The organism is Swingsia samuiensis, from assembly GCF_006542355.1.
GTDB lineage: Bacteria > Pseudomonadota > Alphaproteobacteria > Acetobacterales > Acetobacteraceae > Gluconobacter > Gluconobacter samuiensis.
Window position 1 is genome coordinate 1,370,001 of record NZ_CP038141.1, and the last position, 227,738, is coordinate 1,597,738.

At 45.8% G+C, this 227,738-nt stretch carries 240 protein-coding genes, 1 tRNA gene, 2 rRNA genes and 1 riboswitch (2 of these 244 cut by a window edge); of the genes, 122 read left to right on the top strand and 121 right to left on the bottom strand.

Annotation, left to right across the window (positions count from 1 at the left end):
- The 4 genes from E3D00_RS06360 to E3D00_RS06375 all read left to right on the top strand — a co-directional run.
- Window positions 1–2,522 (top strand): 23S ribosomal RNA (locus E3D00_RS06360); it begins 215 nt to the left of the window's first position.
- A gap of 84 nt (window positions 2,523–2,606) precedes the next feature.
- Window positions 2,607–2,721: ribosomal RNA gene (gene rrf, locus E3D00_RS06365) — 5S ribosomal RNA — on the top strand.
- Between the two features lie 175 nt (window positions 2,722–2,896).
- Window positions 2,897–3,733 carry an oxidoreductase gene (locus E3D00_RS06370; RefSeq protein ID WP_141460960.1) on the top strand — a complete coding sequence of 279 codons (837 nt, stop codon included), beginning with the start codon at window positions 2,897–2,899 and terminating at the stop codon, window positions 3,731–3,733.
- A gap of 11 nt (window positions 3,734–3,744) precedes the next feature.
- Window positions 3,745–4,752, top strand: coding sequence for an AraC family transcriptional regulator (locus E3D00_RS06375; protein WP_141460962.1), 1,008 nt, complete (start codon window positions 3,745–3,747; stop codon window positions 4,750–4,752).
- Between the two features lie 35 nt (window positions 4,753–4,787).
- On the opposite strand, the gene E3D00_RS06380 is transcribed toward E3D00_RS06375, so the two are convergent.
- The 11 genes from E3D00_RS06380 to E3D00_RS06430 form a co-directional block, all read right to left on the bottom strand.
- Entirely contained in the window at window positions 4,788–5,972 is a 1,185-nt protein-coding gene (locus tag E3D00_RS06380; protein ID WP_141460964.1) for a DUF697 domain-containing protein, read from the bottom strand.
- A gap of 139 nt (window positions 5,973–6,111) precedes the next feature.
- Window positions 6,112–7,263, bottom strand: a complete 1,152-nt coding sequence (locus E3D00_RS06385) for a YncE family protein (protein ID WP_141460966.1) — start codon at window positions 7,261–7,263, stop codon at window positions 6,112–6,114.
- Window positions 7,264–7,284: 21 nt separating this feature from the next.
- A complete protein-coding gene (locus tag E3D00_RS06390) occupies window positions 7,285–8,733 on the bottom strand; it encodes a c-type cytochrome (protein ID WP_141460968.1) in 1,449 nt (482 codons plus the stop codon).
- Entirely contained in the window at window positions 8,730–10,388 is a 1,659-nt protein-coding gene (locus E3D00_RS06395) for a GMC family oxidoreductase (RefSeq protein WP_141460970.1), read from the bottom strand. Before E3D00_RS06395 ends, E3D00_RS06390 begins: the two co-directional genes overlap by 4 nt.
- A 2-nt stretch (window positions 10,389–10,390) precedes the next feature.
- Complete coding sequence (locus E3D00_RS06400; protein WP_141460972.1) at window positions 10,391–11,083, bottom strand: sugar dehydrogenase complex small subunit; 693 nt, start codon at window positions 11,081–11,083, stop codon at window positions 10,391–10,393.
- A 334-nt stretch (window positions 11,084–11,417) separates the two neighbouring features.
- Window positions 11,418–12,293: a hypothetical protein gene (locus tag E3D00_RS06405; protein ID WP_141460974.1), complete on the bottom strand. Its 876-nt coding sequence runs from the start codon at window positions 12,291–12,293 to the stop codon at window positions 11,418–11,420.
- A 10-nt stretch (window positions 12,294–12,303) separates the two neighbouring features.
- On the bottom strand, window positions 12,304–13,026 hold the full coding sequence (locus E3D00_RS06410; protein WP_141460976.1) for a hypothetical protein: 723 nt from the start codon (window positions 13,024–13,026) through the stop codon (window positions 12,304–12,306).
- A gap of 580 nt (window positions 13,027–13,606) precedes the next feature.
- On the bottom strand, window positions 13,607–14,482 hold the full coding sequence (locus E3D00_RS06415; RefSeq protein ID WP_141460978.1) for a hypothetical protein: 876 nt from the start codon (window positions 14,480–14,482) through the stop codon (window positions 13,607–13,609).
- Between the two features lie 11 nt (window positions 14,483–14,493).
- Window positions 14,494–15,216, bottom strand: coding sequence for a hypothetical protein (locus E3D00_RS06420; RefSeq protein ID WP_141460980.1), 723 nt, complete (start codon window positions 15,214–15,216; stop codon window positions 14,494–14,496).
- 580 nt (window positions 15,217–15,796) lie between these two features.
- On the bottom strand, window positions 15,797–16,672 hold the full coding sequence (locus E3D00_RS06425) for a hypothetical protein (protein WP_141460982.1): 876 nt from the start codon (window positions 16,670–16,672) through the stop codon (window positions 15,797–15,799).
- A gap of 11 nt (window positions 16,673–16,683) precedes the next feature.
- The gene (locus E3D00_RS06430) at window positions 16,684–17,400 is read right to left on the bottom strand and encodes a hypothetical protein (RefSeq protein WP_141460984.1); all 717 of its coding nucleotides are present in this window, start codon (window positions 17,398–17,400) and stop codon (window positions 16,684–16,686) included.
- 218 nt (window positions 17,401–17,618) lie between these two features.
- Here E3D00_RS06430 and E3D00_RS06435 point away from each other — a divergent pair, with 218 nt between their 5' ends.
- Together E3D00_RS06435 and E3D00_RS06440 are read left to right on the top strand one after the other, a co-directional pair.
- Complete coding sequence (locus E3D00_RS06435) at window positions 17,619–18,605, top strand: CobW family GTP-binding protein (RefSeq protein WP_141460985.1); 987 nt, start codon at window positions 17,619–17,621, stop codon at window positions 18,603–18,605.
- Window positions 18,602–19,651, top strand: a complete 1,050-nt coding sequence (locus E3D00_RS06440) for a WD40 repeat domain-containing protein (protein WP_141460987.1) — start codon at window positions 18,602–18,604, stop codon at window positions 19,649–19,651. The genes E3D00_RS06435 and E3D00_RS06440 overlap by 4 nt, the downstream gene beginning before the upstream one ends.
- Before the next feature lie 15 nt (window positions 19,652–19,666).
- On the opposite strand, the gene E3D00_RS06445 is transcribed toward E3D00_RS06440, so the two are convergent.
- Together E3D00_RS06445 and E3D00_RS06450 are read right to left on the bottom strand one after the other, a co-directional pair.
- Window positions 19,667–19,990 (bottom strand): SelT/SelW/SelH family protein, encoded by a 324-nt coding sequence (locus tag E3D00_RS06445; protein ID WP_141460989.1) that lies wholly within the window; start codon window positions 19,988–19,990, stop codon window positions 19,667–19,669.
- Window positions 19,991–19,994: 4 nt separating this feature from the next.
- Window positions 19,995–20,846: a hypothetical protein gene (locus E3D00_RS06450; RefSeq protein WP_141460991.1), complete on the bottom strand. Its 852-nt coding sequence runs from the start codon at window positions 20,844–20,846 to the stop codon at window positions 19,995–19,997.
- Window positions 20,847–20,979: 133 nt separating this feature from the next.
- Between E3D00_RS06450 and E3D00_RS06455 the strand changes: the two genes are divergently transcribed.
- Together E3D00_RS06455 and E3D00_RS06460 are read left to right on the top strand one after the other, a co-directional pair.
- Complete coding sequence (locus E3D00_RS06455; protein ID WP_141460993.1) at window positions 20,980–21,771, top strand: acid phosphatase; 792 nt, start codon at window positions 20,980–20,982, stop codon at window positions 21,769–21,771.
- Window positions 21,772–21,797: 26 nt separating this feature from the next.
- On the top strand, window positions 21,798–22,415 hold the full coding sequence (locus tag E3D00_RS06460) for a hypothetical protein (RefSeq protein WP_141460995.1): 618 nt from the start codon (window positions 21,798–21,800) through the stop codon (window positions 22,413–22,415).
- 13 nt (window positions 22,416–22,428) lie between these two features.
- On the opposite strand, the gene E3D00_RS06465 is transcribed toward E3D00_RS06460, so the two are convergent.
- The 3 genes from E3D00_RS06465 to E3D00_RS06475 form a co-directional block, all read right to left on the bottom strand.
- A complete protein-coding gene (locus tag E3D00_RS06465; protein WP_342777663.1) occupies window positions 22,429–23,865 on the bottom strand; it encodes a chloride channel protein in 1,437 nt (478 codons plus the stop codon).
- A 205-nt stretch (window positions 23,866–24,070) separates the two neighbouring features.
- Entirely contained in the window at window positions 24,071–24,964 is an 894-nt protein-coding gene (locus E3D00_RS06470; RefSeq protein ID WP_141460997.1) for a cation diffusion facilitator family transporter, read from the bottom strand.
- Window positions 24,965–24,973: 9 nt separating this feature from the next.
- On the bottom strand, window positions 24,974–25,978 hold the full coding sequence (locus E3D00_RS06475) for a cation diffusion facilitator family transporter (RefSeq protein WP_141460999.1): 1,005 nt from the start codon (window positions 25,976–25,978) through the stop codon (window positions 24,974–24,976).
- Between the two features lie 196 nt (window positions 25,979–26,174).
- Between E3D00_RS06475 and E3D00_RS06480 the strand changes: the two genes are divergently transcribed.
- Both E3D00_RS06480 and E3D00_RS06485 read left to right on the top strand, forming a co-directional pair.
- Entirely contained in the window at window positions 26,175–26,858 is a 684-nt protein-coding gene (locus E3D00_RS06480) for a TIGR00645 family protein (RefSeq protein WP_141461001.1), read from the top strand.
- Window positions 26,855–28,468: an NAD(P)/FAD-dependent oxidoreductase gene (locus tag E3D00_RS06485; RefSeq protein ID WP_141461003.1), complete on the top strand. Its 1,614-nt coding sequence runs from the start codon at window positions 26,855–26,857 to the stop codon at window positions 28,466–28,468. Before E3D00_RS06480 ends, E3D00_RS06485 begins: the two co-directional genes overlap by 4 nt.
- Here the strand turns inward: E3D00_RS06485 and E3D00_RS06490 are convergent.
- A complete protein-coding gene (locus tag E3D00_RS06490; protein WP_141461005.1) occupies window positions 28,465–29,730 on the bottom strand; it encodes an MFS transporter in 1,266 nt (421 codons plus the stop codon). The two genes, E3D00_RS06485 and E3D00_RS06490, sit on opposite strands and share 4 nt — an antisense overlap.
- Window positions 29,731–29,948: 218 nt before the next feature.
- Between E3D00_RS06490 and E3D00_RS06495 the strand changes: the two genes are divergently transcribed.
- From E3D00_RS06495 to purF, 7 genes are all read left to right on the top strand, one after another.
- Window positions 29,949–30,863 (top strand): EAL domain-containing protein, encoded by a 915-nt coding sequence (locus E3D00_RS06495; protein ID WP_181441941.1) that lies wholly within the window; start codon window positions 29,949–29,951, stop codon window positions 30,861–30,863.
- Between the two features lie 189 nt (window positions 30,864–31,052).
- Window positions 31,053–32,264 carry a 5-aminolevulinate synthase gene (gene hemA, locus E3D00_RS06500; RefSeq protein WP_141461009.1) on the top strand — a complete coding sequence of 404 codons (1,212 nt, stop codon included), beginning with the start codon at window positions 31,053–31,055 and terminating at the stop codon, window positions 32,262–32,264.
- A 208-nt stretch (window positions 32,265–32,472) separates the two neighbouring features.
- Window positions 32,473–33,489, top strand: a complete 1,017-nt coding sequence (locus tag E3D00_RS06505; RefSeq protein WP_141461011.1) for a hypothetical protein — start codon at window positions 32,473–32,475, stop codon at window positions 33,487–33,489.
- Window positions 33,490–33,846: 357 nt separating this feature from the next.
- A complete protein-coding gene (gene thiC, locus E3D00_RS06510) occupies window positions 33,847–35,700 on the top strand; it encodes a phosphomethylpyrimidine synthase ThiC (protein WP_181441942.1) in 1,854 nt (617 codons plus the stop codon).
- A gap of 88 nt (window positions 35,701–35,788) precedes the next feature.
- Window positions 35,789–36,046 (top strand): hypothetical protein, encoded by a 258-nt coding sequence (locus E3D00_RS06515; RefSeq protein ID WP_246091381.1) that lies wholly within the window; start codon window positions 35,789–35,791, stop codon window positions 36,044–36,046.
- Between the two features lie 11 nt (window positions 36,047–36,057).
- Window positions 36,058–36,612, top strand: a complete 555-nt coding sequence (locus E3D00_RS06520; RefSeq protein WP_141461017.1) for a CvpA family protein — start codon at window positions 36,058–36,060, stop codon at window positions 36,610–36,612.
- 25 nt (window positions 36,613–36,637) lie between these two features.
- Window positions 36,638–38,086 carry an amidophosphoribosyltransferase gene (gene purF / locus E3D00_RS06525; protein ID WP_141461019.1) on the top strand — a complete coding sequence of 483 codons (1,449 nt, stop codon included), beginning with the start codon at window positions 36,638–36,640 and terminating at the stop codon, window positions 38,084–38,086.
- 74 nt (window positions 38,087–38,160) lie between these two features.
- Here the strand turns inward: purF and E3D00_RS06530 are convergent, their stop codons facing one another.
- The 13 genes from E3D00_RS06530 to ccmC all read right to left on the bottom strand — a co-directional run bounded on the left by E3D00_RS06530 (window position 38,161) and on the right by ccmC (window position 49,668).
- A complete protein-coding gene (locus tag E3D00_RS06530) occupies window positions 38,161–40,326 on the bottom strand; it encodes a histidine kinase dimerization/phosphoacceptor domain -containing protein (protein WP_246091382.1) in 2,166 nt (721 codons plus the stop codon).
- Window positions 40,327–40,812: 486 nt separating this feature from the next.
- Window positions 40,813–41,625, bottom strand: coding sequence for a glycosyltransferase family 2 protein (locus E3D00_RS06535; RefSeq protein WP_141461020.1), 813 nt, complete (start codon window positions 41,623–41,625; stop codon window positions 40,813–40,815).
- 9 nt (window positions 41,626–41,634) lie between these two features.
- Window positions 41,635–43,035: a class II fumarate hydratase gene (locus E3D00_RS06540; protein ID WP_141461022.1), complete on the bottom strand. Its 1,401-nt coding sequence runs from the start codon at window positions 43,033–43,035 to the stop codon at window positions 41,635–41,637.
- A gap of 28 nt (window positions 43,036–43,063) precedes the next feature.
- Window positions 43,064–43,369: an AzlD family protein gene (locus E3D00_RS06545; protein WP_220093244.1), complete on the bottom strand. Its 306-nt coding sequence runs from the start codon at window positions 43,367–43,369 to the stop codon at window positions 43,064–43,066.
- On the bottom strand, window positions 43,366–43,998 hold the full coding sequence (locus tag E3D00_RS06550) for an AzlC family ABC transporter permease (RefSeq protein ID WP_220093245.1): 633 nt from the start codon (window positions 43,996–43,998) through the stop codon (window positions 43,366–43,368). Before E3D00_RS06550 ends, E3D00_RS06545 begins: the two co-directional genes overlap by 4 nt.
- 159 nt (window positions 43,999–44,157) lie before the next feature.
- Entirely contained in the window at window positions 44,158–44,451 is a 294-nt protein-coding gene (locus E3D00_RS06555; protein ID WP_141461026.1) for a hypothetical protein, read from the bottom strand.
- The gene (gene ccmI / locus E3D00_RS06560) at window positions 44,448–45,191 is read right to left on the bottom strand and encodes a c-type cytochrome biogenesis protein CcmI (protein WP_141461028.1); all 744 of its coding nucleotides are present in this window, start codon (window positions 45,189–45,191) and stop codon (window positions 44,448–44,450) included. The genes E3D00_RS06555 and ccmI overlap by 4 nt, the downstream gene beginning before the upstream one ends.
- Before the next feature lie 4 nt (window positions 45,192–45,195).
- A complete protein-coding gene (locus E3D00_RS06565) occupies window positions 45,196–45,657 on the bottom strand; it encodes a cytochrome c-type biogenesis protein (protein ID WP_141461030.1) in 462 nt (153 codons plus the stop codon).
- Window positions 45,657–46,217 (bottom strand): redoxin domain-containing protein, encoded by a 561-nt coding sequence (locus E3D00_RS06570; RefSeq protein WP_141461032.1) that lies wholly within the window; start codon window positions 46,215–46,217, stop codon window positions 45,657–45,659. The genes E3D00_RS06565 and E3D00_RS06570 overlap by 1 nt, the downstream gene beginning before the upstream one ends.
- Before the next feature lie 18 nt (window positions 46,218–46,235).
- Window positions 46,236–48,218: a heme lyase CcmF/NrfE family subunit gene (locus tag E3D00_RS06575; protein ID WP_141461034.1), complete on the bottom strand. Its 1,983-nt coding sequence runs from the start codon at window positions 48,216–48,218 to the stop codon at window positions 46,236–46,238.
- 9 nt (window positions 48,219–48,227) lie between these two features.
- Window positions 48,228–48,731 carry a cytochrome c maturation protein CcmE gene (gene ccmE, locus E3D00_RS06580; RefSeq protein WP_141461036.1) on the bottom strand — a complete coding sequence of 168 codons (504 nt, stop codon included), beginning with the start codon at window positions 48,729–48,731 and terminating at the stop codon, window positions 48,228–48,230.
- Window positions 48,728–48,898 carry a hypothetical protein gene (locus E3D00_RS06585; RefSeq protein WP_408909345.1) on the bottom strand — a complete coding sequence of 57 codons (171 nt, stop codon included), beginning with the start codon at window positions 48,896–48,898 and terminating at the stop codon, window positions 48,728–48,730. The genes ccmE and E3D00_RS06585 overlap by 4 nt, the downstream gene beginning before the upstream one ends.
- The gene (gene ccmC / locus E3D00_RS06590; RefSeq protein ID WP_141461038.1) at window positions 48,895–49,668 is read right to left on the bottom strand and encodes a heme ABC transporter permease CcmC; all 774 of its coding nucleotides are present in this window, start codon (window positions 49,666–49,668) and stop codon (window positions 48,895–48,897) included. Before ccmC ends, E3D00_RS06585 begins: the two co-directional genes overlap by 4 nt.
- Before the next feature lie 160 nt (window positions 49,669–49,828).
- Here ccmC and E3D00_RS06595 point away from each other — a divergent pair, with 160 nt between their 5' ends.
- On the top strand, window positions 49,829–50,245 hold the full coding sequence (locus E3D00_RS06595; RefSeq protein WP_141461040.1) for an EVE domain-containing protein: 417 nt from the start codon (window positions 49,829–49,831) through the stop codon (window positions 50,243–50,245).
- 3 nt (window positions 50,246–50,248) lie between these two features.
- Here the strand turns inward: E3D00_RS06595 and E3D00_RS06600 are convergent, their stop codons facing one another.
- Entirely contained in the window at window positions 50,249–50,743 is a 495-nt protein-coding gene (locus tag E3D00_RS06600) for a hypothetical protein (protein WP_141461042.1), read from the bottom strand.
- A gap of 121 nt (window positions 50,744–50,864) precedes the next feature.
- On the opposite strand from E3D00_RS06600, the gene E3D00_RS06605 reads away from it, so the two are divergent.
- The 12 genes from E3D00_RS06605 (at window position 50,865) to E3D00_RS10680 (ending at window position 64,397) form a co-directional block, all read left to right on the top strand.
- Window positions 50,865–51,701 (top strand): EcsC family protein, encoded by an 837-nt coding sequence (locus tag E3D00_RS06605; protein ID WP_141461044.1) that lies wholly within the window; start codon window positions 50,865–50,867, stop codon window positions 51,699–51,701.
- A gap of 273 nt (window positions 51,702–51,974) precedes the next feature.
- The gene (aat, locus tag E3D00_RS06610) at window positions 51,975–52,646 is read left to right on the top strand and encodes a leucyl/phenylalanyl-tRNA--protein transferase (RefSeq protein ID WP_141461046.1); all 672 of its coding nucleotides are present in this window, start codon (window positions 51,975–51,977) and stop codon (window positions 52,644–52,646) included.
- Window positions 52,646–53,470 (top strand): hypothetical protein, encoded by an 825-nt coding sequence (locus E3D00_RS06615; protein ID WP_141461048.1) that lies wholly within the window; start codon window positions 52,646–52,648, stop codon window positions 53,468–53,470. The genes aat and E3D00_RS06615 overlap by 1 nt, the downstream gene beginning before the upstream one ends.
- Window positions 53,471–53,478: 8 nt before the next feature.
- Window positions 53,479–54,051, top strand: a complete 573-nt coding sequence (locus E3D00_RS06620; protein ID WP_246091383.1) for a hypothetical protein — start codon at window positions 53,479–53,481, stop codon at window positions 54,049–54,051.
- Between the two features lie 153 nt (window positions 54,052–54,204).
- Complete coding sequence (locus tag E3D00_RS06625) at window positions 54,205–54,642, top strand: hypothetical protein (protein WP_246091384.1); 438 nt, start codon at window positions 54,205–54,207, stop codon at window positions 54,640–54,642.
- 58 nt (window positions 54,643–54,700) lie between these two features.
- Window positions 54,701–55,180 carry a thioredoxin-dependent thiol peroxidase gene (gene bcp / locus E3D00_RS06630; protein ID WP_141461050.1) on the top strand — a complete coding sequence of 160 codons (480 nt, stop codon included), beginning with the start codon at window positions 54,701–54,703 and terminating at the stop codon, window positions 55,178–55,180.
- Window positions 55,181–55,248: 68 nt separating this feature from the next.
- On the top strand, window positions 55,249–58,476 hold the full coding sequence (locus E3D00_RS06635; RefSeq protein ID WP_141461052.1) for a YhdP family protein: 3,228 nt from the start codon (window positions 55,249–55,251) through the stop codon (window positions 58,474–58,476).
- 105 nt (window positions 58,477–58,581) lie between these two features.
- On the top strand, window positions 58,582–59,904 hold the full coding sequence (locus E3D00_RS06640; RefSeq protein ID WP_181442016.1) for a replication-associated recombination protein A: 1,323 nt from the start codon (window positions 58,582–58,584) through the stop codon (window positions 59,902–59,904).
- Window positions 59,901–60,887, top strand: a complete 987-nt coding sequence (locus E3D00_RS06645; RefSeq protein ID WP_141461054.1) for an RluA family pseudouridine synthase — start codon at window positions 59,901–59,903, stop codon at window positions 60,885–60,887. The genes E3D00_RS06640 and E3D00_RS06645 overlap by 4 nt, the downstream gene beginning before the upstream one ends.
- The gene (locus E3D00_RS06650) at window positions 60,887–63,445 is read left to right on the top strand and encodes an AsmA family protein (RefSeq protein WP_141461057.1); all 2,559 of its coding nucleotides are present in this window, start codon (window positions 60,887–60,889) and stop codon (window positions 63,443–63,445) included. The genes E3D00_RS06645 and E3D00_RS06650 overlap by 1 nt, the downstream gene beginning before the upstream one ends.
- Window positions 63,442–64,131 carry an ATP12 family protein gene (locus tag E3D00_RS06655; RefSeq protein WP_141461059.1) on the top strand — a complete coding sequence of 230 codons (690 nt, stop codon included), beginning with the start codon at window positions 63,442–63,444 and terminating at the stop codon, window positions 64,129–64,131. The genes E3D00_RS06650 and E3D00_RS06655 overlap by 4 nt, the downstream gene beginning before the upstream one ends.
- Window positions 64,132–64,268: 137 nt before the next feature.
- Window positions 64,269–64,397: a hypothetical protein gene (locus tag E3D00_RS10680; RefSeq protein ID WP_281279636.1), complete on the top strand. Its 129-nt coding sequence runs from the start codon at window positions 64,269–64,271 to the stop codon at window positions 64,395–64,397.
- A gap of 79 nt (window positions 64,398–64,476) precedes the next feature.
- Here the strand turns inward: E3D00_RS10680 and E3D00_RS06660 are convergent, their stop codons facing one another.
- The 8 genes from E3D00_RS06660 to E3D00_RS06695 form a co-directional block, all read right to left on the bottom strand.
- Window positions 64,477–65,643, bottom strand: coding sequence for a bifunctional 2-C-methyl-D-erythritol 4-phosphate cytidylyltransferase/2-C-methyl-D-erythritol 2,4-cyclodiphosphate synthase (locus E3D00_RS06660; protein ID WP_141461061.1), 1,167 nt, complete (start codon window positions 65,641–65,643; stop codon window positions 64,477–64,479).
- Between the two features lie 44 nt (window positions 65,644–65,687).
- The gene (gene apaG, locus E3D00_RS06665) at window positions 65,688–66,161 is read right to left on the bottom strand and encodes a Co2+/Mg2+ efflux protein ApaG (protein WP_246091385.1); all 474 of its coding nucleotides are present in this window, start codon (window positions 66,159–66,161) and stop codon (window positions 65,688–65,690) included.
- 48 nt (window positions 66,162–66,209) lie between these two features.
- The gene (gene metZ / locus E3D00_RS06670; RefSeq protein ID WP_141461063.1) at window positions 66,210–67,403 is read right to left on the bottom strand and encodes an O-succinylhomoserine sulfhydrylase; all 1,194 of its coding nucleotides are present in this window, start codon (window positions 67,401–67,403) and stop codon (window positions 66,210–66,212) included.
- Between the two features lie 72 nt (window positions 67,404–67,475).
- Window positions 67,476–67,555, bottom strand: a riboswitch (SAM riboswitch).
- Window positions 67,556–67,719: 164 nt separating this feature from the next.
- On the bottom strand, window positions 67,720–68,277 hold the full coding sequence (locus E3D00_RS06675; protein ID WP_141461065.1) for a hypothetical protein: 558 nt from the start codon (window positions 68,275–68,277) through the stop codon (window positions 67,720–67,722).
- 63 nt (window positions 68,278–68,340) lie between these two features.
- Window positions 68,341–69,090: a 2OG-Fe dioxygenase family protein gene (locus tag E3D00_RS06680; RefSeq protein ID WP_141461067.1), complete on the bottom strand. Its 750-nt coding sequence runs from the start codon at window positions 69,088–69,090 to the stop codon at window positions 68,341–68,343.
- Between the two features lie 58 nt (window positions 69,091–69,148).
- Window positions 69,149–70,378, bottom strand: a complete 1,230-nt coding sequence (locus E3D00_RS06685) for an NAD(P)/FAD-dependent oxidoreductase (protein ID WP_141461069.1) — start codon at window positions 70,376–70,378, stop codon at window positions 69,149–69,151.
- Between the two features lie 111 nt (window positions 70,379–70,489).
- Window positions 70,490–71,725 carry a bifunctional glutamate N-acetyltransferase/amino-acid acetyltransferase ArgJ gene (gene argJ / locus E3D00_RS06690; RefSeq protein WP_141461071.1) on the bottom strand — a complete coding sequence of 412 codons (1,236 nt, stop codon included), beginning with the start codon at window positions 71,723–71,725 and terminating at the stop codon, window positions 70,490–70,492.
- Between the two features lie 4 nt (window positions 71,726–71,729).
- On the bottom strand, window positions 71,730–72,638 hold the full coding sequence (locus E3D00_RS06695) for a peptidylprolyl isomerase (RefSeq protein ID WP_141461073.1): 909 nt from the start codon (window positions 72,636–72,638) through the stop codon (window positions 71,730–71,732).
- A 273-nt stretch (window positions 72,639–72,911) separates the two neighbouring features.
- Here E3D00_RS06695 and secA point away from each other — a divergent pair, with 273 nt between their 5' ends.
- The 16 genes from secA (at window position 72,912) to thiD (ending at window position 90,180) form a co-directional block, all read left to right on the top strand.
- Window positions 72,912–75,626, top strand: coding sequence for a preprotein translocase subunit SecA (secA, locus tag E3D00_RS06700; protein ID WP_141461075.1), 2,715 nt, complete (start codon window positions 72,912–72,914; stop codon window positions 75,624–75,626).
- Window positions 75,627–75,658: 32 nt separating this feature from the next.
- Window positions 75,659–76,408: a YebC/PmpR family DNA-binding transcriptional regulator gene (locus E3D00_RS06705; RefSeq protein WP_141461077.1), complete on the top strand. Its 750-nt coding sequence runs from the start codon at window positions 75,659–75,661 to the stop codon at window positions 76,406–76,408.
- Window positions 76,405–76,911 carry a crossover junction endodeoxyribonuclease RuvC gene (gene ruvC / locus E3D00_RS06710; RefSeq protein WP_141461079.1) on the top strand — a complete coding sequence of 169 codons (507 nt, stop codon included), beginning with the start codon at window positions 76,405–76,407 and terminating at the stop codon, window positions 76,909–76,911. Before E3D00_RS06705 ends, ruvC begins: the two co-directional genes overlap by 4 nt.
- The gene (ruvA, locus tag E3D00_RS06715; RefSeq protein WP_141461081.1) at window positions 76,908–77,531 is read left to right on the top strand and encodes a Holliday junction branch migration protein RuvA; all 624 of its coding nucleotides are present in this window, start codon (window positions 76,908–76,910) and stop codon (window positions 77,529–77,531) included. Before ruvC ends, ruvA begins: the two co-directional genes overlap by 4 nt.
- Window positions 77,528–78,577, top strand: coding sequence for a Holliday junction branch migration DNA helicase RuvB (ruvB, locus tag E3D00_RS06720; RefSeq protein ID WP_141461082.1), 1,050 nt, complete (start codon window positions 77,528–77,530; stop codon window positions 78,575–78,577). Before ruvA ends, ruvB begins: the two co-directional genes overlap by 4 nt.
- Window positions 78,578–78,607: 30 nt before the next feature.
- Window positions 78,608–79,033, top strand: a complete 426-nt coding sequence (ybgC, locus tag E3D00_RS06725) for a tol-pal system-associated acyl-CoA thioesterase (RefSeq protein ID WP_141461084.1) — start codon at window positions 78,608–78,610, stop codon at window positions 79,031–79,033.
- Window positions 79,034–79,117: 84 nt separating this feature from the next.
- Entirely contained in the window at window positions 79,118–79,870 is a 753-nt protein-coding gene (tolQ, locus tag E3D00_RS06730; protein ID WP_141461086.1) for a protein TolQ, read from the top strand.
- 3 nt (window positions 79,871–79,873) lie between these two features.
- Entirely contained in the window at window positions 79,874–80,305 is a 432-nt protein-coding gene (gene tolR, locus E3D00_RS06735; RefSeq protein WP_141461088.1) for a protein TolR, read from the top strand.
- Between the two features lie 17 nt (window positions 80,306–80,322).
- Window positions 80,323–81,318, top strand: a complete 996-nt coding sequence (locus E3D00_RS06740) for an energy transducer TonB (RefSeq protein WP_141461090.1) — start codon at window positions 80,323–80,325, stop codon at window positions 81,316–81,318.
- An 18-nt stretch (window positions 81,319–81,336) separates the two neighbouring features.
- Window positions 81,337–82,698 (top strand): Tol-Pal system beta propeller repeat protein TolB, encoded by a 1,362-nt coding sequence (tolB, locus tag E3D00_RS06745; RefSeq protein WP_141461091.1) that lies wholly within the window; start codon window positions 81,337–81,339, stop codon window positions 82,696–82,698.
- 396 nt (window positions 82,699–83,094) lie between these two features.
- Window positions 83,095–83,580, top strand: a complete 486-nt coding sequence (gene pal, locus E3D00_RS06750; RefSeq protein WP_141461093.1) for a peptidoglycan-associated lipoprotein Pal — start codon at window positions 83,095–83,097, stop codon at window positions 83,578–83,580.
- 131 nt (window positions 83,581–83,711) lie between these two features.
- Entirely contained in the window at window positions 83,712–84,602 is an 891-nt protein-coding gene (locus E3D00_RS06755; protein ID WP_141461096.1) for a tetratricopeptide repeat protein, read from the top strand.
- 5 nt (window positions 84,603–84,607) lie between these two features.
- Window positions 84,608–85,831, top strand: coding sequence for a tRNA lysidine(34) synthetase TilS (tilS, locus tag E3D00_RS06760; RefSeq protein ID WP_246091386.1), 1,224 nt, complete (start codon window positions 84,608–84,610; stop codon window positions 85,829–85,831).
- 170 nt (window positions 85,832–86,001) lie between these two features.
- Complete coding sequence (gene ftsH / locus E3D00_RS06765; protein WP_141461100.1) at window positions 86,002–87,906, top strand: ATP-dependent zinc metalloprotease FtsH; 1,905 nt, start codon at window positions 86,002–86,004, stop codon at window positions 87,904–87,906.
- Between the two features lie 97 nt (window positions 87,907–88,003).
- On the top strand, window positions 88,004–89,362 hold the full coding sequence (gene glmM, locus E3D00_RS06770) for a phosphoglucosamine mutase (RefSeq protein ID WP_141461102.1): 1,359 nt from the start codon (window positions 88,004–88,006) through the stop codon (window positions 89,360–89,362).
- 5 nt (window positions 89,363–89,367) lie between these two features.
- On the top strand, window positions 89,368–90,180 hold the full coding sequence (gene thiD, locus E3D00_RS06775; protein WP_141461104.1) for a bifunctional hydroxymethylpyrimidine kinase/phosphomethylpyrimidine kinase: 813 nt from the start codon (window positions 89,368–89,370) through the stop codon (window positions 90,178–90,180).
- Here the strand turns inward: thiD and E3D00_RS06780 are convergent.
- Window positions 90,173–90,934 carry a response regulator transcription factor gene (locus E3D00_RS06780; RefSeq protein ID WP_141461105.1) on the bottom strand — a complete coding sequence of 254 codons (762 nt, stop codon included), beginning with the start codon at window positions 90,932–90,934 and terminating at the stop codon, window positions 90,173–90,175. The genes thiD and E3D00_RS06780 overlap by 8 nt on opposite strands.
- 218 nt (window positions 90,935–91,152) lie before the next feature.
- On the opposite strand from E3D00_RS06780, the gene fliI reads away from it, so the two are divergent.
- Both fliI and E3D00_RS06790 read left to right on the top strand, forming a co-directional pair.
- Window positions 91,153–92,466, top strand: coding sequence for a flagellar protein export ATPase FliI (fliI, locus tag E3D00_RS06785; RefSeq protein ID WP_141461107.1), 1,314 nt, complete (start codon window positions 91,153–91,155; stop codon window positions 92,464–92,466).
- On the top strand, window positions 92,463–92,915 hold the full coding sequence (locus tag E3D00_RS06790) for a flagellar FliJ family protein (RefSeq protein WP_141461109.1): 453 nt from the start codon (window positions 92,463–92,465) through the stop codon (window positions 92,913–92,915). The genes fliI and E3D00_RS06790 overlap by 4 nt, the downstream gene beginning before the upstream one ends.
- On the opposite strand, the gene E3D00_RS06795 is transcribed toward E3D00_RS06790, so the two are convergent.
- Window positions 92,883–93,308 carry a hypothetical protein gene (locus tag E3D00_RS06795; protein ID WP_141461111.1) on the bottom strand — a complete coding sequence of 142 codons (426 nt, stop codon included), beginning with the start codon at window positions 93,306–93,308 and terminating at the stop codon, window positions 92,883–92,885. The two genes, E3D00_RS06790 and E3D00_RS06795, sit on opposite strands and share 33 nt — an antisense overlap.
- Before the next feature lie 73 nt (window positions 93,309–93,381).
- Complete coding sequence (locus E3D00_RS06800) at window positions 93,382–94,665, bottom strand: aminopeptidase (RefSeq protein WP_141462412.1); 1,284 nt, start codon at window positions 94,663–94,665, stop codon at window positions 93,382–93,384.
- A gap of 97 nt (window positions 94,666–94,762) precedes the next feature.
- Between E3D00_RS06800 and E3D00_RS06805 the strand changes: the two genes are divergently transcribed.
- Complete coding sequence (locus E3D00_RS06805) at window positions 94,763–95,557, top strand: glycosyltransferase family protein (RefSeq protein ID WP_141461113.1); 795 nt, start codon at window positions 94,763–94,765, stop codon at window positions 95,555–95,557.
- Between the two features lie 19 nt (window positions 95,558–95,576).
- On the opposite strand, the gene E3D00_RS06810 is transcribed toward E3D00_RS06805, so the two are convergent.
- The 4 genes from E3D00_RS06810 to E3D00_RS06825 all read right to left on the bottom strand — a co-directional run bounded on the left by E3D00_RS06810 (window position 95,577) and on the right by E3D00_RS06825 (window position 98,636).
- A complete protein-coding gene (locus E3D00_RS06810) occupies window positions 95,577–95,861 on the bottom strand; it encodes a hypothetical protein (RefSeq protein ID WP_141461115.1) in 285 nt (94 codons plus the stop codon).
- A gap of 136 nt (window positions 95,862–95,997) precedes the next feature.
- Window positions 95,998–97,065 carry a histidinol-phosphate transaminase gene (gene hisC / locus E3D00_RS06815; RefSeq protein ID WP_141461118.1) on the bottom strand — a complete coding sequence of 356 codons (1,068 nt, stop codon included), beginning with the start codon at window positions 97,063–97,065 and terminating at the stop codon, window positions 95,998–96,000.
- Window positions 97,062–97,562 carry an ankyrin repeat domain-containing protein gene (locus E3D00_RS06820; protein WP_141461121.1) on the bottom strand — a complete coding sequence of 167 codons (501 nt, stop codon included), beginning with the start codon at window positions 97,560–97,562 and terminating at the stop codon, window positions 97,062–97,064. The genes hisC and E3D00_RS06820 overlap by 4 nt, the downstream gene beginning before the upstream one ends.
- 51 nt (window positions 97,563–97,613) lie before the next feature.
- Window positions 97,614–98,636, bottom strand: coding sequence for an MBL fold metallo-hydrolase (locus tag E3D00_RS06825; protein ID WP_246091387.1), 1,023 nt, complete (start codon window positions 98,634–98,636; stop codon window positions 97,614–97,616).
- Between the two features lie 122 nt (window positions 98,637–98,758).
- Here E3D00_RS06825 and tkt point away from each other — a divergent pair, with 122 nt between their 5' ends.
- From tkt to E3D00_RS06865, 8 genes are all read left to right on the top strand, one after another.
- Window positions 98,759–100,816: a transketolase gene (gene tkt / locus E3D00_RS06830; RefSeq protein ID WP_141461123.1), complete on the top strand. Its 2,058-nt coding sequence runs from the start codon at window positions 98,759–98,761 to the stop codon at window positions 100,814–100,816.
- Between the two features lie 11 nt (window positions 100,817–100,827).
- Complete coding sequence (locus E3D00_RS06835) at window positions 100,828–103,695, top strand: bifunctional transaldolase/phosoglucose isomerase (protein ID WP_141461124.1); 2,868 nt, start codon at window positions 100,828–100,830, stop codon at window positions 103,693–103,695.
- Between the two features lie 3 nt (window positions 103,696–103,698).
- Window positions 103,699–104,697: a phosphogluconate dehydrogenase (NAD(+)-dependent, decarboxylating) gene (gene gnd, locus E3D00_RS06840; RefSeq protein WP_141461126.1), complete on the top strand. Its 999-nt coding sequence runs from the start codon at window positions 103,699–103,701 to the stop codon at window positions 104,695–104,697.
- Window positions 104,698–104,758: 61 nt separating this feature from the next.
- Window positions 104,759–105,619, top strand: coding sequence for a Cof-type HAD-IIB family hydrolase (locus E3D00_RS06845; protein ID WP_141461128.1), 861 nt, complete (start codon window positions 104,759–104,761; stop codon window positions 105,617–105,619).
- Window positions 105,619–106,353, top strand: coding sequence for a 6-phosphogluconolactonase (gene pgl, locus E3D00_RS06850; RefSeq protein ID WP_141461130.1), 735 nt, complete (start codon window positions 105,619–105,621; stop codon window positions 106,351–106,353). The genes E3D00_RS06845 and pgl overlap by 1 nt, the downstream gene beginning before the upstream one ends.
- 1 nt (window position 106,354) lies before the next feature.
- On the top strand, window positions 106,355–107,047 hold the full coding sequence (gene rpiA / locus E3D00_RS06855; protein WP_141461132.1) for a ribose-5-phosphate isomerase RpiA: 693 nt from the start codon (window positions 106,355–106,357) through the stop codon (window positions 107,045–107,047).
- Entirely contained in the window at window positions 107,035–107,607 is a 573-nt protein-coding gene (locus E3D00_RS06860) for a gluconokinase (protein WP_141461134.1), read from the top strand. The genes rpiA and E3D00_RS06860 overlap by 13 nt, the downstream gene beginning before the upstream one ends.
- Window position 107,608: 1 nt before the next feature.
- Window positions 107,609–108,064: a YaiI/YqxD family protein gene (locus tag E3D00_RS06865; protein WP_141461136.1), complete on the top strand. Its 456-nt coding sequence runs from the start codon at window positions 107,609–107,611 to the stop codon at window positions 108,062–108,064.
- Between the two features lie 129 nt (window positions 108,065–108,193).
- Here the strand turns inward: E3D00_RS06865 and gpmA are convergent, their stop codons facing one another.
- From gpmA to E3D00_RS06880, 3 genes are all read right to left on the bottom strand, one after another.
- Window positions 108,194–108,946 carry a 2,3-diphosphoglycerate-dependent phosphoglycerate mutase gene (gene gpmA / locus E3D00_RS06870; protein WP_141461139.1) on the bottom strand — a complete coding sequence of 251 codons (753 nt, stop codon included), beginning with the start codon at window positions 108,944–108,946 and terminating at the stop codon, window positions 108,194–108,196.
- Window positions 108,947–109,141: 195 nt separating this feature from the next.
- Window positions 109,142–111,430, bottom strand: a complete 2,289-nt coding sequence (locus E3D00_RS06875) for a mechanosensitive ion channel domain-containing protein (protein WP_220093246.1) — start codon at window positions 111,428–111,430, stop codon at window positions 109,142–109,144.
- A 69-nt stretch (window positions 111,431–111,499) separates the two neighbouring features.
- Entirely contained in the window at window positions 111,500–112,567 is a 1,068-nt protein-coding gene (locus tag E3D00_RS06880) for a quinone-dependent dihydroorotate dehydrogenase (RefSeq protein WP_141461143.1), read from the bottom strand.
- A gap of 85 nt (window positions 112,568–112,652) precedes the next feature.
- On the opposite strand from E3D00_RS06880, the gene E3D00_RS06885 reads away from it, so the two are divergent.
- Window positions 112,653–113,003 (top strand): DUF3147 family protein, encoded by a 351-nt coding sequence (locus E3D00_RS06885; protein ID WP_141461145.1) that lies wholly within the window; start codon window positions 112,653–112,655, stop codon window positions 113,001–113,003.
- A 1-nt stretch (window position 113,004) separates the two neighbouring features.
- On the opposite strand, the gene E3D00_RS06890 is transcribed toward E3D00_RS06885, so the two are convergent.
- From E3D00_RS06890 to panB, 3 genes are read right to left on the bottom strand one after another with little or no spacing between them, the layout of a single operon-like run.
- Window positions 113,005–114,258 (bottom strand): cation:proton antiporter, encoded by a 1,254-nt coding sequence (locus E3D00_RS06890; protein WP_141461147.1) that lies wholly within the window; start codon window positions 114,256–114,258, stop codon window positions 113,005–113,007.
- A 3-nt stretch (window positions 114,259–114,261) separates the two neighbouring features.
- The gene (panC, locus tag E3D00_RS06895; RefSeq protein WP_141461149.1) at window positions 114,262–115,089 is read right to left on the bottom strand and encodes a pantoate--beta-alanine ligase; all 828 of its coding nucleotides are present in this window, start codon (window positions 115,087–115,089) and stop codon (window positions 114,262–114,264) included.
- Window positions 115,086–115,913: a 3-methyl-2-oxobutanoate hydroxymethyltransferase gene (panB, locus tag E3D00_RS06900; RefSeq protein WP_141461152.1), complete on the bottom strand. Its 828-nt coding sequence runs from the start codon at window positions 115,911–115,913 to the stop codon at window positions 115,086–115,088. The genes panC and panB overlap by 4 nt, the downstream gene beginning before the upstream one ends.
- Before the next feature lie 98 nt (window positions 115,914–116,011).
- Here panB and E3D00_RS06905 point away from each other — a divergent pair, with 98 nt between their 5' ends.
- From E3D00_RS06905 to hflX, 7 genes are all read left to right on the top strand, one after another.
- The gene (locus E3D00_RS06905) at window positions 116,012–116,293 is read left to right on the top strand and encodes a hypothetical protein (RefSeq protein ID WP_246091388.1); all 282 of its coding nucleotides are present in this window, start codon (window positions 116,012–116,014) and stop codon (window positions 116,291–116,293) included.
- Window positions 116,294–116,336: 43 nt separating this feature from the next.
- Complete coding sequence (gene dusB, locus E3D00_RS06910; RefSeq protein WP_141461154.1) at window positions 116,337–117,428, top strand: tRNA dihydrouridine synthase DusB; 1,092 nt, start codon at window positions 116,337–116,339, stop codon at window positions 117,426–117,428.
- Between the two features lie 24 nt (window positions 117,429–117,452).
- The gene (locus E3D00_RS06915) at window positions 117,453–118,181 is read left to right on the top strand and encodes a helix-turn-helix domain-containing protein (protein WP_141461156.1); all 729 of its coding nucleotides are present in this window, start codon (window positions 117,453–117,455) and stop codon (window positions 118,179–118,181) included.
- Window positions 118,182–118,192: 11 nt separating this feature from the next.
- Window positions 118,193–120,541: a sensor histidine kinase NtrY-like gene (locus E3D00_RS06920; protein WP_141461158.1), complete on the top strand. Its 2,349-nt coding sequence runs from the start codon at window positions 118,193–118,195 to the stop codon at window positions 120,539–120,541.
- Window positions 120,542–121,939 carry a nitrogen assimilation response regulator NtrX gene (gene ntrX / locus E3D00_RS06925; RefSeq protein WP_141461160.1) on the top strand — a complete coding sequence of 466 codons (1,398 nt, stop codon included), beginning with the start codon at window positions 120,542–120,544 and terminating at the stop codon, window positions 121,937–121,939.
- A gap of 75 nt (window positions 121,940–122,014) precedes the next feature.
- Window positions 122,015–122,236 (top strand): RNA chaperone Hfq, encoded by a 222-nt coding sequence (gene hfq / locus E3D00_RS06930; protein ID WP_141462415.1) that lies wholly within the window; start codon window positions 122,015–122,017, stop codon window positions 122,234–122,236.
- Window positions 122,233–123,540 carry a GTPase HflX gene (hflX, locus tag E3D00_RS06935; protein ID WP_141461162.1) on the top strand — a complete coding sequence of 436 codons (1,308 nt, stop codon included), beginning with the start codon at window positions 122,233–122,235 and terminating at the stop codon, window positions 123,538–123,540. Before hfq ends, hflX begins: the two co-directional genes overlap by 4 nt.
- On the opposite strand, the gene E3D00_RS06940 is transcribed toward hflX, so the two are convergent.
- Window positions 123,513–124,676 (bottom strand): OpgC family protein, encoded by a 1,164-nt coding sequence (locus tag E3D00_RS06940; RefSeq protein ID WP_141461165.1) that lies wholly within the window; start codon window positions 124,674–124,676, stop codon window positions 123,513–123,515. The two genes, hflX and E3D00_RS06940, sit on opposite strands and share 28 nt — an antisense overlap.
- Window positions 124,677–124,809: 133 nt before the next feature.
- Window positions 124,810–126,141, bottom strand: coding sequence for an autotransporter strand-loop-strand O-heptosyltransferase (locus E3D00_RS06945; RefSeq protein ID WP_246091389.1), 1,332 nt, complete (start codon window positions 126,139–126,141; stop codon window positions 124,810–124,812).
- 135 nt (window positions 126,142–126,276) lie between these two features.
- Between E3D00_RS06945 and E3D00_RS06950 the strand changes: the two genes are divergently transcribed.
- Window positions 126,277–127,479, top strand: a complete 1,203-nt coding sequence (locus tag E3D00_RS06950; protein ID WP_141461167.1) for a hypothetical protein — start codon at window positions 126,277–126,279, stop codon at window positions 127,477–127,479.
- Between the two features lie 40 nt (window positions 127,480–127,519).
- Here E3D00_RS06950 and E3D00_RS06955 read toward each other — a convergent pair whose 3' ends face one another.
- Window positions 127,520–128,974: a SulP family inorganic anion transporter gene (locus E3D00_RS06955; RefSeq protein WP_141461169.1), complete on the bottom strand. Its 1,455-nt coding sequence runs from the start codon at window positions 128,972–128,974 to the stop codon at window positions 127,520–127,522.
- 176 nt (window positions 128,975–129,150) lie between these two features.
- Between E3D00_RS06955 and E3D00_RS06960 the strand changes: the two genes are divergently transcribed.
- Window positions 129,151–129,226: transfer RNA gene (locus tag E3D00_RS06960), tRNA-His, on the top strand.
- Window positions 129,227–129,298: 72 nt separating this feature from the next.
- Here the strand turns inward: E3D00_RS06960 and E3D00_RS06965 are convergent.
- Genes E3D00_RS06965 through E3D00_RS06975 form a run of 3 tightly spaced genes read right to left on the bottom strand, consistent with a single transcriptional unit; the run spans window position 129,299 to window position 131,988 of the window.
- The gene (locus tag E3D00_RS06965; RefSeq protein ID WP_141461171.1) at window positions 129,299–129,628 is read right to left on the bottom strand and encodes a DMT family transporter; all 330 of its coding nucleotides are present in this window, start codon (window positions 129,626–129,628) and stop codon (window positions 129,299–129,301) included.
- 18 nt (window positions 129,629–129,646) lie between these two features.
- Window positions 129,647–130,522: an NAD(P)H-binding protein gene (locus E3D00_RS06970; protein ID WP_141462417.1), complete on the bottom strand. Its 876-nt coding sequence runs from the start codon at window positions 130,520–130,522 to the stop codon at window positions 129,647–129,649.
- Window positions 130,523–130,539: 17 nt separating this feature from the next.
- The gene (locus E3D00_RS06975; RefSeq protein WP_141461173.1) at window positions 130,540–131,988 is read right to left on the bottom strand and encodes a hypothetical protein; all 1,449 of its coding nucleotides are present in this window, start codon (window positions 131,986–131,988) and stop codon (window positions 130,540–130,542) included.
- Window positions 131,989–132,292: 304 nt separating this feature from the next.
- Here E3D00_RS06975 and rplM point away from each other — a divergent pair, with 304 nt between their 5' ends.
- From rplM to E3D00_RS06995, 4 genes are all read left to right on the top strand, one after another.
- Window positions 132,293–132,766 (top strand): 50S ribosomal protein L13, encoded by a 474-nt coding sequence (gene rplM, locus E3D00_RS06980; protein ID WP_141461175.1) that lies wholly within the window; start codon window positions 132,293–132,295, stop codon window positions 132,764–132,766.
- A gap of 9 nt (window positions 132,767–132,775) precedes the next feature.
- Window positions 132,776–133,267 carry a 30S ribosomal protein S9 gene (gene rpsI / locus E3D00_RS06985; protein WP_141461177.1) on the top strand — a complete coding sequence of 164 codons (492 nt, stop codon included), beginning with the start codon at window positions 132,776–132,778 and terminating at the stop codon, window positions 133,265–133,267.
- Between the two features lie 172 nt (window positions 133,268–133,439).
- Entirely contained in the window at window positions 133,440–134,516 is a 1,077-nt protein-coding gene (locus E3D00_RS06990) for a branched-chain amino acid aminotransferase (protein WP_141461179.1), read from the top strand.
- Between the two features lie 69 nt (window positions 134,517–134,585).
- Window positions 134,586–136,010 (top strand): mannose-1-phosphate guanylyltransferase/mannose-6-phosphate isomerase, encoded by a 1,425-nt coding sequence (locus E3D00_RS06995; protein WP_141461181.1) that lies wholly within the window; start codon window positions 134,586–134,588, stop codon window positions 136,008–136,010.
- Here the strand turns inward: E3D00_RS06995 and E3D00_RS07000 are convergent.
- Together E3D00_RS07000 and E3D00_RS07005 are read right to left on the bottom strand one after the other, a co-directional pair.
- Complete coding sequence (locus E3D00_RS07000) at window positions 135,976–136,629, bottom strand: nucleotidyltransferase family protein (RefSeq protein WP_141461183.1); 654 nt, start codon at window positions 136,627–136,629, stop codon at window positions 135,976–135,978. The two genes, E3D00_RS06995 and E3D00_RS07000, sit on opposite strands and share 35 nt — an antisense overlap.
- Entirely contained in the window at window positions 136,626–137,603 is a 978-nt protein-coding gene (locus E3D00_RS07005; RefSeq protein WP_141461185.1) for an XdhC family protein, read from the bottom strand. The genes E3D00_RS07000 and E3D00_RS07005 overlap by 4 nt, the downstream gene beginning before the upstream one ends.
- Window positions 137,604–137,723: 120 nt before the next feature.
- On the opposite strand from E3D00_RS07005, the gene E3D00_RS07010 reads away from it, so the two are divergent.
- The 8 genes from E3D00_RS07010 (at window position 137,724) to E3D00_RS10540 (ending at window position 142,624) form a co-directional block, all read left to right on the top strand.
- Window positions 137,724–138,935, top strand: a complete 1,212-nt coding sequence (locus E3D00_RS07010) for a molybdopterin molybdotransferase MoeA (protein ID WP_141461186.1) — start codon at window positions 137,724–137,726, stop codon at window positions 138,933–138,935.
- 45 nt (window positions 138,936–138,980) lie between these two features.
- Window positions 138,981–139,958, top strand: coding sequence for a GTP 3',8-cyclase MoaA (gene moaA, locus E3D00_RS07015; protein WP_456316391.1), 978 nt, complete (start codon window positions 138,981–138,983; stop codon window positions 139,956–139,958).
- Window positions 139,959–139,976: 18 nt separating this feature from the next.
- Window positions 139,977–140,459, top strand: a complete 483-nt coding sequence (gene moaC, locus E3D00_RS07020) for a cyclic pyranopterin monophosphate synthase MoaC (protein ID WP_141461190.1) — start codon at window positions 139,977–139,979, stop codon at window positions 140,457–140,459.
- Window positions 140,456–141,037 carry an NTP transferase domain-containing protein gene (locus E3D00_RS07025; protein WP_141461192.1) on the top strand — a complete coding sequence of 194 codons (582 nt, stop codon included), beginning with the start codon at window positions 140,456–140,458 and terminating at the stop codon, window positions 141,035–141,037. The genes moaC and E3D00_RS07025 overlap by 4 nt, the downstream gene beginning before the upstream one ends.
- A complete protein-coding gene (locus E3D00_RS07030) occupies window positions 141,038–141,280 on the top strand; it encodes a MoaD/ThiS family protein (RefSeq protein WP_141461195.1) in 243 nt (80 codons plus the stop codon).
- Window positions 141,280–141,720, top strand: a complete 441-nt coding sequence (locus E3D00_RS07035) for a molybdenum cofactor biosynthesis protein MoaE (RefSeq protein WP_141461197.1) — start codon at window positions 141,280–141,282, stop codon at window positions 141,718–141,720. The genes E3D00_RS07030 and E3D00_RS07035 overlap by 1 nt, the downstream gene beginning before the upstream one ends.
- Before the next feature lie 173 nt (window positions 141,721–141,893).
- Complete coding sequence (locus E3D00_RS07040; RefSeq protein WP_246091391.1) at window positions 141,894–142,454, top strand: hypothetical protein; 561 nt, start codon at window positions 141,894–141,896, stop codon at window positions 142,452–142,454.
- Window positions 142,454–142,624 (top strand): hypothetical protein, encoded by a 171-nt coding sequence (locus E3D00_RS10540; RefSeq protein WP_181441944.1) that lies wholly within the window; start codon window positions 142,454–142,456, stop codon window positions 142,622–142,624. The genes E3D00_RS07040 and E3D00_RS10540 overlap by 1 nt, the downstream gene beginning before the upstream one ends.
- Before the next feature lie 51 nt (window positions 142,625–142,675).
- On the opposite strand, the gene E3D00_RS07045 is transcribed toward E3D00_RS10540, so the two are convergent.
- The gene (locus E3D00_RS07045; RefSeq protein WP_141461201.1) at window positions 142,676–143,815 is read right to left on the bottom strand and encodes a type III PLP-dependent enzyme; all 1,140 of its coding nucleotides are present in this window, start codon (window positions 143,813–143,815) and stop codon (window positions 142,676–142,678) included.
- 364 nt (window positions 143,816–144,179) lie between these two features.
- On the opposite strand from E3D00_RS07045, the gene E3D00_RS07050 reads away from it, so the two are divergent.
- On the top strand, window positions 144,180–145,334 hold the full coding sequence (locus tag E3D00_RS07050) for a YihY/virulence factor BrkB family protein (protein ID WP_246091392.1): 1,155 nt from the start codon (window positions 144,180–144,182) through the stop codon (window positions 145,332–145,334).
- Window position 145,335: 1 nt separating this feature from the next.
- On the opposite strand, the gene E3D00_RS07055 is transcribed toward E3D00_RS07050, so the two are convergent.
- Window positions 145,336–145,902, bottom strand: a complete 567-nt coding sequence (locus tag E3D00_RS07055) for a septal ring lytic transglycosylase RlpA family protein (protein WP_141461203.1) — start codon at window positions 145,900–145,902, stop codon at window positions 145,336–145,338.
- A 167-nt stretch (window positions 145,903–146,069) separates the two neighbouring features.
- Between E3D00_RS07055 and aroQ the strand changes: the two genes are divergently transcribed.
- The 19 genes from aroQ (at window position 146,070) to E3D00_RS07150 (ending at window position 164,905) form a co-directional block, all read left to right on the top strand.
- Entirely contained in the window at window positions 146,070–146,519 is a 450-nt protein-coding gene (aroQ, locus tag E3D00_RS07060) for a type II 3-dehydroquinate dehydratase (protein WP_141461205.1), read from the top strand.
- A complete protein-coding gene (locus E3D00_RS07065) occupies window positions 146,516–146,968 on the top strand; it encodes an acetyl-CoA carboxylase biotin carboxyl carrier protein (protein WP_141461207.1) in 453 nt (150 codons plus the stop codon). Before aroQ ends, E3D00_RS07065 begins: the two co-directional genes overlap by 4 nt.
- Window positions 146,968–148,317 (top strand): acetyl-CoA carboxylase biotin carboxylase subunit, encoded by a 1,350-nt coding sequence (accC, locus tag E3D00_RS07070; RefSeq protein WP_141461209.1) that lies wholly within the window; start codon window positions 146,968–146,970, stop codon window positions 148,315–148,317. The genes E3D00_RS07065 and accC overlap by 1 nt, the downstream gene beginning before the upstream one ends.
- A gap of 17 nt (window positions 148,318–148,334) precedes the next feature.
- Complete coding sequence (locus E3D00_RS07075; protein WP_246091393.1) at window positions 148,335–148,907, top strand: NIPSNAP family protein; 573 nt, start codon at window positions 148,335–148,337, stop codon at window positions 148,905–148,907.
- 256 nt (window positions 148,908–149,163) lie between these two features.
- Window positions 149,164–151,017 (top strand): phosphogluconate dehydratase, encoded by a 1,854-nt coding sequence (gene edd, locus E3D00_RS07080; protein ID WP_141461211.1) that lies wholly within the window; start codon window positions 149,164–149,166, stop codon window positions 151,015–151,017.
- 18 nt (window positions 151,018–151,035) lie between these two features.
- Window positions 151,036–151,659, top strand: coding sequence for a bifunctional 4-hydroxy-2-oxoglutarate aldolase/2-dehydro-3-deoxy-phosphogluconate aldolase (eda, locus tag E3D00_RS07085; RefSeq protein ID WP_141461214.1), 624 nt, complete (start codon window positions 151,036–151,038; stop codon window positions 151,657–151,659).
- A 120-nt stretch (window positions 151,660–151,779) separates the two neighbouring features.
- Complete coding sequence (locus E3D00_RS07090) at window positions 151,780–152,343, top strand: metal-dependent hydrolase (protein WP_141461216.1); 564 nt, start codon at window positions 151,780–151,782, stop codon at window positions 152,341–152,343.
- Window positions 152,340–153,917 (top strand): bifunctional phosphoribosylaminoimidazolecarboxamide formyltransferase/IMP cyclohydrolase, encoded by a 1,578-nt coding sequence (gene purH, locus E3D00_RS07095; RefSeq protein ID WP_141461219.1) that lies wholly within the window; start codon window positions 152,340–152,342, stop codon window positions 153,915–153,917. The genes E3D00_RS07090 and purH overlap by 4 nt, the downstream gene beginning before the upstream one ends.
- The gene (locus tag E3D00_RS07100; protein ID WP_141461221.1) at window positions 153,914–154,273 is read left to right on the top strand and encodes a hypothetical protein; all 360 of its coding nucleotides are present in this window, start codon (window positions 153,914–153,916) and stop codon (window positions 154,271–154,273) included. The genes purH and E3D00_RS07100 overlap by 4 nt, the downstream gene beginning before the upstream one ends.
- 91 nt (window positions 154,274–154,364) lie before the next feature.
- Complete coding sequence (locus E3D00_RS07105; protein ID WP_141461223.1) at window positions 154,365–155,363, top strand: hypothetical protein; 999 nt, start codon at window positions 154,365–154,367, stop codon at window positions 155,361–155,363.
- 128 nt (window positions 155,364–155,491) lie between these two features.
- Window positions 155,492–156,220: a flagellar hook assembly protein FlgD gene (locus E3D00_RS07110; RefSeq protein WP_141461225.1), complete on the top strand. Its 729-nt coding sequence runs from the start codon at window positions 155,492–155,494 to the stop codon at window positions 156,218–156,220.
- Between the two features lie 150 nt (window positions 156,221–156,370).
- Window positions 156,371–157,945, top strand: a complete 1,575-nt coding sequence (gene fliF, locus E3D00_RS07115; RefSeq protein ID WP_141461227.1) for a flagellar basal-body MS-ring/collar protein FliF — start codon at window positions 156,371–156,373, stop codon at window positions 157,943–157,945.
- 13 nt (window positions 157,946–157,958) lie between these two features.
- Window positions 157,959–158,969: a flagellar motor switch protein FliG gene (locus tag E3D00_RS07120; protein WP_141461229.1), complete on the top strand. Its 1,011-nt coding sequence runs from the start codon at window positions 157,959–157,961 to the stop codon at window positions 158,967–158,969.
- The gene (locus E3D00_RS07125) at window positions 158,969–159,601 is read left to right on the top strand and encodes a hypothetical protein (RefSeq protein WP_141461231.1); all 633 of its coding nucleotides are present in this window, start codon (window positions 158,969–158,971) and stop codon (window positions 159,599–159,601) included. Before E3D00_RS07120 ends, E3D00_RS07125 begins: the two co-directional genes overlap by 1 nt.
- Before the next feature lie 58 nt (window positions 159,602–159,659).
- A complete protein-coding gene (fliN, locus tag E3D00_RS07130; protein ID WP_408909368.1) occupies window positions 159,660–159,935 on the top strand; it encodes a flagellar motor switch protein FliN in 276 nt (91 codons plus the stop codon).
- Between the two features lie 121 nt (window positions 159,936–160,056).
- On the top strand, window positions 160,057–162,156 hold the full coding sequence (gene flhA, locus E3D00_RS07135) for a flagellar biosynthesis protein FlhA (protein ID WP_181442018.1): 2,100 nt from the start codon (window positions 160,057–160,059) through the stop codon (window positions 162,154–162,156).
- Window positions 162,157–162,178: 22 nt separating this feature from the next.
- Window positions 162,179–163,189, top strand: a complete 1,011-nt coding sequence (locus tag E3D00_RS07140; RefSeq protein ID WP_141461237.1) for a flagellar biosynthesis protein FlhF — start codon at window positions 162,179–162,181, stop codon at window positions 163,187–163,189.
- Between the two features lie 108 nt (window positions 163,190–163,297).
- On the top strand, window positions 163,298–164,140 hold the full coding sequence (locus tag E3D00_RS07145) for a carbon-nitrogen hydrolase family protein (protein ID WP_141461239.1): 843 nt from the start codon (window positions 163,298–163,300) through the stop codon (window positions 164,138–164,140).
- 6 nt (window positions 164,141–164,146) lie between these two features.
- On the top strand, window positions 164,147–164,905 hold the full coding sequence (locus E3D00_RS07150; protein ID WP_141461241.1) for an NAD kinase: 759 nt from the start codon (window positions 164,147–164,149) through the stop codon (window positions 164,903–164,905).
- A gap of 39 nt (window positions 164,906–164,944) precedes the next feature.
- On the opposite strand, the gene E3D00_RS07155 is transcribed toward E3D00_RS07150, so the two are convergent.
- From E3D00_RS07155 to E3D00_RS07165, 3 genes are all read right to left on the bottom strand, one after another.
- Entirely contained in the window at window positions 164,945–165,436 is a 492-nt protein-coding gene (locus tag E3D00_RS07155) for a low molecular weight protein-tyrosine-phosphatase (protein WP_220093249.1), read from the bottom strand.
- A complete protein-coding gene (locus E3D00_RS07160) occupies window positions 165,418–166,395 on the bottom strand; it encodes an AEC family transporter (protein ID WP_246091394.1) in 978 nt (325 codons plus the stop codon). Before E3D00_RS07160 ends, E3D00_RS07155 begins: the two co-directional genes overlap by 19 nt.
- 71 nt (window positions 166,396–166,466) lie before the next feature.
- Complete coding sequence (locus E3D00_RS07165; protein WP_141461243.1) at window positions 166,467–166,766, bottom strand: hypothetical protein; 300 nt, start codon at window positions 166,764–166,766, stop codon at window positions 166,467–166,469.
- Window positions 166,767–166,848: 82 nt separating this feature from the next.
- Between E3D00_RS07165 and E3D00_RS07170 the strand changes: the two genes are divergently transcribed.
- Entirely contained in the window at window positions 166,849–168,501 is a 1,653-nt protein-coding gene (locus E3D00_RS07170; protein WP_141461245.1) for an NAD-dependent malic enzyme, read from the top strand.
- A gap of 53 nt (window positions 168,502–168,554) precedes the next feature.
- Here the strand turns inward: E3D00_RS07170 and E3D00_RS07175 are convergent, their stop codons facing one another.
- The 3 genes from E3D00_RS07175 to E3D00_RS07185 all read right to left on the bottom strand — a co-directional run bounded on the left by E3D00_RS07175 (window position 168,555) and on the right by E3D00_RS07185 (window position 172,317).
- Window positions 168,555–170,003 carry a catalase gene (locus E3D00_RS07175; protein WP_141461247.1) on the bottom strand — a complete coding sequence of 483 codons (1,449 nt, stop codon included), beginning with the start codon at window positions 170,001–170,003 and terminating at the stop codon, window positions 168,555–168,557.
- A gap of 207 nt (window positions 170,004–170,210) precedes the next feature.
- Complete coding sequence (gene rpoH / locus E3D00_RS07180) at window positions 170,211–171,104, bottom strand: RNA polymerase sigma factor RpoH (protein ID WP_141461249.1); 894 nt, start codon at window positions 171,102–171,104, stop codon at window positions 170,211–170,213.
- Between the two features lie 235 nt (window positions 171,105–171,339).
- Window positions 171,340–172,317, bottom strand: coding sequence for an RluA family pseudouridine synthase (locus E3D00_RS07185; RefSeq protein ID WP_141461251.1), 978 nt, complete (start codon window positions 172,315–172,317; stop codon window positions 171,340–171,342).
- Here E3D00_RS07185 and E3D00_RS07190 point away from each other — a divergent pair.
- On the top strand, window positions 172,316–172,687 hold the full coding sequence (locus tag E3D00_RS07190; protein ID WP_141461253.1) for a DUF6476 family protein: 372 nt from the start codon (window positions 172,316–172,318) through the stop codon (window positions 172,685–172,687). The genes E3D00_RS07185 and E3D00_RS07190 overlap by 2 nt on opposite strands.
- Before the next feature lie 14 nt (window positions 172,688–172,701).
- Here E3D00_RS07190 and E3D00_RS07195 read toward each other — a convergent pair whose 3' ends face one another.
- Window positions 172,702–173,007 (bottom strand): ArsR/SmtB family transcription factor, encoded by a 306-nt coding sequence (locus E3D00_RS07195; RefSeq protein ID WP_141461254.1) that lies wholly within the window; start codon window positions 173,005–173,007, stop codon window positions 172,702–172,704.
- A gap of 101 nt (window positions 173,008–173,108) precedes the next feature.
- Between E3D00_RS07195 and E3D00_RS07200 the strand changes: the two genes are divergently transcribed.
- From E3D00_RS07200 to E3D00_RS07210, 3 genes are all read left to right on the top strand, one after another.
- Window positions 173,109–174,185, top strand: coding sequence for an alkene reductase (locus tag E3D00_RS07200; RefSeq protein WP_141461256.1), 1,077 nt, complete (start codon window positions 173,109–173,111; stop codon window positions 174,183–174,185).
- A gap of 392 nt (window positions 174,186–174,577) precedes the next feature.
- A complete protein-coding gene (locus E3D00_RS07205; protein WP_141461258.1) occupies window positions 174,578–175,480 on the top strand; it encodes a hypothetical protein in 903 nt (300 codons plus the stop codon).
- A gap of 1 nt (window position 175,481) precedes the next feature.
- Complete coding sequence (locus E3D00_RS07210; RefSeq protein WP_141461260.1) at window positions 175,482–175,904, top strand: hypothetical protein; 423 nt, start codon at window positions 175,482–175,484, stop codon at window positions 175,902–175,904.
- 48 nt (window positions 175,905–175,952) lie between these two features.
- On the opposite strand, the gene E3D00_RS07215 is transcribed toward E3D00_RS07210, so the two are convergent.
- Window positions 175,953–177,110 (bottom strand): PepSY-associated TM helix domain-containing protein, encoded by a 1,158-nt coding sequence (locus E3D00_RS07215; RefSeq protein ID WP_141461262.1) that lies wholly within the window; start codon window positions 177,108–177,110, stop codon window positions 175,953–175,955.
- A gap of 117 nt (window positions 177,111–177,227) precedes the next feature.
- Here E3D00_RS07215 and E3D00_RS07220 point away from each other — a divergent pair, with 117 nt between their 5' ends.
- The 11 genes from E3D00_RS07220 (at window position 177,228) to E3D00_RS10685 (ending at window position 188,272) form a co-directional block, all read left to right on the top strand.
- A complete protein-coding gene (locus E3D00_RS07220) occupies window positions 177,228–179,450 on the top strand; it encodes a TonB-dependent receptor (RefSeq protein WP_141461264.1) in 2,223 nt (740 codons plus the stop codon).
- A gap of 505 nt (window positions 179,451–179,955) precedes the next feature.
- Complete coding sequence (locus E3D00_RS07225) at window positions 179,956–181,164, top strand: ABC-three component system protein (RefSeq protein WP_141461266.1); 1,209 nt, start codon at window positions 179,956–179,958, stop codon at window positions 181,162–181,164.
- Window positions 181,155–181,640, top strand: a complete 486-nt coding sequence (locus tag E3D00_RS07230) for a three component ABC system middle component (protein ID WP_141461268.1) — start codon at window positions 181,155–181,157, stop codon at window positions 181,638–181,640. Before E3D00_RS07225 ends, E3D00_RS07230 begins: the two co-directional genes overlap by 10 nt.
- Entirely contained in the window at window positions 181,637–183,547 is a 1,911-nt protein-coding gene (locus E3D00_RS07235) for a DUF3732 domain-containing protein (RefSeq protein ID WP_181441945.1), read from the top strand. Before E3D00_RS07230 ends, E3D00_RS07235 begins: the two co-directional genes overlap by 4 nt.
- A gap of 396 nt (window positions 183,548–183,943) precedes the next feature.
- Window positions 183,944–184,228: a hypothetical protein gene (locus E3D00_RS10585; protein WP_220093250.1), complete on the top strand. Its 285-nt coding sequence runs from the start codon at window positions 183,944–183,946 to the stop codon at window positions 184,226–184,228.
- 192 nt (window positions 184,229–184,420) lie between these two features.
- Window positions 184,421–184,846: a hypothetical protein gene (locus E3D00_RS07245; protein ID WP_141461272.1), complete on the top strand. Its 426-nt coding sequence runs from the start codon at window positions 184,421–184,423 to the stop codon at window positions 184,844–184,846.
- Window positions 184,847–184,867: 21 nt separating this feature from the next.
- Complete coding sequence (locus tag E3D00_RS07250) at window positions 184,868–185,227, top strand: PAAR domain-containing protein (protein WP_141461274.1); 360 nt, start codon at window positions 184,868–184,870, stop codon at window positions 185,225–185,227.
- A 16-nt stretch (window positions 185,228–185,243) separates the two neighbouring features.
- Window positions 185,244–186,128, top strand: a complete 885-nt coding sequence (locus tag E3D00_RS07255; RefSeq protein ID WP_141461276.1) for a DUF4123 domain-containing protein — start codon at window positions 185,244–185,246, stop codon at window positions 186,126–186,128.
- Window positions 186,125–186,853 (top strand): polymorphic toxin type 15 domain-containing protein, encoded by a 729-nt coding sequence (locus E3D00_RS07260; RefSeq protein WP_141461278.1) that lies wholly within the window; start codon window positions 186,125–186,127, stop codon window positions 186,851–186,853. The genes E3D00_RS07255 and E3D00_RS07260 overlap by 4 nt, the downstream gene beginning before the upstream one ends.
- A gap of 30 nt (window positions 186,854–186,883) precedes the next feature.
- Window positions 186,884–187,579, top strand: coding sequence for a GAD-like domain-containing protein (locus E3D00_RS07265; protein WP_141461280.1), 696 nt, complete (start codon window positions 186,884–186,886; stop codon window positions 187,577–187,579).
- A 567-nt stretch (window positions 187,580–188,146) separates the two neighbouring features.
- The gene (locus E3D00_RS10685) at window positions 188,147–188,272 is read left to right on the top strand and encodes a hypothetical protein (RefSeq protein WP_281279638.1); all 126 of its coding nucleotides are present in this window, start codon (window positions 188,147–188,149) and stop codon (window positions 188,270–188,272) included.
- 177 nt (window positions 188,273–188,449) lie between these two features.
- Here the strand turns inward: E3D00_RS10685 and E3D00_RS07270 are convergent, their stop codons facing one another.
- The 19 genes from E3D00_RS07270 to imm45 all read right to left on the bottom strand — a co-directional run bounded on the left by E3D00_RS07270 (window position 188,450) and on the right by imm45 (window position 202,145).
- Window positions 188,450–188,656: a hypothetical protein gene (locus tag E3D00_RS07270; protein ID WP_141461282.1), complete on the bottom strand. Its 207-nt coding sequence runs from the start codon at window positions 188,654–188,656 to the stop codon at window positions 188,450–188,452.
- Window positions 188,653–188,886 (bottom strand): hypothetical protein, encoded by a 234-nt coding sequence (locus E3D00_RS07275; protein WP_141461284.1) that lies wholly within the window; start codon window positions 188,884–188,886, stop codon window positions 188,653–188,655. Before E3D00_RS07275 ends, E3D00_RS07270 begins: the two co-directional genes overlap by 4 nt.
- Window positions 188,886–189,194 carry a hypothetical protein gene (locus tag E3D00_RS07280; RefSeq protein WP_141459541.1) on the bottom strand — a complete coding sequence of 103 codons (309 nt, stop codon included), beginning with the start codon at window positions 189,192–189,194 and terminating at the stop codon, window positions 188,886–188,888. The genes E3D00_RS07275 and E3D00_RS07280 overlap by 1 nt, the downstream gene beginning before the upstream one ends.
- A gap of 102 nt (window positions 189,195–189,296) precedes the next feature.
- Entirely contained in the window at window positions 189,297–189,518 is a 222-nt protein-coding gene (locus E3D00_RS07285; protein ID WP_141461286.1) for a hypothetical protein, read from the bottom strand.
- Window positions 189,519–189,559: 41 nt separating this feature from the next.
- A complete protein-coding gene (locus tag E3D00_RS07290) occupies window positions 189,560–190,054 on the bottom strand; it encodes a hypothetical protein (protein ID WP_141461287.1) in 495 nt (164 codons plus the stop codon).
- Complete coding sequence (locus E3D00_RS07295; protein WP_141461289.1) at window positions 190,054–190,344, bottom strand: hypothetical protein; 291 nt, start codon at window positions 190,342–190,344, stop codon at window positions 190,054–190,056. Before E3D00_RS07295 ends, E3D00_RS07290 begins: the two co-directional genes overlap by 1 nt.
- Window positions 190,345–190,409: 65 nt before the next feature.
- Window positions 190,410–193,085, bottom strand: coding sequence for an autotransporter outer membrane beta-barrel domain-containing protein (locus E3D00_RS07300; RefSeq protein ID WP_141461291.1), 2,676 nt, complete (start codon window positions 193,083–193,085; stop codon window positions 190,410–190,412).
- 3 nt (window positions 193,086–193,088) lie between these two features.
- On the bottom strand, window positions 193,089–193,700 hold the full coding sequence (locus E3D00_RS07305; RefSeq protein ID WP_141461293.1) for a hypothetical protein: 612 nt from the start codon (window positions 193,698–193,700) through the stop codon (window positions 193,089–193,091).
- Between the two features lie 14 nt (window positions 193,701–193,714).
- On the bottom strand, window positions 193,715–194,182 hold the full coding sequence (locus tag E3D00_RS07310; RefSeq protein ID WP_141461295.1) for a hypothetical protein: 468 nt from the start codon (window positions 194,180–194,182) through the stop codon (window positions 193,715–193,717).
- Window positions 194,172–194,624, bottom strand: coding sequence for a hypothetical protein (locus E3D00_RS07315; protein ID WP_141461297.1), 453 nt, complete (start codon window positions 194,622–194,624; stop codon window positions 194,172–194,174). The genes E3D00_RS07310 and E3D00_RS07315 overlap by 11 nt, the downstream gene beginning before the upstream one ends.
- Entirely contained in the window at window positions 194,624–195,775 is a 1,152-nt protein-coding gene (locus E3D00_RS07320) for a hypothetical protein (protein ID WP_141461299.1), read from the bottom strand. The genes E3D00_RS07315 and E3D00_RS07320 overlap by 1 nt, the downstream gene beginning before the upstream one ends.
- A 9-nt stretch (window positions 195,776–195,784) precedes the next feature.
- The gene (locus E3D00_RS07325) at window positions 195,785–196,351 is read right to left on the bottom strand and encodes a DUF2612 domain-containing protein (protein ID WP_141461301.1); all 567 of its coding nucleotides are present in this window, start codon (window positions 196,349–196,351) and stop codon (window positions 195,785–195,787) included.
- Complete coding sequence (locus tag E3D00_RS07330; RefSeq protein ID WP_141461303.1) at window positions 196,351–197,310, bottom strand: hypothetical protein; 960 nt, start codon at window positions 197,308–197,310, stop codon at window positions 196,351–196,353. Before E3D00_RS07330 ends, E3D00_RS07325 begins: the two co-directional genes overlap by 1 nt.
- The gene (locus E3D00_RS07335; RefSeq protein ID WP_141461305.1) at window positions 197,297–197,650 is read right to left on the bottom strand and encodes a hypothetical protein; all 354 of its coding nucleotides are present in this window, start codon (window positions 197,648–197,650) and stop codon (window positions 197,297–197,299) included. The genes E3D00_RS07330 and E3D00_RS07335 overlap by 14 nt, the downstream gene beginning before the upstream one ends.
- Window positions 197,651–197,716: 66 nt before the next feature.
- Window positions 197,717–198,349, bottom strand: coding sequence for a Gp138 family membrane-puncturing spike protein (locus E3D00_RS07340; protein WP_141461307.1), 633 nt, complete (start codon window positions 198,347–198,349; stop codon window positions 197,717–197,719).
- Window positions 198,346–199,401, bottom strand: a complete 1,056-nt coding sequence (locus tag E3D00_RS07345; RefSeq protein WP_141461309.1) for a baseplate hub protein — start codon at window positions 199,399–199,401, stop codon at window positions 198,346–198,348. Before E3D00_RS07345 ends, E3D00_RS07340 begins: the two co-directional genes overlap by 4 nt.
- A gap of 68 nt (window positions 199,402–199,469) precedes the next feature.
- Window positions 199,470–200,537: a helix-turn-helix domain-containing protein gene (locus tag E3D00_RS07350; protein WP_141461311.1), complete on the bottom strand. Its 1,068-nt coding sequence runs from the start codon at window positions 200,535–200,537 to the stop codon at window positions 199,470–199,472.
- A gap of 11 nt (window positions 200,538–200,548) precedes the next feature.
- Window positions 200,549–201,205, bottom strand: a complete 657-nt coding sequence (locus tag E3D00_RS07355; protein ID WP_141461313.1) for a hypothetical protein — start codon at window positions 201,203–201,205, stop codon at window positions 200,549–200,551.
- A 208-nt stretch (window positions 201,206–201,413) separates the two neighbouring features.
- The gene (imm45, locus tag E3D00_RS07360) at window positions 201,414–202,145 is read right to left on the bottom strand and encodes an Imm45 family immunity protein (protein ID WP_141461315.1); all 732 of its coding nucleotides are present in this window, start codon (window positions 202,143–202,145) and stop codon (window positions 201,414–201,416) included.
- Window positions 202,146–202,226: 81 nt separating this feature from the next.
- On the opposite strand from imm45, the gene E3D00_RS07365 reads away from it, so the two are divergent.
- Window positions 202,227–202,529 carry a hypothetical protein gene (locus tag E3D00_RS07365; RefSeq protein ID WP_141461317.1) on the top strand — a complete coding sequence of 101 codons (303 nt, stop codon included), beginning with the start codon at window positions 202,227–202,229 and terminating at the stop codon, window positions 202,527–202,529.
- Between the two features lie 5 nt (window positions 202,530–202,534).
- Here the strand turns inward: E3D00_RS07365 and E3D00_RS07370 are convergent, their stop codons facing one another.
- The 21 genes from E3D00_RS07370 to E3D00_RS07470 all read right to left on the bottom strand — a co-directional run bounded on the left by E3D00_RS07370 (window position 202,535) and on the right by E3D00_RS07470 (window position 218,248).
- Window positions 202,535–203,041 carry a hypothetical protein gene (locus tag E3D00_RS07370; RefSeq protein WP_141461319.1) on the bottom strand — a complete coding sequence of 169 codons (507 nt, stop codon included), beginning with the start codon at window positions 203,039–203,041 and terminating at the stop codon, window positions 202,535–202,537.
- Window positions 203,038–203,340 carry a phage baseplate plug family protein gene (locus E3D00_RS07375; protein ID WP_141461321.1) on the bottom strand — a complete coding sequence of 101 codons (303 nt, stop codon included), beginning with the start codon at window positions 203,338–203,340 and terminating at the stop codon, window positions 203,038–203,040. The genes E3D00_RS07370 and E3D00_RS07375 overlap by 4 nt, the downstream gene beginning before the upstream one ends.
- 11 nt (window positions 203,341–203,351) lie before the next feature.
- A complete protein-coding gene (locus E3D00_RS07380) occupies window positions 203,352–204,140 on the bottom strand; it encodes a phage baseplate protein (protein ID WP_141461323.1) in 789 nt (262 codons plus the stop codon).
- 8 nt (window positions 204,141–204,148) lie between these two features.
- Window positions 204,149–205,906, bottom strand: a complete 1,758-nt coding sequence (locus E3D00_RS07385; protein WP_141461325.1) for a hypothetical protein — start codon at window positions 205,904–205,906, stop codon at window positions 204,149–204,151.
- 142 nt (window positions 205,907–206,048) lie between these two features.
- The gene (locus E3D00_RS07390) at window positions 206,049–206,498 is read right to left on the bottom strand and encodes a hypothetical protein (RefSeq protein ID WP_141461327.1); all 450 of its coding nucleotides are present in this window, start codon (window positions 206,496–206,498) and stop codon (window positions 206,049–206,051) included.
- A 3-nt stretch (window positions 206,499–206,501) separates the two neighbouring features.
- Complete coding sequence (locus E3D00_RS07395; protein WP_141461329.1) at window positions 206,502–206,939, bottom strand: phage tail fiber protein; 438 nt, start codon at window positions 206,937–206,939, stop codon at window positions 206,502–206,504.
- Entirely contained in the window at window positions 206,939–208,090 is a 1,152-nt protein-coding gene (locus E3D00_RS07400; RefSeq protein ID WP_141461330.1) for a DUF3383 family protein, read from the bottom strand. Before E3D00_RS07400 ends, E3D00_RS07395 begins: the two co-directional genes overlap by 1 nt.
- A 15-nt stretch (window positions 208,091–208,105) precedes the next feature.
- On the bottom strand, window positions 208,106–208,663 hold the full coding sequence (locus tag E3D00_RS07405; protein ID WP_141461332.1) for a phage neck terminator protein: 558 nt from the start codon (window positions 208,661–208,663) through the stop codon (window positions 208,106–208,108).
- Window positions 208,615–208,971 (bottom strand): hypothetical protein, encoded by a 357-nt coding sequence (locus tag E3D00_RS07410; protein ID WP_141461334.1) that lies wholly within the window; start codon window positions 208,969–208,971, stop codon window positions 208,615–208,617. Before E3D00_RS07410 ends, E3D00_RS07405 begins: the two co-directional genes overlap by 49 nt.
- Window positions 208,972–208,993: 22 nt before the next feature.
- Window positions 208,994–209,488 (bottom strand): hypothetical protein, encoded by a 495-nt coding sequence (locus tag E3D00_RS07415; RefSeq protein ID WP_141461336.1) that lies wholly within the window; start codon window positions 209,486–209,488, stop codon window positions 208,994–208,996.
- On the bottom strand, window positions 209,488–209,934 hold the full coding sequence (locus tag E3D00_RS07420) for a DUF4054 domain-containing protein (RefSeq protein WP_141461338.1): 447 nt from the start codon (window positions 209,932–209,934) through the stop codon (window positions 209,488–209,490). The genes E3D00_RS07415 and E3D00_RS07420 overlap by 1 nt, the downstream gene beginning before the upstream one ends.
- Window positions 209,931–210,377 carry a hypothetical protein gene (locus tag E3D00_RS07425; protein ID WP_141461339.1) on the bottom strand — a complete coding sequence of 149 codons (447 nt, stop codon included), beginning with the start codon at window positions 210,375–210,377 and terminating at the stop codon, window positions 209,931–209,933. The genes E3D00_RS07420 and E3D00_RS07425 overlap by 4 nt, the downstream gene beginning before the upstream one ends.
- Before the next feature lie 3 nt (window positions 210,378–210,380).
- A complete protein-coding gene (locus tag E3D00_RS07430; RefSeq protein WP_141461341.1) occupies window positions 210,381–211,424 on the bottom strand; it encodes a hypothetical protein in 1,044 nt (347 codons plus the stop codon).
- A gap of 10 nt (window positions 211,425–211,434) precedes the next feature.
- A complete protein-coding gene (locus tag E3D00_RS07435) occupies window positions 211,435–211,971 on the bottom strand; it encodes a structural cement protein Gp24 (RefSeq protein ID WP_141461343.1) in 537 nt (178 codons plus the stop codon).
- 12 nt (window positions 211,972–211,983) lie between these two features.
- Window positions 211,984–213,183, bottom strand: coding sequence for a DUF2213 domain-containing protein (locus E3D00_RS10635; RefSeq protein ID WP_246091395.1), 1,200 nt, complete (start codon window positions 213,181–213,183; stop codon window positions 211,984–211,986).
- A gap of 2 nt (window positions 213,184–213,185) precedes the next feature.
- Window positions 213,186–214,010: a phage head morphogenesis protein gene (locus E3D00_RS07445; RefSeq protein ID WP_220093251.1), complete on the bottom strand. Its 825-nt coding sequence runs from the start codon at window positions 214,008–214,010 to the stop codon at window positions 213,186–213,188.
- 5 nt (window positions 214,011–214,015) lie between these two features.
- Window positions 214,016–215,575 (bottom strand): phage portal protein, encoded by a 1,560-nt coding sequence (locus E3D00_RS07450; RefSeq protein WP_181441946.1) that lies wholly within the window; start codon window positions 215,573–215,575, stop codon window positions 214,016–214,018.
- Between the two features lie 83 nt (window positions 215,576–215,658).
- A complete protein-coding gene (locus E3D00_RS07455; RefSeq protein WP_141461347.1) occupies window positions 215,659–216,882 on the bottom strand; it encodes a PBSX family phage terminase large subunit in 1,224 nt (407 codons plus the stop codon).
- On the bottom strand, window positions 216,860–217,288 hold the full coding sequence (locus E3D00_RS07460; RefSeq protein WP_141461349.1) for a terminase small subunit-like protein: 429 nt from the start codon (window positions 217,286–217,288) through the stop codon (window positions 216,860–216,862). The genes E3D00_RS07455 and E3D00_RS07460 overlap by 23 nt, the downstream gene beginning before the upstream one ends.
- Window positions 217,288–217,578: a hypothetical protein gene (locus E3D00_RS07465; protein WP_141461351.1), complete on the bottom strand. Its 291-nt coding sequence runs from the start codon at window positions 217,576–217,578 to the stop codon at window positions 217,288–217,290. Before E3D00_RS07465 ends, E3D00_RS07460 begins: the two co-directional genes overlap by 1 nt.
- Before the next feature lie 58 nt (window positions 217,579–217,636).
- Window positions 217,637–218,248, bottom strand: coding sequence for a hypothetical protein (locus E3D00_RS07470; RefSeq protein WP_141461354.1), 612 nt, complete (start codon window positions 218,246–218,248; stop codon window positions 217,637–217,639).
- A 100-nt stretch (window positions 218,249–218,348) separates the two neighbouring features.
- Here E3D00_RS07470 and E3D00_RS10545 point away from each other — a divergent pair, with 100 nt between their 5' ends.
- Together E3D00_RS10545 and E3D00_RS07480 are read left to right on the top strand one after the other, a co-directional pair.
- Window positions 218,349–219,353 (top strand): LysM peptidoglycan-binding domain-containing protein, encoded by a 1,005-nt coding sequence (locus E3D00_RS10545; protein ID WP_181441947.1) that lies wholly within the window; start codon window positions 218,349–218,351, stop codon window positions 219,351–219,353.
- Window positions 219,350–219,745 carry a lysozyme inhibitor LprI family protein gene (locus E3D00_RS07480; protein WP_141461355.1) on the top strand — a complete coding sequence of 132 codons (396 nt, stop codon included), beginning with the start codon at window positions 219,350–219,352 and terminating at the stop codon, window positions 219,743–219,745. Before E3D00_RS10545 ends, E3D00_RS07480 begins: the two co-directional genes overlap by 4 nt.
- A 110-nt stretch (window positions 219,746–219,855) precedes the next feature.
- On the opposite strand, the gene E3D00_RS07485 is transcribed toward E3D00_RS07480, so the two are convergent.
- Window positions 219,856–220,740, bottom strand: a complete 885-nt coding sequence (locus E3D00_RS07485; protein ID WP_141461357.1) for a superinfection immunity protein — start codon at window positions 220,738–220,740, stop codon at window positions 219,856–219,858.
- A 46-nt stretch (window positions 220,741–220,786) separates the two neighbouring features.
- Window positions 220,787–220,942 carry a CopG family transcriptional regulator gene (locus E3D00_RS07490; protein WP_141461359.1) on the bottom strand — a complete coding sequence of 52 codons (156 nt, stop codon included), beginning with the start codon at window positions 220,940–220,942 and terminating at the stop codon, window positions 220,787–220,789.
- A 116-nt stretch (window positions 220,943–221,058) separates the two neighbouring features.
- On the opposite strand from E3D00_RS07490, the gene E3D00_RS07495 reads away from it, so the two are divergent.
- The 3 genes from E3D00_RS07495 to E3D00_RS07505 all read left to right on the top strand — a co-directional run bounded on the left by E3D00_RS07495 (window position 221,059) and on the right by E3D00_RS07505 (window position 222,827).
- Window positions 221,059–221,916 (top strand): Rha family transcriptional regulator, encoded by an 858-nt coding sequence (locus E3D00_RS07495; RefSeq protein WP_220093252.1) that lies wholly within the window; start codon window positions 221,059–221,061, stop codon window positions 221,914–221,916.
- The gene (locus E3D00_RS07500; protein ID WP_141461360.1) at window positions 221,913–222,332 is read left to right on the top strand and encodes a hypothetical protein; all 420 of its coding nucleotides are present in this window, start codon (window positions 221,913–221,915) and stop codon (window positions 222,330–222,332) included. The genes E3D00_RS07495 and E3D00_RS07500 overlap by 4 nt, the downstream gene beginning before the upstream one ends.
- A 90-nt stretch (window positions 222,333–222,422) precedes the next feature.
- On the top strand, window positions 222,423–222,827 hold the full coding sequence (locus tag E3D00_RS07505) for a hypothetical protein (RefSeq protein WP_141461362.1): 405 nt from the start codon (window positions 222,423–222,425) through the stop codon (window positions 222,825–222,827).
- A gap of 94 nt (window positions 222,828–222,921) precedes the next feature.
- Here E3D00_RS07505 and E3D00_RS07510 read toward each other — a convergent pair whose 3' ends face one another.
- From E3D00_RS07510 to E3D00_RS07545, 8 genes are all read right to left on the bottom strand, one after another.
- Window positions 222,922–223,218, bottom strand: a complete 297-nt coding sequence (locus tag E3D00_RS07510) for a hypothetical protein (protein ID WP_141461364.1) — start codon at window positions 223,216–223,218, stop codon at window positions 222,922–222,924.
- Window positions 223,219–223,223: 5 nt separating this feature from the next.
- Window positions 223,224–223,925 carry a hypothetical protein gene (locus E3D00_RS07515; protein WP_141461366.1) on the bottom strand — a complete coding sequence of 234 codons (702 nt, stop codon included), beginning with the start codon at window positions 223,923–223,925 and terminating at the stop codon, window positions 223,224–223,226.
- 158 nt (window positions 223,926–224,083) lie between these two features.
- On the bottom strand, window positions 224,084–224,839 hold the full coding sequence (locus E3D00_RS07520; protein WP_141461368.1) for a hypothetical protein: 756 nt from the start codon (window positions 224,837–224,839) through the stop codon (window positions 224,084–224,086).
- The gene (locus E3D00_RS07525) at window positions 224,836–225,192 is read right to left on the bottom strand and encodes a VRR-NUC domain-containing protein (protein ID WP_141461370.1); all 357 of its coding nucleotides are present in this window, start codon (window positions 225,190–225,192) and stop codon (window positions 224,836–224,838) included. Before E3D00_RS07525 ends, E3D00_RS07520 begins: the two co-directional genes overlap by 4 nt.
- A gap of 2 nt (window positions 225,193–225,194) precedes the next feature.
- Window positions 225,195–225,473, bottom strand: a complete 279-nt coding sequence (locus E3D00_RS07530; protein ID WP_246091396.1) for a DUF2312 domain-containing protein — start codon at window positions 225,471–225,473, stop codon at window positions 225,195–225,197.
- Window positions 225,470–226,426 carry a DNA cytosine methyltransferase gene (locus E3D00_RS10725; protein WP_141461372.1) on the bottom strand — a complete coding sequence of 319 codons (957 nt, stop codon included), beginning with the start codon at window positions 226,424–226,426 and terminating at the stop codon, window positions 225,470–225,472. Before E3D00_RS10725 ends, E3D00_RS07530 begins: the two co-directional genes overlap by 4 nt.
- A complete protein-coding gene (locus tag E3D00_RS07540) occupies window positions 226,426–226,650 on the bottom strand; it encodes a hypothetical protein (protein ID WP_141461374.1) in 225 nt (74 codons plus the stop codon). Before E3D00_RS07540 ends, E3D00_RS10725 begins: the two co-directional genes overlap by 1 nt.
- Window positions 226,651–226,806: 156 nt before the next feature.
- Window positions 226,807–227,142: a hypothetical protein gene (locus tag E3D00_RS07545; protein ID WP_141461376.1), complete on the bottom strand. Its 336-nt coding sequence runs from the start codon at window positions 227,140–227,142 to the stop codon at window positions 226,807–226,809.
- Window positions 227,143–227,163: 21 nt separating this feature from the next.
- Here E3D00_RS07545 and E3D00_RS07550 point away from each other — a divergent pair, with 21 nt between their 5' ends.
- Window positions 227,164–227,382, top strand: coding sequence for a hypothetical protein (locus E3D00_RS07550; protein ID WP_141461378.1), 219 nt, complete (start codon window positions 227,164–227,166; stop codon window positions 227,380–227,382).
- Here E3D00_RS07550 and E3D00_RS07555 read toward each other — a convergent pair.
- Window positions 227,379–227,738, bottom strand: partial view of a helix-turn-helix domain-containing protein gene (locus E3D00_RS07555; RefSeq protein WP_141461380.1) — the 3' portion only. 117 nt of this gene lie beyond the right edge of the window; the window shows 360 of its 477 coding nt (coding positions 118–477); its start codon lies beyond the right edge, outside the window; the stop codon is at window positions 227,379–227,381. The two genes, E3D00_RS07550 and E3D00_RS07555, sit on opposite strands and share 4 nt — an antisense overlap.

Below are 227,738 nucleotides of genomic sequence, written 5' to 3' on the forward strand. Positions count from 1 at the left end.
ATCAACAGAGATTCCGCTAGTAGTGGCGAGCGAACGCGGAGCAGGCCAGTGCCATGTTAATGATAAGCAGAACGGTCTGGAAAGTCCGGCAATAATGGGTGATAGCCCCGTATGCGTAATGCATTGATATGGACTTGAGTAGGGCGGGGCACGTGAAACCCTGTCTGAACATGGGGGGACCACCCTCCAAGCCTAAATACTCCTTAGTGACCGATAGTGAACAAGTACCGTGAGGGAAAGGTGAAAAGCACCCCGATAAGGGGAGTGAAAGAGACCTGAAACCGGACGCCTACAAGCAGTCGGAGCCTCATATGGGGTGACGGCGTACCTTTTGTATAATGGGTCAGCGAGTTTCTGTTTGCAGCGAGCTTAAGCCGATAGGTGTAGGCGTAGCGAAAGCGAGTCTGAATAGGGCGCATGAGTTGCTGGCAGAAGACCCGAAACCGAGTGATCTAGCCATGGCCAGGCTGAAGGTGCGGTAACACGCACTGGAGGGCCGAACCCACGCCTGTTGAAAAAGTCGGGGATGAGCTGTGGCTAGGGGTGAAAGGCCAATCAAACTCGGAGATAGCTGGTTCTCCGCGAAATCTATTGAGGTAGATCGTCGGGTGTTTACCCTGGGGGGTAGAGCACTGGATGGGCTAGGGGGGCCCAAAGCCTTACCAAACCTAACCAAACTCCGAATACCCAGGAGTATAGCCCGGCAGACAGACAGTGGGTGCTAAGGTCCATTGTCGAGAGGGAAACAGCCCAGACCACCAGCTAAGGCCCCTAAATCGTGGCTAAGTGGGAAAGGATGTGGGGATTCCAAAACAACCAGGAGGTTGGCTTAGAAGCAGCCATCCTTTAAAGAAAGCGTAATAGCTCACTGGTCTATTAGAAACCCTGCGCCGAAAATGTAACGGGGCTCAAGCCACGTGCCGAAGCTGTGGGTGCATACATTAGTATGCGCGGTAGCGGAGCGTTCCGTAAGTCTGCGAAGGAGACGGGGTGACCCTCTCTGGAGATATCGGAAGTGCGAATGCTGACATGAGTAGCGACAAACAGTGCGAGAAACACTGTCGCCGAAAGTCCAAGGGTTCCTGCGCAAGGTTAATCCACGCAGGGTGAGCCGGCCCCTAAGGCGAGGGCGAAAGCCGTAGTCGATGGGAACTAGGTGAATATTCCTAGGCCTGCCAGAAGTGACGAATGGAAAATGTTGTCTGTCCTTAACGGATTGAACAGGCTTTTTGACCATTCCAGGAAAGAGCTCTGGCATATAGACCGTACCCGAAACCGACACAGGTGGACTGGTAGAGAATACCAAGGCGCTTGAGAGAACGATGCTGAAGGAACTAGGCAAATTGCTCGTGTAACTTCGGGATAAACGAGACCCATTGGTGGGCAACCATCAGTGGGTGGCACAGACCAGGGGGTAGCGACTGTTTAGTAAAAACACAGGGCTCTGCGAAATCGAGAGATGACGTATAGGGCCTGACGCCTGCCCGGTGCCGGAAGGTTAAGAGGAGATGTGCAAGCGTTGAATCGAAGCCCCGGTAAACGGCGGCCGTAACTATAACGGTCCTAAGGTAGCGAAATTCCTTGTCGGGTAAGTTCCGACCTGCACGAATGGCGTAACGACTTCCCCACTGTCTCCAGCATCGGCTCAGCGAAATTGAATTCCCCGTGAAGATGCGGGGTACCCGCGGTCAGACGGAAAGACCCTATGAACCTTTACTGCAACTTTGCAGTGGCATCAGGAAAATTCTGTGTAGGATAGGTGGGAGGCTTTGAAGCCGGGGCGCCAGCACCGGTGGAGCCATCCTTGAAATACCACCCTGAATTTTTCTGATGTCTAACCGAGACCAGTAAGCCTGGTCCGGGACCCTGCATGGTGGGCAGTTTGACTGGGGCGGTCGCCTCCCAAAGTGTAACGGAGGCGCGCGATGGTGGGCTCAGGCCGGTCGGAAACCGGCTGTTGAGTGCAATGGCATAAGCCCGCCTGACTGTGAGAGTGACAGCTCGATCAGAGACGAAAGTCGGCCATAGTGATCCGGTGGTCCCACGTGGACGGGCCATCGCTCAACGGATAAAAGGTACTCTAGGGATAACAGGCTGATCTCCCCCAAGAGTCCACATCGACGGGGAGGTTTGGCACCTCGATGTCGGCTCATCACATCCTGGGGCTGGAGCAGGTCCCAAGGGTTCGGCTGTTCGCCGATTAAAGTGGTACGTGAGCTGGGTTTAGAACGTCGTGAGACAGTTCGGTCCCTATCTGCCGTGGGTGTAAGAGACTTGAGAGGATTTGTCCCTAGTACGAGAGGACCGGGATGAACGCACCTCTGGTGCACCGGTTGTCGCGCCAGCGGCACAGCCGGGTAGCTAAGTGCGGACGGGATAACCGCTGAAAGCATCTAAGCGGGAAACCCACCTCAAAACGAGGTCTCATAGAGCCGTGATAGACCATCACGTTAATAGGCCGGGTGTGAAAGTGCAGCAATGCATGCAGCTAACCGGTCCTAATCGCTCATACCTCTCACATCAACACATGCACAGAAATCAGTCACACTCCTCATTCAATACACCAACCCAATCACCACCCTCTCATGATAGGGTGAGCTAGAAGACCTGGTGGCTTTGGCGAGGGATCTACACCCGATCCCATCCCGAACTCGGACGTGAAAACCCTCAGCGCCTATGATACTGCACCTTAAGGTGCGGAAAAGTCGGTCGCCGCCAGGTCCCCTAGCTTACCCTCAATCCTTACCCCCGCATGATGTTTTTATCATGCGGGGGTTGGTTTTGTGTACCCATTATAATTGGCACAATATAATAAAATTGTGGCGCCTTCTGCCAATGGAATGGTCATCATTACAGAATAATATCCTACTTAATGATTGTGAGTAGGATAGATTTTATGAAGCAGAGAATTGCATTAGTCACAGGAGCATCTTCTGGGATTGGGGAAGCGACAGCTTTGGCTCTCCACAAGCAAGGGTATATTGTTTACGCAGCAGCTCGACGGCTTGATCGTATGACGCATTTGGCAAAAGAAGGCATTCGTATTCTTTCTATGGATATAACGGATGAAGCGTCCATAAAAGATGGAGTGGAAGCAATTATTGCTGGCGCTGGCCGGATAGATGTTCTGGTAAATAATGCGGGATATGGCTCTTACGGAGCAATTGAAGATGTTTCTATGGAGGAAGCGCGTTCACAATTTGAGGTGAATATTTTTGGAGCAATGCGTTTAATCCAACTTATTTTGCCGACAATGCGTGCGCAGCGTTCTGGAACGATTGTTAATATTACTTCCATGGGGGGAAAAATATATACTCCTTTAGGAGGTTGGTATCATGGAACAAAGTTTGCCTTAGAGGCTTTAAGTGATTGTTTGAGAATGGAGGTGGAGCCGTTTGGGATTAATGTCGTGGTGATAGAACCCGGAGGCATTAAGACGGAGTGGGGTGGGATTGCTGCTAAGAAATTGAGAGAAACCTCTGAGCAAGGCGTGTATCAACGTCAAGCGCAAGCAGTGGCACATTCACTACAAAATGAAGCAAATGCTAAACTTCTGTCTTCACCAGAAGTAATTGCGAACACGATTGTAAAAGCAGTATCTATCCGAAAGCCCAAAACACGATATGCTGTTGGTTTTGGTGCAAAACCTTTGATTTTTTTACGTGCTTTATTATCAGATCGTTGTTTTGATAGTTTGATACGTCGTGCAACGGGTGTATCAAAAGTGCTGTGATAAGAGACATTATGTCTAATCAGAGTGATAAATGTAAAATTCCGAAAGCCTTTTGGCGCGCTCTTGAAGAGTTTGGCTACACGCCGATGATGTTACTCAGACAAGCTCGCTTGCCATTAACTCTTCATCTGAGAGAACATAGTAGCATATCAACAGATCAATATTTTGCATTGATGCGAGGTGTGCAAGATTTGCTTCAGATCCCTGCAGTAGGGCTTAGAATGCTACAGCAGACAGATACATCTGTTTATCCCCCATCCAGTTTAGCTGCTTTTTATGCGCAGGATTATCGTGACGGTATTTATCGTTTAGCGCGCTATAAAAGATTGTGCACACCAGAAATTTTCAAGATTACGGAAAATGTTGGTGATACATGTACGATTGTTTTTGAGTGGCCTAGGGGGACGCAGGAAGAGCCTCAGATATTGGTTGATATTACATTGGCTATGCTGATTGAATTGGGACGACGAGCAACGGGGCATAAAATTGTTCCGCGTCGTATAGAGCTGAAACAGCGCGATGAAGTGACACAAGCGCATAGGACGTATTTTGGGTGCCCAATAAAAACAGGAGCGAAGCAGAATATGTTGGTGCTTGAGAGTGTAGATTGGGAGCGTCCTTTTTTTGGGCATAATCCAGAAATGTTAGCAATTTTAACACCAGCATTAAACGCAGCATTAGGAGAGGTGGAGGCTCATGCTTCTCTCGCAGAGCATATAAAGGTCATATTGAAACGTCGTTTAGCGAGTGGGCAGCCGACATTAACCGATTTAGCGCAAGAGCTGGGAGTAAGTGAGCGAACTTTACAACGCAGAATGATGGAAAAGGGTGTTACTTTCCGCTCTTTGCTTTCTGAAGCACGTCGTGAACTTGTGCATCATTTATTAGTAGATCCAGAAATGGATATTACGGAAGTAGCATGTTTATTAGGTTATCAGGATACGACTTCGTTCTATAGGGCTTTCCGTGAGTGGGAAGGTATTTCTCCAAACCGTTGGCGTGCGATGAATATGCATTAGACCTACATTCTTTATACAGAATGTAGGTCTGCCTTTTATTTTTTAGGCGTGTTTTTCTTATTTCTTTTGATTGTTGTAGAGAGTTGTTCAAAAGCTTTATTGGCGGAGATGGGTTCGTTTATACCCTCACGTAGATTTTGTTCGGTCAGGTTTTGAAGAACCTCTATGTAAGATTCCCCAATGAGAGATGTAACCGTGGCTGCGGATGTGCCAGAAATGGCTCCCCCAAGAGCACTTCCTGCTACGGGAATACATTTGAGAAAAGAACCGACCACAGCTTTAGCTGCCATACCAGCAAGGATGGGGGTAGCAACGGATGTGATAACACTTTTCCAGTTGGTTCCTTCTGTGTTCACACCATAAAGGTTACCAATTTTATAGAGCATGGTCCCTTGGATGGGGGCAAGAGAAAGAAAGTCTGATCCGGGGATAGGGACGGAAGCGGCAGCCGTGGCAGCGCCTGCAGACCATTTTACAATTTCATGAGCGGTGTTTTGTTTAAGGACAAGGGCTTCAGGATTGTGGATTGCAAGAGCTTGAGCAAAGCCGCTTCTTTTCGTTTTTGGAAGGAGACGGCTCGTTTCTTGCATGAGTTTGCCAAGACCCTTGGAGTTTTGGCCGCTTATGTTTTGTGTATTTTCTTTATCTAAAGCACAGACGAGAATAATGTTTTCTGCTGCTTTTCCAAGTGTTTCACGGAGATGGTTGCGTAAAGTAGCTTCAGGAGTATCATTTTGGAAATCATTCTCATGGAAATGACTCCCACGTGTTAAAACAATAATAACAGGGATGCCTGAATTATGGATGGTTTGGATAAGATTGATTTCACTCTCATCGATATGTTCGCTTGAGGCATCAATACAGAACCATGCAAGGTTAACAGCATCTTTTTCTTCGCCTGTGCTATTGTGACCTTTAATGTATTTTTCTAAATCGGTTTGAATTTCTTGATAATTATGAGTGCTGATGTTTTTTGTTTCAGCAATAATGAGAGGAAATCCTTCAATTTGGTATTCTGTAATGTCGGATGTAATAGCACGACCATCACCAAACTCATTTTGAGATTTTAGAAGAAGTTGATTGAGAAGTGTTGTTTTTCCAACTCCTGATTTCCCTGTAATAACAATACGGGATTTTCCAATTTTTTTAAGCTGTTCCTGTTGTTTCCCTAATATGTCTTTGGCCATATTAAGAACGGTTTCTGCATTATGACTTGTCATGTAAATATCTCTTATCTCTTTGATTCAGGGTTATTTTTAACAAGAATAGAGCCTCTATTATATGGAGAAAAAGAGTATATTACGAATGTAATTAAATAATTCCCGAACGGATATTTATCGGCCCGGGAAAATATGTGTTCTATGGGCGTGCGCGTTCAATATCAGCACCACCACCCGGCAAGGGGGCTGCACCCGCAGAGGCTAAAGAATGACCATCCCATTTAAAGGTCATGACGCTATGATCCATCATGCCTTGCGTGATGATTTCAGATCCATCGGGAGAGAAAACCAGCCCTTGTGGCCAAAGAGGCCCTTTGGCTTGTGCTTGTTGTGACAGATGTCCGTTCGAGAATGAAAAGACTGTTACAATTCCTTCAGGGTGATAGAGCGGGTTGTTAGGTTGCATTGTCGAGCCGTTTTGAGAAACAACCGCAACAGACTGACCATCTGGTGAAATATCCAGCCCTTCAGGAGCATTAGGGACGGTAACGCGTTGGATCTCTTTGAAAGGCTCAGTTTCAAGGTTAAAAACAACAACAGACCCAGGCAAACCTTTGCCGTGGCCCAAAAGATTCATCAGTGCATAATGACCATCTTTGGTGACCCGAATAGTCCACGGGCCATGTTCAATCATGAGGGGTTTAGGATTTACCGTGACCTGATCACCATTAATCTGGATGATGTAAGCCCGGTCTGTTTGCCATAAACTCACAAGAGCACGTTTGCCATCGGGAAAAATCTCGAGACCTGATGGAAATCCAAAACCTGGCAACGTGATAACCTTACGGTTGCCAAGCTTACCATTTTGATAGGTGAACCACGTCAAAACACCTGACTTCCCATTGGCGACAAGAAGATGTTGGCCATCAGGTGTAAACCGCATGGTGGTCACGCCGGGAGCGGAAGCTATTTGTTGTAAAAGACGTGGCTTATTGGTGTCTGAGATATCAATGAGGCTAATAAGATCATCTGGAACAATTTTATTGCTTGTAGTATCTGGCTTTGCAGCAGCAGAGATCAGAGCAGTTTTTCCATCATGGGTGAAGGTGAGTGCGGTTGGAGGACCAACGACACTCGCGGGAACGTTGATGCTGGATTGAACGTGCCAAATGCCTTGTGCATTTTTTTCTAAGATGGAAAGAGAATCAGGCTGCAAGGGGTGAGGGAGCACCTGAACAGCATTTTGCAAAGTGGTGTGACCGTCATTAGCGGAAATGACGGTTTGTGCAAAACTGGGAGTATTTGCAAGGATAAGAGCCGCTGAGAGGCTGGCAAACCATGTTTTTTTCATGTTCTTAGAAACTCTGGTTGATTACTTTTTTCGTTGTATTCTTTTCAGAACTATAATTCCGAGGCTAATCACGATCACAAGACCGAAGATCATAGCTGGTGCGATATAAGGGCCAATCTGAGCAAGAAGTGGCTTGGGGCCCCCTGTTCGAATAATATGAACATCTTCCGCTTTGATAATTACAGCAGGATTACCAAATTGCTGCTCAACGTAATTGGCGATATCGGCAATATCTTGGTCAGAAAGGGAGTCAACGAATGACCCTTTGCCAAAGCCCGGCATGTAAACAGTATGACCGTTTACAGTCCGGCGGATACCCATCAAAATCGTAGTAATAAGGTTATCTGGGTATGGTGCGCCAAGAGCAGTATTATGAAAGAGCTGTGGGTAGTAATGATCGGGGCTACCCTCTCCTGTTGGGCGATGGCATGCCGCGCATTCGGCAGAAAAGAGTTCTTCTCCGTGGTTGCGGGTATTAAGGGCTAATCCACGAACAGAAGCTTCTTCGTTTGATTTCTTGCCATATGTGTCCCGAGCGGCTTGAACACCGGGGTTCGCATAAGCTGGAAATTGTTTAATATAGGTAGCGATAGCCTTTAGATCTGCATCACTAAGGTGCTGGAAGCTGTGTTCAATTGCTTCTGCCATTGGCCCCCCAGCTTGAGATTTTCCCGGAAGGTCCCCAGTTTTGAGATAAGTGACAAGCTCATCATTGCTCCATGTCCCAATGCCACTTTTCGGATCTGAGGTAATGTTTGGAGCATACCATGATGATAAGGATGCCCCAGAAAGAGCCATACTGCCACGTTCAGCCATGAGAGCATTGCGGGGCGTGTGACAGGTGTCACAATGAGCCAGCGCAATAGCGAGGTAATGTCCTTTATTGACTTCGTTCGACTGTGTAGGGTCAGGTTTGAAACGGGTATTATCTAAAAAGAGCAGGTTCCACCCGATCATGGACATACGAATGTTAAAGGGGAAGGGAAGTTTTGTCGTGGGAGCGGCAACGTCTACAGATTGCACTTTGAGCATGAAGTAAGCGTAGAGTGCGAGGATATCGTTATCGCTTAGCTTGGTATACGAGGTATAGGGCATCGCAGGGTAGAGATGAGCCCCATCAGCGCGGATACCCTCTCGGAGAGCATGTTTAAATTCTTTAAACGTGTAAAGACCAATACCATAGCGTTTTGACGGTGTAATATTTGTTGAGAAAATAGGGCCAAAAGGAGAGGCTATCCCATACCCACCTGCGTATGCTTTCCCGCCATTCGGGGCTGTATGACAGGCAGCGCAGTCCGCAGCTATTGCAAGATAGTGTCCGCGTTCTATGGTCGCATTGTCGGCATTTATCGTAGTGTCATCATGGTTTAAGCTTTGCGCATACAGAGGTGATCTGAAGCATGCGAGAGCCACGATGGCAACAGATAGTCCTTTTAAGACAGGGCGTATGGGAGTGAGGAACAATGTCATGCGCCGGCCTTTGCAAGATCAGATTTAATGGAATCAGCGGCTTTAAGGCCAAGAGCCGCCATGCTGAGAGTGGTGTTTACGACGCTAGCAGAAGGCATTGCTCCTCCACCTGGGAGCCACAGATTAGCGTGGTCATGGGTGCGGCAATTACCATCGACGACGGAATCATGAGGGTTATTACCCATGATCGTTCCGCCCATGATATGGTTGTTGGCGTTATAATCGGTGGTGATGTGAAGTTCCGTTCCGCCCAACAATCCTGCAATCTGTTTTACTTGCGAATGCACGGAATCAAGCGCGTTCCGGACATAATCTCCGACATCATAATGAATGTCAGGGCAAGCGAGGCCCATTGGGTCTTTGCGGCTTTTACTAAGTGTGAGGCGGTTATTGGGGTTTGGTAACGGTTCAAGACTGATGGATAGATCGACGCCACAGGCTGCACGGCGGCGGATCTCATCATTTAAGTCTTTTCCGACTAAGCCAAGTTTAAGGGCCTGTTCGGTTGCTGGAGCAACACGGCTAATGTTGTTGAGGATCATTTTATTGGCAGAGTAGTGACTTCGGAAGTCACCATCCCGCGGGCCGACGATGCAGCTACTTTGAGCAGGACCACGGCCAAACCACAAAGGTTCATTTGCAAGAAAGGACGCATGGACACCAGAGTGATCCATCATATTGCGGCCAACTTGATCAGATGAATTGGCAATTCCGTTCGGGTTACGGCTATTGGCGGCGAGGAGGAGGAGGCGAGGTGTTTCGATCCCGTTGCAAGCGAGAGCGAATGTTTTGCCAGATGCTTTATGGGATTTGCGCTCTGCATCATACCAATGAACGGCGGTTATGCGGTTATTTTCGTCTGTGTCGATTTTATAAACAATGGCTTGATCAATGGTCACAGCACCCTTGGCTTCGGCTTTTTCTATATGTTGGATGCCGCTATACATAGCGCCGATTGGGCAAATTGGTTGGCAGTTATTGTTGCCACAACAGGCGGGACGATCATCAAACGGCTGGATACTACGCCCTTGTGGGATTGGAACAAGGTGAAAGCCGTGAGGGTTTACAATTTCCGCAACACGCCGATCTCCGTAGCCAAAAGGGATCATATCGCGTGGGTAAGGGCGGCTGCGCTCTTGGGGAGATTGTAAGGCTTTATCATGAGGGCCAGAAACCCCCATTTCTTCTTCAGCGCGGCAGTAATAGGGCTCAAGATCTTGATAGGAAATAGGCCAATCACGCCCGACGCCATAACGCGTTTTCATTTCGAAATCGACAGGAAGGTGGCGCCAGCATGATGCTGCCCAGTGCCAAGTTGTTCCGCCTACGGTTCGAAGGTAGCCTTGCTTGAACGCTGAACCATTGGGGCCGGAGAGCCCCACATAATCATTCGGTGGGAAATAAAGAGGGGCTTGAGCGAGAGGAGACTGGGGGTAAAGGCCTTGGAAGTCTGAATGGAGGCGGTTGTGAAAGGACATATTGCGCCAATTCTCAACGAAAGTCTCACGTTTGAGGCGCAAACCTGCTTCTAGAATAACGACAGAATGGCCAGCAGAAGCTAGTTCATGAGCGATCATCCCGCCGACAACGCCGGAGCCTACAATAACAACATCGGCCGAGACATCTCCATTGGAGGAGAACTGAGGTTTAGGCACGATTAGCGCTCCTTATGAGGTAATGGAATATGAGGGCCTGATTTAGGAATAATAGGTTTTAAGGCCGGAGTTTGAGGAAGATTTTGAGGAGCAGTAACCGCCACTGGAACCGGTGCTGCGGGTTCTTTTGGGAGAGGAGCGTGGGTTGGAACACCTAAAGGAGGGGGAGCAGCTGTCCACCAGCCCGGTTCATTGAAACAATAGGTGGGAACGGGCAAAGCATCCTGTGTGGGTTGATACATGAGGGCATCCATATACGCGACCATCGGAGCGTTTGTTTTGTCCTCTGTGGAGCCCATGTACCATGCGGCATTGAGAAGAAGCAGATCATCACGGTGAGAGCCTGCATGAGCCAGCAGGTCTTGAGGAGATTGGTTCGGTGCGAGAAGAGTATGGAGGTTACGTACTTTTTCTTTAAAATCAGGAAATGTAAGTTCCATTGCCGAAAAAAGCCGACGAGCTAGAATAGGGTCAAGGGATGAATGTCCGGTAATGGTTTGAGAAATGGCGAGGAATGCTGTTTCATCTGTAGATGGCTCATCAAGAGTTGCCGCGAAAGCAGAGTTATTGTTTGCTCCTAAATGAGCAAGGACGGCGGCAAGGCCAGTCAGGAGTGTTCCCTTCATCATAGTACGGCGATTAAGAGGCCGGTTTTGATTTGATGTGGTGGATTGGGGAGGGATTTGAGTATTCAATTTAAGATCAATCGCTTGAGGATATGTAATGAAGGTACATTATGATAAAAATGAGATGATCATTTAACTTTATAAATGCAAGATGGAGTATTGTTGGTAAAAAATGTGTAAAAAAGAGGAAAAATATAAAATAAATTCATTTTCAATAAGCCATTAATTTTTCTATACGTAAAAGACAAGCTTTATTTGCATTATTATAGGAATAATAACCATATCTTGTATGTTCAATAATATGTGATTGAACAAGTAAAAAGGTATTTTTCTTAAAATATGGTTTAACTCTTGAATTTAAGAGAAAGAGAAGATTATCGCACTTTCTCTTAAGAGAGGGGCACTAGCTAAGAGCTGATATCGTCGTGCTGCTTTTCCAGCATGCATCGACAAGATGGAATAAATGAAGAATGGTGTGTTTTGTGCCGCGCCAATTGGTGCTGATTGTTTTGCCGACACTGATTGTGGAAGCAGGGATAGTCGCGTGGACAATCATAATCCATAACCAGTCATAAGCATGCTTGGTTTCCCGTGTTGAGCAGAGTCCTTTTATTTTTAAAAGGTCGTCTTTATAGCCAGAAATATGAGTGGCAATGTCAGTTAAAATAAGAACTAGAGCCGCGTCTTCTGTGAGATTATTCGGAATGGACGGCATACCCTCTAACGGTGGTTTACTAAGCTGTGCGTTTATTCGTGCGAATTGATCGTAAACCGGCTTTAGAACATCTACAACAGTATGAAATGACGATAAGACTATCCCATGTTTGAGCATTTTGTTCCATAAATCAGCACCTTTGGAAGGGCCAACGATTTCGAGAGGGATATAGGCAGTCCATCCCAGTCTTGGGATGCCGGCATATTCGAAAGTTGCTTGATGGTAATCACGGACTGTAATCCAGTAAAGGTAGGTGATACGATCATAAATTCTTAAAGCGCGTCGGGCAGAAAAGTCAGCTTTCATTAACTGTATACTAATTTTCAACCATAAATCGTCACTTAGTGTTTTGTTGAGATAATAAAGAGAAGCCCCTTTGATAAAATAGATGGCGACAAGCCCGGCAAAGGCATTGGCGTCAACAACACCTAAAGCGAGATTACCGTATGGGTCTGCATGTCTTTTAAGAACAGTGTAGTAACCATGGCGATCTCCATGGTCGTGAGGAATTTGTAATTCGTCAATAATTTTGGCGTTTCGGTCCGCGTTGAGGTCTAGGCTCATGGAGATTTTCTTACGGTTGTTTAATAAAAGTTAAGATTTTTTGTTTTACATCTGTCATGATTTCGAACCATGAACCCACGCGTGACCTTGGGTAACTGACAGTCATTTGAAGTCGATGGAACGTGAAATTTTCTTTACATTGGGGGACAACCCCGTCTTTGTCGCAGGCTAGCCAGACGATGGGTATATTGTTGGTGCCCATCAGAACATAGAAGTCCTCATTAAGATCGTTACCAAGAGCTTTATCTCGGATGACTTCCTGAATGCCATGCCCCGTTGGGATTGGGAGAAGATTTTTTTGAACAGCGATGAATTGAGGTGGTATGGGGGTGTAGTTTTCAGGTAGTTTTTTAGCTGGAACTGAGATCCCACCAATGAAGTAATCGTGATTCACTGAAGCATCACTATCACTAGGTCGAATTAACCCCCCAAGAATACGTAAGGCACCTCGATCATCCCCATATGGATCTCCAACCCAAGAAGGCCATGAAACATCTAAAAGAAAGCCAACATCCGTCGATCCCGCGGTGGGAGGGGTGCCGTCTATAAAGTAGTCTGCAGGGATAGAGACGGTCATTTTATGATGCGTAGAATCATACGGATTACTCAAAAAATACGTAACCGGTGGAGCGGGGGTTTTGGCTGAAGAGGTTTCTTGCGCGTTTGCTTTATGCGGTTGGAGCACAAAGGCCATCAGAAACGCGGTAAGAGAAGAAGTAAGATATCTGTTCATATGATTTAAATCATACTTCAGGGGTGTAATGAGTCAATTCAGATTTATATTACAGGTGTAATGTTATGAGTTTAATTTTCATTCAAATACACGAACTTATTATTTGATTACATTGTCATGTATTTATTAGGAAAATAACCAAATATTTTTTACGCAATAGGCGTTCCAAGAGTGTGTTCCTGAGCATATATTAAGGGAACGATTTTGATTTGATGAGGTGGATTGAGGGGGAATAAGGGTATTCAATTTAAGATCAATCGCTTGAGGATATGTAATGAAGGTACATTATGATAAAAATGAGATGATCATTTAACTTTATAAATGCAAGATGGAGTATTGTTGGTAAAAAATGTGTAAAAAAGAGGAAAAATATAAAATAAATTCATTTTCAATAAGCCATTAATTTTTCTATACGTAAAAGACAAGCTTTATTTGCATTATTATAGGAATAATAACCATATCTTGTATGTTCAATAATATGTGATTGAACAAGTAAAAAGGTATTTTTCTTAAAATATGGTTTAACTCTTGAATTTAAGAGAAAGAGAAGATTATCGCACTTTCTCTTAAGAGAGGGGCACTAGCTAAGAGCTGATATCGTCGTGCTGCTTTTCCAGCATGCATCGACAAGATGGAATAAATGAAGAATGGTGTGTTTTGTGCCGCGCCAATTGGTGCTGATTGTTTTGCCGACACTGATTGTGGAAGCAGGGATAGTCGCGTGGACAATCATAATCCATAACCAGTCATAAGCATGCTTGGTTTCCCGTGTTGAGCAGAGTCCTTTTATTTTTAAAAGGTCGTCTTTATAGCCAGAAATATGAGTGGCAATGTCAGTTAAAATAAGAACTAGAGCCGCGTCTTCTGTGAGATTATTCGGAATGGACGGCATATCCTCTAACGGTGGTTTACTGAGCTGTGCGTTTATTCGTGCGAATTGATCGTAAACTGGCTTTAGAACATCTACAACAGTATGAAATGACGATAAGACTATCCCATGTTTGAGCATTGTGTTCCATAAATCAGCACCTTTGGAAGGACCGACAATTTCAAGAGGGATATAGGCAGTCCATCCCAGTCTTGGGATGCCGGCTATTTCGAAAGTTCTTTGATGGTAGTCACGGATTGTAGTCCAGTAGAGATAGGTGAGACGATCGTAGCGTCTTAATTGATTACGTGCAGAAAAGTCAGCTTTCATTAACTGTATACTAATTTTCAACCATAAATCGTCACTTAGTGTTTTGTTGAGATAATAAAGAGAAGCTCCTTTGATAAAATAAATGGCGACAAGCCCGGCAAAGGCATTGGCGTCAACAACACCTAAAGCGAGATTGCCATATGGATCTGCATGTCTTTTGAGAACAGTATAGTAATTATGCCGATCTCCCCTATCGTAAGGGATTTTTAATTCTGTAAGAATTTTAGCATTGCGATTAGCATTATCGTCTAAGCTCATGGTTTTCTTCTTTATGGTTGTTTAATAAAGGTCAAAATTTTTTGTTTTACATCTGTCATGATTTCGAACCATGAACCCACGCGTGACCTTGGGTAACTGATAGTCGTTTGAAGGCGGTGAAATGTGAAGTTTTCTTCACATTGAGGGACAACACCATCTTTATTACAGGCGAGCCAAACAATGGGTATATTATTGGCGTCCATCAGAACATATAGGTCTTCATTAAGGTAAATATCGACAGCTTTATCCCGGATGACCTCTTGAATGCCGTGCCCTGTTGGGGTTGGAAGCGGGTTCTTTTGGACAGGAATAAATTGGGGCGGCATGGGCTTGCGGTCTTTAGGAATCTCCCAAGACTTTACGGTGACTGCTCCCATAAAATAATCATGGTTTACGGAATTATCACTGTCATTTGGTTGAATTGATCCAGCAAGAATACGCAAGGCCCCCCGGTCATTCCCATCTGGATCACCAATCCAAGATGGCCACGAAACATTTAAAAGGAATGCAGGAACAGTTGATCCCGAGGTTGGGGGGGCGCCATCTATAAAGTAATCCGCAGGAATAGAGAGGGTCATTTTATGATGCGCAGAATCGTACGGATTACTCAAAAAATACGTAACCGGTGGAGCGGGGGTTTTGGCTGAAGAGGTTTCTTGCGCGTTTGCTTTATGCGGTTGGAGCACAAAGGCCATCAGAAACGCGGTAAGAGAAGAAGTAAGATATCTGTTCATATGATTTAAATCATACTTCAGGGGTGTAATGAGTCAATTCAGATTTATATTACAGGTGTAATGTTATGAGTTTAATTTTCATTCAAATACACGAACTTATTATTTGATTACATTGTCATGTATTTATTAGGAAAATAACCAAATATTTTTTACGCAATAGGCGTTCCAAGAGTGTGTTCCTGAGCATATATTAAGGGAACGATTTTGATTTGATGAGGTGGATTGAGGGGGAATAAGAGTATTCAATTTAAGATCAATCGCTTGAGGATATGTAATGAAGGTACATTATGATAAAAATGAGATGATCATTTAACTTTATAAATGCAAGATGGAGTATTGTTGGTAAAAAATGTGTAAAAAAGAGGAAAAATATAAAATAAATTCATTTTCAATAAGCCATTAATTTTTCTATACGTAAAAGACAAGCTTTATTTGCATTATTATAGGAATAATAACCATATCTTGTATGTTCAATAATATGTGATTGAACAAGTAAAAAGGTATTTTTCTTAAAATATGGTTTAACTCTTGAATTTAAGAGAAAGAGAAGATTATCGCACTTTCTCTTAAGAGAGGGGCACTAGCTAAGAGCTGATATCGTCGTGCTGCTTTTCCAGCATGCATCGACAAGATGGAATAAATGAAGAATGGTGTGTTTTGTGCCGCGCCAATTGGTGCTGATTGTTTTGCCGACACTGATTGTGGAAGCAGGGATAGTCGCGTGGACAATCATAATCCATAACCAGTCATAAGCATGCTTGGTTTCCCGTGTTGAGCAGAGTCCTTTTATTTTTAAAAGGTCGTCTTTATAGCCAGAAATATGAGTGGCAATGTCAGTTAAAATAAGAACTAGAGCCGCGTCTTCTGTGAGATTATTCGGAATGGACGGCATACCCTCTAACGGTGGTTTACTAAGCTGTGCGTTTATTCGTGCGAATTGATCGTAAACTGGCTTTAGAACATCTACAACAGTATGAAATGACGATAAGACTATCCCATGTTTGAGCATTGTGTTCCATAAATCAGCACCTTTGGAAGGACCGACAATTTCAAGAGGGATATAGGCAGTCCATCCCAGTCTTGGGATGCCGGCTATTTCGAAAGTTCTTTGATGGTAGTCACGGATTGTAGTCCAGTAGAGATAGGTAATTCGGTTAGGTGGAATAATTTTTGCACGGAATTCGAAGTCAGCAAGCATCAAGTTTATACTAATATCTAACCATGAAGAGTCGCTAAGTGTTTTCTTATTATAATAAAGAGAAGCTCCTTTGATAAAATAGATAGCAACAAGACCGGCAAAAGCATTCGCATTAACTACGCCTAGAGCAAGATTACCGTACGGGTCTGCATGTCTTTTAAGGACAGTATAATAACCAGGGCGATCTCTATTGTCGTGTGGGGTTTTTAATTCTGCAATAATTTTCGTATTTCTGTCAGCATTATGGTCAAGGCTCATGAGGGTGTTCTTTAAGGTTTTGTGATGAAAGTTGAAAATTTGTGTTTAATGTCCGCCATAATGTCGAACCATGAGGCCACGCGAGATCTCGGATAACTGACTTTCAATTGGAGATGGTTGAAAGTGAAATTCTCTTCACATTGGGGGACAACACCGTTTTTATTGCAAGCTAACCAAACAATTGGTGTGTCACGGTTATGCATTAGTACATAAACGTCGTTATTCAGAAGAACATCAATCGCTTTATCTCGAATGACTTCCTGAATGCCGTGCCCTGTTGGGGTTTGGAGAGGATTTTTTTGAACAGGTACGAATTGGGGTGGCATGGGTTTACGATCTTTGGGCATTTCCCAAGATTGTACCGAGTTTAACCCTAAAAAATAATCACGATTTATGAAGTCGTCGCTTTGATCGGGCTGAGTTATTCCTCCAAGGATACGTAGTGCACCACGATCATCTCCATATGGGTCCCCAATCCAAGATGGCCAAGAGATGTTTAACAAGAAAGAAAGATCCGTTGACCCCGGTTCTGGAGTCATCCCATCTATAAAGTAATCCGAAGGTATGGAGACGGTCATTTTATGATGAGTTGGGTCATCCTGATTGGTTAGAAAATACGTAACCGGTGGAGCGGGAGTTTTGGTTTTAGGAGTTTCTTGTGCGTTTGCGGTATGGGGGTGGAGTACACAGGCCATCAGCAACGCAGCAGGAGTAAGATATCGTTTCATATAAGTTAAATCATACTTCAGGGGTGTAATGAGTCAATTCAGATTTATATTACAGGTGTAATGTTATGAGTTTAATTTTCATTCAAATACACGAACTTATTATTTGATTACATTGTCATGTATTTATTAGGAAAATAACCAAATATTTTTTACGCAATAGGCGTTTCAAGAGTGTGTTCCTGAGCTTATATTAAGGGAAGATTTATGGAGGCTCACTCATGTCAGGTAATCATGAAACGGATCGTACGGGGATTGTTCCTGTAACGGTTTTGACAGGTTTTCTCGGAGCTGGGAAAACAACGTTATTGAACCATATTTTAACAGCTGAACATGGCAAAAAATATGCTGTGGTTGTGAATGAATTTGGTGAATTAGGCATTGATAATGACCTCGTTGTGGATGCAGACGAGGAAGTGTTTGAAATGAATAACGGCTGTATTTGCTGTACAGTCCGTGGTGATTTGATCCGTATTTTAGGAAAGCTTTTGCGCCGCCGTGGTCGGTTTGATGGGATCATTGTTGAGACGACGGGGCTGGCTGATCCTGCCCCTGTGGCTCAAACATTCTTTGTGGATGAGAATGTACGTGAAAAGGCACGGCTTGATGCGGTTGTAACCGTTGTTGATGCGTTTAATGTGATGCAGACGTTAGATGAAAGCCCTGAGGCCGTTAATCAGATTGCGTTTGCTGATGTAATCGTACTGAATAAAGTCGATTTGGCAGATGCTGAACGGTGTAAGGAAATTGTGGATCGTATCCGCAAAATAAATGCTGTGGCAGAAATTCATGAAGCGCAGCACGGCGGTATTCAGAAACTAGCGGATATTTTGGATCGTGGTGGGTTTGACCTCAAACGCGCTTTAACGACCATGCCTGACTTTTTAGAAAGTGATCATCACTCTCATGAAGAGGGGATTACGAGTATTTCACTTTCTGTAAGTGAGCCTCTCGATCAGCAGCGTTTTCAAGCATGGATAGGAGCGATTTTACAGGAACAAGGGCCTGATATTTTACGCTCTAAAGGGATTTTGCATTTTAAAGACCATGATCAGCGGTTTGCTTTTCAGGCGGTGCATATGATGGCGGATGGAGATTTTATTGGCCCGTATCGTGAAGGGGAAAGTAAAGATTCACGTTTGGTCTTTATCGGTCGGAATTTGAATCGTCCTCGTTTACGTCGTGGCTTTGAAAGTTGTATCGCATGATAGATCATCATGAACTGATCGCAGATCGTGGGGCAGAGCGTCGTTTTGATAGCCCCGTTGTGCAGGTGGTTTCATCCCGTGATGGCAAGACATTTGCTGCGGCGACAGCGGATGGAGAGTTGATTCTTATTCCAAGGGATGAATTAAGAAATCCAGACGCATGGAAGGTTGTTGAAGGGCATGATGGGACGTTAAGCCTTGCTCAGGATTGTCTTGAAAATGCATTTTTGACGGGCGGAGAAGATGGCAAGCTTTTGCGCACATATGCCGATGGGCGTGTGGATGTTCTGCATGAAGGCAAGCGTTGGATTGAATGCCTTGCTTCAACGACGACGCATTTTGCGTTTTCATCAGGAAAGCAGCTTGAATTACGTAAAGCTTCAGAGGCACACCAGACACTGAAAGTTCTGGAGCATCCTTCTACGGTCACGGGTGTGGTGTTTGATGGGAAAGGTAAGCGTGTTGCTGCGTCCCATTATAATGGCGCATCTATGTGGTTCGTACAGGCCAAGGTGGATACGGTACGGCCGTTTGAATGGAAAGGCAGTCATATTGGGATTGCTATTCATCCAGGTGGCGACGCTTTAGTGACATCCATGCAGGAGAATGAGCTGCATGGGTGGCGCCTATCGGATGGGCATAACATGCGTATGAGTGGCTATCCCAAGCAGGTGCATTCGATGGGCTTTACCCGTAATGGCAAATGGCTTGCGACATCAGGCGCAGATGCCATTATTCTCTGGCCGTTCTTTGGTGGTGGGCCGATGGGAAAGCCGCCAGTGGAATTGGCGCGTCTACCGAGTTTGTTTGTGAGTGCAGTTTGTCCAAACCCGAAAGAAGATATCGTAGCCGCTGGGTTTGAAGATGGAACTGTTCTGCTTGCAGAAATCGGCGGGGATGATCAGCGTGTTTTGCCGCTGTGCTCTGGGCAGGTTAAAGCGAGAGGGAAAGTATCGTCCTTAGCATTTACCCCTCAAGGGGGGGCACTGATTTTTGGCACGGAAGATGGAATTGTTGGTGTGATGGATTTATCCTCACAAGGATGAAAGTGTAGTGTTAGATCAGAGGGAGACTTTCTCTTTCTGATCTACGCGATCGATATGACCAAGAGGCTTTGTCGGTGCGATAATATCACGCACACGTCGTTTTAATTCTTTTGGGCTGGGGAAACCATCATCTCGTTTACGTTCCCACACCAAAATATTATTGGCATAAACTTCAAACATTCCGCCTGTTGAGGGGATAAGGACAACCTCGCCCAACCCCTCTCCAAAAGTAGACAGAAGCTCCTGTGCCATCCAAGTGGATCGCATAAGCCAGTTACATTGAGTGCAATAATGAATAGCAATACGAGGACGGTTGGTGAGTTCTGGTTGATGATCCATGATCTTACTTTCCTTCTTGCTTCATGTGTGCGTGCATGAGGTGTTTTCTTAAATTGTGGTAGGGCAGCGTACGACTAAGGACATGCCCAAAAATGATAGCCAATGTTTCACTGAAACGACTGATAAAGTGCCTTATGGTGTAAAAAATTGTTTCCCAGATTGTTGGGACAAGAGCATGTAGAATACCCGCTGTCCAGAGGAGAGCGTCGCTTTGTTCGTTAGAAAGATGATCTAGCCCTGTCATAATTTGGACGGCTTTACGGCTTTGGCGCAAGCTATCCAAGTCAGACAGGTTTCGGGAAATATTTTGCAAGCCGTGTTGTTTGGCTAATGGAGAGAGAACATCATGCGTGGTCTCAAGCCCGATCGTAATAGGGCCATGGAAGAGCATATCTTTCCAAAGTTGCGCAGCATTGGTCAGGCCAGCAAGTTTTAGAGGGATAAAGGCAGTCCAAGCGCGCCCGGGGACATTATTTTCTTCAAAAAGCCGTGTGTGGTAGCTTTCTATTGTATGCCAAGATAACCCTAAGAGAGAGTCATCTGGAGCAAGCTGTGCACGTGCTTCATAATCAGCCCTCATGAGGCCTAAACTGATAGCTTCCCAACGTTTTGCATTGAGTGTGGTGTAAGCATAAGCCGCAATGAATTGAGCGAAATTCTTGGCAACCCGTCCTGTTATTGTTGACTGTTTTACGACCCCAAGGGCTAATGCTCCATATGGATCTCCATTGGAAGACAGTATGTGGTAATAGGCTATACGATCGTTACTTTTATTAGCAGAGTTGAGATCTGTTAGTATTTTTTCGTTATTCTGCATATTCCACTCTGCTACTACACCATCACGTTTAAGTAACATAAAAATTATTTCATGATTTTGCTTAAATCAAAAAAATTATGAAAGATTTGTAAAAATACGAAGATACTCTATATTTTAGATTGTATTTATGAAAATTTGACACGTGATTTTAATTCTAGGTTCCTAATTCTTTATGAAATCTTTTTTGCATGCTTCTTTTTTAATCGGCTTCGGATTGGCGTTGCCAATTTGTGCTGTAGCGCACGATATTCAGGATAGTTTTCCCAAAAATACAGCCCCGGATGCGCGTATTATTTTGCCTTCCCCTCCTTCGCCGGGAAGTAGTGCGCAAGCGGACGATGATCAGGTGTTTCGTGCAACACGAAAGCTTCAAAATACACCACGCTGGTATTTGGCACAGCGAGATGCTGAATTAGATTCGGTGCACTTGGTGGATGATTTTTCTTGTGCTGTTGGGTTTAAATTGGATGTAAAACAAGCACCACATTTGGAGCATCTTTTGCATATGATGGACAAGACTGTTGAGCATAGGACGTCTGAAGCAAAGCATTACTGGCATAGAGCAAGACCGTTTGTTGGAACAGATTTGCCAGTATGTACTTCAAAAGAAGGGCTGGGCTTTCATTCGTCTTATCCATCTGGGCATACCACTGCAGGATATGGGATGGCATTAGTTCTAGCTCATATTTACCCAGAACGTGCAGCAGAGATATTGCAACGAGGGCGTATTTTTGGAGAAAGTCGTATTGTCTGCGGCGTGCATTGGAAAACGGATGTTGAAGCCGGGTTTTTGAACGCATCTGCACAAATGGATGTGTTATTATCACGTCCTGAAATACAAGATGATTTAACGCAGGCGCGTCAGGAAGTTCTGGCGATGAAAAATCAGGCGATTTCACCAGATGCTGGAGAGTGTGCCGTCCAAGCAGACGCAGCTGCCCATTCTCTTTTATCGCAATACTAACGTGACGATTATTTTCTGAGCGTTGTGTGTCGGGTATTCTTGTGAATATTAATAAAAACTTGGACCTTGCTGTTCAGCGCTCAATACTGGTTCTACAGATGGTCAGTGAACTGCATAAGGTGGGGCACCAACGATTACGGATAATGCCTGCTTTTTCTCCTAGTGGAGCATATTGGCGTTTAACGATAGGGCCTGATTCTATATTTTCAAAAACACATGGAGCCTTAGTAGAAGAAGCGTCAACTTATGATGCTGTGCATCTTTCCATAGGAAGAAATGAGGAAGTTAAATATTTTGGGTGGGAAGATGCCTCTACCGATAATGCGTATGAGCTTGCCGTGAAATTCTTAGAGCGTTTTCCAGAGTTATCTCGGTGTGGAAGAGGCTGGGATTATGAATATTCAGGATGGTTCCAAAGGTTGTTAGGCCTCGCAGAAAGAGGGTGGTTGCCTTATATTTGTGCTGATTATCAAGAAATTCGTAATGATTTTTTATATTTGCATGATGGTCGGTTTGAAAAGATTAATACCAGCTTGGATGAGGCACCAAAGTTACCTAACCCTCCACTATATCTGCTTAATCGGTTCGTCCATGAGCCGCAGAAGAGAGAAGGATCATGGCTAAATATATTCAAAAGACGTTAGGAGCTAAGAGGATTTAATGATGCGCGCTCTTCTGTTCTGGGGCTTTTTCTTGCGGCTCTGCAGGAGGCGTGCGGTCGAGGTTTTCCATAAAGCGATCTGCTAGTGCGCCATAAAGAGGGCGAGGACAGATCATTTTAGACACACCGAAGGCTAAAAAGGATGTTGCCAGCAGAGCAAGCGTGACTTGTTGATTATCGCTAATTTCCATCACAATGATGGTTGCGGTAAGGGGGGCTTGAGCTACTCCACAGAAGTAAGCCACAGTCCCAAGAAGAACAACAGCACCTGGTGTGGTATGTGGAAGGAATTGCTCAACCCACCCCCCAATTCCTGCACCAATAGATAAGGAGGGTGCAAACATACCACCGGGTATTCCAGAGCAATAGGTAATGAGCATTGTAATATATTTAAGGGCAAAAAAGGAAAATGGGTAATGATCATGCCCAGAAAAGATGCCGCGTGCTTGCTGGTAGCCTGTACCGTACGTTGTGCCGTGAGAGATAAGACCAAAGATAGCAATAAGCAGTCCGCAAGCGGCAGAGAAGAGAACGGGCTTATTTTTGGAGAAACGTCCTAAGAACCCCGGAAGACCTTTGGAAATACGGATAACAAGAGCCGCAAAACTTCCCCCAGCCAGCCCACCGAGAATACCGCAGGTGAGAACAGCAATCCATGCCGTTCCTACAGGAATATCAACGTCCGCGCGGCCAAAATAGGTATAGTTTCCAACGAGAGCAATGGCGGTCACACCAGATACGACTACTATTGTGAGAGTGCTGCCCGAAGTGCGCTGTTCGAATGAGTGAGATAGCTCTTCAATAGCAAAGACAATCCCAGCCAGAGGGGTGTTGAATGCAGCCGCCATACCAGCGGCACCTCCTGCAAGGATCATGCTTCGTTTGGCCGCAACGTTGGATTGGCCAAGCAAACGTGAGAAGGCATGCATAATCGATGCCCCGACCTGTACGCTAGGCCCTTCACGCCCGATAGAAGCGCCGCAGATGAGGCCAAGACATGTAAGAAGGATCTTCCCAACAGAAATTTTGAGGCTGAGAATACGATCAACGAGCGTGTAATTGGAAATATGTAGTGTAGCAATGGTTTGTGGAATACCAGAGCCTTGCGAGCCTTTAAAAACGCTACGAGTCATCCATGTAATAAATGCCATACCGAGCGGGGCGACAAAGAGCATCGCCCAAGGGTGCCAGTTAATAATTTCTGTACGTAAATCTGCTGCTTTATCCCCCATCTGAGCGAAAAGAACAGCAATAACCCCAATGAGAATTGCACCGATCCAGTAGGTGATGGAGCGCCGCCATTGATTGGTTGTTCTTCGGGCAGAACGACGCAGATAATGGATGCGATCTTTGTGTCGAAGCGCATGACGCGAGGGGCGCTCCTTGTGGGGCGCATTTAGCTCAGTAGCAGAAGGGGGCTGTGTATCGGCCACGTATATTACGTCCGCGCAAGAAGGTTCAGTAAATTAAAGAAAGTCTTTGCGAGATATTATCTATTGCACTTGCCAGTCTTTTTCCATGAGGGCAAGGATACTGGAACGTTCAAGTATAAAAAGAACAAAATATTTTACGTATATTAACATGAAAGTGTTGCATGGCATCCTCAGTTTTAAAGTGAATGAGTTGTCGTAAGGTTATTTAGGAAAGAACGAGAACGCCTGAATGTTTTGCTTTATCTGCGGGTTCAACATGAATGTGGATGGAAGATCGTCCTAGGTTTTCACGAATGGCTGCTTCGATATCATCGCAAATAACGTGTGCATCATGAACGCTCATTTCGCTTGGGACAACGAGGTGAAACTCAACAAAATAGAGAGTGCCGACTTTACGTATTCTGAGGTCATGTGCCTCAAGCGCGCCGGTGCCGCTTTTGGAAATAATGGCTCGCACATTGTCAACGCATTTTGGTTCAGGAGCTTCATCCATTAAGCCTGACATGGAGCGGCTCATCATGGAAAAACCTGTATAAAGAACATTGAGAGCAACAAGCCCCGATAAAACAGAGTCAAGCTTGTCCCAATGAATAAGGGGGATGAGGGAAACCCCGAGAACGAGAGCAACAGTCGTCCAAACATCAGATTGAACATGCTCACCCGCCGCCAAAAGGGCTTGAGATGAGTTCCGCTTTCCAAAGCTGATCAGAGTGCGTGCCCAGATCAGATTGATGCATCCCGCGAGAGCATTAAGGGCAATTCCAAAGAAAGGAGCTTTGACAGGATGAGGATGCATCCAGTCTTGAATGGCAATAATGAGGATACCAAGAGCTGTTAAAACAACCAAAACACCTTCAATAACGGCAGATAGATATTCTGCTTTACCGTGGCCATAAGGATGATTGTCATCAGCAGGAAGAACAGCAATGGAGAGAGCCCAAAGCGTGCCTATTGCAGCAATTACGTTTAGAATCGTCTCGATGGCATCAGAAAGCAACGCATCCGAATTGGAAACGAAATAAGCACTATATTTAATTGAGAGGCACACAAGGCTGACGCCAATAGATGCACGGGCAATTTTTATACGAGACGTATTCATGAAGAGATCTTAGCAACAGGTCTTTTGTTCTACGCAGTCAGTTGAAACGCTGGTTTCAATCTGAAACGTGGGATGAGAGATATTGAATTTGCTCCGAAGTAAAAGCGTGGCTTCCGTTAGGATCTGACGGGTATCGTGTGAGCTTGTAGCATTGCTCGTGAGATGAACTGTTAATGCCGTTTCAGTGGTGCTCATGGCCCATATATGGAGGTGATGTAAACCCGTAACATGAGAAATGCTGAGAAGAGCTGTTCTGACTTCTTCTGGAGAAATGCCTTGAGGGACAGCATCTAATGAAAGTTCAAGAGAACTTCTCATGAGAGACCATGTGCCAATAACAATGGAAAGCGAAACAACTAAACTGACAATCGGGTCGATGATTGCAAAACCTGTCCATGCAATAATGATCCCGGCGATAACAACGGCAAGAGACATAACGGCATCAGAGGCCATATGTAGAAAAGCCCCTCTGATGTTGAGATCCTTGGAGGCTCCCCGCATGAAAAGAAGAGCTGTGAGGCCGTTGACGAGAATACCGATGAATGCCACCCAACTGACAGCCGTTCCTTGAACAGGGGTGTGTGAGAATAAACGGATGCAGGCTTCCCAAATAATTCCGCCTGTTACAAGGAGAAGAATAGTCGCATTAATAAGGGCAGCTAGAATGGTAGAGCGGCGCAGCCCATAGGTAAAGCGTGTAGTTGGGGCTCGGCGAGCAAGCGTTTCAGCCAGCCAAGCAGCTCCTAAACCGAGGACGTCAGACAAATTATGCCCTGCATCGGCTAGCAATGAGAGCGAGTGCGCCCAAATGCCCCAAAAGACTTCTGCGCCAATATAGAGCGTGTTGAGGGTAATCCCGAGAGCAAAAGCTTTACCAAAGTTAGCGGGGGCATGTGTATGTTGATGGCCAAACCCAAATCCATGGTGATGATCATGATCGTTATGATTATGATGGTGGTCGTGCCCATGATCATGGTGGTCATGGTCGGAGTGGAGATGGTTGTGGTCAGACATTTTACAACATTATCGGATATGGAGTGCTTGTTATATCGGATAAAGGTTCTTTTGCCCAAGAGTGTTCTGATATTTTCTTAGAAAAAATATGCGGCTGTTAAAGGGGACAGTCTGAAAAATGGGAATTATGTGTTTTTCTATAGAATATTGCTAAAGGCTAGTAGTATCTGGCGATGTAAAATCGTAAAGAACAAGTATGACGACATCTCATTCTCCATCAGAAAAATCTACAACATCAAACCCTCGGACCCGGCGTTTGGAAAAAACGCTGGAGCGGGCTTTTTTTGCAACACGTTGGATTGTTGCTCCGCTTTATTTTGGTTTGAGTGTTGGGCTAGTTCTTGTTGCGTTTAAGTTTTTCCAACACCTGATTAGGCTGGTTATCAAATCCATTGGGTTGGATTTTGACGATGTGTTTGTTGGTGTGCTGGATCTGATTGATCTGGTTCTTTTAGCAAATCTGTTACTGATTGTTATGTTCTCGGGGTATGAAAACTTCGTATCACGGCTCGATATTCGGCAACATGAAGATTATCCCGCGTGGATAGGGCATATCACGTTTGGGGATATTAAGATCAAGCTGATGGCCTCTATTGTCGCGATGTCCGCGATACATGTGTTAGCTGATTTTATTCGGGTAGACGAAACATCCACGCGTTCTTTGGAATGGAGCGTTGGCATCCATTTGTGTTTTGTCGTGTCAGGCCTTCTTCTGGCGATTATGGACCGTATTATGGAAGGTTCTATGACCGGGCCAAAGGCGGAGAATGCGGAGAATGGTGACGAAATAAAAGGGGCTCATCGCTATAAGCCTAAAGGCGTTAATGATGAGATTAAGGCCCAAGAAGAGGAAAGCGCTAAGGAAGAGCATAGCGAATGATACGCATCACAGAGCTGCGTCTGCCGATAGAGCATACACAGGAGGATCTAGAGCGAGCGATTTTGGCACGTCTGGGGCTTGAAGAGAAACAATTAAAAGAGTTCCAGATCGCTCGCCGTGGGTATGATGCACGTAAACGTGGGCAGATTGTACTGGTCTATAACGTTGATTGTCTTTTAAGCGATGAAATGCAAGCTCGTGTGCTGGAGCAGTATAAGGACGATCAGCATGTGCGGCTTAAGCCAGACACAACGTATCAGCTGCCGATAGCGCAATTGCCACAAGGGAGCCCTCGGCCTGTTGTTATTGGTGCGGGGCCATGTGGCTTGATGGCTGCTCTTACATTGGCGCAAATAGGGCTAAAACCTATTATTATTGAGCGTGGCAAAGATGTCCGCTCACGCACAGTCGATACTTTTGCCTTATGGCGTAAGTCCGTTTTAACTCCTGAAAGTAATGTGCAATTTGGAGAAGGTGGCGCAGGAACTTTCTCTGATGGGAAATTATATTCTGGCGTATCAGATCCAAGGCATTTGGGGCGGAGGGTGCTGGAAGAGTTTGTGAGAGCCGGTGCCCCTGAAGAAATTCTGTATCTTTCCAAACCGCATATAGGAACCTTTCGTCTCGTTTCGATGGTTATGTTTATACGAGAAGAAATTGAACGTTTGGGTGGAGAATATCGATTTGAAACCCGGGTTGATGGGTTGGACCTTGAAGGGAGTGGTCATGACCGCCGAGTGAAGGCCCTTCATCTTTCTACGGGCGAAACCTTACCAGCCGAGCGTGTGGTGCTTGCTGTTGGGCATTCTGCACGTGACACATTTGAAGTTTTGCGAAACTTAGATGTCGCAATGGAGGCTAAACCGTTTTCCATTGGTGTGCGGATTGAGCATCCACAATCAGTGATTGATACCGCACGGTTTGGTTCGTACGCTGGGCATGAGTTGTTAGGAGCAGCAGATTATAAATTGGTGCATCATGCATCAAACGGACGTGCTGTTTATTCATTTTGTATGTGCCCCGGAGGGCAAGTTGTAGCGGCAACGTCTGAAGAAGGGCAGGTTGTTACAAATGGGATGAGCCAATATTCGCGGGCAGAACGTAATGCGAATAGTGGAATTGTGGTTGAAGTTAAACCAGAGCAGGACTTCCCAGAGGATATTTTGGGAGGAATGGCATTTCAACGGAAATGGGAAAAAGCAGCCTTTATCGCAGGGGGAAGCGATTATCGCGCTCCAGCACAGCGTGTGGAGGATTTTTTAGCTGGGCGTGCCTCTGTTGAATTGGGAAGCGTTGTGCCGTCCTATAAACCTGGCGTGAAGCCAGCCAATCTGGCTGAGTGTTTGCCGGAGTTTGTTACGGAAGCCATTCGAGAGGCTTTACCTCGGTTTGAAAGAAAGCTGAAAGGCTTTTCAATGGGTGATGCCGTAATGACAGGGGTTGAAACCCGGACGTCATCTCCTATTCGTTTGGCACGGGACGGGGATGGGCAAAGCCCAACCGTCAGAGGGCTTTTCCCCGCAGGGGAAGGTGCGGGGTATGCTGGGGGAATTCTTTCTGCTGGTATTGATGGGATTAGAGTAGCGGAATGGCTGGCAGAGTCTCTTTAAGGCGCTGTGCTCTTTTCATCCCCTTCCATGATCTGGCCGGGAAGCTCTTTTGGTTTTATCATCCCGATACCGGTAGTGATAAGACTTGAGCTAATAACGAAAGCTTCTGCTGTAAGAGGGAGTGTTGTCGGTGTCCGGCCGATAAAGGGAATAATCCATCCCGCTATCCCTTGCCCAATGGAGCCTAAGGCATACCCTAAGCCCATTCCGAAGCTACGTGTTTCAGATGGAAAACGCTGGGCTAGATAGTATGGCACCAGAGCGAATACGCCTGAAGCTGCTGCTCCCATAATGAAAGCGGCGCATAAAAGCATGTTCCAAGAGTGAGCACTTAGAAACGGCCATATGGTGAGGATCACAATGCCGATTGCGCTCAGCATAACTTTGGTATCTCCAAAGATTTCTGCCAACCATCCGCACACAATTTTTCCAATAAAAGACCCGGCACAGTAAATAGCGATTGGTAAGAATATTTGCTGTGGGGTGAGGTGGTGGCTTCCACGTAAAATAGTTGGATAAAAAGTATAAATTGCTGCCTTTTGGAACTCAAGAAAGGTCATGAAAAAGATGGCTTGTAAGGCTGCCGGTGTAAATTTGAAAGAAAACTGTTGTTTCGTGTGTGTTGGGTTTTGCTGCTGTAGAGCCTTGTTTTTTAGCCAAACGGGGCTTTCTGGTACCCCGATACGGATGAAAATAGCAAGTAAAGCCGGGGCGATACCAATAAAGAAAAGAACGCGCCATCCATAATGAGGAAGTATAAAAGCCTGAGCCGCCGCAGCGGCAAAATATCCTATTTCATAACCTGACATCATGAGAGCCGAAGCCATGGGACGTGTCCACGCAGGGACACTTTCCATGAGGAGGCTTGCTGAGGCGGTCCATTCCCCGCCAAATCCAATTCCGAACATAAATTGTACGCAGACGAGCATAAGAAGGCTGTGTGATAGGCCGGTCATGGCTGAAAACACACCAAACCAGATCACTCCAGTCATAAAAGCCATACGTCGGCCATAGCGATCGGCAAGCCAGCCCCAGCCCGTATTACCAATTGCGCGCCCCCATGACTGGGCGATGAGTGCCACTCCCAAGGCGGAAAGAGTGCATCCTAGGTCTTTGGCAATATCAGGCAACGTGAACATGAGGGACGTTTGATCAAAGGCATCAAGAAACCATCCCAAGAAAGAGGCAAAAGTGACCTGCCAGAAGGGAAGAAGGGCCTTAAAAGAATTTCCCTTGGAAGAAGTGGAAGGAGTTGCCGTCATCAATAAGATCCTGAGAGGAGGAATGGCTTGGAATATATAAAGATAGAAATAGTATCAGCTTTGTCCAAATTTAGGGAGTGGGGTGTTTTAAAGAGATAAGGAATTAAAGAAAAATTAGGGGATATACTTTATTTTGTAAGAGCAGGACAAAAAGGGGTTTCCCATTGAAGAGTATTATACAAGGAAAAAAGGATTCTAAGAGAAAGTGTTTATTAATTTTGGATAAAGATGCGGAGGGTTACTCTGGTTTAGATTCATCTCATTACGATGTTTCAAGTGTAGGAATATTTGCTACAAACTTAAGAAACCGTCGTGCAAAACAAAAAAACACTTTGCCTGATTTGCAGTGGCTTCCGCGTTGGGAGCGTCGAGAGGGTGAAGATTATACTCTACTCGGGGCTCAAATTGATATTAGCCAGTGTTGGCTTGCTATTCCTCGTAGGATTTCTCGCAGTGGGCGCTCCCAGAGAGAAAAACCATATGAAAATATTAATCATGAACTGCTGAGATTTGCATTCGCTCAAGCTGCGTCTTGGTCAAGTAATAAGCGTTTGATGGTATCGTTTGAAGATGAAACGTTTAATCATGAGACTGTAACTCAGCTATGTGAACTTCTTTCGGAAAGTGATTTATCGGCGTCTTGTTTGGATGTGCTGATACCCGAGAGTTGTGTAGCGCAGAATGATGTGAGGCTTTTTTATTATTGGGCGACATTACGTGATCAAGGTGCACGCATTTTTATCAAAGGTTTAGGAAAAACGGATATAAGCCTGTCGCTTATGTGGCGCCGCTCTATTGGGGGGTTATTGGATGGGGTGTTGTTTGATGCTTCTGTTTTGATGCCTACTGGAGGGGTGGGAGCAGGACACAGCTCTTTACTGGATACACGCGCGGTTGATTTTTATTTAGGTATTTTAAAGACATTTAGAAATTTAGGTTTAAGGATTTATGCCACGAATATCGATTATGAAGCGGTTTTGAGCTTTGTTATGCATGCGGGGTGCGAGGAGGCTTCAGGGGAGATGCTAGGCGGTGTGCTCACTTCGGCACAAATGAGAGAGAAATGTATTGCCTCCAAAGGGCGTGTGTCCACTCGAAAGCGACATATTATCCGGACGACCGAAGGATTATAGAGAATAAGAAATCTCTCTTATGAGAGTGAAAAGAGCCTTTTATTTGTCTCGGCTCTCTGAATTGGTTTATGAAACGTGTTTGATATAAGCTGAAGAATAGCTTGTGGTCGTTATAACAAAGTTAATGGCTGATAAGGCGAAGCTTTGTATGATGGCGGGTAGAGGCGTAAATCAGATGGAAAAAACACGATGAATTATGATGCGATGTTTCAGTCAGCTCTGGATGGTTTGCGTGCAGATGGCAGCTATCGTTATTTTGCTGAGTTGGAGCGGCATTCAGGGCAATTCCCTAAAGCGTATCATTATGGTTTAGGGCGGGATGTTACGGTCTGGTGTTCCAATGACTATCTGGGAATGGGGCAGCACCCTGATGTGTTAAAAGCCATGCATGCGGCTCTGGATGAAACAGGAGCAGGAGCGGGTGGAACCCGAAATATTTCAGGGACAAACCACTATCATGTAGAGCTGGAAAAAGAGCTGGCGTCATTGCATGGCAAAGAAAGTGCTCTTCTTTTTAATTCTGGCTATCTGTCAAATTGGGTAACATTAGGAACCATTGCAGGGCGTTTGCGTGATTGCGTCGTGCTATCAGACGCATTGAATCATGCTTCTATGATTGAAGGCATCAGACATTCTCGTGCAGAAAAACAGATTTTCCGTCATAATGATGTAGAAGATTTGGAAGAGCGCTTGAAAGCATTTCCACGAGATATCCCTAAAATTATAGCTTTTGAATCCGTTTATTCCATGGAAGGGGACATTGCACCGATTGAGGCTATTTGTGATTTAGCTGATAAATATGGTGCCATGACGTATCTTGATGAAGTGCATGCGGTGGGGATGTACGGAGATCAGGGAGCCGGTATTGCCGAAAAGCTCGGCTTGTCCCATCGTTTAACGGTCATTGAAGGGACGTTAGGCAAAGGATACGGCGTTGTGGGGGGGTATATTGCTGCATCTGCACCTCTGTGTGACTTTGTTCGTTCTTTTGGTTCTGGCTTTATTTTCTCTACCGCTTTACCGCCCATGGTTGCTGCGGGTGCCCTCGCCAGCGTTCGCTATTTGCGGCGGAGTAGTGCGGAGCGGGAAGGGCAGCAACGTGCTGTGGCCTATTTGAGAGATGCGTTGGATCGTGTTGGTATTCCGCATATTTTGAATCCCAGCCATATTGTTCCGGTTATGGTCGGTGACGCAGAGTTATGCCGTGCGCTGTCAGATGAATTATTGAAACGCTTTGGTCATTATATCCAGCCGATTAATTATCCAACCGTTCCGAGAGGCACAGAGCGGTTGCGGATTACACCTACACCACTTCACTCTAATGAAGCGATTGATGAACTGGTTGATGCTCTGCTAGTGCTTTGGCAGGAAAGACAATTAAAGCGGTCGCACGCTGCTTAAATTTAGTATTTATAAAAAGCTACAGATTATTTTCTGTAGCTTTTTTTGATACAATGTTGCTCTATTCTGTTTTAGAAATAAAACCTTAATACAAAGCTGGCTTTTTTCTTAATATTTTCACCTGAGTTAATTTTTTTTTATTGTAAAAGAACTCTTGGCGGGGAATTGCTTTAAAGCATCGCTGGTAAGCATTTTGAAAGGATCAGCGATGTCTAGGGGGACATTCCAGGAAGAAAACTTGGTTATCCGTCCAAGTTCGATTTCTTCCGTTATTATTGGGGGCGGTATTTCCTGCGCTTTCGCAGCGGCATTCCTAGCCCTTAGCTTCTCTATGGGAATAGGAAGCATTGATCTCACTCATGATCATCCATTCTCAAGTTTGGGATGGTCTTTTATCGTTCCACTGGGTATCGGTATTTTTTTGAGTAATGCTCTTGGAGCATTTGTTGCAGGTCGACTAGCCGGAACAAATGGTGGCATTCATGGTGTCGCAACATGGGCTGGTTTGCTTTTAGCTGCTATTTTGGGAGGTTCTGCTTTTGTAACGGGAACGCTCAATACGGCACAATCAGCAGCTGGAAGTGTTCTTGGTTTTTCAGGTTCTGTTTTAGGGGGGGCAGCCAATACAATTGGTTCTGCGGTTTCTGAAGGAGCAAAAACCTTAAATCAGGGTATTGCCAATAATGTGGATTGGAATGCAGTTTCGAACAAACTGAATAATAGTCTACATAATGTAAAAATCGATGGGTTGCAGTCTGACCAGATTCAGAAAAATCTGCAAGATGCGACGAATGATGTCGAAGCAACAGCAAAGCAGATCGTTGTAGATCCTAGCAATGCAGATCAGTATTTGACCGCTTTACAGAAAAAGTTGTCTGACCGCGTTAAAAAGACGACAGATGGCTTTAATCGCGACAATGCTGTGAAACTTCTTGAGCAGAATGGTTTTGATCAGAAGAGCGCAGAGCAAGCTGTTGATAATGCAAAACAAAGCGTAGACCAGCTTAATCAGAGCATTCAAGAATCAATTCAGCAAGCAGATGATGCAGCTAAGCAGCTTCAGGCTCAAATTGATGACATGAAGAAAAAGGCGATTGATTATACGAACAAAACTTTGAGCTATGTCAGTACGGCATTGTTCTGGGCGTTTGTTGTTTCCATTATTGGGGCAATCGTTGCTTTTGCATGTGGCAAGATTGGTGAAAAATCTTACAGACAAGAATAGTCTGTTGTTAAGACACTGACTTGGTTACAGGGTTAAGGCCATTCTTTCATGAAGGAATGGCCTTAATTTTTTGGTGACGATAGTCACGATAAACTGACCAGATCATTCTATTGACATTTTGAAGCACTCATAAGAGGTTGAGCGAACCAGGGGGAGCTTCACCTTATAAGAAGCTGAGAGGTCACTATCCGTCTGTATTAAAGAGGTGGTGTGGTGGTGACGACCCTGCCGGGTGCATCGTGTGCTCGGGAAACCTGATCCGGTTAGGACCGGCGGAGGGAATGGTGTCAGTAGATTTCGGTATTGGTGGTAACCAATATGTTGTCCTGTTTTCCCTCTTGGTTTGTAGAGGTAAAAATGGGCGATATTTCACAAAATTTAAAACCAGAAACGATTGTTGATCAAGTCACCACAGGAGCGATTGAAGGTTCACAAAAGAGGTGGTCTTCTGCGCCGGGGCGTCCAGATATTCGGGTGCCGTATCGGGAAATTGCTTTGCATCCATCGGCGAATGAAGAGGCTGTGCGTGTCTATGACACATCTGGACCTTATACGGATGAAAATGCCTCGATCGATGTAAAAAAAGGCCTTGAAAAGCCACGGGCATCTTGGATTGCGCAGCGTGGGTTTGCTCAACAAAAAGCGCGAGATGTAAAGCCAGAAGATAATGGCTTTGCCAGTGAGATGCAGGCCGTTCCTGTCTGTCCTGCACAGCATGATGTGTATTCAGGTGCTCAGGCAAAACTTGTCACGCAATATGAGTTTGCGAAGGCAGGTATTATTACAGAAGAAATGATTTATATCGCCCATCGTGAAAATGCCTGCCGAGAAAAAATGGCTGAGGGGTCAGAGATGCGGCGTGCGGATGGGGAGGATTTTGGTGCGTCTATTCCTCCTTTTATAACGCCTGAATTTGTTCGGGAAGAAGTGGCGCGTGGGCGTGCCGTGATCCCTGCGAATATTAATCATCCAGAATTGGAGCCGGTAATTATTGGGCGGAGTTTCTTGGTGAAGGTGAATGCGAACATCGGGAATTCAGCGGTTACATCTTCTGCAGCCGAAGAGGTTGATAAGCTCGTCTGGGCTATTCGCTGGGGCGCTGATACGGTGATGGATTTGTCGACGGGACGGAATATTCATAATATTCGGGATTGGATTATCCGGAATTCCCCTGTGCCCATTGGGACTGTGCCACTTTATCAGGCACTTGAAAAAGTAGGTGGGGTGCCTGAAAAGCTCACGTGGGAAATTTTTCGTGACACCTTGATTGAACAGGCTGAGCAAGGGGTGGATTATTTTACCATTCATGCTGGCGTGCGGCTGCAACATGTTCCACTAACAGCCAAGAGAACGACGGGTATTGTCTCTCGTGGTGGTTCGATTATGGCCTCATGGTGTTTGGCGCATCATCGTGAAAGCTTCTTATACGAGCATTTTGAAGATATTTGCGATATTATGCGCCAGTATGACATTTCCTTTTCATTGGGAGATGGGCTACGTCCGGGCTCTATTGCTGATGCAAATGATGCCGCGCAATTTGCAGAATTAGAGACTCTTGGTGAATTAACGAAGATCGCATGGGCAAAGGGCTGTCAGGTTATGATTGAAGGGCCGGGCCATGTGCCAATGCACAAAATTCGGGCAAATGTCACAAAACAGCTGAAAGAATGTGGTGAAGCTCCTTTCTATACACTGGGTCCGCTGACGACGGATATTGCTCCGGGATATGATCACATCACATCGGGCATTGGTGCTGCGATGATTGGTTGGTTTGGCACGGCGATGCTGTGTTACGTGACACCCAAAGAGCATCTCGGTTTGCCAGACCGATCTGATGTGAAGACGGGTGTGATTACGTATCGTATTGCTGCACATGCGGCAGACTTGGCAAAAGGACACCCGACGGCTCAGTTGCGTGATGATGCCTTATCGCGTGCGCGTTTTGAATTCCGCTGGGAGGATCAGTTTAATCTGTCTTTAGATCCAGATACCGCGCGGAGTTTCCATGATGAGACTTTGCCTAAACAAGCTCATAAGACAGCTCATTTTTGCTCCATGTGTGGACCAAAGTTTTGCTCCATGAAAATCAGTCATGATATTCGCCGTGAGGCAGAGCGAAAGGAAGGGATGGAACAAATGAAGGATGTTTTTCAGGAGCATGGGCATAAATTATATGTGCCACAAGAGGAAGTTGATGCTGTAATCGATTAAGGGTGATTGATATATGGAGAAGTAATAGCTTGCTTTTGTAGGGTATGCTCTCCATATATTTTGTATGGCCGCTAAGAAAAATCGCAAAATGACAAAAGCTGCAATGCGCTTGGGGCAAGCTGCTTCATCAAACATTTTGCAGATGCTGGTTAATGATCGGCAGGGTTTGGTGCGAGAAAGTGCCTCTTTTATAAGATCCCTAGAAAAATTATGGAAAATTAATGATTTAAGCCCGGATCTTATATGGGCAGAGCTTGATGAAAGGATCCGTTTGGCCGATGAATTACGGACCCGAGGGATTCGTCCTAAAAAGGGACGTAAATATCGTTCAACAAAACTTCCATGATAAGATGATCAATGCCTGATTTATCCCGTTTTGTACCTCAAAATCTTACACATTTTGATATGATTGTTTTGGTGGTTTTGGGGCTGTCAGCCTTGTGGGGGCTAACGCGTGGTTTTGCAACAGAACTTTCGGGACTAGTGGCCTGGGTGGCCGCAATTGTTTTGACCTATCGTTTCCATGCGATGTTGGTGCCTTGGATATCGCCTTATTTCCATAATAGTTGGATGGCAGAAAATGTAAGTGCCACGGTGATGTTTGTGGTGATGCTGCTTTTGTTAAGCGGTATTGCATCCCGTGTTGGTGGGTTGATTAAAGGGAGCATCCTGGGAGGGGTTGATCATATTCTAGGAGCTTTTTTTGGCTTTTTACGGGGATATGTGCTCGTAATTGTTTTTTATCTGATCGCGGGGTCTTTTTTTGGCTCTTGGACTTCCTATCTGATGCAGGGAAGCCTCACTGCTCCATATATCGAAGCAGGCGCGGCAGAACTTATTGGTTATTTGCCTCATTCGGTGCAAGAACATCTTGCATCTCCGCTCAGAAACGGCCATGAGGCATCTTTGTAATTGAGTGCTGAAAGGCCGAAACTGCATGAGCCCCCAGTCCGAACCCTTGAACCGGCCCTATGAAGAATGCGGCGTTTTTGGCGTATGGGGTGTTCCCAATGCCTCCGCTCTTACGGCTTTAGGGCTTCATTCTCTTCAGCATCGAGGCCAGGAAGCTGCTGGTATTATCAGTTATGATAATCAGCGATTTCATCAACATAAGGGTCTAGGACTTGTTGGTGACGTGTTTGGTGATAGTCGGGTAACAGCGGCCTTACCCGGTTCTATGGCGATTGGACATAATCGGTATGCAACAACAGGTGGTACGCACGTTCGGAACGTACAGCCTTTTTATGCAGATTATGCTTTCGGCGGATTAGGTGTTGCCCATAACGGTAACTTGACGAATGCGGCAACATTAAAAAAAGCTCTCGTGAAACGTGGTTGTATCTTCCATTCATCGACAGATACAGAAGTTTTCATCCATCTTATTGCTGTTTCCCTTTATTCAACGGTGCTTGACCGATTTATTGATGCCGTAAAGCAGGTAAAGGGTGCTTATTCTCTTATCACTATGACGCCAGATGATGGGTTGATTGGGATGAGAGATCCGTTGGGGGTTCGTCCTCTCGTATTGGGGCGTATTCCCGGGTATGAAGAAGGCAATGGTGGTTGGGTACTCACCAGCGAAACCTGTGCGCTTGATATCATCGGTGCAGATTATGTGCGTGATATTGAGCCGGGTGAGATTGTTGTTATTAACGAAAACGGTATTCGTTCTTTACGCCCATTTGGTGATCAGGGCGGCCGTTTTTGTGTTTTTGAATATATTTATTTCGCACGCCCTGATTCAGTTCTGGAAGGGCAAGCTGTATATGAGACGCGTAAGCGTATAGGTGCTGAACTGGCACGTGAAAGTGCGGTTGATGCGGATGTGATTGTTCCAGTCCCGGATTCGGGGGTGCCTTCTGCAATTGGTTATGCTGAAGAGAGTGGTATTCCGTTCGAGTTAGGGATTATTCGTAACCATTATGTGGGCCGAACCTTTATTGAGCCGACAGATCAAATTCGTAATCTGGGTGTAAAAATGAAGCACTCAGCTAATCGGCCTGTTTTGGCTGGTAAGCGGGTTGTTTTGGTGGATGATTCAATCGTGCGTGGGACAACATCGCGTAAGATTGTTGATATGGTTCGTGCTGCAGGTGCAACGGAAGTGCATATGCGGATTACGTCTCCCCCAACGCGTCACCCTTGTTTCTATGGAATTGATACACCCGAAGAAAATAAGTTGATGGCTGCAACACATACTCTTGAACAAATGGCGGAAGCTATTGGGGTAGATAGTCTTGCCTTTGTTAGTTTTGATGGATTGTATCGCGCTTTAGGCCATGAAAATCGGGCTGAAGGATCACGGAGATACTGTGACGCTTGCTTTACAGGTGATTACCCAATTTCTTTAGTCGATAAAGAGGGTAACCTAGTTGTAGGTGAGTGACGGAAAATCTAGAATTATGAATAAAAAAACCTCCTATTTTTAGGAGGTTTTTTTATAAGTTCGTCTTTATAAAATTATTTGCTTTTTGCTTCAACTGGGACGGTTACAAGAGCTTTCAGGCCCGGGTTCGTTGATTGATATGTTAGTGTTCCAGATAGACTATTGATGATCGCTTTCATCATGCGTGTACCAAAACCGGTATTATTGATGATGTTATTTTCATCCCCTTGATCACAGACTTCAAGGGTAATGATTTTTCCATTTTTTCTTAAAGAAATGATGATTGGGCCAGCCTCTCCGTTGTAGGCATATTTGCTGATATTAATGATGAGTTCCGTTAAAATGAGGCCCACATTAATCGCACGGTCAGCCGTAACGGAAATCGGCTCAATATGCATTGTAAGATGTGTGTGCCATTCTGGACCGAGGGAAGCGAGAAGCTCACGTAAAAGATCTTCTAAATAGCGGTCAAGACTTACGATTTCCAAATTATCATCTTGATAAAGACGCCGGTGAACAAGACCGATAGCAGCAATACGATGCTGTGCTTCAATGAGGGCAGACGTTGTTTCCGTATTTTCTGTTGTGCGGGCTTGAAGCTTCAGAAAGGAAGCAACCATTTGCAAAGAGTTTTGCACACGGTGATTTACTTCCTGAATAAGGAAGTCTTTTTGTTTTAAAAGAGATTCTCTTTCCTGTAATGTGGAGGTTAGGGCGGTATTTAGTTCGCGTAGTTGTTGGGTTTGATAGGTAGAAAAGAGAATATTTTTGAGGCGCCGAGCTGCTTGACGTTGCTCTATGCCCCAAGGTGCAGATTGTCCGTAAACAGATTGCCGCCATGTATCAAATGAGTGACGTGGGTGTAAAACACCGTTTTGGTCGGGTTCGCCTTTATGTGGGTTTCCTGCCCATTCAACAGTCTGAATAATTTCAGTACGATTCCATAACAGGGTAAGTGGCTGCTTGAAGGGGAGAGTAATGGCGAGAATACCGGATGATATTTCTGGCCATTCTTTAGCAGGAGGGTAATCTTCCTGAAGGGAAGAGGTATAGAAAATACCACCATTGCTTCCCAGAGTAAGCCATTCTTGAATAGATCGCAGAATATCGTCAGATGGGATATGCCCATAGGATGTGATGCGATCATGTCCAATGACGGCAAATCCGTCACATGGAAAAACGCGTTGAAGATCCGTCGCATATTTATGCGCGTTTTGCTCTATTGAGACATTTAAATTAAAATGTGTCGTTGCTGTTTCAATAATATTTTTGAGATGGAGGCGCTCTTGGTATGAAGCAAATTCAGCTTTATTGCGGATTTGTCTTGCCAGCAATCCAGCGAGTGTACGGCATGCCGCGCGAACATTTTCAGGAATGAACTTGGGGGTAGCATTGTGGCAGGTAACAAGCCCCCAAAGTTCATTATTGACGATAATGGAAATGGATGCCGATGCAGCAACCCCCATGTTCTGCATGTAGCGCAGGTGCACAGGTGATACGCTGCGAAGTTGAACAGAGCTTAAATCAAGGTCCTTCAGGCCTGCCTCTACGGGGCGTATAGGGGCTGCGGTATAATGGACACTGGGAATGGTACGGAATGTATTTTTGAGATAGAGGGATCGTGCTTGTGCGGGAATATCACTCTCAGGAAAATGATGATTGAGGAGAGAGGAGAATTTATCGTTATATTTTTCGGCAATGACGCGACCAGAGCCATCATCTAAAAAACGATAAATCATAACGCGATCAAAACGAACGAGCTTTTGAAAAACTTTTACGCCATATTCGCATACAGATTGAATATCATTGCATTTTTCAAAGTAGTCTGCTGTGGCATCAATACGGCTGAAAATATCCCATGTGATTAAGTGATCTGGAGAGAATGGTTCAAGTTCTATTAAGATTTTACCATCTGAATGGTGCTTAAGGATGCTAAAAGTTTCTCCACCTAGCCCAGTGACTTGGGTTGGGCTTAGGCTAGAATGCTCTGGATGTTTCAGCCAAGATGCTTTGACTTCTAGAAGTTCTGACGCATTTTGGTGCAACCAGTTAGGAATGAGTCTTTTTTCAATATCTCCCGCACCAGCAATAATTTTCAGCGTGCTGGCCTCAGCAATAAGCAAAAGGCCGTGAGGCTGGATAGCATTAGGGCGGTGTATAGGTTCACGGTCACAAGCCAATAACATATTTTTTGAAAATGTTGATTTTGACTGAGGTGATATTTTGTCGGGAGACGTCAAGATTTATGCAGCCTTTTAAATAGAGATACCAAATTGCCTTCGCGAAAAATGTTTAGAGTTAGAAACCTAACCATATGTGTAGCGATTACTGTTTGCAAAAGTCCTCACACCATTATGTTGGCGTGGCTCGGCGTGATATGTTCAGAGGCAACAATCAACCAAAAATGTGAGGGCTATTTAAAGGCTGAATAAAACATATTATTTGCTTGGTAAAGGTATGAGAAAAGAATGCTGATGACGTAATCGAGAGGGTCAATACGTAAGATTGCGCGATCAGAATAGTGAAATTTTAATAAAAAAACGTTTAAAAATAGCGGTTTATAGCTCCAAATGCACCTGCTCCACCGTGTTGAGCCCCAAAAAGAGGGGGTAAATAGTCCTCCAAAATGCTCGAAAACTAACGCTTTTTTGAATTTGAGCATGATAAGATCATAGGACGGTATGTCCGGTTTGGTAGAAGAAGATATGCTCTAAAACCAGCACACGTCACAAAAGGCTTTGAAAAACTTCTGGAATATCAAGTAAGGGTGAATCAACCTCCTTTGGGTCAGGGTTGCTGGCGAGGAATGTGCTTAGGTTTCCTTCAGCTTTACGGCTTCTGTATCGGTTGAGATGATGCTGCATTGCTATATCAGGAACGCGGTGGGAAGAGCCGTGCCCCGATGCTAAAGACCCTTCACTCCATACTAACGAGCGCGTAAAAGCCAAACGTTGGAAAAGGTGAGTTTCATCGGCATATTTTAGATGGAATAACCAAAGATTATGATCAAAAATGCTGTCTTGCATGGCATCATGTTGGCCGGGCAACCAAGAGGTAGGCAACGCTGAAACAGCAGGCTTACACGACCATTTTGTGATTATTCCACAAGGGCGTTGCTGCAAGATCGGCTTTTCCCAATTAATAGGAGGGACATCCCCCGGGTCCAGCACTTCCACACCGACACATCGTCTAATACTCGAAGGGCAATGGCTTAGGTAATCAGCAAGAGTTTCGTAATGACTGGGGTTATGGGTTATAAATTCATCAGTATCTGTTGAGATGACCCAATCATAACCGTTGGATAAAAGCTTATTGTGCCAGGTTGATAATGTGTGGGCTTTCTCCTCATCATCGCATGCTGACCGAGGTGAGTTGATTACATTGACACCCTCCAGAGTAACAGGAGGGGAGCTTCCGTGATCGATGACCCATAAGTTTTGTCGGCCTACGAGTTTACTGTAATGAGAGACCCAGAGAGGAAGCATGATATCTTCTTGGTAGCATTGAGTGATCGCTGCTATTTTGGGTGTATTGCTCATGTTATTCTCTCAGCTGTGTGTTTTGATATTGGGGGAAAGCATTAAGCGCGGATCAGCAATTCGGTCATATTCTTCAGCCGATATATAGCCTAATTCAAGAGCTGCTTCTTTGGGGCTTAGCCCTTTCTCCATTGCGTAATGCCCCACTTTGGAGGCTTTATCATAACCAATGGCAGGTGAAAGCGCTGTGACCAATACAAGAGAATGGTCTAGGTCATGCTTGAGTTTCTGCTCGTTAGCTGTCATGCCTTCGATGAGGAAACGTCTGAAATTATCACATCCATCATGCAGCAGAGTAATTCCCTGCATAATATTTTGGATGATCAGAGGTTTATAGACATTCATATCAATCATACCCGCGGCTCCACCAAGACCAACGGCGACATCATTACTCATGACTTGCAGGGCGAGCATTGAAAGAGCCTCTGCTTGGGTTGGATTAATTTTGCCAGGCATAATGGAAGAGCCTGGTTCATTTTCTGGAAGGTTAAACTCACCAAATCCTGCGCGTGGGCCACAGGCTAACAGACGGATATCATTGGCAATTTTAAATAAACTTCCCGCAAGTGTTCTTAAACATCCTGAAGCGTGTACAAGAGCATCATGCGCAGCTTGTTGAGCAAATTTATTATCACTGGCCCTAAAAGATAACCCTGTAAGACGTGCAATTTCATCACATGCACGAATATCAAATCCGACGTCTGTGTTAACGCCCGTTCCCAGAGCAGTTCCCCCTAAAGGCAGAGCGTATAGACCGGTAAGAGCATCTTCAAGGCGTTTCATATTATCTGACAGCATACCCGCATAACCTTGCCATTCCTGACCAAGTGTTATGGGCACAGCATCTTGTAGATGGGTCCGCCCGACTTTAACTAGATCATTCCATTCAGCTGCTTTATGAAGAATTGCGTCTTTTAATCGTGTGACCGCAGGAATAAGACGCCCATGCAAACCCAGAGCGGTAGCAAGGTGCATCGCTGTCGGGAAATTGCAATTTGTGGACTGAGACATATTAACGTGGTCATTGGGATGGAGAGGGTTTTTGCTTCCCAAAGGCTGTCCTGTGATTTGGCTCGCCCGATTAGCAATCACTTCGTTAACATTCATGTTAAATTGTGTGCCTGAGCCAGTCATCCAGACATGAAGAGGAAACATTTCATCGTGTGTACCAGCTTGGATTTCATCACAGACTGAGTAAATGAGTTCCTTTCGGTCATCAGAAAGGCGGCCACTTGCAGCATTAGCCGTTGCGCACGCGCGTTTGACGATCGCGTAGGCCTCGATCATTTCACGGGGCATTAATTCTCGCCCGATGCTAAAATATTTGAGAGAGCGTTGGGTTTGGGCTCCCCAAAGAACATGATCAGCTACTTCTATTGGGCCCATGCCATCGGTTTCAATGCGGCTCATGATATGCGTCTTTCTTTGAAGGAGAGGGTTAGGAGGTAAGAAGGTATCTTAATAGGCCTGTGCTTCCCACACCAAGGAACATGGTGGGGAGGAGAGAAAAGCGCATTGCCGCAGCAATAGTCACGATCAGACCAATATAATCTGGTATTTTGCCGGACGAGAAAGCTGGCGCAATGACCGAGATCAGAACACAGCCTGGCAGGATATCCATAAAGAAGATTGTGCGTTCTGACAGATTTTTTCCACGCAGGAATAAATAACCTAACAGGCGCGTTAAATAGGTTATAAGTGCCATTCCGAGGATTGTGAGAACGGATATCCAGTGCATTGTCATAGGCTTCTCACAATAAACCAAGCTGTAACAGCTCCTGCGAGTGTTCCAAGGGGAACGTACCATCCTCCGGGGATAAGAACATATGAAATAACGCTAACCAGAAGACTGACAATCCATGGAATAGACATTCTATGGCTTTTCCACATACTTCGTAAAATGACGAGAAAAACAGCAGGGAATGCCATATCGAAGCCAAATTTGGTTAGATCACCAATTTTATTACCGAGGTAAGCGCCCATAAAAGTTGAAATCACCCACGTCAGGTACAGGAGCCAACCAACGGTGATATAGTAGGTGGGGCTAAAGTTACGTCTTTTTTGTGTATCTGAAAGAGAAATGGCCCATGTTTCATCTGACATTAGGAAAAGCCAGTAAAAGACCTTGCGTTTTGGATATTTCATAATCCATGGAGCAAGGGTCGCGCCCATTAAAATATGGCGGCAATTAATAAGCAGCGTAATTCCAAGAATTAATAGGATTGCTGGTGGATTGGTCCATACATTGATCGCTGCGAATTCGGATCCTCCAGCATAATTACTTCCTGTCATGAAGGGGACTTCCAGAAAAGTTAAGCCTTTTCGAACGGCTTGACTTCCAAAGAGAAGGCCAAAGGTTAAAAATCCAATCATAACAGGGATTGAATCTTTAACCCCTCTCTTGATCTCGTATTTTGTACTAAACTCGGAGGACGTAATTTCTGGGTAGGACATCAGGTGTTATTAGATCATTCGCAAAAATTTTGAATGGCTTTTCATTATATAGAGTTCTTCTTTTAGGGAAGAAGTGATCTATTTTTGTTTGGGCTTAATCCATCTTTCTGCGGCAAAACGATTATGCGCAAAGAGGAAACCCGCCCCCAAGCCAATGAACGCAAAAATAATAGTCCAGAGTGATAAAGGGTGTAGCAGCGTGGACGCACACGTAAGAAGTATCATCCCAAGGATGGAGTAAAGAGCGGTTTCATGAGGCATAGGGCCAAAAGTGCGCTCCGCTCCACAATGAGGGCAATGCTCTGCTGTAGGGCGTATTTTTTGTCGGCAGACAGGGCAGAGAGCAATAGAGGTTGAAAGAGGGTCTATCATTGGCCCTTGCTTTCTTCATGTTCCCCGACGGCAATGCGTGCTTCCAAAGCCATCCGCCACGAAGCGTTAGGGGGAGAGGCAGCAAGCGCCTGACGGTAAAGCTCTAAGCTCTCATGTGAGATATGACCGTCTTTTTGGGATTGGAGCTCTGCAATTTGGATAGCAAGCTGAGGAGAAAAACGGGTATTAAGAACAATTTTCCAATTTTTAATTGCTTCAGTGACCATCCCAGCGCGGGCTTCCACTTGGCCAAGGAGAATATGTCCGGGAAGGTAAGTCGGGTTATCAAGTGGGATCATCGCGACCTGAGCTTGGAGTTTATGGATCATATCCATCGTCTTGCTATCAGGAAGGAGTTGCCGTTCACTTAAAGGCTGCGGAGGAAGGGAGGGGTGACCATTAATGATGTAAAGAGCGCAACTGAAAGCAGGAATAAGCAACGCACTGACAATTAATCCGCCCATTCGTTTACGGTATGGCCCCGCAATAGAGAGGTCTGGTTGATCAGAAGTTGCATCTATGGCGAGCAACCGCCTCTGCACTTCTAGACGTGCAGATAAATACTCGGTTTGATTAATGAGATCGAGGGAATGGTCACGATCAAGCTCTTTGAGCTGCCCCTGATACAACTGTAAGGCGGATGTTCGAGCATTAATATGATGGCGTTGGAGATGAAACCACCCATAGAAAACAGGAAGTAAGGCAAGCCCGATAATAATAAAGATGGATATAAGGAACACTGCTTTACTCCTGCCCTGACAGCTCTTTTAAACGAATGCGTTCTTCTTCTGTGAGAGGTGCATGTGCTATGGGGCGGCGTCTCATAGCAAACCACGCGAGGAGCCCCCCACTTATGATGGCAATAGCGGGCATAAGCCATAATAGAGCGGTGGCGAAAGAGAAGGTCGGGGCTAGACGGATGAACTCTCCGTAACGCTCTGTCATCCAATCCATAATTTGTTGGTCTGTTTTTCCCGCAGCAACTTGCTCGCGCACAGCTTTTCTTAGGTCTCGTGCTAAGGGGGCGCTGCTCTCTTCAATACTTTCATTTTGGCATACAAGACAGCGTAATTGTGCACCAAGGTGCTCAGCTCTTTTTTCTTGAACCGGGTTAGGAAGCATTTCTTCAGGGGTATCAATCGCTAAGGCAATCCCCCCTCCGATAAAGAGGCTGAAGAGCAATAAAAGAGTAGTAAACTGCTTCATTAAAGGCCAACCTTGGCAAGGCGGGGGAGAACTTCGTTTTCAAATGTTTGAGGATCCAGCGCTGCGCTGCCATGCCATATAATTCGTCCTCCTGGAATAATGAGAAAGCTTTCTGGAACACCTGTAACTCCCCAATCAATGGCTGTTTTGCCATGACGGTCGGCCGCTAAGCGCTCATAAGGGGAGCCATCGCGTTTTATGAAGGCATCAGCATTTTCAGGTTTGTCTTCATAAGCAATGCCCCAAATGGGAATTTTACGAGAAATCGCTCTTAACCCCGGCATTTCCTGCACGCAAGGAATGCACCATGATGCAAAAAAATTGATCAGGACAGGGCGCGTTTGAGCTCGCAAGTCATGATCAGAAAAGCCATCTCCTTGCCCTATGATCCCCGGTAATGAAAATGTAGGGATAGGGCGGCCAACATGCGGGTTATTGACGGCACGCGGGTCAAAACTTCCATCGTTCATGTTATGAAGAATGCGCCAGAAGCTGACGCCTAAAACGCCAGCGCCAGCAATGGGAAGAGCGGTTAGAAATTTTCTGCGTGTGGGTGTCATGGCCGTAATGCTCTTTATTTAAATGGTTGCTGTGTGACGATTTATGGCTTTTTGAGGTGCTCCAACGCGCAAACGGCGATCAGAGAGTGAAAAGGCCCCTCCAATAGCCATAATGAGCGCTCCAAGCCACATCCACGGAGCCAGTGGGTTATAGTGAAGTCGCAAGACGTATGTTGCATTATCGCCAGTTCCATGGCGGTCTCCAATAACGCCATATAAATCAGTGACAAGGTTGGTATGAATAGCGACTTCTGTCGTGACCTGATTTTGGCTCATAAAGTTACGTTTTTCAGGGTGGAGTGTTGTAATGAGATGCCCTGAATGATCGCGTATCGTAATATCGGCTTGCATAGCGTGATAATTCGGCCCGACATAATCCCGCACATGGGTTAAAGTCCATTGATCTCCATGAAGGGTGCGGGTGTCACCAACGTGAATCTCTACAATGGCTTGTTGTGCACCAGACATACCACAGAGCCCCAAGATGGTAATTCCCGCCCCGATATGTGCCAAGGTCGCTCCCCAGCTGGAACGTGGTAGAATACGTGCTCTAGAAAAAACATTATTTAAAGATGTTTGACCAATCCCTATTTTGCGTCCTGTATCTATAAGAGATGCGATAATTACCCAGATGGCTAATGCTCCGCATGCGATTGGTAAGGCGCCAGCAAATTGCCAGAAACATAAAAGAACGCCGACGAATGTAATAAGAACGGCACCCCACAAGTGAGAGAAGGTACGTGCAAGATGCGCGCGCTTCCATGGCAGCGCTGTTCCTATCCCCATAGCGAGAAGAAGAGGGAGGGTAAGAGGAATGGTTGCTGCATCAAAGAACGGTTTCCCAACAGAGATGGTTCGCCCAGCTAAAAGCTGCATGAAAGGAGGGTACATCGTTCCGGTGACGACAACGGCGCAGATAGAGCACAGGAGAATGTTGTTAAGAACCAGTGCACCTTCTCGAGAAACAGGAGAAAAAATACCTCCTGATGTTAGGGAGGGGGCACGCCATGCAAAAAGGGTTAAAGACCCACCGATGACAATTGCTAAAAGAGCCAGAATAAAGACCCCGCGGGCAGGGTCATTTGCAAAAGCATGAACGGAATTCAGGATACCAGAGCGGACAAGGAACGTGCCGGAGAGAGAGAAGGAGAATGTGGCAATCGCAAGGAGCACAGTCCAGATTTTTAAACCTTCTCGTTTTTCAACCACGATGGCAGAGTGGACGAGGGCTGTTCCAGTCAGCCATGGAATAAGAGAGGCATTTTCTACAGGGTCCCAAAACCAGTATCCGCCCCAGCCCAGAACGTAATAAGACCACCATGAGCCTAGTGCGATCCCGCAGGTGAGAAAGCACCATGCTGCAACAGCCCAAGGCCGTACCCATCGTCCCCATGCGGCATCTACACGTCCTTCAATTAGAGCGGCAACGGCAAAGGCGAACGGAACGGCAAAGCCGACATAACCGGTGTAGAGAATGGGTGGATGAAAGGCGAGGCCCGGGTCCTGTAGAAGAGGGTTCATGCCTTGACCATCTGGTGGAGCAGGGAAAACACGGTCAAAAGGGTTAGATGTAAGAAGGCAAAAGAGCTGAAACCCAGCAGAGACGCCGCCCAAGATAGCGAGAACACGTCCTTTCAGAATATCAGGAAGATTGCGCCCAAAAATGGAGACCGCAGCTCCACAAACGCCGAGAATAAGAGTCCATAAAAGAACAGACCCTTCATGGTTTCCCCATACCCCGGTGATCTTATAGAGGAGTGGTTTAGAGATTGCAGAATTGGCCGCTACGTTTTGAACTGAAAAATCATCCCGGACGGCACATAGAATGAGATCAAAAAAGGATAATGAAAGTGCTATGAGCTGTGAAATGGCAAGAAATGGAGCAATTTCAACCCAACGCGCATTGCGTTTATGAGCCCCCCATAGAGGAAGGATAAATTGGGTAAAGGCGAGGATACATGCCAGTGCGAGCGCAAAATGTCCTTGTTCAGGTCCGAACATAATAAATGTTTAGCCTCCGCTTTTCTGGGCTGTCATGGCATTCCAACTTGAGGCGTCTGGAGCTTTTCCAAAGCGCGGATCCCATTTCCCACTGCGTTTTAATTCGTCTGCCACTTCTTTGGGCATATACGTTTCATCATGTTTGGCGAGTACTTCGCTGGCGGTCATCTCACCTGTTTTTTGTATTGTGCCAAGAGCAACGACGCTTTGCCCTTCCCGGAATAAATCGGGCAGAATTCCTGTATAATGAACGATGATAGCCGCTTGCCCGTCTGTAACACTGAAGGAGTTAACGGGGGAGCCATTCTCTTGCGTGCGATGCAAAGAGCCTGCGACGACCATTCCCCCAAGGCGAATAGTGCGGCTAGAGGAGGGGGGGTGTGTTTTTATTTGAGAAGGAGCCATAAAAAACACGATATTGGAGGAAAAAGCACGCAATGTCAGGGCTGCGGCAGAACCAAGGCAGAGTAGGCACGCAATCACAATCCATAGGCGACGTGTTTTCCGGGTCATGCTTGGGTTCTTTCACGATGACGGGTTTGGCTTTCGATAAGAGATAGGCGTTTTTTTGCTCGGCGCAGACGCATGACAGTCGTGATACTTAATATAAGCGCAGATCCAAGTGTGAGGGCATAGGCTGCAGCAATATAGGGCCAGTGTTGTGGGAGGTGCATCATCATGATGGTAAACTTTCCGAGATGCTTTCTGACTTGTGCGCACGTGATCGGGTTAGAATTTGGCGTGCTCTTGTTTCATAAATTGCAGCACTCATGCGGCCAAGAATAAGTGCGGCTATGCCAAGCGAAAAACCAAGCGTTGTGATCAGGAGGGGCCATAGCATAGAGAGAGACATGGTTGGTGCGCCTGTCAGAGTGATGCTGTCAGGTTGATGCAATGTGTTCCACCATTGAACGCTGAATTTGATAATGGGTAGATCAATGGCGCCTGCTAGAGCAAGGATAGCTGCTGCACGTTGACCACGAGCCGGCTCATCAAAGGCATGAATAAGGGCAATGTGTCCAAGAAAAAGAAAAAATAAGATCAGAACAGATGTTAAACGGGCATCCCATACCCACCATGTGCCCCACATTGGTTCCCCCCAGAGCGACCCGGTGATAAGGCATAAGGCAGCCGCACAGGCACCAATTGGTCCGATTTCGATTGCGGCTAGATCAGCAAGTGGGTGTTTCCATACGAGTGATAAAATACCACAGATGGCGAGGCTGAGGTAGCACGAGGATGCAAGCCAAGCCATGGGAACATGGACGTACATAATACGCACAGTCTCGCCTTGTTGCCAGTCGGCCGGAGAGAAAAATAGTCCCCAAGAAATTCCCCAAACGAGAAGTAGAATGGCGCTTATAGAAACCCATGGCAGTAAGGTGCGAGCGAGACGTAAAAACTGTCCGGGGTTAGCAAAACGATGAAAAATATTTGGGGACGCGCGCACGAGAGTTTCTAACTCCATGAGGGGTTAAATCGGTATTATAAATATAATCTCAATTTCTTTAAATAGAGATTGACGGAATGTTATTTCGAGGCGTTGTTACCATATCGTCTCACGCTATGATAATAATGAGTTTTTAATAAAAGTATTTCAGGAGCACAATGTGGCATATTGGTTGATTAAGTCCGAGCCTGAAGCATTTTCGTGGGCTGAGCAAGTGAGTAATGATGTTGAGCCCTGGACAGGGGTTAGAAATTATCAGGCACGAAATAATTTAGTGGCAATGCGGCATGGTGATTTAGCGTTGTTTTATCATTCTGTGAGTGAGAAAAGCATCGTGGGTGTTGTTGAGGTTGTAAAAGAGGCCTACCCTGACCCCACGACAGATGATGAACGCTGGAAATGTGTTGATGTAAAAGCAAAAGGCGCTTTTGCTCATCCAATAACATTAAAAGAAATTAAAGCGGATCCTGAGTTGTCTGAGATGGCTCTGTTAAAGCAATCTCGTCTTTCTGTTGCCCCTGTAACAGAAAAAGAGTTCTATTATTTGGTGCGTTTAGGGGCGTGGGAAAACCTCTGATCCTTAATGGATCAGAGATGAATCAGCCTGAGGAAGAATATTGTTTTGACCGTTTCTTCCATCGAAAGAGGAAGACGCGTCCTCTGTACGGTAAGGAGGAGCAACCGGTGCGTTGAATTTTACAGGCATACCAAAAAGAGAGAAGTGAGAGGGTAAATTATTAGGCTGCCCAACGGATTGTTGTGGATTGGTTGGGGGAAGGCCTACAGGAAGGTGCGTACGAGCCGCATTGCTGAAGTTTGCAATTCTCACTTCTGAATCGTCAACGGCGACATAACCGTGAGGAGGAGGCGGGGCCCCACCATCAGGTAACGCAACTTGCTGTGCAGGCGTTAAGGTTTTGGTGTCTGGTTGATTGAGGTTGTGAGCCGTTGTCGGAGGAAGTTGCGGTAAGTTAGCTGTACCGTGGGCATGATGAGCCGCAAAAGCGGATGTTCCACTCAGGGATGCCAAGGCAATCGGCGCAGACATTAGAAATAAAAGAGATAGTTTTCGCATGTGTAACGCCCTTGGTCTTCTTTACCCTACGGTACTCGTGAGGAGATATGTCTGTATCATATAAGAGGAAATCTGTTATAAATAAATAAATTTAGTTGAGCGTAGCAGGAGTTTGATCGTTATGGCCGCAGAGAACAGCTCACAGCTTCCGTCGAATGAATTCATGTCGCGTGCGTTGGACAAGGATTCTTTGGCTCAACTTCAGAAGGTTCTGGAGAAGGTTGAGCAAGGGCAGGGAACGCTGGTTCGGCTCGCAGATTTGATGGGAGGAGCGGTAGGCCAAGCGGCTCGAATCGGTATGCGGGGTCTGGGTTTGAATCCTTCGCTTCAGGCAAAGTTTCAAAAAGCAGCCGAAACAGCGATTGAGAAAGCGTTTAACCTTGCGATTGTAGGGATCAATCATGAAGGCCCAACTCCTGAAAAAGTAATATGGCGGGAAAATGCCAGTCAGGCTGCTGTTGCTGTTTCTGGAGCGCTTGGTGGCTTTGGGGGTGTTTTGGGTATCGCCCCGGATGTTGGTTTTACAACCCTTACGATCATGCGTGAGATTGCGCAGATTGCTCGGGAAGAAGGCGAAGATCTGCGCGATGAAGATACGCGGCGTGCTTGTCTTGAAGTGTTTGCACTAAGGACATTTCCTGCACGCCAAAGTGAAGATGAGAGCGAGCTCGGGTTTTTCACAGCGCGTGCTTTGTTGCGTGGTCGTCCTATTGTGATGCTGATGGCAGAAGTCGCGTCTCACTACGGAATTGGGTTATCTCGCAAATTTGCGTTGCAGATGGTGCCTGTTGCGGGTGCTCTCTGTGGGGCAACGCTGAATACCGCTTTCTTGGCCCATTATAGGGCTCTTGCGCGTGCACATTTCACGATTAGACGCCTTGAAAGAGATCATGGCCGTGCGGTGCAAGACGCAGCAGAAGAGATGCGTAGCAATGCGGGGTCTGAAGCTTTTTCGTAAGGAGAAGCTTGTGTGTGGCGTTAGGTTTTATTCCAGCGCCACAAATCAATAATGCCCCAGAATACGATCCCGATAAGGCAAATTTTGGCGAGGAGAAAGAATAGTCCAGCGCCTTGAGGGTATATCAAGTATGCAAAGCTGATAATGAAAAGAAAAAACGCGTAAATAAAAGCGAGTGGCATTCTGATATCCTTACAAAACATAAAACCAATACGATCATATACTTTGTAAAAGCAAGGGTGTGGATATTCCGAAGGTAGACAGGAACCTGAAGTGGATGATGATAAACTTGTAATCAGTTCGGAACTGCTTCTCGAGGCTTATGCGCGAGGGCTTTTTCCTATGTCACCAGACAGAGAGAGTTCTGAATTACAATGGTACTTCCCGGAAGAGCGCGGGATTTTACCGCTGCAAGGAATGATTGTTTCCCGTAAATTAATGAAAACCGTTCGTTCTGGGAAAATGGATGTCACCTCAGACGTTGCTTTTGAAGAAGTGATGGAGCGGTGTGCAGAAGCAGCTCCAGGGCGGGAAACGACATGGATTAGTGGAGAGATCTGTCGTTTATATTCTGAACTGCACCATAAAGGGCATGCTCATTCTGTTGAGGTATGGGAAGATGGAGTGCTTGTTGGTGGGTTATATGGTGTAAGCTTGGGCGGTGCTTTTTTCGGGGAAAGTATGTTTTCCCGCCGTAGAGATGCTTCCAAAGTTGCATTGGTGCATTTGGTCGCCGGGATGCGTCAAGGGGGGTATGTTCTTCTTGATACACAATATACGACAAGCCATCTTCTCTCTTTGGGGGGTGTTGGTGTATCGTCTGATCAATATCTTTTAATGTTAAATCAAGCTTTAACAATTTCGGCAGTCTGGCCGAAAAATTTTGGTTTTCATGCTTTAGAGAACGACATTGCGTCTTTAAGGCCTCATTCGGGAGATTTTTGATGAAGCTATGTTCTTTACGCCATTCAGCTAAAATGCTCACAGCAGTGTTGGGAGGGGTCGTCTTGGCAGGAGGCATAGCTTACGCAGACGATCACCCCAGACTGGCCCCCACACGGGATGCGACCGTTACTTACCACTTGGCAGCTTCTCCGAACCTTCCTCAAGGAGGAGATGTAAAAGTTTATTTTTCTGGTTCTGGGGATTTGATGCGAGTGGATGCCCCAGATGGACGAGGCATCACAATTTTAGATCGGCCCAAGCAATTAGTTACGCTGATAATGGTTCCGAATAAGATGTTTGCGCATATCCGCCCCGATCATGGCCTGCATAACCCTTTTATGCTTGATCTGGATATGAAGTATACTCCAGCAGGAAAGGCAACGATTGCGAATATTGCATGTGACCAATGGAATATTGAGACGCCTCACGGCAAAGCTTCTGCCTGCGTAACAGAAGATGGTATTATTCTTGCAGAAAAAGGTGTTGATGCCGATGGAGCACAAGGAAGTATTCAAGCAGTGAATGTTTCTTACGCAGATATTCCAGATGTGATGTTCCAAGCCCCAGCTGGTTTTCATGAAATTGTTCCACGGACTAAAGTCAAAAAAACACACATGCAAGCAGATCAGGCGAATGGCACAACTGCTACACCTGCACCTGTGCCGGGGGCGGCTGCCGGAGATGGAACTGCTACACGCGGGGGCGCTCCTTTGAACCAGACTTTGCCCGGTGCTCCACAAGATACAACGCAGCCTTCTGTAGCGAATGATTCAGTTGGGGATGGAACGGTAACGACACCCGATCAACCTTCAGCAAGCCAATAGGGTTCTGTATGTTTTTGAAGAAAGTTTTCGGCCTCGCTTTAATAAGCGGGGTGGCGTTTAGTGGCGCATTGAAAGCACAAACTCCTACAGCGCCGATGGTTACTCCCATGGTAGATGTGGATATCACCTACATGGTTGTTGGGCCACAAGGACAACATCTTCATCAAAGGATGCGTTGGAATGCCAATTTATGGCGCCAGCGTGTTGATCCTGAGGGTTTGCCATCCATTATGATAACGGATTATCGGGCTCATAAATTGATGGTGTTAGATACACAGGCGCACACGGCTGTTGTTTCTGTTGCGCCTGGAGATGGATTAACGGCACCGGGTGTTCCAGCCTCAGGTTCTTGGAAACAGGTAGGGCCTGCAACAATTGTTGGGCAGCCATGTATGATTTGGGAAAGCGTCGATACAGACAAACAGCCAACAGATTTTTGTTATACCACGGACGGTTTATTACTTGGTGCAACACAAGGGGGGCGTTTGGTGGTGCAGGCTTCTTCGGTTAACCGTGTGGCTCAATCGCCGGATTTATTTGACCCTCCCTTAGGGTATCACCGGATTGATCCTGCTAAATAGGTGAGCATCCAGACCATGCTCTGTAAAGATGTGTAATAATTAGAAAAAAAGGGATAATAACAAAGCTTTTTCCTGCCATTTTCCACTGACACTCTCAATCCATAAAAACCGATATGACGCGTTGTCATGGTGATGGAGAGTAGGGAAAGAGCAATGCATCGTAGCATTTTTGGCGTTATGTTTGTGGTGCCTTTTGTTATAGGGGCATCTATTGTTGCTCCTGACAGCATTATCTCACAGGCTCATGCACAGTGGCATGGGCCAAGAGGTGGTGGCTGGGGTGGAGGGCCTCATTACCATGGAGATACTGGCGCAGTTTTAGGGGGCGTCTTAGGTGGGGTTGCTATTGGAGCGATTGGTGGTGCGGTTTTAAGTCAGTCAGTGCCTCCGCCGCCTGTCGTTTACGCACCCGCTCCACCTCAGGTTGTTTATGCGGCGCCTCCTGTTGTGTATGCGCAACCAGCTCCAACTGTTGTATATGCAGCTCCGCCTCCACCCGTTGTGTCCTATGGAGCGCCTGGAGCCCCGGTATATTATCCTTCTGGTGCTTATCCTGCCCCTAACGGTTCAATGATGTATCCGGGGAGGTAAAAAATAAATTTATGTGTTACCCTTGATTGGTATAGAACTCTCAGGCAAGCGACTAACTATGACAGCATCTGACATTAAGCCCGGTGATTTGGCTCCAGAATTTTCATTGCCTTTGGCTTCCGGTGGAAACATCAGCAGTAAGGCTTTGAAAGGGAAGCCTTACCTTTTGTATTTTTACCCTAAAGCGGACACGCCGGGCTGTACGACACAGGCATGCTCTCTTCAGGAACACTTGCCTTCTTTTAAAGATTTGGATTTGACGGTGATTGGTGTAAGCCCAGATCCCGTCGAAAAGATTGTAAAATTCGTGCAAAAATATGATTTAGAGTTTCCATTGGGATCAGATGTAGATCATAAAGTTGCGGAAGCTTATGGAACATGGGTTGAAAAATCTATGTATGGCCGAACATATATGGGAATGGAACGAAGCTCCTTCCTTGTCGATAAGGAAGGCATTGTTCGGGCGGTCTGGCGTAAAGTAAAGCCTGCACAACATGTAGATTTGGTTTTAGAAGCGTGGAATAAAATTAAAGCGTAAGTTTATTTTTGATCGAGATGATTTTGTTTATTAGAGGAGGGCAAGGAGAGTGAAAGGGCATATGCGTTATGGTTCAGCATAACCCTTTCAAGCCCGGTCCTCTACATTGGCCTAAACATATTCATGTTGCTCGGTGGATTGGAATTGCTCTTTTTACCCCCGTAGCGTTGACGGGGGCTGTGGCTACTTTTCTTCTGTGGAAACTGGATGCAGGGCCGTTAGATATTACGGCTGTTTCCCGATGGGTTGAGCCAATTTCTGTTGTGTCAGGTAAGCATCCGGGTTTTCCTGCCGGGCGTTTAACATGGAAAAAATTAAAAATTGAGTGGCAACCTAGCTCAGGCAGTATTTCGGCAGGATTAATGCTGGAGGCTCACCACCTCATGGTTGAGCGGTTGGATGGGACTATTGCAGAACAAGCCGGTGAGGCAGATACTGTTCTGGCTCTGGCCCCCTTGTTACATGGCGTGATAGCCCCGCGACGTTTGAGAATGCGGGATGCTTCTATTGTTTTGCGGCGTCAAAAGAATGGTGAAATTGAACTTGATTTGCCATTTCAAAGACATAGCGGCCATGGGATGCCAACAGACCTTGGGCGCTTAGCTGACCTTGATATTAATAATGTGTCTCTCACTTTATTAGGGCTTCCGAATAAACAAGTAGCCTTTCTTGGCCCCATTGAAGCACATGCACAAAATCTTCCCGTATCGTCTCACTCGGAAAATTATTTATGGAATGGCTGGTGGCGTGCGGGCTTAAAGCTGGGTGGCTTCCATACAATTTTGACTGCGAATGGTGGCCAAAATAACTCTGGTCGAGGGGTGTGGAATATTGCGTCAACGACGAATGATTTGTCCGGGCTAGATGATGTCGTTCCGGCATTACAAAAATGGCATATTCGTGCGGATACAGATTTAATTCTTACCGTCCTTCCCTATGGGATGCAGAATAAATTATCGGATATCGTTTTAAATACAACTTTAAAAGACGGCACTATCATTCAAAAGAGTGCACCGGATATCCATGTTCATCGTGGTTCTGTGACCATACATCTTCATATGAACACTCCCGGTGTGACCGGTGGCGCTTGGATTGATGTGTCCAAGGCCAATTTGGTGGTGGCTGATCATCGAGGAGCAGAAACGCATGTTGGTGGGGCCGCTCATCTCACCGTGAATAATTTGGTGCATTTACGTTCTATGGATATAGATGCAAGAGCGGGCTTAGATCAGTTTGATTTTGCAACGTTAGGTGATATTTGGCCTGCCTCCCTAGTGAAAGGGGCGCGGCGCTGGTCTGTTGAGAATATTACTCAAGGACGTGGCGGTCCTATGAGGGTGCACGTTCATGCACAGACGAACAGTGGGATTAATAATATACGTCTTACCCAGCTGGATGGGGAGCTATTGGGGCATGATTTAACCGTTCATGGATTGCGCCCGCTTCCCCCCTTCACGGGAGCAGAAGCTATATTAAAAATAGCTGATTTAAACGGCCTTTCCATTCTACTGCAGCATGCTGAGCAACAAACTGCTCATGGCCTGATTAAGCTACCTGATGGGGATGTACGAATAGAGAACTTATTTGGTAAAACCCAGATTGGTATTATTCGCTTGCATTTAACGGGGTCTGTTCCTGCTTTTAATGATATTTTGTCTGCACCGCGATTGCATCTTTTATCACGGCATCCATTGCCATTTACGAAGCCATCAGGGCTGTTAGATGTAAATAATGAAATTAGTTTGCCTTTAAGTTCACATGTTCAAAATCAGGATATTCACGTTCATACACAGGCAGTTTTTTCGCAAGTCCATTTAGGAAATGTTGTGCTGGGACGGCCTTTGGATCAGGCTTCAGGGCATTTAAGTGCAACAGAAAAAGGCATGACGGTTTGGGGAGAGGGATTGCTCTCTGGGGTACCTGTGCATGCAATAGTAGAAGAAAATTTCAGTAAAGGCGCACCATCCCAGATTATGCAAAATATCCGAGCTACAGCGCGTGTGGACCCTCAGTCCGCAGCAAAGGCACGGCTTGGTATAGAAAGTTTATTTAAAGGGCAGGCAGAGTTTTCGGGGCAGTATATTCAAAGGGCGAATGCGAGAGCAGACTTGCAGGTTACGGCAGATTTGCAGTCCGCTAAACTGGTCTCTCCACTATGGGTGAAGCCTCAAGGAGAAAAAGCCAATATATCAGGCCATATGGTGTTTCAGGGACATACAGTTGTTGCGTTAAAGGAGTTGCAAGCGCACGGGCGTGAATTGAATGTTCTTGGAGAGGGAGAGTTACAGCAGGGTAGGCTTGCTGCCATTGATGTGAATAATTTTCAGATTGGTCGTAATTTAGGCACGGCTCATATTGTTCTGCCGCACATGATGGGTGATCCCTATCGTGTAGAGATTAACGCTCAGCAAGTTGATCTGGCGCCTGTTTTTGATCAGTCAACACGCAAAGCCTTATATCGTTCAGAAGAGGCAGAGGAGGCAAAACTGTCTACTCCTCGAAAACGAGATAAAAATAAGCACCAACCTGACTGGCGCGTGTCAGTTCAAACTCCGCGTGTTTATTACGGCCCGAAAGCGTTTGTTTCTGATGTGGTTTCAGATGCGGATTTTCATCAAGGACGTTTACTTTGGGGGCAGCTTGATTGGAGCGCGCCCTCCCGTGTTCATATGACACTGGATCATATTCAGAACAGCCAACCCTTTAAAGCAGATACAGATAATCTTGGTGCTCTTTTACAAGGGTTGGGGCTGTATAGTCATTTAAAGGGTGGGGAAACACACCTTGTTGGTCGTTTCGTGAAGGACGAACGGGGGGAGGCCGGGCTGGTTTTCGGTTTGCCTACGTTTGAGGGGCATTTGAGCATAAAGCCGTTTCAATATCTCCACCCACCTTTTAGCGTTACAATGGCTGCAAATCTATCTCCATTGCATTGGTTCCATAGCCATACAGACCATTTTGATGTGCAGCATACATCTATGGATATGACGGTTTCCAAAGGAGTATTAACGCTTAAAAATGGCTCTGTGAGTAATGATGCTTTGGGAGGAACTGTTGAAGGGCCAATTACTCTAAAAGATGCTGGGTTGAATTTAAAAGGCACAATCGTTCCTCTTTTTGGTTTAAATGCTTGGCCACGGAAAATTCCGCTGGTGGGGCATTTTCTTGCACCCGAAAAAGGAGGAGGCGTTTTTTCGGCCACGTATCGTGTAAGAGGGACTTTGGGGGAGCCGGATTTGTCGGTTAATCCTTTTTCTTTGCTGCTCCCCGGGGTTTTGCGTAAGATGGTTCAGTAAGGGCTATTGATTGGAGAGGCATGAGTGGCGGATATGACAGATCTTTTTGGAAATGCGCCACGGCCGGAAAAAGTATCGTCTCAGCCCTCCGGCCATAAAAGAGCTATGCCGGATCGTCCTCCAATGGAAGCGCCAAGAATGCCTCAGCGCACTCCATCTGTGACACAACCTTTAGCCGATCGGTTGCGCCCTCAAACGTTAGAAGAGGTACAAGGCCAAGAGCATTTGCTTGGAGCGGAAGGTTCCCTTACTCGGATGTTAGAGCGGGGAACATTATCCAGTCTGATCTTGTGGGGCAGCCCTGGGTGTGGAAAAACGACAGTTGCACGTTTGTTGGCTGGAAAAGCCAATTTGTATTTCTCTCAGATTTCGGCTGTTTTTTCTGGTGTTTCAGATTTGCGCAAGGCTTTTGATGAGGCATCACGTCGTCAGGAAGCAACAGGGCGTGGAACATTGCTTTTTGTAGATGAGATTCATCGTTTCAATCGTGCCCAGCAAGATGGCTTTTTGCCTTATGTGGAGCGTGGAACGGTTGTTCTTGTTGGAGCAACAACAGAAAATCCATCATTTTCGCTAAATTCTGCATTACTATCACGGTGTCAGGTTCTGATTTTGAACCGTCTGGATGATGCCAGCTTGGAAAATCTTTTAGAGCGTGCTGAAGCAGAAATAGGCCATACGCTGCCATTGGATGATAAAGCCCGTGCAACGTTGCGTATGATGGCTGATGGTGACGGGCGCTATCTATTGAATATGGTCGAGCAGCTTGTTCCACTTCCTATGGAGCCTCTGCTAACCCCTAGTGATTTATCAAAGGTTCTGGCCCGCCGTGCAGCATTGTATGATAAGGATCAGGATGAGCATTATAACCTGATTTCTGCCTTGCATAAATCCTTGCGCGGGAGTGATCCAGATGCAGGTTTATATTGGTTTGCCCGTATGTTGGAAGGCGGAGAGGACCCACGGTATATTGCCCGGCGCTTAACGCGCTTTGCTGCTGAGGATGTAGGGCAGGCGGATCCGACAGCTTTACGCCTTGCGATTGCAGCATGGCAAACATATGAACGTTTGGGCTCTCCAGAAGGGGAGCTAGCCTTGGCGCAGTTGGTGGTTCATTTAGCAACAGCTCCAAAATCCAACGCAGTGTATGCAGCGTATAAAGCAGCCCGTAAACTGGCTCGGGCAACGGGCAGTTTAATGCCCCCCGCTCATATATTAAATGCCCCAACGGAGCTGATGCAAAATATTGGATATGGCCGTGGTTATGAATATGACCATGATCAGGAAGATGCGTTTTCTGGTCAGAATTACTTCCCAGATGAAATGGAACGACCCGTGTTATATGAACCGACAGAACGAGGTTATGAGGGGCGATTAAGAAAAACACTGGACATGAGGGCATCCAAGAGGGCATCTCGCCAGTCATGAAAGTTGTTAATCGCATTATAACTGAAGATGAGGCTGATTTACGTCTCGATCGTTGGTTCAGACGGCATTACCCTCATTTGACGCAAGGTGCTTTACAGAAGCTTTGCCGAAAAGGTCAGGTGCGTGTTGATGGAGCGCGTGTGCAAACGAATACTCGTTTGCTCCCCGGGCAAAGTGTTCGTGTTCCTCCTATGCCGGATGTCAGTCGTCCCGCACCTCTTCCTGACCCGGATCCAATGTTGGCGCGGGAAATTGAGAAGATGGTGATTTATCAAGATGAGCATCTGCTTGTCTTGGATAAACCCTCGGGTCTGGCCACTCAAGGCGGCCCAGGCATTACAAAGCATATTGATATGATGCTCGATGGGCTGCGCAAAGAGGGAGCTGAACGCCCACGGCTGGTTCATCGGATTGATCGTGATACCTCCGGTATTCTTTTAATCGCACGCACACCCGGAGTGGCTGCAAAATTAGCGGCTGCTTTTCGGAGCCGTGATGTTGAAAAAACATATTGGGCCGTTGTCGTCGGTCGGCCGACACCCGGATCTGGAATTATTGATCAGCCGCTGGTGAAGGTTGGTGCTGGTGGAGCAGCGCTTGTTGTTCCTGCATCCCGTGATGAAGAAGATGCGTCTTCTGCAAAAAGTGAATATGAAACGTTAGACGCCGCTGGGCGTAAATTCTCATGGCTGGCGTTATCTCCACTTACAGGACGTACCCACCAGTTACGTGTGCATTGTGAATCTTTAGGGACGCCAATCCTTGGAGATCCACGGTATGGGGGAAAGGCAGCGCATCCAGAAGGCTTTACAGATCGGTTGCATCTGCATGCTCGTCAGCTTGATATTCCGCATCCAGCAGGAGGCAGGCTCAAAGTGACGGCTCCATTGCCTGCTCATATGCGTGATACTTTTCGTTCTTTAGGTTTTGTCGCTGGGGGAACTCCACAGCCCGAACGTATAAAAGGTAAAGGTCCTAAGTAATGAGGAAACTCACTGGCGCACTCATCGGTGTTATTGTGACAGTCGTTGGGGCAAGTGTTGCTGCACATGAGCTGATTAATCAAGACGAGCTGCGTCAGCGTATTACAGAGGCCGTGAAAAAAGAAACGGGCTTATCCATGACAATGGAAAGCTCATCGGTTCAGATTTTACCGTGGCCTTCTTTTGAAGCGCATAACATTGTCTTGCAACGGGCGGGACAAAAAGTCCTGCTCAAAGCCGGAACCATGCATGCAGGGCTGTCTATTTTATCACTTTTACATCGGGAAGTGCGCTTTCAGGACTTTACGGTTGATAAAGCAGACCTTTCTCTTGTGCGTCAGGCTGATGGTGAAGCAAACTGGGATGTGCAGCCTGAGCAGAACAGGTCTGCTTCTCTTAAGGCGCCTGTGCCTTTTGCGATGCATGATCATGTAGGAGAGCGCGTTCAGGCCCATTGGACATTAACGCTGGATGGCCTTCACCTTACGAACTCAACGGTTCAATGGCGTGATGAAGAAGGGGGCTTGAACGGTGGTTTTCAGATTACAACACTGGATTTGGCCGGCCTCAAGAGTGAAAGCCCTTGGATTAATTTACAGGCCACTCACGGCGGAACTCCTTTTACATTACAAGGACACGTTGGAAGCCTAAGTGCGCTTCAGTCTGGAAAGGCAACATGGACGTTTAGCCTTGGGACAACATTGGGGGCAGATGCATCGCACGACTGGCTAAATGTGGATGGAGAGTTTAAAGACGCTCTGCATTTACGTGGTCTTTGGATGACAGCCCAAGGAGAGTGGAAAAATCTGAAAGATATAGAACAGATTTTCCCTCATGCCGCTTTGCCAGATGTTCAAGGAGTAGGTGGAGAGATTACTCTACAGGGAGGCTCTCCTTTAAACTCTGATGGAACATGGGCTCAGAAAGGGATGGCGCTGGCAAACAATATTGTGCCAGAGCGATTACACCTTCATGCCGCTGGAATAACCCTGAAACAGGGCCCAGTCTTTAAGAATGTGCATATTGACGCAAATGCAGATGCAGCCCCTCTGTCATGGTTGGCGGATGTGGAATGGAAGAATAGTGCATGGCATGTTGTGGGGAACTCAGCACAGCTAAAGGATGTGGATCAGGCGTGGTTAGATCGCTTTAAGACCCCATTGCCAGTTGAAACCGAAATCCGTAGTGTTTCCCTGTCTTTGGCTTCTGCCTTAACGATGCCTAATGGGCAACCTCCTGAAAATGCACAGGATGATTTGCGGACTACAATTTCTGGGAAAATTAGCGCATCTCATAGTGATCTAACGGTACAGGGAAAAGCGCATCTTTTGCGTATTCCAAATGCCATACTCAACGATGCTTCTTTTCATGCTCAGGTAAATGGTTCCGGATGGTCAGACATTGCCATAAATGATTTGTCTTTTCAAAGTCGAGAGGCGGCTTTGAACGGAAAATTACATGCTGTGCTGGATAAAAATACTCCACCTCTTGTGAATGGTGACTTGCATGTCACGCAGCTTGATCTGGATGCGCTGCATGATGTGTGGTGGGACAAGGTAAGAGAGGCTCGAACGACGCAAGGCCAACAAGCTTCTAATAAGCCTTCTGTTTTAGTGCCTGGGCTTCCCGGGCAAGTAAAAGCCCCTGCTGTTGCACCTTCAGCCCCTCATAAAGAGGAAGCCATGCCATCTTCTCTTCCAAAATGGGTGGAGAGGTTGCGTGCTCTTGATCTGGACCTTCATTTAGCTCTGGATCGAGTAATATTTTATAAGCGAGATTATACAGATTTAGCGACGCACGTGACGCTATCAGGAGGTCATTTGCGTCTGGAGCCAATAACAGGCCAAGGGCAAGGTATTTCGCTTTCCGGTCAGGTGGATGTGGACGCCTCTTCATTACCCGTTCAACTCAGCATGACATTTCAACCATTAATTTTGCCAGTTGGCTTGGTAGAGCAAGGCTTGCAATTGCCATTTTTGCTTCAAGGCCCAATGCAGTTTGTGGGACAAGTGACAGGTCAGGGGCAGACAAAAGAGGAGTTGTTACAGTCTTTAAAAGGGCATTTAGGGGTTTCCATGGTTGATGGCCGTGTAGATGGAAATGTCTTAGGGCGTTTAGCCGGAAAAGCCGCTTTCCTTGAAAATGGCTTCCACTCATTGAGATGCCTTGGTGTGCATATGACCTTAGGCGACGGGGCGGCTGATTTAGATACAATGAGTTTGCAGGCGGGGCACTTTCAGACAACGGGCCATGGTCGTGTGCAGTTAATGACCAATGAGATGTTACTCCACATGCTTCCAAGTTTGGATTTGGGAGGCGCTGGTGCATCGACACCTGTGTTGGTCACAGGGCTTCTCAATGACCCACATATTGCCCAAGACCGTGATGCAGGTGGTCGTTTTCAGGTGACGTTTGGTGGTAATGCAGAGGTTGATCCGTGCAATGCAGCCTTGGCCGCTGGTCGAGAAGGACATGAAGGCCCTGTTCCAACCCAACAACAAGAAAAGAGCCGCGTTCAGCCGGCGAATATTCTGCGGGCATTGGGGGTTGTGCATTGAGTAATCGGAAGCGTTTTTGGAAAAATGTAACGGTAGGGGAGGAAAACGGGCTTTTCTCCCCCCATCTAGATGACCGCCCTTTACGATTGCCACAAGGCACGGTGCTTGCCGTAGCGAGTAAGCCGTTAGCAGAGGCGGTTGCTAAAGAATGGGAGAATATTGCCGCCGATGCAGTATTTTCCCCAGAGGATTTACCTCTAACGCGTATTACGGGAACGTTCCTCGAAAGAGTAAAGCCGCATCTGGGAATGATGCGTGAGGAACTGTTTAAATACGGTATTGATGATGAGCTTTATTACCGTGCAGATGAACATAACCCTGTATTAGAAAAAATATTTTCTTGGATGGCCGGCTTAGGGTTGTATCCCAAGGTTACTCATAGCTTCATGCCTGTTGAGCAATCAGAAGAGTATCGCAAACAGCTTAAAGAGCTGATTACCCAACAGGCGCCAGTCGAATTGGCGGTATTAGGCGTCATAACCCCTGTTTTGGGGAGTTTGCTTTTGGGAGTTGCTCTTATTCACCACATTATCACCTCAGAAGAGGCTTTGTCTGTCACGAATTCGGATGAACAAAAGCAGCTTCTAACATGGGGTTATGATTCTGATTTGGAAAGAACAATTAAAACACGCCAACAAGATATTGATGAGGCAATACTATTTCTGAAACTTGCAAAAGAAATATAATATTACAAATTCTAGCATTATATTGCCATATTCTAAAAGTACTTCATCATATAGCTGTGAAAGAGAAAGCTTCTTAAGCATTAAGGCTTTCTTAAATTTTGTAGCTATTTAAGTGCAACCTATCGGAGCGTAAAACTATGTTAGTATCCAATCGTCGCACAATGCGTCACGTGGGTACACGTATGGTCGCGAAGTGCTCGATGGCGGCTTGGGTTCTTTTAGCCATAACGCCTATTATTGTTTTGTTCTGTGCTTTAAATGGCTAAATAAAAAAGAGCTCAGTGAGCGTGTTTGCTGAGCTCTTTTTTATTTTAAAAATCGATCAAATGATAACGAAAGAGCCTTTTAAGGCTCTCCATTGTCAGGAACCATAATACTTACGGTTGCCGTGGCTGCAATGCCTTCTTCTCGACCAGTAAATCCGAGTTTTTCAGAAGTCGTTGCTTTAACAGAAATACGACTGACACTCACCTGAAGCAGTTCGGCTAAGCGTTGCTGCATGGCTTGAGCATGTGGGCCAATTTTAGGGCGTTCACAAATCAAAGTAATGTCTGCATTCACTAAAAACCCGCCGCGAGCACGGATGCGTTCTCCTGCATGAACAAGAAAGCGGGCGGAGTCCATGTCTTTCCATTCATTGTCTGTGGGAGGAAAGTGACGGCCTATATCGCCCTCTGTAAGAGCGCCATAAATCGCATCGCACAGTGTATGAATGCCGACATCTGCATCCGAATGTCCTGCAAGGCCTTTGGTATGCGGAATTTCAATACCACAAAGAATAAGTTTACGACCTTCGGCAAAAGCATGGACGTCATAGCCTAGGCCTACACGTGGGAGTAGATTTCGGTCGATTACACCTTCAAGACGCATGAGATCCTCCGCGATTGTGAGTTTGATATTATTTTCTGAGCCTTGAACAATGGCAACAGGGTGGCCTCCACGTTCGAGAAGGCCAGCATCATCCGTGAAGATATCTTTTTGAGAGCGATGAAGTTCAAGGAGTGTTTTAAAATGAAACCCTTGTGGGGTTTGTGCGCGCCATAATCCATCACGAGAGATCGTATCAACGATGATATGATCGTGAACCTTCTTGATAGTATCACTGACGACCACAGCAGGAATAACCCCAGCATGCGTTTCAAGCGCCTTAATAACATTCGTAGTGACGTCAGCAGGCACGTAAGGACGCGCGCCATCATGCACGAGAACCAGATCAGGTGGCTCAGGGAGAGAAGCAAGAGCTTCTAGCCCATTCCGAACACTGTCGTGCCTTTCTGCCCCACCGGCAACAGGCTCCATCACATCAAGGCCTTGGAGGCTCTCAGCGAGTAATGGATCACTCCCAACAGGGAGAAGAATATCAACATGAGGCAAAAGAGATTCAGCCGCTCGACGGATGACAGGCTTGCCCCGGAGCATACGGAATTGTTTGCAGGAAGAAGCACCTTGTGGTGCTCCAGCAGAGAAACGCCGGCCCTGGCCAGCAGCAAGAAGAAGTGCAGCGATACGCATGGTCGCAAGCAATGGGCTGCCAAAGGCCGAACGTCAAGAGATCTTTAATGGACTAAACGTGTATGATGCGGGCTATCGAGGCTAAACGCTGGAATGGTCACATCAAATCGTTTGCCAGAAGAGGGCTCAAGCATATGGTAAACGCCCTTCATAATGCCGATCGGAGTGGTGAGCATTGCCCCGGATGTATAATCATACTGGTTCTGGGGAGAGATAATAGGTTGCTCTCCTACGACACCTTCGCCATGAACATGTTCTGTACGCCCTAGGCCATCAACAATTTCCCAGCTGCGGGAAACGAGTTGGAAAGACTCGGCGCGCTCATTTTCGATCGAGATATGGTAAGCCCAAGCGAAACGATTCTCCTCAGGGGAGGATTGATCTTCTAACCAGAAAGTACGCACCGTTACGGTAACATCATCTGTTGTTTGGCTAAATTGCGGGGCGTTATCCATAGCTTCAGCCAAAATACTTTCTGATTCTGTTGAGAGATAAGGTTGAGATGGCTTTTGAGACATAACTCTCTTTTAAAGCCATCTTCTTTATTTGTCAGGGGGGAGGTCGGATTATTGAACTGCGTGAGCAGCGGCTGCACCGCGTTTTAAATCTTCAATCAGATCACTCGCGTCTTCTAAACCAATGGAAAGGCGAATGGCACCCGCTGTGATACCAAGGCGTGCTCTTTCTTCTTCACTAATTTTCATGTGTGTTGTGGTTGCAGGGTGTGTGGCGATACTTCTTGCATCTCCAAGGTTATTAGAAATGGAAATAACCTTGAGAGCATTTAAGCAGGCAAAGGCACCTTTTCGGCCATTTTCAACCTCAAGAGCGATCATCGAACCACCATTATTCATCTGCAGGCGCGCAAGTTCAAATTGAGGGTGATCGGCACGGCCGGGATAGCGCAAGGCTTTAATCCCCGGGATCCCAGAGAGAGCATCTGCAACCTCGGCTGCATTTTTAGCCATGGCATCTGTACGGAGCTTGAGTGTTTCTAGCCCCTTGAGCAAAACCCATGCATTGAAAGGTGAGAGAGCATTGCCTGTATTGCGGGTAAAAGGTTGAAGTGTTTCTTCAATCCACTTGCGGGGCCCTAATACTGCACCCCCAAGAACACGGCCTTGACCATCAATATGCTTCGTACATGAATACAAGACAACATCCGCACCCAATTTAAGAGGGGATTGGCCGGTGGGAGAAGCAAAAACATTATCAACCATGAGAAGTGCGCCGGCTTTGTGGCTCAACTCAGCAATGCGTTTAATGTCTAAGACATCCAACATGGGGTTAGATGGGCTTTCAATGAGAACAGCCGCTGTCGGACGGGAAAGAGCGCGCTCCCAACCTTCATAGTCGTTTCCATCGACAAGTTCAGTTTCAATTCCAAAACGTGGAAGGAGGGATGTTACAATCCAATAGCAGGAGCCAAACAAGGCGCGAGAAGCAACAACGCGCTGCCCGGCATTAACGTGTGAAAGGAGAGCGGACGATACGGCTCCCATTCCAGTTGCTGTTGCAACACAAGCTTCTGCCCCCTCCAGAAGGGCTAGGCGTTCTTGGAATGTGTCAACTGTCGGGTTGCCAAAGCGGGAATATTGGAAGTGTTCAATCTCGCCTTTAAAGGTTGCTTCAGCTTGCTCTGCACTTTCATAAAGAAAGCCGGAGGTAAGGAAGAGAGCATCAGACGTTTCACCATATTCTGTACGATTGGGTGCGTCGTGTAGAAGGCGTGTTGCGGTTTTCCAGTTTGATTGTGTCATGGGGCAGTCCCTCCATAAGGTTTTTGCAAAAAGCAAAAAGCATGTGGCGGGCCGTGGAAGTCCTGAGGATTTATGGAATACCGCAGGGCCTCTTTAGCGCAATTTTTTATCCTCGCCGCAAGCCGGCCGCTCAAATCACGAGGGTTAAACACGGTTATGTTTAACAGGCCTTATATGAACGGTCTTTTAAAGGAGCGTCAACCATTTAGTCTTTTGAAAGGAAAAATCTGCGGTAAAATGATTTTTATTTTTCTAAAATAAAAATTACCAAGCAACGCCAGTCTTTAAGATAGGATTTGCTTGGCAGTGTATTGTTTTAGTGTGATTTTGGTACAGGAGGTGCGTTTAACGTATCTTGATATTCATGCCCGTTCCAAATCCAACGATCATTTCGTCCAACCAGCAAATCTTTCATGCCTTTATGTTTGGTCGGCAGAACAGAAATGTCTCCATTGATGCCATCAAGTGCAGTGACCCAGTTATTATTGTGCCACAGATAGACAGAGGTTGTGCATCCTGCTGAGCCACACATCCCTGCTGATTGGAGTTGGACAAAAAGCGCTTCATCACTTTTCTTGGATGACAAGGGGGCAGAGCCAACCAAAACGGCAGGATGGTCATGATGTTTGGCTGCATCTGCCAAATCATCAGCACTTAATTTACGGGCATCAGCATCCAGCTTGGTGCCAGGGTGGGCACTTAAGATGACCGGAGCGGGTCCATTCTCGTTTCCTGCGGAATACCGAGAATGGCGATGGTGGCCTTTGCTGTGGTGAGAAGCAGCCGTTGCAGTATGCGAAGAGAAAGTCATGGCTGAAAATGCAAGTGCTATAACAGCCAAGGACGAGCGGGGAAGAATCTGCGGTATCATCATAGTGAAACTATTAACGCATAATTAAGGTTCACAATCCATTGCAGATTCTGTGATTTTATACAATTAGGCGTGTCGTAATGTCACAACCAAGACATCACGAAAGGCGGGTTGTGTTGAATCTACCGGGGTAACAGCCGTTACACCATGATAAACCTGATGATCATTTACTAGAGCCGCATCCAAAGGATGAGCCAACGTAAAAGAACCAAGGAGTTCTTTTTGATTATCGTGAATTGTGGTGATGCCTTGCTCAACATTATGGCGGTTAACCATTAAAACAAGAACCCAATCAACACCGTCTTTATGAAGGCCTTCTGGTGTTGGTTTGCCTTCAGCATCAGGCAACGCTTCAATCCGAAATTGATGCACCTCAGCATGCCAAGCAAGGGGTTTTTGCTCTTCTGGGGTAAGAACGTCCGCCATGTCTCCAATGGTTCGGATAGCGGAGAGCATAACTGGATGATGGGCAATATTATCAGTTATGGGGCGAAACCAGCGCTCAACCCCACCATTGAGCATATTGTAGTCTCGGCTTTGATAATGGGGTTGGTGCGGTTTGCGGGTAATGTCTGTGGGGGTGACAGAGAATGTTGCATAACGCCGCCGACGGTAACGCCCTCCGTCTGCCATATAACGGTCAATGCCGAGGTGATTCCAACTCTCGGCAAAACTCTCCCAGTTTTTAAAACCACGATCTTCAAAAAGAGCTAATGTTTTTTCAGACTGGAGAAAGTCAAAGCCTTGAGAAGAAAGGTTTTTCTGTGCTTGTTCAAAGAGAGGCGAAAATTTGTCAGACTGGCCTTTGGTGTTCATATTGGCTCACATTAAACAAGGTCATGTCCGACAAATTTTGAGTGCTTCTTAAAAAGTGTCAAGAACCAAGGTCTGGTTTTACAGGGGAGAAACGCTCTTTTAGAGCTTCTCGCACCGCCGCACACACTCCGACAAGGCCAGCTTGGTGCTGACGATAGAGCCCCTCATGGATGAAGCGCGCGAAGCGGCCAGAGAAGAAGCCTCCACCAAAACCACGTTTGGCGTCCCACATGCCCCAGCCATTATAGTTTCCTAAAGCAACAACAGCCCCTTTATCATGATAAACGAAGGGTTCTGGTGTTTGATTATTGGCAATTTTAGGCAATGCCTGCCCGATGTAAATCCCTTCCTGACGCGCAACCTGAGCAGTCGGGGCGACAGGCGCTTCTTCAATACGAGAGCAATCCCCAAGAGCAAAGATGCGAGGGTCGTTGGTGGTTTGAAGGGTTTTTGTGACACTTAACTGGCCTGCACGGCCTCTCTCAAGCCCTTCGAAGAGCTCCGTTGCGCTCGATGCGCGAACCCCGGCGGCCCAAACTCTTAACGTAGCAGGGATATGTTCACCGGATTTGAGAGCAAAGCCAGCCTCATCAGCGCCAACAACCATGGCGCCTAATTTAACCGTAATGCCAAGGTCTTCCAGTTGGCGTGTTGCTGCTTGGGAAACACTTTCTGGAAAAGCTAACAAAATACGTGGAGCTGTTTCGACCAGAACCGCGTTGAGGCTTTCCTTGCGGACGGTAGGGCCAAGGCCTGGTGCTGTATCAATTGCTTTGCAAAGCTCTGCAATTAATTGCACGCCAGTGGCTCCACCCCCAACGATGGCAAGATCAAGTCTTTTACCTGCGGCACGTGCAGCGAGAAGCTGCTTGCGGAACTCTGAGTGAATCACATTGGCGTCTTTTAAACTGTCAATAAAATAACAATTTTCAAGTACGCCTTGAATGCCGAAATCATTAGCGCGAGCGCCGAGAGCAACTAATAAATAATCGTAGGGAATTGTACGTCCATTTTCGAGAGTAACAGAGCGTGTTTCCCGATCAACGGCATTGGGTGAGCTTTGAACAAAATCAAAACCAAATTTTTCTGCGGCTTTGACAAAAGATAACGTATTACCTTCTTCTGTAATCGTGCCAGCTGCAAATTCATGAAGAACTGGTTTCCAGTAATGAACTGGACTACGGTCGACGAGCGTAACGTCAAAGTTACTTTTTCGACCTAGGATTGTGGCAGCTTCTAAACCACCAACGCCGCCTCCCAAAACAACGACACGAGTTGCAGAAGACATGAACAAATTTCCTTATATCCAGGCGTTCGAAATAATAACTATAATCTTGCTAACGGCAGAGGAAGGGGAGCACAAGCCCACCTCCCGTTATCGTGTTCATTGAATTGATTTTTAACTTCGATAAGACCCGTTAATATCAATGTAACCATGTGTCAGATCACACGTCCAGACGCGTCCTACCCCTTGGCCCAAGCCCAGATCGACATGGATAGTGATATCCTGACCTTTCATGTGAGCCACAACGGGGGTTTCGTCATAATTTTCAATGACACCACCATTTTTGGCAATCCACGTTCCACCAACGGCTACGGAAAGTGTGTCACGGTCAGCGGGCTCTCCGCTTTTACCGACGGCCATAACAACACGCCCCCAGTTCGCATCTTCTCCAGCAATAGCTGTTTTGACGAGAGGTGAGTTAGCGATTGAAAGGGCAACACGATGTGCCGACAGGTCAGATTGAGCGCCTGTAACATCGATCTGGATTTGTTTGGTTGCGCCTTCGCCGTCACGTACGACAAGAAGAGCAAGCTCAAGAAGAACGTCGTTGAGAGCTTGAACAAAATCGTGAAGTGCAGGATCCTGAACGCTAGTTACGGGTTTGTTTTTCGCCTGTTTTGTTGCGAATAACATAACCATATCTGATGTAGATGTATCAGAATCTACCGTAATGGCATTGAAGCTTTTGGCTGTTCCTGCGGCTAAAAGGCTCTGAAGTACGTCTTGAGGTAAATCTGCATCTGTGGCGACATATGCTAACATCGTCGCCATGTCGGGCGCGATCATACCTGAGCCTTTAGCAATTCCCTGAATACGAACAGGTGTTCCATGAATGGATGTATCGCGACGGGCAGCTTTTGGGAAAGTATCCGTGGTCATAATCGCACGGGCAGCTTCTTCCCAATGGTCTTCAGAAAGCTTGGATTTAGCATCTGGAAGAGCTGTAATAATGCGTTCTTGAGGAAGTTGCTCTCCTATAACCCCCGTAGACGCAAGGAATATATCCTGAGTGGAGCACTCAAAAAGCGCGCTAGCGGCATCTGCGCAGTCTTCACACGCTTTAACACCGGCTTGTCCAGTAAAGACATTAGCATTGCCTGCGTTGACAATCAAAAGACGTGCTTGGGGTGTTTGGAGGGCTTGGCGGCACCATACAATAGGAGCGCCCGGGCAAGCATTTTTTGTGTAAACGCCCGCGGCAACTGTACCGGGGGCGAACTCCGCCAGCATGAGGTCTGTCCGACCTTTATAGCGGATGCCGGCAGCGACGGCAGAAAGCCGCACGCCAGCAACCGTTGAGAGCTCGGGTAAAGGACGAGCCAGCGGGGAGGTGGCGTGCGAGCTTGCCATGATATTACTTTTTATCAGGAGTTGTTGAAAGTGGTTTGCCTTGTGCGTCGAAGTGGACAATCTGAACTTGAGATTCAGCTTGTTGAACAACTTGACGGACTTTTTCGCGGATCAACTCTTGATGGATTTGGTCATGCATCTGGTCGAATGTTGGGATTGGCGCAGCGCGATCTCCCAAAACCTGAATAACATGATAGCCATACTGAGTATGAACTGGCTTTTGTGAGATTGTGTTTGGCTTCATAGAAAAGGCAGCTTCTGAGAAAGCAGGAAGCATGTCACCTTTTTTGAACCAACCTAAATCACCACCATTGGCTGTAGCAGAACCTTTGTCTTTAGATAGTTTTGCAGCAAGCTTTCCGAAGTCAGCGCCTTTGTTAAGTTGCTTAATGATGTCTTCTGCTTGAGATTCTGTATCAACAAGAATGTGGCGTGCATGCACTTCTTGTTCTGGTTTTTTGTTTGCGTAGTGTGTTTGGTAGTAGTCGTGCAAAGCAGCATCTGTGATTTGGGGAGCTACTTTAGCTTCAAGATAAGCATTTTGTAAGGCGGTATTGGCCGCTGTTTCCATAGCTGCTTTGACAGCAGGTTTGTTCTCTAAACCTTCTTTATTCGCCGCAATCTGAATCGCTTTTTGATCCACTAGCTGGTTCACAAGAAGAGGAACCAACATGGAAGGTTGGATCTGTCTTGCTTGTGGAGGAAGGTTGGTCGCCGCTTGTTGAACATCTCCCAGTGTGATTTTTGAACCGTTAACAGTTGCAATCACCATGCCGGGATTTGGAGCTGGCGCCGCTGCAGGAGCAGAGGAGCTTGTTGCAGGTGCGGTAGATTGAGCATGTGCGAAAGGAGAGGTAAAGGCAGATCCTGCCAAAAGAGTTGCACATGCTAAAATGGAATAAGATAATTTCACGTAGATAACCTCAAAGTAAAAAAAGAATACTCACTAGCATGACAAAGCTGAATGTCACCTGCAAGAGCGCGCAGTTCTTTATTCGGTTCGTATAATAGGAAAAATAATATGAAAAAACAGTATTTAGATCGCTTCTTGTCACCTAATCCATTGACCCGTGGCGGTCCGAGGCTTATTTCCTCGTAAACGTGAAAATTGTGAACACCCGTTTAGGTTACTTTCCCGATGAGGGGAGAGATAATCATTTCGGGTGTCGACATCTCAAGGTTCAGCATGTTCGCACGCCTCGCCCGCGCCCTCTTTGGTTCTGCTAATGACCGTTCGCTTAAAGCGTATCAACGTCGTATACCGGAGATCAATGCATTGGAGCCTTCGGTTCAGGCTCTCAGTGATGAACAGCTCCAGCACAAAACGGTAGAGTTTCGTGAGCGTCTCTCAAAAGGGGAGACGTTGGATAAATTGCTGCCAGAAGCTTTTGCGGTTTGCCGGGAGGCCTCCAAGCGTGTGCTGGGGAAACGCCACTTTGATGTTCAGTTGCTGGGCGGAATGGTGCTGCATGATGGTCGTATTGCTGAAATGCGGACGGGTGAAGGAAAAACTCTTGTTGCGACCTTGGCTGTTTATCTGAATGCGCTCTCTGGGAAGGGCGTACATGTTGTTACGGTAAATGATTACCTCGCGCGCCGCGACTCTGAAGAGATGTCGGTTCTTTATGGTTTCTTGGGACTGACGACAGGCGTTATTATTCCGAATCTTTCAGATGATGAAAGAAGAAGCGCATACGCAGCTGATATTACTTACGGAACCAATAACGAGTTTGGCTTTGATTATCTGCGTGATAATATGAAGTATTCTCTTGAGGAGATGGTTCAACGTCCTTTCAATCATGCGATTGTGGATGAAGTTGATAGTATTCTGATTGATGAAGCACGAACCCCGCTTATTATTTCAGGGCCGGCAGATGATAGTTCGGAACTATACCGATCGGTTGATCTTGTCGTAACGCAGCTGGTTAAAGAGCCTGAAACTTTTGATAAAGATGAAAAACTTCGCAGTGTTACCCTGACAGAAAAAGGGTCTGACCGCGTTGAAGAAATACTTGCTGAAGCAGGCGTCTTAAAAGAAGGCGGATTATACGACGTTCATAACGTTGCTGTTGTGCATCATGTGCAGCAATCTTTGCGTGCCCATACGCTGTTTACGCGTGATGTGGATTATATTGTCCGTGATGGCAAAGTCATTATTATTGATGAGTTTACAGGCCGAATGATGGATGGCCGTCGTTATTCAGACGGTTTGCATCAGGCATTGGAAGCAAAAGAATCGGTTGAGGTTCAGCAAGAAAATCAGACGCTTGCTTCCATAACCTTCCAAAATTACTTCCGCTTATACCCTAAACTGTCTGGCATGACCGGAACAGCAATGACGGAGGCAGACGAGTTTGCGGAAATTTATAACCTGACCGTTGTCGAAATCCCAACGAATCGTCCTGTACGCCGTATCGATACAGATGATGAGGTCTATCTGACAGCAACAGAAAAATACAACGCTGTTGCGAATCTGATTCAGGAAGTGAGGGAAAAAGGGCAGCCTACTCTGGTTGGCACAACCTCGATCGAAAAAAGTGAGTATTTATCACATATTTTAACGCAGCGCGGTATTAAGCATAATGTTCTAAATGCTCGGCATCACGAACGTGAAGCCAGTATTGTGGCACAAGCAGGTGCCCCCGGCGCTATTACCATTGCTACAAATATGGCTGGTCGTGGCACGGATATTAAGCTGGGTGGCAATCTCGATATGCTGGTTCATGCTTGTACAGATGGCATTGAGGATGAAGCTGAGCGCGCACGTATTGCGGCAGAAGTGCAGAAAACGGTCGAAGAAAAGCATGAAGCTGTTCAGAAAGCGGGTGGCTTATACGTAATTGGGACAGAGCGGCATGAAAGCCGCCGTGTAGATAACCAGTTGCGTGGCCGTTCAGGACGGCAGGGGGACCCTGGGAATTCCCGTTTCTTCCTTTCTTTGGAAGATGATTTGATTCGTATTTTTGCTAGCGACCGTATGGCTGCCATGATGCAAAAGATGGGTCTTAAAGAAGGCGAGGCGATTGTTCATCCATGGTTGAATAAAGCGCTGGAAAAAGCCCAGAAGCGTGTTGAAGCGCGTAATTTCGATATGCGAAAAAACACGCTGAAATATGACGACGTGATGAACGATCAGCGTAAGGAAGTTTACGCTCAACGTCGTGAATACATGTCATCCAATGATCTGGCGCATGTGATTGCAGATTTGCGACTGCATACGATTGAGGACATTGTGCATGCTCATATCCCTGAGAAAGCATTTGTCGAAGCTTGGGATATTGATGGCCTAACAAAAGAAGTGATCAAAACCTTGAATCTGAATTTGCCGATTTCTGAATGGGCAGCAGAGGATGGGATGGATGAGCACGGGATGATTGAGCGCATAGAAGCAGAAGCTCAAAAAGCTCAAGCATCGCGTACGGCCAATATGGGCCCAGAACTGATGCGAATGATTGAAAAACAAGTCATCCTCACAACGTTTGATGCGGTGTGGAAAGAGCATTTGCATGGTCTGGATCAATTGCGGCAAGGCATTGGTTTGCGTGCTTATGGCCAACGTGATCCACTTAATGAGTATAAACAAGAAGCATTCCAGATGTTTACAGGGATGCTGGATGATATGCGCTTGCGTGTTACTCAGACGATGAGTCATATTCAGGCTGTGAGTGAACCTCCTGCTTACCCTGAAGTTGAAGCAATAATGGCGACAAACATGGAGGAGACGTCATCGGCTGAAGTTGACAGCATTGCTGCTGCACAAGCCCCTCCAATTCCTCCCGCAAATGGGATACAGCCCGATGCAGAGCTGCTTCAGCAATGGTATGAAACTACGCCACGTAATGCGCCTTGTCCCTGCGGGTCAGGTCAAAAATTCAAGCACTGTCATGGCAGGCTCGCCTGAGCCTCTGACGTGAGATAAAAGAGGAGAGACTAATGGCTGGTCATTCACAGTTTAAGAATATTATGCACCGCAAAGGTGCACAGGATGCCAAGCGTGCTAAACAGTTTGCAAAGGTGCTGCGTGAAATAACAGTTGCTGCTCGCACCGGTTTGCCAGACCCTGCGTCTAATCCTCGGTTACGTGCGGCTATGTCTATGGCGCGTGAAGTTAACATGCCTAAAGACAACGTTGAGCGTGCTATCAAGAAAGCCTCTGGAGCAGCAGGCGGAGAGGATTACGTAGAAGTCCGTTATGAAGGCTACGGCCCAGCAGGTGTCGCTATTATTGTGGAAGGCTTAACGGATAACCGCAACCGTACGGCTGGAGAAGTCCGAGCAGCATTTTCAAAGCATGGTGGTTCTTTAGGTGAATCCAACTCTGTTTCCTTCATGTTCCAGCGTTTGGGGGTGATTACTTACCCTAAAGATGCTGCTTCTGAAGAAGATATGCTGGAAGCCGCGATTGAAGGCGGTGCAGATAACGCAGAGCTAACGGAAGACGGTCATGAAGTGACGTGTGAAATGGAAAACTTCTTTGCTGTTCGTGATGCGTTGGAAGCACGTTTTGGGGAGCCACAATCTGCAAAGCTTGATTGGCGTCCAAACAACACAGTAACTTTGGATGAAGAAAAAGCACGGTCTGTCTTGAAATTGATTGATGTCTTGGAAGACAGTGATGACGTTCAGGCCGTCTATGCGAATTTTGATCTGCCAGAAGATGTCGCACAGGCTTTGGCCGCTTGATACGTTTGATGGGCATTGACCCCGGTCTACGCTTTATGGGCTGGGGGATAATTGATGTTGAAGGCAATCGTATAAAGCATGTAGCATCCGGCGTTATTGCCACAGATGGTGCAGAATCAGTTCCGTTGCGGTTGTGTGAGCTTCATGGAGCTTTGCAAAATCTTATCCGGGAATATGCACCGGCAGAAGCGGCTGTTGAGGAAACATATGTCAACAGGAATGGATCTTCGACCTTAAAACTTGGATATGCAAGGGGTGTCGCACTTCTAACCCCGGCTTATGAAGGTCTGCCAGTGGCTGAATATGGCGCTATGATGGTTAAGAAATCAGTTGTGGGCACAGGGGCGGCCACCAAAGAACAAGTAACCATGATGGTAAAGCGCCTTTTACCGGGTGCTGTTATTCATAAAGCGGATGCATCGGATGCTCTGGCTGTTGCGATTTGCCATGCACATCACCGCGCAAGTGCGGCCCATGTGGCTCTTGGAAAGCGAATGGCATGATCGGGCAGTTAACGGGTCTCGTCGGGCAGATTGAAGGGGAACGCTGCATCGTTGACGTGAATGGTGTGGGGTATGTTGTGTCTGCCTCCACACGGACGTTAGGCGAAATCCCTCAACCTCCTTCTGTTGCGCGTCTGCTTATTGAGACGATTGTGCGTGAAGATGCGATCTTGTTGTATGGATTTACGACTTCTGATGAACGCGAGTGGTTTCGTTTGCTGACAACCGTGCAGGGCGTTGGAGCAAAAGTGGCATTGGCGATTTTATCTGCGAATAGCCCCAATGAACTATTATTGGCAATCAATGCTGGAGATCGTGCATCTTTAACGCGTGCTGCGGGTGTAGGGCCGCGTTTGGCCGATCGTATTTTGAGCGAGTTACGCAATAAAGTGGCTAAAATGCCAGTCGGAAGTGTTGCAACATCCGTGCATCTTGGCTCTGATGATACACCTGTTTCAGCCGCCACCAGCAGTGTTGAAAATGATGCATTGCTTGCATTGGGAGGTTTGGGGTTCAGGCGTATTGAAGCATGGCCGATTTTAAAGCGTGTGCTTGCTGAAAATGAAGGCGCTCATCTGGATGTCGTTATTCGGCTTTGTCTGAAAGAGTTGGCACGATGAATGAATACCGTGAGACAGACCCGGAACGCCTGCCAGAAGATAGCGTCGATAGTGGATTAAGACCTGAAACGCTGGCTGATTTTACAGGGCAAAAAGCCAGTCGGGAAAATCTAGCAATCTTTATTGAAGCTGCCAAAGCGCGTGGTGATGCGTTAGACCATGTGTTGCTTCATGGCCCTCCGGGCTTAGGTAAAACGACACTTGCACAAATTGTCTCGCGTGAGCTTGGTGTGGGTTTTCGTGCAACGTCAGGTCCTGTTATTCAACGCGCAGGAGATCTGGCCGCTATTCTCACCAATCTTCAGCCGCGGGATGTGCTCTTCATTGATGAGATCCATCGTCTACAGCCAGCGATTGAAGAAATTCTTTACCCCGCGATGGAAGATTTTCAGCTGGATTTGATTATTGGGGAAGGGCCAGCAGCGCGGTCAGTGCGTATAGATTTATCACCTTTCACTCTGGTTGCAGCGACAACACGTGCAGGCTTGTTGGCAACGCCGTTACGTGATCGCTTTGGTATTCCACTACGCCTTGTCTTCTATACTCCTGATGAACTTCAGGCGATTGTTTCTCGTGGCGCCAAAAAACTTGGGATGCATTTAAACGAAGGCGGAGCGAAAGAAATTGCTCTGCGCTCTCGTGGTACGCCTCGTATTGCTGGGCGCCTGCTGCGACGGGTTCGTGATTTTGCGTTAGTGGCCAAGAAAGCGATCATTGATCGTGACGTGGCTGATGCTGCTTTAGCACGGCTGGAGGTGGATGAGCGCGGCTTGGATGCCATGGATCGGCGCTATCTTCTACGCATTGCTCAACACCATCATGGTGGCCCTGTGGGGGTTGAAACCTTGGCAGCCGGTTTAGCGGAAGCGCGAGATACGTTAGAAGATGTGATAGAGCCTTACTTGATACAGGAAGGTTTGGTGCTTCGAACAGCGCGTGGACGTGTTTTGGGGGAAGCAGGCTGGAGGCATCTTGGATTGGCTCCTCCTGCGAGTCAGGTCGACCTTCTATCGGCTTTATCTCAAGATGAAGAAGCGTCAGATTAAATATAACGCATATGTGATGGAGAAGCTTTTATGGCGACTCATAAAATTCGTTTCAGGGTTTATTATGAGGATACAGATGCTGGCGGGATTGTATATCATGCCCGGTATTTAGGTTTCGCAGAGCGTGCGCGCGGAGAAGCCATGCGCAGTGCAGGGGCCTCCGTTACAGAGCTATTAAACACGTCTGGCTTAGTGTTTGTCGTACGAAAGGTGGATATTCGTTACCGCTCTCCTTTACGACTCGATGATGAAATGGAAATCGAGACTGCCCTTTTGTCCCAGACACCCGCCCGTCTTGTGTTACAACAAACGGTACGGAATTATTCAGGAAGTAACGAAGTGGCGGCTGTATTGGATGTTGAGCTAGCCTGTCTTTCTGCAAAAGATATGAAACCTGCCAAAATTCCGTCGCGTTGGTGTGATGCTATAAAAAAATTGGAGGCTGGAGAGGTCTGACCCACTTTCCTGTTTCCTTGTGACATGCAATTGAAGATAACCCCTCACAGAATTTAAGGGGTAGGATCAGGACAGGAGAGAATAGTGGATCATGGGGTAACGTCGAGCACACTTGGAGCGGTTGGTGCAGCAGGTCTATCGCCTCTGGATCTGTTCTTGCACGCCTCCTTTGTCGTCAAGCTTGTGATGATTGGGTTGGTTCTGTGCAGTATCGGTGTATGGGCTGTTATCGCAGAAAAATTCTTTTTGCTCCGTCGCGTGAATCGTGAAGCAACAGAATTTGAAGATCGTTTCTGGTCAGGTGGCTCTTTAGATGATTTGTATGAATCGGACGGAGCGCGCCCAATGAACCCTATGGCGGCTGTTTTTGGCGCTGCTATGGGTGAGTGGAGACGTTCAGCGCGTATTGCTGGAGCGGATCTTGCACGCGGTGGTGCACGGGATCGTATTGACCGTGCGATTAATATTACGGTTGCGCGTGAAAATGACCGTTTGGGCCGTCACTTGGTCTTTCTTGCTACGACAGGCCCTGTTGCTCCGTTTGTTGGTCTTTTTGGAACGGTATGGGGTATTATGCATGCATTCGGTTCGATTGCGGCGATGCATAATACGAATTTGTCTGTTGTTGCTCCTGGTATTTCAGAGGCATTGTTTGCAACAGCCATAGGGCTTGTTACCGCTATTCCTGCTTATGTTGCTTATAACGTAATTAGCAACTCTCTTGATCTGTTTACAGATCGTATGGAAGCGTTTGGCACGGAATTTGCAGCAATTCTTTCGCGTCAATCAGAAGAGCGCGTTGAACGTGCTGATGCTGTTGCTGACAGGAAGGCTTGAACGATGGGAATGTCTGTCGGAGGAAGAGGGCGCGGTCGTCGTCGGCGGCCTGCTTCGGAAATTAATGTCACGCCACTTGTAGACGTAATGTTGGTGCTGCTCATCATTTTTATGGTGACAGCCCCTATGCTTACAAGCGGGGTTAATGTTGATTTGCCGAAGACAGATGCAAGCCCCGTCAATGCGGACACTAAGCCGATTACGGTTTCTCTCCGAAGTGATGGCAGCATCTTTCTTGGAGATACGCAGGTCACATCGGATCAGCTTCTTCAGCAATTGAAAGCAATGTCATCAAATGATTCCAGTCGGCGTATTTTTGTCCGCGCCGATGCTCACATTGATTATGGCCATGTGATGCAGGTGATGGGACAAATAACATCTGGTGGCTTTACGCATGTGGCTCTGTTAGCTCAGCAGCCATCAAGCGGCCGTTAAGGGAAGGACACTCGCTCGTGGTGCGTCCGCGTCGTTCAGACAGGCGTTGTTTTCGGGCAGCGTTGCTTGGATCTGTTGGGATTCATGCAGCGCTCATCCTGTTCTTCGTCTTGAAAACTCCGTTTCAGAAGCCGCCTGAACCGCCTGAGCCGCCCGCGGTTCAGATGGAGTTTGATACCCCAGGCCCTCCAACTCATCCCATCAAAGCAGAACGCCCTGCACCGAAACCAGCGCCAGCTCCTGCGCCTGTTAAGAATGCTGCGCCTCCTGCACCGACACCGCCTGTGAAGGCCCCAACGGAGGAACCACCACCTCCGCCACCGCCGCCACAGCCTGTTCCACCACCGCCTGAGACGAAACCGGTCAAGCTTCCTCCTATGAAGCTTCCGCCGAAATTAACCTCACCTACGCCAGAAGCAGTGCGGGCTGCGCCTCCACGGCCATCGCCTCCATCTCCTTCTCGTATGGTGGCGCCCCCAAGCCCTCAGACGCATCCAACGGATAAGTTGCCAGATACGCCTAAATTCTCGCACTTTACCCAGCCGAATGCGTCTAAGCATACGCAATCGGATAGCCATTCTTTGTTGGCAACGCTGGATAGTTTCCGCGCGGATCAAAAACAGACCCATTCTCCACACTCGCGGCCTAATCCTCCTCAAGGAGGTGCCCCTGGTGGTGGTGGTGTACCGAATGGGGATATAACTCAGGGGCTCTCAGCGGCTGAGCAAAGAGCAGTTGGTGCCTCTGTAAGGCGTTGTTATACGGAAGATACTGAAGCGCGCGATTATGCGAAGTTTTTTGCACACATGATCGTAACAGTGGATTCCACAGGAGAGGCGCGTTTGGTCAATTTTGCACCAGACACATTAGCTAAAATGAGGTCTGATCCTTCTTATCGTGCTTTTGCAGAACGTGCGCGTGATGCTGTTTTAAGTCCAACTTGTGCTCATTTACCAATCCCTGCCCATCTATTGGGTCGAACGGGTAAAATGCGTTTTGTTTTCAGGCCATAATTCGAAAAAGGAACGAACATGACTTTTATCTCTGATTCTGAGGCCGATGCTTTAAAAGCCTTTTTATCACGCCGCTCAGTGCTTGGCACAACCGCTGCTGTTGGTGGGTTATTAGCGACACCTCTCTCAGCTTTTGCAGCTGGTGCATCCAGTGAAGCTGGCGCTGCTGAGATTACAGTTGATCAGGCGCGCCAAGCGGCAATTCCCATTGTTATTCCAAATTTTGGTGCAGGTTTGGGTGAGCAAATCTCGAATGTTATTTCTTCTGATTTGCAAAGCACGGGCCTCTTCCAGGTGATGAGTGGGGATGTCTCATCTTCATCAACGCCTGATTTTAGCGCGCTTAAAGCTCGTGGGGCCCGTGCAGCTGTTGCTGGGCATGCTGTTGGTTCAGGTAGTGTGCGGGTAGAGATGCGTCTATGGGACGTTGTTTCTGGAGATCAGCTTCAAGGCACCGCTTACACAGCCTCTCAATCCAACTGGCGCCGGATTGCTCATATTATTGCTGATGTGATTTATGAGAGAATGTTGGGAGAAAAGGGATATTTCGATACCCGCATTGCGTACATTGCGCGTACAGGGCCGCGTAAACACCAAATCACACGTTTGGCTTTGATGGATCAAGATGGCGCAAACCAACGTATGCTCACGGGGGGACAATGGCTAACGTTAACGCCACGTTTTAACCCTGTGCGTGATCAAGTAGCGTTCATGTCTTATGCGAATAACCGTCCACGCGTTTATTTGTTTGATCTAGGATCCGGCCGCCAGCAGATGTTGGGTGAGTTTGAGGGGATTTCTTTCGCTCCACGTTTCTCGCCTAATGGAAGTCAGGTTGTTCTGTCCGCAACGCGGGGTAGTGGTTCCGACATTTTTACGGTGGATTTAGGCTCACGCAGCAAACGTCAGTTGACGAATTCTGGGGGCGCTATTGATACAAGCCCTTGCTATAGCCCTGATGGAAGTCAGATTGTTTTCAACTCTGACCGTGGTGGCAGCCCACAGCTTTATATCATGAGTGCATCAGGTGGGGGGGCTCGTCGTATCTCCTACGGTTCAGGTCATTATGGTTCACCTGTATGGTCTCCTCGTGGGGATTTAATTGCCTTTACGCGTATTGGGCATGGTGGCTTCTCATTAGGTGTGATGAATCCTGATGGCTCAGGTGAGCGTATTTTAACGCAAGGCTTTACCGTTGAATCCCCAACATTCTGTCCAAATGGGCGTGTCTTAGCTTTTTGCCGTCAGAGTGCGTCTGGTTCTGGTGGGGCAGGGTTCTCTTCAGGTATTGGCACGATTGATATCACGGGTTTCCATGAACGTCCTATCCGTACCTCGACAGGCGCTTCAGACCCAGCATGGTCTCCTTTGAACGGCTGAAGGTTTCTTCGGGGCACTCATGCGAAACGAATCCTGAATCCCTATGGGGTTCAGGATTTTTTTATGTGATTTTTTTGCCATATTAATGAGATTAAATAAAAAGGCTTTTTTATCTGCCGGGTTGTGGTTAAACCCAAAAAAAATCAAATAAAGACAGGATTTAGCCATTTTTTAGTGGTCTTTTTTGTGTAAAGATGGATGTGAGTATTTTAAAGAAAACATTGTGCTTTCTGTTAACGATTTCTTTATAACGCGATACTTGACGGTATATTGGAGACGTGCGTATTCCAGAAAGGAAGTTGGAGCTTATAGGTCGTTAAAAAGCGACTGAAAAGCGTGCGACGTATTCCACATTTACGGATCTATTTAATAGAACTGTCCTCAAGGTTAAGATTTATGAAGTTACAAGTATTTGGTGCACTTGGTCTTGCACTTGCTTTAGCCGCTTGCTCTAGTGGGAATACTAATGCAGATAACGCTGCAGGTGCGGGCAACACAGCAAATATGCAATCTAACGCTCCTGTCCCAGGCAGCGAAGAAGATCTAGTTGCAAATGTTGGTGATCGTATTTTCTATGAATTGAATGTATCTCACCTTTCAAGTGATGCGCGTGCAACATTAGACAAGCAAGTTGCTTGGTTGCAAAAATATCCACAAGTTAGCGTTCAGATTGCTGGTAACTGCGATGACCGTGGAACAGAAGAGTATAACATTGCTCTAGGTCAGCGCCGTGCCAATGCTGCACGTGACTATCTTGTAGCAAAAGGCATTAGCGCTTCTCGCATTACGACAATTTCTTATGGTAAAGACCGCCCAACGGCAGATGGTGATGATGATTCATCATGGTCACAAAACCGTAACGCAATTACATCAGTACACTGAACTAACAGTTACTTGATGAGTTGACATCTGAAAGGGTCGAGGGAAATATCTCTCGACCTTTTTTGGTTTTTGACCCTTTATAAGCGGTCGTTTTGATGTATCGCGTCTTACGTGTTCAGGAGAGATTAGCCATGGCTGTGTCCCGTTCTATTCGTGTCGTAATGCTGGGAACAGCGCTCTCTTTTATGGCGCCGATGGCATCGGCTTTTGCTCAAGATGAAGCAGGTGCTCTTTCATCACGGGAAGCTATTGTTTTGCAAAATCAGATTGCAGCTTTAAGGCAGCAACTTTCCCAAGCGCAAAATAATGCTTTGGCTGCTCCGTCAAGCTCTTCAGAAGGATCTGTTTCTAAATCTGATGGAAACTTGGTTGCTCAGCTTTTGGATCGTGTTTCTGCTTTGGAAGAGCAAAATCGTCAGATGCGTGGGCAGTTGGATCAACTATCCAATTCCTTCAATCAGGCACAAGCAACTTTATCGAAGAAAATTTCTGATATGCAGTTTGCCGCTCAAAATGGTGGCGGCTCTGCTGCATCCGATGTAGATTCCTCACAAAGTATGGATACAAAGGCCACAAAAACATTATCGGCTCCGGGGGCAGCTGCTACTGGAGGCGAAGTGGCGGCAACACAGCCTAAAACGGCTTTAGAAGCACTGAAGCAAGGAAATAGTGCATTAAGGGCAGGGCGCTATTCTGAAGCAGAAACAGATGCACGCTTTGCAGTGAAGACCGCCAAAACACAAGGCGGCCGCATGGATGCTCAGTTCCTTTTAGGCCAATCTTTAGCAGGACAAAAACAGTATCGTCAGTCGGCTGTTGCGTATTATGATGCCTATGGCAAATCCCCCCGAAGCCCAAAGGCGCAAGATTCTTTATTAGGTGTTGCGGCATCTTTGATAGCTTTGGGAGACAAAAGCTCTGCGTGTCAGGCGCTGGATAAGTTGAAGTCAGAATTTCCATCCCCTACGCCGAGAGTCAAAGCTGCTTCAAAAACCTTTCGTGAGCGTGCAGCCTGCCATTAAGTGTAGTGACACAACAGCCTCTTCACGTAGAGGAGTTTGTTCGCTTAGTTGAAGCGTTAGGGCCATGGCTGCCCGATGTGGAGGATGCTCCCATTGGGGTTGCTGTGTCCGGAGGAGCAGACTCTCTGGCTTTGGCTTGGCTCGCGCGGCAGTGGCGAAAAAATATTGTTGCGTTTGTGGTTGACCATGGATTGAGAGCAGAAGCTGCAGCAGAGGCTCGAGGGGTGGCTCAGCAATTGGCAGCGCTCGGTATAGTCACACACGTTTTAAAGCTTGCTCCATTCCCTTCTGGGCGTATTCAGGAGCGTGCTCGTGATGCACGTTTTGATGCGTTGGAAAAAGCATGTGCTGAGGCTGGATGCATTGATCTGTTGGTGGGGCATCATCTTCATGATCAGGATGAAACGGTCTGGATGAGGTCTGCGGCAGGGAGTGGCTCACACGGTTTGGCGGGTATAGCGCCAGTAAGTATTCGTGGGAGGATCCGTGTCGTGCGCCCTTTATTGAGTGTGCATCCAGAACGTTTGCGAGGGATGTTGCGCAGAATGGGTTTGGATTGGGTTGAGGATCCTTCCAACCATAATCGTCGTTTTGAACGTGTTCGATGGCGTCAGGATTTAACTTCTGACCAACGGCTTCAAAGCCGGGTATGGCAGAGGCAAGCGGATAGCCAACGTAAGAAACAGGATGAAAAGCTGGCGTACCATTTGGCGCAATATGCAACATGGCACGCCGAAGGATGGGTATTTTTGCATAAAGACGGACTTGAAGAACATGCTCTTTCTTCTTTAATCCGGTTGGTTGCAGGCAATAAGTACCGTCCAGCGCGAGAAAAGGTTCAATCTTTGTTAAGGCAGGGGCAAGGAACGCTTGGTGGTGTGACTATGCAACCAGCAGGGCGTTTTGGAGAGGGGGTTCTTTTGGTGCGTGAAGAACGTGCTGTTGAGAAAAAAATCCCTGCTCACTCTTGTCAGGTATGGGATCAGCGATGGCTGTGTAGAGTAGAAGATATTCCAGAAGGAGCACAGATTGGAGCGGTAGGAGACTATGCGGCTCAATATGATGGAAGAAAGTTAGGGGTTCCAGCGAGAGCATTACGTGTTCTGCCAGCTTTGTGGTATGGAAATGAAATAATAAGATTGCCTCAACCCTTGTCTTTGAGTGAAGAGACCTCATTTATATGGGCAGGAAATGTTCCAATAACGGGTGAAAACCCTGTTGCTTTGTAAAAACTATGTCATAATATATACTAAATCCCTTTATTTTGCTCTGTTAGGGCTAGGATCAGGGGCGAGATGTCCTATCTTATAAAGAGAAGTGTAATAGTGATGCCGGCCTGTGTGACAGATGAGGCCAAGACTACATCTAAGAAACAGTCTGAAGGACGACAGAGAACGAGATGAATAATTTAGGCCGTAATGTTGCGATCTGGGTGGTTATCATCACGGTTGGAATGGCAGTCCTGACTGCGTTTCAGCCAGGGGGCGGTAGTCATGCTACACAACAGATTGCATATTCAGATTTTATTCATGATGTAGGGGAGCATCAGGTTCGTTCTGTTGTGATCCAGGAACAGAATATTACTGGAACATTGACGAACGGAACATCTTTCGAGACGTATGCCCCTCTTGATCCGACATTGCCTGCCCGATTGACAAGTTCCGGTGTAGAAGTAACAGCCAAGCCCTTAGAGAATGGTGAAAATCCAATTCTGCGGTATATTGGTGCGTATCTTCCAATGCTCTTGTTGATTGGTCTTGGCTTTTTGGTGTTCCGTCAAATGCAAGCCGGGGGTGGCCGTGCAATGGGGTTTGGTAAATCCCGTGCGCGTTTGCTTACTGAGAAAACAGGTCGTGTGACGTTTGCGGATGTAGCTGGGATTGATGAGGCAAAGTCAGAACTTGAAGAAATTGTTGAGTTTTTGAAAGACCCTCAAAAGTTTACCCGTCTTGGTGGAAAAATTCCTAAAGGGGCTCTTCTTGTTGGCCCTCCAGGAACAGGTAAAACGTTGTTGGCCCGTGCTATTGCAGGTGAAGCCAATGTTCCGTTCTTTACCATTTCTGGTTCAGACTTTGTTGAGATGTTCGTCGGTGTTGGTGCGTCTCGTGTTCGTGATATGTTTGAACAGGGTAAGAAATCAGCGCCTTGCATCATCTTTATTGACGAAATTGATGCCGTAGGTCGCCATCGTGGAGCCGGTCTTGGGGGTGGTAATGATGAGCGTGAACAAACATTAAACCAGATGCTGGTTGAGATGGATGGTTTTGAAAGCAATGAAGGAGTGATCCTGATTGCAGCGACAAACCGTCCAGATGTTTTGGATCCTGCATTATTACGTCCGGGGCGTTTTGACCGTCAGGTTGTCGTGCCTAACCCAGATGTTGCTGGTCGTGAGAAAATCTTGCGTGTACATATGAAGAAAGTGCCTCTTTCTTCGGATGTTGATCCAAAGATTATAGCGCGTGGAACTCCGGGCTTTTCGGGTGCGGATTTGGCCAACCTTGTAAATGAGGCAGCTCTGATGGCTGCACGGCAAGGACGCCGCACTGTAGGCATGGCTCAGTTTGAAGAAGCTAAAGATAAGGTCATGATGGGTGCGGAACGTCGTTCCATGGTGATGACCGAAGATGAAAAGCGGGCTACGGCCTATCATGAAGCTGGTCATGCTATTTGTGCTCTCTTCACACCAGGAAGTGATCCCATTCATAAAGCAACGATCGTACCGCGTGGTCGTGCTCTTGGCTTGGTGATGACACTGCCTGAAAAAGATAATATTTCTTACAGTCGCAAGTGGTGTTTAGCGCGGTTAGTGATTGCGATGGGTGGTCGTGTCGCAGAAGAGATTATCTTTGGGCCGGAAGAAGTCAGCGCAGGCGCATCGGGTGATATTAAGAGCGCAACAGACCTTGCCCGTCGCATGATCACGGAGTGGGGAATGAGTGATAAGCTCGGTATGATCGCTTATGGTGATAACGGGCAGGAAGTTTTTCTTGGTCATTCTGTTGCTCAAAACAAAAATATTTCTGAGCAGACAGCCCGTGAAATTGATAAGGAGATTAAGTCTCTTATTGATACCGCCTACCAACAGGCACATCATCTGTTGCTAACGCATATTGATGATTTGCACCGCCTTGTTGCTGCCATGTTAGAGTATGAAACTCTTACGGGTGATGAAGTTGGTCGCGTTATTCGTGGCGAGCCAATTGAGCGGTCTGATGATGATGAACAGATGCCAGATAATCGTCGACCATCTGTGCCAACAACACGGCCTGAAGCATTTGATCCTGCGCCTCAAGCAGGTTAACTAGACGTCAATCGCACCAAAAGGCGCGTCATCAAGGAGTCTCCTTGGTGCCGCGCCTTTTTTATTATTGAAGATTAAAGATAGGATGTGCTGAGAAATGGCCAATAAACGGTCTTTATTTGGAACCGATGGTATTCGCGGAACGGCTAACTCTGCGCCGATGACCGTTGAAGTTGCACAGAAACTGGGTCAAGCGGCTGGCCTGTATTTTATGCGAAGTGAAAACCGTCGTCATAGTGTTGTTCTAGGTAAAGATACGCGTTTATCAGGCTATATGCTGGAATGTGCGCTTGTCGCAGGATTTTTGTCCGCCGGGATGGATGTTATTCTGGTTGGTCCTCTTCCGACCCCTGCTATCGCCATGTTGACGCATTCGTTGCGTGCAGATTTAGGCGTGATGATTTCAGCCTCTCATAATCCTTTTACAGATAATGGTATTAAGCTTTTTGGCCCGGATGGGTTTAAGCTATCAGATGGGGTTGAGGCTGATATTGAGGCTTTGATGGCAGAAGATCTGTCAGACCGTCTTGCGTCTCCAGCTGAAATTGGCAAAGCCTCGCGTTTAAATGATGCTGCTGGACGATATATTGAAAACGCTAAAGCATCTTTCCCGCGTGGCTTACGTCTGGATGGTTTGAAGATTGTGATAGACTGCGCGAATGGTTCAGCCTATCGCGTGGCACCTAAGGCTTTGTGGGAGCTTGGGGCTGAAGTTATCAAAATTGGAACGAACCCTGATGGGTTAAATATTAATGACGGTGTGGGGTCTACGCATCCCGAACAACTATGCGCCGCAGTGAAGGAGCATAAAGCTGATTTTGGGATCGCCCTTGATGGTGATGCTGATCGTGTTTTGATTGCAGATGAAAACGGTAATCTTGTTGATGGTGATCAGATCTTGGGGTTAATCGCCACATTCTGGAAGCAACATGATCGCTTGAATGGTAATATTGTTGTTGCAACAATTATGTCCAATATGGGGCTTGAAAAGGCTCTTAAAAAAGAGGGGCTGGAATTGCAACGCACGGCCGTTGGCGATCGGTATGTTGTTGAGCGGATGCGTGAAATAGGAAGTAATCTTGGTGGTGAACAGTCAGGCCATATGGTTCTTTCTGACTATGCAACAACGGGGGATGGCCTGATTGCAGCATTACAAGTGCTGGCTGTTTCTGTTGAAACGAAAAAGCCCGCGAGTGAGATTTGTAAGTTCTTTGAACCTTATCCTCAGTTGTTAAAGAATGTGCGGTATACTGGGGAAAGCCCTTTAAAAAATCCAAGTATAGAAAAAGTAAAACAGTGGGCTGAAGAAAGGCTTGCTGGCCGTGGGCGTTTGGTATTGCGCGCGAGCGGAACGGAGCCTCTTATTCGTGTTATGGTAGAGGCAGAAGATGCTGCTTTGGTTGAAGACGTTGTTGATACGGTTTGCGATGCTATTCGTGAATTGACAGGGGAATAAGGTGGATGCACGGCCGTGTTCTTACGATAGCAGGAAGTGACTCCGGGGGGGGCGCAGGCATACAGGCTGATCTAAAGACGATTACGGCTTTAGGCGGCTTTGGCATGAGTGCGATTACGGCTCTTACCGCACAAAACACGGTTGAGGTTAAAGAGGTTCATACCGTGCCGGTGTCGTTTATTCGGAAACAGATTCAGGCTGTGGTTACGGATCTCGGGGTAGATTGTTTTAAAACAGGTATGTTGGCATCCGCAGAGATTGTTCATGCGGTAGCGGATGAGTTGGATAACTGGAAAGGGATACCACTTGTTTTAGACCCGGTTATGGTGTCGACAAGTGGCTCGTCTCTTTTAGCACCTGATGCCATCAGTGCGGTGATAGAGCGGTTATTGCCACGCAGCACTATTGTAACCCCTAATATTCCTGAAGCAGAAATGATGACAGGGATTGAGATTAAAACTTTGTCGGATATGCGGAGAGCAGCGGCTATCTTACAGCAAAAGGGTGCAAATTCTGTATTGCTGAAAGGGGGGCACCTTGAGAGCGATACATTAATTGATCTTTTGGTTTTAAAAAATGGTACTGAAATAGTTTTAACAAGCACAAAGATAAAAACGCGGCATACACATGGAACAGGGTGCACACTTGCGAGTGCGATTGCTGTTGGGGTAGCGCAAGGATATGCCGCGGAAAAGGCTGTTCGTCGTGGGAGCGATTATTTACGACAAGCATTGTTAAACGCTCCCGGATATGGGCACGGTCATGGACCAGTAGATCATGGGGTGACGGTTCAAGAATATTGGAAGACTATTAAATAAGTGCAGGTGAAGTGGTGCTTTGCAGAGGGGGTGTTTGAGGGAAATGGTTAGGGATTTTCTTAATATGAGGTAGAGTTGTACTTAATTCGTTTTGTAGAACATATCCACGCCCCCACACAGTAGTAATCAAGTTCTGTGCACCGGCTTTTTGAAGTTTTCTTCTTAATTTGCAAATAAAGACATCAATAATTTTCATTTCAGGCTCATCGATACCGCCATATAAATGATTGAGGAATGCATCCTTAGTCAGAACGGAGCCTTTGCGGATTACAAGAAGTTCTAAAATAGCATATTCCTTACCCGTGAGGTAAAGGGGCTGGCTATTGATGGAAACGTTTTTACTGTTAAGATCCAGTTCTAGATTGCCAATAGTTAAGCGTGGTTCTGAAAAGCCACGAAAACGACGCGCTACTGCTTGTAAGCGAGCAACAAGTTCACCAGTATCGTAAGGCTTAGTCAAATAATCATCAGCACCAAGTGAAAAAGCTTTGATTTTAGCTTGAGGGCGTAAAAGACCGGATAGAATAATAATAGGTGTTGTAATCTTTGCGGCACGAGCCCGGCGGATCACCTCATACCCTTCGATATCTTCAAGCAATAGTTCTAATACGACCACATCATAATCATAGTGGCGAAGCATATCGATTGCTTCTTCACCGGACGTTGTATGATCCACCATGAAAGATGCTGTCCGCAACATGAGAGTAAGGTTGTTGGAAGATTGAAGGTCATTATCGACAAGAAGAATACGCATTTTTTAACTCCTGAACTTATGAACAAATTATTACAACCAAAGATTGTATTTGTCGATAAAAAACAACAAAAAATCACAAAAAGAATTAATCTTTCAATTTTGGGTTGTGGTTATTAAGCGCTTTTTAAGGGTTGTATGGTTTGTTTGATGAGAGATGAGGTGGATATAAATTGCTTATTTTCAATGAATTAGATGGCTTTAGACAAAAATTTTCAGACATGAAATCTAATCATGCCTTTGGTGTTGTTCATAATGTCCGTGGATTGTGTTTAACGATTCGTGGGCTTGAGAGAATCATCTCTATTGGGGATAGGGTTACAATAAAATCACGTAACAATGATTATATACAATCTGAGGTTGTGTCTTTTGATAATGATCAGGCCACAGTGATGGTCTTTGGTTCTTTGGAGGGAATTGGGCCCGGTTGCGAAGCGCAGATTACATTGCAGGCTAGTTTGGCCCCCGAGTTGAAGGTGAGCGATGCGTGGTTAGGCCGTATTGTAGATCCTTTGGGAAGGCCGATAGACGGACAAGGGGCATTGTGTGCAGACGAATATGGTCAGCCGTTGAAAGCACTTCCTCCAGATCCGGCTTTGCGGGCCCGGTTGGGAGAGCGCATTGATTTAGGGGTAAGGGCGTTGGACGTTTTTACAACATGCCGGCAAGGGCAAAGATTGGGGCTTTTTGCAGGGTCTGGTGTTGGGAAATCTACTTTGCTGTCTATGTTGGCGCGTGGAACAGAATGTGATGTAGCCGTTATTTCACTGGTGGGAGAGCGTGGACGAGAGGTTCGGGAGTTTATAGAAGATAGTTTAGGTGAAGAGGGGCTAGCGCGGAGTGTGGTCGTTGTCGCAACATCTGATGCTCCACCCTTGATGCGACGGGATGCAGCCGTTTCAGCAATGACAATTGCAGAATATTTCCGTGACCAAGGAAAATCAGTTCTTCTGCTGATGGATAGCGTAACGCGTTATTGCATGGCACTTCGTGAGATTGCGCTTTCATCAGGGGAGCCACCAGCAACGCGCGGGTATCCTCCATCTGTTTTTGCTGATCTGCCTAAATTATTGGAGCGTGCTGGCCCGGGATATGCGCATCAAGGGATGATAACGGCGCTATTTACCGTTCTTGTTGAAGGAGACGACCATAATGAACCTGTGGCCGATGCTGTAAGAGGTATTTTAGATGGTCATATTGTTTTGGATCGACGCATTGCAGAGCAGGGACGTTATCCAGCAATTGATGTTTTGCGTTCCTTATCGCGCTCTGTCCCAGGATGTCATTCTGTAAAAGAAACATATTTGGTGAAGAAAGCCCGAAGTATTATGGCTATCTATGACCGTATGGCCGATATGATTCGTTTGGGAGCTTATAAAGATGGTGCAGATCTGGAGGTAGATGAAGCCATTCGTATCATGCCTGCTTTAAAATTATTTCTTAACCAGATGAAAGATGAAAGAACGGGTATCAATGATGCCTTTGAACAGCTGGCTCAGATTTTGAGTGAGGAAGAAAGTAGTGTGTCCTCATGAGGTCGGTGGATCAATCAGGCCCGTTGGAATCTTTATATAAACTTCGTTCTGACGAGTGTGATCAAATAGAACAGGTCTTTACATCTTATCATTTAAAAGAAAGAGAGGCGGAATCTCTTTGGAGAAGGTCTCTTCAAATTAAAAAGGAAGAACAGGAAAAAGCAGAAAATGCGCAGCGTTCAGGAGACGAGGCATCTATACAGGAGTTTAGTGTGTGGTTGCCCTATGGGCAAAAAGAAATCGAAGAAACATATAAGAGGTATCAAAAGGCCAAAGGAGAGTGTGAAGTCGCACATCAAGAGTTAATACAGGCTCAGGCTGCCCTTCAAGCTGTTGAGAAATTAAGAGAGCAGCATAAAGTGGCTGATGTACGTGCGAGTTTGCTAAAAGAGCAAATGATTTTGGATGAAATAGCCTTACGGCATTTTATCAGACGCAGTTACTTTTAATACGTGCGATAAATGTTGCCGTGTTCCAATAAGAGCGCATGTAACGGGGTGCTCTTTATCTCTGACAAAAGCGATGAGAAGTTCGGCATTACTGGGGAATAGATCGCTCTCCAGATAGAGAACCGGCGCCATTTCTTTCGTTTTCTCAGCAGTTTCGGCTGCGTGAGATAATAGGCGAGTGATTGCCTTCTCTAAGGCTGGTATGATGATTTCATGGGGAGAGGGATGCTCTGGTGCATGAGAAGAGACAAGCTCTGTCCAGCCCTCTTTTGTGACGAAAACAGGTATTCCGTCTGGAGGTGTTTGTCGTTCAGCGCGTAGGATAAGACCTGTCTGTGCAAGAGTAATAATATCGATGGCAGGGAAGAGAGAAGGGTCAAGAGAGATCGACATAATGCGCTTTGAATATAAAATACTGGGGAAAGACCTCTCTATGAAGAGCTCATAGAGAGGAACGTAGGGATGGTTATTTTGTAATCCACTCGCCTGAACGCATGAGAGGAGTACGGTTCCCATCTTTAATGCCATCGAGGTCGATTTGGTCTGACCCGATCATCCAGTCAATGTGAATGAGAGAGTCATTTGCGCCACGTTTTAAGAGTTGTTCTGGGGATAGGCCATCTACATCATGCATACATGAGGTGTAAGCCTGCCCTAAAGCAATATGACTGGAGGCATTCTCATCAAAAAGGGTGTTGCGGTAGAGAATACCACTTTGAGAAATAGGAGAAGAGTGGGGAACGAGTGCTACTTCTCCAATTCGGCGTGCTCCGTCATCTGTATTCAATATGCGCTGAAGAACATTTTCCCCTTTGCTCGCATGCGCTTCGACAATACGGCCTTCCTCAAACGTGACAGAAATTTCATCAATTAAAGAACCTTGATGAAAAAGAGGCTTGGTGCTGCTGACATGCCCATCCACACGATTGCAATGAGGTGTGGTGAAAATTTCTTCTGTTGGGATATTAGGGTTACAGACAACTCCATTAAGTGCTTTCTCAGCTCCACCAGTCCATGCATGGCCATCTGCGAGGCCGACGGTTAGGTCTGTTCCCGGGCCTGAGAAATGCAGCGCATCGAAGCGCGTTTCATCCATGTATTTGGCTCGTGCATGAAGCCGGGCATTATGTTCTTTCCAAGCCTGAACGGGGTCTTCTTGATCTACGCGAGAGGCTTTAAAGATACCATTCCACAGAGCCGCGAGAGCATCTTTTTCGGAAAGGTCAGGAAAAACCTGCATGGCCCAAGCAGGTGTCGCGCAGGCAATGATGTTCCAATTGACCGCAAATTGTGTAATGAGTTCCATCGCTGGGCGATTAGCTTTTGAGTTTGCTTTGTTTGCGCGTGCAATGCGTTCTGGATTTTGTTCGGCAAGGAGAGTGGGGTTGGCACCAGTGATGGCCATACGCGCGGCTCCTTCACGGAACGCACGAGCAATACCATCGGCCATCCATGTGGGGGCGATATCAAAAGCATCATCAGAAGCGTACATGTAACGTGCAAGTGTAGCTTCATCATCAGCGTAAAAAGTCGTAACTAAAGAAGAGCCAGCTTTATAGGCATGCTCTGTAATGCGGCGTATCAAAGGAACGGCATCAAGGGGAGCGGTAATAAGAAGCTGTTGCCCTGGTTGAACGTTTAAACCAATACGAACAGCAACTTCAGCTAAGCGATCAAGAAGTTGTTCATGAGAAAAATGAGAAGACACAGGCACGTTTGACTCTCTATGGGTTGGGTTCATTTTTCTCATCGTGACGGTTGGAGAGCAGAAGTTCAAGGCTTGAAAATGCCTCTGATAAAGACAGAAGGGAATTTAATGTGTGTCGTTGTAATATTAAGAGTGACATATGAACCCGGGATTACATATTTTCTCGGATAATCCTTCACTTGATCAACGGCCTTTTGATGTTGCTGTTGTGATGCCAAGCTTGCTTCGGCCTTCGTTAAAGCGAGCGGTTGAATCTGTTTTTGCGCAGCATGGGAATCTACGTGTCCAAATTATGATCGGTGTGGATACTACACCGCCCGAGGATGCTTTATTGGTCTTAGAAGAAGCTTTTCGTGAACGCCCGAAAGATTGGGTTATTAATGTACTTTGGCCCGGCTATTCGACGTCCCAACGTCATGGAGGGTTGGGGCGTGCGAAAGATGGAGGTGTCCTGAGGAGTGTGCTTAGTCAGTTATCAAACGCACCTCGGATTGCTTATTTAGATGATGATAATTGGTGGGCACCCCATCATCTTCAGACATTGCTAGCCGCTATTGAAGGGTATGATTGGGCATGGGCTGGCCGTTGGTTTGTTCATCCCAAAACGCAGAGACCAATTTGTGAAGATCAATGGGAATCTGTCGGTCCAGGAGGCGGTATTTTCCGAGAAACGCAGGGCGGCTTCGTTGACCCAAATTGTTTAATGATTGATCGGACGCGTGTTCCAGAGGCGTTGGATTTGTGGAATCATCCAATGGCAGAAGATAAAACGCAACTCACAGCAGATCGGAATGTGTTTCGGTGGCTTAAAGAACGATCAGGTAGGCCAACGGGTGAATATTCATCATTTTATGTGGTGCGAGAAACAGATGGAATGCAGCCATTCCGTTTAAGATTTATGGGAGATTTATGGGAAAAGTCTGGGGAAGTTTAATTCCCCTAGACATTAGCAATTACATTGAACGAATGGTGCTGCGGCGTGGACGACGTTGTTGTCTTTGTTCGTCGAGAGGGCGTTGAGCACGTGAAGCTGCACGGGCTTCTCTCTCTTTGGCCGCTGTTTTTAATTCAATTTCCAATTCGCGAATGCGTTTTTGGATACTTTCTTTTAAAGCTGGGGATGTATGAGACTTCATGGATCCCAAAGTTTCTTTGAGGTCGCGAAGTTGTTTTTCTTTTTCCGCGTAGTTACGGCGGATCGGTTGATTGTCGGACAACTGTCCTTGAAAAGCACGCATTTTTAAAATCTTTCAGCACGAAACAACAAAGAAATGTCGTTCATGGCATGAACGACAAATGAAACATGATCTACGCTTCACGATCTCTGAAAGGTTCATGGTTTCTGGGAAGAACGAGTGTTCTCCCCAAGTATTTTCAGGACTTTCCTGAAAGAATACTTTGCAGAGTATCTATAAGACGTTTGCAAGCCTCATCAGTTCCAATTGTGATGCGCAACCAGTTTTGAATGCGTGGTGTTGAGAGGTGTCGCACAATGATGGAGCGCTCGCGTAAAGCCTTGGCAAGTTCTCCCGCCTGATGTTCAGGATGATGGACGAGAATAAAATTGGAACGGGAAGGTAAGACGTCAAAACCTAATTGGCGCAGTGCAGGAATAAGTGTTTCTCGTGTTTGAATGACGCGAGCGGTAATCTTGTCTAACCATTCTTTATCTTTAATGGCAGCAATGGCTCCAGCCTGCGCTGGGCGAGAGAGAGGATAAGAATTAAAGCTGTCTTTAACGCGATTTAGCCCTTCGATGAGTTCGGGTGAGCCTATTGCAAAACCAACGCGTAACCCGGCAAGTGCGTAAGATTTTGAGAGAGTTTGCACAATCAGAAGGTTGTCGTGCTTTTTGGTCAGCTCTATGGCTGAATCAGCTCCAAAATCCACATAGGCTTCATCAATCAGAACGGTTCGGTCTGCATGCTGGCGAGCAAGGTGAGCAATTTGGTCTAAAGATAAGGTCAGCCCGGTATTGGCGTTGGGGTTTGCAATAACGATTCCCCCGCAAGGGCCTTTATAATCTTCAATATCGATTTCAAACCGTTCATTGAGAGGGAATTGTTGGAAGGGCTGGCCGAAAAGCTCACAATAAACAGGATAAAAACCGTACGTGATGTCTGAAAATAAAAGAGGGGCATCATCATGAAAAAGTGCGCGAAAAGCATGCGCCAAGACTTCGTCTGAGCCGTTACCCACAAAAACATTCTCTGTTGAGACATTAAAGCGTTCTGCTATGGCGTGACGGAGTTCTGTTGCCGTAGGGTCTGGGTATAGGCGTAAGTCATCTGACGCAGCAGAACGAATGGCTTCCAGCACTTTTGGGCTGGGGCCATAAGGGGATTCATTGGTGTTGAGTTTGATAAGATCTGCAACTTTGGGCTGCTCCCCAGGAACATAGGGGTGCAGATCGTGAACACGTTTGTTCCAGAAGCGGCTCATGCTTTTACTCCATTAAAGAGAGACATCATATTTTGACGTTCTGCAAAGTCCCGTGCAGATACGCCGTCTATGTCTTTAAGATCTGGGTTGGCTCCTCTTTCCAAAAGGAAACGCGCCATATCTTCACGGCCAAACATAATGGCGAACATTAAAGGGGTGCGCCCTGAGAAATTGGCATGATCAATGTGAGCGCCATGTTCTAATAAAAGAGTCGCAATATCGATTTGGCCTTTAAAAGCTACCCCAGACAGAGCTGTCGCTCCCTTAAGGTCAAGCACATTAGGGTTCGCACCATTTTTAAGTAAAAGCTGAACCGCATCAATGTTGCCATTATATGAGGCAACAATTAACGCCGTATAACCCCGGCTGTCGGCCGCATCAATGGTCATGCCAGCATCAAGGAACTGCTGCAATAAATCATGATTCCCATCCCGAGCGGCATCAACGAACAAGGCTGTAATTTGTTCAGGAGTGAAGTTGGTATCTGGGTGGCTCATGGTTCATTTAGTTCCCGTATAAAAGGGGTAATGTGTTTATATAAGATTAGGTTAGCCTGTTACGGAGTGACGCGAAAGAGTAAGTGTTTCTCCAGACTCCAGAGCGATAAAGGGCTTGGGGTTTCCCCGCATTGCTAAGTTTAAACGAGCGACTGGTTCTAGAATTGGTTCATCTGTGAGCTGAAAGGTTCCAAAATGGATCGCAAGGCCATGTTCTGCGTTAAGAGTCTTGAAGGCCATGACCGCTTCTTCTGGGTTCATGTGTTGAGAGCGAAGAAGCGAACGAGGGGAATAAGCTCCAATCGGGAGGATCGCGAGGTCCTGTCGAGGCCATTTTTGATGGATCGCATCAAAGTGATAGCCCCATGCCGTATCCCCTGCAAAAAAGACACACTTCTTTTCCGTTTGGATCATGAATCCGCCCCATAATGCCTTGTTTGTGTCAAAGGGAGTGCGAGCACTGTTGTGAAGCGCTGGCGTGGCACTAATTGAAAAACCATTCTCAAGAGCAATATTTTCCCACCAATCAAGTTCGATAATTCGAGAAAGACCTGCTTTGGCGAGGTGCTTTCTGTTCCCGGGCAGAGAAATGCATAAAATATCTTTATTTTTGGCCAGAACTCGCAAAGAGGGAAGATCCATATGATCGTAATGGCAGTGAGAAACTAGAATAAGATCAATCGGGGGGAGTTTTTCTAAGGCGATGCCAGGTGGGATCACTCGTTTGGGGCCAAAATGGCGGAATGGTGAGCATCTTTCAGAGAAAATCGGGTCTGTTATGATCCGAAATGGCGGAGCATTTCTCTGACCGAATTGTAAAAGCACGGTAGAATGACCGATGAACGTTGCGGTGTATTCTCCTGCGAGTGGGGTGGGTAAATCATGCTGAGGAGGAATGGGCAGATCGCTGGGCCAACGAGGGCGATTTTTAAGTTGCCATTTTAAAATATTATAAGCTTTGCGGAATGGATTCTTTTTTGCAACAGTGTTGCTTAAAGTCCATTCTTGGGGGTTGGTGTAGTGGTTTCCATCAAAGTGGAGAGGCATTTTTTTAAGCACAAGATCGTGTTTCACAATAAGGTTTACTTGTCAGGCATTGCTTATATAGCGATATCGGGTCATGCCCTTATATGAGAAGGGCGAGAACATAATTCTAGTTCGTTCTCGTTCGTCACAAGCCGGAGACTTCAATACCGATGAGTAAGTTACCAGAGCTCGGTATCAATACCATCCGCACACTATCTATGGACGGTGTCGAGCGTGCGAATTCGGGACACCCCGGAACCGCGATGGCTATGGCGCCAGCTATGTATGCCCTTTGGCAGCATGACCTAAATTATGATCCGGCTGACCCGCTATGGCCAGCCCGTGACCGCTTTGTTCTATCAATCGGCCACGCATCAATGCTTTTATATTCGACGCTGTATTTGACAGGCGTTCGTGATATTGAAAATGGCAAAGTTATTGATCGTCCGGCTCTTACCGTTGAAGATCTAAAACATTTCCGCCAGTTGGATTCACGGACCCCAGGTCATCCTGAGTATCACTTTACCGCTGGAGTAGAGACAACAACTGGCCCGCTAGGGCAGGGTTGTGGAAACTCGGTCGGTATGGCGATGGCTCAGAAATGGCTCTCTGCCACGTATGATCGTCCAGGATTTAAGCTCTTTGATTATCACGTCACAACATTCTGTGGTGATGGTGATATGATGGAAGGTGTTGCTTCTGAAGCTGCGTCCACAGCTGGACATCTTGGCCTAGGGAATTTGACTTGGGTTTATGACTCAAACCATATTTCAATTGAAGGGTCGACCGATCTTGCGCTGACAGAAGATGTCGCGAAAAGATTTGAGGCCTATAATTGGCATGTTCAGACGCTTGATGATGGCAATGATGTTGCTGCTATCCTTAAAGCTCTTGAAGCCGCTAAAAAAGTTACAGACCGTCCAAGCATGATCGTTCTAAAGACGATTATTGGTTACGGTGCTCCTCATAAAGCCGGTACAGCTGAGGCTCATGGTGAACCTTTGGGGGCAGAAGAACTTAAAGGTGCCAAGGCAGCTTATGGCTGGCCTAAAGATGCTCCTGAGTTCTATGTTCCCGAGGGCGTGCTAGAGCATTTTGCTGATGGAATTGGCAAGCGCGGGGCAAAAGCTAATTCGGAATGGCGTGAGCTTTTTGCAAAATATAGCAAAGAATATCCGAAAGAAGCCAAAGAACTTGAAGCGATCTTTGCGCATCGTCTTCCTGAAGGGTGGGATAAGGATATTCCAACATTCCCAGCTGATGCTAAGGGGATTGCTTCTCGTGCAAGTTCAGGTCAGGTTCTGAACGCTGTTGCAAAAAATCTGCCATGGATGATTGGTGGATCTGCGGATCTAACACCATCAACAAAAACAGATATTAAAAATGGCGGTTCTTTCCAGCCTCCTCAATGGAATGGAACATATGCAGGTCGGAACATCCATTTTGGTGTTCGTGAACATGCTATGGGATCAATTTGTAACGGTATCGCACTTTCCGGTATCCGTGCTTATGGATCGGGCTTCTTCATTTTCTCAGATTATATGAAGGCACCAGTTCGTCTTTCAGCGATCATGGAACTGCCTGTTCTTTATATTTTCACGCATGATTCAATTGGTGTTGGTGAAGATGGCCCAACACATCAACCGATTGAACAGCTTGCTCAGCTTCGCGCAACGCCTGGACTAATGACCATTCGTCCATCTGATGCAAACGAAGTTGCTGAAGCATGGCGTACTATTATTCCATTAACGCATAAACCTGGTGTTCTGGTGTTAAGTCGTCAGAATTTGCCAACACTTGATCGTACAAAATACGCACCGGCTTCAGGCCTTGCAAAAGGTGCTTATGTTTTGGCGAGCTGTGAAGGTAAGCCAGACGTGATTTTGATGGCTTCTGGATCTGAAGTTTCTCTTGTTGTTGATGCTTATGAGAAGCTAACAGCAGAAGGTGTTAAGGCGCGGGTCGTTTCGATGCCAAGTTTTGATCTCTTTGAAGATCAAAGTCAGGAATATCGTGATTCTGTCCTTCCTCCAGATGTAATTGGCCGTGTTGCTGTTGAGCAGGCCGCTGCCTTTGGTTGGGATCGTTATGTTGGTTTGGGTGGCAAGATTATTGCCATGAATTCATTTGGTGCATCTGCTCCCGGTGCTGCTGTGATGAAGAAATTCGGCTTCACACCAGAAGCTGTTTATGAAGCAGCGAAACAGCAAGTCGCTCGTAGCAAGTAAGGAGAGAAACCATGGCTGGTACATCTAATACCAGCCCCTCAAGGGGGGCTGATTCTATCCGTAAGTTAGGAGAGTATAAACAATCTCCATGGCTGGATTTTATTCAGCGTAGCTATACGGAAAGTGGTAAGCTTAAAGGCCTTGTCGATTTAGACGACCTTCGCGGCGTAACATCTAATCCAGCGATTTTTGAAAAAGCGATTGGTTCTGGTACGGATTACGATCCTCAGATCAATGAATTGTTGGCAAAAGATGCTCTTCCTCCAGGAGAGCTATATGAAACGCTGGCAATTACAGATATCCGTGCAGCATGTGCGGTTATGCACCCAGTGTTTGAAAAGACAAAAAAGATTGACGGGTATGTCAGTCTTGAAGTTTCTCCATATCTTGCTTTTGATACAAAAGGTACGATTGAAGAAGCACGTCGTCTTTGGAAAGAAGTTGATCGTGATAACCTCATGATCAAAATTCCTGGTACGAAAGAAGGCACTGTAGCGGTTCGTGATGCTATTGAAGATGGTATCAATGTTAACGTTACACTTCTTTTCGCTTTAGATGCCTATAAAGCTGTTCTTGAAGCTTATATTTCTGGTTTGGAAGCTCGTGCAGCTAAAGGCGAAAGTGTCGCCGATATTGCAAGTGTGGCTTCATTCTTTGTGAGCCGTATTGATGGCAAGATCGATGCTGAAATTGATCGTCGTGTCGCAGCGGGTGATAAAGACGCGGAAGCTTTAAAGGCACTTCGTGGTAAAGTTGCGATTGCAAATGCAAAGCTTGCATATCAGCACTATCTTGAAGTGACTAAAAGCCCACGTTGGCAAGCACTAGCTCAAAAAGGTGCTCAGCCTCAACGTCTGCTTTGGGCAAGTACAGGCACAAAAGATAAAGCCTATTCTGACGTTCTGTATGTTGAAGAATTGATTGGTGAAAACACCGTCAATACTATTCCGCCAGCAACGTTTGATGCGTTTCGCGATCATGGTAAAATTCGTGCCAGCCTCATTGAAAATGTTGATGCGGCCCGTCAGGTTCTAGCGGATGCTAAACGTTTAGGTTTAGATTTGGACGGTGTTACATCAACATTGGTTGTTGAAGGTTGTGCCGCTTTCTCAAAATCCTTCGACACGCTTTTAGGGGCTGTAGCCGCTAAGCGGGAGGCAGTGCTGGGAAAACGGTTACTCCACGTCAGCGCTGATCTTCCCTCAGAGCTGCGCGATATCGTTGCAGAAGCTGAGGCGACGTGGAGTACGGAAGGTCTTGTTCGCCGCCTTTGGAAAAAGGATGCATCGGTTTGGACAAATGGGCCAGAAGCTAAGTGGCTTGGATGGTTGAATATCGTTCAGGAACGTTTAGCTCATGTTGATGAACTAGAAACATTAGCGCGAGATGTTAAAGCGCGTGGTTTCTCGGATGTTCTTCTTTTGGGTATGGGCGGATCAAGCCTTGGCCCTGAAGTTTTAGAGAAAACATTTGGTCAAAAAGCGGGTTGGCCAAAACTACATGTCCTAGATAGTACAGACCCTCAGCAAGTCAGTACTTTTGAAAAAGCAGTAGATGTTAAAAAGACGCTCTTTATTGTGGCCAGTAAGTCTGGTGGCACGTTAGAGCCTAACATCTTATTTGCTTATTTCTGGGATGTGGCCAAGAAAGCGTTGGGAAAAGATCCTGGTGATAACTTTATCGCCATTACAGATCCTAACTCCCACATGCAGGACGTCGCTAAAGAACATCATTTTTGGCGCACATTCTTTGGTGACCCGGCAATCGGTGGACGTTTCTCTGTTCTTTCTAACTTTGGACTGGTTCCTGCTGCGGTAAGCGGGATTGAGGTTCGTAAGTTCTTAGAATCAACACGTCTCATGATTGAAAGCTGTGACGCAAGCGTTCCGGCCGAAGTGAACCCAGGGATCTCTCTTGGTTTAATTCTAGGTCATGCTGCTAAAAATTTTGGCAGAGACAAAGTGACAATTCAGGCATCTGAAGGAATTGCTTCTTTTGGTGCTTGGTTGGAGCAGTTGGTTGCAGAAAGTACTGGTAAAATTGGTAGGGGCTTGGTTCCTATAGACGAAGAAGAACTTGGTTCTCCTGAAGTCTATGGCAAAGACCGTGTTTTTGTTGATCTGTTATTGGGTGATGAAAAGCCGAATAGCCGTTTGGCAGCTTTGCGTAATGCGGGTTCACCTGTTGTTACGGTGCGTTTGACGGATCCGGAGCAGATTGGCCAAGCTTTCTTCTTGTTTGAACTTGCCATTGCTGTAGTCGGCTCTGTTTTGGATATTGATCCTTTTGATCAACCAGACGTCGAGTTCAGTAAAGTTGAAACGCGGAAGCTCACCTCGGCTTACGAAGAAACAGGTTCTCTTCCAAAAGAAGCGCCTTTTGCAGTAGATGGGGATCTCTCTTTCTATGCAGACGACAAAAATGTCGCAGCTCTTGGAAAGGGCGATGCTGTTTCTATTTTGAAAAAGCATTTTGCACGCGTTGGGGCTGGGGATTACGTCGGGCTTTTGGCTTATATTGAACGTGATCTAGAAACCCGGCGCTGGGCTCAAGATGTTCGTATGAAGCTTAGGGATGCGTTAAAGGTTGCTACTGCTGCAGAGTTTGGGCCTCGGTTCTTACACTCAACAGGGCAGGCTTATAAAGGTGGCCCTAACAGTGGCGTATTCCTTCAGGTTACTGCCACAGATGCGAATGATTTGCCTGTCCCAGGGTATCGCTTCACGTTTGGTGTGGTGAAAGCTGCCCAAGCACGTGGTGATTTTGAGGTATTGTCTTCTCGGGAGCGTCGCGCTCTACGAGTTCATATTAATGGATCGTTGGAAGCTGGTCTAAAGACACTTGCTGACGCGATCAGTAAAGCAATTACAGGAGCGTAAGACATGCGTATTGGTATTATTGGCCTTGGAAGAATGGGCGGTAACATTGCTGTCCGCCTTACGCGCCATGGGCATGATGTTGTTGTGTATGATCGTACGCCAGCCGTAACCGCTGCAACAGTTGAACGTGCAGAAAAAGGCCGTGCAAAAGGAGCAGACAGCATTGAAGGTCTGGTAAAGGATCTTGAGGGTGATAAGCACCGTGTTGTTTGGGTTATGCTTCCTGCCGGTCCAATTACAGAAGCCTGTGTTCAGCAACTTTCTGGCCTTCTAGGCAAAGGCGATGTCATCATTGATGGTGGAAACACCTATTATAAAGATGATGTTCGCCGTGCGAAAGAGTTGGCTGAGAAGGGCATTTCCTATGTTGACGTAGGAACTTCTGGTGGCGTCTGGGGCTTAGAGCGCGGCTATTGCATGATGTATGGCGGTTCTCAGGAAGCAACAGATTATATCGATCCTATTCTAAAAGCTTTGGCTCCTGGAAAAGGTGATGTTCCTGTTACACCTGATCGTAACAAATCAGGTTTGGATTCACGTGCAGAGGAGGGATATCTTCACTGCGGTCCAGCAGGTTCTGGCCATTTTGTGAAGATGGTTCATAACGGGATTGAATACGGCATGATGCAAGCCTTCGCAGAAGGTTTTGATATCATGAAGAGCAAAAACTCTTCTGTTCTTCCTGAAAATGAGCGTTTCAAGCTCAATATGGCTGATATTGCTGAAGTTTGGCGTCGTGGCAGTGTGGTATCGTCTTGGTTGCTTGACTTAACGGCAGAAGCACTTGCCAAGTCTGGGGATTTAGCTGAGTTCTCTGGTGAGGTATCTGATTCAGGCGAAGGTCGTTGGACGATTGAAGCTGCTATTGAAGAAGATGTACCAGTTCCCGTCATAACAGCATCGCTCTTTACGCGTTTCCGTTCTCGTTCTGGAAACAACTTTGCTGAGAAAATTATCTCGGCACAGCGTTTCGGATTTGGCGGACACGTCGAAAAGAAGTAAGTCTGACAAAAAGGGCTTAAGAAAATATCTTTCTTAAGCCCTTAGTGAATAAGAGGGTTGTATGACCATTGATTTTGATGCGATTCAGGCTGAACTTCCTCCGCTCCCGGAGGAGATTAAGATGGTTGTATCTGATATGGATGGTACAATCCTCACCCCCAACAGAGAGTTGACCTCTGCAACGTTGCAGATGGCAAAAGTACTAAAAGAACGAAGTGTTCCGCTTTGTTTGGTGAGTGCGCGGCCGCCTGAAGCAATGATTGAATATATAAAAAAACTTGAGATTTCAGGGGATAATGCTGCATTAAATGGTGGTATTATTTTTTCTCAAGTAAATATGTCATCAAGCTTGAATCACGTTCTGTCTAAAGAAACGCTGTCTATAATTTATGACATGTTACATGCTCATGGCATAGAAATATGGATGTATCGTCAGTCCTCTTGGATAGTAGCTGATTTGGCAAGCCCTTTCGTTGAGCAAGAGCGGCGTAAGACTGGGTTAACACCGCATCAAGTAAAAGATTTACGTCAAGAAATTACCAATATTGGCAAAGTTGTTGGTGTGAGTAATGATTTTGATCTTTTGCAGCGAGTTGAAACGGAATTAAGTGTAGTTTTGAAGAAAGAGGCAAGTGTGCATCGTTCTTCCGATATTCTTTTGGGGATTACTCCAGCACTTGCTAATAAAGGTGAAGCTGTGCGTATGTTAGCGCATAGTTATGGTGTTGAGTTACAAAACGTAGCCTGTTTGGGCGATGCACATAATGATTTGCCAATGTTTTCCGTTTGTGGCCTTAAAATTGTTATGGGGCAGGCCGATGACGATGTGAAAGCGGCAGCTCAGGTTCAAACAGATACGAACGAACATGATGGTTGGGCTAAGGCCGTAGAGCACTATGTCCTACCGAGGATTGCAAATTAATGACAACCGATATCCGTAATGCACAGTTTGAAACTCTTTCTGATTCAGAGGCAGTCGCGCGGCGAATGGCAGACCTTCTGATTGAAGGAATTCGTTCTAAGAAAGATGGGAATTTTAGGGTGGCCCTTTCAGGAGGATCAACCCCAAAGCGTCTTTTTGAACTTTTGGCGGCCCCTGAAACAGCTAAGCAGATTCCTTGGGAACGTTTAGAAATTTTCTATGGTGATGAGCGTCATGTGCCTGATGGTCATCCTGATAGTAATTTTGCGGTTAGTGATGAGACGTTGCTTCGCAAAGTAAATATTCCAGCTGGAAATATTTATAAAATTCCTACGGATAAAACTGTGCAGGAAGATGCCAAGATTTATCAGGATACGTTGCAGAAGGTTTATGGCAGCCAATCTTTTAATAAGAATAAACCATTATTTGATATTGTGATGCTTGGCTTAGGAACAGACGGCCATACAGCGTCTCTTTTTCCTGGCCAATCTGTTTTAAAAGAAAAAGATGCATGGGTTGGAACATGCGCTCCGCAAACTGCACCTTATGAGCGCATTACACTGACATATCCGGCTCTTGAATCGAGTGAGCTGGTTGTCTTTCTTGTGACGGGTGCCTCTAAGGTCGAGATGTTGAAACGCCTCCGTGAGGGTGATCTGTCTTTGCCTTCAGCTAATGTAACAAGTAATGGACGTATTTTGATCCTTGCTGACCGTGCAGCGGCCGGAGTGTAGGATGGATATTGTCGTTGAAGTCCATAAAAAGACAGCAGCACGTTTAGCGGCTGATATGGTCCAAAATGGTATGGTTGTTGGGCTGGGAACGGGAAGTACCGCAACCTACATGATTGAGCGGTTAGGGGAACGTATTGCCGAGGGGTTGGAGGTTCTGGGGATCCCAACTTCTGAAGATAGTGCGCGTAAAGCACGACAGGCGGGCATACAGTTAACGACGTTTGCAGCTCATCGCCACCTTGATCTTGCTATTGATGGAGCAGATGAGGTTCAGCGCGGCCCATTGAACCTTGTTAAGGGACTTGGTGGCGCTCTCGTTCGTGAGAAGATTGTTGCGCAGGCTGCTCGAAAATTCGTTGTTATAGTAGATGGCAACAAGCCGGTTGATCATTTAGGGCAACGGACTGCTATTCCAGTAGAGGTGATACCATTTGGTTGGGAAAGCACAGCGGATCAGCTGTCTCAATGTGGTGCAAAAAGCTTGCACCCCCGAATGGATAGAGCTGGTCATTTATTTGTTAGTGATAACGGTAACATGATTTTGGATTGTAACTTTGGTCCAATAGAAAAGCCTGATTTTCTTGCATCTCAGATTGATTCGATCGTAGGCGTGGTTGAGCATGGCTTGTTTTTGAATATGGCATCTGAAGTGTTGGTCGCGACTGAGCAGGGAGTGGAACGATGGGAGCCGTAAAAACGATGGAAACCGTCCAAGTGAACCACGTAGAAAGTATTAGACCTCGTTATCTTGTTGTGATGGGGGTTTCAGGTACTGGAAAAACGACAATTGGAGTTAATCTTGCGGAAGCACTTCATTGGGCTTTTCAGGAGGGAGACTCTTTACATCCTCAAAGTAATGTTGAGAAAATGCACGCAGGAGTGCCATTAACAGACGCTGACCGTTGGCCTTGGCTTGAGTTGTGCCATGAGTGGCTGGAAAAAGAAGTCGCTATTGGCAGAGGCGCTGTTTTGACATGCTCTGCTTTGAAAAAAGTTTACAGGGATGTATTGAGTAGAAAGCTGCCGGTTGAGTTCGTTCATATTAAAGTTGCGGCAGAGATTCTTTTAGAACGGATGCAACAAAGAACGGGTCATTTTATGCCGCCTAGTTTGCTTCCAAGCCAGCTTGCGACACTTGAAGATCCAACAGATGAAGAGCATGTAATTCGCGTTTCAGGATTAGAACCTCCAGATATTATTCTGGAAAAAATTATTGAAGTTTTACAAAAGAACGATACTCCAAGATTTGATTAAGATGCGCCTGTTTATTGATGCTGATGCGTGTCCCGTTAAAGATGAAGTTTATCGTGTAGCAGGCCGTTATGGCCTGCATACGTATGTTGTTGCTAATCAATGGATTAATGTTCCGCCATCGCCTGCTATTGAGCGTATTGTGGTGGAAATCTCTCCAGACGCTGCTGATGACTGGATTGTCGAGCAGGTGTCCGATGGAGATATTATTATTACGAATGATATTCCTCTAGCCGTAAGAGGGTTACAAAAAAATGCAGCTATCTTGCGCCCCAATGGAACAGAAATAGATCATAATTCAGTGGGTCTGGTTTCAGCAATGCGAGATTTGATGCACGATTTGCGTGAGACTGGTGAGATGACATCTCGCAACGCTGCTTTTTCCAAAGCGGATCGTAGTCGTTTTTTGAGTGCTTTAGATACGTTAATTGTGAAGCAGCGCAGAAAAACTAAAGCTTAAAAAATAGATCCCACTTCTTCAATTTTTATCCACAGAGCCTTCCCCTAAGATATTCTATGAATCTGGGGATAACAGAGAAAGCAGAGTATTGGGTAAAAGGCCCTCCTGAGAGGGAAGGCCTTTTAGATATTATTTTTTCTTACCTTGGTTCGCTACTGCTGCGGCCTTTGCGGCAATTTCTTCAGCATCACCAAGATAATAGTGTTTGATAGGCTTGAAGTTTTCATCAAACTCATAAACCAAAGGAACACCTGTTGGAATATTGAGTTCTAGAATCTCGTCTTCAGATAAATTATCAAGATATTTGACAAGGGCACGTAATGAATTGCCGTGCGCTGCGATAATAATTTTCTCCCCTTTTTTGAGACGAGGGAGAATATTTTCATTCCAATATGGAATAACACGCTCAATAGTAAGCGCGAGGCTTTCTGTCGTTGGGAGTTGATCCTTCGTTAAATGGCTATAGCGAGGATCATGCCCAGGAAAGCGCTCGTCGTTACGCTCTAGTTCAGGAGGGGTCACGGTGAAGCCACGGCGCCATTGTTTGACTTGCTCATCACCGTATTTCTCAGCAGTTTCTGCTTTGTTGAGGCCTTGTAACGCACCATAATGACGTTCATTCAGACGCCATGATTTTTCAACGGGTAGCCAAGCTTGATCAAGTTGATCAAGGATGTTCCACAAAGTGTGGATCGCACGTTTTAAGACTGAAGTATACGCAAAGTCGAAAGTGAAACCTTCCTTTTTGAGGAGATCACCGGCAGCTTTTGCTTCTGTGCGGCCTTTGTCGGATAAATCGACATCGTACCATCCGGTGAAGCGATTTTCTTGGTTCCACTGGCTTTCACCGTGGCGAACAAGAACCAACTTTGTGATGGCCATGGTTCAACTCCTAAAATCATTAAAGTTTGTTTCGAACGGAAAGAACCTTGCGGCAGGATAGAGAGAACCGCAACCCTTCTTATGGTGTTTGAAATAGATTTAATACTTCATATTCTTGTTAGTGTAGGGAGAAGAAAATTAAGCATCTCATAGAGATAAGATAATTTTCTTCCTGCCTTTGAAGATGAAACTGTTCTACACAGTTGTTAAGCTAATATTTTCCGTATGAAACCGCCGGAATAGGTCAAATAATATCAGGCTCTGTACGTTTGAAGCATTGCGTGCAGATGCGATATTGAACGTTAACCCCATAGTGATGGAGGTGCTGCTCAAGGCGCTAACAGTGGTGTAGGGGGTAGGCTTTGATAGTATTTCTGGGCGTTGAGCGGCGACTTCCATAAACAAAGCCGTTGCTTTTTCAATATCTGCTTCAATAGGAATTTGGAAATTCAAAGTAATGGAGCTCATCGAGCCTGCTTGTGTATCATTCTTGATGCTGCTTGTAATAAATTGCGAGTTAGGAACAATTAAGGTTGAGCCATCGCTTAAATTGATGTCCGTTGCCCGGATACTAATCCGTTTAATATCTCCCTTTGCTCCGCCAATTTCTACGATGTCTCCTACTCGAACGGGACGTTCAGCGATTAGAATAATTCCCGAAACAAAATTTTGAACAATGGATTGCAAGCCAAAACCGATCCCCACGGACAAGGCACTTACGACCCATGTGAGATTTTGAACGGATAGTCCAGCGATTGTGAGTATACTGAGAAAGACGAGTGTCCATGCGCAGTATGTAAAAATACTTAAAATTGAGGTTTGGGCACCAATATCCAGCCGTGTTGTAGGGAAAAATTGAGTGCGGATCCATTCACGGCAATGGCGGATGAGATAGCTGGCGATGAAACCAAATAATAAACAGATGAGAATAGTATCAAGTGAGAAAGGGATACCGTAGATAGAGTTTCCGACAAATAATGCGTGTAGGCGTGACCCTATATCGATGAAGTTGACATTCCCATTTTCCTGAATGATCGAAATGAAAAGGAAAAATAAGAAAATATTTCCACTGCCAGAAAGCAGAACACTCAGTTGTGTAAGACGACGAGTGGAGATTCCTAATGGCCGTAAATGAGAAGCTACAGACCCTTCAGGGTAAAAAATACGTTCTAGAAAAACGCGCCAGCCTGTACCAACGGTTATAATAATTAAAAGGCCAGAGAGGGCAATTAAGATCCAGCTGGTGCAGATGAAAGCAAAAGGAATATAACCGATTAAAATGGCAAGAACGGAAATGCAGGTGATAAAAGTCGATATTCCAAGAGCGGGAGGGGCAAAGAAAAAAAGGTCGTTTTGTTTCTCGAAACTTCTAAAGGTCATTACAGCAGAGAGCGAAACACTGAGTGTGAAAATAATTTCAAGTAATTCGAGTAAGGTATGGCCAAAAACACCTTGTGTTTGAAAGCCGCGCAAAAGGTTGAGCAGCAGAAGATTAATTGCAAGTATCCAATTCGCTTTATGTAAAGTGGCTCGTTCTTTTTGAGGGAAGTCGTTTAATAAACCTTTTGAACCAAAGAAAAGCTGCCCTGCGCCAATTAAAAATCCACAAATAGGGAAGCTGCTCATGAGTAGGGATGTAACGAGGTCATTCGTTCCATTAAAAGGAAGAGATTTCCATATAGCCCATATTGCAGAGACGATAGCACAACAGATGAAACCATTAAGGTTGATCAGAATAATATTGTGAAGGATCCGTTCTTTAATATTGTTTTCTGTTGAAGAGGTTAGATCATGATAGGGGACAATTTTTTTTGAGAGGTTTAAAGCAAGAGAAGAAAATATTGCTAGGAGAAGAAGTGTTCCGATAACTCCACTAATGAGAATGGGCCAATGAGATAAAGCGCCGTCATTTTGAATGAATGTTTTATTTTGAGGGGTCTCGGAAATTAAGTTTTGCCAAAAGAGGAGTGAAAGAGGAGAAGTGCTTTTTTTTGAAAGAGTAGCATTCTGTAGGTGAGAGAGCTTGGAGGTAATAAGACTATTTAACTGTTGAGATTGAAGTAAGTATAATCGACTTCTCATTAAAGCAGATTTAATGGACTGAGATACTTTTTGAAGTTCGTTTCGTTGGGTTGTAATAGCAGGGTCTTCATTTGCTTCTGCTTTTGTTCCATAAATTTTTAGGTAATCATCAAAAATATCATTATATGACTGGACTTCAGCGATGGTTCCTTTCATGGATTTTTGGATATTTTGGCAACGTTCGAGTAAGATATTTAATTCATTGCTGCTAATATTGCTTGGTGAATGATTAAGTGTATTAAAAATTTCTTTGATTAAGAAAGAGTTTTGATCCAGTTTTACTTTGATGCGATCGGCAAAATTTTTCCAACTGAGGCTATGAGAGGCATCAGACAGGTTTAACGTTTTTGAAGCTGTTGTTTCGATCGGGTCATTTGTAGCTGCGTGAGAAGTGTTGCTCACTCCCCAAGACAAGCAACACAAAATGAAGAAAAAACGAATGAATTGAGATGGGAAAAAGCGCATAGGTTTCTACTTATTTGCTGTTTTTATATCGGTGATGCTGGATAAACCGGCGTTTTCCATTTCTTGTAAGAGTTCTCTTTTTAAGCGCGCTAAAATACTTGGTCCTTGCAGTACAAAAGATGTGTAGATTTGAACCATATCCGCTCCCATTTGCAGTCGATCAAAGATATCTTGGCCACTCTCAATCCCCCCGCATGAAATGAGGGCAATTCGCCCTTGATTGATCTGAGCAACCAGTTTCAGCACTTCGCGTGATCTTTGTGTGAGGGGACGGCCAGAAAGCCCTCCTGTTTCAGCCGCGTGCTTGCTGGTAAGATAAGACGGACGTGCGATTGTGGTATTGGTGAGGATAAGCCCTTGAGCATCGCCTTTAATGGCTGCTTCTACGATAGGTTCGTAGGATTGGTTATCCATATCGGGAGCAAGTTTTACAAGCAATGGAGGGCGTTGAGGATTACGCGTATTAATGGCTGCCAGAAGCTCTTCGAGCATTTTGGCAGATTGTAAGTCTCTTAGCCCTGGTGTGTTGGGAGATGATAGGTTCATGGTGATGTAATCAACATATGGGCTGACGCGTGACACAAGTTCAGGGTAGTCCCGTAAAGGATCGGCGCCAGTTTTGTTGATCCCAATATTTCCGCCTATTGGGATTGTTGCACCACGGGTTCGCCCATTCGGCATAGGGCGGTGTAAACGTGCAAGATTGCGGCAAAAACGATTAATACCATATCCATTGAACCCCATTCGGTTAATAATGGCACCATCCTCGGAAAGACGAAATAAACGAGGATGAGGGTTTCCGGGTTGAGGGCGTGGAGTAACCGTTCCGGCTTCAATATGGCCAAATCCGAGTTTGGCGAGAGGGCGGACGGCTCTGGCGTTTTTATCAAAACCAGCGGCAAGGCCAATGGGGTTAGGAAAAGTTAGTCCTAATGCTTTCGTTTGAAGGCGAGGGTCATCAGGTTGAGAAAAGCTACCAAGGCCAAGTGCCATAGAGTGTATGGCGACTTCATGAGCAGCTTCAGGGGAGAGGCGGTGTAAAAGGAAGGTAGCTATTTTCCCAAAATTCAGCATGAAATGCTCCTAAGGTAACCTGTAAAAACGACGCGAAGATTATATAAAGTGATCATAGTATAAGATGGATGGGATCATTTGTTGAATGGTTAATTTTGTAATTAAATCAATAATCTCAGGTATATTGATTGCTTTGGCATCCACACTGGCAAAACGCTTTCCGGGTTTTGGTGCCTTAGTGGCATCTTTGCCGTTGGTGTCAGTAATTGGAATGATCTGGCTGTGGTATGATAAGCCCGACCCGGAAAATATGGCAGAGCACGCGGGAGCAACATTTTGGTATGTGTTACCTTCACTCCCTATGTTTCTCCTTATGCCATATTTATTACGACAAGGATGGGGTTTTTGGAGTTCATTAATGACAGGATGTGCTTTGACTGTCGTTTTATATGCTTTGGTGACGCTTTTTGCGTCTCGCTTAGGAGTGCATTTATAAACTATGTCTTGTTTTTAGGGTATAGTTTACGGGCTACTCGTTCCATAGTTAGTCCTTGGACGAGTATTGTGAAGATGACTACTCCATAACAAATAGGGAGCAGAAAGTCTCGTAAAGGGCCGGGAGGAAGGCCAAGAGCTAATGCAATGGAAATTCCTCCGCGCAGTCCTCCCCATGTTAAAATAATAAACATGCGTCCGCGATCCCAATTCCTGAGGTAAGTCGGTAAAGTCGAGAGGAAAACGCTTAAACTGCGGCTTATAAGAGAGAGTGGAATTACAATAAGTGCTGTTAGAATAGAAAAGATGGTTGGCGTTATTTCCAATATCTCAAAGCCAATTAGTAAAAAGAGAAAGATGTTTAAAATTTCTTCTAACAGAGACCATGCCGTATCGAGTGTATGACGTGACTGATCATTAATAACTTTATGCGCATAACGTGTCCCAAGGCTCATCCCAGCGATAACGACAGCGATCGCTCCAGACATTTCAAAGTGGTTCGCAATACTAAATGTGGCAGTTGCGAGAGCAAGTGAGATGAGAAGCTGAGTATGCGTGTCTTGTGTTAAGCGTAAAATTTGAAGAGCAATCCATCCTATTATGGCACCTAAAATTCCTCCCCCGATTGCTTCTTGGCAAAAACTCAAAGCAAGATGTGAAAGTGTAATATTCTGACTTTCTCCGGTTGCTAAGCCTAAAGTAACTCCAAAGATAACGACACCTACACCGTCGTTGAAGAGGCTCTCTCCAGCAAAGATAGCTTGTAATGGAGCGGGTAACCCCAAACGTTTTAACATCCCAACAACAGAGACGGGGTCTGTTGGCGCTAATATCGCCCCTAATACAATACACCAGCTGAGTGGAATGGGATGATGTAAGAGAGCGAAGGCTCCGTATGTCACGTAAGCTAATAAAGCAACAGCGAGTATAGTTCCCAAAAGGGAGAGGGCTGCAATGGAAGCTAGTTTTTCTTTTAAATATTTTAGATCAACCTGCATTCCTCCAGCAAAAAGTAAAAAAGATAAAGCGCCGTTTAATAAGCTTTTTGGTAAATTAATGGCTCCTAAAACAGAGCGAGGAATAAGCTGTAAATCATAGGCAGGGATAAAAGGATTAAGAACAAGAATAAATAGGGATGTCAGCAGAGAAAAAAGAAGTATACCGATGGTCATCGGTAATCGTAAAGTACGATCATTAATGATGGCAAAAAGCGATGATAAAACAAGAAGAAGTGCAATAAGGTCGATCGTATCCATCGGTTATAATTTCATATTATCAAGTAAACGAATATTATTGTTTTGTGCAACGACAAGGATTAGATCGCCTTCCTCAGCAGTTTCTTTTAATTCAAAGCTAAAAGGGTGAACAATATAAACATACTCTACTGTATTTACCCCATTTGCTTCGATGATTTTCGTGATTTCATGTTGAAGGGTGGAGGAGTTCTGCATTCCTGAGAGGAAAAGTTCTTTTCCATGGAGCAGGCCACGGTAAATCGCCGTTGCTGCCTGTTGCTGTGAAGTGGACAGGTAGCTGTTTCGGCTTGAGAGTGCGAGACCGTTCTGATTACGGATAATATCTCCAATAATAATCTTAACTGGAATATTTAAATCACGAACAAGCTGCTGGATTACCGCGCATTGTTGGGCATCTTTTTGCCCGAAATAGGCTCTGTCAGGCTGTATAATGTTAAAGAGTTTGGCTACGACCGTTGCAACGCCATCGAAATGTCCAGGGCGTGACGCTCCTTCGATGCGATGGGCGAGAGGGCCAACATCAATGCGTGTTGAAAACCCGTCAGGGTAAATCTCATCTGCGCTGGGCGTAAATAAAATATCGACCCCCTCTTCTTGGAGAAGGGCACTATCACGCTCAAGAGCACGAGGATATTTATCGAGATCTTCATGTGCTGAAAATTGCGTTGGGTTAACAAATATACTGACGATAACAACATCATTCTGGCGTTTCGCCTCACGCACAAGGCTTATATGGCCTTCATGTAGAAACCCCATTGTTGGCACAAAGCCAACACGCTTCAAAGAAGCGCGGGCGTTGCGCAGGTCAGTAATGGTGGAGCATATTTTCATGAATTTAACAGCTTCTGCACGTTTTCAGCGGGCATGGAGGCGCTTTGTGCATCTGTTGGGAATTGTCCGGCTTCTACTTCAGAAACATATTGATGAATGGCTTTTACCATTTCTGCACCAATCTCTGTAAAACGACGTGCATGGCGCGGTGTTTTGCTATCAAATATGCCCAGAAGATCATGCCATACTTGGACTTGACCGTCACATCCTGCTCCTGCGCCAATTCCGATTGTAGGAATGGTTAGTTTTTCTGATACTATTTTTGCGAGTTGGGCGGGCACAAGTTCAAGAACAACCCCGAATGCTCCGGCTTTTTCAAGAGCAAGGGCATCTTTAATCAGTTGCTTGGCATCTTCAATTTCCTTGGCTTGAACACGAACGCCTTGCTGAAGCTGTGATTGTGGTGTGAAACCTAAATGCCCCATAACAGGGACACCTAAAGCTGTTAGTTTTTTAACGGTCGGAACAATCTGCTCTCCCCCTTCGAGCTTAAGAGCAAGGGCTCCTCCTTCCTGCATGAGGCGTTTTGCTGCAACGAGGGCGGTTTGTTCATCTCCATAGGTTAAGAAAGGAAGATCTGCCACAACAAGAGAGGTTTTGCTGCCTCGCATGACCATTTGTGTGTGACGGATCATATCTTCTAATGTGACGGGGATTGTTGTGTCATAACCTTGGACGACCATTCCCATAGAGTCTCCGACGAGGAGCATAGGAACGCCTGCTCTTTCAGCAATGAGCGCTGAAGGGTAGTCATACGCGGTCAGCATGGCGATGCGATGGCCTGTTTTTTTCATTTTCTGGATATCGAAAATTGTTTTACGCATGGCCACGACCTATTTTTAGAAAAGAAATATGTTTAATCTTGGCTTAAATTCTTTCAAAATTCAAATCGGCTGTTTTTTCATAGATTTAGGAGAGATGATTGGCGTTCGAATTCAAACGCGATAAGGGCAAGCCTAGCATAGATTCATGGGACGAGCCTTATTTAGAGACATGTTGCCGATCGACACTTCATCGTGTGTTGTTATGCAGCGATGCAGGGCGGCCGATGAGCCTCAAAGACCAGCCGTGCTTGGAGCGTCTGCACGAAATGGGCCTTCTGACTTTACGTGAGGATCGTAGATTTATCATCACCCAGAACGGGCTAAAGCGGCATGAGAAAGAAATAGGCTCTGTTCATCAGGTTTTGCATTTAAAAAAATAAAGGATTGTTTGCTCTTATATCAGGAGAGCGGTAAGTTATAAGCATGACAGCTTCTTCCTCTTTTAATCCTCCTAATCGTGTCTTGAAGCCAATTGATCTTGGCCAAGGGATTGTTATTGATGATCCCGTTATTCTTGCGCCTATGTCGGGTGTAACGGATTTGCCGTTTCGGCAGTTGGCGCGAGATTTAGGTGCAGGGCTTGTCGTGTCAGAGATGATCGCATCTTGGGCGATGATTCGTGAGAATGAAAATACGATGCGCATGGCCCGTATGGCAGAGCGCGGGCCAAATGCCGTTCAGCTTGCGGGGTGTGATCCAGATGCAATGGCTCAAGCTGCAAAAATTGCTGTTGATGGAGGAGCCAATCTTGTTGATATCAACTTTGGCTGCCCAGTAAAAAAGGTTGCTGTTGGGCAAATGGCTGGTTCCGCCCTAATGCGTGATGAGCAGCAGGCTGGGCGGTTGTTGGAAGCAACCGTGAAAGCGGTGAATGTTCCCGTCACATTGAAAATGCGTATGGGGTGGGACCACAATTCACTCAACGCTCCAAGATTGGCTAAAATTGCAGAAGAAAGCGGAGTAAAGCTGGTCACGGTTCATGGCCGAACCCGTCAGATGTTTTATAATGGCAAAGCGGATTGGGAGTTTGTTAAGACGGTAAAAGACGCTGTTGCTTTGCCAGTCATTGTGAACGGAGATATTAACACCATCCGTGATGCCCGTATGGCTCTTTATCAGTCGGGCGCTGATGGGGTGATGATTGGACGTGGGTGCTATGGCCGACCTTGGTTTACAGCTCAGGTCGCAGGGTCCCTCAAAACTGGGCAAGACATTCCCGATCCAGATTTGGCAACGGAGAAGGAAATCGTTTTACGGCATTATCGTATGATGTTGGATCATTTCGGAGAGCGACCTGGGCTACGTTTAGCCCGTAAGCATGTGTCTTGGTATTCAGCCGGATTGCCGGGGTCTGCTCAATTCCGCTCCACGATTAATCGGATTGATAATGCGCCAGAGGCGATCACTCTTCTTACAGATTTTTATGATCGTCATCTTGAAGCTGGTGTTATGCGCGATCGGGAGGTTGGGCCTGCGGCGAGTATGGGGCGCAACAACTCTCAAGAAGCTGCATAAGCTCAATGATCTTGATGGTGTGTTTTGAATAAGATTGCATTGCGGTTAAAAGAGGTCGTTCCTGGGCAAGAGCTAAGGCATGCTTTCCTTTGCGGAACATCTTACGATGTAAGGCATGAATTTGCTCGATTATTACACACGCATGGGATGCACTCAGAAGGGCCATTTATCGTTGCTTCCTTAATGTCCTTACCCAGTGTTCTACGAGATAAATCGTTATTTGGAGCTGAGCAATCAGGTTGGATTGAACAGGCCAGAGGCGGTACATTACTATTGGATGAATTAGATGGCCTTTCACTTGCTTCACAGCATCGGTTTGTTGACGCAATTATTGGCTTGGGAGCAGAGTTGCGAGTGATTGTTGGGAGCCGTTATGAGTGGGATCTGCTCATGACAAGCGGTGCATTGCATGATGAGCTCAAGAAATGGATGCTGCAATTCTCTCCCCATCAAATTTTTAGTGCAGGAAAAATTAAAGAACTTTACCCGGACGCTCGTAGGCATGAGCGAACAACGTCAAAGTCTTTGAGTGTTGCTTTAAGGGAGTATGTTGAAAGGATTTTGGAAACAGAAAGTGAAGATTTGCATACGCATTTTATCGAGAAAGTAGAGAGACCTCTTATAACAGCCGTTTTAAAATACACATCAGGCAATCAGTTAAAAGCGTCGAGTATTCTAGGGTTAAATCGTAACACGTTAAGAAAAAAAATTCAGAGTTTGGGAATACAGATATCAAAGGGAAGCAACGAGTGAGGAGAGGCGTCATGCGGCATGCTTGGGAGCGTTTGTGTAGTACGCGTAGTGCCGTTGTGTTGACCGTAATGGCGTTAATTCTAGCTTTTGCTACTTTCGTTGTCTTGGCTGGGGGGATGTCGATTGCATATCGTCCCCAAGTTCAGGTTATTATTTTCTTCCTTGATTCACTTATGGTGATGTTAATTTCGGCAGTCACGGTCGGTCAGATTGGGAAAATGTTAGATGAGCGGCGGCTAGGTTTCGCTGGTGCTCGACTGCATGTCCGATTGATTACTCTCTTTGGGGTCGTGGCTGTTCTTCCAACAATTGTCGTTGGTGCTGTTGCCGCGTTGTTTTTCCATTATGGGGTTGAGATCTGGTTTTCTAACCGTGTGAAGACGGCTTTAAATGAAGCGCGCTCGGTTGCGGCTGGGTATTTGCAAGAACATAATGATAATATTCGTACAGAAGCGTTTGCTTTGGCCAATACGCTTATTTCAATTCAGAATGACGAACTTTTCACGCATGGGACAGATTTGTTTCATAATCCGGCCCGCCTGCAAGAACTATTAGGGGATGAAGTTTATGAGCGTGGTTTAACGGAAGCTGAAGTATTTGACCCTCTGACGAATAAAGTTTTGGCAGTAGGGGGGCTTTTGGGATCAGCGGATATGAATTCTCATCCACCGCTCCCCCCTAAATCAGTCGTGGAAATGGCACGAGCCGGAGATGTAGCTATTCTGGATCGTCCTGACCAACGTATGATCAGGGCAATTATTTCCTTAAGTGGTAATTCAGGGCTGATGTTAATTATTTCCCGTCCTGTAGATCCTGATATCGTAGAGCACATGCGTCGAACAGATAAGCTCGTGCAGGATTATCAATACATGATTGATAATCGTGGAAAAACTCAGGTAACGGTTGTTGTTATTTTTGGCCTGATGGGGCTTCTCGTTCTTGCTGTTGGAATGTTGACAGGGCTTTCGTTAGCGAACCGGATTGCTAACCCTCTTGGACTGCTTATTTTAGCTGTAACGCGAATTTCGCAAGGGGATTTGGGGGTGCGTGTGCCAGTCCCTGCTGTGGCAAATAATAAAGATGATGAAGTAACGGGTTTATCACGTGCGTTTAATCAAATGACGGATCAGCTGGAGAGCCAGCGTTTTGAACTGATGCGCGTGTATGATGATATTAATGAACGCCGGCGGTTTACAGAAACGGTGCTATCGGGTGTCTCTGCTGGCGTTATTGGATTGGATCGGCAACAGATTATTGAATTGCCTAACCGTGCGGCATCAAGCGTCTTGCAGCGTGACCTTCAGCCTGCAATCGGATTGAAACTGGCAGAAAGAGTGCCAGAGTTTTCTGATTTGTTAGAGAAAGCCAATCAGTCCCCTGACCGGATTCATACTCAAGAAGTTCAGGTGGATATTCATGGCGCTGAAAAGCCGGGAGGGCCGGGAGAAGGGGGAGGAGCAGGTGCTGGGCGAACATTGCTCGTTCGTATTGTTGCAGAGTTTCGAGAGGCTGAGGTGCAAGGGTATGTCGTTACCTTTGATGATATAACGGACTTGCAATCGGCTCAGAGGAAAGCAGCTTGGGCGGATGTCGCGCGAAGAATTGCTCATGAAATTAAAAACCCATTAACTCCCATTCAGCTTGCTGCTGAAAGATTAAAAAGACGTTTTTTAAAAGAAATCACCAGTGATCCAGAAATTTATGTACAACTGGTGGATACAATTGTGCGCCAGGTTGGGGATATAGGGCGTATGGTTGATGAGTTTTCAGCTTTTGCGCGGATGCCTCAACCTATCATACAGGCGGAAGATTTTTCTCGTATTTGCCGAGAGGCTCTTATCCTGCAAAGAAATGCACATCCTAATATTTTATATGAGACATTAAACTTTCCCGTGTCCGGGCCTTTGGTCAAATGTGATAGAAGATTAATCGGTCAGGCATTAACGAATTTGTTGCAGAATGCGGCAGATGCCATCCTGATGGTAGAACAAGGAAAACAAGATGAATGTTTTTCTGGGCAAGAGCTGCAACCTATTGGACATATTGTAATGAATATGTACCTTAAAGAAGGACAGGCCGTTTTAGAGATCGATGATGACGGGGTTGGTTTGCCGACAGGTGAACGACATCGTTTGACGGAACCGTATGTAACGCATAAAGCAAAGGGAACGGGTCTTGGTCTTGCGATCGTTAAAAAGATTATGGAAGACCATGGGGGAATATTATTGTTATCAGATCGAGAATCACAATCGACAAACATAAGGCGGGGGACGCGCGTTACATTGTCTCTCCCGTTAAATGATACCATGATCGAAGGTGAGCATCAGGATAGCGTAAAAGAGGAAGAGGGCCGGGCATAGATGGAGCACGAAATCCTGATCGTTGATGACGAACCAGATATTCGGTTTCTTATTGAAGGTATCCTGAATGATGAGGGATATGTAACACGTTCGGCGGCTAATTCCGATCAGGCATTGGAGTTGTTTCGTAAACATCGTCCATCCTTAGTTATTCTTGATATTTGGCTTCAGGGATCACGGCATGATGGTATTGAGTTGCTCAAATTCATTAAAGCAGAAGAGCCTGAACTCCCGGTCTTGATGATTTCCGGGCATGGAACAATAGAGACAGCTGTTTCAAGTTTGAAACATGGGGCCTATGATTTCATAGAAAAACCATTCCAATCAGATCGATTGCTGGTTGTGGTACAAAGAGCATTAGAAGCTGCCCGTCTTAAGCGAGAGAATGCAGAGCTACGGCTAAAAGCTGGTCCTGAAAGTGATTTATTTGGTGATGGTCCGACGATCTCCGTTATTCGTGGTCAAATTGAACGTGTCGCCCCAACGAATTCGCGTGTTTTGATTACTGGTCCTGCAGGGGCAGGGAAGGAAGTTGCTGCGCGTATGCTTCATGCGCGTTCACGTCGTGCAGAGGCTCCCTTTATTGCATTAAATTGTGCCACTTTAGCGCCGAGCCGTTTTGAAGAAGCACTTTTTGGAATTGAAGGGGAGAATGGTCAGCCGACGCGCCGAGGGGTGTTGGAGCGCGCCCATAAAGGAACGTTGCTGCTTGATGAAGTGGCGGATATGCCTTTGGAGACACAAGGTAAAATTGTTCGTGCTTTGCAAGATCAGAGCTTTGAACGTGTTGGAGGAAATACGCGTATAAAAGTTGATATACGTGTTATAGCGACAACGAACCGTGATTTGCAGACAGAGATTGCTGAGCGGCGTTTCCGAGAGGATCTTTATTATCGTTTGGCTGTCGTTCCGTTGAAAATGCCTTCTCTAAGAGAGCGTCGAGAAGATATTCCGAGCCTTGCTCATCATTTTCTTTCGCGTAGTGCTCAAACTTCAGGGCTTCCTATGCGTGAATTATCGGTTGATGCATTGGCCGCACTGCAAGCTTATGACTGGCCTGGTAATTTGAGAGAGTTGAAGAATCTGATGGAGAGGCTTCTGATTATGATGCCAGGGAGTGGGGAGCCTATTCGGGCAGATATGCTCCCTGCGGATATGGGACAGCAGGCACCATCTATGACACGCTTGAACTCAGGGGCAGATGTAATGAGCCTGCCATTGAGAGAAGCACGAGATCAGTTCGAGACGCAGTATCTGCAGGTGCAATTAATGCGATTTGGTGGCAATATTAGCCGGACTGCCAATTTTGTGTGTATGGAACGCAGTGCCTTACACCGTAAATTAAAGCAGCTTGGGGTGACAATGAATGAGGATCGTGCGGCGTCGCCTGAGAATTGATATGGATAAAGAAATTTTATGATGAATGAGATAAGATAAGTGAATTCAGAACTCTCTTCGTATGTGGATAAACCAATGGCGATTCAAGAAGCCTTTCTTCAGCATCTTTATGAACAGGAAATGTCAGTAACTGTGTTTCTTGTGAACGGTGTAAAACTACAAGGTGTTGTGGCACAGTTTGATCAGCATACGCTGCTTTTACGAAGAGATGGCCATGTTCAGCTTGTTTATAAGCATGCTGTAAGTACGATTATGCCTGCGGGAATGTTGCCGCGTTTATTGGATAGTGCGTCGTGAGTGGATTTGAGACGAAGAAAGCTGCCACGCGGGCGGCAGTTATTCTTCCTTGGGAGAAAACAGGCCCTCAAGAAGATGTAAGAGCGGCAGATGCTCGTTTGGAAGAAGCTGTTGGGTTGACGGCCTCTATTGGGCTTGTTGTTGTGCGTCAGGCAACACTTTTACTGCGAGCAAGACGCCCTGCTACGCTTTTGGGAAGTGGTCAGGTTGAACAGTTAGCAGAAGCGGTTGAAGAAGATAAAGTTGATGTGGTGATTATCGATGCCAGACTTTCGCCGGGTCAGCAGCGTAATCTTGAGAAGGCTTTAAACTGTAAGGTTTTAGATCGAACCGGGCTTATTTTGGATATTTTTGGAGCACGTGCCGCCACACGAGAAGGTGTGCTTCAGGTTGAATTGGCACATTTAGAATATCAGCGTTCTCGCCTTGTGAGGTTATGGACCCATTTGGAGCGTCAAAGAGGCGGGTTCGGGTTTTTGGGTGGTCCGGGTGAAACCCAGATGGAAGCGGACCGTCGGATGTTGGCCGAACGTATCGGGAAGATCAAAAAAGAACTTGAGCAAGTTCGACGGACACGCGGTTTGCACCGTGATGCGCGCAAACGTGTTCCTTTTCCCATTGTCGCATTGGTGGGGTATACGAATGCGGGGAAATCAACACTGTTTAATGCTCTGACAGGTGCCTCCGTGCATGCGCAGGATCAGTTGTTTGCAACGTTGGATCCTACCATGCGGGGTGTTCGCTTGCCTTCCGGGCGTAATATTATCCTTTCTGACACGGTTGGCTTTATTAGTGAGTTGCCTACAGAATTAATCGCTGCTTTTAGAGCGACGTTGGAGGAAGTTTCCCAAGCCGATGTAATTTTGCATGTGCGTGATATTGTGCATCCTGATAGCGCAGCGCAACGGGCTGATGTGCTGAATGTATTAGATGGTATGGTGCGTGATGGCATGCTGGATGCGCAGTGGCCCGAGAGAACGATTGAAGTTTTAAATAAAGCAGATTTATTAGGGGGCATAGAAGCTGTTCCAAAGCGTGAAAATGCGATCGCAATATCTGCCATTACAGGGGAAGGTATCCCTGACCTGTTTGAAGCACTGGATCAGTTTTTAACGCGCACTATGTTGACTATGACAGCCCGCTTGTCATTGACGGATGGGGCTGCTTTGGCGTGGTTATATGAGCATGGTGAAGTGATAGAACGCCTGGATCATGAAGATGGGATGGATATTCAGGTCAGGTTATTCGCGGCAGATCGAGAGCGGTTTGAAATACATTATCCAGATCGTTTTATAGATGTGTGAATGGATGTCGCGGTTCGGGCTGCTTTAGCTTTTTGGCGGGCTTTGTCGAGAGGAATCGCTAATGCATACGTAAGAGAAAAGCCGACTATATTGAGGATGATTTGTAAGAAAATACCCGTTCCAAAGGTGGAGAAAACAAGTCGTCCTAGAAGATCCAGAACAGTACCAAAAGAGAATACTTCGAGGGAATTTCGTCCGAGAAGAGCGAATGCTTGACCCAGCTTGGTTGTGGCAAGTTCCTTCATTTTTTGAGATGATTGCACCAAGTAAAAAATAGACATGATGTCCAGTAGTCGCCAAGGGGCGAGGGTGGCTTTTCCTATGCTGGGAGGGACGGGGAAAAGGCGTAAAGCGCCAAGGTGCCAATATTCATATGGGAAACATAGAATGAAGGCGCCAAAGAGATAAGACCAACAAATGAATTTAAGCCATCGATACGAAGGCAGGCTTCCATGGTTTGAGGTTGCCCATACAGCGCCTAAAATTCCTAGAATATAGAGTAACTGCCAGCCGAAAGGGTTGAGATACCAACCATTAGGGTCCAGCCAATTCGGGATGGTGAGGTGAGGATCAATGTTTGCAATTGCCCAGATGATTATGCTTGAGGCTAATAAGAGCCAAACACTCTTTTTGAGAACCATATAAATTAAAGGGAAAAGAGCTAGTAAAACGATATAAAGAGGTAGAATGTTTAAATAGCTGGGGAGCGCATCAAAAGTGAGGATACGCCACACCCAATCATATCCGTGAGCTAATTGGGGTTCTAAAATATATTCTGGGACAGGCTGATAATGGCGCCAGTGTCTTACTGTCCAAATAAAGATAAATGTCAGCCCGGTTTGATAAATATATAGCTTTAAGCATCGGCTGAAAATACGTTGAAAACCAGTGAGCCAACCTTGTCGATCAATAAGACGCCCATAAGCAAGAAAAGACGCATACCCTGCTAGCATAACAAATATCTCAGCAGCGTCTGCAAAACTGAAGTTTCTTATTGTAATGCGATTAGCGAGATCATCAGGGACATGGTCTGCCAGCATCATGAGCAGGGCGAGGCCACGTAAAGCATCGACACGATGATCTCGAAGATGTTTTTTAGGAGGGTTTGAAGTTAAAGATGGGGTCGACGCTTGCATTGGTATGAATAAGTCCAAAGGAAGCAAGAGTAATTACATTGTTTCCTATTTATTAAAATATAAAAAATAATCACGCGTAAAGCACTTCTATTATAACATTTAGTTTATTATTTAATTTTTTATGAAGTTCACCCTATTTTTTTAATAAAGGGCGGAGTGTAGAAATAACATGTTCAGGTGTAATCATGTAGCTGCACTCAAACATACGGTCTGTACCCTTGAAGTAAGGGCAGAAAAGTGGGTCATTTCGATCTAGTAGTTGTGAGGTATCATTAGCACACCCAGTGCAAACATGACGGTTGATTACTCGATACGGCGTAAAGAACTCGTTAAATGGTTCGGTAAAACCACTAATCATTACGACAGGCGTGTTTACAGTCCATGCAAGCCAAGAAAGACCAGAAGATAGACCAATAAAGAAATCCGCGTGTTTAAGCCAACGTGCACGCTCAGTTAGAGGTTTGTCCCCAGTTTCATCAATGACGTCTTTTGGCAACATATTCCAAATATTTTCTTGGCCTTTCCCCTTACTCTGATCAATGCAGACGATGCGGTATCCCTGTTTTTGGAGGAATTGAATAATATTGGGCCAACCATGGGGGTTTAACCAATATTTATATAATCCAGATGCTTGTGTTGCGATACATATGTAAGGCTCTTCTAAAGGGCGGTCATTATTTTCGAGTGTAATGTGAGGTTTACGCTCTATGGGAGGTAATCCTAAAATATAAGGGGCTGTATGGACTAGGCCAGATTGGCGATAGTCATTGGGTTGGTATTTCCGCTCTAAGTCATTCGCGAAAATCATGACTTTGTAATGAGCGTAATAGTCGTTTTCTTTTTGAAGCTCTTTGTTGGTTATAAAGGTAATATGAGGATATTCTTTTTCAAATAAAGGGATAAGAGCCGGAGAAACGCAGCAGTCTATACGGCAGTTATGAATTTTTGAAAAAGCAGAAACATGCTCTATCCATGCGATATGATCTCCTAGTGCGCCCAAATGCATGGAGACTAGGATTTTTTTATTTTCCAAGGAAAAAACATGAGAAAAAATTTCTTCCTGATTTTTCCAAATTGTAAGTTCTAAAGGAAAAAAATATCGCTTCTCAGTTTGGAGGAGCCCAGATGAGAAGAGAGCATCATCAAAAATGACGGTGTTCGTGTGTGTGTCCCGTAAACGAACATGCCAGTGTGCTGGTTCAGGAAGCCATATACGACACCCATCCATAAAGTCGAAACGAATGTCATTGGGGCCTTTTTGGGATAGTTTTTTTTCAATATTTCCAAAAGGATTATTAGGATTATTTCTTAATTGAATAGATGGAAGGTCTTCAAAGGAAGTAGATTTTTCAAAAAAAGCACCAAAATCTTTATCATCATCAAGTAAAGAATTTCCTTCATTAATTAAATCAAGAATTTCTTGTGTATCTTTTTCCGATAGAGATTTTTTTTTAGATATCATCATTTATATTCTTATTGGTGCGTTGGGATCAGGTCTATATTGGAAGGAATTATAGCATATACAACCGGTTAGTTTGCTATATAATAGTAATTATCCAAAAGCATTATATTTTTCATAAGGGAACAGGCAGGAGAAGTCATGACTGTATCAAGTGAGCAGGGTAATCGATTGTCACACGAAGATATAACCAAAAACATTAGTGGTTTATCTTTGTGTTCATCGTTGAGCTATAAAAGAAGAGTCGCTCCTATTTTTATGGGAGTGTTGGGGGTTATGCTCCTTCCATTATCGGCATGTACTCCTTCCATTGGGCCTAAGAATATGCGGCGCGATCGTATTGATTACGATCGGGAGATCAGCCGAGGCCAAAAAGAGGAGATGTTACTTAATATTGTAGCGCTGCGGTACGCTGATCCACCAACGCTGCTGCAAACGACCCAGATTATTGCTGGATATACGTTTTCTAAAAATTTCATGGGGTCGATTATGGGCGACCCGTGGAATGGTATGGGCGGTACCAACATGATTGGTGGTACCGCAGGTGTATCCCTTTCAGATAATCCAACGGTAACGTATCAACCTGTTTCTGGGCCTGCATTTGCGTCGAATTTATTACAACCTATTTCACCTCAGGCTCTTGTACCCGTTTTTGCAAGTAGTGCGCCAATTGACGTGATTATGGAGTTGGCAGTGCAGTCTGTTAACTCTATCCATAATGTGCATGGGATGGAGAACGAGCGCGACATTGTTCAAAAGGATGCAAAGCGTTTTTCTTTCTTGATGAAGGCTTTGCGTAGGCTACAAATTGCGGATGCGATTAATTTTAAAGAAATTCCAGCACAGCCAGCCTTTAAGAATACTCCAGCACAGCCTGAAAAGTTTTATCTTGTGTTTGCGCCGACAGAGAGCGCAGAAATTGCAGCCTTACAAAATCAGGTTAAACAAATTCTCAAATTGTCTCCTAATCTAAAGGAGGCAGAAATAATTTTTGCGAACTATACGACCAAGAAAAATCAGATTGCGATTTTAACGCGTTCAATGATGGCCATCTATGCAAGTATTGCTTATACGATTGAGGTGCCGGAAGAGGCTATTAAAGATGGACAGACGGTCCCAACGATTAATGGGCGTGTAAATAATGAGCCACCTCCAATTATTATTCGTTGTTCGAAAGACAAACCAAGCTTTTCTGATGTGATGGTTCAGTATGAACATCATTGGTATTGGATTTCTAAAAAAGATTATGAAAGTAAAATAGCCTTTACTATTTTGCAGATCTTAAGTGCTCTTGCTCAAAATAGTATGGCATCTGGAGCGATGGTCACGATACCTGCTCGTTAATTATTCATGTGGCTTGGTTTAAGGCCAAGCCACATTGTTTTTATATGTTTAGTAATTTTTCTTGAGATTGATCGTTAATAATTCTGTGTAAATCGTTATTTAGTCCTATCACGTTGACTGTTTTCTTGTGCGACTGAATTTTAGAAATTGTTTTGTCTAGTGTTTGAACGGCAGTTATATCCCAAAATCGTGCATCTGTTAGATCGAGAGTAATGTTCTGGGCATCTGAATGATAGTTGACGGTATTTAATAACGTATCAGCAGAAGCAAAGAATACTTGTCCTGTGAGGGTATAAGTTTCTGTGTTGCCTTGTCGATTATAATGGATATGGAGCAGTTGAGCCGCTTTCCAAGCAAAAAATACGCCTGATAAAAGAACTCCAACAAGGACGCCTGCGGCAAGATCATGGGTTAGAATGACCACAATAACAGTGACAATCATCGTAAAGCTGGAGAGCTTTGGGTGCTGAGTTAGATCTTTGAGGCTACTCCATGAGAAAGTGCTAATGGAAACCATGATCATAATCGCAACAAGTGCTGCCATAGGGACTTGCGCAACCCAACGATGAAGCAAAACCATTAAAATCAATAAGAATGCCCCGGCTGTAAATGTGGAGAGGCGGCCTCGTCCACCATAACGTAAATTACCTACTGTTTGTCCAATCATCCCGCATCCAGCTATCCCTCCGAAAGCACCAACGAGAATGTTGGAAATACCAAGGCCTGTACATTCCATCCGTTGATTGCCGTGAGTGTCTGTCAGATCATCAACGACGGTGGCCGTCATCATAGATTCAAGAAGACCAACCGCAGCCATAGCGACAGCGTAAGGAAAAATGGTGGAAAGGGTACTCCATGTAAGGGGGATATGGGGGAGCGTGAGATGAGGTAAACCAGTTGGGAGCTCACCTAAATCTGCCACTTTATGGACAGGCATAGGATGTAAAATAGTAATACAAGTAAGAACAATGATGCAGATTAGAGGAGAGGGAATAGCATCAGAAATTTTTGGAAGGAGATATATAATAACAAGCCCTAGAGCGATAAGAGCGTATGTCTCAACTCCTACACCGATCATTTGTGGCACTTGAGCGGAGAAAATAAGAATAGCTAGGGCATTCACAAAGCCGGTTCTTACTTCTGCAGGAACAAAACGCATAATGGCTTGTAAACGTAATAAGCCAAAGATGATTTGCAGCCCCCCAGCAAGCAAGGTGGCAAGTAGCATAGCCTGAACCCCATGCGTATGGACGAGGGGCGCTGCAACGAGAGCAACGGAACCTGCTGCTCCAGAAATCATACCTGGGCGGCCACCGAATATCGCAATTGATACTGAGATAACGAACGAAGCAAAAAGAGAAACTGCAGGAGAAACACCGGCAATATAAGAAAAGGCAATGACTTCAGGGATCAGAGCAAATGTTCCGACCATCCCTGCCAAAATTTCACGCACAGGGTTTTCACTCCACTGGCGTTGATAAAGAGAAAAATTCATTGAAACCCTTTGAAAGCTAAGATCAACAGAAGATGCGTTGTATTCAGGCCCAACGCGGCAATGGTGCTCTTCTTATAATCTGTTCTTGAAGAAGAATAAATTTGCTATTTGATCTTTTTTTAAAGAAAGGGCTGGACGCAGTGATATCTTTTCTTTAAAGAAGGCTTCGCTGTGTGGCGGATGTAGCTCAGTCGGTAGAGCGCCGGTTTGTGGTACCGGTTGTCGCGGGTTCGATCCCCGTCATTCGCCCCAGCAAATTCATAAAAATGATAGATTACGAAAGAATATTAAGAATACTCTTTCGCGATATATGGCTTTCTAGTGTTAGTGACTGGATGTTTTGGAAAAAACATTCATAACAATCACACCTGCAATGATAAGCGCCATACCGACCATGGCTGGCATATCGAGTTTTTGCCCTTGGAAGATCCATGCAACGGTAGAGATCAAAACGATTCCAACGCCTGACCAAATGGCGTAAGCGATACCTGTGGGTATTTCTTTGAGAGCGAGAGAGAGAAAGTAAAAAGCGATTATATAGCCTAAAATGACGATAATCGTTGGGATAAGTTTAGTGAACCCGAGGCTTTGTTTAAGTGATGAAGTCGCAATTGTTTCAGATATAATGGCGACAGCAAGATACGCATAATTCATAAGTTTTTCTTCGAAAAATCAGACGGGGGGAAGGTAAGGGCGAGCAAGAAGTTTCTTCAGCCCATATTCTAAAGGTACCGGCTTCACCCCTAACTCATTTTCCATGCGGGTGATATCAAAGTTTTTATCTTCTAGTAAGCGGCGGACTTCTTCAGGGGTAATCTTGGGTAGTTTATTCATGTGTTGAATCAGATGCGCTGCCGCACTGAGCATCCATCCAGGAACAGAAATAATAGGACGGCCGCCCATTTCCGCAAAATAAAGAATCATACGGACAAAAGTGCGGTAAGAAACAGCTTTAGGCCCCGCGATGACGATACTTTCAGGTGTTTTTATTCGGCCTTTAGCAATCAGATCAATCGCAGCAATCATGCTATTGGTGACATCACTCTGATAAATGGGCTGAACAAGTGATTTACCCCCTCCAGGCAATGGAATAATGGGTAAACGCTCAAGTAATGTAGCGAGGCGCTGAACATTATCCTCCCCTTGAGCACCGTAAATCATCGTTGGATGAAGGATAACAGAAGGGCGGCCATCTTGTATTAAAGCCTGCTCCCCCTTGAGGACGCCTCTGCCATGATCATCCATCCAGCGTGTAAATTTGCGTGTGCTTCCTAAGGCGACAACAGGTGCCTGAGTAGCCTTTAGGATATTTGGGATATATTTGGCATGCGCTGTATTTATAACAAGATCAGCATTTTCTAGGGCGATGGGCAGATTCTCTGCATCCGTCAAATCAGCTTGTCGAACAGCTTTGCAGGCATCGGCTAAGTCGGGTGCTAGTTTCCCACAACTGCGAACAACTGCAATGACGTTGAGGTTGCGTTGAATGAGCGCACGGCACAAAGCTGCACCAGAGCGCCCATTGGCCCCAATAACGCAGATATTCATATCAGTGAGTGTTTGTGTCACTGAACGGTAACTTTTAAGCTCTTTTCGATCAAAGCTTCCGTGTCTGAAGAAGATTTGAATAAGTCTGATACGATAATGGGTGTGGCGGTAGAGAGGTTAAAAGAAATTGTACGATTTTGGGGAGATGATAAGAAATCAGGAACAGGGCTCAATGCTGGAACGTCTGAGAGGGATGCAGTGAGTTGTTTGATAATGGCATCACGAACTAAGGCTTGAGCCTTTGGATCTGACGGTAGAGTATTTCCTGATATTCTCGCGAGCATAGGAATTAAACTATTAACCATACGGTCACCGTGAATACTCACGCTGATTTCAGAGAGTTTTATAGCATGAAGCATAGCCTCTAATTTCAAGAATTGATTTTTATCACTGTCATTTGAAGTGTTTTTCAGTTCTTGATTAATCGTTGGCGTCAATAGTTTGATAGAGACCGATGCGTTACTATAATTCGGAATTGTGACGTTATATTGAATATTATAAGAGCCGGTATGGATGTCTTTGGTGGCCGTGGTTTGTATAGATGAATGTGCTCCATCAAGTTGAATGGGGAGTTTTTTATTGGTGAGATGGAAATGAATTCCGGTGTTTGAGCTAACGGTTGAAAGGGTATCAACTCCAGTTTTCGACGCGTTGCTTGTTATTTGATCAATAGCGAACGACATGCGTTCCTCTGAAAAACTTACTTTTTGTAAAGAAAGCGAAGCGGGGTAGATATCGCTCCAATATAACATATTGGGGGTCAAAGCATGTGAAAGTGCGAGCGGTAAATTCGCTTGGCTGAATTTAAGGGTCTGAATGTTAAATTCGGCTAATGTGGTGGGTTTATCTGATTGAACTGGGATGTTCTTGGGTGAAGGAATATCTGCAATGGCTTGAATGTCATTCAATAAGAAAGAAACCGTTTTGTCATTAGCATAATCATCTATGTGTATTTGAGAGATTTTTAATGCTGCACCGATTGAGGATTTATCATCTGCACTTTTTATAGAAAGATGATCGACGTCTCCATGGCCTAGGCTTATTTGCTCAGGTAATTGATTTAAAGGTGTGTGCTTGAGATCGAAATTAAGAGGCGTAATAAGGTGGTTTGCGTGTAAAGAGTTTACATTTAGTAAAGCTTTAGGTGTCTGGAGTGAGCCGCTGGTTATATCAAGAACAGAGAGGCTTAATTTTCCATCGGGTGTCGTGGTGGGGTGGCCTAATAAAACCTGACAAGCGCGGAAGGTTTGAGGCCCTCTTTGTAAGACGACATCTTTTAGCGTGACGCCTCGTGCGAATATAGCAGGCTCAGCCGAACTATACGTTAATGTCGTGCCGGGTGGAAGGGACTCACGAAAACGAGCCAAGCCGTGTTGCACAGATACAGATGCAGCATGGTGGATACCCACGGCGCTGATACCGGCAATAACAGCAATCAAGCTAAATGTAAGCACTGAGCGTTTCACGTTATTCGTCACTTCTTCTTAATTACGTTCATGAAGTGGGGTATAGCCTATATTATAGAGCAAGAGAACATTACTTTTGATGTTAAGAGAGTGTTTGATTGAGGTATTAAAATACCACATCATAAAAAATGGCAGAAAACTCTATCGAATCAGAGTTTGGATGAATTTTCGCTTGACGCTTTTATAAATGATGGTCATAAGGCCGTTACTTAGTTCGTTTGTGCCATGAAGTGCTACGCTTCATGGCGGAAATGTTATCCAAAGACATGATATTGTTTCGTGTTCTAAAGTTGGAATGTTATTAATGAAGACTACACGTTCGCTGAAGCCAGCGGAGGTGACGAAGAATTGGGTGTTGATCGATGCCGAAGGGCTCGTTCTCGGCCGTCTCGCCTCCATTATCGCTAACCGCCTGCGCGGTAAGCATAAGCCACAATTTACACCACATGTTGATTGCGGTGATAATGTTGTTGTGATTAATGCTGACAAAATTGCTCTTACAGGCAATAAATTTGGTCAGAAGCTTTTCCATTACCACACAGGCCATCCTGGTGGAATTAAAGAGCGTACAATTACACAACGCCTCACAGGAAAAAATCCAGGGCATGTTGTTGAGAAGGCTGTTGAGCGTATGATTACGCGTGGTCCTCTGCAACGCGCTCAGATGAAGCACCTTTATGTTTATGCTGGATCTGAACATCCGCATGACGGTCAGAAGCCTGCTAAATTAGATGTAGCTGCTCTGAACCGTAAGAACACAATTTCACACGAGTCGTAAGGCCTGACTATGTCTGAGACCCAAGAGCGTACCGGCACATTGCAGGACCTTGCGAGCGCAGCTCCTGCAATAAACACAAACGTAGCCCCAGTTCACGAACAAAAGCGTGATGCTCAGGGCCGTTCTTATGCAACAGGCCGTCGTAAAGACGCAGTTGCTCGCGTATGGATTAAGCCTGGCAAAGGCGATATTATTGTGAACGGTCGCCCGGTCACAACATACTTTGCTCGTCCAGTGCTTCGTATGATCATTACGCAGCCTTTCCTTTTAACGGATCGTTACAACCAGTTTGACGTGTATTGCACGGTGACAGGTGGCGGACTTTCTGGCCAAGCCGGGGCGGTTCGTCATGGTATTTCACGTGCATTGACACATTATGAACCAGCACTTCGTGGTATCCTGAAGGTTGCAGGCTTCTTGACACGTGATAGCCGTGTTGTTGAGCGTAAAAAGTATGGTCGTGCAAAAGCACGTCGTTCTTTCCAGTTCTCAAAGCGCTAATTTTCAGTTCTTTGTGGGATGCAAAAAAGCTCTGGCCATTTATTGGCCAGAGCTTTTTTTGTTTTTTAAAGTGTTCGTCCGTTCTATTTTTCTACCGGATCATAGCATAAATTACCGTCTTATGGCAGAATGAGATACGTTTTCTATCGCCGCCGTATACGAGAGTGATGACATGCTAACATTTTCTATCGAAAAAACTGATACTCCAACAGATGCAAAAAAGCGTGCAGAGTGGCTAGCGAACCCTGTATTTGGGCGTATATTTACAGATCATATGGCGATTATTCGTTATTCAGAAGGCAAAGGCTGGCATGATGCAAAAATTACAGCGCGTAAACCTTTGAGCATTGATCCTGCGTCTACAGTTTTACATTACGGACAAGAAATTTTTGAAGGAATGAAAGCTTATCGCGGCGCTGATGGACACATAAAGTCGTTTCGTCCGGAGGCAAATGCAGAGCGTTTTGCAGCGTCCGCCCGGCGGATGGGTATGGCTGTTTTACCTGAAGATCTATTTGTGCAAGCCGTGGATGAATTGGTGCGTATAGATCAGGATTGGGTTCCTTCTGGGGAAGGCCAAAGCCTGTATTTACGTCCCTTTATGATTTCGAATGAGGTTTTTTTAGGCGTCAAACCTTCGACAGAATATTTGTTTATTGTAATTGGCTGCCCTGTTGGGGCTTATTTTGGTTCCGGAGCGGTTTCGGTTTGGGTGTCTGAATTTTTCACGCGAGCTGCAATTGGTGGAACCGGAGAGGCCAAATGCGGTGGGAATTATGCGGGTAGTTTGGTCGCGCAAGCGGAAGCAAAAGAAAAGGGCTGCGATCAGGTTCTGTTCTTGGATGCTCGTGAACGGCGGTATGTCGAAGAAATGGGCGGTATGAACATTATGTTCGTTCGCAACGATGGGAAGATTGTAACACCACCTTTAGGAGGTACAATCTTACGAGGGATCACAAGGAATAGCATTATTCGCTTAGCTGCGGATAACGGGATTGAGGTTTTAGAAGAACCTGTTGATATTGAAGAGGTATTTTCTGGCGCAGCCTCAGGAAAATACACAGAAGCTTTTGCGTGTGGTACTGCTGCTGTATTGTCTCCTATAGGGAAATTACGTCGTCCTTCAGGTGAGGCTGTGTTTGGAAATGGTGAGCCCGGACCAATTGCAATAAAACTCAAGAAGATTTTGACAGATGTCCAGAGTGGGCGTGCGCCAGATAAGCATAGTTGGTTGCATGATATTGTTTGATAATAATACAAGGCCTTTCTTAGAGAGGCCTTTTCTTTAAGTATATTAGAAAAACGAAAAGATCATTCTATGGCTCAAAAAGTTGTTCCTGTTATTTTATCGGGTGGATCAGGGAGCCGATTGTGGCCGGTGTCACGTGGGAGTTATCCTAAGCAGTTTTGGCCATTGCTGAATGATCATACACTTATTCAGGAAACAGCGTTAAGGGGGAGCGCCTGTGGTTCGGCTGATCCCATTATTGTATGTAACGCAGACCATCGGTTTATTATCGCTGAACAATTGCGAGAAGCCGGAATAAAAAATCCGAAAATTGTACTGGAGCCTGTAGGGCGTAATTCTGCTCCTGCGATTGCCGCTGCTGCTTTTTTAGTAGCTCAAGAAGATCCAGACGCAATTTTGTGGGTGATGGCTGCGGACGCGGCTATTACGGATCTGAAATCTCTCCAAGACAGCTTACAAAATGCGGTTTTAGTGGCGCAGTCAGGCTGGATTGCAACCTTTGGCATGAAGCCGACAAAGCCTGAAACTGGCTATGGCTATATAGAGGCTGGTTCACCTATACAGAATATTCCTCAAGCGTATGAGGTTGCTCGTTTTATTGAGAAGCCGTCTTTGGATATAGCTCAGGAATTAATCCAGTCTGATAAATATTTCTGGAATTCTGGAATGTTCCTAGCCAAAGCAAAAGTCTTTTTGTCTGAAATACGCTCTTATGAGCCAGAAATTTATACTACGATTAAGCAGTCTGTTCAGCACTGTCGTGTAGATATGGATTTTATTCGTCTGGATGAAGAAAGTTTTCAGAAATCGCCGAATATATCAGTTGATTATGCCATAGCTGAGAGAACAAAGCTTGCAGCCGTTATCCCCGGTGATTTTGGATGGTCCGATATAGGAAGTTGGGACTCTTTGTGGGATTTGAGCCCTAAAGATCCACAAGGTAATGTGGTGTATGGAGAACATATTTTCTTAGATCGGACAAAGAATTGTTATGTCCGATCAGATGGTATCGTAACGGCTGTTACGGGTGTGGATGACCTGATTGTTGTTGTTACATCCGATGCCGTGATGATTTCTCATCGGGATAATGCGCAAGATATTAAACATGTGGTAGCCCGTCTAAGTGCCGCTGGTCGCAAAGAAGCTGTAGAGCATAAGCGATTATACAGACCATGGGGTTTTTATGAGAGCCTCATTCAGGCTGAGCGTTTTCAGGTAAAAAGAATAGTCGTGGAGCCCGGTGGTAAATTGTCTTTACAAAAGCATTATCATCGAGCTGAGCATTGGGTTGTTGTCGCGGGTACAGCCTTGGTAACGCGAGATAATGAGCAGCTTGTTCTTCGGGAAAATGAAAGTGTGTATTTACCTTTAGGGTCTGTGCATCGGCTGGAGAACCCAGGCAAGATACCGTTAACGTTGATTGAAGTTCAGTCCGGCCCGTATTTAGGTGAAGATGATATTATTCGCTTAGAAGATGTTTACGAACGAAACTAGCGCTCTCCATAGCGTGATAGTTAGATGTATCTAACCATCCAGCCTGAATAGCCATTTTAACATCTTCGGGTCTATCCAGATCATGGAGGAGTTCGGGGGCTCGGATTGTCTCGTTATGAGATGATTGAAGAATTTTTTTGAAGCCTTGATCCCCGTTAAGTGTGTGTGTTTGTGTAAGGGTAGCAGGCGTTATTCGTGCAGGAATACCCGATAGGTTTGATGAGTATTCTGTCATTACATTACAATTTTGTGGGTGGAAAAGGAGCAGGTTGAGTAAGTGCTGTTTTGTAAGGCGGAATTGATCTGTCGTAAGAATGAGAGTGGGAAGGTTGGTAGTCCCTAAACTTTGGGCGGCACATTGAAGAGAACTGGATAAGCCAGTTTTCCACGCAGGGTTATAAATAATTTCGGCTGTGGGAAAGTTTTTCACCGCCTCTTCGATACGTTCTTTATATGCACCTGTAATAATGAGAAGTCGGTTCGGCTGCGTTTGAAAAGCAATGCGTGCTATATGCTCTACTAAGGGGCGTCCCTGAGAGGTTAAAAGCTGCTTAGGATAACCTAATCTTTTGCTTTCTCCCGCTGCGAGAAGAATAATATTATGGGGGGGGATGTTCATTTGACAGGAGCCGCTCTGTAGATGGCGATAATCTGTGAAAGTATGGAAAGGGCAATTTCCATGGGGGTTTGTGCCCCGATATCCAGCCCTGCAGGAAGTTGTAATTTTGTTAAAACTTCATCAGAGATCCCGGCTTGTTTTAAAGTCGATATTTTTTGAGGGATTTTTTTACGGCTTCCTAAAATACCAACGCAAAAAGCATCTGATTGTAAGGCTCGTTCAGCAACAATGAGGTCTGTCTCTGCATCATGTGTCAGGGAGTAAACGGCAGTCCATTGATCAAATTGAATATGCGATAATGCTGTAATGATATCTCGTCGGTCGTATTGGGAGAGAGGAATCCCTTGGGGAGGGAATTCAGGCCCTTTGGGGCGAAGAATATGGATATCTAAGTTAAAATGAGGGGCTAATTGAACAAGAGCGAGCGTAACAGGATCATGCCCGACTAAAATTAATTTAACTTTTGGCGTGTAGGTGCGTTGGAATAAGTGTGTTTCAGAAGGAAGGGTTTTTGACGTGAAAAACATTTCCCCATCATTGAGATCCGTTACGAGGATAATTGGTTGCCTTGCGCTCATTGCTTGGCGTCGTATTTGAATATAGTCGGCAAGATTACGAATTGGGCGTACGAAGATATTAATTCGACCGCCACATGTGAGTTGAACATCTAGTGTTGGGCTGTTGGCACCATAATCCAGCATACGAAACGTATTGTTTTTAATGCAGGCAACCGCCTCTGTTTGAATAGCTGATTCAACACATCCGCCAGATACGTAGCCTGCAATCTCGCCGTCCTCGGAAATGAGCATTTCACTACCAAGAGGGCGCGGGGATGAGCCTGTAATTTTGACAAGGGTGGCTAAAGCGACTTTCTTATTTTCAGAAAGCCACTTTTCTGCATGGGGGGTGAAGTCTTCCATCAGCCCATATTCTGGCCATGGTGGTAAGGTATTAAAACTAAGAGGCGTGCTCATAAAAGCCCTTTTTTATAAATGCGCCCCTTTAGTGTGGCTGGTGAATATAGCAAAACATTTAGGTTTTGATTCTGTCTGAAGCAATTTATAACGCTATTATAATCTGGCATAGAACCAGTCATGGAGCAAAATTTGCAAGAACTCCTAAGCGTACAAAAAGCAGAAAAACTTGTATTGGGATATGCGTGTCCGTTTGGAACCGAGCGTATTTCATTGCCTGAAGCGTCAGGGCGTATTTTGCGGCAGACGATCAAGGCTGAAAGAGCTCAGCCGCCTTATGATCGTGTGATGATGGATGGCGTTGCGTATCGTTATGTAGCCGATCGACGTGAGTTTTTGTGCCACGGTGTTCAGAGGGCGGGGAAACCGCCTAAAATATTGCCTGATGGTGCTTCATGTATTGAGGTGATGACAGGCGCTGTGTTGCCTGAAGGTGCAGATGTTGTTGTCCCTGTTGAGCGGATTATAAAAGAAGGAAAACATATTCGCCTTCAAGAGGGATATTACCCTGAAAAAGGACAATTCATTCATGTTAAAGCAGCGGATTGTAAGGCTGGATCCGAGCTTTTAAAGTCAGGTGCTCGTTTAAATGCTCCCGCATTGGGCGTCCTGGCTGGGAACGGATATGCAGAGGTTGAGGTTTCTCGAATACCATCGATTGCACTTGTTTCTACGGGAGATGAATTGGTTGATGTTGGAGCGGCTGTAAAAACTTGGCAAATTCGTCGCTCTAATGAATATGCTTTAATGGGGGTTTTGGCTGAGAAAGGTCTAACCAAGGTTGAACGATTTGTTATTCGGGATGAATTGTCTGAAACAATCGCTCAGTTGCAAAATATTTTAGAGCGGCATGATGTTATTATTCTAAGTGGTGGTGTTTCAATGGGCGCGTTTGATTATGTCCCCACCGCTTTGGCTAAGTTGCGGGTTGAGAAAGTTTTTCATAAGGTTGCTCAGCGCCCCGGGAAACCTCTTTGGTTTGGTGTAGGGCCTGAAGGACAACGTGTTTTTGGTCTGCCGGGTAACCCCGTGTCTGCACTATCCTGCGCTGCTCGTTATATTTTACCAATGTTAAAAACAGCACTATGTTATGCTGAAGTAGCAGCGTATCCGGTTGAGATGACTGAATCTGTTAATCTGGTTCCTGAGATGGCGCGCTTTCTTCCTGTAAAAATTTCTCATGATCAGACTGGAAAATTATTGGCTCACCCCCGACCTATTGCAACATCGGGAGATTTTAATTTTTTGGCTGAAACAGATGGAATTGTTGAACTTCCTCCGGGAGTAGGCCGGTTTGATGCAGGCGGACATGCTTTATTTTATGAATGGTAAATTAAAGGCGTGGTAAAAGATCGGTTATTACGGCCATTAAAAGATCTGCGGATTTCGGTGATGGATCGTTGTAATTTCCGTTGTCCATACTGCATGCCTGAGGCGAAATATCATGAGCATTTTCGTTTTTTAGATGCCTCAGAGCGTTTGAGTTTCGATGAAATTGAGCAAATTGCGCGCGTAGCCGTGTCGTTGGGTGTAACGAAATTGCGGCTGACAGGAGGTGAGCCTTTGCTTCGCCCTGATCTGCCAGAACTGGTGAAACGGTTACGGGGGTTAGAAGGTGTCACGGATATTGCGTTAACCACGAATGGAGTTTTGCTCGATCGGTATGCCGAGAGTTTAAAATTGTCAGGATTAAGCCGTGTAACGATTAGTTTGGATAGTTTGGATCCTGCTGTTTTTACTCGAATGAGTGGTGACCGCTCATCCTTAACTCCTGTGTTGAAAGCGATTGAAAAAGCCAAAGAGATTGGCTTCCCAAAAGGCATAAAATTGAATGTTGTGGTGCAAAAAGGCATTAATGATGAAGGAATGGAAGACCTAGCTGGTTATTTCCGGCATTCAGGGATAACGGTTCGTTTCATAGAATATATGGATGTTGGCACTCGTAATCATTGGAATTTGGAGGAAGTCTTACCGTCGGCCGTGTTATTGGAGCGGCTGTCCCGCCGGTGGCCTCTTGTGGCTGTTGAAGCAGGGTATCGAGGCGAGGTGGCGAAGCGGTATCGATATGCAGATGGGGCCGGTGAGATTGGGTTTATTTCTTCTGTAACAGCTCCCTTTTGTGGGGATTGTTCACGTGCTCGTTTATCGTCAGATGGCAAAATATATACTTGTTTATTTGCGTCTGAAGGGCATGATTTAAAGAGCCTTTTAAGACAGGGCGCGGATGATCAGGTCGTTAGAAATCATCTGATCGCTCTTTGGGAAAAGCGGCGTGACCGTTACAGTGAAGAGCGTTCTTCAGGAGAAGAAAGCAAAAATCAACATCGTATAGAGATGAACTATATCGGTGGATGATAATTAAGGAGCATCCAGATGAAAACACTGACGCATGTTGATGAGCGAGGCGAAGAACCTCGGATGGTGGATGTCAGTCATAAAAACATAACGGAGCGGATAGCTCACGCACAGGGACGTGTTGTGTTTCCTGAGGACGTTGCTCAAACGTTAAGTGATGCAGGTTTTATGACTAAAAAGGGGGCCGTTTTAACCGTTGCGCAAATTGCGGGGGTTATGGGCGTAAAAGCTACGTCTCAACTTATTCCATTGTGTCATCCTTTAATGCTGAATGGGTGTAAGGTTGAAATTACAATGCAAGGTAATGAGGCTGTCATCGATTGTCGGGTGTCCTGTCAGGGCAAAACAGGAGTTGAGATGGAAGCGTTAACAGGAGTTTCTGTCGCTGCTTTGACCCTCTATGACATGTGCAAAGCTTTGTCTCATGATATTGTTATTCGAGATATAAGGCTTATAGGAAAAGCGGGTGGTAAGCGTGATTTTCAGAGAGCTGGAGTATGACCCTGCTTTATGGACTGGTGCTAGCAGGTGGAAAAAGCTCTCGCATGGGAGAAGATAAAGCCGCTCTTTCTTATCATGGTGTTCCTCAGCTTGAAGCCGCTTTTGATTTAGTAAAGCCGTTTGTTGCGCAATGTTTTGTTTCTGTAAGAGCGGACCAAAAGGGAGATGCTTTGCGAGGCCGTTTTGATCAGATTATAGATACAGTTGATATTGAAGGGCCTTCTGCCGGACTTTTATCAGCATATGAGCAATATCCAGATGTTGCATGGCTGGTCTTGGCATGTGACTTACCGATGGTGGATCGTGGCACATTGGAAACATTGATATCTGCACGGGATGCTCAGTGTAGTGCTGTGGCATATCGGAGTGAATATGATGGTTTGCCCGAGCCGTTATGTGCCATTTGGGAGCCGAATGCTTTAATGGGGTTGGCTCAGCAGGTGAAAGGTGGGAAAACTTGTCCCCGAAAATTATTATTGAATAACCATACGCTGATTATAGATCCACCGAAGGCTGGAGCTCTTGATAATATTAATACCCCACAAGAGCGTTTGCGCATACAGAATAGGGTAAAATAAATGATCCGCCTTGAATTAGAATATTTTGCTCAGATGAAAGAGATAGCTGAGAAAAGTAAAGAGGTTATCCATACGGATCTTAAGAAAGCAGAAGACTTATACTTGGAATTAAAAGAAAGATATAACTTTCCGTTTAAAGGGTCTCGTTTGCGGGTGGCTGTAAACGGTGATTTTGTTCCATGGGATTACCAACTTAAGAATGGTGATCATGTTGTTTTTATTCCTCCTGTGACAGGTGGGTAATGTCTTTTAACGTTTTTTCTTTCCCGGTGGATTTGAACCAGTTGCGTGAGGAGCTACGCCTTGCAGAGGCGGGTGGCTTTTGTTCATTTGAGGGGTGGGTTCGTAATCATAACGAAGGGCATGCTGTAAGCGGTCTGGAGTATGAAGCGTATGAACTTTTAGCTCAAAAAGAGGGTGAGCGGATTTTAGAAGAAGCTCGTGGGCGGTTTGAGATTAATCATGCTGTTGCAATGCATCGGACGGGCTTTTTGAAAATTGGGGATGTTGCGGTGTGGATAGGTGTTTCTGCTCCTCATCGGGATGCTGCTTTTCAGGCATGTCGCTATATTATTGATGAAATAAAACGGCGCGTTCCTGTTTGGAAAAAAGAGCATTACGTGGATGGGCGTGCAGAGTGGGTCGCATGTCATCATTGTGAGAATGGAGCCCACCATTTGTAGGTTCGTCAAAACCGATCAAATGTGGAATATAAATAATAAAATTCAATAGATCAAAAAACGTAGGTCTTTACCACCTTTTTTGAAAAAGGGTCTATCTAAGGTTTATTTTTAATTGAAATTGCAAATCATTCTCAATTAATATGTCTTCAGAGATATTGATTCGGAGATATATTATGCCACGGACGCCATTATTCTTATCCGATTTGTGCTGCTGTGAGCGTTTAGCTCTTTGGAGTGTAAGGTGCCTTATCAATCGTTATCGTCTGCCTTTTTGTGCTGAGACAAGAACAACTGATGGCATGTATCCTATGTCCTTTCGCTCTGTTCTGGATGCAGCCGAGCGGTCTTTTTCTTATGCGGAGGCTTATTTAAAAGAAAATGGACAGATCAAATTAAATGTTAATCCTCCCGGGGCTCAAAACTTAACAGAAGTAGAAGAGCGATTTATTCAAGTTATACAGATTGTTCAAAATCAAGGCTACCAAGAAGCATTTGCTGTTTTGGACGGAATATATCCAGATCATACTTTGCAGGGGTATTTGGTTGCCGCTCTGGCTTTAGTCGCAGATTGTATGTCAGGAATTGGTCATTGGTTACCGCTACCAGAACGTAAGTCAACCGGGGCAGGCGCATTGTCTTCTCTTGTAAGGTGGAGGGACACACGGCCAGAAGATGTACGCGTTCTATGGCCGAGAGAAAGTTCATTAAAGGCAGACGCGCAGGTAATGCACTAATGACTAACAAATCTACTTTAATATTCACGGATCGTAGCTTGGAAATAGTGCTTATGGCTTTGTTGGTTCTAAGCGGTGCAGTTTTGAGCACATTCTGGATTATGTGTATGGTCCCAGAAATTGGGCTGTATGATATTGTTAACTATCTTTTATATGATAGCTTTCAGTAAGAAGAAGGGCATAGCAAGTTCATTTGCGTGCCCTTACTTCTTATCTCACGTTTAAATGTAATACTCTTCTAATGGTGGAAAACCATTAAACCCTACCGAGCAATATGTAGAGACATACGCTCCTGTTGCTAGGATTTCGATACGATCTCCACTTTTGAGAGCATCGGGAAAAGCGACACGATTTTTTTCGTATAAGATGTCAATGCCGTCACAGCTTGGGCCAGCAACAATACAGGGAGAGGTTGAACCCCCAGTCTGATCATGCGGGGTGCGGAATTGATACCGAATAGCTTCGCCTTCCGTTTCGGCTAAACCACCAAATCGTCCGATATCAAGGTAAACCCATCGAGGGTCTGTCTCAGCGCCACCGCGACGGCTTACGAGAATAACCTCTGTGGAAACCGTTCCTGCCTGACCAACCATATAACGGCCTGGTTCCAGAAAGATCTCTGGTCTTTTGTGAGGAAAATACTCCGTTAACGCGTCGTCAATGGCTTTTGCGAAGTCATAAATAGGTGGAATTTTTTCACGATAGTGAGTGGGGAAACCACCACCCAGATTAAGCATCTGGAGGTCAATACCCTCATGGCATAAGTCATTAAAAAGAGTAGAGACAGCGCGAATGGCATGCTGGTAAGCTGCGATTCCTGTTTGTTGGCTTCCAACGTGGAAGGATAACCCATAAGGGATAAGATTTAATTCTTTTGCACGAAGCATGAGGGTGTGGGCATGTGCCGTAGTCGTGCCAAACTTGCGAGAAAGAGGCCAATCGGCACCTTCGTTTTCCACAGCAAGGCGGCAAAAGACACGGCTTCCAGGGGCATGTTGTGCAATTTTCTCCAGCTCTTCTAAGCTGTCAAACACAAACAGATTGATGCCTTTTGCATATGCTTCTGTGATGGCAGAGGGCTTTTTAAGCGTATTGCCGTAAGAAATATGCTTGGGGTCGGCGCCCGCATCTAAGCACATCTGAACCTCTTGCAAGGAGGCCGCATCAAAGCAAGAGCCAAGAGAAACTAAGCGTTTCAATATAGCAGGAGCAGGATTAGCTTTGATGGCATAAAAAATCTTACCATCAGGGAGCGCCTTATGGAGGTCGTGATAATGTTGCTCAACAACATCAAGATCTACGATAAGGCAGGGAGTAGCCGGAACTTGCTCAGTAAGAAACCGGGTGATTTTGGGAGTCATGTCACTCATTCCCAGAACCAGACTTGTCGGGGTAAAGCCCAACAAGTGTGTTGCGAAACGGTCGAACGGACCGGCGAATAGCGGGATCTCTTGTTTCTGAAGATCCTGAAGGCCAGAGCGCTTGACGTCGTTGCGTAACCTCGAAAAGGGCCAGTGGCACGTGCGTTGCTGCGTGAGGCGGCATATGACGTTAAAAGTCTTTTGTTGCAAGGGATAATTTTATTATTTTCGAAATATTAATATTAGTTGCTTATATAAAGGGAACAAAGATAGCTCTTTCTGCGTATGATGTTGCGGCAAGCAATAATATTAAATAGTTGTAAAGTTTCTTGGACCATTAACAGGACTTGATGAGGACTTTTGCGTGACCTTCTCCACTGATTCTTCCGCAACAGAACAGAAAAAAGGCACGGCTCCAGCGCCAGATTCGAAAGCTGTTAATGTTAATGCGGAAATAAAACGTATCCGTAAAAAGCTGTCCGAAGCGGATAGAGAAGCCATCATTCAAGTCCGAAAATATGGTCTTGAGGGGCCGGGAACAGGGGCAAGATCTCCGTTTTCTATGCCTTGGGGTGGCTGGAAGCTGGTTTTTCGGCAAGTGTTTTCAGAGGCGGGGTCCTCAGAAACTTCTTTATCTGCTGCCGGGTGTGCATTTTATGCCACATTGTCTTTATTCCCTGCTATTTCGAGTTTGATCTCGGTTTATGGACTGGTGTTTGACCTTAATACAGTTGAACCTCAGCTTGAGTTATTGAGACATCTTTTGCCGCCCGCTGCTTACACGTTGATTGGTGGCCGCATACATGAGTTGGTCTCCCAACCGCATACGTCTTTGACAATTGGACTGATATTTTCGCTGTTCATCGCGTTATGGTCTGCTTCGGCAAGCACAAAATCAATGCTTTCAGCTTTGAATATGGCTTACAATGTTGACGAAAGCCGTGGTTTTATCAGCTTTCAGCTTACGGCTCTTATTACCACGTTAGTAACCATTATGGGGGCGGCTTTAACACTTGCCTTGATGGTGGCGGCTCCGGCTTTGGTTGATTATTTGCCTGATATATTAGGGGTTCAGCGATTATTGCCGCCGTTTGATTGGCTTGTTTCGTATGGAGCAAGGCTGTTTTTCCATACGCTTGGGCCAATATTAATGCTTTTGTTTGTGTTCGTTTTTGTGACCCTTCTTTATCGGTTTGGGCCTTCACGAAAAGCATCAAAATGGCGCTGGATTATCCCAGGTTCGTTGATTGCAACGTTCTTTTGGGTCCTTACCTCGCTTGGTTTTTCTTGGTACGTGGCTCACTTTGCCAGTTATAGCGTGACGTATGGACCACTTGGCGCTGTGGCGGCAATTATGATGTGGTTTTTTGTAAGTGTTTATGTTGTGCTGGTGGGAGCCGAGTTTAATGCAAGTTTAGAAGAGAGAGCAAAAGGCTCCTTGCCGCGTATTGCTGGGATGCCACAAGTCTCTTCTGTTGTATCGGCTGCAATGGCCTCAAATGAGATGCCAGAGCAATAATTTAAGGTTGTTGAGGCTCTTGCACAGTCTTTGCAGAAGATGGGGCCTCTGCAACTTCATTTTGTGAAGCATTTTTAGGAGCTAGTGGCGCAATTTTCACATGAGCTGTGCCCGAGTTTACCATTCCAATTTTTTCAGCAGCAGCATGCGATAAGTCAATAATCCGATGATTAAATGGACCACGATCATTGACGGTAACAACAACAGATCGGCCTGTATCTTCAGAAGTGACGAGTAGTTTGGTGCCAAGTGGTAATGAGGGATGTGCTGCTGTTAAGTCATTCGAGTTAAATGTGGAGCCATCGCTGGTTTTTCTTCCGTGAAAATGGCGGCCGTACCAGCTGGCAACGCCACTTTGTGTCCATGTCGCAACTTTATGTGCTTTTCTGGCAAGGGCCGCACGTACTGCGGAGGCCCAGCTTGTATGGGGCGCAGGGGTGAGGGGAGCGGGAGAATCGTCAGCGGCATGAGCCGGCAGACTAACTCCGCATAGCAACACAAAAAAAACAGCGTGGCGCAAACGCAATTTAGATACGGAAGAATGAAGTTGAGATATTATATGAGGCATGAAATTAATATCTTCCTTTACGAGAAACTAAAGGCTTATGAGGTTTTTTAACATAAAACTTCTTAAGATGCATTAATGAACCTTTGGAAAGAGGCATCATTAGGGCATGAATGGTTTTGTTTTAAGAAGCTTTCATGAATCTTCTGAAAGTGCTATCGCGCGTGTAAATGAAACGTCCTCTGATTGCCGTTCTGAACGGTCCGAACTTAAATATGCTTGGTTTACGTCAGCCTGAAGTTTATGGGCATGCGACGTTAGACGATGTAGAACATCTATGCATTCAAGCTGCTGAGCGGCTTGATATTGCTATAGATTTTCGGCAAACGAATGGAGAGGGCGAACTTGTTTCATGGGTGCAGGAATGTCGCGATCGAGCTGATGGAATCGTGATTAATCCAGCCGCTTATGGACATACATCTATTGCTTTGTTGGATGCTTTGCTGGCGGTCGAGTTGCCAGTGATTGAGGTCCACATTTCCAATATTCATCGCCGGGAGGCATTTCGCCATCATACTTACGTTTCTCAAGCTGCAATTGGTGTTATTTGCGGTCTGGGGGTGCGAGGGTATGCGCATGCGCTTCAGGCAATTACAGACATGATCGAAGACGAAGGATGAGCCGTATGCTCGTGGATAAGGATGCCATTCGGGCATTGGCCGATATTTTAACGGAAACCGGCCTAACTGAAATTGAAATAGCAGAAGCGGATAGCCGTATCCGGGTAGCGCGCGGAAGCACTGTTGTGCAGGCTGCTGCTCCTGTTGCTGCTGCGGCACCTGCAACAGGTAGTGTTGCTGAGGCAGCGCCCGCTGTTGCGAACCCTGAAAAACACCCAGGAATGGTTCCAAGCCCAATGGTGGGTGTGGTTTATCTGACTCCCGATCCTGCTTCGCCTCCTTTTGCACAAGAAGGTCAAACGGTATCAGCCGGTCAAACGATCATGCTGATTGAAGCGATGAAAACATTTAACCAAATTAAGGCCCCTCGTTCCGGTGTGCTGACCAAGTTTTTAGTAGAGACAGGTCAACCTGTTGAGTACAGCGAGCCTTTGGCGATTATTGAATAATGTTTTCGAAGATTCTTATTGCCAATCGAGGTGAGATTGCACTGCGTATTCAGCGCGCTTGCCGAGAGATGGGTATAAAAACGATAGCGGTTCATTCCACAGCAGATGCTGATGCCATGCATGTTCGCTTGGCAGATCAGGCTGTTTGCATTGGCCCACCTAGTGCACGAGACTCCTATCTGAATGTTGCTGCTATTTTATCTGCGGCAACAATTACAGGTGCCGAGGCAATCCATCCTGGATATGGCTTTTTGTCTGAAAATGCAGAATTTGCAGAGACAGTTGAAGAGCATGGTTTGGCTTTTATTGGTCCGACAGCCCAGCATATTCGAATGATGGGAGACAAGATCACTGCTAAGACGACGATGGAAGAATTGGGGGTCCCTCTTGTTCCTGGCTCTGACGGTGCTTTGAAAAATTTAAGCGAAGCGCGTCAGGTAGCGGAGCAAGTTGGCTATCCGGTTCTTATTAAGGCTGCGGCTGGTGGCGGTGGCCGTGGTATGAAAGTAGCTCACTCTGCAGATGAGATTGAGGAAGCTTGGACGGTAGCGCGAACAGAAGCTCGTGCAGCTTTTGGTAATGACGAAGTTTACCTTGAAAAATATCTTAACCGTCCACGGCACATTGAGCTTCAAATTTTAGGTGATCAATACGGGAACGTTGTGCATTTTGGTGAGCGTGACTGTTCTTTGCAGCGACGCCATCAGAAGCTTTTGGAAGAAGCAGGCTCACCTGTACTAACAGATGCAGAACGTGAAGAAATTGGGCAAACGGTTACAAAAGCTCTTTCCCGGATGGGATATCGTAATGCTGGGACGTTAGAATTTTTGTATCAGGACGGTCAGTTCTCTTTTATTGAGATGAATACGCGTCTGCAGGTTGAGCACCCTGTTACAGAAATGGTGTGTAATGTTGATCTGGTAAAAGAGCAGATTCGCGTGGCAGCCGGTGAGAAGCTTGGCTATACACAAAAAGACATAAAAATGTCAGGCCATGCGATTGAATGCCGTATCAATGCGGAAGATCCTGAAACGTTCTTACCAAGCCCTGGAACGATTAATGTATTCCATGCTCCTGGTGGGCTAGGGGTTCGTATGGATAGTGCTATTTTTGCCGGATATCGTATTCCTCCTTATTACGATAGTATGATCGCGAAGCTTATTGTTCATGCTCCAACGCGTGCAGAAGCGATTGCTCGGATGCATCGTGCTTTAGATGAATGTGTTGTAGATGGAGTGAAAACAGTTATTCCACTACATCGTAAGATTCTATCAGACCCTTCTTTTCAAAAGGGGGATTATACTATTCACTGGCTAGAGCAGTTTGTCGCGGCTCAAAGCAAATCTTAAAACGAAAAGAAAAGAGCATGTTGCAATACGCAGAAACGATATGTGTCGATGCAAAGATTGGTCATGTACCACATGTGGTTTCTGCGTTGTCAGATTTGGAAAATGCAGGGGCCTGGGTAACGGAAGTTGGCCAGCTTAACCAACTCTTGCTCTTTTACTCTTCATCTAATTTGCTTGACCTTCAAAGGCAGCGTGCCGCGTTGCTTGCTAAAATTCCTCAAGAGTTCATTCTTCAAACGGATATTACGACTTGGCGTGTGATTGCTCCCGTATTGCCGATGGGAGTGTATGGCCAAGCGTATGAATGGCGGTGTTATCACGTTCTGCCAAATGAGATGGAGAAAGTAGAGCGTGAGTTTTTGTCTGCTTTGAACCGGCGCGTTGAAGTCTCTCCATTAATGTGTGGTTTGATCTCTTTAGAGGGGACGCCGCGTATTGCGCATTTATGGCCGTATGGTGATGTGAAGGACAGACAGGAGAAAAGGGCGCAAGCCGTTGCCGCTGGAGGTTGGCCTCCTAAGGTTGCTCCATATTTATACAAGATGAAAAATGCATTATTATCACCACTCGCATCTTCTCAATGGAAATGAAGAAAAAGAGGGTGCTGTCCGAGGGTTTATTTCTCAGAAAAGCTTATTTTTAGAACAATAATTCCGTTCTTATATAAAATAAGAAAGAAAATAAAAAATTAATTCGATACTTTTTGACAAATGATGTTGTCGTTTGCCTGTTGGTCATGTAGCCCTTGTCGGGTATATAGGGAAAAGTTTTCACGATACTGTGTACGTAGGCGGAAATGATTTTCGTTTTGTACATCGTGATATCAGTTGAACAGCGAGTATTCCAATGTCTCTGAATTCCGTCGTTGAGAGTGTGACCGCACGTGTTATCGAGCGTTCGAAGGTCTCACGTCGCCGATATCTCGCTTTGATGGAGCGTAATAGGGAGAAGGGAGTATCCCGTCCGCGGCTTGCATGTGGAAATCTAGCGCATGCGATTGCAGCTGCAGGAGCCGATAAACCTGACCTGATGCGTCCGCTGGATAAGAATATCGGCATGATTACAACATATAATGATATGTTGTCAGCCCATCAGCCTTATGGTCATTATCCAGACCAAATCAAATTGTTTGCTCGTGAGGCAGGAGCGACAGCGCAGGTAGCGGGCGGAGCGCCGGCGATGTGTGATGGCGTGACGCAAGGACAAGAGGGGATGGAGCTTTCTCTTTTCTCTCGTGATGTTATTGCGATGTCAACGGCGGTGGGTTTGAGCCATGGCATGTTTAATAGCGTGGCCTTGCTCGGTGTTTGTGATAAAATTGTTCCCGGCTTGTTAATGGGAGCTTTACGGTTTGGTCATTTGCCAACCATGTTAATCCCCGCTGGGCCAATGACATCTGGCTTGCCCAATAAAGAGAAATTAAAGATTCGTCAGCTCTTTGTCGAAGGTAAGGTTGGAAAAGAAAAACTGATGGAAGCCGAGAATGCTTCTTATCATGGTCCAGGAACGTGTACGTTTTATGGAACAGCTAATACCAACCAAATGATTGTGGAAATCATGGGCCTTATGATGCCCGATTCTGCTTTTATTCCGACAAATACGCCACTGCGTCAGGCGATGACGCGTGCGAGTATACATCGTTTGGCTGAGATTAGCATTAACGGTGATGATGAACGATCATTGGCAAAATGTGTTGATGAAAAAGCCATTGTTAATGCCGCTATTGGTCTTTTGGCGACAGGTGGTTCAACAAATCTGACCATACATTTGCCTGCCATCGCGCGGGCTGCAGGAATTGTTTTCGATTGGGAGGACTTTAGCCGTTTGTCTGCTGAAGTCCCGTTGATTACGCATGTGTACCCCAATGGCTCAGAGGATGTGAATGCCTTCAATCGTGTTGGAGGAATGCCAACCGTTATCTCTGAACTGATTGATGCGGATCTTTTACACACCGATATATTGACGATTTCACGCGGTGGAATGAAAGACTACACACAACGCGCGTCTTTAAGTGAAGACGGCAAGAGTGTGGTGTATAACCCATCGAAGCCATCTTCAGACCCAAATATTCTAAGAGGAATTAAAGAACCGTTTAGTTCAGATGGAGGCATTAAGCTTCTTGAAGGGAATATTGGTCGTGCCATTTATAAAAGCAGTGCAATTAAAGAAAAGCATTTAACGGTTGAAGCACCTGCACGTGTCTTTATAGACCAGAAAGATGTTGCAACTGCTTATCAAAATGGTGAACTGGAGCGCGATGTCGTTGTTGTCGTTCGCTTTCAAGGACCAGAAGCAAATGGAATGCCAGAGCTACATAAATTGACGCCTGCTTTAGGTGTTCTGCAGGATCGTGGATTTAATGTTGCGTTAATCACAGATGGTCGTATGTCTGGTGCGAGTGGAAAGGTACCAGCAGCTGTGCACGTGGTTCCAGAGGCACAAGATGGTGGGCCTATCGCCAAGATTAAGGACGGAGATATCGTCCGGGTATGTGCTGTGACAGGCCGAATTGAAGTCTTGGCAGACCCTCATGAGTGGGAGGCTAGAAAACCAGCTCAACCTCCGTTGCCAGCCCTTGGAACTGGACGTGAGATGTTTGCCCTTATGCGTTCTGTCCATCTTTCAGCAGAAAGAGGTGCATCAGCCATGATTGAGTTGATGGAAAAAGACCTTGATGCTGTTGGTGATAATATTCAGTAAGAGACGAGGACCGTTAGAATGAGTGATACAGCAAAGATTGATGCAGTCATGACACGCAGCCCTGTGCTGCCTGTTATTGTGGTAAAAGACGTAGCGCATGCGCGCCCTTTAGCAGAAGCATTAGTAGCCGGTGGTTTGACAACTCTGGAAGTAACGCTTCGTACGCCATGCGCATTAGAAGCTATTTCTGAAATGTCTAAGGTTAAGGGCGCATTGGTAGGTGCCGGAACGGTACTTAATCCAGATGATTTGAAAAATGCAGTTCAGGCTGGCGCACAGTTTATTGTAAGCCCAGGTTTGACAGCACCTTTGGCAGATGCTGCGCAGAAACATGATATTCCATTTTTGCCAGGTATCGCGAATGCAGGCGATATTATGCGTGGCCTCGATATGGGGTTGAAGCGGTTTAAGTTTTTCCCAGCGATGAATAATGGTGGGATACCTGCGCTAAAGAGCCTATCAAGTGTATTTGGTGGTATTCGTTTCTGCCCAACAGGTGGTATTACAGAAGATACGGCCGCTGAATGGCTTGCTCTTCCATCTGTGTCATGTATCGGTGGTTCATGGATTACAGCGGGTGATTTTGATCCAGAAAAAATCAAAGAACGCGCTGCAGCGGCTGCTCGTTTAAAAGCGTCTTAAGCACATGTAAGCACGGTAAGGACTATATTGGTTGTTACCGTGCTGTTAAATCAAAATAATTGTTAAAAAATTACAAAACAACAATTTGCAGAAAAATTTTAATTCAAGCATAAGCTCCGTGTGACTGGGCGTTCTCATCTTCTTATCGGCGGTTTTTCTATTCTGTGTGCTATGCGCTGGAATTGGTTGTTGCCTGACCCTCTTTCTGTTTTTGCAGGGCTTTTCGGTAGTTTATTGCCGGATATTGATACAGAGAGATCTATTTTAGGTGCCCGTATCAAGTTAATATCACGCTTTCTAGCAAAAGCATTTGGCCATCGTGGTCTCACTCATTCAGCTGTTGTTTTGTTGTTAACGATGGGGATAGCAGGGTCTTGGTGGGGATATTCTGTTTTGCGAGGGCCACTTGGTGCTTTATTCTTAGGTGTTGCGACGCATATCATAGCTGATTTATTAACAGGTGGATGCCAAGTTTTAGCGCCTTTGAGCCGTTCAAGGATTTCTTTTTGGCCTTATGTGCGGACTGGTGGTATTGGTGAATTCATGCTGCTTATGCCTACTTTAATTCTTTTGGGGTGGTTAAGTTTTGCAGGGCGTGTTTTACCAGCTTCGCATTCTCATTTTTATGTGCATCATATTCCGTTGCGCAGACCTGATTTGAAGGATATTTCTTTTCCATCATGACCGAGACTCGTCTTCCTATTCGCCGCGCGCTTTTATCTGTTTCTGATAAATCAGGGCTTATTGAACTTGGCCGTGCGCTTTCTGACCATGGTGTAGAGTTGTTGTCGACAGGGGGGTCTGCCAAGGCTCTACGTCAGGCAGGGCTTATCGTTAAAGATGTTTCAGATCATACAGGTTTTCCGGAAATTTTAGATGGGCGTGTTAAGACGCTCGTTCCTCAAGTTCATGGGGGTATTTTAGGCCGGCGTGATATGCCCGCACATGTTGCGCAAATGCAAGAGCATGGTATTGAGCCGATCGATTTGGTGTGTGTAAATTTATACCCCTTTGCAGCAACGGTTGCTTCGGGTGCGTTGCCTGCAGATTGTATTGAAAATATTGATATTGGTGGCCCTGCAATGATACGGGCTGCGGCTAAAAATTTTGATCATGTTACGATCTTAACGTCTCCAGAGCAGTATCACTCTTTGGTAGAATCTCTCAAAAATGGTGGAACGTTATTAAGTGATCGGCGTGCGTATGCGGGCGCAGCATATGCACATACGGCTTCTTATGATGGAATGATAGCACGGTGGTTTGCTGAGCAAGCTGGAGAGTTTTTGCCGCCAGTTCTAACGTTGAGTGGAGAGCGGAGCGAGCTATTGCGGTATGGTGAAAATCCACATCAGCAAGCGGCATTTTATCATGATGGAACAAAGCGTGCAGGCATAGCGACAGCCCAGCAAATTCAAGGGAAGGCGCTTAGTTATAATAACCTGAACGATACAGATGCAGCTTTTGAAGCTGTGTCTGAATTTGATGCTCCAAGCGTTGTTATTGTAAAGCACGCGAACCCCTGTGGTGTTGCTTCTGCCGAGAATTTGGAGCAGGCATGGATTGCAGCCTTACGGTGTGACCCTGTTTCAGCATTTGGTGGAATTGTAGCTGTTAATAGAACGTTAGATGCGGCGACAGCGGCTCGAATTAGCGAAATCTTCACGGAAGTGATTGTGGCTCCAGATGCAGATGCTGGAGCGAAAGAAATTTTAGCGAAAAAGAAGAACCTTCGTTTGCTCTTAACAGGCGCTATGCCTAATCCGACAGCTGAAGGCTTGGCTTTTCGCTCTGTCGCAGGTGGGTTCTTGGCGCAAAGTCGTGATGCCGGGCGTGTAAGCGAAAAAGACTTGAAAGTGGTGACCAAGCGGGTTCCTACAGAACAGCAAATGAAAGATTTGTTGTTTGCATTTCGGGTTGCCAAGCATGTAAAATCAAATGCTGTTATTTATGTCCGTGATGGTGCCACCGTTGGTGTCGGGGCGGGGCAAATGTCTCGTGTTGACAGTGCGCGTATTGCGGCTCGCAAAGGTGAGGATGCTGCAAAACTGGCGGGAGAGGATAAGCCATTAACGGCTGGCTCTGTCGCTGCGTCAGATGCATTTTTCCCTTTTGCGGATGGCTTGGAAAGTGTGGTTGCCGCAGGTGCTGTCGCTGTTATTCAGCCCGGTGGTTCAATTAGAGACCAAGAAGTGATTGATGCGGCAGACGCTGCTGGGATTGCTATGGTCTTTACAGGGATGAGGCATTTCCGACATTGAAACCATTTGCATTATTTGTCTTATTTATGGGGGTAGTGGCGTCCGGCTTTGCGGATGCTGCCCCATGTAGCTATGACGTGACGCCTCTTCCTGTAAAAACAGGCATTGTGTCGCGACTGATATCAAACGGCGTTCTGCTAAAGGATGGGACTACCGTTCTTTTGCCAGAAGGGCTGTTGGCTAATATTCGTTTAGGTCAACCTCTGACTGTTCGAGGTTTGGTGTCGGTAAATGGCCATACAGTGCAGGCATTTGCTCTAGATGGCACTCCGCCGGTATGCCCAAACGAAGATAATACTTCGGTCTCTAAAGGGCCTTTCGCCGGTTCTGCTGAATATGATCGGATTCAGGATTAGTTTTATATAAAAAGTTAAAGCTTTCTTTACACTTATAGAGCAATGTCTTCGCAGTAATACTCAGCTATTTACTTTTCTGGAGGCATTGCTTGTGTCGCGTATTTTAGACACTTCAGAGGTGTTGGGACGGCAGAGGGATTTTAAAATGTCTCTTCAGAATGAGGAGCATTTATCCCATGAAAGATTTCAAGATTTTCTAAAAAGTTATGAAGAGAAAAGGGCTGTAATAAAAAAAGAAGCCCTCGTGACAAAGAAACAGATTCAAGATCAAAAAAAATTGGTTGTACCCGAGAAGGAGAAAAACTCTTTTGCTTTAAAAAAGGATCAATCTGTATTTTTTGAAAATAGTAATAAAATAAAAACGTCGAAGAATGAAGAAAAGGAGAATGTAGGCAAAGAAAAATCTACGTCAAAATATAAAATTGAAAGAAAGTTGGATATTCATTTTAAAGATATAGATAAAACAAGAACGATGATGTCATATCGAGGAGGGATAAAAAATAAAGAGGACGCTGCCCCTCATGAAAATGATAAAGTACTTGAGGCTCCTCCTACAGTATTAAATTTGATCAATCAGAAAAATATTCTTCCAGATAAAGGAGAAAAATTTATTTTATCTTCTTTGCAAGAAAGGAATGAAGAGGTTTACCATCCATCAATATCAGAGAAAAAAAATGAAGTTGCATGGAAGGAAGAAGACAAACAGATTAAGGAAAATATATCAGTAGAGAAGAAAAAAGAGATAAAGTTCTTAAAGAAAGAAGAAAAGCCACCTGTAGAGAAGAAAGAAGATTGGAAGACACATCTTATTCATCATACATCCTCTAAATTATATATTAAATCTAAAATAGAAATAATAATGGGAAAGAAAGGGAAAATAGTATTCCATATTAAAAATAGGAAGGATGAATTAAGAGGAAGTAGTTCTTTAATTAAAATAGAAAATAAAGAAATATTAGAGAGTTTGGTAACGCATAGAGATGATATAGTTAAGTCTTTGCAATCAACAGATTTTTTAAATGTGAATCATATAAATATTCCTTCTGTTGTTTTAGATATAAAGCAAATGGATACAAAAAGGATACGTTGAACTCCCATCAGGAATTTGATGACAGTTTTACAAGGATCAACAAAAAAGAAATTATAAATAAAGGAAAAATTTACGCTTCTATCTTTAAGAATGGAAAGTTGAACGTTACAGCATAAGTTGGAAGAAATATGACGTCTATTATACGGAATCAATTACATGGTTCTATCGTAGATACGGCAGTATCAGCGGCAAGAAAAAAAGAAATTTCCTCAAATGCATCTTCTAATACACAAAAAACAACGAATTTAGGGAATTCAGCGCTTTCTTCGTTAACTGGTAATTTTAATCAGTTTTTAACGTTGTTAACGGCGCAGTTGCAGCATCAAGACCCTAGCAACCCGATGAATACAGATAGTTTTACCAGTGAACTGGCTCAGTTTGCAGGCGTACAGCAAGCTGTTCAAACCAATAATCATCTTTCGAGTTTAATTTCAGCAACGCAAGATACTCAGATGACCTCTAGTGTAGCGATGCTTGGAAAAAAAGCTACGGCAACCACATCTGTTTTGCCTTTGCAACAGAGTAGCGCAAATGTCCACTTTAGAGCGGATCAAGCTGGAACAGTTGCTATTGCTGTAACGGATGCCTCTGGAAAAATTGTGAAGACGACGGAGTTACAGGTTCAAGCTGGGGAGCATAGCTGGCATTGGGATGGCGTAGGGAATGACGGGCAACTAGCCCAGAATGGTCAATACTCCATAGCAATAGAAGAAAGCAAAAATGGAGATAGTATTGATCTTCCCACTCAAACAACAGGGACGATTACAGGGGTAGATAAAGCGTCAGGTGGTATTAAAGTAAAAATGGGAGAGAGCGAAGTTGCCTTAGGCTCAATTTCTGAATTCTCAAATGAGTAAAACGAGTTGTAAATTAAGTAGATATTAATATTTTTGCTGCATCTTTACCTTCTATTGGAGCCTATAAAGGTAAAGAACTATGCGAAGAAAACAGCTCATTATTGAGGTGTGGCAAAATAAATCGGAAGAGCGATTCGATGAGGTAAAGGGGTGAAGGCTCTTTTAACGAATTTGAAGCAACTCGGATTGCCACGTCTTGCCGCTTTAGGCATTGTTGGAGCTATCATGGTCGTATTTTTAGGCTTCCTTGCATTTCAAGGAACAGGAAGTCTAAAGACTTTGCTGTATCGTGATTTAGATCCTCGAGAAGCTGGAGAAATTGTAGAGCAGCTGAATAAGGCTCATATACGATATGTTCTTCAGCAAGGAGGCCAAGAAATTCGTGTCAGTGAAGGAGATGTTGCGCCAGCACGTCTTTTACTAGCACGGAACGGTCTGCCTTCTGGAGGTTCAGTTGGATACGAAATTTTTGATAAAAATAACAATTTCACAGCGACTGAATTTGAACAAAATATTAACGAAACAAGAGCTTTAGAAGGAGAGCTAGAGCGTTCTATTCGTTTGATACATGGTGTTCAAAATGCGCGTGTTCATCTCGTTCTTCGGCATAGGGAGTTATTTTCAGCAGAGGAGCAATCTGCTCAAGCAAGTGTTCTCTTATCTTTAGATGGTGGTCGTCGTTTGGATGAAGAGAATGTGGCTGCAATTGTTAATTTAGTTGCGGCTGCAGTTCCTGGCTTAGAAACCAAGAATATTTCAATCATTGATAATCATGGACATGTTTTAATTCGACAAGGTGATGGTAGTGTTTCTGGCAAGGAAACACCTGATCGGCAAAGGCAAGCTCTTGAACAAAGGCTTTCAAGAGAAGTGGAGGATATGCTGACAGCCTTTGTTGGAGAGGGGCATATTCGAGTAGAGTCGAATATCACGATGAACAATGATCGTGTTCAGGAAACGCAAGAAAGTTATGATCCTGATCAGCAAGTTCTGCGTTCACAACAAACAAAAAATGAAAAGAGTATAAATACTCAAGCTAATTCTAATACCAGTGTTGCGAATAATTTACCCAATGCAAGTGCTGGGCAACCTCAAAGTGGAAATCAAAACTCCCGCCAAGAGCTGACAGAAAATTATGAAATCAGCAAGAAAGTTAGAACGTTAATTCAAGATCAGCCCAGAATTTCCAGGATGAGTATTGCTGTGATGGTTGATGGAACGATGAGTGCTGATGGGAAAGGAAAGCCTGTTTGGCATTCACTGCCACCAGAAGAAATAAACCGACTATCAGCCTTAACTAAAAGTGCCATTGGGTTTGATGCTAAACGAGGGGATAGTGTGACAATTATGTCGATGAAGTTCTCTCATACAGATGAAAAATTCTTTGAAAAGAAACAGACATTTATAGAAAAGGTTATTACAAACCCATATTTTTTACAGTTCACTCATTTATTAATTTTTGCATTGGGGGTGTTATTAATATCATTTTTTATTATCAAACCGCTTCTGAAAGAACGGCCTACTAGTAGTATAAATGCCTTAATCCCACAAAATAACAATATAGTTGACGCCGAAATTCAGTCAGGTTCAGAAAGAATACAAGTAGATGGGGTCAATGGAACTGTTAACGCATCTTTTGTGAAAAAAGCAATTAATTTGGTGGAATCTACTCCTGAGGAAAGTGTTGCTGTCATACGTGACTGGATAAAGCCTCAACATAATTAATAGGTTTATGAATATGAAATTATTGCAGCACGAAACAACTGGGTCACAAAAAGCGGCTATTTTGATGATGACGCTTGGTGAAGCGAATTGTGCGCTTTTGTTTGAACAAATGAAAGAAGAGGAAATACGAAAAATCTCAGTAGCGATGTCTGAACTTGGAATTGTTACGGCAGAAACTGTTGAGCGGGTTTGCAAAGAGTTTAGCCATAATATGGGGTCGACAGGTTCTTTTGTTGGTGATCTGGAAACGACGGAACGATTGTTAAAAAACTCTTTGTCTGACAATCGAGCAGATGCGATTATGCAAGAAATTCGGGGACCAGCTGGACGCACAATGTGGGAGAAGTTGGGAAATGTTTCTGAAAATGTTTTAGCTAATTATTTAAAACAAGAACATCCACAGACTGTAGCGGTAGTTTTAAAGTATATCAAAGTAGATCATGCCGCTAAGGTATTAGGATTATTTGAGGAGGATTTTGCTGTCGAGGTTATGGAGCGAATGCTCAATACTCACCAAGTATCTAATGAGATTTTGCAGAGTATAGAGAAAGCGTTACGTTTAGAGTTTGTTGGGAATGCTCCTAAGAACTCTCAAAAAGATAGTTATGAAGTTTTAGCTGATATTTTTAATAATTTTGACCGTCGAAACGAAGAGCGCTTTATGGCAGCTCTTGAGGTTCGAAGCTTAAATGATGCTGAACGTGTGAAAAATTTGATGTTCACATTTGAAGATTTGGTAAAACTTTCTCCAGAAGGATTAACGGTTCTTTTAAGTAAAGCATCGCGTGATTTATTACCGATCGCTCTTAAAGGAGCAAGTGACGGATTAAGGAAGTCATTTTTTAATACGATGTCAGAGCGTGCAAGGCGCATGTTAGAAGACGAAATTAATAATTTAGGACCAGTACGAATAAAAGATGTCGATTTGGCTCAAAGTAAATTTGTACAAATTGCAAAGGATTTATTAGAGCAAAATGAGATTGATATATTGGATCTGGATTCATCTGATAATGAGTTTATTTAATGAATACATTGTTTTTTGAAGATTTTGATCATCCTGTTCCTTCTAAGGTTCTTCAGGAAACGTCTCTTACAAGAGAAGAATCTCCGTATAAATATACAGAAGAGGATATGAAACATTGGAGGGAAAGTATTTGGAACGATTATAAAATAGAAGAGGAGGCACGAAGAATAGAGGATAAGAAAAAGTGGGAAGAAGAAATTAAAGACGTTGTTGAGAGAAGATTAGAAAACCTCTCAGATAGAATTGATAATTCTATTAATGTTATTGGTAAAAAAACAGCATTAACTATTATTTCACAAGTATGTGCTCTTTTACCTAATGTTATGGAGCATTACGGGAATAAAGAACGTGATTCGTTAATTGAAAGAATTATACCCAACATTCGATTGGGTTTTCCAATACATATTCAAGGAAATGAAGACGATGTGGGGGTTATTATTCAGAGAATGAAAAATATTACGTCGAGTAATATTACATTTTCTATCGATAAGGCCGCTAAGTCGGGAGACTTTGTTTTGTCTTGGGGAGAGGGCCGTCTTTCAAGGAGCGGAGAGCAGTTAGGCAAAGAAATTATTGCATTAATGGAAGCACAACTCAATGAATGTGGAAGTGAAAGGGGAGCTGATGAGTGATATTGAAAGTAATATTGATTTAGAGGAACTGCAGGAGAGTTCTGAAAAGAAAATCAATATGCCTCGTACGGCTCGAGATTTAGAGGCGATTTACGATATCCCTGTAACGGTAAGTGTTGTTTTAGGAAAAACAACAATGCCTGTTAATCAGCTTTTACGCTTAGGGCGTGGAGCAATTGTTGAACTGGATCGGAAGATAGGGGATCCGGTTGATATATTGGTGAATAATCGTCTCATTGCACGCGGTGAGATTGTTATGGTGGATGATAGCCGCTTAGGCGTTACCATGACGGAAATAATAAAAACAGAAAAAATAACTCATGACCGACACTAATTAACCAGTTGTTATATATTTGACGGGTATTTTGAAAAAGGAAAAAGAATATTTTGTAAATGGAATCTTGTAGGTGATAGAAAAGCAAATAAGCCTTCCGCTCAGGCGCACATCCGATGCAGTGAAAGGCTTTTTAGAGAAAAATACTCCTGCAAGACTAAAAAATTTACCGATTTCTGCCCCAGGGTCAGATGTTGGTTTGGCATTAGCGGTTGCCGCTTTGCTCTCTATTTTGGTTATTCCTTTACCAACATTTATTCTGGATGTTGGTCTTTCTCTATCTGTTACTTTATCTGTACTTGTTCTAATGGTTGCGCTGTTTTTATCTAAACCATTAGATTTTACCTCTTTCCCCACCTTACTATTATTAACGACTTTACTGCGTTTGTCTCTTGAAGTTGCGACAACACGTTTGATTTTAAGCCATGGGCATGAAGGAACGTATGCTGCGGGATATGTCGTTGCAGCGTTTGGTGGCTTCCTTATGGGAGGGGATGTCGTTATTGGAGCAATCCTTTTTTCTATTCTTTTAGTTGTAAACTTTATGGTTATAACTAAGGGATCGGGCAGGATTGCAGAAGTATCCGCTCGTTTTTCCTTGGACGCAATGCCAGGTAAACAGATGGCGATTGATGCGGAATTATCATCCGGGGCTATTAGCGATAAAATTGCGCGCCAAAAACGAAAAGATCTTCAAGAAGAGAGTGGCTTTTACGGTGCGATGGATGGTGCTGCCAAGTTCGTTCGGGGTGACGCTATTGCGAGTTTGATTATTACAGCCATTAATATTGTTGGTGGTTTAGCGATTGGTATTGGCCGGCATGGGATGTCAGTGACAGATGCTGCTGCGGCCTTTACAACATTAACGATCGGGGATGGCCTAGTTTCTCAAATTCCAGCTTTATTGGTTTCTACAGCAGCGGGTATTGTTGTTACAAAAGGGGGAACTGAAGGGGCCGCGGATGTTGCGCTCGTTCGTCAGTTGGGTGGCAATTATAAGCCCTTGGCGCTAGCCTCAGGCGTGGCGATGGTTTTGGCTATTATGCCTGGATTACCCGCTTTGCCGTTTATCGCTCTTTCAGGCGCAGCGGGCTTTGCTGCATGGTGGCGGTATCGGACGCCAGTGAAAAGCGATGATTTTGAAGATGATACAATTAGCCTTCCAGAAAATAATTCGGCAATGGAGCTCCCTATTTCAGAGAGTTTGCGCGTAGATTTATTGAGATTGGAGTTAGGGTTTAATCTTCTATCAATTGCGAGCGGCGAAGAAGCGCGTTTGACAGAGCAAATAAAGATTTTACGTCGAACGATCGCAAGCGAGATGGGATTTATCCTTCCTCCAGTAAGAATACAGGATAATTTAAATCTTTCGGCAGATAGTTATGCTTTGCGTATTCGTGAAATTGAAGTTGGAGAAGGTGAGGTTCAAATTAACCGCCTCTTAGCGATGAACCCTAAAGGAGGCCTCCCTAATCTGCCCGGAGTAGAAACAAAGGAGCCTGCTTTTGGTTTGCCTGCATTGTGGATTGATCAAACTTTTAGAGAGCGGGCTCTTTTAGAAGGGTACACAGTTGTCGACCCAGCAAGTGTTATCGTCACCCATCTAACAGAGATGGTGCGTGAAAATATGTCAGAGCTTTTATCTTATACAGAAACGCAAAAACTATTAGATGAAATGCCACGTGAACAACAAAAACTGATTGTGGATCTTATTCCTTCACAAGTATCGATTAGTATTATTCAGCGTATTTTGCAGAGTTTATTAGCTGAACGTATTTCTATACGTGATTTGTCAGGTATTTTAGAAGCAGTACAAGAAGGGTGTGGGCAAGGGTTAAAAAGCGTTTCGTCTTTGACGGCTCATGTAAGGACACGTTTAGCGCGTCAAATTAGTGCGGCAGTTACTACTCCCGAAGGATATATTCCAATTATTACTCTTAGCCCTGACTGGGAGGTGGAATGGTCAGATCACTTAAGCGGGGCTGTTGATGATGCCCATCTTGGGCTTTCGCCTTCCCGTATGAAGCAGTTAACTGTGCAGTTAAGACATGCTTTGAGCACAGCTTTGGAGCAAGGGGAGACACCTGTTATTCTCGTTGCAGCTGCTTTTCGTCGCCCTATGCGACTACTGATTGAACGTATTCGACCGCATACGATGGTCTTATCACAATCAGAGATTTCTAGTCGTGCCAAAGTAAAAACAATAGCAGTTATCCAATAAATTATAAGAAAAGAGATACATTGTGGATATTCAATTTGTATATGAAAAATCAATGTCAGCTGCTGTTCGAAAAGTCCGCGATTTTTGCGGTGAAAACGCACTTATTTTATCATCGAGATTGCTTGAAGGCGGTGGTGTAGAGCTAACCGTTGGAGTAGAAAATGCTTTAGATATTAAAAGTAATGATTTAGTTATAAGTGAAATGAAAGCTTCTAAAAAAGAGATCAGTAATGATCGTGATTTAGATGATTTATATCACGAATATATTTCTTCAGGAGAGAGCTCAGAAGAAATATTTGAAAATTATATAAAGGTTCAATCCTTGCATAAGATTGATTTCACACAGCCTGTAATGGTTTGTGGTATGCCAGGAAGTGGAAAAACGTTAACTGTTACCCGTTTAGCAACACGATGTGTGCAGGAAGGGTTGACGCCTATCGTGATTACAACAGACACAGAGCGCGCAGGTGCATTCGAACAATTAACGAAATGTATGAATCTCTTAAAGGTGACTTTACTGTTCGCGGAAGACCCTGAGAGATTAGCTTTTTTATGTCAACAAAATGGAGGAAAAAGGCCGGTTATTATTGATACGGCAGGCGTTGCTCCTTTTGATAAAACAGCTTTGGACTATTTAAAAAACTTGCAAGAAGTATCAAAAAGTAAACTTACTTTAGTACATCCCGCAGGAGAAATACCAAGTACAACATTAGAAATTGTAGCCGTATTTTGCCGAGTTGGTGCACAAAGAATGATTATCTCAAAAACAGACTGTTCCCGGTGTTCTGAAGGGGTCACTAAAGCTGCTTTTGCTGGGGTTCCCTTAGCGGGGGTAAGTGTGAGTAATCGGCTGATTGATGGATTAATAGAAGTGACGTCGAAAAATTTTCAGCAGATTGTCTTTAGATCGTCACAGAACAGGCCTCTCACAGATTTGAATAATATTGAGAAAGATATGTTGAAAAAGAATATCCAGATAAAAATGAATAATACGGTCTTATCACAGCATATTGCGGCTCAAAGAAGAGTGTGATGCTTTTTAAGCTTAAGAAGTAACAAAAAATTAAACATTACCTCCCTTTCTTTAAAAGAAATTCTTACTAATCTACTCTGCAAAATATATGATTTTGGAGTTGCTTTTATGCGTGTTGCTGTAATTCAGATGGAACCTTCGGCTGATCGAGACGCAAACATCGCACAAGCAGAAAAATTTATACATGAAGCAAGTGCCCAAGGCCCATTAGATTTGGTTGTTTTACCAGAAGTCTGGAATTGCTTGGGGGGAACAATTGAACAAAAACATAAAGCAGCTGAATTTTTTCCTCAAAACGGAGAAAAAGGAGGTGTGCTTTATGAAACACTCAAAAGCATTGCTCAAAAATATAAAGTATGGGTCCATGGTGGCTCTATAGGAGAAAAAACGGCAAAATCAGAAGGCGCTAAATTAGCTAATACGTCTTTGGTGTTCGATCCTGACGGTGTTGAACAAGCGCGGTATAGAAAAATACATTTGTTCGATGTCGTTACTCCGAATGGAGAGGGATATCGTGAGAGTGATAGTTATGTTCCAGGAGATGCAATCAAGACGGTTGATATCGCCAATATTCCAACCGGCCTAGCGATTTGTTACGATGTGAGGTTCTCTGAATTGTTTGCAGCATTGCGGGATGCTGGTGCTAAAATGATCATTCTGCCCGCAGCATTTACGAAGCAAACAGGGAAAGCGCATTGGGAAGTGATGATTAGAGCCCGGGCGATTGAAACGCAGTCATGGGTTATCGCGTGTGGAACGACGGGTAGCTATGTTGACGGTGATGGAAGCATAAGAGAAACATTTGGACATTCAATGATTGTTAATCCTTGGGGATGCGTTGTATTATCTCTAGGAAGTGAACCGGGCTGGGGAGTGGCCGAGTTGGATATTGATTTGGTTTCTCAGGTGAGAGAACGGATGCCGGTGCAAGAAAATAGACGGTTGGTCTGAGAGATTATGAAGATTGCTTTCATCGCAGCATGTACGCAAGCCGCTCAAGAAGCTTATCAGGTTTTTATAAACCGATATGGAAAGGTTCCTTTAGAAGAAGCGGACGTTGTCGTTAGCTTGGGCGGTGATGGCTTTATGCTGGAAACCTTGCACCGTGTGCTTGGTTTGGATTTAGCTGTTTATGGAATGAATTATGGTACGATTGGCTTCTTGATGAATACAGCCAATGAAGATCATCTTTCAGAACGTCTTCTTAGAGCACAGCCTTCTTTATTACATCCTCTTCAAATGACGGCGACAACCACGACAGGAGAGGTGCATGAATCTTTAGCTTTTAATGATGTGTTCTTATTTCGACAAACACGTCAAACCTCTCGGATACAGATTAAAATTGATGGACGCATTCGGCTGGAAGAGTTGATTTGCGATGGTATTATTGTTGCGACCCCGGCAGGTTCAACCGCGTATAACTTATCGGCTCATGGGCCAATCGTTCCATTAAGTGCAAATATATTACCCTTAACGCCGATCTCTGCTTTTCGTCCTCGGCGATGGAGAGGTGCGTTATTGCCATCGTCTGCGGTAGTACAGTTTACGATGATGGATACAGAGAAACGGCCGACTGCTGCGGTAGCTGATTTCCATGAAATTAGGGATGTGTTTGAAGTCGTTGTAAAAGAAGATCGTACACAATATGCGACGGTACTCTTTGACCCAGACCATGGGTTGTCAGAGCGAATTATAGCCGAGCAGTTTATGGAATAAGAGCAATAGAGGTTTATTTAAAAACCTCTATTGGGGGTATTATTTTCGAGAGGGAACGGGGCCAAGGGTTTTATTCGCTAAGTTTTTGCAGGCTTCAGAAACTTGCTCCCATGTGACATCAAACCCACTATCTGGCCCATAATAGGGATCTTCTACCTCTTTGCCTTCCCAGTTTGGGATGTGGTCGAGCATTAAGGAAACCTTGGCTTTGCTGCCGGATGGTTGCATTTCTTGGAGGTGAACGAGATGAGTGTTATCCATCGCAAGGATATAATCAAAGCGATCAAAATCTTCGCGTTTCACCAGCCTTGCTCTTAAATGGGATGCATCAATTCCGTGTTTTGCAGCTACTTTACGTGCACGAGGGTCAGGCGGGTAGCCGAGGTGCCAACGGCCAATTGCTGCTGAATCAATATCTAATTCGAGTTGACGTTCTTCTGCCTCTTTACGCATTGCGAGTTCCGCAAGGGGAGAGCGGCAGATATTACCAGTACAGACAAAAAGAAAACTACTCATGTTTGGGTCAGCCATATAAAGAATGCCATTGTGAAGATGGAGCTTGTTGTTCCAAAAAACAAGACAGATGCGATTTCACGTTCTAAAACACGGTATCGTAACGCAAGAATAACATTAATAGATGCGCTTGGAATAGCCATTGTTAAGACACTTTCCTGAAGTGCTAAATGCGTAATGCCCCATGACCGCGCGATAAGATATATAGTAAACGGGATAAGCAAATTACGCAAAAAGACGATAATGCCGACCAAAGCGCTAAAACGAATTTGTCTGGCAAACAGGACGACGCCGGAGGCAAAGAGAGCGGCTCCACCTGTTGTATGACCTAAGAGCATAAATGAGTTTTTTAGCGGTTGTGGTAAAGAGAATCCTAAACAGACGAGAATAAGTGCTGACAAAGGAGCCCAAACAACAGGTTCCCGGCAGGCATGTTCTAAATGCCCAATAAGTTCTTTCAACTTGCTGCTTGGAAGAACCGCTTTTGGGGATGATCGGGTATGACTATGGTTCATTAAAATCATAGTGATGGGAAGCTGGATCAGGTTCATTGCTAAAGCTGCAATAGAAATAGGAACAGCACTGGAGGCACCAAACAGTTGCCCTAAAACAGGAATCCCAATGAAAGGAACCGCTGGGCCAGTAATCGTCATGGAAATGACGGCAGCTTCAGCGAGCGGCTTTTTAAAGAAAGAGCGTAGAAGAATAAAAGAGATGAGATACCCCCCCAGCATTGCAAAGAGAATGAGGGCTGCAATAGGGCCGGCAGAGAGTACTAAAGTTTTGGGAATAGTGAGAATAGAAACAAATAATTCTAATGGTAAAGCGTATAACATGACCAAGCGTGTTAAAACTGTAGCTTGCTCTGTATCGAATGTGCGGCGGTAAGCAGCAAAATATCCTATGCCCAAAGTTACCAAAATCGGCAGGATAGCCTGAGAAATTGTAATGAGCAGAGAGGGTGGGGCTGCCATCATAAATCCAGTATAGTCAAAAAATTATTTTGTAACGATACCGGTATTAATTTGAGGCGTCTACCCTCTATCCGTTATGGAAGTTCAAGAGGAATAACTTTGAGTTTTATCGAGATAAATTTCCACTTAAAAGCCAGAATGTTGTCAGGCTTTTGAGATGCTTTTTTAGAGCAAAGGAAATGTAAAAGCAAAAGCCCAAGATCAGTATAAAATAAGGTTGTAGCAATGCGCGTAACAAAAGGGATATGCGTAAACATGAGAAAAAAGGCAGCAAGGCTGATCAGCATATAGATCGTATTTTTTTGATAATTTAGTGAAAAATACAGCATAGTTGGATCCAATAGTAACGATAAAGGCGCGCGAGTTTCTGTCATTTTATGAGGATATCATTTTATCGCCTTTTAGGAGGAGATGCTATAAAATAACACAGATTATTTTGAGTGGAGTATTAAAGAGATGGCTGAAAAAATGTCTGTTTCGCTATCAGGAAATGATTTGTTGAGTAATGCTTTTTTGAATAAAGGTCAGGCATTTACCAAGTCAGAACGTCGTATGTTTGGGTTAAGTGGCGCGCTGCCTCAAGCCGAGCATTCTTTAGAAGATCAGGTAAAAGCGGCTCAGCTTTTCCTAAAAGATTTACCCACGCCTTTGGCACGTTATATTCGTCTGCGTGAAATTCAAGATAGTAATGAAACGCTTTTTTACGCGTTATTAGATGCGGATATCGAGGCGATGTTACCGTTGGTCTATACACCTACGGTTGGGGAGGCATGTCAAAAATTCTCAGAGCTTTGGCAAAAACCACGTGGGATATTTTTGAGCTATCCTGAGCGCGAGCAAATGAGGGATATTTTGGCTAACCCTGCATTTGATGATGTCCGTGTGATCGTCGTAAGTGATGGAGAGCGTATTCTTGGTTTAGGGGATCAGGGGGCTGGCGGTATGGGAATACCGATTGGGAAGCTCTCTCTTTATACCGCTTGTGCAGGGATTGCACCTAACCAAACGCTTCCAATTCTTTTGGATACAGGAACGAATAATCAGGAAAGGTTAGATAACCCCAACTATATCGGGTGGCGTCATGAGCGTATTCGGGGTGCAGAGTATGATGCTTTTATCGATCAGTTTGTGACGGAAGTAAAACGACGTTGGCCTCATATTTTATTACAATGGGAGGATTTTGCTAATCCCAATGCCGCGCCTATTTTGGAACGGTATCGTGACAAAATCTGTTCATTTAATGATGATATTCAAGGGACAGCCTCTGTTGCGGTCGGTGCCATTCTTGCTGCTAATCAGGCAAACGGCCGTAAATTACACGAACAGACGATTGTTATGCTCGGCGGAGGTTCCGCCGGGGTTGGTATCGCTCGATTATTAGTGCGTGTCATGTGTGATGAAGGGGTGAGTGAGGAGCAAGCCCGTCGCCAGTTTTATATGCTGGATAAGGATGGCTTATTAACCACCCAAAGGGACAATTTGGATGTTGGGCAAAAATTGTTCGCCCGGTCAGATTGGGAAAACTCTCAGAATGATTTAGCTACGGTTGTATCAACGGTAAAACCTTCTATCTTGATTGGTGTCTCTGGGGTTTCTGGATTGTTTAAAGAAGATATCATTCGGGAGATGGCTGAGCATTGTGAACGGCCGATCATTTTTCCTTTATCCAATCCGACTTCCCATGCGGAAGCTACGCCTGAGGATATTCTGAAATGGACAAAAGGCCGTGCTCTTGTCAGCACTGGGAGCCCATTTCCTGCGATAGAGTATAATGGCAAGAAGCGACGCGTCGATCAGACCAATAATTCGTATATTTTTCCAGGGATGGGGCTAGGCATTTTAGCGTGCGAAGCAACGAGCGTTACCGAAAATATGTTTATGGCAGCGGCACAGCAATTAGCTAATCTTTCTCCATTAAAGAAAGATCCAGAAGGCAATCTTCTGCCACCGGTTCATGAATTGAAAAACGTTGCGATATCCATCGCTGAAGCAACAGCAAAACAAGCGCAGGAAGATGGTGTTTGCAAAAAAATTGATGACAATACATTAAAGGACAGGATGGCCGATCTCATTTGGCAGCCTGTTTATAGGGAATATATCAAGAAATAAATTGCATAAGAGAAACCTTACCCCACTTCAAAGTGGGGTAAGGAAAAGTAAAATTACTTTTTCTGAGAAAGAACGGCTTCTTTAATACGTTGGCCGATTTTCTCATCAATGTTGGACCAGTATTCAAAGACGCGTGAAAGAACTGGTTCTTCTACTCCGCCTAAAATATGACCAGCAACATTGTTTACAAGACGTTCACGAGCCGCCTCATCCATCACTTGGGTCACAAGTGTGCGGGCTTGGCTGAAATCATCATCGTCTTTACGAAGTGTGTAAGCAGACCGTACAAACTCACCATCAGCTGCCCAAACAGCATTCTCTGGGAAGCGTTGAGGGTCAGCCGCTGGGCCACCTTTGGTATTCGGAGCATAAACAGGGTCGCTTGCGTTTTGTATCCGCATTGCCCCGCCTTTTGTATAGCTGTGAACAGGACATTTTGGAGCATTAACTGGGATCTGTTTGTAGTTAACACCTAAGCGTGCTCTGTGCGCATCTGCATAGGCAAATGAACGGCCGAGAAGCATTTTGTCAGGTGACAAACCTGTTCCAGGGACAAAGTTGTTGGGCTCAAAAGCAACCTGTTCAATTTCAGCAAAGAAGTCTTGTGGGTTACGGTCAAGAACAAGCTTACCAACTTCGATCAGTGGGTATTCCTTTTGAGACCATACTTTGGTGAGATCAAAAGGATTAATGCGATAATGCTTTGCCTCTTCGTAAGGCATGATTTGCATCTTTAGCGTCCAGCTTGGATGCTCACCGCGTTTGATGGCCTCGAACAGATCACGGCGGTGATAGTCTGCATCTGACCCAGCCAGTTCGCCTGCTTGTTCTTGCGTGAGGCACTTAATGCCTTGATCTGTCTTGAAGTGGTACTTCACCCAGAAGCGTTCGCCTTGGGCATTAACCCACATATAGGTATGGCTAGAGAAGCCGTCCATGTGGCGCCATGTTGCAGGGATCCCACGGTCTCCCATAAGCCATGCAACTTGATGAGCGGACTCAGGGTTTAGCGTCCAGAAATCCCACTGCATATCATTATCGCGCAAGCCGTTATCAGCGCGGCGTTTTTGCGAATGAATGAAGTGCTGGAACTTCATGGGGTCACGGACGAAGAATACCGGCGTGTTGTTCCCCACCATATCGAAGTTACCTTCTTCGGTGTAGAACTTGACGGCAAAGCCGCGTGGATCACGCCATGTATCTGGGCTTCCAGCTTCACCTGCTACGGTAGAGAAGCGGATAACAACGTCTGTTTTGGCGCCTTTTTGTAAGAACTTAGCGCTTGTATATTTGCTGACGTCGTGTGTGACTTCAAAATGACCAAACGCACCGCTGCCTTTTGCATGAGGTTGACGATCAGGAATCATCTCACGGTTAAAAGCCGCCATTTGTTCAATCAGATGATGATCATGAAGAAGGATTGGACCATCATTACCGACGGTTAGAGAGAATTCATCACTTGAAACGGGAGCGCCACCTGTGGTGGTAGATGGTTTAGGCATATCTTTAAGTCCTAAAATTGAATATTATGTACAAAGACTATAAAGCGCGAGATGGCTTTAGTTTCAGAAATATACGGGAAAGAATTTGTTAAATAAAATTTATTAAATTTATATAAAATATAATTTTTTCTTATCAATCGATCGTATAAAAAAAGGTCACAAGACATACGTCTTGCGACCTATCTATTGATAAGCATGATACTTAGACTATGAATGAAGACCATTTTCACGACGACGGCGTTCTACTTCAGCCGCCATTGCTTTTTGTAACTTCTCCATAGCACGTGCTTCAATTTGACGAATACGTTCCCGAGAAACATTATACTGGTGAGAGAGTTCTTCCAGAGTAAGCGGTTCTTCCTGTAAACGGCGTGCGGACAAGATATTCCGTTCACGCTCATTCAAGGTCATAAGCGCTTGATCGAGAAGGGCTTTACGGCCGGTAAACTCTTCAGACTCAGCATAAGTCTGTTCTTGGTTATCGTTATCGTCAACGAGCCAGTCCTGCCATTCACCTTCACCATCCAATTTGAGAGGTGAGTTCAGGCTATGATCTTGGGCGGATAGCCTTTGATTCATGGAAACAACTTCTTGCTCGGAAACACCTAAAGTTGTTGCAATGGAATTGACTTGCTCTGGCTTTAAATCACCATCATCAATTGCTTGCATTTGCCCTTTTAGGCGCCGCAGATTGAAGAAAAGCTTCTTCTGAGCGGCCGTTGTTCCCATTTTAACCAAAGACCAACTATGAAGAATATACTCTTGCATAGCCGCTCTGATCCACCACATGGCATAGGTTGCTAGGCGGAAACCACGGTCTGGGTCAAAACGACGGACAGCCTGCATCATACCAATGTTTCCCTCACTGATGAGTTCATTCATTGGGAGGCCATAACCACGATACCCCATGGCAATTTTTGCTACCAAGCGTAGGTGAGATGTAACCAGACGGTGGGCTGCTTTGGTATCTTGCTCTGTGTGCCAGCGACGAGAAAGATCAAGCTCTTCTTGAGCGCTGAGCATTGGAAATCTACGAATTTCCTGAAGGTAGCGCGTTAAGTTACTTTCAGGCCCTACTGAGATGGCGGCTGGGGATGCCATATGCTTCGACTCCTTTCGCCCGGGGTAGCTTAGATCTTTTGAAGCAAAGTTCAGTTCAGATCAGCGAAGGAACAATTTCCTTAAACCCTGGTGACGCATTGAGAAGGACAATTCTTAACGTCCCCACCAACTATCCCCTTAATGGGCAATCTTTGATGGTACGATCCTACCCGATGCTGCGTCACGTCATCGAGTAATTGACTTATGACAAGTATAACCGAATTTGTCAAGGGTTTTAAAAAGTTGTGCCGATCAAGAGTTTTTTCAAGTCTTGAAAGTCTGATGGAGGGTCTTTTTCAAAGGAAAGCACCTCTTTTGTGCGAGGGTGTGTAAAGCCAAGACGTCTAGCGTGAAGGGCTTGGCGAGGGAAATCAAGGGCTGCTTCGCGTGCTTCTTTTGTAAGACCTCGTGCAGCAGCGGGAATTCTGCGTAAATAAACGGGGTCCCCAACAAGAGGGTAACCTGCTTGTGACAAATGGACTCGAATCTGATGGGTTCGCCCTGTAGCGAGTCGACACTCAATTAAGGATACACTAGTTTGGAATGTTTCAAGTAATTTAAAGCGTGTTAAGGCTGGTTTTCCTCCTGTCTTAACAACAGTCATGCGTTTTCGGTCTTTTTTGTCACGGCCGATTGCGCCTTCAAATTCACCCGATGGGGGTAAAATTCCCCAAGCGAGAGCATTATAGGCGCGGTCAATGTCCCGAGCGGCAAAGGCATCCGATAAAGCATTATGGGCAAGTGCGGTTTTGGCAACGACCATCAGCCCCGAGGTGTCTTTATCTAAACGGTGGACGATTCCTGGCCGTTTCTCACCACCTATTCCTTCAAAGCCGTCACCACAATGGCCTAATAAGGCATTCACCAAGGTTCCGCTTTCATTCCCAGGGGCGGGGTGAGTAACGAGACCTGCGGGCTTGTCGAGAACAATTAAATCTTTGTCTTCATACAAGATGTCGAGAGGAATGTTCTCAGCGATAGGACGAGCGGGAAGGGGGGGAGGAAAAGAAAGAACTAATGTCATACCCTCTCGGAGCGTTTCCGAAGGCTCTTTTAGAGTTTTATCATTCCCTGTCAGATGACCTTCTTCAATTAAGGTCTTGACCCGTGAGCGGGAAATCGTGCCGATGGCATCCGCTAAGGCACGATCAACGCGAGTTCCTGCGTTGGATGAATCACCAATGAGGCGGAATGGAGTTTCAGGATCAGACATGAATCAACGTTTAGTAGAAGAACAAGGTGTGAGTGAGCCTACAACATCAAAGGCGTTAATGGCGGCTGTAATCATTATGGGCGTTCTTATTATCATGGGGGTCGTTGGGATTATCGGGGTGATCGTTCATCGTGTGATGCATCCGAAGCACGCTTCTCAACAAATCGCAACAGAACATGGAAGTTTTTCGCGTCTTGCTCTTCCTTTGGCAAGAGGCGAACACATTCTGAGTGTGACATCACGAAATGACGGGCTGATGGCAGTCACGTTGGTGCAATCAGGAAGCGAGCGTATTTTACTCTGGAGCCCTGAAGAGGGGAGAATAGTCTCTGAACTCGATTTTGGAACGGAATCCTCTATTGCCCCTTGATGGAGGAAATGCTCTCAAGAGGGGGTGTTAGACAAAATGGTTTGTAGAAGGCCCGGAAAACGTTTTTCTAGGTCTTCTAGACGCAGAGTGTTGCGGTGTTGGACGCCTTGAATTTGTGTGCGAAGGATTCCACTTTCACGAAGAACTTGGAAGTGATGGGACATGGTCGATTTTGGACGTGAGCCAATGAGCGCCGTACAATTAGCTTCTCCATTGACGTAAAGATGCTGGACAATTTCAAGCCGGATAGGGTCTGCGAGTGCACGTAAGATTGTGATAAGATCAATCGAGTTGAGATCAGGCAAATCTGTATATGACATATTTTTCATCCTTTTACTCTTGAAGATAGAACCAAACGTTCATATTGTTCCAATTACATCGAACTATATGGTGAGATAATTTATTATAAAGGAGTTTCTCCATGGCTGATCTTTTTTCGTCAATTAAGATTGGTGATATTATCACAAAAAATCGTATTTTTATGGCTCCATTAACACGAGCTCGTGTTGAACGCGATGCTGTGCCTGTGCCGATGATGGCTGAGTATTACGCTCAACGCGCACAAGCCGGTTTGATTATTAGTGAAGCAACGGGAATTTCCAGAGAAGGGCTTGGCTGGCCTTATGCGCCGGGCATCTGGACGGACGAACAGGTTGAAGCGTGGAAGTCTGTTACTCAAGCTGTGCATGATAAAGGTGGAAAAATTGTCTGCCAGCTATGGCATATGGGGCGCGCTGTTCATTCGTCCGTAACGGGATTACAGCCTGTTTCGGCTTCTGAAACGACAGCACCGGATGAAGTACATACATATGATGGTAAAAAGCCTTACGAAAAAGCACGCGCTTTAACTAAAAGCGATATTACAAGAATTTTGAATGATTATGAGCAAGCCGCTCGTAATGCGATGCGCGCAGGGTTTGATGGAGTGCAAATTCATGCGGCTAATGGATATTTGATTGACCAATTCTTAAGAGATGGAACAAATCATCGTTCGGATGAATATGGTGGTTCGCTCGAAAATCGAGTGCGTTTGCTTGTTGAGGTGACACAACGTGTTATTGCAACGGTTGGTGCAGAGAAGACAGGTGTTCGCCTCTCTCCGAATGGTGATTCACAAGGCGTGATTGATAGCGCTCCAGAAAAGATTTTTGTGCTTGCAGCGCAAGAACTCGAGCGGCTTGGTGTGGCATGGCTTGAACTCCGTGAAAATAGTACGACTGGCACGTTTTTAGCGCCGACCGATCAGCCTAAACTGTCTCCTGAAATTCGTAAGGTTTTTCATCGCTCTCTTGTTCTTAATCAGGATTATTCTTTTGAAGAAGCGCAAGCTGCGATTAGAGATGGCCATGCGGATGCAATTGCGTTTGGACGGAAGTTTATTTCAAATCCAGATCTTCCAGATCGCTTTGCAAAGAATATCCCTTTGCAAGAGAGTAACGTGAGTACATGGTACAGCCGTGGTGAAGAGGGGTATATAGATTACCCGTTTGCTAAATAAAATTGTATTTGTAGAGCTGCCATAAACGATGGCAGCTTTCAAATTTTAAAGGCATCATTAGTCATTTGATCGTGGAGACTTATAGATCTCTGACGCGAAAGGTTCCTAAGATCTCACGTACACATGCGAAAAAAGAGCGTTTTGAGTAGTGTGTTAGACACAATAACGGCACTTTAATACGTAGGAGCCGTAGATTGACGGGAGGTAAAAGCAAATTTCATTCAGTATGGGAAGAGAAAATAAGGTATTGCTTTATCAAAGTAGATTTGGAATATAGGGGATAATAATGAAAATAAGGAAGTGTTAAGTTGTTCGTGTAAACTTCACAAAAATGTGTGTTTATTACTTTGAATAAAATAATATCTCAAAAAGGGTAGGTTTTAAAAAGCTATATGAGTACAGTGCCACACGAAGATAGTGAAATCTTTATTATGACGCTTCAGCAACTCAATGGATTGCTGGCTGAGGATCAGAAAGCAATGTGCCCAACAAACTTGGCGTCTTTACGATCTCAAATAGCTTCTACGCAAAAGTCAGCATTACCTACGGGAGTAGCTCCTAACCCGATGAGGGATCGTATAAATTCGGTAAGTCCTTGGTCAGCTGTGGATTCAATTAATGAAACTTTAAAAGATAACACTTATGTTGATATATTCGGTTGGCATGATGCTTTCGAGAATGGAAGAAGTGCTATTAAACAAATTACTATATTAGGGATAAAAGGGGATGCTTATCTGAAAGTAACGAGTGCAGGTAAAAAGCTTGTTGTTTTTAAGGGGCGTCCAGGATTAAGGGCAAAACTCTCAGGCACAACTTATTTAAGAGATAATCCTATCATAAAGGAATTGGGTCTTGTGATAGGTGAATCCGAACGCCTAGCAGAAGGGGCAACATCTAGAAGGATGGGGATTTTTGGTATGGTGACGATGGATCTCATGCATGAATGTTTACAAGATAAATTTGACATGACGAGTTTAGGCGTTACTCTTTTAAGTGATATTACCCAAGGACTTTTAGCAACATATCTTGGAGAAACAATTGGATTAATGTTGGTAGGAGCTTCTGGACCGATTGTAATGTCATTTTGTGTAATAGGAGCTGCTAGTTTTGGTGTGGCATGGGCATTTTCTGTAGCGGATAGAAAATTTGGGTTAACAGATAAGGCCATTGATCTGGCGAAAAATATTGAAAAATCTCGCCCTGTAGAGAGTTTCGTTGAATATGTGGAGCATCTTGGCTTGACATGCAAGAATCTCATCGTGCATCCAGGTGCATATTTTTCGTATAAGTATTAAAATGAAAAACATTGTTATTTTTAAAGAGCCTAGAGAAAAATATCTTTTAGTTGTTCCTGTTGGAATATTACTTTTTATAATATGTATATTTTTTGAATATGTGTTCGTAATTAAAGAGTTATGGAAATTTAATGGAGTGAATCAACTTATAAAAATAGACGATGATTTATTTAAAGGGTTAGTAGCAGGGTGGGTATTGATTGGAGTTATATTTTCTCGATTCGTTGCTATGATCAGGAATAATAAAAAATCTCAACGAATTGAGGCTGTTATTTTATTTTCAAGTTTATTGTCTATTCCGGTAGCAATTCTTTTTTCTCATCCATTGCTTCTTTTATGGGGTCACTTTCATCATTATTCTCTCGATCATTACGAAGCAGCTCATAGAGGGGGGTGGTACTTTTTCAAACTTGATGGGGATTAATTATCATGGTTGTAATAAGCATATCTAAAATTGAATAAATTCTTTACATTACCCTTGATGATCTAATCGGCTTATATACAAACGCCTGCATCTTTTTCGATACCATATCCATATACCTGTTATGGAAAGTATAATTGTTATTATACCAGTAAACGCATCTAACGCCTTTCCAAAAGAGCCAATAATTTGGCCCGTATGTAATGGATAAAGACTTCGTATTAATTCTGTCCCGCTTCCATCCAGTTCTGGAGAATCAATCCATATGATCTCTCCTGTATAACGGTTCATAAAACACGTTCTACGTCCCGTTCCAACAAAGTTAGATGTTCCTCCTGAGGCAAAAGACACACCATAGACACCGGCTTCCGAGAAGTCTTGAAATGCAACAGGAGCGAACTGCGGATTATAGGATCTTGCCCACTTTCGAGCTATTTTTAGAGCGGCTTCATAGTCAATTGCTTGTTTGTTTTGAGAAAATATTTTCTGAGAAAAAGGTCCCCCTAAACGTGGAGGGGAAAGCATCTCTACTTCTGGCGCAAAAAACTCAGTGAAGAAATTCATAGCGACAGATGTCGATGATAAAATAAGCATCGCTATAAAAGTCCACAAACCCAAAAGACGATGAAGCTCGATCATCGGGCGTTGTTGTAAACTTCTGCGTTTAATCAGCCATAATTTAAACCATTTAGACCAATATTTAGGTGGGAATGTAATTATCATTCCCGCAAGCGTAAGAACGAGCCATACAAAAGCTGCGCCTCCCATAAGCCATCGCCCTATACGCCCGCCCCCTAAAGTATAGTGTACGATATGAATGCCTTGCATGAGATTGTGACGTTGGAAGCCGCCTTGAGTAGAACGTATCCCATGTATTTCTTCATTATATGGATCCCAAAAAACCTCTCTTTCTCCTTGGCTTGTCTGCACAATAGACCGCACATTTCTATTAGGGGCTGTATTAAGAGAAAATGATTTTATGATCCATGCGGGATGTCGTTGATGAATTTTCGTTATTTGCTTTGTAATAGGTGGTTTATTAAAATTTGAGGGATGATTACTAGAAATAAAAAGGTCTGGGTTAATGAGTTCATCTATATTTGATCTATAGGCTAAAATAGTACCTGTTAAACCTGCAAAGATTAAAAACGGCGCAACGATTAACCCTAGATAACGATGAATTATATAAAAAAAATGCCGAGCTGACATAAAGAAACAATCACCCTGAGCAGCAAAATTTTGATGAAAATCAATTTTTATTGATAATAATTATCATTTGCAGTAATGGCAAGAATAACCTTATCGCATTAGTCATAATGAGAATTTATGCCATATAACCTCTCTTTCGCACGTATCGCGCCTTGTGCATTTAGTGTTGCTTGCTTAGCCTTTTCTTTTAAAGATGCTTACGCTCAAAATGCCCCCCTAAAGCATCCCTACAAAAAACAAATTATCACCCATAAAGGCAAAGAAATACCTCAGTCATTACAGGCGATAACTTCTGAAAACATTCTTGTGCGTGCCCGCCGACGCGAACAAATGGAAGTCAAAAGTGGTGGTCAACTGGGTACGTTAGGGAATGTTAAAGGATTAGACGCCCCTTTTAATATAAGGTCATATACATCATCCATTATTCTTAATCAGCAATCTCAGACTTTGGGAGATGTTTTAGAGAATGACCCATCAATTCGTACCACATTTGGATATGGTAATTTTTCCCAACAATTCTTAATGCGAGGTTTTCCAGTTTATGGTGATGATGTTTCCATCAATGGTCTTTATGGAATTGCACCAAGGCAGCTTTTATCACCTCAAATTTTGGACCAAGTTCAAGTCTTAAACGGAGCAAGTGCCTTCGTGAATGGAGCTGCTCCAGGAGGGACAGCGATTGGTGGTAATATCAATCTCCTTTTAAAGCATGCGACTAAAGATCCGATTACACGTCTTACCGGAGATTATACGAGCACTGGACAAGGTGGAGGCGCTATTGATTTAGGGCGCCGGTTTGGAACCGACCATGCTTTTGGTGCACGGTTAAACGTTGCTGGTTTATCAGGAAAAACACCAATTGATCATGAACATCGTGATTCAACGGCTCTTGGTGCAGATTTTGACTGGCATAATGACCGTACCCGTATCTCCTTAGATATAGACTATCAAAAAGAAGGTGTTCGTTGGGGGCGTGCGGGTGTCTTTTTAAACAGTGCCTTAACCAGCCTGCCTAAGGTTCCTTCTGCAAAAAGTAATTATGGGCAGCCATGGACCTTTACAGATTTACAGTATCTTTTTGGCATGCTGAATGTTGAGCATGATTTAAATCGCCATATTACATTGTATGGTGCTTTTGGTGGAATTGGCAGTAATGAGAAAGGAAATTATTCCAATCTCACTGTAAATAATGGAGAAACAGGAGCGGGAACTTACGGAAACCTTTACGTTCCATATGTCAACACGAACGAAAGTACACGCGCAGGTGTTCGCATTCGGTTTAATACGTTTGGTGTTCATCATACCATAAATACAAGTGGATCGGGGTTATGGGCCACGACTGCCACAGCCTACGCATTCGGGAGTGGCCCCATTGCCGGGAACCTATACTCGCCAGTTTATACGTCAACGACCCCCAGTCAAAATATTGTCGGTGGAAACTTATCTAACCCTCAAAGAACTGCTTTTACACGTTTGTGGAGCATCGCTTTTGCAGACACAATTTCAGCCTTTAATAATAGAGTATTGTTGACGGGAGGTTTCCGATACCAAAATATTGTATCAAACAACTATTCTTACGCCACGACACTTCGCTTGTCTCATATCAACCAAGATGCCGTCACCCCTGTGCTTGGCGTTGTAATTCACCCGACACGTAAAACTTCAATTTATTTCAATCGTGTCGAGGGGTTGTCACAAGGACCAACGGCTTCAGGAAGTGTTGTTAATATAGGGCAGGTTTTTCCACCTTATCGTTCATTACAGTATGAACTCGGGACGAAATATGAGACAGGTCGTTTTTCAGCCTCGATCGCAATCTATCAGGTTAACCAAAATTATTCTTATGTTGCACCGTATGGTAATGGGCAACAAATTTTTACAGTCAACGGCCTTCAGCGTAATCGCGGTTTAGAAGCTAACATCAATGGTACTGTTGTTAAAGGACTGAGGTTTAATGGCGGAGCGACAATCAATGATGCTAAAATCAGACATTCTGCTCAAAATATATTAGATCATAAAACAGCGATTGGTGTTCCTGATTATATGATTAATGGAAACATTGAGTATGACTTTCCTTATTTACGTGGGATGACCCTAACTGCGCGTGTAATTAACACTGGAAAGCAATGGGTGAATACAATGAATACTCTAAAAATCCCCAACTGGACAACATTTGGCATTGGAGCGCGCTATACATTCATAACGTATCACAAACCATTAACATTACGGTTTGGCATTGATAATATCGGAAACCATCGCTACTGGTCTTCTGCTCTTGGGGGATATCTTGCTCAAGGAATGCCCCGTACATACAAAGCATCTTTTACTATGGATTTCTGAATACTCAGTTTTTGTATATAGAATCTGTAGAGGTTGTTTGAATACATGGTTCCCTTGGCTGACATTTCCACAAAAGGGAACCATCATGTTAACTTAATCGTCTTAGGTGATGAATATGAAGGCGCAACAGATACATCGAATAGATTATTTATGGATGCCAGAATGGGTGAAAAAATTATTACAAAAAAAAGAATATATGGATTTATAAGGACCCGTTCAGGGATGTTATGTTAACCTCAGCGTATTCAAGCTTTAACGCAGAGAAAACAGCAAATTGTCTCGCTGCCTGAATTAACGTTCAAAACGCTTATGCTGGCATCAAATGATATTTCCATCCTTCCGGATATGCACTGATTTTTCGTAATACTCTAATTTTCAGTCGTGATTACTGGAATTTTTGAAAATATACAATCTCATCCATTTATGCGATGAATTGAGATATTATTGAGGACACTTGATTATTCGAAAAGAGTGATGAACGACAGGATAAGGAGAGGGGGTGAACGTGACAAATGATCACAGTGCCGATGACGCAGCTTTGGGTTTTCTTTACCAGGCTCAATATGCACTGCTCAGGCTATGGAACGAAGCTGTTGACGATGCTGTTATTTATCTTGAAACTCTCGACGATGTAACGCTTGAGTCCAAAGGTGAAACTATTCTTGAGCAGCTCAAGCATTCTCTTTCAGCGAAGCCTGCCAACCTTACTTTGACGAGTGTTAATCTGTGGAAAACACTCAAAGCTTGGATCGACGTCCTTCCGGAGCTGGATCTATCCAAAACTATGTTATATCTTGTTACTGTCGCAGATATTTCTCCAAAATCCAACTTGATCTGTCTGCTTGATGAAGCTGTAGATCGCTCAGAACTTCTCATAGATCTACGAGAAGAAGCGCAGCGGGTGCTCCACGAGAGGCAGAAAGCAGAAAAAGAAGGAAAAAGAAATCTTCCTCATGAAGCAAGGGTCAAAGCTTGCCAGGCTTTTCTCGAATTAACCCACGAAAAACAAGCTAAAATTTTGTCAAAAATACGCTTAAAGCCAAATCAGATAAATATTCGTTTTATTGAAGACGAACTTGCAAAGAGGCTTATGAGTGTCCTCTCAAAAGACCGGCAGCGTATCGCACAACGTCTGGTTGAATGGTGGAACAGACAGATTATCCATGCTCACTGTGGCAAACGTACAAAGGCGATTAATCGCTTTGAGCTAATCTCTCAGTATATGCAGAGTATAGCCGATGTTGAACAAGACAGTCTTGTTGACCATTTTGCCACAGAGCTCCCGCCAGAAACGTATCAATCTCATCCTATGATCGTACGCCAAATCGAGTTGATTGATGCGCAGCAATGGCAAGAAAGGATCGTAATAAACGAATGGCGGGCTCGAGAATCGCGTTCACGATGGTCAACGCAAAATCCGACTTGGCGCGAAAAAATTGTGCAGTACGACGCCCGTTTGATTGAGGAATGGGGTTACAAATATGCTGATATGACGGCGGCTTGTAATGGTCTCTCGGAAGACAGCAAGAGGAAGGAAGGGCGCGGCTTATTGGATTGGAGTTTTTATAGTGCCCCAAATATAATTGAGCATCTCGCCCCAAGCGTTACTTCGCCCAGCTATGTTAGGGGAACTTTTCACACTTTATCTATTAACGGTGACGTGGGTTGGCACCCCGATTATAAGAGATTACTGGATTTCAAGAAATGTTCGTAGCTTATGACCTCTTTGCTGAAACGAATCCGGCCTTTGGCGCCTACGGATTGCTCGCCTTCTGCCGCAAACACATTGCAGCGTCAGGAAGAAAACCCAATTTCTCGCTTTCTTATATTGCCTTGCCGATCGCGTTGTCAGACGATCTGAACACTTCCTTCGAGGAGACGACGTCTCGTACTGGACTATTGTCGTGGCTCTATCGCTATCCGGACGTTCGCGTAGATCTAGGAGTACGGCTTGATGCTTCAAGAGACATTGTTTCGGAAGCGATGCGATTTGGTCTGAGCACAAGAGCTCTAGTGTTTGATCCTAACGGTAACCTTGGTCCCGGCGCACGAAGACTTGTCCAAGTGCCCGCCAAGGATCTACCTCTGAACGCGAAACGCGCGTTGAATCGTGCCTCGCGTCTCGGAACATGGATGGGCAATGCGGGGTCGGCAGGGACAATTTTTTCAGCATTCGGAGTGACACTGTGAAACGTTGGAATATTCGTCAAATCGCATTCTATAGTGTCAACGGTAGGCGCAGGACGCTCGATTTCGACATCGGAAAGGTCAACATCATTACGGGCGCGGCCGGAACAGGAAAATCTGCGATCATCGACGCGATCGATTACTGCCTTGGCTCAAGCAAGTGCAACCTCCCATCCTTTGTACGCAATCACGCCACTGCCGTGGCGGTTCAGTGGGTGAGAGGGGAAACAGACCTTATTGTCGGACGACAGATCCCCAAGTCAGGTAGCGGCACAAGTCAAATGTATGTCAGGACAGGACGAAATTTGACTCTTCCTGAGACAGCAGAGGATCTTGAGGGCCATACCAACCGAGAGGTAGCGCGGGCGTTCATCGAAAATGCTTTTGGCATTCAGGATCTGGATAATGAAGCTTCTATCGTGAAGGGAGAGAAAGGGCGCGCTACTGTCCGCGATATTCCGCCTTACCTGTTTCTGTCAGGGGATGTGATCATTAGCAGAGGAACCCTGCTCCATGATCTCGATCGCCCAGAGAAAGCGCGAGATATCAAGGCTTCTCTCCCCTATTTTCTCGGCGTCATCAATCAAGACAGTGTTCTGGCAGCGCGACGCCTTCGCCAACTTGAAGCGGCCTTGACGAGAACCGAGCGAGAGGCTGCTGCGAAGGAAAGAAGTCAGACTGTCCTCACAGAGCGGTCGATGGCACTGTTGACGCAGGCGTTTGGCGTTGGCCTTATTCCCGAGCTTCCTATCTCTGGCACGCCTGACAGTTTCCTGCTTGAATATCTCGAAAACGTGGCTAAGGGTGGGATATCCTCGATCGATACAAGAGGTTTCGAAGCTCGTGCAATTTTGGAAGAAGAGCGACGCGAAGTTGTTGCTGAACTTCAGGAACTAAGAACTAAGCAGCGACTGCTTAAGCAGACTATTCGGGAAGCCTCTGGTTACGAATCTACTGTCTCAGGGCAATATCACAAACTGAGGCTGGTCGAGCATTTCAAATTAGGTGATGGACGATGCCCAGTGTGCGACACGCAGAATGATGCTGGCCTGAAAATGGCGGCTCAGATCCAGGAATCGCTAAATATCATCAAGAACGAAGTCCTTGTTGCCGATACGATCCGCCCGAACCTGGATGATTTTTCAAGTCGGATCGAGGCGCAAATCAAATCCAAAGATGGCCGGTTTAAGGAAATTGAATCTCAGCTAAGCGGACTGGTTCGGGTCGATGAAGAGTCGGTGAAAACCGAATCCATTCTTCAGGAACGGGCACGGGTCGTCGGACGCATTGAGCAGTTTCTTGAGACAACTGCGAAAGATTTTCAGAGCAAAAAAGTGGATACCACGTTACTAACGCAGGAAATCGAGAGTCTTAGAGATTTCATTGATCCGCAGTCGCGTCGTGATCGGCTACACGATGCCGAAACCATAGTTAGTTCCTATGCGACTGATATGCTTGGCGAGCTTCCTACGGAAGAACCTGCGACCGGTTCGCGGATTGTTTTCACGTCATCAACCCCGAGAATTTCTCTGATAGAGCCAAGGCGTCGTGCTGCCTTAACCATGGCTGAGATCGGTTCTGACCAGAACTATCTCGCCATCCATCTTGCCCTTGCTTTCTCGTTGCAGAAATTCTTCAAGGAGATCACAGCACCCGTTCCTGGGGTCCTAGTTATTGATCAGATCAGCCGTCCCTACTATCCAAAGCAGGGAAAGGGAGACGAGAAGAAACTGCATGAAATGAACAAGGACGATGACCAAGTCGCCATGAAAAGATCGTTCGATTCCTGTTCGAGGAGACCGCCCGACAGGCCGGTTTGCAGGTTATTCTCATCGAGCATGCGTATATTGAAGAAGATCCAGAATATGTCGCGGCCATCAAGGGGCGGTGGACAAAAGCGTCTGGCATAAAGCTCATTCCGCCTGACTGGCCCAGTCGCGCTTAGGGGGCGGCTTTCGGAAAACTGGCACGGTTACGTCCAGCGTGTTTTATACGGAGCGCATGAATAAGCCCACAGTAAGCTACCAAAAAGGCCTAGTGTTCCAGGTGAATTAATAGCGCATGCGATATGGCTGTATCTTTAGTTTCTCTTTGAGCTTTCGTTTGATTGAAAAAGTGTTTTTAGAGTGTGGGATTATGATGTCGTATAAGACGATCCGTTGTTGGAGACTGAAAATTTGGTGCAGATTATACTTGCCATTTACGGCGCAAGGTAGTTAAACGTGGCGATCTATAACCTCTCGACGAAGTGAGGATAAAGCTTCATTGGCTGTGGCGTGTTGTAGACCAAGATGGTTATATCCTCGATGAAATCTTACAGAGCAGCAAAGCGGAAACTCCGCCTATCTGTTCGACATCTTTCTCATAAGGTACTGAATAATCGAGTGGAAAACAGTCATTTACTACTCCGAAAGCGTGAACGGGTGATGCAAAATTCAGATCGCCAAGCGGATGTCAGAGGTTCGTCTCCGTCTTTTCTACCGTCCGTAATCTTTTCGTTCCACCCGCTGCTAACCAACGCTTTCATACGACGCATTCATCGTATCCAAGCCTTTGCACAATGGAAGGTCGCAGCTTTTCTCGCTGCATGAATTAACCTTAAAAGCGCCTATCACGACCATCATAAGTTAACGTGACAGCACCCGGAAGCTCAATGTAAAATGGTGTCGTTTGTAACTCACTGGGGACGGGCTCATGTCCGTTATTTAACACGCTAAATTTAATGTGAAAACTTTACTTTTATTTCCTTTGAATAATAATTTAATTACTGGTAGAAATACGTTATGAAATATAAACTTCCTGATTTTACCCTTGATCTACCAGAGGGGAGTAAAGACTGTAGTATTTATGCATTTCTTTTAACATCCAGTAAAGGAAATACATTTAATGTAACCGTTAGGCGTCATTATCTTTCTGGAAATAGTGTTTTTACTAAATATATTAATGAAGATATTACTGCACGCATGACTAGTGGCGAAAATTATGATCTTGCATGGAAGAAAAAATATTATCATGAAGGAAGAGAAGGTATTATTACAGCTGGTACATTAAAGGGAGCTGATACGCAGCAAATTGATGAAAGACGACTTTATCTTTTTTCTGAAAAAATACTTTTTATTTTAACCGCATTTACTCAAGGGATTTTTACAACCGAACAACTCGATACTCTTAATCACTTTGTAAAAGGCTTTTCATTTGATAGATCATAACAATACACAGGAGAAATGAAAATGTCAGGTAAACCGGCAGCTCGATTAACAGACATGCATACTTGTCCTCAAACTGAAGGTCATATTCCGCATGTCGGTGGTCCTATCGTACAAGGTTCTCCAAATGTATTGATTAATGGTTGGCCGGCTGCTCGCGTTGGAGACAAACTTACATGCATCGGTCCATCCGATGAAATTATGGATGGTTCAACAACTGTTTTCATCAATGATAAACCGGCTGCCCGGATGGGGGATATGACAGTTCATGGAGGTGTAATTATTGCTGGTTGTTCAACCGTTTTAATAGGTGACACTGGAAAGGGTACCCCATGTCCTCGACAAGCATCTGCTATGAACGCTCCATTTTATGATCCATCATAATGAATAAATTATCATAATGAATAAATTAAAGAGACAAATCCAAAAAAAAATAGACGCATGGCCACATCGCCCTATCTTTATAGCAATGGATGGCGCTCAATTTGATAATCTTCCCAATCTGCTTAGAAAAAATAAGATCTTCTTTAAGTCTCTATTTCTTGATCGAAAGCCTGGTAGCGTAGGGCGCTCAGGACCATTTTTGGCAACTATTGCACCTCATCAAGGAGAGTTTTTTTTATCATTGCCAGATGTTTTAAACGGCTCAGTCTTTTGGAACGCGCAATGTAGTTTCGATACATTTTATCGCCATTTACGAACTCTCTCTTTAGTTCGCATTCCTTCACAGTCTGAAGAAAAATCAAAAACGAGAATGGTTGTTTTCAGACATTTTGATCCAAAAACAATAGCCCTCATATTGCCAATTATGACTCTACCTCAAAGAGCACGATTTTTTGGTCCTGCTCAATCTTTGTTAATTAGTGTGCCAGAAGGTGTGCTTGAAGCAAAGCGACGCTCAAATTGGCCTGAGCCAGAAAAAGGATTTTTGTCTTTCGATCAAGAAAAAATGAATCTCATTACTGACGCAATGAAACTTCGGTCACACCATAAAATTGCAAAGTTCTTACGAGATACAGCACCAGATCAGACAAAAGATATGAATGATGAAGCTCTTTTAAAATTTGTTGAGCGATCTGAAGAAGAAAGTAAAATATTTGAAGTGACGACAGAGGCAGGTAAAGGACGTTTTGCATGGTTACAGCTCATGTCTCATGAGAAGTTTTCAAAAGATCCAGCGATTATAACTTATATGAAATCTGTAAGGCATGACCCTGATTTAGGGCTTAAACATTTAATCTCTATGACGTCTAAAGTTCACATGGAAAAGAATAAACAATCATGAGTGGCGCATTATTGGGAGGATTAGCTGGGGTTGAGATTGGTGGAGAAACAGGAGCTCTAGCAGGTCCAATAGGGGCTGCGGTAGGAGCCGTTCTTGCAGGGATTGCGGGGCTTGCTTTAGGCTCTATTGATCCAAGTATATTTGCACATGTTAATAAAAAAGCAGATGAAGATTTAGAGCATAAAGAACCCTCTGGTCCATGTTATGATTGTGGGGACGGCCCTGATTGCTTTAAGCCTCCTAGTTCAGATCCGGACACTCTTAAAGAATTCAGACGGCAACTGAAAGGGCAAGAAAAGGGGATTAATGAAATGTCCCCTGATGAACTGCTTAATAATATTGATCGATATTCTGAACTTGGTCGAGACGCGGCTAATCCTGGTGAGAAGAAAATGCGCGAGGATTTTAGGAACCAGTGGTGGGAAGACTATTTTATTGAAGGACTGAATAAATTTGATAATAGGAATAAAGCAACGGAATATGCCGATGAGCAAATGAAAGAAAAAGCTGCGCTTCATAATCCAGATATGCGTGCAGGCGGAAGACCAATGCCGACAGATATGGGGTCTTCTAGAGTTAACTCTTCCATAGGTTCTCAATGGGGTAAAAAAGGACCATCAAGTACCTTTAAAAGATGGGAGCAATTGAAGAAGGCGGCAGAAAAAGCAAAAAAATTAGGCAAAAAGTTTATGGATGTTGACTTACTTGAATGTGAAGATTCATAAATGTAATTATCTAAAAAATGGAGAAGTGAAATGTCTGAAATAGATCCTCGCTCTGATATTCGTGAATTTATTCAAGAATATGGAGAGTTAAAGAATCAAAAAAAAGTATCCAACGAAATTTGCAATGAATATGAAGAAAAGTTGCCAAATGCACTGATACAGTTTTGGCGCGAATATGGAATTGGAACGTGGTTAGAAGGGAAATTTCAGTTTTGTATTCCTTCTGACTATGCAGATATTATTGATATTCTCTTTGAAGGAGACCCTGATATTCATCCCAAGAGAACTCATATTGTGGGTTTTTCAGCTTTTGGTGATCTACTTATTTGGAATGAAGACCTACAAAGTTGTGAGGTAAATTTACCTTTATCAACGATGAAGATACCCAAATGGAATTATAGCAAATTAGGAGTAAAAAACTATTTTTTAAAAGCTCCTATTTCTGGTTTAGTTTTTGATCGTTGGTATAATTATCCTACCGATAATAAAAATTACACTTCTTTATTTAAAGAGGCGTTAGATGTGATTGGAGAAATCACTTTAGGTGAATGTTATGGTTTCTTTCCTGCGTTAGCCCTTGGTGGCGCACCTGCTCTTAAGCATATTAAAAAAGTTGATGCTAAAGTTCATTTCAACATGTTAGCTCAAATGGGTCCTTTACGTATCCGTCGTTTAAATGAGCAAGAAGAGATTGAATTTTTCCGCTATGCAGGTGCAGAGCAATAAAATCCTTTAACAGGAAGGTAATTTCATAATATTCCTTCCTGTTAATTAACATTCCCACAATTTCTGAGCGATTTAGTGCTCTTCCTGACTTGAGGCATTGGCGTAAAGAGCGGTGGTGGACAACTGAACATGCCCTCATCGGTTTCTTCTGTACCTACTGCCGGAGCGCTCTTGCCTGGTCGTTCCAATCAGTCGTTCCCAGGACTGAGCCAAACAAGAATGGACAAAGAGGTCGATTCCCACAACCCGCTGGTAAAAGCGCCAACAGTGATGCGAAGGCTTAATGAATTTTAATTGAACCGGAGCCGAAAAGGAAAAAATACGTTTTGGTCATGCTTTTGAATTTTAGGTAAAGTATTTATAATTTAGGCTCGATATTATGTACCGTATTGATTTAATTTTATTACAAAGACTTGTTTCGAAGTTTCGAGGTGTCGTTCATTGGAACGGAAAGCCGATTCCTTATGGAATGAGACGGTGTTTTAGTAAGGCTTGTAAAAAAAAGCTGGTTTAAATTGGACGCCTATATCGCATCATATTAAGCATAGTGTTGCATCATGGTTCGCGATGGATCGGGTGCCTATTGATCAAGCGGCTGATTGGTTGGCAACAGATCCCGTTACATTGAGGCGTGTGTATCGCAAGTTTGATCCAAGTTATCTGAGGTCTATTGCGGATGATTTTGACCTGTAGTGGTTCAATTGAACCATAACGACTTATGTGGATAACTTAAAAAACGGCAGAAAACCTTGGTGGACCCGACGCAACTAGATAAAGTGTTTTAAATCAATAAGTTAGACTGTCAAACCATAAAAATCTATATATGGAAAAACAAGGCCTAAATTGAGGTAGTGTCAAACCGAAAAGATGTCATTGTATAGCTGAACAAGCCCTAACCTGATCGCGCAACCCAACATAATCACCCAGCCACCGCATCGTCTCCGGCTGTGGAGACTTCTGGATCTCGGACGCCAGACGGGCCTGATCGTCTTTCGTGTAATGCACCAACACGGGACAAGGCACATATTGAACTGATGTGCAGCTTGTGAGGGTAAGAGCGAGAATAATCCACTTCATGCGTTCCCATCCTTCAAGCGTGTTAAAAGAGCATCTTCTGTTGCAGGTTTATCCGCTTCAGCCTGAGCCATGGCTTGGGCTTTCTGCGTCATGACATCGGCGGCTTGTGCCTGCTGGCGGGATGACGCAACGGAGGCTTTGTTATTTCCTGCGCGATAGGAGAACGTCACCAGAAAGAGCAAAACACCGAGAGCGCAAAGGCCCTCGGCAAGATGAGCATAGCCCAACATTATTGAGCGTATCCTGTGACAGGTACAGACGAAGCCGGAGTTGAGACAGGCTTGCCTTTCAACGCAACCTTAATGTCATCAAGACCGTCTTCAATCTGGATTGCGCCACCTTCGACCTTGCTGATGCCCGCTAAAAGAGCATCCACGTCATAGCGCTCTTCTAAAAGAGGTGCGATATCATCGCCAAGACCTCCTACAATAGCGGCCGTTGCTTCCAGCTTGGCTTTCTGGGCAGGTTTAATCGCATTTCCTGCGGCATTTTCAATAATGGTGACAAGTTGTTTGGTAACGTCAGAGGCGGTTGCCATGGTGTGTTTTTCCCATAAAAAAAGCTCCTCAGAGGGAGCATTGAAAAGATCGTTCGGTCTGACAGCGCTGCCGCTGCCTCCTTCGGGGGTGTGAGGGTTCAGTCACGTCTTGCCGGCGTGTGGATCCACATCATCGGCATTGGTTGCGTGATTGCTGTTCATGGCGATTTGATTGATCAGAACGTAAAGAAAGAGCCATTTTGATCCATCTTTAGGCCGCGCCCAGAAACGAGCGATCAAAGCACAAGTGGAAATCAGAAAGGTCACAATCGCCAAGAGGTCCGCGCTATAGCGCGCAGGCAGAAAAGGGGCGATAGTGTGCATCAAAGAGACAGGATCCATAGTGGTCTCGTTTTAAAAAGGAGTTAGGCGAGGATTACCCGCTTAAAAGCAGGAATATTTCGCACAGGATCAGCCGCCCCAAGAGCGGAATTATACCAGCGCTTGTGATAGGCGGACATGCCAACAGCATCATCGGCGGCAGGGAGGGATTGAGGCGCAAGCCAGACTTTCACCGCACACATTCCAGCAGCATAAAGCGGGTTAGTGATCATCTGGGAGGATGCTGGCTCAACGCCATGCAGAAGCTGATGCAATCCGTAAGCAATGCGCGAGCGACATGGTGCAATCAATGAGTTCTTCCACAGATCATCATGCGTAAATGGCTCCATCTGCCAAAAGCCAAGAGCGGGACCGTCATTGAGTTGTTTCAGCCAGATGTAATTGCTCTCAACTAATCCAATCCCAGTGACTAGGTTGAGCCGTGCTGGCGATAGAAGCCCAAGAGTGGCAAGGGCAGGCTGAACCCATTCATATTTTACCTGTGCCAGATCAATCCCGCGTGCAGCAACACCTCCCATTACGGATGCACTCCCGCTTGGAGCGCGTGCCAGATGGCTGATCCTGCCGCACTTCCACCAATGGTCGTAGCGAAGGTAATCCACGTCCGCCATGTGCGGATTTTTCCTAGATCAGCCCGCGTGTCCAGAAGGTCTTGGCGTAACTCTTTAAACCCAACCGTAATGGCAGATTCAATATTATCTAAACGTTTCTCGCTTTGATCTTGTCGTATTTTTTGTTCAGCGAGCTTGAATTGGATATCTTGCATATCTATTGTTTGACGATATTGAAACTCTTGCGAATTGGGCATGGTTCTTTCCTTTGGGTATAAAAAAAGCCACCTGGAGGTGGCTGAGAGTGTGGGAGATAGGGAGACTATTTACACGGGGTATCACTGCGAAATAACAGGCCGTTCGCATCAAGGCAGGCGAAGGCGTTTCCGCTTCCTTTAAGCATTGTCGCTTTTAATCCATCGACCTTTGTGACCATGTAGTGCGATGCTTCTTTGCCGATATTTGTTAGATAAAGACTACCATCTGGATCGGCATAAATTCGTTGGTCTTGATTGTTGGAATCCGGCGTGGGACTGGAGAACTTCATATAATTCCCAGGCGTAGACAGAGTAATATTCCCGCCCGTATTGATATTTCCATCAATCGTTGCTTGATTAGGTATATATACCGTCCCCTTAAATACAGCGGCAGCATTAGCTGTAAACGCTCCAACTTGAAGGCCGCCATCTCCGCCAGCGGTGTCGCTTAACAAAAGATGATAGTTATCGGCCGCATGGAAGTAAGGGTGTCCCGCCCCATCTCCTGTCGTTGGAACAAATCCGACACCTTGACCAGTATTTACGAGAACATCTCCTCCGTTGGCTGAAAGGCTATAAGCATTTAACTGCGAATACCCTCCTGCTGTTGCTTTCACATCCATTGCGTTTGAAGATGAAGCTGTAATGAATGGGTGTCCTCCTTTATCGCCGGACATAGGAACAAGGCCAACGCCTTGACCATTCATGACCGTAACCCCGTAAGAGTTTATACTCGCATAACCGCCAGCAGATGTTTTTGCGTCAATCGTATCGGGTGCAGACGCCGCTATAAAGGGATGACCTTTTGTGTCTCCTGAAAATGGAATCATTCCAAATCCGTTTCCATTCATAACAGTTGCACCATTAGGGAGCCAAACCGAACCACCTTGTGAGATATATTCTCCATAAGCTGGATTTTGGAAACTTCCACCTGCGCCTAGTCCAAGGCCGTATTCATAACCGGGTGGATTATAAACAATTTGAGCGCCAACCGCTCCTTGCTCGGCTTGTGGATTGACGGTCGTATCCCAGCGCCATTGCAGATGAAGCGATACTTTGGATTGCGCTGCATCATTTGTCTCATTCGCAGCGGGTGCAGCGTCTCGATACTGAATGAGCCTCAACGTGGATGTGTTAATTCCGCCTTTCGCAAGTTCATTCCCCCATGATTGCAATACGCTTGTATCGCCTATATTCGCTCCTACTGCATAAGGGGTGTATATATTGGTTTGCGTGGTGCTACCATTCGACATGGCTTGGAAACCGGGAGAGCCTTCAAGTAGGTTACGGATATGATACCCTAAAGGAAGCGCACCGCCGCCAGAAACAGTAAAGGCGTAACTATCTTTCGTTAGTTTTCCGCCGCCACTATTATCAAAAACCATCGTATAGCCATGAATGGAATTTAGATAATCGGTAGGGTCACGGTTCCATAAATCGACCTCATGGTCGCACTCATGGACGAGGCTATAAACAGACCCATTCGGATTATTAAAATCTCCACCGGGCTTTTGAGGCTCAAGGTCACACAACTCATACTGAGGAAAAGCTTTGGTAAAAACGCCAAATAGGATGGCAGGACTGCTGATTTGGGTAAATACGGTATCCAGCGCAGGTTTCGACCCGTCTAGCGTGTCCTTGCCCGGAACTTTATTTCGATCATTCCCAAGATTATAATTGCCTTGTTGGAATATCACCCATCCATCAACAGAAACACTTGGTATGGTTCCATCCGGGTTTCTTTTCCAGCCAGTTATAGTCCCAAAGTAGGTGTTGAACGGGCGTCTATATCCATCTGTATCCCAATTATTTTGCCAGATACTTTGCTTTATTGTTCCAGTCGCTACGCCTAATTCGTTTGTTGCAACATTCATACCTGTATGCAGCATCGTCCCCCAATAAGCTGGAAGAGCAGGGGAGAATGAGGCTCCTCTTGCCGTAAACGTAACAGCATGACTTACCCCATCAGGGTCTTGAACAGATGCTGAAGCAACAAATTTTGGTGGGGTTGAGCCTGTTCTTGTGGCGCGAGCGGCGGCATCGTAATTCATGTAGCCCAGCATTGTATCAAATCCACCAGCGGAGACCCCCGTGCCTTGACCAGCCGACATACCATTCATAGCGACAAAATCAACAGCGGCTCCAAGATTTCCGCTGTCCGGTTGACCGAATATCCATTCGAACGCTTTTGCATAGGAACGCTGGCCGCCAAGCATCAATGCCCTTTCTATGGGGATGCCATCCGTTGCAGGGAGATTAATATCGTTGGTGTTTATTGTTCTGCGCGTAAAGAAGCTTCCAAGAGGGGATGGGCTTTCTTGACCAAAGTAAGTATTTGTTCCTGGAAAAGAACCGACGCGCAAAAAGTCGTTTGCGTCCATGTGCTGCGTATTAACGGGTGCTGTGACATTGCCGGATTTATCTAGCCCAGCCACCTTAGAACCAATATCGGCCTGTTGCACGGAATTGTCTGCATAGGTCGCAATATCGCCAAGATTAGGGGACCATGATGGGAAGCCCGATACGACGTTTTTGTTGGAGAGGCCGCCCGGTGCGAGCGTTGGACTTGCTTTTGTCGCAGGTTGTGAGTTTCCCATACGATCCATCAAGCCACTAGAATCTGCTTCATCTGAGTGCAGAGGATGTGCGATGTGGTTCGGAACAACCTCACCCGCATAGCTTGTAGAAGAAGCAAAGCAAAGGCAAAGCGCAGCGAAAAGGGAGTGGTGTTTTTTCATCATGGTTTATCCCGCTGAAATCATGACATATTGACCATTATTCCACAGCACCCCTGCGACGTGCGGGTCTTGGGTAGGAAGGTCGATGGATAAAAGCAAATGTCCGTCTGGACTGATTCCCATAACGGAAACGCCGCTCAGCATAAGGTGCTTATCAGCTGAAAGTGCGGCTATTCCATTGGCTGCGTCTTTTTGCGCATCCACAACACCCGAGACCGTAATGCTTGCTTTATTGACTTTATCAATAGCCTGATTGGCCGCATTTAACGATTGAGCGGCGGATTGAGCGGCATTTTGTTCACTGATGGAGGCAGCTTGCTTTGAATTATCCGCCTGTAGCGCTCGAGTTTTGACTGTATCGGATATATCATTCGCCTGAGCGATCACATTTGGAAGCCCCGCCTTATCAAGAGAGGCTTTGATCGATTGATCAAGATGATCGGTGAAGACGAGGTTTGAAGGCATCCCGGCAGCGACAAGGGCCTTAACGGTGGTGTTCTGAACGCCTCCGTTAAAAACACCGAGAACTAGGTCGGAATGACTGATTTTTTCAGTTGTCTCAAGGGCTGAAACAGATTTCCCGCCGGATGCAGCCGTCGCATTGAGTGTCCCTGACATAAGGAACTCCTGATTTATTGAGAGAGAAGGTCATGCCCCCGATCTGTCGTTAAGGGCGTACCGTCTGGAAGAGTGAGAATGTTGGGGGCAAGAAGCGTATCATCACCGGACAGTAAGGAGGGTTGAGGAGAGATATGAATATGGACAAAAGCCGTTAAAGATCGCCCCCCGCTGGTGAGGGCGGTCACTTCAACCATCTGTTTTCCTTTAGCCGTCCATGTAATCCACGCGGCAGCAGTTTTAAGGCCAAAGGTAGGCTTTCCACTCCATCCCAGAACACCTCCTGCGAGAGAAAAAGCGACCTTAACAAGCGTTTCATCGCAACACAGATGATCTGAAAAATCGACGTGATAATCGGCCCCACTTCCAAGCGTTGCGGTCGGCCAAAAGAGATCGACTTTTGCATCCAGTCCACGAATACGAAAAGACGGCTGAGGCGTGATACGAACCGTGCGGGGGCGAGCGCATCCTTTACGCGTCATCGGTCGGAGCCTTGGGGAGTTCTTGTGATCGTTTGTCTGCGCCAGAAGCAATCGCCATTAAAGTCGTTTGGTAATCAATCCATGTTTGGGGAATTGGCTTACCTAAAAGCATATAGCGCTTAATGAGTTGGCTCTGCGTGTTTTCTAGTGCCGATTTTGCCTGTAATGCCAAGGGCGGCTGATACACAAAATCGGTGATGGCTCCATCGATCACGGCCATCGTCCGCAGAATTGGCCCCTTCCACCGATCTGCCCACTGGGCGTCCGTTAAGGGAAAGAGTTTTGCTTCATCTGGGACGTTCTGTAGAGAGGACAGTTCGCCTAAATCATACCAAGCCGCAGGTCGATCATAGGTGGCGTAGTAACGGGTGTTCCATGTTCTCTTGCCATCCGTGTAAGCTGCTTTTTGCGGTTCAGGGCTATCTGATTGCGACAAAGGCATTATTTATTCCCTATGGCTAAGATGGAGCAATTAAGCCCATTCGGCGCGTCAATCGTGCGGACATTGCAGCCCGAAGCCGTCCAGTTATAGGTGGAGGTATCGTTATCCAAATCACCAATGGATGCGACGAGGATGATATCCGGCGTGGATGAAAAAACACTCGGGAAGGTGACGTGAGCACGATCAAAGATAACGCCCGTTTGGAAAAAGACCATTTTCTTGGACTGATCCATGGGCAGCATCTGATTGATGAGTGCTCTCACCCACCAGCATGTGGGGACATTGTTCCCGTTATCGCTCAGTAACGGCGTGTTATTTTGGTTAAGCTGCCCTTGAATGGCGATGGGAGCATTGGGTGTCTGAGGAAGAATATGATCCGTATAGAGCCCGTTTGAGGGTACAATATGCAGATCCCCCGTCATTGTGTCTCCACTCTTAGAGACGCGACTGTTCGCATTAGCGTTGGCTTGATTAATCCCGTCTCGTAAAGCGGTATCGGCTCCTGAGCGGATATTGGCTTCATTATCCAGCTTGGCTTGGAGGTCTGCTCGCACTTCATCATCGCGTGCGCCAACCCAATATGTGGTTGGCACATTATTTCCGCGATCAGAAGCGATAGGGGTGTTATTTTGGATCAACTGCCCCTGAACGGCAATTGGCATTCCAGGCGTTTGAGGAAGAAGGTAATTGGTATAAACGCCGCGTCCATCGACAATATGCAGATCGCCGCTCAGCGTTCCTCCGTTTAAGCTCAGGAACCCCGCAAAGAGATTAACCCAAGCATCAGATTGTCCCGGAGTGGTGCTGTTATTATCGCGCGTTGAAGTCCAGTAGGTTCCATTCGAAAAAACCGTTGCTCCATTGGGATATCCTCCAATCGCATTCGCAAAGTCGGCGTCGTAAGGGAGGATTCCATAGGCGGTATGGGCGCGGATTAAGGCTGTTGTTGCATTTAATACCCCGTTAAAGTCCCGTCCATCAGGTGGTGAGCCTCCCGCCGATGTCGGCGTGAAGGTCAGGGAAGGGAAACCAATAGACCAAGACGCAGCGGCATCATCGGTAGAGGTGACAGGGATATTGCGCTTGAAATTATCACTCGCATTTTGAGCAAAAGGCACCACAATTCTGGCAGGGATATCAGATTGTCGCATTGTAGCACCTTATGATGATGTGAATTTGTAGGTGTAAGTCACCCCACTGGGGCGAGGGAGAACAGATGAAGCAATAATCGCTTCATCCACTGGATCAGGCGTAAAATCGAACACGAAGGTCATGCTCATATCTTGATGATCGACGACGTAGCATCGCCCTTTTGCGCCAAAGAGCAGCATCAAGATGGCATTGATGGAGGTGATGGAACTGTCAGTGATATTGGCCGAGGCCTTGGCAAAAATCAGGCGTCTGTAGGCGTCATCTGAAAGGCGATAGTTCGACGAAAGGGCGTTCCCGTTATAAAACACACCTTCTCCAAAAGTCTTGGAGTTCGGCAGTCCTTGCTTGAAACCGAAATACCCGCTTTTCGCGAGTTTCAGCGTTCGATTGACGCCAACAATGCGTCCCCAGACGTCTAATCCCCAGCCTGTTGCAGTTTTGGGGTTCCAGACATTTAAAAACCAGTCATCCAGAACTTTGTGTGGGTCAATCGCATCGTTAAACGCTTGCAGGATCGCCACAAGGCGTTTGCTGTTCGCGTATTGGTAGTGGAAGGTATCGAGGATATTATCCATTAGACCAGCTTTACACTGATGTTTTCATCCGAGAGGGTCGGGTTCTGGTTGAGGTTCAGATCTACCCTGATCCCGGTTGGATTAGGGGCCGTGCCAATGGTGATTTCTTCCACCTGCGCCCAGTCGCCCAAATTGCTCACAGAGGAATAATAGCGGCCAGCAATGATGGATGAGGCAATGCGCGGGCGAGGGATATTACTATTCCCCTGAAAAGCCGATTTAATGGCATTTTTAACGAGCATTTCAACGGAGGACGGAACCGAAGGCGCGTTAATGATCTGCACGGAAAAAAAGATCGGCGTATCCACGGCAGGGTCATATTTGACCGTGTAAGTCGGGCCGTTGCCATTATAGACAGGGGCGGGGTCTTGTATCGTCACTACATTAGAGCCCGTAAACCCACATCCGGGCGGCTTCTTTTGGATAATCGCCAAAGCAATATCAGAAGGGTTTCCACCCGAAACGCAGCAATAGATTGAATTGGGCGCAAGTGAAACGCCGCGTGTGGTTACGGGAACATTGGACGGATTGTCGATAACGTAAGCGTCATTCACGCCTTGCAGGGAGAGGAGTTTCCCTAAGATTGCGCCATTTTGTCCCACACTGTTATTGGCGACACTATTGGCCCGACGCACTTCAAAATCAGCACGCCCTTCATTGGGGTTGCGCGTGAGGAAGTAAATATATCCAATCGCATCCTGCATCCGCCCCGAAGCCGTGCGGGGGTCAATTCCGTTGATCAGGCTTAATAAAACGTCGTTACAGCGCCCAATGATCGCGGTCATGGTATTGGCAAGCTGGCTTTGAGGCGTGCCATTGCTTGCGCCAATATTGCCGCCAAGGGCTGCGTTTAAATCTGCTTTAACCCCATCACGGATATTCGGCTCGGAAGGGGAGACATAGCCACTCTCTGTCAAGCGAGAGGTCGGAACAGAAGTCGTATAATTAGAAGTCGACATTCGCTGTTTCGCCTGTTTTTAACTTTACGAGGATTGTGCCGCCAAGGCTTCGATCCGCCCTTGGACCGACGAGAAGGCATTGAGCGCTTTGAACGCCATCGACAGAGGCCGCAGCCTGTTCAATTTGATTTTTGAGCGTGGCAACCGGAAAGCCCCCCGGAGCACTCATTTGCTGGTAAGAAATACCAAGGCTTGTGTCGTAGAAATGATCTCCAAGCCAGCACCGTGCGGCACAAGCCACCGCTTGAAGGGTGGCGTAAGGCTCATCACACAGGGCAAGATTGCCGTTCGCATCAACGACAAGGTCCCACGTTGATCGATCAAGCAGGAGAGAGCGCATAAAGAGCCGAGCAGATTTTTTGGGAATATAGCAAATCTATATAAAAGATTGCCGACAAGTACAAGCTTATTCTGGCTCTTGGGTGTCACTATTTCCAGACTGAACGCCCGGATGTTTGTGTTGCTTCAGCGAAATGCCGCCGGCTTTAACGTCCCCAGAGGCTTTAATATCGCCCTGAACGGTCAAATCGCATTGAATGGATGCCGATTGAGCTTGGATTTCAACCGTTCCTGTTGTGACCAGACGAACGCCATTTTGGGTGATTTGCAGATAGTGCTTGGGGTCTTTCCCCAAGAAGCCACCCACATAGACCGAATCAGATAAAGAGTGGCTGCGAAGCGTTGGTGGAGAGGCGGGTTTGCGTTGCTCGACGGCTTCACTTTGGTCGCGCCCGGAAACGATGATGTATCCAATATCTCCCACAGCGGGGTCAATCACGACCGCACATTCTCCGCCATGAATACGCATGTAAGGGATGCCATAGATCGTATCGTGTGGAATAGCGGTTCCGTCTGTGGTGCGTTGGTGAACCATAGGCTGCACGTCCACCTTGCCAACAATGCCATCCCCTGGGTGAACGGCCTTTACCGTGACGAGCGTGTTGCTTCCGATATTGGCGATGTGACGCGCAATCGCGGCATCCAGCGCACTGTTAACGGTGTTGGTGTCCGAGGTGCGTAAGGTCGTTGATGGGGTCATGATTTATATTCCTGTGCGACTTGGTTTAAGGCGTAGTCCGTGCGTTGGGCTGTGACGTAGGTGAACCAGGGGCCATTTGGTGTTTCGCATGAGAGGTCATGCGTGATGAAGGTCGGGTTCCAAAGGCCGTTGACGGGCATGGGCGTAATGCTTTGCCCCATCTGGTTATTCACCCATCCAGCGGGGAGATAAGTGCTGTCGATCTTAACAGGGACATTGAACTGGATGGTGGGCTTAAAGAGCGTGGTGAAATGAATACCTTGCTGATTGTAAGACGGATACCCAATCAACCCGGTATGTTTGCTGATTGTAACAGTCGTGGCATCCTTATTGACGCTGCGTGAGGCTGCCCAGACATGAAGATTTCCGTTCGTATCAAAGTGATAGGTTGCACCAATGGCTCGGGCTAATTCATCAATCTGATCGATCAGGTTGCCGCCTTTGTAGAAATTGGTAATCGTCGTTTTACTTGTGAGCCCATGATTAACGAAAATGCCTGAGATTTTAGGGCGGCCATCATCTTTATTTGCAAGGCGTGAAAACCGTTCGGCTAAGTCCGAAAAGATGGTGGTAACAGGAACCTTGCCTTGATAACTGACGGGGGAGACAATCTCGGTCTTAGCTAAGCCCACGTCATACGCGAGGATCTGAAAAGCCACATCGGGTGCACCAGCAAAATCGGCGTAGGCTTCGGCAATAATGCCTCGGAAAATAGTGCTCAAGCCATGCTCATCATCACCCGCTTGGACAATCACACTGGCATTGGAGGCGCGGATCGTGTTTTGATTGTCCTTGCTCGTCATGCCCTGAACGACCGACAGGCGGTTCATAGTCGCCAAAGGCAGCCCCTCAATTCGCAAAGAAGCCTGTGAGCCATAAAGCATTGTCCCGCCTGTAATCGTGGCACGAATACGATATCCTGAGATCGTCAGTTCATCACTGTGCCCGCTTGGCCCCAAAGAGCCGTCAGGAATATAAAACGTGATCGCAATGCGCTTTTTGGTGAAGCTCATTTCCGGCCGAAAGCCGACAACGTGAATATTTTCTTCCATGGGAGTTCTCAATAAAAAAGCCACCCGGTGAGGGGTGGCTTGGTGTTAAGCGTTTTTGACTAAAAAAATTATTTGACCAAAGACAGATTTTTGGATTCGTTCGACAACTTGCCTTTGTGTTCTAGGAATTGAATCAACCCTTCCAGTTCTTCTAAGGGCCAATTAAGATCCTGTGCAATTTCATGCTTGCTTATTTTATTGCGCCAAAGGCTTTGTAAAACTTTTATCCAAATGGTTGAGGTTTCTCTTCGTACCCCAATTGGCTCATCTGTCCGATATCCTCGTCGACCAAGTTCAATACAGATTGATTTATACTGCCATGGGGTCAACATACCCAAAGTATGTAAGCGATAAGCTAGTGCCATTGCAGAAACACGCCAACGCAATTTGGCTTTTAGGATTACGTCTACTGTAATCGGATAACCAATACGAGATTTGATATCATTTTCAGGCATAAGAAAGGCCGACGCAAAAGCATTCGCTTCTTTTTCAGCGTTCTTTATGTCACGTATATTGTCTTGCTTGTGCAGAACGAGATGCCCAAGCTCATGCGCTGTATCGAATATACTGCTTTCTGCAGTTTTAAAATTATTTAAAAAAACAAAAGGTTTGTTATCTCGCCAAAATGAAAACGCATTGACGGAAGATGTATCTTCAGAAAGCGAAAAAACCCGGATGCCATGAGTTTCTAATAATCCTATTAAGTTACCTATAGCGCTCTCACCGATACCCCAAGCCTGACGAACTAGATATGCAGCAATAGCAGGGCTACTTTCATGATTAAGATCAGGTATATCAACATTAGGGAGAGAAAAACGCGTTTCAACCCAATCCATGAGACTTAAAGCGAGTTGGCCTGCACCTTCAGCAGCCTGACGTTCTTTCGCACTCATTTTGGAAAAGCTGCGGAAACTTATAGAATCACTATTTAGATCCTCAGGGTCGTCCATATAAAAGAAGTTTCTAGGATATCCTAAGACACTGGCAATATTATTAATTGTGTTCGGGTCAGGTTCGTGCTGGCCTTTTTCTAGGCGTGCGATAGTATCAGTCGCTAAGCGTGCTTGTTCCGCCAAACTACGAGCAGTTAAACGCTTTCTTTGTCGTGCTAGGGTTAGTCTCTTAGGATTAAACATTGTAACCGGTGTTATTTTTTGATGATTTGTGGATCAAAGTCATAAAGAATATCTCCTTCGAGATTCATCTTCGTTTCAGTGCTAGAGTTACAGTTCCCTAAGAAATTACGTTCTTTATAGCTGGAAAATGTTTTGTTTGACACAATAGGACGCGATAATTCCATATTCCCTTTGTCATCTAGTAATAAGTAGTAAGTGGTAAAAATATCTTTCTTATCTGTATCTTCTGACTTTGTATAAGTTGGAAGATCAGAGAATAAGCTATTATTTAGAGAACGCTCAGTTGCGGGGCCTTTTTTAGAGAGAGGTTTAGGTAGCACATCTTTTCGACAGCAAACATCAACCGTAGAGTATGCAACTCTTATTTTCTTTGCTTTATTTTCAATATATTCAATACCTTTGCTAAAAGATGGTTCCCATTTTTCACCTACGAGTAAGTAACGCACTTGAAAAATCGCTGCCTGAAAAAGAAAAGTTCCTTTTGCAGTCTTTGCATGAAGGGGCGTAGCATCTGTTCTGGCATGCAAAGCTCTATGTCCAGCCAATAAAAACTGATTTCGGCTGGCATCAATAGACTCTAGGAAAAGATCGACCTCCTCTTCCTCGCTACGAAGAGTAGACTTTTCCCAATCTTGGGATGTTACTGTATTTTTTCTGTATGCGTTCACGATAAATAATCCAATGTCGGTTTTTCTTACCTACAAGTAGGTCAAAAAAACCGACAAGGTCAAGTGTTAAGCGTGGTGAAGTGTTTTTCGAGGCGATCGAAAGACGGGCGTTTTGAGTGTCTCTCGCCCAAGAAAGGTACCTCTATGACGGAGGTACCTTTACTAAGTACAGGATGGCGTTCTATTTTTTAGAGAAACGCTTACCTAATCAAGAAAGATTATATCTCTTTGTGTAGTAAACGTTTTGAATATCGGCTTCAGGATATACCCATTTTTCCCAATTTTCTAACATCCAGTTTTTACTGAGTTTCTCATTTTCGTCTAAGCATTCATTAGGAAGAAAAACGAGAATATGGCCCGACTTTACACCTGAACTTACGACAAGGGCATATTTTCTATCTTTAGATGAGGATGGGATTTCACTGATTATGAAATCTACTTTTTCTTCGTACGGCCATTCAGCATCCAATCGAAAAACACCTCCAAAGTCTAGGAAATCTTCTTCATAATCGGCTAATTTTATGAAATTATTATTATCTTCTGGATTTATATGATAACTTTCAAACTCAATGTCGCTTCTGATGTAATTTTCTATTTGATAATAATCTTTATATAAAACGTCTTTAACGTCACAGTCACAAACGTACTTTTCCCAATTCTTTAAAAGCCATTGTTTATTAATCATCCGGGTGCCTTCATCAAGGCACTCATTAGGAAGATTAACTAAAATTCTTCCTGCTTCAGGCCCAGTCCTTATCAACAAGCCCATATAAGTTGGGTCGCCAGTACCATTAAATAAAATCATAAATTCTACTGGTTCTTCTTGAGTTTCTTTTCTATTAATTTGAAAAACTCCACCCCTTGAAAAATATGGCTGTTTAAAATCTTTAAGTTTTACAAATTTACTTTTCATTGTGGGGTAGTGTGCGATAAATGCCATTTATTTCACCAGTAAATTAATGAGTGCTAAGAGTTTTTTAGTCTTTATACTGTGTTCGTATATTAGGAAAATATGAAGATAATGTCGATATTTGGAAGCCGATTACTCCCCATTTTGTTTATATTGGGCTTGTCTCTGTCCTCCGCCCACGCTGAGTGCGAGTGGAAGTGGGACTGCTCGGGCGGTCAGTGCCGTCAGGTTCCGTTGTGCGATAACTCGATTGACTTACCGCCTGTAAGACCGCCAGAGGTGGCACCAATTGCTCCGCCATCCATTGAGCCGATCAACCTGCCGACTGTTCCGCCTGTTGGTACAAGTAAGTGCCACATGGCGAATATCTGCGACGGGAGTGGGGATTGCCATTGGCAGCAGGTGTGTCAGTAAGGATTTTAACGACCTCCCAATACTAAAAATAAAATGGCGACAATAAGAGTAAGTAATGGCGTTATACACCAAATGACCCATGCGACCCGCATGGTTCGTTGGTCTTTAATCCCAGCGGCATTGTTGATTGTATCTATTTCGTCGGCATATTCGGAATATAAATTAAGAAATTCAAGTTCAGTTTTGTTTTCCATTGAGTCTGTGATGCCTTTTAATCCCCCTGGCGCTAGGGATAAATTATATATTTTTGTGGAATAAAGAACCTTGGCGCATAAGAGAGATGCCGCAGTGAAGCCGATGGCAGCGCACCATGCTTCGACATTTTTGTCTGTTGATTGAGTTACAATCACGGCAACTGAAGCAGTGGCGAGAGTAATTGACCATCCAAGAAGAGATGTTGCGCGGGATTTCGTACGGTCGAGCGAAGCTTTAAAATTCTCATGTGCTTTTTCCGCTTGCCGAACTCTTTCGCGTGCCAGCCATAACTCGAAATCATTATTTTCTCGGGTCACTGTTTTTCTCCTGCTGCGATGAAAACAAGAATAAATCGACTGCCTAAGCCATCATAACGGGGATCATCATTGCCAAGCGTGTCGATAAAGAGAAGATCGCCACCGATGCCGAGATAGGAAGCGTGAATAATGGGGTTTTTATTCTGACAGAGCGCGCCTGACACGATCATTGCACTATTGCGCCAGAGATTGAGGTAAAGTCCTGTCGAGCGCTGGTAGAGGTCAAGCCGATAGGATTGTTGGTTGAGAACCACATTCATCGTTTGCGATGGGGTCGGGATGAGAGGGATTTGGATCATACGTTCCTCCCTTAAAAGGCGTTTCTGATGGTGGAGGGAGGTTCGATAGTCTGGACAGATCCACGCTGAACCGTATCGGCACCTGCAGGTTCTTTGGTGTTTTTATATTCCGCCGTTGCCGTTTGTCGGATTTCCTGAATGGCGATTTCAGCCACAATCATGGTGATGCCGCTGCGGCTATCGCGCCGGAAACGATAGCCCGTAATATTGGCGTTCTCGTAGGTCTTTTCTGGCGTCACCACCTGATACAGTTCTGTATTCTTTGACAGCGCATCAAGCGTATCGAGAAAAGACTTCCGAACAGAGATCCCTTGGTCAAACCGCCCTCCACCAAGAACGGACATAACGCCGTTAAGAATATCATCAGATCCAAGAATGCTTGTGCCTTGGGAGGTGAGGCTTTTAAGGCGCTGCAGAATACTATCATCGCCCGTTTCCGTGCCATCACACACCATTTCGATGACAGCATTATAGGGCTGTGCGATCTTATTATACGCTGTAAAAGCCCCGTTTTCTAATGGCGCTGTTGCGACGGAGTGTTGAGAGCCAAAATCCACAGAAGCAACATGCCCTGACGAGAGAACTTTTCGCACACCATCCGTGTTCCCGATGCGTTGCTTGGCAAAGATGCCCCAATGTTGAGAGGCTTGATGAACAAGCCAGTTCTCAAGCACTTTGCCCGCTGTGGTTGAGACGGAAGCGCGGACGCCTTGCTCGATAGATTGACCCAACACAGCCGGAACACCGACAGCAACAGGCACGTCCCATACGTCAGGGAGTGGAATGACAGGAAAGGGCATAATCAGCCTCAGTGAATACTTCGAGCGTTGTTATTGGGAATACTGCGAGCAAGTTCGGCATGAATATCACGCGCTATGTCACGCCCGTTATTCCCCGTCGTGTGGACGTTAATGTTGCCAATATGCACGGCAGTGCTGTTGTCCACGCGGCTTGATTTCTCTGCCTGTGCAGCGGTGGTCGCTGTCTCATATTGAGAGACAATCTTATCGGCGGCGAAGGTGGGGTTGGCTTTAAAGGCGTCTAGCACACGTTGAGCATATTTCGTGCCAGAGGTTCCGAACGCATCACTTCCTGCAACACCTGTATTCAGCCATTGTAAAGCCCCGCCTGCGCCTTGATTGTGGGCGTAAGCGAGAATGGATAACTTTTCAGCAGCCGATGCATTTCTGAACTTGTCGCTGTGTGAGGAAAGGTATTGATCGTTCTGTGCTGTAAAGGCTTGGAAATACCTTTCTTGCATGGCTGGATCGTGGAGGAACTCGTCCGTAGTCGGGACTTTCTCATGCAGGAAGTTTGCCGCACTCTTAATCGCCGCTTCTCCCATTTGGTACTTGCCCGCGAATTTGCCGCCAGCGCCTCCCATTTGGTCGTAACGTGCGCCTTCAATGCCTGCAATGGAGTTAGAGAAGGGGTTGAGTTTTGTATTGTCGTCAAACAACCACATAACCTGTGATTGAGTGTTGGGATTGCTTGTCTTGTTGAGCAACCAGTTTTCTATTGGCGATCCAATATGTTTTTTAAATGCCTCATAGCCAGCATCAATACTTGGATCGTCGTGAGAGAGGTAGTTTTTAATAGCCTCGCCAAGATCACCGATGCTTTTTTTAAAGTTATTTACGCTTTGCGTTGCGTTGTTTGCAAATTGTTCCCACTTGATAAGTCTGTCGATCCCTTTTTCCAGAGACGGAGTGAGATCGCCAAGAATAGTACGCCCCAATAGTTCGGATTGGGTTGTCAGGACTGTAAACTCTTCCGTTAGTCGTTGACTGTCTTTGATCTGTTTTTCGGTAGGGCCAATATTCTGAAATTCTTTCTGGATACGGTCGAAGTCTTTAACGCTCTTATCGATGAGGTTAATTTCGCCGGGTCCAAATCCGAGGCTTGAGAGAAGGGTGTTCTTGACCCCTTGATCCATTCCTTGGGTTGAACGGTTCAGGCGTTTTAATATGTCCTGCCGAATATGATGGTGTTCATCGAGATAATCATTGGTGTTTAGACCGAGATTACCCATAATTCTATTAAGGTTTGCCGATTGAGCAGGGTCAACCGCCATATTCTGAAGCGTTTGGAACGTTGAGCCAACCTCAGATGCTGAACCTCCGACTGCCTCAACAGCCTTTTGCATTTGATAGAGTTTGGTTGGATCCATATTCAGGCGTTGGGCCATATATCCCAATTCTGAATTAGAGCGCGTAACATCTGAAAGGAAGTCTTTTAAGGCTTTCCCTCCGGTAAAAATAGCAAGAAGGCCAAGCGCTTCTCGACGAACAAGAGAAAATGAATCTGCTGATTTTTTACCGCTCCTTTCAAACTCCTTTCCAGACTTTTCAGCCTTTTTGCTGCTTTGTTCGAGTTTTTTTCCTGCGCCTTCGGCTTTTTTGCCGCTATTCTCGGCGTTCTCTCCCGTTTCTTCTAAAGTAGAGCCTGCGGCATCTGCGGCATTATCCAGCGTTTTAAACGCTTTGGTCATCGCGTTCAGTTCAGCAGGGACGTTTTTAGTATCCAAAGCGAACTTAATGACGAGAGAGTCGAGGACGTTTGCCATTTCAAAGAACTTTATGAGTTATACGCCGAGACGGTAAAAGCCTCCCACAACAGAAGCATATCTTCGGTGTCGTAGAGGGTTTTCAATTCGTGGAGTGTCGCAAGCCTAGAGGCGAGAACTGCCCCCATGATGGGGGACATATTCACGCAGCTTGCGGGTTTGCGGTGTCCCCTTGAGGTGTGAGGGCCGCCACGAGGGGGGAAATCTGGTAAGCGGCGGCCTTGAAGAAATCCACATGCAGCTTGAAGGCTTCCTCGCGAAGCTTTACGAGGGTTTCAGCATCGTCAATATCGGCGTCAAGGATTTCAGAAGGGACTGTCCCAGCACGAACGATCTTGGCGCATTTCATGAGGGCTTCGAAGGCTTTGTCGCACTCTTCATTGTCCATATAACCAAAGATGTTCATGGCTAAGCCGGACATTCCAAGAAGTCCCGCTTTAATGCCAGAAGGAGGGACTTTAACGCCCGCTTGGATTAGAGCCTTGATCGTATGACGCGCCCACTTGTCAGCCGCAAAAGCCGACATGCGGGTGATGACAAACTTCTTGCCTGCATCGGCTCCTGATGTAGGAGACCATTCAATCTCTTTCATGGATTATATTCCTGCTGGCAATACACGTTCCCATTGGAGCGTGTAGGTTTGATCTTCAAGGGTTGTTCCCGCACTTGGAAAGACAGAGCCATTGGTGAGGCAGCCATTGAGAAGCGTGAACTTCCGGCCTGTGTCTGGGATGGATATTTCGCCACCCAGGGTAATCACTGTTCGGGATTGCTGCGAGGCCATAATAAGAGCATCAAAATAGGGGATGCTCTTACTGGCGGCAGAGAGTGTGACCGTCATACTCACAGCACGCGGCACATATCCACGGTTCAGAAAGCCATCGATTGACATTTTGGTCTCGGCCAGTTCAATCGCTTCGGCCTCAAAAGCCCGATCTGCCGAGAAGTTTTCCAAGCGAACAGGCGCGTTGAAAAGCCCGGTAAATGTAAGCATGAAGATTGCATTTGCCGAGGTAATTAATCCACCAGCCATTATTGAACCTCAACTGCTGCAAGTTTGATTGTCTGAACACTGCCGCCGTCTGTGTAGAACAGAACAGGCGTAATCGGTCCGCGTGTTGTGCGGACAAAGGGGAGCGCCTTGGATGCACCGGGGATGAAATACCAGCCTCGCGTTGCAAGCGTCTGTGCGGCGGATGTATTCCCCGCTTGGGAGTTGATGTTTTGAATTTGGGATTGGGCTAAGTTCACACCATCACGAATAGCGCCAAAGGTAACGGCCTGATTAATCGTATCTTGTACGGCCGAGGAAATGTAGCTGTCCCCAAGCGCATTAAACGGAATGTTCTTGACCGTTTGCATCATGTTCACCAGCGCATTTTGAAGGCTGGTATTGAGCCAGATCTGGTTGATGTAGCTGTCTGCAAAGCCAAACGAACCACTGACGGTTCCGGGATAGAACCACTGACGGCTGGACGCTTGCGTGTCATAAGAGCCGTAATAGTTATACCCGTTCGCTTCTAGTGTTCTGGCGGTTGTGCCATCGATCACCGTAGGGGTTACATTGCCATTTGATTGATAGCTTAAGCCCGTGCGGCCGTTGGTGGCTGTAAAGTCGATAGAAGCCATCCACCCCAACGCACCAGCGGCGGAAAGGCCTGTCGCATCATAAAGAACGGTTGTTCCATTGAGGGATTGCCCTTGAAGCCAGGAGCCAAATGATTTGGATGAGCCTTGTGTGATGGCCTCTTGGTCATTATCCCACGCCACAAACCATTGGCGCTTGTTACGGCTTTCGACCCATTGCGCGCAGGCTTGTTTTTCTGCGAATGACAGGTTCCAGTTTGTGGTGAAGCCTGTGAAAGCAGCTTGTCCGGCAATAAGATCAAGATAGTCTGGTGTAATCCCTGATGAGGATGAACCCAAGCCCGCAATATACAATACGTTGGGAGAAAAGAGAGACGTGCGTGTGCCGGAGAAATACGCCTGCGCCATAGCGTATTCCGCTGATGTTGCGCCAAAAGTCGTGGCAACACTGGCGGCACTTGTAAAAGGCACGACCTTTTGATCGGTCGCCTTGGTCGAGTTGCTGATGATCAGGCCTGTGAGCTGATTGATTCCCGTTCCCGGCGTCAAGACCGATGGGGTGACGGAAATCAGCTTGGAAATAGGAATCCCAGCCATTGTTTTTCCTTGTTGTTAGGAGTGGGGTTGATCTGCTTCAATGACGGTAAGCGTCACTTTATCAGCAGACCCGTTTGGAATAGTGACGGTGAAATTGACCTGCATTTTAAGATCAATCGTCCACATATCCTCGTAATTGCTTTGTTCGTTGACGTAGGTGACCTGACGAGGATCGCTGGCATAGAGTGGAGATATTCGGTCAGTCAGACCGCCGATAAACTCGGTCGCGTAATTATCGCGCCACAAGGTGGAAATAAGATGGATGGCATCACTGGCACCTTGTCCAAAGGCGCTGATTTGCATGGTGAGGATCGTTGGCTGTGTGATCGAGCGTTCAGTTGCGGTATAGTCCGAGCCGTTTGTGGCAAGGCGACTGCGTAAGATGATCACCATCGTCACATAAGACGTGAGCGGCGAGGGGACGCGGTTTAGTTGGCCTTGGAGGACTTCAAAGCCACTTGGGAGGAATTGTAATAGCCACTGGCCAATAATCTTGTAGATATCGCTTTCCGATGGTGTCGTTATCAGCTGCGCGGTCGAGTGATTTGGCGGGACACCACAAGTTTCGTCCATTCTTCCATTCCCCATTCTTCCAAGACCTGCACGACTTTCCAATCAGACCCGTAGAAGTGCAAAATATCGCCGCCTGTTTGAAGCGGGCGGTTCAAGCCTTTAATGCCGCCTCGGATATAGACGGCCCGCATATCGGATTGCTGATTGATGTTCTGGACTTGTCGAAGATCAGACGTGCTCATGGCTTGGACTTCAATCATCACGGAAATCTCAAGTTCATTGGGCGTTTTGCTGAAGTCATCATTGACCGTATAGCCGTTTGTGACTTTGAGAACGGCTTGGATCTGTCCATTGACTGGCGCAATCATATTCCCGGCGATCCCAAAAACATCAATCATCTTTGATCTCGTAGTGAACGCTGCGGAGCATGTTTCCGGTATCAATTAAGGGATTGTCGAAGCCTTTTTTCTTGATGGTCGATGCTGCATTGGGCGGTTCTTTGAAGGCTTTTATTTCATTTTGAATTTGCTCAACAATGCGCTCGGCGACAACATCCAAGGCCGCCTCGAAATCCCCGCCTGCTTGCGTCAAAGCAGCGGCAAACAGCTTCGGCCATTGCGCTTTGTTTTTCTCAATGGTTTGCCGCATGAAGGGGCGTTCTGGTATAGTTGGAGTGCCAAACTCGTTCCATATTGCCACCGCTGCGACCGGAACGTTCCCGTCCATCGAACCATCTTCAAGGAATCCCGCATTGATGTAGGGAAGATTTTTTGTCTTATCCATCACACGCTTGGCAATTGCATCGAATGTCGTTTTATTGGCGGATGCCTGTGGTTTTCCTCGCAAACGATTAAGTAGACTTTTAATTCCATTAATGACTGCCATTAGGGCCATATCCTTGGTCGTGGTGCCGTGCCGGGGATGAGACGCATCTGTCGCAGAAATGCGGTCATCTGCCAGTATGTCGCGCCATATTGCGTTTGCATGAACCACGCCGCACTGCCGGCCTGCGTGCCATTATCAACACTGATGGAGACAGAGCCGCGTGAGGCATTGGAAACGCGCCCCACGATGCCAGCGCCGTTTCCGCCTGCTTCTTTGGGAAGATTCAACTGAGCGATATGGGCGGTCAAATAGCCCAGCAATGCCGCGCGTTTGTTCACGTCTCGGACAAGGCTGTAAGGCGTATTGTTAAGAAAGAGGGTGGCTTCATCAAAATACGCCTTCGCCAGTCCTTCATTGACGCTCTTGGCTAGAGAAGGGAAACGTTGCGACCACACGGTATAATCGAACGTGACCACGCCCGGTGTTGGTGTGGTCGTATCGGTCATTTCTTATTATCCAATGCGTTTGCAGGAAGTTGATCTTCCGTTTTTGGCTCGAAGCCTGTTGCTTCATATTGAAGCTCGGTCATCCGCGCTGAGGCGCTGGCTTCTGTTGCTTCGGCAAAGATGAGGTTGTTCTTGACCAGATCACTTTCTTTGTTTTGCTCAAGCCATGTGTCCCAGAAGTCTTTATCGACAAGAGTGCGGCCTGCGCGTCCGAGAAGAATATTCTCTTTCGGATGAAAGCGCGGGTCAGTATTCGCCCCATTTAATTCGACCGTTCTATAGGGGATAAGAGGGGAGAAGTCGGGAGCCTTTGCCGCAGAGCGTTCGGCGCGTGCTTCGATGGCTTCTTTCTTGAAAATGCCGATGGATATGCCGTGGATGAGACGGCAATACACAACGACTGTGCTGTTGGTTGTATCGGTGCTTTTAGGTGCTGTAGCCATGTTTTATACTCCTACCATCTGTGCAACAGCGGTTGGGCGACGCCAGATAGTTCCCCAACTTCCGGCAGACATTTTCTGTCGTTCATAGGTCGAATATTGCTCAACCCGATGTGCGACGAGTTTATCGACAAAGGCTGTTGTGACGGTATCCACGCCATCCAGTGTCGGGACAAACATTTGCACCAAGTTCGCGCTTTGCTGGCCGCCAGACATGGAGGTTCCCGCTTCGGGGAGGAACTCAATGGACATGGTTGGGAAGCCTTTTTTAAGCATATCTTCCAGCGTGATACCGAACTGGTTGGTGTAGCTTAAAACAGGGGAGAGTTCGCTCGGTAAAACCACCTTTACGGGTGTGCTTTGATCCATATTACCTTGGAGGCGCTTGTTAAGATCAAACCGCAGCGCAACAAAGTCATTATAGATCAGGTTTGGATCACCCGTTTCCGTCCATTTCCCGCTGGCTGTTCCAGCTTTAGGCGTGGGCTGAATGGCTCGCGGTAGGGCAGGGTCATTCAACGCACCGTAAAGTTCGAGGCCTGATAATCCCCACAGGTTAATGCTGTTGGACGTTTTGTTCAGAACAGAGATGGCGGCCATGCGCTGTTCGTTTACCCATGAAAAGCCAGCAGCGCCCATCATCTCACTTTCGAGATTGCCGTACTGCGCCCATGTCTGGAACAGGTAGTTCTGGCGGTTCGTCCAGTTGGCGTTCGCGCTTGCTCGTCCTGCATCGGAATAATCGCCATAGGATGCCGTATAGCCAGAATATTCCGACAAGGGGAACATACGGTTACGCTGCGTTCGATCACCCGCCTTGGCAGAGCCATAGACTTGTTCCGAGCGCGTTGGCGTAATCAGCGCACGGATAACTTGCGGGTCAACAGCCGTTGTAAAGACGGAAGGAATACCGGAGTTAGGCGCGGTGACAGACGGGAAGGTCGGAGCGCTATCGAACGCGCCTTTTTCATGACCGTAGTGCGATACGCCGCCGAGATGAATACCATAATCCATCGCAAGGCGTGGTGCGTCTTTTCGAAATGTGCTCATGTTTTTACCGTTATTTGTTCAGTTGAGGAGTGGCAGCGAATGAGATTGGAGCCAGAGGACCGGAGATGATCGAAACTTGTCCGGCTGGCGCACCTTTTGCGACAACCCATCCTGTGGCGACTGTTCCATCAGGGGGTGAACCCACGGGGGCTGTTTTAATGCTTCCATCCGTTGTTGAAGCGAAAACCCCTTGGCCTGTAATTGTGTCTGCACTTACGAGCGCGAAGAAGTCGCCGCCTGTTTTCAGCGTCACCATAAAACCGGGGTTCATGGTCATGGTGCTGCCCTGATTAAACCCTGCGATGATCGCTGAATTGTCCCGGATGACAAAGCCTGTTGGGGAGGCTGATGCATTGCTGGGGTCGGGTTTGTTTAAAACCGTAACGCCGTCGCTCTGCGCCCATGCGAAATTGCCGATCGTGACACCGCCTGCGCCCGCTCTATGACCAAGTGCCCCTGCGATTGCTGTGCGTGTCGGATTGGCACTGGCGACATCACCAGGAAAGCCAACGGGCCAGTTGTAATTGATTTGGGATTGAAAGCTCATCTGCTGGCCTCCTTATAGTTTTTTAGGGAGCATGGTGACGCCAAAGCGTGTGCTGAAGTCGTCTGCAGCATCCATCGCGTGGGTTGCAACGGGACGTTTGGGCATCCTTTGCTGCAAGACGAGATCGAGCATAACGGGCAGGGCGGAGGGGTGTGTATCTTGAGCCATGACACCCGCTTCTTTGAGCGCGTAACGGTAGATGTCCTCTGCGCTATCCATACCGATCACTTCACCAACGAGAGGGCGGACGGCGGTTCGGGCGACCATAGCCGCGCTATGACGTTGCCGCTCTGCTGTAATCGCAGCCTGAACGGCGCTATCGACGGCCATTTTCACGTTGATAGCCCTGTCTTGTGCGCCTTTCTTTTTGTCATCTTCTTCCTCGTCCTCCGCGCCATCGTCATCATCTTCCGCCTTCTTGGTTGGCTCTTCATCCTCGGCTTTCTTGTCGTCCTCATCTTCGGACTTTTTGTCTTTGTCCTCTTCGTCTTCCGCTTTTTTCTTGTTGTCTGGGTCTTCATCCAGCCCCATGACTTTCAGAATGTCGTCAGGGGTTGAGTCCATGCCGATCTTTCCGCTCTTGATGGCTTCTGCCAGAGCGGAGGCCGAGCGTGCGTTGTCGTTGCGGCTTTTTATTGCCATTTCAATTTCCTCATTATGTGGGAGTGTGAGTGCGCTATCGCCGATAATGGCCGTGGTGACGCGGGGTTTTTCAACGAGTGCGAGATGGTTGAACCGGATATCCACCATTTTCAGCGTGTAGGGCTGACCGTTGATCGACCCGCTTTCTGGCACGGCGCGGTAGGCATATCCGGCTGAAACAGATTTCTTCGTGCCGTCTTCGATGCGCTTGATGGCATCGCCATCCCACACCGAAAGCTGTCCAATCAGGTTTGGGGCTTCAAACGAGCAGTTATTAACGGAGCCAACCGTGATTTCGCGCGGGTGATCATCAGCGCTAACGGGCTGGTGGATTTCAATGAGCGGTTTGCCATTCATGGAACTGGCCGCTTTGGCGAGTTCGTCTGCATCCCGGTAGAGCCAGTAAAGCGTATTATCATCAAGTCCGAGCGCCTTACTGCCGGGTATTTCACGTCCGTAATAGGGCGAGACGACAGCGGCGCTTACGATGCAGCGATCAACGAATAGATGGCCGTCATCGTCGATGCGTCTCACCGATCGGTCGAGCGCGATTGTGATATTGTCTTGCATGGTTATTCATCAAATCCCGGTATGATCGTGCGCCAGTAACAGCGGCAGTTGATGGCCTCGCCGGGAAAGATGCGCTCGCCATCGATTAGTGCGCCCTCATCAAGTCGAAAGCGCAACTTGTCGTTTCCCGCTTTGACGTGAGAGGGGCGAGGGTATTTGCCAGCCGTTGAGTGGATCCAGATCGCTTCTTTCAATCCGAGATCCATCTGACGCTTGCGGTTTATGGTGGCCGTTGCCTTGTTGTTCTGATCACGCGCAATAAGAGCGGCGCGGCGGCGTGAAATGCCGTATCGTTTTTGCAACTCACTCGATAGCGTCCCTAAATCACGACCCGCCATTGCCGATTGCATGACAAGCGTGTTGACCTCAGCCATATATTGTTGGGGGATGGATTTAATAAGCTGCACGTTCTCATTGATGGAGAGTTGCGCGGCTTCACGCACGGATTGGGACGGGTTGAACTTCACGGTGAAGCCGGACTTTTTCAGCGCGTCTTTGAGGTTTGCTTGTGTGTGATGATCAGCACGTCTGACAAAGTCTTCGGCGATATCCTCAGCTCGTTTGTCGAACCGTTTGACCCATTGGCTGGTCAGGTGCTCCATGATCTTGCGGAGGATTTTACTGACGCTGATATCAAAAGCCATGTCCTGCGCTGGCACAACCTGGCTTTCAATCTTCCGATAGTTTGCCCGCAGCCAGTAAAGCGTGCTGTCGTGCATATCATCGATAAGACGCATCAGATCACGGTAGTAAGCCGCTTGAATGGCAGCACTTGGACGCACGGGTCTAAGTAATAACCCGCGCTTTTTGTTCTGCCGTATCTTCATGAGGCTTACTCTTGTTCTTCACCTCGACTGATGAGGCTGTCCAGTTGGCCGTCCTCTGGCCCTTCTGGGGGTTCAGGCGGTGGCCCGGTAAGATCAATGTTTCGGTAAATACTGTGCGCGTCTGTTGCTTGACGTTCACGGGCTTCTTCGGGTGAGGTAATGCCCGCCGCTACGAGGACAGCATCTTCATCCGCTTTGATTTTCTCAATATCGGCAGCCTGTTTTTCGTCCATCTGCCACAGATGAATGAACTCAAACTCGATATCGGGGTCAATCTCGCCCCAGAGGTTGAGTTGAGCCAGTTGAATGATCTTCTCAAGGTTGGGGCGGATATGCGCTTCTTGGAAGGCGGCAATCTCGTCGTAGAACACCCGTATTTCGCCGTCTGATGAGGCGTTTAGTCCTGTCGGCTGTATCCCGAACATTTTCACGAGAGGGATACCTGAGACAGACGCCATCGCTTCCTGCGCTTGAGCAAGGAGTTTATCGAGGTCAGTCAGCGGTGTAGCGACAACCTTCACATCCTCAACGTTTTTATCGGCAACGATGGTTCTTTGACCTTGTGAGAGGTCATTCATCATCGTAGCGCGACCGGCAAGGCTCCCAACGTTGATATCGTTGTAATCCCCTCTAGAATATTGCTCTGTCGTGATCTCAGTTTGCATGTTCCCGTACATATCGGTCAGCAACACAAGGTTCGACGAATTGCGAACAATAGAGGAGACGCTGTTTCTTATTCCTAGAAAGTTATGCACATACGGACGCAAAAGCTGCGTCAGCGACTGGCCTCCAAAGTTAAAGGACGGCATGAGGATTTGCGAAACAGGGAAGGGCACCATCTGCAACAGGCGAGATTGGTCAATCAAAACGCCTTGCAGCCACCAGTTCCGGGGTTTGTAATAGTCTGGGTGCAGGTTGTTGTCGGAGTTGTATTGGTTGGGAGCCATCCACACAGGCTCGAGGTTTTCCAGCCGTTCGACAGAGCCAGTTTTGACGCCGTACTGATTGATCTTAAGCGGCTCTGATTGTCCCTCTGTCGTGAGAGGGCGGCCTTTCATGCCAATCCAGATGTGACCAATGCCGAACTTGAGAGCGTGCTCGACTTGTGTGTGAAAGACCTGACGCACCCGCAGGCGCTTTAATTCTTCTTCCAGTTCTTTAATCCGCTGAGCGCCTCTTTTATTCTGCGCTGCGTCTTTTCCGCTTTTAACGGAATTAAAGCGTATCCATTCGCGGGTGGCTTCTTTGGCAATGACCTCACAGGGTTTGCGGTATTCGAAGCGTTGCGCCATTTCAGCGAGTTGCTGATAGCCTGCAAAGGTCAGACCGTCCTCGTAAAGGCTTTTGGCAATCTGGAAGTTATTGGCTCCCCAACCGCCTGTAAAGTCAGGTGAGGGGCCATATTCGGCGCTATCCATGGCAAGGTGAGGAGGAGCCTCGCCAATCACACCTTGGGGTGGTTCATACGGCTTGATGCTGTTCATCACCGTGACGTAATCAGAGCGCAGTTGATCGGCCGCCCCATACTGGAAAGGCCGCGGCTTCTCTTTGGCAGGAGATCGCACGTTATGCGCCCGAGGCAGGTTCACTCGTGGCTCGATACGTCCGCGTTGTGGGCGCGTCTGAGCGGTGCGGGTGAACCAGTTTTTCATCGTAGGACTCTGTTTGGACTATAACGGCTGAAATCAGGGCGGCGGCGTTTATTGCGGATAATCGGGTTGAGGGCATAGCGAAGCGCATCAATCCCGTGGTTCCACTTATCCTCGATCTTGGGCAGAATATCGCCAGATCGCTTATCCACGACATAGGAGTACATGCGGAACTCTTTGGCGAGGTTTACGCAGCGTGGATGAACGACAATCTTGGTAAAGGCTTTGAGACGCTCCACGCCGTCTTCAACACTTCCCGGCCATTTATCAACGGCAGAGATGCGAAAACGAAAACGGTTTGCCATATAGCTGATCGTTTCAGGTCGGGAGCTATCGGCAAGGATGGGCCAGTCTCTTGAACCTTGGATCCGGTCAAACAATTCTGGCAGTTCATCCATTTCCACGCCATGGCCGAACGCTTCATAGTCGATGTAGAGAATATCATCGCTGATGAAGCATCGAACCAGCGCTGTAGGGTCTTGTGAGAAGCCCCAGTCAGCCCCGAAATAGAACCGTGCATCGTAAGGCGTTTCAAACTCTTCCACCACCACACGGTTCTTGAAGATTACCGCCTCACTGATCGTGCGACATTCACCTTCCCAGATGTGGTCGTATTTCTCCGGGTCGGATTTAAGAAGGCGGAGGCGTTCATCATTTAGTTCTGCGGGGAACCACGGATTATCCTGCCAGTTGACCTTACGAACGAGCGCTTTTGCGTCGTCTTGCAAGGACAGCATCAGCTTGTGAACAGGATCGTCGTCATTCTCTGGGTTGTACGTAAACCATATTTCAGATCCCGCTTTACGAATGGTCGGGACAAGCAATTCCAGCGAGTGAGCGCTGGTCGTTTGCGCTTCCTCAACCCAGCAAATATCGATACCTTCGGTTGATTTAATCCCCTGGGCATTGCGGGCTAGCCCTTTGAAGAGAAACTCGGAGCCTACGCTGGAGCGAATAGACGTGTCTGTAATATCAAACCAACGCGAAAGGCCGAGTTCGTCGATCTGGTCAGCCAGTAGCTTTTTAGAACTGTCTGCAATGCTGTTTTGAAACTCACGGCAGCACAGAACGCGAATGGGCTTGGACACAGCGAGTGCCACTAAAACACGCGCCACCGTCCATGATTTACTCGACCCGCGCCCGCCGTACCAAATGCGGTATCGGTAGTATTGTTCAAAATCACCAAAGACGGGGGGGATATCAATCAGTATTTGATTGGTCATTCGGTTGACTCATTCTCAAAATCAAGGTTGGCGAGGCGAGGGCGGCACCATTCGCTCCCGTGTGTTCGGTCGTGATTTTGTCGCCGTATTGTTTGGGAGCGCGTCGCGCCATAATCCATTTGAGCGTGTCGCACCGAACACGGGCAATGGCTGGATCAGGGTTGTTCATTTCCTGCAAGAGCCTGTCCTCAAACGCGTCAGCCGCACATGCGCGTGCGTGCGCGTACTGCGCTATCGTGTAACTGTCTTTTTGGGAATAACGTCGTATCGTTTCCCATACTGGCATTCCGTCGCGCTCCGAGATTGACCGAAGCGTCTCGCCTTCTGAGATCAATTTTAGAATTTCTACCCAAAGACTTTCCGTTATTGTAACGGGGGATGCCCGTTTTTTAACTGCTTTAGCCATTAGAACACCTGACTGCGAATTTTCGTAAGTTTTTTGCCGGGATACTGCGATTTGAGGAGATTAATCGCGGCTCGGCGTGTCTTGTTGGGACAAAAGCCAGCCGTGTCACACCATGAGACGCGCGAGTGAAACCAAGCGCCGTTTTCTGCGGTAAGGAACTGAATGGCTTGGTCACGTTCTGTTCGTGTGAGCTTAGAGGAGTCACATGCGCCATCTGGCCGCACACAATCCTCAAACGCACGCAGAATAACCGCGCGTGCGAGATCACGTTCGGGGAAAAAGAGGTTCATATTGTGGGGAGTTCTTGACGTGCGCGAGGCGCAGTAATCCAAATTTAAGAATTACATATCAAGAATTGCCGACAGGTACAAGCTTTTTTTGTTTTACCCGTTCTTGGGCTTGCTCACGATAAAAGGCGGTCAGCATTTGGAGCGCCATTGCACATTGAGCGGAGGTCTTTGCGCGGGCTTGAGTGGACGCAACATCTGGGAAAAGCTTCTCTCCCATTGCGGAGAAGGAGAGGCCATTTACGAGCATCATCTCTAATCGGAGATGCACGCATAAACCAAAGCGCTCACGGCATAGAGAAATCCGTTCCGCCGCTTTGCCGCGACTGATCGCAAACGTATGCACATCGCCACGAATATAGTCGCTGTCCTTGCTCTCATGAAGCGCGTCTGCATAGCCACTGGTGAAAAGGATATAGTCACTATACCAACGCTCAGCAGATGTGACGTCCTCGCTTGTAATATCGCCTGATTGTTCGAGTGCTTTAAGCGTATTGACCTTTACGCGCTTTTTGCCGCAAGTTTCGTAGTCCGGCTTAGCTGTGCGTTCAGGGGTAGGGGAAACATCCTCGGCAAAAGCAGGGATGAAGCGCCGTTTTTTTGTCTCCATCGGCGTAGACATTTTACGGAGTGTGGCGCCGTCAACAGGGCGGTATTTCTTGGCTTTTGGCATAGTTCGAGTTTAGACGAACTTTTTGGAGGGTACAAGGGGATGGATTTGTATATTGGAGTATGAATATAATAAATAAGTTTTTTTAATTGAGGCGTATTTTATGAAATATAAAGTTAAATCGGGAGATACATTAAGTAAAATTGCAAAACATTTTCATGTTAGTTGGCGTATAATTGCAAAAAAGAATAACATTTTAACCTCAAATCTTATTCATATCGATGATTTTCTCGATATCCCATTATTACATACTCATACTCATACTCATACTCATACTCATACTCATACTCATACTCATACTCATACTCATACTCATACTCATTTGAAAAATGTACAATTGAATAATTCAGTTCAAGATACAGTAAGTGGGCCTATTAAATTAGGGGATCTCTCAATGCGTTATGAAACGGGTTATAGTCCTGGGCAAGAGCATTTGGCTGCAGGACGTGTTTCTACAGGCATAGGTGATGCAGGTGGAGTATCTTATGGAGCGTATCAACTTAATAGTAAAGCCGGAGATAAAGTGAGAGATTTTCTCTCTAATGAGGGGGCATTATGGCAAGCTCAGTTTAATGGATTGGATGAGACTATTTCTGGTGGGGATTTTGAAAAAAAATGGAAACAGATTGCTGATATTTCACCAGTAGCTTTTTTTCGAGCGCAACATGAATATATTAAAAGAACAAATTATGGTATGACTGTAAGTCGTGTTGAAAAAAATACGGGCATTAATTTAGATACTTTTTCTATAGCAGTAAGAAATGTCGTTTGGTCAGTGTCAGTACAGCATGGTGGGGCTCATAAAATATTAGAAAGGGCACTTCATGATTTAAATAAACAAGATTTTTTACTTAAGGGAAACTTATTAAATAATTCACCTGATATGAGTGGGTCGTTTTGGCAGTTTAATCCAGACCGAGACTTTAAAGAATATATTTTTCAAAATGAGATGAAAAGTTTAGATCGTGATTTGATTAAAGCTATATACAAGGAAAGGAAAAAATATCTGCATACTGATACAAAAATGTCACCGAATAGTATAATGGATAACGAGCACCGATATAACAAAGAACTTCCTGATGCGTTAGCAGAGTTGGATCGATCATGAAAACACTATCGTTTATAACCACTTTAGCTTTATCAACTAGCATTTGTTTTGCGTCAGACTTTGAACAGTGTCGCAAACAAGCGGACTCTGTTGATCCTCAAATAATCGATTGCCAAGATCAAGAAATGGCAAGAGAAGACGCAGCAATTAATAAATTATATCAGCAAATATTAGAAAAACTAAAAAGCCAACCAAAAGCTGTTTCTACAATGAAAGACGCTGAACGTGCATGGATAAAGTATCGTGAAGCTAATTGTGGGCTTATCTCTGTGGTCTTTGGTGATGCTTCGGCAGATCATATCAATAAAAATGATTGTTTTATAGATATGACATCTACTCGCATTAAAGAACTTGAGAAATGGAACACTTCAAGGACTGTTAACGAGGAATAATCTACTCTAAACCTCACAAGAACCCCACCTCCGGCTTTCCAGCATGCCCGTGTTCGAACACGAACCACGCATTCTGGTTAGTCATCTGTTTCGAGGGTAAGTGGGTATCATCACTTTTCTTTGCGCTGCATTGTCCCCGCCATGAACAATGCCACACACCATCCGAATAATGTCCAACCTAAAAGGAGATTAATAAAAGCAACCATTCCAATATTCTCATTGCCGCGCTTCACGGCAAATATGGTCGGTAGCATGTATATATATAAAAAAATAATACCAAATATTATTAATATTAGTAAAAAAATTATATGAAATGGACTTAAATCGGCTTTTTTTGTTGATGTGTCTGTTTTATATCCGCTTATATTTGATGAATTTAATTCGTTATTTATTTGTCGATCTTCATTATTACCATTACCATTTAATATACCTGCATCGTCATCCGAAATAAACCCGTTAACGAGCGGGCGGTTATTGACGCGCTGCCATGTTTCTATGGCCTGACGAACGGATGAGCCGTAAACACCGTCTATTTTTGTATTTGACGGCAAGAAACCTAATTCTGCCAACCTCTTCTGCAACGCGATATGCTCATCAATCGGTCTATTCGCCTCTTCTAGAGCAGGGCCGCTTAAACGTTGTTTATATTTTTCAGTCAGCTTTTCTGTTTCGTTTTGAAAGCAGGTGGGGTCAACGTCTTGCCGTCCGTTTGTATCTGGAGCCCCCTGCAAACATTGAGCATTGCTTTTCTGGTCTTCGATAACTTCTTTTTTCAATGATTGCCAACCAGCGCGTCCTACTTGTTGACGTAGTGCATAATATGTTTGATCGAAGATAAGCTCCTGCTTGGCGGAATCGCTATCGTCGCACAGTAGATGGGCGATACTATTACTTGGAGAAACTCTAGAACATTCAAAGTCAGGATGATAAGTCTGCGCTGTTGCGTGAAAAGCTATAAACAACGGAAATAAAGCAATCAGACTAACTTTGTTCATTCTTAATATCCCTTCGGGGGTTATTAAGGCAGGAAAATGGCAAAGGTCAATCTTTACTTGCTTCCAGTCCTTTTTGAATTAGACGGCGAACTGCTTCGGCGCGGGGAATATTATGTTTTTCTGCCCATTTATCAAGTTGACCTAGCAAAGGCTGCTGAACCCTTGAGCGAACTTCTTCGCTTTCAACTTTTGGGCGACCCATTTTTTTACGCGTATTAAGTATTGACATACATACTATATACGCGCATATAGTTCGAGCGGCAACAGGAAATCCTACCTTCCTGCTCCGCTCTAACTATCAGCAAGGGAGAATACCCCATGCCAACAGCTAATATGCTTGTTAGCACACTTCCAAATAATCTCGCTATGTCCAGTTTAGAAATTGCGGCACTTACTGGCAAAAAACATCTGCATGTCATTCGCGACATTAAAAAAATGATCTCAGATTTATATGATAGAGACGCTACAAATTTGGACAATAGAATAGATCCCCCAAGTTTGGGGAATCTACATAAAATAGATGATCCAAATATGGATCATCCCAAAATTCAAGGAATTACCGTCACAAAAGACAAGCGAGGCTATATCTCCCGCATTGATCTCGACTATAGCCACACCATCACATTAGTAACTGGGTACGATACAAAAGCGCGGAAGAAAGTCGTCGATCGTTGGATGGCGCTTGAAGCGAAAGAGCAATCCACGCCTACTATCAAACCATCCCCTCGCAAGCGCAAACCAGCCTTTGATGTTGCCTTCAAACGTTTACTCAACGTTGCGGAACTACTGCCAACGCTTGACGCCAATCAAAAGCGCCTGAAAGCAGCGCGTGGAACGTATGAACTGACTGGCGTTAATCCGCTTGAGCTTCTTGGTGAAACATCGCTCCCTGCACCTACGAATGAGAACTACCTCACTCCAACGGAGATTGGCACGCATATCGGCTTATCAGGCCAGCGCATTAATCAAGTTCTCATTGAGCAAGGCTACCAGATACGAGTTAAAGGATCATCGACGGGCAGTTCTTACGAGCCGACCGAGAAAGGCAAGGACGTCAGTCGGTTCTTTGACACCACGCGCACGAATGGGAAAGGCTCCCAGCAGCAGCTTAAATGGTCGAACCAGATGGTATCTGTTCTGCGCCCTTTCGCACCTCGCAAGGAGAAAGTGTCATGAGCGCTTTGGCATTAGCGGGAACAGCTGGCTCGCGCAATCACCTCAAACGCATTGACCACATGGGGCTTTATCCTGAGGTGCGTCGTGGGGATTATGTGATCTGGCAGGACGTTGCGGGCTTTGTTGAAGAAGGGCTTTATGTCACTCACGTTGGGGACATAGAGCAAGTCTATCTCGTGCAGAACTGCGCCGGACGACTGCGCTTGCTTTGGCCGGAGCGCGACATTGACCCTGAGACGAGACGCCTCAAGCCTGATGCCAAACCGCAGGAATGTTCTCCGTCTGAATTTGCGTCCTGCTGCCGAGGATTTGTCGTCGCCTCCGTAAAGATGCACCATGAAGCGGCCTTTCTTGGGCGAGAGACACTGAAAACGCCCGTCTTTCGATCGCCTCGAAAAACACTTCACCACGCTTAAACATGAGCCGTCCTTCGGGGCGGCTTTTTTTGATATAGACGAATCAAAAATATAAAACTATTTGTAAAAAAACTATAGGGGGATGTTGTTGTGACTGAAACAAAAATTCAAGCTGCTGAAAGCAAATCTCAAGAAAATAGTAGCTTTTATGATATTGTTTTTAGTATTTTTACTAATTTAACAATTATTTCCCTTTTCTTTAAGGCTGCCGACACATCATTTAAGATGTCGGATAAAGAATTTTCCCACTACTTCCCGGGGGTAAAACTAGAATGCCTCCCTCTAATTCATTATAGTTTGACAATTTTTCTGATAATTATAGTTTTATTTTTGAATGTCACATTATTTTTAAAATTAATAATGATTTTAGTAAAAGCCTATAAACATAAAGTAACCAACAAGATTAGATTTTTTGGTTTTTTTATTTCGATAATATTAACTGATTTTATTATTATCGCAATGCTTTTCTCAATGGCATATATGGGGATGATATAATAGGAAAAATCTAACCATACCTCCACGCCGGCTGGCTCGACATACCAGTCCTCGGCGTTCCTCTCGTAGCCTGACGCTCTCATGTTCAAACCCTTCAACTAATTCGACTAAAATCGAACATACGCTCTAATGCCATTTTAAATCCGCCTGACGTTTCTACGCTACGATCTATGCAGACAAACTTTTCATCGCGTTCTACGCTAAAATTTACCGCCTTAGCGTTGATGTCTGAAACGATGTCGCGTCCCCATTCTCCGATATCGGCTCCGTGACGCATCTGGGAGCGAGCACAGGCCGCGTTCCAGTTCTTGGGAGGGACGAGATCCATTTGCGCGGCATCGACACATTCGGGCCAAACGTCATTTTCTGGCAGATTATCAACGATTTCCATGACTTTCACCCTACCATATCCGGCACTTCGGTACCAGCGGAAAAGTTGGTTTTTCTTGGATTTTCTGCGATTTTTTCTTCTCGAACGCTCCCTCTGAGTGCCGCACTTTTCCGATCTTGCTCAGCGTCAACGGCTTGGAGTTCTTCGCGCAGCTTGGCGAGCACAGCCTTGCGTCGTGCGATTTCTGCCGCATCGAGTTTCGTTGGCTCGGGTTCGGGGGGTGTTTCAGCAATGGCAAGGAGGTTTTTCAGAATAGCCACTTCATCGCGCAGCTTTTGCCCGAACGTGTCGAGGTGATTGAAAAGTTCAGCCGGGGACGGCCAGAACGAACCAACAGCTACGCCATTGCGTCGTGGCTGCCGAACCCAAGCAAGGCGGCTCTCAGGTGTCCATGCGGCATCTGGAATGTCGGAGCAGACCTCGCAAAAGATTTGGAGAATTGCTCCATTGGGCTCTGGTGGGTTCGTAACCATGGGCGCAAGTCTTGCCAGCCATGATTTGATTTTTTCCGGGTCTGCTGGGGCTAAGGCTCGTTCCGAGATTGCCAACTGCTGGCGAAGGGCTCTGACGCGGTCTGGTGTGATATCCCGTTTCCAGACGGCGAAGTGATCGCGTTTGAGCGCGATGAGATCAGCAACATCTCCCGAAGGGGCCGAATAGGCGGGGCGGCTTACGGCATTGCTGCGGCGTGTAATCGCTTGGCTCATGGTCAGCATCCCTCCACCATCACACCGCGTTGCCAAGCGGCGGCGTTTTGCTCACGGGTTGTTTGTCGGCTTGAGGTGCGGCTCGGGTAAATGCTTCTGTCGCGCCGAACCCAGTTGCGCCACGTTGCGTCCCAATCGAGTTTCGTGCCCTTAGCTCCTTAGACCCCGTGCCAGTAGTCGCGGAATGTCTCAGCCGTTTGCTCTGGGTCAACCTGATTATCAACCGCGAATTGGATTAATTCCTCAGACGGCCACCAATCGTCAGGCAATCGACAGCCGCGTTTTGACTTCGGCTTGGTAGCTTCAGCGGGCGCGGGAAGATTTTCGTTTCGAAAATCGCCCTCTCTCTCAATATCTGAACGCAGTGAAGATATATCTGCTTCTGCTTCTGCTTCTGCTTCTGCTTCTGCTTTTATCCGCGTGGAGCTTAACCCCTTTGTGCAATCTAGGTTAACCGGGGGGTTAACCCCTTCTTGCGTGTTGGGGTTAAGGGGTGGGTTAACCCCACTTTCTTCGGATAGGTTAACCCCTTGCTTTTTGCTAGGTTTTCTCTTGCGTTTTAGAGCAGGGTTCCCACCTTTTTTTCCGTTGTTATAAGCTTCTTCACTAGCAGTTTTTTCACGTACCATGCGTCGTGAAAAAATCACTCCATCATCCGTTTTTGAAAAAACTCCCGCTTCTTCTAACTCACTAATTGCGCTTGAAACTTCGTCAGAAGTCGCGCCAAAAATAACAGCCATTTGTCGAATTGTTGGTTGCTTTCCATTTACAAGCAGGTGTCCTTGTGGATTAGCGTCATGCATCAAACACAGCATATCCATCCACAATCCGCGCGCCGCAATCGAGCACATGCGCAAGGCTGGATCGCGTTGCCAGTCTTGCCACCAGAACTTGCCCCATTGTCTTGCGCTCATGCCATCACCTCCGCACGCAGAGGCACACCACACGACTTCAGGTGGTTATGCACGTCTTCAACCGAGCGACAGATGGCCACGGGATGGCCTGTCCGCTCTAGGATTGGAAATAATATCCTCTGGCTGGAATGGATCTTCCCATCGGATGTTTTCAATTCGATGAAATGCATCCGGCCATTCCACAGAACCATCATGTCAGGCGTTCCAGCAAGGCACCCACGCGCCTTGCGACGCGCTCCTTCCTGTCTGCCATTATTCCGGTTCTCAATGCTCATCGCGAGCGCATCCGTGGGGAGGCTGTAATTGAGAAACCTCCACACTGAGGCATGCAGACGATCTTCTGTTCTGTTCATACTCACACCCCCAAGGCGCGGCGGTAAATGTCGAAAAGGGTTTCTTCCTCCTCAACTTGTGCCGGGTCTTTTTTGCGAAGTGAGATGATCTGCTTGATGATTTTCACATCAAATCCAGCCGATTTCGCCTCGGAGAAGATGTCTTTAATGTCCCCGGATAGGGCTTTCTTTTCTTCTTCCAAACGTTCCACGCGCTCAATAATCGAGCGCAGACGATCCGCTGCAATTCCACCCTCTGCTACGCCTGAATTGTGGCCCGTCATGTCGATTGAATGGCTCATGTCAGTTCTCCTGATTCTGTAATTGATGCGATGAAAGTTTCGATGAAGATTGCTGCGACTTGCGGGACGATGGCATTGCCATAACCGCGCAATCGTCCCACTCTGGCGGGTATCCCATCAGCCAACGGCTGTGTGCTGGGTTCAACCGCCCTGAACTTGCCATCGCGGCATCCAATCCAGTCAGGATTTGTCCAGAATGTGTTATCCTGACTTCTCCTGGATGATTGCTCCACCCTTCCAAAGAGGTCATTCTCGCAACCATCGCTACCCCAATTTCTCTCCCCAATTCCATTCGCCTTTCTATTGCTTTGGGGGTTGCATCCAGTTTGTCTCCATCTCGCGCTAGAGGGGTCGGCCACGCCGCTAATTGAGTCGCCATATTTAAAGTTTTGTTTTGTGCAAATGTGTTGTATTTTTCGCCGCGATTGGCATCTGTCATCGTTGGTGTCGGCCAGCCTGACAGCACCGAAAAACAAACGTTTTCTAAGGTGCGGCGCGCCGACGCTACAAGCTGGCAAAACTGCCGCCCCGCAGGCGTATCCGAAACTTTCCAGCGCATTGAATAAATCGTCGATCCATCCGTGCTTAATCGCTGCTTCAACCTGCTCTCCAAAGATGATTGGAGGGCAATGCTCTTTGATGAGATCGAGCCATATTGGCGCAAGGTGCCGCTCGTCGCTCTGTCCTTTTTGTCGTCCGGCAACAGAGAATGGTTGGCATGGCGGCGATCCAGTCCAGCAGGCAAGCTCGCTATATCCTGCGAGTTTAAGCGCGCAAGGCCATCCTCCAATTCCTGCGAAAAAATGGCACTGTTCGTATCCGCGCAAATCGTCGGGCCGAACATCTCGAATTGACCGGGTATCGATGTGCCCGGTGGGCAGATGATGTCGTTTGCCAAGTTCTGAGAGCCATGCGGCTGTTGGTTTGTCCCATTCGTTGTAGTAAACACGCATCAACCCTCCAAAAATTCATAATGAGTGGTCACAACACGGCGCAGGCCAGCGGCTCTGAGGACAGCCTCACTAAACTTGCGGCCATTACGTGCATGAAGTTGGTGATTGAGTGTTTTCTTGCTGAGGTCGTTCTGGACACAAAAGGCTGTTTGGCCTCCAGCTTTTTCTACAGCTTTGGAGACGATGGCATACACATCAATCTCAGAGAGAGAATTGCGTATCATTTCAGCAACTCCTCTCGTGCAGCCTTGAGGGCGCGTTCCATCTTGTCTTGCCATTTTTCCCAGTGAAACCAAGAAATATGCAGGTAAAGAAGCTGGCAAGATGGAGGAGGGCCAGCTTCACATTTCACCCAATAAAAAGGGCGTTTAATTCTGATTTTAAACCAGGGCATTGCTTGTTCCTCGTGCGCTCTGGCGTTCGTGAACCAGACGCAAAACTTCTTCTCGAAGCGTTTCAGATGAGGCCATCAGTTCAATTAGTGCCTCCGCATCCGGTGCGTTGAGACCTGACAGCCAGTTTCGGGCGGCGCGAGGGCTTTTCATGGCCGCGCGCGCTAACATTTCGGGTCCGCTGCGAAGGTGCGTAAATTCGCGTTTAATCGCAGCTAGAAGGCGCTCACGAACAAGCTGCGAGGATGATGCAGCACTCATTCGCGGAAACTTTCGGTCATTTTTTGGCAACATTCGGTCAATAATTGCCCGATTATTTCCCATCGTTTTCCTCCATACTCAGTCGTGTCACAGAACAGAGTCGAAGGAAGGGTGATGGGAAAAGAAGGAGCGCGACCACCAAAGCTCCCCAAACGAGGGCCGGAGTTAGATGAACCCGTGTTGGCGCGCGGGCTCATCTTACAGGCACGGCTCTGGGCAACATTGCATCCTACAATGTGCCAAGAGGTGCGCGACCATATCGCGTTGCGCGTCATCGAGGAGTTGGGGGCTGCCATGGATTAAGCTCTATATCTCGCGGGCTGCGGCATCGGCTCCGAGCAGATCACACCCCATGTCAGGGGATGTCCTGGAGGGAGTGGTTCCGCCCCACATAAAGAGCGCTGTGAGATCGGTTTGGATGGGGCAGGTTTACGCATCCATTCCGACCGATCCGGGCCTCTACGCTTTGATGAGATGTAACACTGGATAGTTTTTTCATGGATGCCAACAGACCGAGAAATCTCAGCCGTAGGCGCTCCGTTCACGTACATTTCTTGGATACGAGGGCTTAGTTTGCTCCAATTAATGTTTTTCATCTTTTGCCTTTTGACAGGCTCAAAGAAATACCCTTTCTCCCTTAATTTTTTCATTCGATCGGC

Excerpts from the sequence above, each read along its gene's own strand:
- E3D00_RS06370 (WP_141460960.1), top strand. The coding sequence starts at position 2,897 with ATGAAGCAGAGAATTGCATTAGTCACAGGAGCATCTTCTGGGATTGGG.
- E3D00_RS06375 (WP_141460962.1), top strand. The coding sequence starts at position 3,745 with ATGTCTAATCAGAGTGATAAATGTAAAATTCCGAAAGCCTTTTGGCGC.
- E3D00_RS06380 (WP_141460964.1), bottom strand. The coding sequence starts at position 5,972 with ATGACAAGTCATAATGCAGAAACCGTTCTTAATATGGCCAAAGACATA.
- E3D00_RS06385 (WP_141460966.1), bottom strand. The coding sequence starts at position 7,263 with ATGAAAAAAACATGGTTTGCCAGCCTCTCAGCGGCTCTTATCCTTGCA.
- E3D00_RS06390 (WP_141460968.1), bottom strand. The coding sequence starts at position 8,733 with ATGACATTGTTCCTCACTCCCATACGCCCTGTCTTAAAAGGACTATCT.
- E3D00_RS06405 (WP_141460974.1), bottom strand. The coding sequence starts at position 12,293 with ATGAGCCTAGACCTCAACGCGGACCGAAACGCCAAAATTATTGACGAA.
- E3D00_RS06410 (WP_141460976.1), bottom strand. The coding sequence starts at position 13,026 with ATGAACAGATATCTTACTTCTTCTCTTACCGCGTTTCTGATGGCCTTT.
- E3D00_RS06415 (WP_141460978.1), bottom strand. The coding sequence starts at position 14,482 with ATGAGCTTAGACGATAATGCTAATCGCAATGCTAAAATTCTTACAGAA.
- E3D00_RS06420 (WP_141460980.1), bottom strand. The coding sequence starts at position 15,216 with ATGAACAGATATCTTACTTCTTCTCTTACCGCGTTTCTGATGGCCTTT.
- E3D00_RS06425 (WP_141460982.1), bottom strand. The coding sequence starts at position 16,672 with ATGAGCCTTGACCATAATGCTGACAGAAATACGAAAATTATTGCAGAA.
- E3D00_RS06430 (WP_141460984.1), bottom strand. The coding sequence starts at position 17,400 with ATGAAACGATATCTTACTCCTGCTGCGTTGCTGATGGCCTGTGTACTC.
- E3D00_RS06435 (WP_141460985.1), top strand. The coding sequence starts at position 17,619 with ATGTCAGGTAATCATGAAACGGATCGTACGGGGATTGTTCCTGTAACG.
- E3D00_RS06440 (WP_141460987.1), top strand. The coding sequence starts at position 18,602 with ATGATAGATCATCATGAACTGATCGCAGATCGTGGGGCAGAGCGTCGT.
- E3D00_RS06445 (WP_141460989.1), bottom strand. The coding sequence starts at position 19,990 with ATGGATCATCAACCAGAACTCACCAACCGTCCTCGTATTGCTATTCAT.
- E3D00_RS06450 (WP_141460991.1), bottom strand. The coding sequence starts at position 20,846 with ATGTTACTTAAACGTGATGGTGTAGTAGCAGAGTGGAATATGCAGAAT.
- E3D00_RS06455 (WP_141460993.1), top strand. The coding sequence starts at position 20,980 with ATGAAATCTTTTTTGCATGCTTCTTTTTTAATCGGCTTCGGATTGGCG.
- E3D00_RS06470 (WP_141460997.1), bottom strand. The coding sequence starts at position 24,964 with ATGAATACGTCTCGTATAAAAATTGCCCGTGCATCTATTGGCGTCAGC.
- E3D00_RS06475 (WP_141460999.1), bottom strand. The coding sequence starts at position 25,978 with ATGTCTGACCACAACCATCTCCACTCCGACCATGACCACCATGATCAT.
- E3D00_RS06480 (WP_141461001.1), top strand. The coding sequence starts at position 26,175 with ATGACGACATCTCATTCTCCATCAGAAAAATCTACAACATCAAACCCT.
- E3D00_RS06485 (WP_141461003.1), top strand. The coding sequence starts at position 26,855 with ATGATACGCATCACAGAGCTGCGTCTGCCGATAGAGCATACACAGGAG.
- E3D00_RS06490 (WP_141461005.1), bottom strand. The coding sequence starts at position 29,730 with ATGACGGCAACTCCTTCCACTTCTTCCAAGGGAAATTCTTTTAAGGCC.
- hemA (WP_141461009.1), top strand. The coding sequence starts at position 31,053 with ATGAATTATGATGCGATGTTTCAGTCAGCTCTGGATGGTTTGCGTGCA.
- E3D00_RS06505 (WP_141461011.1), top strand. The coding sequence starts at position 32,473 with ATGTCTAGGGGGACATTCCAGGAAGAAAACTTGGTTATCCGTCCAAGT.
- thiC (WP_181441942.1), top strand. The coding sequence starts at position 33,847 with ATGGGCGATATTTCACAAAATTTAAAACCAGAAACGATTGTTGATCAA.
- E3D00_RS06515 (WP_246091381.1), top strand. The coding sequence starts at position 35,789 with ATGACAAAAGCTGCAATGCGCTTGGGGCAAGCTGCTTCATCAAACATT.
- E3D00_RS06520 (WP_141461017.1), top strand. The coding sequence starts at position 36,058 with ATGCCTGATTTATCCCGTTTTGTACCTCAAAATCTTACACATTTTGAT.
- purF (WP_141461019.1), top strand. The coding sequence starts at position 36,638 with ATGAGCCCCCAGTCCGAACCCTTGAACCGGCCCTATGAAGAATGCGGC.
- E3D00_RS06535 (WP_141461020.1), bottom strand. The coding sequence starts at position 41,625 with ATGAGCAATACACCCAAAATAGCAGCGATCACTCAATGCTACCAAGAA.
- E3D00_RS06540 (WP_141461022.1), bottom strand. The coding sequence starts at position 43,035 with ATGAGCCGCATTGAAACCGATGGCATGGGCCCAATAGAAGTAGCTGAT.
- E3D00_RS06545 (WP_220093244.1), bottom strand. The coding sequence starts at position 43,369 with ATGACAATGCACTGGATATCCGTTCTCACAATCCTCGGAATGGCACTT.
- E3D00_RS06550 (WP_220093245.1), bottom strand. The coding sequence starts at position 43,998 with ATGATTGGATTTTTAACCTTTGGCCTTCTCTTTGGAAGTCAAGCCGTT.
- E3D00_RS06555 (WP_141461026.1), bottom strand. The coding sequence starts at position 44,451 with ATGATAGACCCTCTTTCAACCTCTATTGCTCTCTGCCCTGTCTGCCGA.
- E3D00_RS06565 (WP_141461030.1), bottom strand. The coding sequence starts at position 45,657 with ATGAAGCAGTTTACTACTCTTTTATTGCTCTTCAGCCTCTTTATCGGA.
- E3D00_RS06570 (WP_141461032.1), bottom strand. The coding sequence starts at position 46,217 with ATGACACCCACACGCAGAAAATTTCTAACCGCTCTTCCCATTGCTGGC.
- E3D00_RS06575 (WP_141461034.1), bottom strand. The coding sequence starts at position 48,218 with ATGTTCGGACCTGAACAAGGACATTTTGCGCTCGCACTGGCATGTATC.
- ccmE (WP_141461036.1), bottom strand. The coding sequence starts at position 48,731 with ATGACCCGGAAAACACGTCGCCTATGGATTGTGATTGCGTGCCTACTC.
- E3D00_RS06585 (WP_408909345.1), bottom strand. The coding sequence starts at position 48,898 with ATGATGATGCACCTCCCACAACACTGGCCCTATATTGCTGCAGCCTAT.
- E3D00_RS06600 (WP_141461042.1), bottom strand. The coding sequence starts at position 50,743 with ATGCGAAAACTATCTCTTTTATTTCTAATGTCTGCGCCGATTGCCTTG.
- E3D00_RS06605 (WP_141461044.1), top strand. The coding sequence starts at position 50,865 with ATGGCCGCAGAGAACAGCTCACAGCTTCCGTCGAATGAATTCATGTCG.
- E3D00_RS06615 (WP_141461048.1), top strand. The coding sequence starts at position 52,646 with ATGAAGCTATGTTCTTTACGCCATTCAGCTAAAATGCTCACAGCAGTG.
- E3D00_RS06620 (WP_246091383.1), top strand. The coding sequence starts at position 53,479 with ATGTTTTTGAAGAAAGTTTTCGGCCTCGCTTTAATAAGCGGGGTGGCG.
- E3D00_RS06625 (WP_246091384.1), top strand. The coding sequence starts at position 54,205 with ATGCATCGTAGCATTTTTGGCGTTATGTTTGTGGTGCCTTTTGTTATA.
- bcp (WP_141461050.1), top strand. The coding sequence starts at position 54,701 with ATGACAGCATCTGACATTAAGCCCGGTGATTTGGCTCCAGAATTTTCA.
- E3D00_RS06635 (WP_141461052.1), top strand. The coding sequence starts at position 55,249 with ATGGTTCAGCATAACCCTTTCAAGCCCGGTCCTCTACATTGGCCTAAA.
- E3D00_RS06640 (WP_181442016.1), top strand. The coding sequence starts at position 58,582 with ATGCCGGATCGTCCTCCAATGGAAGCGCCAAGAATGCCTCAGCGCACT.
- E3D00_RS06645 (WP_141461054.1), top strand. The coding sequence starts at position 59,901 with ATGAAAGTTGTTAATCGCATTATAACTGAAGATGAGGCTGATTTACGT.
- E3D00_RS06650 (WP_141461057.1), top strand. The coding sequence starts at position 60,887 with ATGAGGAAACTCACTGGCGCACTCATCGGTGTTATTGTGACAGTCGTT.
- E3D00_RS10680 (WP_281279636.1), top strand. The coding sequence starts at position 64,269 with ATGTTAGTATCCAATCGTCGCACAATGCGTCACGTGGGTACACGTATG.
- E3D00_RS06660 (WP_141461061.1), bottom strand. The coding sequence starts at position 65,643 with ATGCGTATCGCTGCACTTCTTCTTGCTGCTGGCCAGGGCCGGCGTTTC.
- apaG (WP_246091385.1), bottom strand. The coding sequence starts at position 66,161 with ATGTCTCAAAAGCCATCTCAACCTTATCTCTCAACAGAATCAGAAAGT.
- metZ (WP_141461063.1), bottom strand. The coding sequence starts at position 67,403 with ATGACACAATCAAACTGGAAAACCGCAACACGCCTTCTACACGACGCA.
- E3D00_RS06675 (WP_141461065.1), bottom strand. The coding sequence starts at position 68,277 with ATGATGATACCGCAGATTCTTCCCCGCTCGTCCTTGGCTGTTATAGCA.
- E3D00_RS06680 (WP_141461067.1), bottom strand. The coding sequence starts at position 69,090 with ATGAACACCAAAGGCCAGTCTGACAAATTTTCGCCTCTCTTTGAACAA.
- E3D00_RS06685 (WP_141461069.1), bottom strand. The coding sequence starts at position 70,378 with ATGTCTTCTGCAACTCGTGTCGTTGTTTTGGGAGGCGGCGTTGGTGGT.
- argJ (WP_141461071.1), bottom strand. The coding sequence starts at position 71,725 with ATGGCAAGCTCGCACGCCACCTCCCCGCTGGCTCGTCCTTTACCCGAG.
- secA (WP_141461075.1), top strand. The coding sequence starts at position 72,912 with ATGTTCGCACGCCTCGCCCGCGCCCTCTTTGGTTCTGCTAATGACCGT.
- E3D00_RS06705 (WP_141461077.1), top strand. The coding sequence starts at position 75,659 with ATGGCTGGTCATTCACAGTTTAAGAATATTATGCACCGCAAAGGTGCA.
- ruvA (WP_141461081.1), top strand. The coding sequence starts at position 76,908 with ATGATCGGGCAGTTAACGGGTCTCGTCGGGCAGATTGAAGGGGAACGC.
- ruvB (WP_141461082.1), top strand. The coding sequence starts at position 77,528 with ATGAATGAATACCGTGAGACAGACCCGGAACGCCTGCCAGAAGATAGC.
- ybgC (WP_141461084.1), top strand. The coding sequence starts at position 78,608 with ATGGCGACTCATAAAATTCGTTTCAGGGTTTATTATGAGGATACAGAT.
- tolR (WP_141461088.1), top strand. The coding sequence starts at position 79,874 with ATGGGAATGTCTGTCGGAGGAAGAGGGCGCGGTCGTCGTCGGCGGCCT.
- tolB (WP_141461091.1), top strand. The coding sequence starts at position 81,337 with ATGACTTTTATCTCTGATTCTGAGGCCGATGCTTTAAAAGCCTTTTTA.
- pal (WP_141461093.1), top strand. The coding sequence starts at position 83,095 with ATGAAGTTACAAGTATTTGGTGCACTTGGTCTTGCACTTGCTTTAGCC.
- E3D00_RS06755 (WP_141461096.1), top strand. The coding sequence starts at position 83,712 with ATGGCTGTGTCCCGTTCTATTCGTGTCGTAATGCTGGGAACAGCGCTC.
- ftsH (WP_141461100.1), top strand. The coding sequence starts at position 86,002 with ATGAATAATTTAGGCCGTAATGTTGCGATCTGGGTGGTTATCATCACG.
- glmM (WP_141461102.1), top strand. The coding sequence starts at position 88,004 with ATGGCCAATAAACGGTCTTTATTTGGAACCGATGGTATTCGCGGAACG.
- thiD (WP_141461104.1), top strand. The coding sequence starts at position 89,368 with ATGCACGGCCGTGTTCTTACGATAGCAGGAAGTGACTCCGGGGGGGGC.
- E3D00_RS06780 (WP_141461105.1), bottom strand. The coding sequence starts at position 90,934 with ATGCGTATTCTTCTTGTCGATAATGACCTTCAATCTTCCAACAACCTT.
- fliI (WP_141461107.1), top strand. The coding sequence starts at position 91,153 with ATGAAATCTAATCATGCCTTTGGTGTTGTTCATAATGTCCGTGGATTG.
- E3D00_RS06790 (WP_141461109.1), top strand. The coding sequence starts at position 92,463 with ATGAGGTCGGTGGATCAATCAGGCCCGTTGGAATCTTTATATAAACTT.
- E3D00_RS06795 (WP_141461111.1), bottom strand. The coding sequence starts at position 93,308 with ATGTCGATCTCTCTTGACCCTTCTCTCTTCCCTGCCATCGATATTATT.
- E3D00_RS06800 (WP_141462412.1), bottom strand. The coding sequence starts at position 94,665 with ATGAGAAAAATGAACCCAACCCATAGAGAGTCAAACGTGCCTGTGTCT.
- E3D00_RS06805 (WP_141461113.1), top strand. The coding sequence starts at position 94,763 with ATGAACCCGGGATTACATATTTTCTCGGATAATCCTTCACTTGATCAA.
- E3D00_RS06810 (WP_141461115.1), bottom strand. The coding sequence starts at position 95,861 with ATGCGTGCTTTTCAAGGACAGTTGTCCGACAATCAACCGATCCGCCGT.
- hisC (WP_141461118.1), bottom strand. The coding sequence starts at position 97,065 with ATGAGCCGCTTCTGGAACAAACGTGTTCACGATCTGCACCCCTATGTT.
- E3D00_RS06820 (WP_141461121.1), bottom strand. The coding sequence starts at position 97,562 with ATGAGCCACCCAGATACCAACTTCACTCCTGAACAAATTACAGCCTTG.
- tkt (WP_141461123.1), top strand. The coding sequence starts at position 98,759 with ATGAGTAAGTTACCAGAGCTCGGTATCAATACCATCCGCACACTATCT.
- E3D00_RS06835 (WP_141461124.1), top strand. The coding sequence starts at position 100,828 with ATGGCTGGTACATCTAATACCAGCCCCTCAAGGGGGGCTGATTCTATC.
- gnd (WP_141461126.1), top strand. The coding sequence starts at position 103,699 with ATGCGTATTGGTATTATTGGCCTTGGAAGAATGGGCGGTAACATTGCT.
- E3D00_RS06845 (WP_141461128.1), top strand. The coding sequence starts at position 104,759 with ATGACCATTGATTTTGATGCGATTCAGGCTGAACTTCCTCCGCTCCCG.
- pgl (WP_141461130.1), top strand. The coding sequence starts at position 105,619 with ATGACAACCGATATCCGTAATGCACAGTTTGAAACTCTTTCTGATTCA.
- rpiA (WP_141461132.1), top strand. The coding sequence starts at position 106,355 with ATGGATATTGTCGTTGAAGTCCATAAAAAGACAGCAGCACGTTTAGCG.
- E3D00_RS06860 (WP_141461134.1), top strand. The coding sequence starts at position 107,035 with ATGGGAGCCGTAAAAACGATGGAAACCGTCCAAGTGAACCACGTAGAA.
- E3D00_RS06865 (WP_141461136.1), top strand. The coding sequence starts at position 107,609 with ATGCGCCTGTTTATTGATGCTGATGCGTGTCCCGTTAAAGATGAAGTT.
- gpmA (WP_141461139.1), bottom strand. The coding sequence starts at position 108,946 with ATGGCCATCACAAAGTTGGTTCTTGTTCGCCACGGTGAAAGCCAGTGG.
- E3D00_RS06880 (WP_141461143.1), bottom strand. The coding sequence starts at position 112,567 with ATGCTGAATTTTGGGAAAATAGCTACCTTCCTTTTACACCGCCTCTCC.
- E3D00_RS06885 (WP_141461145.1), top strand. The coding sequence starts at position 112,653 with ATGGTTAATTTTGTAATTAAATCAATAATCTCAGGTATATTGATTGCT.
- E3D00_RS06890 (WP_141461147.1), bottom strand. The coding sequence starts at position 114,258 with ATGGATACGATCGACCTTATTGCACTTCTTCTTGTTTTATCATCGCTT.
- panC (WP_141461149.1), bottom strand. The coding sequence starts at position 115,089 with ATGAAAATATGCTCCACCATTACTGACCTGCGCAACGCCCGCGCTTCT.
- panB (WP_141461152.1), bottom strand. The coding sequence starts at position 115,913 with ATGCGTAAAACAATTTTCGATATCCAGAAAATGAAAAAAACAGGCCAT.
- dusB (WP_141461154.1), top strand. The coding sequence starts at position 116,337 with ATGACAGCTTCTTCCTCTTTTAATCCTCCTAATCGTGTCTTGAAGCCA.
- E3D00_RS06920 (WP_141461158.1), top strand. The coding sequence starts at position 118,193 with ATGCGGCATGCTTGGGAGCGTTTGTGTAGTACGCGTAGTGCCGTTGTG.
- ntrX (WP_141461160.1), top strand. The coding sequence starts at position 120,542 with ATGGAGCACGAAATCCTGATCGTTGATGACGAACCAGATATTCGGTTT.
- hfq (WP_141462415.1), top strand. The coding sequence starts at position 122,015 with ATGGCGATTCAAGAAGCCTTTCTTCAGCATCTTTATGAACAGGAAATG.
- E3D00_RS06940 (WP_141461165.1), bottom strand. The coding sequence starts at position 124,676 with ATGCAAGCGTCGACCCCATCTTTAACTTCAAACCCTCCTAAAAAACAT.
- E3D00_RS06945 (WP_246091389.1), bottom strand. The coding sequence starts at position 126,141 with ATGATGATATCTAAAAAAAAATCTCTATCGGAAAAAGATACACAAGAA.
- E3D00_RS06950 (WP_141461167.1), top strand. The coding sequence starts at position 126,277 with ATGACTGTATCAAGTGAGCAGGGTAATCGATTGTCACACGAAGATATA.
- E3D00_RS06955 (WP_141461169.1), bottom strand. The coding sequence starts at position 128,974 with ATGAATTTTTCTCTTTATCAACGCCAGTGGAGTGAAAACCCTGTGCGT.
- E3D00_RS06965 (WP_141461171.1), bottom strand. The coding sequence starts at position 129,628 with ATGAATTATGCGTATCTTGCTGTCGCCATTATATCTGAAACAATTGCG.
- E3D00_RS06970 (WP_141462417.1), bottom strand. The coding sequence starts at position 130,522 with ATGAATATCTGCGTTATTGGGGCCAATGGGCGCTCTGGTGCAGCTTTG.
- rplM (WP_141461175.1), top strand. The coding sequence starts at position 132,293 with ATGAAGACTACACGTTCGCTGAAGCCAGCGGAGGTGACGAAGAATTGG.
- rpsI (WP_141461177.1), top strand. The coding sequence starts at position 132,776 with ATGTCTGAGACCCAAGAGCGTACCGGCACATTGCAGGACCTTGCGAGC.
- E3D00_RS06990 (WP_141461179.1), top strand. The coding sequence starts at position 133,440 with ATGCTAACATTTTCTATCGAAAAAACTGATACTCCAACAGATGCAAAA.
- E3D00_RS06995 (WP_141461181.1), top strand. The coding sequence starts at position 134,586 with ATGGCTCAAAAAGTTGTTCCTGTTATTTTATCGGGTGGATCAGGGAGC.
- E3D00_RS07000 (WP_141461183.1), bottom strand. The coding sequence starts at position 136,629 with ATGAACATCCCCCCCCATAATATTATTCTTCTCGCAGCGGGAGAAAGC.
- E3D00_RS07005 (WP_141461185.1), bottom strand. The coding sequence starts at position 137,603 with ATGAGCACGCCTCTTAGTTTTAATACCTTACCACCATGGCCAGAATAT.
- E3D00_RS07010 (WP_141461186.1), top strand. The coding sequence starts at position 137,724 with ATGGAGCAAAATTTGCAAGAACTCCTAAGCGTACAAAAAGCAGAAAAA.
- moaC (WP_141461190.1), top strand. The coding sequence starts at position 139,977 with ATGAAAACACTGACGCATGTTGATGAGCGAGGCGAAGAACCTCGGATG.
- E3D00_RS07025 (WP_141461192.1), top strand. The coding sequence starts at position 140,456 with ATGACCCTGCTTTATGGACTGGTGCTAGCAGGTGGAAAAAGCTCTCGC.
- E3D00_RS07030 (WP_141461195.1), top strand. The coding sequence starts at position 141,038 with ATGATCCGCCTTGAATTAGAATATTTTGCTCAGATGAAAGAGATAGCT.
- E3D00_RS07035 (WP_141461197.1), top strand. The coding sequence starts at position 141,280 with ATGTCTTTTAACGTTTTTTCTTTCCCGGTGGATTTGAACCAGTTGCGT.
- E3D00_RS07040 (WP_246091391.1), top strand. The coding sequence starts at position 141,894 with ATGCCACGGACGCCATTATTCTTATCCGATTTGTGCTGCTGTGAGCGT.
- E3D00_RS10540 (WP_181441944.1), top strand. The coding sequence starts at position 142,454 with ATGACTAACAAATCTACTTTAATATTCACGGATCGTAGCTTGGAAATA.
- E3D00_RS07045 (WP_141461201.1), bottom strand. The coding sequence starts at position 143,815 with ATGACTCCCAAAATCACCCGGTTTCTTACTGAGCAAGTTCCGGCTACT.
- E3D00_RS07055 (WP_141461203.1), bottom strand. The coding sequence starts at position 145,902 with ATGCCTCATATAATATCTCAACTTCATTCTTCCGTATCTAAATTGCGT.
- aroQ (WP_141461205.1), top strand. The coding sequence starts at position 146,070 with ATGAAACGTCCTCTGATTGCCGTTCTGAACGGTCCGAACTTAAATATG.
- E3D00_RS07065 (WP_141461207.1), top strand. The coding sequence starts at position 146,516 with ATGAGCCGTATGCTCGTGGATAAGGATGCCATTCGGGCATTGGCCGAT.
- accC (WP_141461209.1), top strand. The coding sequence starts at position 146,968 with ATGTTTTCGAAGATTCTTATTGCCAATCGAGGTGAGATTGCACTGCGT.
- E3D00_RS07075 (WP_246091393.1), top strand. The coding sequence starts at position 148,335 with ATGTTGCAATACGCAGAAACGATATGTGTCGATGCAAAGATTGGTCAT.
- edd (WP_141461211.1), top strand. The coding sequence starts at position 149,164 with ATGTCTCTGAATTCCGTCGTTGAGAGTGTGACCGCACGTGTTATCGAG.
- eda (WP_141461214.1), top strand. The coding sequence starts at position 151,036 with ATGAGTGATACAGCAAAGATTGATGCAGTCATGACACGCAGCCCTGTG.
- purH (WP_141461219.1), top strand. The coding sequence starts at position 152,340 with ATGACCGAGACTCGTCTTCCTATTCGCCGCGCGCTTTTATCTGTTTCT.
- E3D00_RS07110 (WP_141461225.1), top strand. The coding sequence starts at position 155,492 with ATGACGTCTATTATACGGAATCAATTACATGGTTCTATCGTAGATACG.
- E3D00_RS07120 (WP_141461229.1), top strand. The coding sequence starts at position 157,959 with ATGAAATTATTGCAGCACGAAACAACTGGGTCACAAAAAGCGGCTATT.
- E3D00_RS07125 (WP_141461231.1), top strand. The coding sequence starts at position 158,969 with ATGAATACATTGTTTTTTGAAGATTTTGATCATCCTGTTCCTTCTAAG.
- fliN (WP_408909368.1), top strand. The coding sequence starts at position 159,660 with ATGCCTCGTACGGCTCGAGATTTAGAGGCGATTTACGATATCCCTGTA.
- E3D00_RS07145 (WP_141461239.1), top strand. The coding sequence starts at position 163,298 with ATGCGTGTTGCTGTAATTCAGATGGAACCTTCGGCTGATCGAGACGCA.
- E3D00_RS07150 (WP_141461241.1), top strand. The coding sequence starts at position 164,147 with ATGAAGATTGCTTTCATCGCAGCATGTACGCAAGCCGCTCAAGAAGCT.
- E3D00_RS07155 (WP_220093249.1), bottom strand. The coding sequence starts at position 165,436 with ATGGCTGACCCAAACATGAGTAGTTTTCTTTTTGTCTGTACTGGTAAT.
- E3D00_RS07160 (WP_246091394.1), bottom strand. The coding sequence starts at position 166,395 with ATGATGGCAGCCCCACCCTCTCTGCTCATTACAATTTCTCAGGCTATC.
- E3D00_RS07165 (WP_141461243.1), bottom strand. The coding sequence starts at position 166,766 with ATGACAGAAACTCGCGCGCCTTTATCGTTACTATTGGATCCAACTATG.
- E3D00_RS07170 (WP_141461245.1), top strand. The coding sequence starts at position 166,849 with ATGGCTGAAAAAATGTCTGTTTCGCTATCAGGAAATGATTTGTTGAGT.
- E3D00_RS07175 (WP_141461247.1), bottom strand. The coding sequence starts at position 170,003 with ATGCCTAAACCATCTACCACCACAGGTGGCGCTCCCGTTTCAAGTGAT.
- rpoH (WP_141461249.1), bottom strand. The coding sequence starts at position 171,104 with ATGGCATCCCCAGCCGCCATCTCAGTAGGGCCTGAAAGTAACTTAACG.
- E3D00_RS07190 (WP_141461253.1), top strand. The coding sequence starts at position 172,316 with ATGAATCAACGTTTAGTAGAAGAACAAGGTGTGAGTGAGCCTACAACA.
- E3D00_RS07185 (WP_141461251.1), bottom strand. The coding sequence starts at position 172,317 with ATGTCTGATCCTGAAACTCCATTCCGCCTCATTGGTGATTCATCCAAC.
- E3D00_RS07195 (WP_141461254.1), bottom strand. The coding sequence starts at position 173,007 with ATGTCATATACAGATTTGCCTGATCTCAACTCGATTGATCTTATCACA.
- E3D00_RS07200 (WP_141461256.1), top strand. The coding sequence starts at position 173,109 with ATGGCTGATCTTTTTTCGTCAATTAAGATTGGTGATATTATCACAAAA.
- E3D00_RS07205 (WP_141461258.1), top strand. The coding sequence starts at position 174,578 with ATGAGTACAGTGCCACACGAAGATAGTGAAATCTTTATTATGACGCTT.
- E3D00_RS07210 (WP_141461260.1), top strand. The coding sequence starts at position 175,482 with ATGAAAAACATTGTTATTTTTAAAGAGCCTAGAGAAAAATATCTTTTA.
- E3D00_RS07215 (WP_141461262.1), bottom strand. The coding sequence starts at position 177,110 with ATGTCAGCTCGGCATTTTTTTTATATAATTCATCGTTATCTAGGGTTA.
- E3D00_RS07220 (WP_141461264.1), top strand. The coding sequence starts at position 177,228 with ATGCCATATAACCTCTCTTTCGCACGTATCGCGCCTTGTGCATTTAGT.
- E3D00_RS07230 (WP_141461268.1), top strand. The coding sequence starts at position 181,155 with ATGTTCGTAGCTTATGACCTCTTTGCTGAAACGAATCCGGCCTTTGGC.
- E3D00_RS10585 (WP_220093250.1), top strand. The coding sequence starts at position 183,944 with ATGAAATCTTACAGAGCAGCAAAGCGGAAACTCCGCCTATCTGTTCGA.
- E3D00_RS07245 (WP_141461272.1), top strand. The coding sequence starts at position 184,421 with ATGAAATATAAACTTCCTGATTTTACCCTTGATCTACCAGAGGGGAGT.
- E3D00_RS07250 (WP_141461274.1), top strand. The coding sequence starts at position 184,868 with ATGTCAGGTAAACCGGCAGCTCGATTAACAGACATGCATACTTGTCCT.
- E3D00_RS07255 (WP_141461276.1), top strand. The coding sequence starts at position 185,244 with ATGAATAAATTAAAGAGACAAATCCAAAAAAAAATAGACGCATGGCCA.
- E3D00_RS07260 (WP_141461278.1), top strand. The coding sequence starts at position 186,125 with ATGAGTGGCGCATTATTGGGAGGATTAGCTGGGGTTGAGATTGGTGGA.
- E3D00_RS07265 (WP_141461280.1), top strand. The coding sequence starts at position 186,884 with ATGTCTGAAATAGATCCTCGCTCTGATATTCGTGAATTTATTCAAGAA.
- E3D00_RS10685 (WP_281279638.1), top strand. The coding sequence starts at position 188,147 with ATGGATCGGGTGCCTATTGATCAAGCGGCTGATTGGTTGGCAACAGAT.
- E3D00_RS07270 (WP_141461282.1), bottom strand. The coding sequence starts at position 188,656 with ATGAAGTGGATTATTCTCGCTCTTACCCTCACAAGCTGCACATCAGTT.
- E3D00_RS07275 (WP_141461284.1), bottom strand. The coding sequence starts at position 188,886 with ATGTTGGGCTATGCTCATCTTGCCGAGGGCCTTTGCGCTCTCGGTGTT.
- E3D00_RS07280 (WP_141459541.1), bottom strand. The coding sequence starts at position 189,194 with ATGGCAACCGCCTCTGACGTTACCAAACAACTTGTCACCATTATTGAA.
- E3D00_RS07285 (WP_141461286.1), bottom strand. The coding sequence starts at position 189,518 with ATGCACACTATCGCCCCTTTTCTGCCTGCGCGCTATAGCGCGGACCTC.
- E3D00_RS07290 (WP_141461287.1), bottom strand. The coding sequence starts at position 190,054 with ATGGGAGGTGTTGCTGCACGCGGGATTGATCTGGCACAGGTAAAATAT.
- E3D00_RS07295 (WP_141461289.1), bottom strand. The coding sequence starts at position 190,344 with ATGCCCAATTCGCAAGAGTTTCAATATCGTCAAACAATAGATATGCAA.
- E3D00_RS07300 (WP_141461291.1), bottom strand. The coding sequence starts at position 193,085 with ATGATGAAAAAACACCACTCCCTTTTCGCTGCGCTTTGCCTTTGCTTT.
- E3D00_RS07305 (WP_141461293.1), bottom strand. The coding sequence starts at position 193,700 with ATGTCAGGGACACTCAATGCGACGGCTGCATCCGGCGGGAAATCTGTT.
- E3D00_RS07310 (WP_141461295.1), bottom strand. The coding sequence starts at position 194,182 with ATGACGCGTAAAGGATGCGCTCGCCCCCGCACGGTTCGTATCACGCCT.
- E3D00_RS07315 (WP_141461297.1), bottom strand. The coding sequence starts at position 194,624 with ATGCCTTTGTCGCAATCAGATAGCCCTGAACCGCAAAAAGCAGCTTAC.
- E3D00_RS07320 (WP_141461299.1), bottom strand. The coding sequence starts at position 195,775 with ATGCGACAATCTGATATCCCTGCCAGAATTGTGGTGCCTTTTGCTCAA.
- E3D00_RS07325 (WP_141461301.1), bottom strand. The coding sequence starts at position 196,351 with ATGGATAATATCCTCGATACCTTCCACTACCAATACGCGAACAGCAAA.
- E3D00_RS07330 (WP_141461303.1), bottom strand. The coding sequence starts at position 197,310 with ATGTCGACTTCTAATTATACGACTTCTGTTCCGACCTCTCGCTTGACA.
- E3D00_RS07335 (WP_141461305.1), bottom strand. The coding sequence starts at position 197,650 with ATGCGCTCTCTCCTGCTTGATCGATCAACGTGGGACCTTGTCGTTGAT.
- E3D00_RS07340 (WP_141461307.1), bottom strand. The coding sequence starts at position 198,349 with ATGACCCCATCAACGACCTTACGCACCTCGGACACCAACACCGTTAAC.
- E3D00_RS07345 (WP_141461309.1), bottom strand. The coding sequence starts at position 199,401 with ATGGAAGAAAATATTCACGTTGTCGGCTTTCGGCCGGAAATGAGCTTC.
- E3D00_RS07350 (WP_141461311.1), bottom strand. The coding sequence starts at position 200,537 with ATGTTTAATCCTAAGAGACTAACCCTAGCACGACAAAGAAAGCGTTTA.
- imm45 (WP_141461315.1), bottom strand. The coding sequence starts at position 202,145 with ATGGCATTTATCGCACACTACCCCACAATGAAAAGTAAATTTGTAAAA.
- E3D00_RS07365 (WP_141461317.1), top strand. The coding sequence starts at position 202,227 with ATGTCGATATTTGGAAGCCGATTACTCCCCATTTTGTTTATATTGGGC.
- E3D00_RS07375 (WP_141461321.1), bottom strand. The coding sequence starts at position 203,340 with ATGATCCAAATCCCTCTCATCCCGACCCCATCGCAAACGATGAATGTG.
- E3D00_RS07380 (WP_141461323.1), bottom strand. The coding sequence starts at position 204,140 with ATGCCCTTTCCTGTCATTCCACTCCCTGACGTATGGGACGTGCCTGTT.
- E3D00_RS07385 (WP_141461325.1), bottom strand. The coding sequence starts at position 205,906 with ATGGCAAACGTCCTCGACTCTCTCGTCATTAAGTTCGCTTTGGATACT.
- E3D00_RS07390 (WP_141461327.1), bottom strand. The coding sequence starts at position 206,498 with ATGAAAGAGATTGAATGGTCTCCTACATCAGGAGCCGATGCAGGCAAG.
- E3D00_RS07395 (WP_141461329.1), bottom strand. The coding sequence starts at position 206,939 with ATGGCTGGTGGATTAATTACCTCGGCAAATGCAATCTTCATGCTTACA.
- E3D00_RS07400 (WP_141461330.1), bottom strand. The coding sequence starts at position 208,090 with ATGGCTGGGATTCCTATTTCCAAGCTGATTTCCGTCACCCCATCGGTC.
- E3D00_RS07405 (WP_141461332.1), bottom strand. The coding sequence starts at position 208,663 with ATGGACGAAACTTGTGGTGTCCCGCCAAATCACTCGACCGCGCAGCTG.
- E3D00_RS07410 (WP_141461334.1), bottom strand. The coding sequence starts at position 208,971 with ATGATTGCGCCAGTCAATGGACAGATCCAAGCCGTTCTCAAAGTCACA.
- E3D00_RS07415 (WP_141461336.1), bottom strand. The coding sequence starts at position 209,488 with ATGGCAGTCATTAATGGAATTAAAAGTCTACTTAATCGTTTGCGAGGA.
- E3D00_RS07420 (WP_141461338.1), bottom strand. The coding sequence starts at position 209,934 with ATGACCGATACGACCACACCAACACCGGGCGTGGTCACGTTCGATTAT.
- E3D00_RS07425 (WP_141461339.1), bottom strand. The coding sequence starts at position 210,377 with ATGGCTACAGCACCTAAAAGCACCGATACAACCAACAGCACAGTCGTT.
- E3D00_RS07430 (WP_141461341.1), bottom strand. The coding sequence starts at position 211,424 with ATGAGCACATTTCGAAAAGACGCACCACGCCTTGCGATGGATTATGGT.
- E3D00_RS07435 (WP_141461343.1), bottom strand. The coding sequence starts at position 211,971 with ATGAGCTTTCAATCCCAAATCAATTACAACTGGCCCGTTGGCTTTCCT.
- E3D00_RS10635 (WP_246091395.1), bottom strand. The coding sequence starts at position 213,183 with ATGCAAGACAATATCACAATCGCGCTCGACCGATCGGTGAGACGCATC.
- E3D00_RS07445 (WP_220093251.1), bottom strand. The coding sequence starts at position 214,010 with ATGAAGATACGGCAGAACAAAAAGCGCGGGTTATTACTTAGACCCGTG.
- E3D00_RS07455 (WP_141461347.1), bottom strand. The coding sequence starts at position 216,882 with ATGACCAATCAAATACTGATTGATATCCCCCCCGTCTTTGGTGATTTT.
- E3D00_RS07460 (WP_141461349.1), bottom strand. The coding sequence starts at position 217,288 with ATGGCTAAAGCAGTTAAAAAACGGGCATCCCCCGTTACAATAACGGAA.
- E3D00_RS07465 (WP_141461351.1), bottom strand. The coding sequence starts at position 217,578 with ATGAACCTCTTTTTCCCCGAACGTGATCTCGCACGCGCGGTTATTCTG.
- E3D00_RS07470 (WP_141461354.1), bottom strand. The coding sequence starts at position 218,248 with ATGCCAAAAGCCAAGAAATACCGCCCTGTTGACGGCGCCACACTCCGT.
- E3D00_RS10545 (WP_181441947.1), top strand. The coding sequence starts at position 218,349 with ATGAAATATAAAGTTAAATCGGGAGATACATTAAGTAAAATTGCAAAA.
- E3D00_RS07480 (WP_141461355.1), top strand. The coding sequence starts at position 219,350 with ATGAAAACACTATCGTTTATAACCACTTTAGCTTTATCAACTAGCATT.
- E3D00_RS07485 (WP_141461357.1), bottom strand. The coding sequence starts at position 220,740 with ATGAACAAAGTTAGTCTGATTGCTTTATTTCCGTTGTTTATAGCTTTT.
- E3D00_RS07490 (WP_141461359.1), bottom strand. The coding sequence starts at position 220,942 with ATGGGTCGCCCAAAAGTTGAAAGCGAAGAAGTTCGCTCAAGGGTTCAG.
- E3D00_RS07495 (WP_220093252.1), top strand. The coding sequence starts at position 221,059 with ATGCCAACAGCTAATATGCTTGTTAGCACACTTCCAAATAATCTCGCT.
- E3D00_RS07500 (WP_141461360.1), top strand. The coding sequence starts at position 221,913 with ATGAGCGCTTTGGCATTAGCGGGAACAGCTGGCTCGCGCAATCACCTC.
- E3D00_RS07510 (WP_141461364.1), bottom strand. The coding sequence starts at position 223,218 with ATGGAAATCGTTGATAATCTGCCAGAAAATGACGTTTGGCCCGAATGT.
- E3D00_RS07515 (WP_141461366.1), bottom strand. The coding sequence starts at position 223,925 with ATGAGCCAAGCGATTACACGCCGCAGCAATGCCGTAAGCCGCCCCGCC.
- E3D00_RS07520 (WP_141461368.1), bottom strand. The coding sequence starts at position 224,839 with ATGAGCGCAAGACAATGGGGCAAGTTCTGGTGGCAAGACTGGCAACGC.
- E3D00_RS07525 (WP_141461370.1), bottom strand. The coding sequence starts at position 225,192 with ATGAACAGAACAGAAGATCGTCTGCATGCCTCAGTGTGGAGGTTTCTC.
- E3D00_RS07530 (WP_246091396.1), bottom strand. The coding sequence starts at position 225,473 with ATGAGCCATTCAATCGACATGACGGGCCACAATTCAGGCGTAGCAGAG.
- E3D00_RS10725 (WP_141461372.1), bottom strand. The coding sequence starts at position 226,426 with ATGCGTGTTTACTACAACGAATGGGACAAACCAACAGCCGCATGGCTC.
- E3D00_RS07540 (WP_141461374.1), bottom strand. The coding sequence starts at position 226,650 with ATGATACGCAATTCTCTCTCTGAGATTGATGTGTATGCCATCGTCTCC.
- E3D00_RS07545 (WP_141461376.1), bottom strand. The coding sequence starts at position 227,142 with ATGGGAAATAATCGGGCAATTATTGACCGAATGTTGCCAAAAAATGAC.